General features: G+C 72.4%; 208 protein-coding genes, 5 tRNA genes and 4 pseudogenes (1 of these 217 running past the window's edge). 105 read left to right on the top strand and 112 right to left on the bottom strand.

Translation table 11 applies throughout. The features are described from left to right. Positions 1–64 precede the first annotated feature (64 nt). The 11 genes from AC24FB_RS06325 to AC24FB_RS06375 all read left to right on the top strand — a co-directional run bounded on the left by AC24FB_RS06325 (position 65) and on the right by AC24FB_RS06375 (position 5,933). Entirely contained in the window at positions 65–187 is a 123-nt protein-coding gene (locus AC24FB_RS06325) for a hypothetical protein (protein WP_487561239.1), read from the top strand. Next, a complete protein-coding gene (locus tag AC24FB_RS06330) occupies positions 171–512 on the top strand; it encodes a hypothetical protein (protein WP_425714352.1) in 342 nt (113 codons plus the stop codon). The genes AC24FB_RS06325 and AC24FB_RS06330 overlap by 17 nt, the downstream gene beginning before the upstream one ends. Further along, complete coding sequence (locus AC24FB_RS06335; RefSeq protein ID WP_425714351.1) at positions 509–769, top strand: hypothetical protein; 261 nt, start codon at positions 509–511, stop codon at positions 767–769. Before AC24FB_RS06330 ends, AC24FB_RS06335 begins: the two co-directional genes overlap by 4 nt. Then, positions 766–2,181, top strand: coding sequence for a DUF3631 domain-containing protein (locus tag AC24FB_RS06340; protein ID WP_425714350.1), 1,416 nt, complete (start codon positions 766–768; stop codon positions 2,179–2,181). Before AC24FB_RS06335 ends, AC24FB_RS06340 begins: the two co-directional genes overlap by 4 nt. Before the next feature lie 199 nt (positions 2,182–2,380). Continuing rightward, positions 2,381–3,313, top strand: coding sequence for a hypothetical protein (locus AC24FB_RS06345; RefSeq protein ID WP_425714349.1), 933 nt, complete (start codon positions 2,381–2,383; stop codon positions 3,311–3,313). Positions 3,314–3,325: 12 nt separating this feature from the next. Next, positions 3,326–3,544 (top strand): hypothetical protein, encoded by a 219-nt coding sequence (locus AC24FB_RS06350; protein WP_425714348.1) that lies wholly within the window; start codon positions 3,326–3,328, stop codon positions 3,542–3,544. Positions 3,545–3,809: 265 nt separating this feature from the next. Next, complete coding sequence (locus tag AC24FB_RS06355; RefSeq protein ID WP_425714347.1) at positions 3,810–4,094, top strand: HNH endonuclease; 285 nt, start codon at positions 3,810–3,812, stop codon at positions 4,092–4,094. 219 nt (positions 4,095–4,313) lie between these two features. Further along, positions 4,314–4,664 carry a terminase gene (locus AC24FB_RS06360; RefSeq protein WP_425714346.1) on the top strand — a complete coding sequence of 117 codons (351 nt, stop codon included), beginning with the start codon at positions 4,314–4,316 and terminating at the stop codon, positions 4,662–4,664. Further along, positions 4,661–4,882 (top strand): hypothetical protein, encoded by a 222-nt coding sequence (locus tag AC24FB_RS06365; RefSeq protein WP_425714345.1) that lies wholly within the window; start codon positions 4,661–4,663, stop codon positions 4,880–4,882. Before AC24FB_RS06360 ends, AC24FB_RS06365 begins: the two co-directional genes overlap by 4 nt. A gap of 1 nt (position 4,883) precedes the next feature. After that, the gene (locus tag AC24FB_RS06370; protein ID WP_425714344.1) at positions 4,884–5,141 is read left to right on the top strand and encodes a hypothetical protein; all 258 of its coding nucleotides are present in this window, start codon (positions 4,884–4,886) and stop codon (positions 5,139–5,141) included. Positions 5,142–5,690: 549 nt separating this feature from the next. Continuing rightward, complete coding sequence (locus AC24FB_RS06375; protein WP_425714343.1) at positions 5,691–5,933, top strand: hypothetical protein; 243 nt, start codon at positions 5,691–5,693, stop codon at positions 5,931–5,933. A 392-nt stretch (positions 5,934–6,325) separates the two neighbouring features. Here AC24FB_RS06375 and AC24FB_RS06380 read toward each other — a convergent pair whose 3' ends face one another. The 3 genes from AC24FB_RS06380 to AC24FB_RS06390 form a co-directional block, all read right to left on the bottom strand. Beyond that, positions 6,326–6,631: a hypothetical protein gene (locus AC24FB_RS06380; protein ID WP_425714342.1), complete on the bottom strand. Its 306-nt coding sequence runs from the start codon at positions 6,629–6,631 to the stop codon at positions 6,326–6,328. Further along, positions 6,628–6,969 (bottom strand): DUF6907 domain-containing protein, encoded by a 342-nt coding sequence (locus AC24FB_RS06385; RefSeq protein ID WP_425714341.1) that lies wholly within the window; start codon positions 6,967–6,969, stop codon positions 6,628–6,630. Before AC24FB_RS06385 ends, AC24FB_RS06380 begins: the two co-directional genes overlap by 4 nt. A gap of 211 nt (positions 6,970–7,180) precedes the next feature. Next, entirely contained in the window at positions 7,181–7,381 is a 201-nt protein-coding gene (locus AC24FB_RS06390; protein WP_425714340.1) for a hypothetical protein, read from the bottom strand. 183 nt (positions 7,382–7,564) lie between these two features. On the opposite strand from AC24FB_RS06390, the gene moaA reads away from it, so the two are divergent. From moaA to moaC, 6 genes are read left to right on the top strand one after another with little or no spacing between them, the layout of a single operon-like run. Beyond that, a complete protein-coding gene (gene moaA / locus AC24FB_RS06395; protein WP_487561421.1) occupies positions 7,565–8,653 on the top strand; it encodes a GTP 3',8-cyclase MoaA in 1,089 nt (362 codons plus the stop codon). Between the two features lies 1 nt (position 8,654). Continuing rightward, the gene (locus tag AC24FB_RS06400; RefSeq protein ID WP_425714338.1) at positions 8,655–8,939 is read left to right on the top strand and encodes a MoaD/ThiS family protein; all 285 of its coding nucleotides are present in this window, start codon (positions 8,655–8,657) and stop codon (positions 8,937–8,939) included. Between the two features lie 2 nt (positions 8,940–8,941). Continuing rightward, positions 8,942–9,364: a molybdenum cofactor biosynthesis protein MoaE gene (locus AC24FB_RS06405; protein ID WP_425714337.1), complete on the top strand. Its 423-nt coding sequence runs from the start codon at positions 8,942–8,944 to the stop codon at positions 9,362–9,364. Then, positions 9,361–10,167, top strand: a complete 807-nt coding sequence (locus AC24FB_RS06410; RefSeq protein WP_425714336.1) for a HesA/MoeB/ThiF family protein — start codon at positions 9,361–9,363, stop codon at positions 10,165–10,167. Before AC24FB_RS06405 ends, AC24FB_RS06410 begins: the two co-directional genes overlap by 4 nt. Next, complete coding sequence (locus AC24FB_RS06415) at positions 10,164–11,438, top strand: molybdopterin molybdotransferase MoeA (protein WP_425714335.1); 1,275 nt, start codon at positions 10,164–10,166, stop codon at positions 11,436–11,438. Before AC24FB_RS06410 ends, AC24FB_RS06415 begins: the two co-directional genes overlap by 4 nt. After that, positions 11,435–11,911: a cyclic pyranopterin monophosphate synthase MoaC gene (gene moaC, locus AC24FB_RS06420; RefSeq protein WP_425714334.1), complete on the top strand. Its 477-nt coding sequence runs from the start codon at positions 11,435–11,437 to the stop codon at positions 11,909–11,911. The genes AC24FB_RS06415 and moaC overlap by 4 nt, the downstream gene beginning before the upstream one ends. A 108-nt stretch (positions 11,912–12,019) precedes the next feature. Here the strand turns inward: moaC and AC24FB_RS06425 are convergent, their stop codons facing one another. The 12 genes from AC24FB_RS06425 to AC24FB_RS06480 form a co-directional block, all read right to left on the bottom strand. Further along, positions 12,020–13,147, bottom strand: coding sequence for an XdhC family protein (locus AC24FB_RS06425; RefSeq protein WP_425714333.1), 1,128 nt, complete (start codon positions 13,145–13,147; stop codon positions 12,020–12,022). Positions 13,148–13,250: 103 nt separating this feature from the next. After that, positions 13,251–14,177, bottom strand: coding sequence for a LysR family transcriptional regulator (locus AC24FB_RS06430; protein WP_425714332.1), 927 nt, complete (start codon positions 14,175–14,177; stop codon positions 13,251–13,253). Between the two features lie 30 nt (positions 14,178–14,207). After that, positions 14,208–15,683: a sodium:solute symporter family protein gene (locus AC24FB_RS06435; protein WP_425714331.1), complete on the bottom strand. Its 1,476-nt coding sequence runs from the start codon at positions 15,681–15,683 to the stop codon at positions 14,208–14,210. 262 nt (positions 15,684–15,945) lie between these two features. After that, complete coding sequence (locus tag AC24FB_RS06440; RefSeq protein ID WP_425714330.1) at positions 15,946–17,316, bottom strand: aldehyde dehydrogenase family protein; 1,371 nt, start codon at positions 17,314–17,316, stop codon at positions 15,946–15,948. Next, positions 17,313–18,086, bottom strand: a complete 774-nt coding sequence (locus AC24FB_RS06445; protein ID WP_425714329.1) for an SDR family NAD(P)-dependent oxidoreductase — start codon at positions 18,084–18,086, stop codon at positions 17,313–17,315. The genes AC24FB_RS06440 and AC24FB_RS06445 overlap by 4 nt, the downstream gene beginning before the upstream one ends. Before the next feature lie 30 nt (positions 18,087–18,116). Further along, the gene (locus tag AC24FB_RS06450; RefSeq protein ID WP_425714328.1) at positions 18,117–19,454 is read right to left on the bottom strand and encodes an MFS transporter; all 1,338 of its coding nucleotides are present in this window, start codon (positions 19,452–19,454) and stop codon (positions 18,117–18,119) included. A gap of 75 nt (positions 19,455–19,529) precedes the next feature. Next, positions 19,530–20,813 carry a benzoate/H(+) symporter BenE family transporter gene (locus AC24FB_RS06455; RefSeq protein ID WP_425714327.1) on the bottom strand — a complete coding sequence of 428 codons (1,284 nt, stop codon included), beginning with the start codon at positions 20,811–20,813 and terminating at the stop codon, positions 19,530–19,532. After that, positions 20,810–22,378, bottom strand: coding sequence for a class I adenylate-forming enzyme family protein (locus AC24FB_RS06460; RefSeq protein ID WP_425714326.1), 1,569 nt, complete (start codon positions 22,376–22,378; stop codon positions 20,810–20,812). The genes AC24FB_RS06455 and AC24FB_RS06460 overlap by 4 nt, the downstream gene beginning before the upstream one ends. A 3-nt stretch (positions 22,379–22,381) precedes the next feature. Further along, positions 22,382–23,641 (bottom strand): 2Fe-2S iron-sulfur cluster-binding protein, encoded by a 1,260-nt coding sequence (locus AC24FB_RS06465; protein WP_425714325.1) that lies wholly within the window; start codon positions 23,639–23,641, stop codon positions 22,382–22,384. Beyond that, on the bottom strand, positions 23,638–24,540 hold the full coding sequence (locus tag AC24FB_RS06470) for an FAD binding domain-containing protein (RefSeq protein ID WP_425714324.1): 903 nt from the start codon (positions 24,538–24,540) through the stop codon (positions 23,638–23,640). The genes AC24FB_RS06465 and AC24FB_RS06470 overlap by 4 nt, the downstream gene beginning before the upstream one ends. Before the next feature lies 1 nt (position 24,541). Further along, the gene (locus AC24FB_RS06475; RefSeq protein ID WP_425714323.1) at positions 24,542–25,321 is read right to left on the bottom strand and encodes an enoyl-CoA hydratase/isomerase family protein; all 780 of its coding nucleotides are present in this window, start codon (positions 25,319–25,321) and stop codon (positions 24,542–24,544) included. A 22-nt stretch (positions 25,322–25,343) separates the two neighbouring features. Beyond that, positions 25,344–27,773 carry a xanthine dehydrogenase family protein molybdopterin-binding subunit gene (locus AC24FB_RS06480; RefSeq protein ID WP_425714322.1) on the bottom strand — a complete coding sequence of 810 codons (2,430 nt, stop codon included), beginning with the start codon at positions 27,771–27,773 and terminating at the stop codon, positions 25,344–25,346. A 90-nt stretch (positions 27,774–27,863) separates the two neighbouring features. Between AC24FB_RS06480 and AC24FB_RS06485 the strand changes: the two genes are divergently transcribed. Together AC24FB_RS06485 and AC24FB_RS06490 are read left to right on the top strand one after the other, a co-directional pair. Continuing rightward, complete coding sequence (locus AC24FB_RS06485; protein WP_425714321.1) at positions 27,864–28,424, top strand: PadR family transcriptional regulator; 561 nt, start codon at positions 27,864–27,866, stop codon at positions 28,422–28,424. An 89-nt stretch (positions 28,425–28,513) separates the two neighbouring features. Beyond that, the gene (locus AC24FB_RS06490) at positions 28,514–29,236 is read left to right on the top strand and encodes an alpha/beta fold hydrolase (protein WP_487561260.1); all 723 of its coding nucleotides are present in this window, start codon (positions 28,514–28,516) and stop codon (positions 29,234–29,236) included. On the opposite strand, the gene AC24FB_RS06495 is transcribed toward AC24FB_RS06490, so the two are convergent. From AC24FB_RS06495 to AC24FB_RS06510, 4 genes are all read right to left on the bottom strand, one after another. Beyond that, on the bottom strand, positions 29,191–29,742 hold the full coding sequence (locus AC24FB_RS06495) for a gamma carbonic anhydrase family protein (RefSeq protein WP_425714319.1): 552 nt from the start codon (positions 29,740–29,742) through the stop codon (positions 29,191–29,193). The two genes, AC24FB_RS06490 and AC24FB_RS06495, sit on opposite strands and share 46 nt — an antisense overlap. Positions 29,743–29,813: 71 nt before the next feature. Then, the gene (locus tag AC24FB_RS06500; protein WP_425714318.1) at positions 29,814–30,425 is read right to left on the bottom strand and encodes a UbiX family flavin prenyltransferase; all 612 of its coding nucleotides are present in this window, start codon (positions 30,423–30,425) and stop codon (positions 29,814–29,816) included. A 9-nt stretch (positions 30,426–30,434) separates the two neighbouring features. After that, positions 30,435–31,844 (bottom strand): UbiD family decarboxylase, encoded by a 1,410-nt coding sequence (locus AC24FB_RS06505; protein ID WP_425714317.1) that lies wholly within the window; start codon positions 31,842–31,844, stop codon positions 30,435–30,437. A 231-nt stretch (positions 31,845–32,075) separates the two neighbouring features. After that, the gene (locus AC24FB_RS06510) at positions 32,076–32,624 is read right to left on the bottom strand and encodes a nucleotidyltransferase family protein (protein WP_425714316.1); all 549 of its coding nucleotides are present in this window, start codon (positions 32,622–32,624) and stop codon (positions 32,076–32,078) included. Positions 32,625–32,866: 242 nt separating this feature from the next. On the opposite strand from AC24FB_RS06510, the gene AC24FB_RS06515 reads away from it, so the two are divergent. Beyond that, on the top strand, positions 32,867–33,100 hold the full coding sequence (locus tag AC24FB_RS06515; RefSeq protein WP_425714315.1) for a hypothetical protein: 234 nt from the start codon (positions 32,867–32,869) through the stop codon (positions 33,098–33,100). A gap of 68 nt (positions 33,101–33,168) precedes the next feature. Here AC24FB_RS06515 and modB read toward each other — a convergent pair whose 3' ends face one another. Both modB and modA read right to left on the bottom strand, forming a co-directional pair. Continuing rightward, positions 33,169–35,343: a molybdate ABC transporter permease subunit gene (gene modB, locus AC24FB_RS06520; protein WP_425714314.1), complete on the bottom strand. Its 2,175-nt coding sequence runs from the start codon at positions 35,341–35,343 to the stop codon at positions 33,169–33,171. Then, positions 35,340–36,113, bottom strand: coding sequence for a molybdate ABC transporter substrate-binding protein (modA, locus tag AC24FB_RS06525; RefSeq protein WP_425714313.1), 774 nt, complete (start codon positions 36,111–36,113; stop codon positions 35,340–35,342). The genes modB and modA overlap by 4 nt, the downstream gene beginning before the upstream one ends. Before the next feature lie 175 nt (positions 36,114–36,288). Between modA and AC24FB_RS06530 the strand changes: the two genes are divergently transcribed. The 3 genes and pseudogenes from AC24FB_RS06530 to AC24FB_RS06540 all read left to right on the top strand — a co-directional run bounded on the left by AC24FB_RS06530 (position 36,289) and on the right by AC24FB_RS06540 (position 38,170). Beyond that, positions 36,289–36,789: a MogA/MoaB family molybdenum cofactor biosynthesis protein gene (locus tag AC24FB_RS06530; RefSeq protein WP_425714312.1), complete on the top strand. Its 501-nt coding sequence runs from the start codon at positions 36,289–36,291 to the stop codon at positions 36,787–36,789. 216 nt (positions 36,790–37,005) lie between these two features. After that, positions 37,006–37,299, top strand: a pseudogene (locus tag AC24FB_RS06535) (type II toxin-antitoxin system VapB family antitoxin); the annotation flags it as partial. A gap of 241 nt (positions 37,300–37,540) precedes the next feature. Continuing rightward, the gene (locus AC24FB_RS06540) at positions 37,541–38,170 is read left to right on the top strand and encodes a LytR C-terminal domain-containing protein (RefSeq protein ID WP_425714311.1); all 630 of its coding nucleotides are present in this window, start codon (positions 37,541–37,543) and stop codon (positions 38,168–38,170) included. 84 nt (positions 38,171–38,254) lie between these two features. On the opposite strand, the gene AC24FB_RS06545 is transcribed toward AC24FB_RS06540, so the two are convergent. Beyond that, complete coding sequence (locus AC24FB_RS06545) at positions 38,255–39,628, bottom strand: uracil-xanthine permease family protein (protein WP_425714310.1); 1,374 nt, start codon at positions 39,626–39,628, stop codon at positions 38,255–38,257. A 202-nt stretch (positions 39,629–39,830) separates the two neighbouring features. Here AC24FB_RS06545 and AC24FB_RS06550 point away from each other — a divergent pair, with 202 nt between their 5' ends. Beyond that, a complete protein-coding gene (locus AC24FB_RS06550; protein WP_425714309.1) occupies positions 39,831–40,352 on the top strand; it encodes a DUF4190 domain-containing protein in 522 nt (173 codons plus the stop codon). Between the two features lie 42 nt (positions 40,353–40,394). Then, positions 40,395–41,129: a glutamine amidotransferase gene (locus tag AC24FB_RS06555; RefSeq protein ID WP_425714308.1), complete on the top strand. Its 735-nt coding sequence runs from the start codon at positions 40,395–40,397 to the stop codon at positions 41,127–41,129. A 99-nt stretch (positions 41,130–41,228) separates the two neighbouring features. On the opposite strand, the gene AC24FB_RS06560 is transcribed toward AC24FB_RS06555, so the two are convergent. Continuing rightward, positions 41,229–43,709, bottom strand: a complete 2,481-nt coding sequence (locus AC24FB_RS06560) for a choice-of-anchor I family protein (RefSeq protein WP_425714307.1) — start codon at positions 43,707–43,709, stop codon at positions 41,229–41,231. Between the two features lie 263 nt (positions 43,710–43,972). Here AC24FB_RS06560 and AC24FB_RS06565 point away from each other — a divergent pair, with 263 nt between their 5' ends. The 5 genes from AC24FB_RS06565 (at position 43,973) to AC24FB_RS06585 (ending at position 50,525) form a co-directional block, all read left to right on the top strand. Further along, a complete protein-coding gene (locus tag AC24FB_RS06565; RefSeq protein ID WP_425714306.1) occupies positions 43,973–44,164 on the top strand; it encodes a CsbD family protein in 192 nt (63 codons plus the stop codon). Between the two features lie 357 nt (positions 44,165–44,521). Next, a complete protein-coding gene (locus tag AC24FB_RS06570) occupies positions 44,522–44,947 on the top strand; it encodes a YciI family protein (protein WP_425714305.1) in 426 nt (141 codons plus the stop codon). Between the two features lie 158 nt (positions 44,948–45,105). Beyond that, positions 45,106–46,302, top strand: a complete 1,197-nt coding sequence (locus AC24FB_RS06575; protein WP_425714304.1) for an RNA polymerase sigma factor — start codon at positions 45,106–45,108, stop codon at positions 46,300–46,302. 109 nt (positions 46,303–46,411) lie between these two features. Further along, a complete protein-coding gene (locus tag AC24FB_RS06580; RefSeq protein ID WP_425714303.1) occupies positions 46,412–48,406 on the top strand; it encodes a thioredoxin domain-containing protein in 1,995 nt (664 codons plus the stop codon). Between the two features lie 118 nt (positions 48,407–48,524). Further along, a complete protein-coding gene (locus tag AC24FB_RS06585; protein WP_425714302.1) occupies positions 48,525–50,525 on the top strand; it encodes a hypothetical protein in 2,001 nt (666 codons plus the stop codon). A 72-nt stretch (positions 50,526–50,597) separates the two neighbouring features. Here AC24FB_RS06585 and AC24FB_RS06590 read toward each other — a convergent pair. Further along, positions 50,598–50,686 (bottom strand) — tRNA-Ser (locus AC24FB_RS06590). A 360-nt stretch (positions 50,687–51,046) separates the two neighbouring features. On the opposite strand from AC24FB_RS06590, the gene AC24FB_RS06595 reads away from it, so the two are divergent. Then, a complete protein-coding gene (locus AC24FB_RS06595; RefSeq protein ID WP_487561423.1) occupies positions 51,047–51,925 on the top strand; it encodes a Sir2 family NAD-dependent protein deacetylase in 879 nt (292 codons plus the stop codon). 66 nt (positions 51,926–51,991) lie between these two features. On the opposite strand, the gene AC24FB_RS06600 is transcribed toward AC24FB_RS06595, so the two are convergent. Next, complete coding sequence (locus AC24FB_RS06600) at positions 51,992–52,663, bottom strand: hypothetical protein (RefSeq protein WP_425714300.1); 672 nt, start codon at positions 52,661–52,663, stop codon at positions 51,992–51,994. 54 nt (positions 52,664–52,717) lie between these two features. On the opposite strand from AC24FB_RS06600, the gene AC24FB_RS06605 reads away from it, so the two are divergent. After that, entirely contained in the window at positions 52,718–53,188 is a 471-nt protein-coding gene (locus AC24FB_RS06605; protein ID WP_425714299.1) for a MarR family winged helix-turn-helix transcriptional regulator, read from the top strand. Positions 53,189–53,312: 124 nt separating this feature from the next. On the opposite strand, the gene tadA is transcribed toward AC24FB_RS06605, so the two are convergent. After that, the gene (tadA, locus tag AC24FB_RS06610; protein WP_463652548.1) at positions 53,313–53,801 is read right to left on the bottom strand and encodes a tRNA adenosine(34) deaminase TadA; all 489 of its coding nucleotides are present in this window, start codon (positions 53,799–53,801) and stop codon (positions 53,313–53,315) included. 83 nt (positions 53,802–53,884) lie between these two features. On the opposite strand from tadA, the gene upp reads away from it, so the two are divergent. Next, positions 53,885–54,523 (top strand): uracil phosphoribosyltransferase, encoded by a 639-nt coding sequence (gene upp, locus AC24FB_RS06615; protein ID WP_425714298.1) that lies wholly within the window; start codon positions 53,885–53,887, stop codon positions 54,521–54,523. A 7-nt stretch (positions 54,524–54,530) separates the two neighbouring features. Continuing rightward, positions 54,531–55,559: an alpha/beta hydrolase gene (locus AC24FB_RS06620; protein ID WP_425714297.1), complete on the top strand. Its 1,029-nt coding sequence runs from the start codon at positions 54,531–54,533 to the stop codon at positions 55,557–55,559. On the opposite strand, the gene AC24FB_RS06625 is transcribed toward AC24FB_RS06620, so the two are convergent. The 7 genes from AC24FB_RS06625 to AC24FB_RS06655 all read right to left on the bottom strand — a co-directional run bounded on the left by AC24FB_RS06625 (position 55,522) and on the right by AC24FB_RS06655 (position 63,878). Beyond that, positions 55,522–57,363: an MFS transporter gene (locus tag AC24FB_RS06625; protein WP_425714296.1), complete on the bottom strand. Its 1,842-nt coding sequence runs from the start codon at positions 57,361–57,363 to the stop codon at positions 55,522–55,524. The two genes, AC24FB_RS06620 and AC24FB_RS06625, sit on opposite strands and share 38 nt — an antisense overlap. Beyond that, positions 57,360–57,980 (bottom strand): MarR family winged helix-turn-helix transcriptional regulator, encoded by a 621-nt coding sequence (locus AC24FB_RS06630; protein WP_425714295.1) that lies wholly within the window; start codon positions 57,978–57,980, stop codon positions 57,360–57,362. Before AC24FB_RS06630 ends, AC24FB_RS06625 begins: the two co-directional genes overlap by 4 nt. Before the next feature lie 207 nt (positions 57,981–58,187). Further along, positions 58,188–58,260 (bottom strand) — tRNA-Arg (locus tag AC24FB_RS06635). A gap of 169 nt (positions 58,261–58,429) precedes the next feature. Beyond that, a complete protein-coding gene (locus AC24FB_RS06640; RefSeq protein ID WP_425714294.1) occupies positions 58,430–59,983 on the bottom strand; it encodes an SLC13 family permease in 1,554 nt (517 codons plus the stop codon). A 230-nt stretch (positions 59,984–60,213) separates the two neighbouring features. Next, complete coding sequence (locus tag AC24FB_RS06645; protein WP_425714293.1) at positions 60,214–61,302, bottom strand: hypothetical protein; 1,089 nt, start codon at positions 61,300–61,302, stop codon at positions 60,214–60,216. A 352-nt stretch (positions 61,303–61,654) separates the two neighbouring features. Beyond that, a complete protein-coding gene (locus AC24FB_RS06650; RefSeq protein WP_425714292.1) occupies positions 61,655–62,743 on the bottom strand; it encodes a hypothetical protein in 1,089 nt (362 codons plus the stop codon). A 229-nt stretch (positions 62,744–62,972) separates the two neighbouring features. After that, the gene (locus AC24FB_RS06655; RefSeq protein ID WP_425714291.1) at positions 62,973–63,878 is read right to left on the bottom strand and encodes a sulfurtransferase; all 906 of its coding nucleotides are present in this window, start codon (positions 63,876–63,878) and stop codon (positions 62,973–62,975) included. A gap of 381 nt (positions 63,879–64,259) precedes the next feature. Here AC24FB_RS06655 and AC24FB_RS06660 point away from each other — a divergent pair, with 381 nt between their 5' ends. Continuing rightward, positions 64,260–66,395, top strand: a complete 2,136-nt coding sequence (locus tag AC24FB_RS06660) for a DUF4352 domain-containing protein (RefSeq protein ID WP_425714290.1) — start codon at positions 64,260–64,262, stop codon at positions 66,393–66,395. Between the two features lie 10 nt (positions 66,396–66,405). On the opposite strand, the gene AC24FB_RS06665 is transcribed toward AC24FB_RS06660, so the two are convergent. Beyond that, positions 66,406–67,122: a hypothetical protein gene (locus AC24FB_RS06665; protein ID WP_425714289.1), complete on the bottom strand. Its 717-nt coding sequence runs from the start codon at positions 67,120–67,122 to the stop codon at positions 66,406–66,408. 197 nt (positions 67,123–67,319) lie between these two features. On the opposite strand from AC24FB_RS06665, the gene AC24FB_RS06670 reads away from it, so the two are divergent. Further along, positions 67,320–68,015 (top strand): hypothetical protein, encoded by a 696-nt coding sequence (locus tag AC24FB_RS06670; RefSeq protein ID WP_425714288.1) that lies wholly within the window; start codon positions 67,320–67,322, stop codon positions 68,013–68,015. Between the two features lie 70 nt (positions 68,016–68,085). Here AC24FB_RS06670 and AC24FB_RS06675 read toward each other — a convergent pair. Then, positions 68,086–68,174: transfer RNA gene (locus tag AC24FB_RS06675), tRNA-Ser, on the bottom strand. 135 nt (positions 68,175–68,309) lie between these two features. Next, a tRNA-Ser gene (locus AC24FB_RS06680) sits at positions 68,310–68,392 on the bottom strand. Positions 68,393–68,615: 223 nt separating this feature from the next. Between AC24FB_RS06680 and AC24FB_RS06685 the strand changes: the two genes are divergently transcribed. Then, entirely contained in the window at positions 68,616–69,584 is a 969-nt protein-coding gene (locus AC24FB_RS06685) for an NAD(P)H-quinone oxidoreductase (protein ID WP_425714287.1), read from the top strand. 72 nt (positions 69,585–69,656) lie between these two features. Here AC24FB_RS06685 and AC24FB_RS06690 read toward each other — a convergent pair whose 3' ends face one another. The 6 genes from AC24FB_RS06690 to serS all read right to left on the bottom strand — a co-directional run bounded on the left by AC24FB_RS06690 (position 69,657) and on the right by serS (position 77,787). Then, positions 69,657–71,138 carry an ABC transporter substrate-binding protein gene (locus tag AC24FB_RS06690; protein ID WP_425714286.1) on the bottom strand — a complete coding sequence of 494 codons (1,482 nt, stop codon included), beginning with the start codon at positions 71,136–71,138 and terminating at the stop codon, positions 69,657–69,659. A gap of 78 nt (positions 71,139–71,216) precedes the next feature. Further along, positions 71,217–72,191, bottom strand: coding sequence for a carbohydrate ABC transporter permease (locus AC24FB_RS06695; RefSeq protein ID WP_425714285.1), 975 nt, complete (start codon positions 72,189–72,191; stop codon positions 71,217–71,219). Then, positions 72,188–73,549 (bottom strand): ABC transporter permease subunit, encoded by a 1,362-nt coding sequence (locus tag AC24FB_RS06700; RefSeq protein ID WP_425714284.1) that lies wholly within the window; start codon positions 73,547–73,549, stop codon positions 72,188–72,190. The genes AC24FB_RS06695 and AC24FB_RS06700 overlap by 4 nt, the downstream gene beginning before the upstream one ends. 4 nt (positions 73,550–73,553) lie before the next feature. Beyond that, a complete protein-coding gene (locus AC24FB_RS06705) occupies positions 73,554–74,966 on the bottom strand; it encodes an ABC transporter substrate-binding protein (RefSeq protein WP_425714283.1) in 1,413 nt (470 codons plus the stop codon). A 215-nt stretch (positions 74,967–75,181) separates the two neighbouring features. Then, positions 75,182–76,516: an HAD family hydrolase gene (locus AC24FB_RS06710; protein ID WP_425714282.1), complete on the bottom strand. Its 1,335-nt coding sequence runs from the start codon at positions 76,514–76,516 to the stop codon at positions 75,182–75,184. Continuing rightward, positions 76,513–77,787, bottom strand: coding sequence for a serine--tRNA ligase (serS, locus tag AC24FB_RS06715; protein ID WP_425714281.1), 1,275 nt, complete (start codon positions 77,785–77,787; stop codon positions 76,513–76,515). Before serS ends, AC24FB_RS06710 begins: the two co-directional genes overlap by 4 nt. Positions 77,788–77,924: 137 nt before the next feature. Here serS and AC24FB_RS06720 point away from each other — a divergent pair, with 137 nt between their 5' ends. Both AC24FB_RS06720 and AC24FB_RS06725 read left to right on the top strand, forming a co-directional pair. Then, the gene (locus AC24FB_RS06720) at positions 77,925–78,239 is read left to right on the top strand and encodes a YbjQ family protein (RefSeq protein ID WP_425714280.1); all 315 of its coding nucleotides are present in this window, start codon (positions 77,925–77,927) and stop codon (positions 78,237–78,239) included. Positions 78,240–78,329: 90 nt separating this feature from the next. After that, complete coding sequence (locus AC24FB_RS06725) at positions 78,330–79,604, top strand: diacylglycerol/lipid kinase family protein (RefSeq protein WP_425714279.1); 1,275 nt, start codon at positions 78,330–78,332, stop codon at positions 79,602–79,604. Positions 79,605–79,663: 59 nt separating this feature from the next. Here the strand turns inward: AC24FB_RS06725 and AC24FB_RS06730 are convergent, their stop codons facing one another. Beyond that, the gene (locus tag AC24FB_RS06730; protein WP_425714278.1) at positions 79,664–80,071 is read right to left on the bottom strand and encodes a TOBE domain-containing protein; all 408 of its coding nucleotides are present in this window, start codon (positions 80,069–80,071) and stop codon (positions 79,664–79,666) included. A gap of 148 nt (positions 80,072–80,219) precedes the next feature. Between AC24FB_RS06730 and AC24FB_RS06735 the strand changes: the two genes are divergently transcribed. Beyond that, positions 80,220–81,065, top strand: coding sequence for a ParA family protein (locus AC24FB_RS06735; protein WP_425714277.1), 846 nt, complete (start codon positions 80,220–80,222; stop codon positions 81,063–81,065). A gap of 120 nt (positions 81,066–81,185) precedes the next feature. Here AC24FB_RS06735 and pheA read toward each other — a convergent pair whose 3' ends face one another. After that, a complete protein-coding gene (pheA, locus tag AC24FB_RS06740; protein WP_425714276.1) occupies positions 81,186–82,118 on the bottom strand; it encodes a prephenate dehydratase in 933 nt (310 codons plus the stop codon). 125 nt (positions 82,119–82,243) lie between these two features. Between pheA and AC24FB_RS06745 the strand changes: the two genes are divergently transcribed. Then, positions 82,244–84,649: a hypothetical protein gene (locus AC24FB_RS06745; RefSeq protein ID WP_425714275.1), complete on the top strand. Its 2,406-nt coding sequence runs from the start codon at positions 82,244–82,246 to the stop codon at positions 84,647–84,649. A 20-nt stretch (positions 84,650–84,669) separates the two neighbouring features. Here AC24FB_RS06745 and AC24FB_RS06750 read toward each other — a convergent pair whose 3' ends face one another. The 7 genes from AC24FB_RS06750 to AC24FB_RS06780 all read right to left on the bottom strand — a co-directional run bounded on the left by AC24FB_RS06750 (position 84,670) and on the right by AC24FB_RS06780 (position 90,613). Then, positions 84,670–85,557, bottom strand: a complete 888-nt coding sequence (locus tag AC24FB_RS06750) for a sulfite exporter TauE/SafE family protein (protein ID WP_425714274.1) — start codon at positions 85,555–85,557, stop codon at positions 84,670–84,672. An 83-nt stretch (positions 85,558–85,640) separates the two neighbouring features. Next, positions 85,641–86,579: a glycosyltransferase gene (locus AC24FB_RS06755; protein WP_425714273.1), complete on the bottom strand. Its 939-nt coding sequence runs from the start codon at positions 86,577–86,579 to the stop codon at positions 85,641–85,643. A 134-nt stretch (positions 86,580–86,713) separates the two neighbouring features. Beyond that, on the bottom strand, positions 86,714–87,589 hold the full coding sequence (locus AC24FB_RS06760; protein ID WP_425714272.1) for a DUF5926 family protein: 876 nt from the start codon (positions 87,587–87,589) through the stop codon (positions 86,714–86,716). 65 nt (positions 87,590–87,654) lie between these two features. Further along, complete coding sequence (locus tag AC24FB_RS06765; RefSeq protein WP_425714271.1) at positions 87,655–88,002, bottom strand: rhodanese-like domain-containing protein; 348 nt, start codon at positions 88,000–88,002, stop codon at positions 87,655–87,657. 86 nt (positions 88,003–88,088) lie between these two features. After that, on the bottom strand, positions 88,089–88,892 hold the full coding sequence (locus AC24FB_RS06770) for a hypothetical protein (protein ID WP_425714270.1): 804 nt from the start codon (positions 88,890–88,892) through the stop codon (positions 88,089–88,091). Between the two features lie 168 nt (positions 88,893–89,060). After that, complete coding sequence (locus tag AC24FB_RS06775; RefSeq protein ID WP_425714269.1) at positions 89,061–89,870, bottom strand: hypothetical protein; 810 nt, start codon at positions 89,868–89,870, stop codon at positions 89,061–89,063. A 98-nt stretch (positions 89,871–89,968) separates the two neighbouring features. Further along, entirely contained in the window at positions 89,969–90,613 is a 645-nt protein-coding gene (locus tag AC24FB_RS06780) for a hypothetical protein (protein WP_425714268.1), read from the bottom strand. 309 nt (positions 90,614–90,922) lie between these two features. On the opposite strand from AC24FB_RS06780, the gene pgm reads away from it, so the two are divergent. Then, complete coding sequence (gene pgm, locus AC24FB_RS06785; protein ID WP_425714267.1) at positions 90,923–92,605, top strand: phosphoglucomutase (alpha-D-glucose-1,6-bisphosphate-dependent); 1,683 nt, start codon at positions 90,923–90,925, stop codon at positions 92,603–92,605. Between the two features lie 118 nt (positions 92,606–92,723). Here the strand turns inward: pgm and AC24FB_RS06790 are convergent, their stop codons facing one another. Beyond that, positions 92,724–93,470: an SAM-dependent methyltransferase gene (locus tag AC24FB_RS06790; RefSeq protein ID WP_425714266.1), complete on the bottom strand. Its 747-nt coding sequence runs from the start codon at positions 93,468–93,470 to the stop codon at positions 92,724–92,726. A gap of 174 nt (positions 93,471–93,644) precedes the next feature. Between AC24FB_RS06790 and AC24FB_RS06795 the strand changes: the two genes are divergently transcribed. From AC24FB_RS06795 to AC24FB_RS06825, 7 genes are all read left to right on the top strand, one after another. Then, positions 93,645–93,887, top strand: coding sequence for a DUF6458 family protein (locus AC24FB_RS06795; RefSeq protein WP_425714265.1), 243 nt, complete (start codon positions 93,645–93,647; stop codon positions 93,885–93,887). Between the two features lie 98 nt (positions 93,888–93,985). After that, entirely contained in the window at positions 93,986–94,198 is a 213-nt protein-coding gene (locus tag AC24FB_RS06800; RefSeq protein WP_425714264.1) for a TOBE domain-containing protein, read from the top strand. A 41-nt stretch (positions 94,199–94,239) separates the two neighbouring features. Beyond that, positions 94,240–95,415 carry an App1 family protein phosphatidate phosphatase gene (locus AC24FB_RS06805; protein ID WP_425714263.1) on the top strand — a complete coding sequence of 392 codons (1,176 nt, stop codon included), beginning with the start codon at positions 94,240–94,242 and terminating at the stop codon, positions 95,413–95,415. Continuing rightward, entirely contained in the window at positions 95,412–95,897 is a 486-nt protein-coding gene (locus AC24FB_RS06810) for a DUF1801 domain-containing protein (RefSeq protein ID WP_425714262.1), read from the top strand. Before AC24FB_RS06805 ends, AC24FB_RS06810 begins: the two co-directional genes overlap by 4 nt. Before the next feature lie 5 nt (positions 95,898–95,902). Continuing rightward, complete coding sequence (gene lhgO, locus AC24FB_RS06815; protein ID WP_425714261.1) at positions 95,903–97,114, top strand: L-2-hydroxyglutarate oxidase; 1,212 nt, start codon at positions 95,903–95,905, stop codon at positions 97,112–97,114. Between the two features lie 83 nt (positions 97,115–97,197). After that, positions 97,198–97,515: a type II toxin-antitoxin system RelE/ParE family toxin gene (locus tag AC24FB_RS06820; RefSeq protein ID WP_425714260.1), complete on the top strand. Its 318-nt coding sequence runs from the start codon at positions 97,198–97,200 to the stop codon at positions 97,513–97,515. Next, positions 97,505–97,801: an addiction module antidote protein gene (locus tag AC24FB_RS06825; protein ID WP_425714259.1), complete on the top strand. Its 297-nt coding sequence runs from the start codon at positions 97,505–97,507 to the stop codon at positions 97,799–97,801. The genes AC24FB_RS06820 and AC24FB_RS06825 overlap by 11 nt, the downstream gene beginning before the upstream one ends. Before the next feature lie 16 nt (positions 97,802–97,817). On the opposite strand, the gene AC24FB_RS06830 is transcribed toward AC24FB_RS06825, so the two are convergent. Next, positions 97,818–98,447: a hypothetical protein gene (locus tag AC24FB_RS06830; protein ID WP_425714258.1), complete on the bottom strand. Its 630-nt coding sequence runs from the start codon at positions 98,445–98,447 to the stop codon at positions 97,818–97,820. Positions 98,448–98,584: 137 nt separating this feature from the next. Between AC24FB_RS06830 and AC24FB_RS06835 the strand changes: the two genes are divergently transcribed. From AC24FB_RS06835 to AC24FB_RS06860, 6 genes are all read left to right on the top strand, one after another. After that, a complete protein-coding gene (locus tag AC24FB_RS06835; RefSeq protein WP_425714257.1) occupies positions 98,585–99,706 on the top strand; it encodes an S-(hydroxymethyl)mycothiol dehydrogenase in 1,122 nt (373 codons plus the stop codon). Beyond that, the gene (locus AC24FB_RS06840) at positions 99,703–100,335 is read left to right on the top strand and encodes an MBL fold metallo-hydrolase (protein ID WP_425714256.1); all 633 of its coding nucleotides are present in this window, start codon (positions 99,703–99,705) and stop codon (positions 100,333–100,335) included. Before AC24FB_RS06835 ends, AC24FB_RS06840 begins: the two co-directional genes overlap by 4 nt. Before the next feature lie 71 nt (positions 100,336–100,406). Then, positions 100,407–100,835, top strand: coding sequence for a methyltransferase domain-containing protein (locus AC24FB_RS06845; RefSeq protein WP_425714255.1), 429 nt, complete (start codon positions 100,407–100,409; stop codon positions 100,833–100,835). A gap of 88 nt (positions 100,836–100,923) precedes the next feature. Next, on the top strand, positions 100,924–101,757 hold the full coding sequence (locus AC24FB_RS06850) for an NAD(P)H-binding protein (RefSeq protein ID WP_425714254.1): 834 nt from the start codon (positions 100,924–100,926) through the stop codon (positions 101,755–101,757). Positions 101,758–102,101: 344 nt separating this feature from the next. Then, entirely contained in the window at positions 102,102–103,907 is a 1,806-nt protein-coding gene (locus tag AC24FB_RS06855; RefSeq protein WP_425714253.1) for a glycerophosphodiester phosphodiesterase family protein, read from the top strand. A 50-nt stretch (positions 103,908–103,957) separates the two neighbouring features. Beyond that, a complete protein-coding gene (locus AC24FB_RS06860; RefSeq protein WP_425714252.1) occupies positions 103,958–104,635 on the top strand; it encodes an SIMPL domain-containing protein in 678 nt (225 codons plus the stop codon). Positions 104,636–104,648: 13 nt separating this feature from the next. On the opposite strand, the gene AC24FB_RS06865 is transcribed toward AC24FB_RS06860, so the two are convergent. Genes AC24FB_RS06865 through AC24FB_RS06875 form a run of 3 tightly spaced genes read right to left on the bottom strand, consistent with a single transcriptional unit; the run spans position 104,649 to position 107,922 of the window. Continuing rightward, positions 104,649–105,272, bottom strand: coding sequence for a response regulator (locus tag AC24FB_RS06865; protein ID WP_425714251.1), 624 nt, complete (start codon positions 105,270–105,272; stop codon positions 104,649–104,651). Then, on the bottom strand, positions 105,269–106,624 hold the full coding sequence (locus AC24FB_RS06870) for a sensor histidine kinase (RefSeq protein WP_425714250.1): 1,356 nt from the start codon (positions 106,622–106,624) through the stop codon (positions 105,269–105,271). The genes AC24FB_RS06865 and AC24FB_RS06870 overlap by 4 nt, the downstream gene beginning before the upstream one ends. A 5-nt stretch (positions 106,625–106,629) precedes the next feature. Next, positions 106,630–107,922, bottom strand: a complete 1,293-nt coding sequence (locus AC24FB_RS06875; RefSeq protein WP_425714249.1) for a DUF418 domain-containing protein — start codon at positions 107,920–107,922, stop codon at positions 106,630–106,632. Positions 107,923–108,093: 171 nt separating this feature from the next. Between AC24FB_RS06875 and AC24FB_RS06880 the strand changes: the two genes are divergently transcribed. Further along, a complete protein-coding gene (locus AC24FB_RS06880) occupies positions 108,094–108,561 on the top strand; it encodes a hypothetical protein (RefSeq protein WP_425714248.1) in 468 nt (155 codons plus the stop codon). 110 nt (positions 108,562–108,671) lie between these two features. Here AC24FB_RS06880 and AC24FB_RS06885 read toward each other — a convergent pair whose 3' ends face one another. The 4 genes from AC24FB_RS06885 to AC24FB_RS06900 are packed head-to-tail and all read right to left on the bottom strand — an operon-like array spanning position 108,672 to position 112,389. Then, on the bottom strand, positions 108,672–109,067 hold the full coding sequence (locus AC24FB_RS06885) for a universal stress protein (protein WP_425714247.1): 396 nt from the start codon (positions 109,065–109,067) through the stop codon (positions 108,672–108,674). Continuing rightward, complete coding sequence (locus AC24FB_RS06890; protein ID WP_425714246.1) at positions 109,064–110,725, bottom strand: tripartite tricarboxylate transporter permease; 1,662 nt, start codon at positions 110,723–110,725, stop codon at positions 109,064–109,066. Before AC24FB_RS06890 ends, AC24FB_RS06885 begins: the two co-directional genes overlap by 4 nt. Further along, positions 110,718–111,338, bottom strand: coding sequence for a tripartite tricarboxylate transporter TctB family protein (locus AC24FB_RS06895; RefSeq protein ID WP_425714245.1), 621 nt, complete (start codon positions 111,336–111,338; stop codon positions 110,718–110,720). Before AC24FB_RS06895 ends, AC24FB_RS06890 begins: the two co-directional genes overlap by 8 nt. 1 nt (position 111,339) lies before the next feature. After that, positions 111,340–112,389 (bottom strand): Bug family tripartite tricarboxylate transporter substrate binding protein, encoded by a 1,050-nt coding sequence (locus tag AC24FB_RS06900; protein WP_425714244.1) that lies wholly within the window; start codon positions 112,387–112,389, stop codon positions 111,340–111,342. Between the two features lie 164 nt (positions 112,390–112,553). Here AC24FB_RS06900 and AC24FB_RS06905 point away from each other — a divergent pair, with 164 nt between their 5' ends. From AC24FB_RS06905 to AC24FB_RS06915, 3 genes and pseudogenes are all read left to right on the top strand, one after another. Next, on the top strand, positions 112,554–114,164 hold the full coding sequence (locus tag AC24FB_RS06905) for an ATP-binding protein (protein ID WP_425714243.1): 1,611 nt from the start codon (positions 112,554–112,556) through the stop codon (positions 114,162–114,164). Positions 114,165–114,193: 29 nt separating this feature from the next. Beyond that, positions 114,194–114,904, top strand: coding sequence for a response regulator (locus AC24FB_RS06910; RefSeq protein WP_425714242.1), 711 nt, complete (start codon positions 114,194–114,196; stop codon positions 114,902–114,904). A gap of 138 nt (positions 114,905–115,042) precedes the next feature. After that, positions 115,043–118,024 (top strand): annotated as a pseudogene (locus AC24FB_RS06915) (DEAD/DEAH box helicase); the annotation flags it as partial. Between the two features lie 6 nt (positions 118,025–118,030). On the opposite strand, the gene AC24FB_RS06920 reads toward AC24FB_RS06915, so the two are convergent. Both AC24FB_RS06920 and AC24FB_RS06925 read right to left on the bottom strand, forming a co-directional pair. Continuing rightward, positions 118,031–119,338 carry an ISL3 family transposase gene (locus AC24FB_RS06920; RefSeq protein ID WP_425713489.1) on the bottom strand — a complete coding sequence of 436 codons (1,308 nt, stop codon included), beginning with the start codon at positions 119,336–119,338 and terminating at the stop codon, positions 118,031–118,033. A 292-nt stretch (positions 119,339–119,630) separates the two neighbouring features. Beyond that, positions 119,631–120,431, bottom strand: a complete 801-nt coding sequence (locus AC24FB_RS06925) for a DeoR/GlpR family DNA-binding transcription regulator (RefSeq protein ID WP_425715916.1) — start codon at positions 120,429–120,431, stop codon at positions 119,631–119,633. A gap of 164 nt (positions 120,432–120,595) precedes the next feature. Between AC24FB_RS06925 and AC24FB_RS06930 the strand changes: the two genes are divergently transcribed. The 4 genes from AC24FB_RS06930 to AC24FB_RS06945 are packed head-to-tail and all read left to right on the top strand — an operon-like array spanning position 120,596 to position 125,820. Further along, the gene (locus tag AC24FB_RS06930; protein WP_487561426.1) at positions 120,596–122,014 is read left to right on the top strand and encodes an FGGY family carbohydrate kinase; all 1,419 of its coding nucleotides are present in this window, start codon (positions 120,596–120,598) and stop codon (positions 122,012–122,014) included. A gap of 2 nt (positions 122,015–122,016) precedes the next feature. Further along, a complete protein-coding gene (locus tag AC24FB_RS06935; protein WP_425715914.1) occupies positions 122,017–123,174 on the top strand; it encodes an ethanolamine utilization protein EutH in 1,158 nt (385 codons plus the stop codon). Continuing rightward, entirely contained in the window at positions 123,171–124,586 is a 1,416-nt protein-coding gene (locus tag AC24FB_RS06940; RefSeq protein WP_425715913.1) for an NAD(P)/FAD-dependent oxidoreductase, read from the top strand. Before AC24FB_RS06935 ends, AC24FB_RS06940 begins: the two co-directional genes overlap by 4 nt. Beyond that, on the top strand, positions 124,579–125,820 hold the full coding sequence (locus AC24FB_RS06945) for an NAD(P)/FAD-dependent oxidoreductase (protein ID WP_425715912.1): 1,242 nt from the start codon (positions 124,579–124,581) through the stop codon (positions 125,818–125,820). The genes AC24FB_RS06940 and AC24FB_RS06945 overlap by 8 nt, the downstream gene beginning before the upstream one ends. A gap of 81 nt (positions 125,821–125,901) precedes the next feature. On the opposite strand, the gene AC24FB_RS06950 is transcribed toward AC24FB_RS06945, so the two are convergent. After that, the gene (locus AC24FB_RS06950; protein ID WP_425715911.1) at positions 125,902–126,279 is read right to left on the bottom strand and encodes a PH domain-containing protein; all 378 of its coding nucleotides are present in this window, start codon (positions 126,277–126,279) and stop codon (positions 125,902–125,904) included. 102 nt (positions 126,280–126,381) lie between these two features. Further along, a complete protein-coding gene (locus AC24FB_RS06955; protein ID WP_425715910.1) occupies positions 126,382–128,073 on the bottom strand; it encodes a nuclease-related domain-containing DEAD/DEAH box helicase in 1,692 nt (563 codons plus the stop codon). Positions 128,074–128,182: 109 nt separating this feature from the next. Between AC24FB_RS06955 and AC24FB_RS06960 the strand changes: the two genes are divergently transcribed. The 3 genes from AC24FB_RS06960 to AC24FB_RS06970 all read left to right on the top strand — a co-directional run bounded on the left by AC24FB_RS06960 (position 128,183) and on the right by AC24FB_RS06970 (position 129,233). Continuing rightward, positions 128,183–128,476 carry a ribbon-helix-helix domain-containing protein gene (locus tag AC24FB_RS06960; protein WP_425715909.1) on the top strand — a complete coding sequence of 98 codons (294 nt, stop codon included), beginning with the start codon at positions 128,183–128,185 and terminating at the stop codon, positions 128,474–128,476. Continuing rightward, the gene (locus AC24FB_RS06965) at positions 128,463–128,813 is read left to right on the top strand and encodes a type II toxin-antitoxin system PemK/MazF family toxin (protein WP_425715908.1); all 351 of its coding nucleotides are present in this window, start codon (positions 128,463–128,465) and stop codon (positions 128,811–128,813) included. The genes AC24FB_RS06960 and AC24FB_RS06965 overlap by 14 nt, the downstream gene beginning before the upstream one ends. A gap of 84 nt (positions 128,814–128,897) precedes the next feature. Beyond that, complete coding sequence (locus AC24FB_RS06970) at positions 128,898–129,233, top strand: hypothetical protein (RefSeq protein WP_425715907.1); 336 nt, start codon at positions 128,898–128,900, stop codon at positions 129,231–129,233. Positions 129,234–129,403: 170 nt separating this feature from the next. On the opposite strand, the gene AC24FB_RS06975 is transcribed toward AC24FB_RS06970, so the two are convergent. Beyond that, on the bottom strand, positions 129,404–130,540 hold the full coding sequence (locus tag AC24FB_RS06975) for a glycerate kinase family protein (protein ID WP_425715906.1): 1,137 nt from the start codon (positions 130,538–130,540) through the stop codon (positions 129,404–129,406). Between the two features lie 42 nt (positions 130,541–130,582). After that, entirely contained in the window at positions 130,583–131,692 is a 1,110-nt protein-coding gene (locus tag AC24FB_RS06980) for a VIT1/CCC1 transporter family protein (protein ID WP_487561428.1), read from the bottom strand. Between the two features lie 75 nt (positions 131,693–131,767). On the opposite strand from AC24FB_RS06980, the gene AC24FB_RS06985 reads away from it, so the two are divergent. The 4 genes from AC24FB_RS06985 (at position 131,768) to AC24FB_RS07000 (ending at position 134,909) form a co-directional block, all read left to right on the top strand. Continuing rightward, positions 131,768–132,202, top strand: a complete 435-nt coding sequence (locus AC24FB_RS06985) for an Ohr family peroxiredoxin (RefSeq protein WP_425715904.1) — start codon at positions 131,768–131,770, stop codon at positions 132,200–132,202. 28 nt (positions 132,203–132,230) lie between these two features. Next, entirely contained in the window at positions 132,231–132,848 is a 618-nt protein-coding gene (locus tag AC24FB_RS06990; RefSeq protein ID WP_425715903.1) for an MBL fold metallo-hydrolase, read from the top strand. A gap of 93 nt (positions 132,849–132,941) precedes the next feature. Next, on the top strand, positions 132,942–134,066 hold the full coding sequence (locus AC24FB_RS06995; protein ID WP_425713196.1) for an IS30 family transposase: 1,125 nt from the start codon (positions 132,942–132,944) through the stop codon (positions 134,064–134,066). Positions 134,067–134,336: 270 nt separating this feature from the next. Then, positions 134,337–134,909: a DUF4287 domain-containing protein gene (locus tag AC24FB_RS07000; protein WP_425715716.1), complete on the top strand. Its 573-nt coding sequence runs from the start codon at positions 134,337–134,339 to the stop codon at positions 134,907–134,909. Positions 134,910–134,923: 14 nt separating this feature from the next. Here AC24FB_RS07000 and AC24FB_RS07005 read toward each other — a convergent pair whose 3' ends face one another. The 3 genes from AC24FB_RS07005 to AC24FB_RS07015 form a co-directional block, all read right to left on the bottom strand. Beyond that, positions 134,924–136,150: a GNAT family N-acetyltransferase gene (locus tag AC24FB_RS07005; RefSeq protein ID WP_425715715.1), complete on the bottom strand. Its 1,227-nt coding sequence runs from the start codon at positions 136,148–136,150 to the stop codon at positions 134,924–134,926. A gap of 173 nt (positions 136,151–136,323) precedes the next feature. Further along, on the bottom strand, positions 136,324–137,355 hold the full coding sequence (locus AC24FB_RS07010) for an endonuclease/exonuclease/phosphatase family protein (RefSeq protein WP_425715714.1): 1,032 nt from the start codon (positions 137,353–137,355) through the stop codon (positions 136,324–136,326). A gap of 244 nt (positions 137,356–137,599) precedes the next feature. Further along, positions 137,600–138,748 (bottom strand): endonuclease/exonuclease/phosphatase family protein, encoded by a 1,149-nt coding sequence (locus AC24FB_RS07015; RefSeq protein ID WP_425715713.1) that lies wholly within the window; start codon positions 138,746–138,748, stop codon positions 137,600–137,602. A 609-nt stretch (positions 138,749–139,357) separates the two neighbouring features. Between AC24FB_RS07015 and AC24FB_RS07020 the strand changes: the two genes are divergently transcribed. From AC24FB_RS07020 to AC24FB_RS07035, 4 genes are all read left to right on the top strand, one after another. Next, the gene (locus AC24FB_RS07020; RefSeq protein ID WP_487561431.1) at positions 139,358–143,854 is read left to right on the top strand and encodes a DUF3418 domain-containing protein; all 4,497 of its coding nucleotides are present in this window, start codon (positions 139,358–139,360) and stop codon (positions 143,852–143,854) included. Positions 143,855–144,004: 150 nt separating this feature from the next. Continuing rightward, on the top strand, positions 144,005–145,051 hold the full coding sequence (locus tag AC24FB_RS07025) for a hypothetical protein (protein ID WP_425715711.1): 1,047 nt from the start codon (positions 144,005–144,007) through the stop codon (positions 145,049–145,051). Between the two features lie 319 nt (positions 145,052–145,370). Continuing rightward, entirely contained in the window at positions 145,371–146,162 is a 792-nt protein-coding gene (locus AC24FB_RS07030) for a hypothetical protein (protein ID WP_425715710.1), read from the top strand. A 149-nt stretch (positions 146,163–146,311) separates the two neighbouring features. After that, on the top strand, positions 146,312–146,590 hold the full coding sequence (locus tag AC24FB_RS07035; protein WP_425715709.1) for a GNAT family N-acetyltransferase: 279 nt from the start codon (positions 146,312–146,314) through the stop codon (positions 146,588–146,590). 97 nt (positions 146,591–146,687) lie between these two features. On the opposite strand, the gene AC24FB_RS07040 is transcribed toward AC24FB_RS07035, so the two are convergent. Continuing rightward, positions 146,688–148,181, bottom strand: coding sequence for an NAD(P)-binding domain-containing protein (locus AC24FB_RS07040; RefSeq protein ID WP_425715708.1), 1,494 nt, complete (start codon positions 148,179–148,181; stop codon positions 146,688–146,690). Between the two features lie 183 nt (positions 148,182–148,364). Between AC24FB_RS07040 and AC24FB_RS07045 the strand changes: the two genes are divergently transcribed. The 5 genes from AC24FB_RS07045 (at position 148,365) to AC24FB_RS07065 (ending at position 152,706) form a co-directional block, all read left to right on the top strand. After that, a complete protein-coding gene (locus AC24FB_RS07045) occupies positions 148,365–148,781 on the top strand; it encodes a hypothetical protein (protein ID WP_425715707.1) in 417 nt (138 codons plus the stop codon). Between the two features lie 4 nt (positions 148,782–148,785). Next, complete coding sequence (locus AC24FB_RS07050; RefSeq protein WP_425715706.1) at positions 148,786–149,241, top strand: SprT-like domain-containing protein; 456 nt, start codon at positions 148,786–148,788, stop codon at positions 149,239–149,241. A 176-nt stretch (positions 149,242–149,417) separates the two neighbouring features. Beyond that, a complete protein-coding gene (locus tag AC24FB_RS07055) occupies positions 149,418–150,239 on the top strand; it encodes a carbohydrate ABC transporter permease (protein ID WP_463653979.1) in 822 nt (273 codons plus the stop codon). After that, complete coding sequence (locus AC24FB_RS07060; RefSeq protein WP_425715704.1) at positions 150,236–151,168, top strand: carbohydrate ABC transporter permease; 933 nt, start codon at positions 150,236–150,238, stop codon at positions 151,166–151,168. The genes AC24FB_RS07055 and AC24FB_RS07060 overlap by 4 nt, the downstream gene beginning before the upstream one ends. Positions 151,169–151,359: 191 nt before the next feature. Continuing rightward, on the top strand, positions 151,360–152,706 hold the full coding sequence (locus AC24FB_RS07065) for an ABC transporter substrate-binding protein (RefSeq protein ID WP_425715703.1): 1,347 nt from the start codon (positions 151,360–151,362) through the stop codon (positions 152,704–152,706). A gap of 172 nt (positions 152,707–152,878) precedes the next feature. Here the strand turns inward: AC24FB_RS07065 and AC24FB_RS07070 are convergent, their stop codons facing one another. Beyond that, the gene (locus AC24FB_RS07070) at positions 152,879–153,415 is read right to left on the bottom strand and encodes a low molecular weight protein-tyrosine-phosphatase (protein ID WP_425715702.1); all 537 of its coding nucleotides are present in this window, start codon (positions 153,413–153,415) and stop codon (positions 152,879–152,881) included. A gap of 185 nt (positions 153,416–153,600) precedes the next feature. Between AC24FB_RS07070 and AC24FB_RS07075 the strand changes: the two genes are divergently transcribed. The 6 genes from AC24FB_RS07075 (at position 153,601) to erm (ending at position 159,323) form a co-directional block, all read left to right on the top strand. After that, positions 153,601–154,515, top strand: a complete 915-nt coding sequence (locus AC24FB_RS07075; protein ID WP_425715701.1) for a hypothetical protein — start codon at positions 153,601–153,603, stop codon at positions 154,513–154,515. 391 nt (positions 154,516–154,906) lie between these two features. Further along, the gene (locus AC24FB_RS07080) at positions 154,907–155,839 is read left to right on the top strand and encodes a transporter substrate-binding domain-containing protein (RefSeq protein WP_425715700.1); all 933 of its coding nucleotides are present in this window, start codon (positions 154,907–154,909) and stop codon (positions 155,837–155,839) included. A 4-nt stretch (positions 155,840–155,843) separates the two neighbouring features. Further along, complete coding sequence (locus tag AC24FB_RS07085; protein ID WP_425715699.1) at positions 155,844–156,569, top strand: amino acid ABC transporter permease; 726 nt, start codon at positions 155,844–155,846, stop codon at positions 156,567–156,569. A 53-nt stretch (positions 156,570–156,622) separates the two neighbouring features. Further along, complete coding sequence (gene ehuD, locus AC24FB_RS07090) at positions 156,623–157,219, top strand: ectoine/hydroxyectoine ABC transporter permease subunit EhuD (protein ID WP_463653978.1); 597 nt, start codon at positions 156,623–156,625, stop codon at positions 157,217–157,219. 22 nt (positions 157,220–157,241) lie between these two features. Further along, positions 157,242–158,027 carry an ectoine/hydroxyectoine ABC transporter ATP-binding protein EhuA gene (ehuA, locus tag AC24FB_RS07095; RefSeq protein WP_425715718.1) on the top strand — a complete coding sequence of 262 codons (786 nt, stop codon included), beginning with the start codon at positions 157,242–157,244 and terminating at the stop codon, positions 158,025–158,027. 438 nt (positions 158,028–158,465) lie between these two features. Beyond that, positions 158,466–159,323 (top strand): 23S ribosomal RNA methyltransferase Erm, encoded by an 858-nt coding sequence (gene erm, locus AC24FB_RS07100; protein WP_425715697.1) that lies wholly within the window; start codon positions 158,466–158,468, stop codon positions 159,321–159,323. A gap of 158 nt (positions 159,324–159,481) precedes the next feature. On the opposite strand, the gene AC24FB_RS07105 is transcribed toward erm, so the two are convergent. Genes AC24FB_RS07105 through AC24FB_RS07120 form a run of 4 tightly spaced genes read right to left on the bottom strand, consistent with a single transcriptional unit; the run spans position 159,482 to position 162,604 of the window. Next, positions 159,482–160,726 (bottom strand): acyltransferase family protein, encoded by a 1,245-nt coding sequence (locus tag AC24FB_RS07105; protein WP_425715696.1) that lies wholly within the window; start codon positions 160,724–160,726, stop codon positions 159,482–159,484. After that, positions 160,726–161,091, bottom strand: coding sequence for a GntR family transcriptional regulator (locus AC24FB_RS07110; protein ID WP_425715695.1), 366 nt, complete (start codon positions 161,089–161,091; stop codon positions 160,726–160,728). Before AC24FB_RS07110 ends, AC24FB_RS07105 begins: the two co-directional genes overlap by 1 nt. A 14-nt stretch (positions 161,092–161,105) precedes the next feature. Beyond that, the gene (locus AC24FB_RS07115; RefSeq protein ID WP_425715694.1) at positions 161,106–161,759 is read right to left on the bottom strand and encodes an ABC-2 transporter permease; all 654 of its coding nucleotides are present in this window, start codon (positions 161,757–161,759) and stop codon (positions 161,106–161,108) included. Continuing rightward, positions 161,756–162,604, bottom strand: coding sequence for an ABC transporter ATP-binding protein (locus AC24FB_RS07120; protein WP_425715693.1), 849 nt, complete (start codon positions 162,602–162,604; stop codon positions 161,756–161,758). The genes AC24FB_RS07115 and AC24FB_RS07120 overlap by 4 nt, the downstream gene beginning before the upstream one ends. A 173-nt stretch (positions 162,605–162,777) precedes the next feature. Here AC24FB_RS07120 and AC24FB_RS07125 point away from each other — a divergent pair, with 173 nt between their 5' ends. The 3 genes from AC24FB_RS07125 to AC24FB_RS07135 all read left to right on the top strand — a co-directional run bounded on the left by AC24FB_RS07125 (position 162,778) and on the right by AC24FB_RS07135 (position 165,063). Further along, positions 162,778–164,103: an NYN domain-containing protein gene (locus tag AC24FB_RS07125; protein ID WP_425715692.1), complete on the top strand. Its 1,326-nt coding sequence runs from the start codon at positions 162,778–162,780 to the stop codon at positions 164,101–164,103. Between the two features lie 97 nt (positions 164,104–164,200). Beyond that, the gene (locus AC24FB_RS07130; RefSeq protein ID WP_425715691.1) at positions 164,201–164,458 is read left to right on the top strand and encodes a helix-turn-helix transcriptional regulator; all 258 of its coding nucleotides are present in this window, start codon (positions 164,201–164,203) and stop codon (positions 164,456–164,458) included. Next, positions 164,455–165,063: a hypothetical protein gene (locus AC24FB_RS07135; RefSeq protein ID WP_425715690.1), complete on the top strand. Its 609-nt coding sequence runs from the start codon at positions 164,455–164,457 to the stop codon at positions 165,061–165,063. Before AC24FB_RS07130 ends, AC24FB_RS07135 begins: the two co-directional genes overlap by 4 nt. A gap of 3 nt (positions 165,064–165,066) precedes the next feature. Here AC24FB_RS07135 and AC24FB_RS07140 read toward each other — a convergent pair whose 3' ends face one another. Both AC24FB_RS07140 and nrdF read right to left on the bottom strand, forming a co-directional pair. Next, entirely contained in the window at positions 165,067–165,972 is a 906-nt protein-coding gene (locus tag AC24FB_RS07140; protein ID WP_425715689.1) for a macrolide 2'-phosphotransferase, read from the bottom strand. Positions 165,973–166,090: 118 nt separating this feature from the next. Then, positions 166,091–167,065, bottom strand: coding sequence for a class 1b ribonucleoside-diphosphate reductase subunit beta (gene nrdF / locus AC24FB_RS07145; protein ID WP_425715688.1), 975 nt, complete (start codon positions 167,063–167,065; stop codon positions 166,091–166,093). Positions 167,066–167,306: 241 nt separating this feature from the next. On the opposite strand from nrdF, the gene AC24FB_RS07150 reads away from it, so the two are divergent. The 5 genes from AC24FB_RS07150 to AC24FB_RS07170 all read left to right on the top strand — a co-directional run bounded on the left by AC24FB_RS07150 (position 167,307) and on the right by AC24FB_RS07170 (position 171,694). Then, entirely contained in the window at positions 167,307–168,248 is a 942-nt protein-coding gene (locus AC24FB_RS07150; protein WP_425715687.1) for a hypothetical protein, read from the top strand. Positions 168,249–168,409: 161 nt separating this feature from the next. Beyond that, the gene (locus tag AC24FB_RS07155; protein WP_425715686.1) at positions 168,410–169,126 is read left to right on the top strand and encodes a hypothetical protein; all 717 of its coding nucleotides are present in this window, start codon (positions 168,410–168,412) and stop codon (positions 169,124–169,126) included. Then, positions 169,126–170,016, top strand: a complete 891-nt coding sequence (locus AC24FB_RS07160; protein ID WP_425715685.1) for a hypothetical protein — start codon at positions 169,126–169,128, stop codon at positions 170,014–170,016. Before AC24FB_RS07155 ends, AC24FB_RS07160 begins: the two co-directional genes overlap by 1 nt. Then, entirely contained in the window at positions 170,013–170,783 is a 771-nt protein-coding gene (locus tag AC24FB_RS07165; RefSeq protein ID WP_425715683.1) for a hypothetical protein, read from the top strand. Before AC24FB_RS07160 ends, AC24FB_RS07165 begins: the two co-directional genes overlap by 4 nt. 74 nt (positions 170,784–170,857) lie before the next feature. After that, positions 170,858–171,694: a hypothetical protein gene (locus AC24FB_RS07170; RefSeq protein WP_425715682.1), complete on the top strand. Its 837-nt coding sequence runs from the start codon at positions 170,858–170,860 to the stop codon at positions 171,692–171,694. Positions 171,695–171,728: 34 nt separating this feature from the next. Here AC24FB_RS07170 and AC24FB_RS07175 read toward each other — a convergent pair whose 3' ends face one another. From AC24FB_RS07175 to AC24FB_RS07215, 9 genes are all read right to left on the bottom strand, one after another. Further along, positions 171,729–172,736, bottom strand: coding sequence for a glycine betaine ABC transporter substrate-binding protein (locus AC24FB_RS07175; protein WP_425715681.1), 1,008 nt, complete (start codon positions 172,734–172,736; stop codon positions 171,729–171,731). Positions 172,737–173,005: 269 nt separating this feature from the next. Beyond that, entirely contained in the window at positions 173,006–174,016 is a 1,011-nt protein-coding gene (locus tag AC24FB_RS07180) for a glycine betaine ABC transporter substrate-binding protein (protein ID WP_425715680.1), read from the bottom strand. 58 nt (positions 174,017–174,074) lie between these two features. Then, positions 174,075–174,944, bottom strand: coding sequence for an ABC transporter permease (locus tag AC24FB_RS07185; RefSeq protein ID WP_425715679.1), 870 nt, complete (start codon positions 174,942–174,944; stop codon positions 174,075–174,077). Further along, on the bottom strand, positions 174,941–176,278 hold the full coding sequence (locus tag AC24FB_RS07190) for a quaternary amine ABC transporter ATP-binding protein (protein WP_425715678.1): 1,338 nt from the start codon (positions 176,276–176,278) through the stop codon (positions 174,941–174,943). Before AC24FB_RS07190 ends, AC24FB_RS07185 begins: the two co-directional genes overlap by 4 nt. Before the next feature lie 357 nt (positions 176,279–176,635). Continuing rightward, complete coding sequence (locus AC24FB_RS07195; RefSeq protein WP_425715677.1) at positions 176,636–177,952, bottom strand: hypothetical protein; 1,317 nt, start codon at positions 177,950–177,952, stop codon at positions 176,636–176,638. A gap of 20 nt (positions 177,953–177,972) precedes the next feature. Then, positions 177,973–178,989: an ABC transporter permease gene (locus AC24FB_RS07200; RefSeq protein WP_425715676.1), complete on the bottom strand. Its 1,017-nt coding sequence runs from the start codon at positions 178,987–178,989 to the stop codon at positions 177,973–177,975. Then, positions 178,986–179,720 (bottom strand): ABC transporter ATP-binding protein, encoded by a 735-nt coding sequence (locus AC24FB_RS07205; protein ID WP_463653977.1) that lies wholly within the window; start codon positions 179,718–179,720, stop codon positions 178,986–178,988. The genes AC24FB_RS07200 and AC24FB_RS07205 overlap by 4 nt, the downstream gene beginning before the upstream one ends. A 569-nt stretch (positions 179,721–180,289) precedes the next feature. Further along, on the bottom strand, positions 180,290–181,099 hold the full coding sequence (locus AC24FB_RS07210) for a hypothetical protein (RefSeq protein ID WP_487561317.1): 810 nt from the start codon (positions 181,097–181,099) through the stop codon (positions 180,290–180,292). Positions 181,100–181,225: 126 nt separating this feature from the next. Next, positions 181,226–182,092: an ABC transporter ATP-binding protein gene (locus AC24FB_RS07215; protein WP_425715673.1), complete on the bottom strand. Its 867-nt coding sequence runs from the start codon at positions 182,090–182,092 to the stop codon at positions 181,226–181,228. Positions 182,093–182,232: 140 nt separating this feature from the next. Between AC24FB_RS07215 and AC24FB_RS07220 the strand changes: the two genes are divergently transcribed. Then, positions 182,233–183,675 (top strand): sensor histidine kinase, encoded by a 1,443-nt coding sequence (locus tag AC24FB_RS07220; protein WP_425715672.1) that lies wholly within the window; start codon positions 182,233–182,235, stop codon positions 183,673–183,675. Continuing rightward, positions 183,672–184,325: a response regulator gene (locus tag AC24FB_RS07225; RefSeq protein ID WP_425715671.1), complete on the top strand. Its 654-nt coding sequence runs from the start codon at positions 183,672–183,674 to the stop codon at positions 184,323–184,325. The genes AC24FB_RS07220 and AC24FB_RS07225 overlap by 4 nt, the downstream gene beginning before the upstream one ends. Before the next feature lie 36 nt (positions 184,326–184,361). On the opposite strand, the gene AC24FB_RS07230 is transcribed toward AC24FB_RS07225, so the two are convergent. From AC24FB_RS07230 to AC24FB_RS07265, 8 genes are all read right to left on the bottom strand, one after another. Then, the gene (locus tag AC24FB_RS07230) at positions 184,362–185,351 is read right to left on the bottom strand and encodes an asparaginase (protein ID WP_425715670.1); all 990 of its coding nucleotides are present in this window, start codon (positions 185,349–185,351) and stop codon (positions 184,362–184,364) included. Between the two features lie 57 nt (positions 185,352–185,408). Then, positions 185,409–186,533: an IS30 family transposase gene (locus tag AC24FB_RS07235; RefSeq protein WP_425713196.1), complete on the bottom strand. Its 1,125-nt coding sequence runs from the start codon at positions 186,531–186,533 to the stop codon at positions 185,409–185,411. A gap of 93 nt (positions 186,534–186,626) precedes the next feature. Continuing rightward, positions 186,627–187,844 carry an aggregation-promoting factor C-terminal-like domain-containing protein gene (locus AC24FB_RS07240; protein WP_425715900.1) on the bottom strand — a complete coding sequence of 406 codons (1,218 nt, stop codon included), beginning with the start codon at positions 187,842–187,844 and terminating at the stop codon, positions 186,627–186,629. A 373-nt stretch (positions 187,845–188,217) separates the two neighbouring features. Beyond that, entirely contained in the window at positions 188,218–190,299 is a 2,082-nt protein-coding gene (gene nrdE / locus AC24FB_RS07245; protein ID WP_487561435.1) for a class 1b ribonucleoside-diphosphate reductase subunit alpha, read from the bottom strand. Positions 190,300–190,358: 59 nt separating this feature from the next. Next, positions 190,359–190,760 (bottom strand): class Ib ribonucleoside-diphosphate reductase assembly flavoprotein NrdI, encoded by a 402-nt coding sequence (gene nrdI, locus AC24FB_RS07250; RefSeq protein ID WP_425715898.1) that lies wholly within the window; start codon positions 190,758–190,760, stop codon positions 190,359–190,361. A gap of 21 nt (positions 190,761–190,781) precedes the next feature. Continuing rightward, positions 190,782–191,027, bottom strand: a complete 246-nt coding sequence (nrdH, locus tag AC24FB_RS07255) for a glutaredoxin-like protein NrdH (RefSeq protein WP_425715897.1) — start codon at positions 191,025–191,027, stop codon at positions 190,782–190,784. 653 nt (positions 191,028–191,680) lie between these two features. Then, positions 191,681–192,376 (bottom strand): response regulator, encoded by a 696-nt coding sequence (locus AC24FB_RS07260; RefSeq protein ID WP_425715896.1) that lies wholly within the window; start codon positions 192,374–192,376, stop codon positions 191,681–191,683. A 4-nt stretch (positions 192,377–192,380) separates the two neighbouring features. Further along, positions 192,381–193,928, bottom strand: coding sequence for a sensor histidine kinase (locus AC24FB_RS07265; protein ID WP_425715895.1), 1,548 nt, complete (start codon positions 193,926–193,928; stop codon positions 192,381–192,383). Between the two features lie 206 nt (positions 193,929–194,134). On the opposite strand from AC24FB_RS07265, the pseudogene AC24FB_RS07270 reads away from it, so the two are divergent. From AC24FB_RS07270 to AC24FB_RS07290, 5 genes and pseudogenes are all read left to right on the top strand, one after another. Then, positions 194,135–194,791, top strand: a pseudogene (locus AC24FB_RS07270) (ATP-binding cassette domain-containing protein); the annotation flags it as partial. Positions 194,792–194,850: 59 nt separating this feature from the next. Continuing rightward, a complete protein-coding gene (locus AC24FB_RS07275) occupies positions 194,851–195,672 on the top strand; it encodes an ABC transporter permease (RefSeq protein ID WP_425715893.1) in 822 nt (273 codons plus the stop codon). Positions 195,673–196,168: 496 nt separating this feature from the next. Next, positions 196,169–196,618 (top strand): annotated as a pseudogene (locus AC24FB_RS07280) (S-ribosylhomocysteine lyase); the annotation flags it as partial. A 62-nt stretch (positions 196,619–196,680) separates the two neighbouring features. Beyond that, on the top strand, positions 196,681–197,445 hold the full coding sequence (mtnN, locus tag AC24FB_RS07285; protein WP_425715901.1) for a 5'-methylthioadenosine/S-adenosylhomocysteine nucleosidase: 765 nt from the start codon (positions 196,681–196,683) through the stop codon (positions 197,443–197,445). Positions 197,446–197,514: 69 nt separating this feature from the next. Next, positions 197,515–197,703 (top strand): hypothetical protein, encoded by a 189-nt coding sequence (locus tag AC24FB_RS07290; RefSeq protein WP_425715891.1) that lies wholly within the window; start codon positions 197,515–197,517, stop codon positions 197,701–197,703. A gap of 39 nt (positions 197,704–197,742) precedes the next feature. Here the strand turns inward: AC24FB_RS07290 and AC24FB_RS07295 are convergent, their stop codons facing one another. The 7 genes from AC24FB_RS07295 to AC24FB_RS07325 all read right to left on the bottom strand — a co-directional run bounded on the left by AC24FB_RS07295 (position 197,743) and on the right by AC24FB_RS07325 (position 211,477). Continuing rightward, positions 197,743–198,780, bottom strand: coding sequence for a YihY/virulence factor BrkB family protein (locus AC24FB_RS07295; RefSeq protein ID WP_425715890.1), 1,038 nt, complete (start codon positions 198,778–198,780; stop codon positions 197,743–197,745). A gap of 61 nt (positions 198,781–198,841) precedes the next feature. Further along, positions 198,842–201,025 carry a S9 family peptidase gene (locus tag AC24FB_RS07300; RefSeq protein WP_425715889.1) on the bottom strand — a complete coding sequence of 728 codons (2,184 nt, stop codon included), beginning with the start codon at positions 201,023–201,025 and terminating at the stop codon, positions 198,842–198,844. A gap of 73 nt (positions 201,026–201,098) precedes the next feature. Next, positions 201,099–201,527, bottom strand: coding sequence for a zinc-ribbon domain-containing protein (locus AC24FB_RS07305; protein ID WP_425715888.1), 429 nt, complete (start codon positions 201,525–201,527; stop codon positions 201,099–201,101). A 175-nt stretch (positions 201,528–201,702) separates the two neighbouring features. Continuing rightward, positions 201,703–201,912 carry a hypothetical protein gene (locus tag AC24FB_RS07310; RefSeq protein ID WP_425715887.1) on the bottom strand — a complete coding sequence of 70 codons (210 nt, stop codon included), beginning with the start codon at positions 201,910–201,912 and terminating at the stop codon, positions 201,703–201,705. Between the two features lie 56 nt (positions 201,913–201,968). Then, positions 201,969–202,289 (bottom strand): putative quinol monooxygenase, encoded by a 321-nt coding sequence (locus AC24FB_RS07315; RefSeq protein ID WP_425715886.1) that lies wholly within the window; start codon positions 202,287–202,289, stop codon positions 201,969–201,971. Positions 202,290–202,522: 233 nt separating this feature from the next. Next, positions 202,523–206,830, bottom strand: coding sequence for a phosphodiester glycosidase family protein (locus AC24FB_RS07320; RefSeq protein ID WP_487561328.1), 4,308 nt, complete (start codon positions 206,828–206,830; stop codon positions 202,523–202,525). A gap of 342 nt (positions 206,831–207,172) precedes the next feature. After that, positions 207,173–211,477, bottom strand: a complete 4,305-nt coding sequence (locus tag AC24FB_RS07325) for a phosphodiester glycosidase family protein (RefSeq protein WP_487561329.1) — start codon at positions 211,475–211,477, stop codon at positions 207,173–207,175. Positions 211,478–211,920: 443 nt separating this feature from the next. On the opposite strand from AC24FB_RS07325, the gene AC24FB_RS07330 reads away from it, so the two are divergent. After that, positions 211,921–212,688, top strand: coding sequence for an electron transfer flavoprotein subunit beta/FixA family protein (locus tag AC24FB_RS07330; protein WP_425715866.1), 768 nt, complete (start codon positions 211,921–211,923; stop codon positions 212,686–212,688). Next, positions 212,685–213,650: an electron transfer flavoprotein subunit alpha/FixB family protein gene (locus AC24FB_RS07335; RefSeq protein WP_425715865.1), complete on the top strand. Its 966-nt coding sequence runs from the start codon at positions 212,685–212,687 to the stop codon at positions 213,648–213,650. The genes AC24FB_RS07330 and AC24FB_RS07335 overlap by 4 nt, the downstream gene beginning before the upstream one ends. A gap of 75 nt (positions 213,651–213,725) precedes the next feature. Here the strand turns inward: AC24FB_RS07335 and AC24FB_RS07340 are convergent, their stop codons facing one another. The 7 genes from AC24FB_RS07340 to solA form a co-directional block, all read right to left on the bottom strand. Further along, positions 213,726–214,064 (bottom strand): ATP-binding cassette domain-containing protein, encoded by a 339-nt coding sequence (locus tag AC24FB_RS07340; protein ID WP_425715864.1) that lies wholly within the window; start codon positions 214,062–214,064, stop codon positions 213,726–213,728. Beyond that, a complete protein-coding gene (gene ald / locus AC24FB_RS07345; protein ID WP_425715863.1) occupies positions 213,982–215,079 on the bottom strand; it encodes an alanine dehydrogenase in 1,098 nt (365 codons plus the stop codon). Before ald ends, AC24FB_RS07340 begins: the two co-directional genes overlap by 83 nt. Before the next feature lie 131 nt (positions 215,080–215,210). Continuing rightward, entirely contained in the window at positions 215,211–215,750 is a 540-nt protein-coding gene (locus AC24FB_RS07350; protein ID WP_425715862.1) for a DUF4442 domain-containing protein, read from the bottom strand. 47 nt (positions 215,751–215,797) lie between these two features. Beyond that, positions 215,798–217,822, bottom strand: a complete 2,025-nt coding sequence (locus AC24FB_RS07355) for an ABC1 kinase family protein (protein WP_425715861.1) — start codon at positions 217,820–217,822, stop codon at positions 215,798–215,800. A gap of 79 nt (positions 217,823–217,901) precedes the next feature. Beyond that, on the bottom strand, positions 217,902–219,122 hold the full coding sequence (locus AC24FB_RS07360; RefSeq protein WP_425715860.1) for an MFS transporter: 1,221 nt from the start codon (positions 219,120–219,122) through the stop codon (positions 217,902–217,904). 38 nt (positions 219,123–219,160) lie between these two features. After that, positions 219,161–219,526 carry an ArsR/SmtB family transcription factor gene (locus AC24FB_RS07365; RefSeq protein WP_425715859.1) on the bottom strand — a complete coding sequence of 122 codons (366 nt, stop codon included), beginning with the start codon at positions 219,524–219,526 and terminating at the stop codon, positions 219,161–219,163. A 57-nt stretch (positions 219,527–219,583) separates the two neighbouring features. Further along, positions 219,584–220,810, bottom strand: a complete 1,227-nt coding sequence (gene solA / locus AC24FB_RS07370; protein WP_425715858.1) for an N-methyl-L-tryptophan oxidase — start codon at positions 220,808–220,810, stop codon at positions 219,584–219,586. A gap of 172 nt (positions 220,811–220,982) precedes the next feature. Between solA and AC24FB_RS07375 the strand changes: the two genes are divergently transcribed. Continuing rightward, entirely contained in the window at positions 220,983–221,993 is a 1,011-nt protein-coding gene (locus AC24FB_RS07375; RefSeq protein ID WP_425715857.1) for a tetratricopeptide repeat protein, read from the top strand. Positions 221,994–222,062: 69 nt separating this feature from the next. On the opposite strand, the gene AC24FB_RS07380 is transcribed toward AC24FB_RS07375, so the two are convergent. The 4 genes from AC24FB_RS07380 to AC24FB_RS07395 form a co-directional block, all read right to left on the bottom strand. Continuing rightward, the gene (locus AC24FB_RS07380; RefSeq protein WP_425715856.1) at positions 222,063–222,662 is read right to left on the bottom strand and encodes a hypothetical protein; all 600 of its coding nucleotides are present in this window, start codon (positions 222,660–222,662) and stop codon (positions 222,063–222,065) included. Between the two features lie 55 nt (positions 222,663–222,717). Continuing rightward, complete coding sequence (locus AC24FB_RS07385) at positions 222,718–223,107, bottom strand: ankyrin repeat domain-containing protein (RefSeq protein ID WP_425715855.1); 390 nt, start codon at positions 223,105–223,107, stop codon at positions 222,718–222,720. Positions 223,108–223,216: 109 nt separating this feature from the next. Then, positions 223,217–223,300, bottom strand: a tRNA-Leu gene (locus tag AC24FB_RS07390). Positions 223,301–223,590: 290 nt separating this feature from the next. Further along, complete coding sequence (locus AC24FB_RS07395; protein ID WP_425715854.1) at positions 223,591–226,059, bottom strand: phosphoketolase family protein; 2,469 nt, start codon at positions 226,057–226,059, stop codon at positions 223,591–223,593. 250 nt (positions 226,060–226,309) lie between these two features. Between AC24FB_RS07395 and AC24FB_RS07400 the strand changes: the two genes are divergently transcribed. Both AC24FB_RS07400 and AC24FB_RS07405 read left to right on the top strand, forming a co-directional pair. Beyond that, positions 226,310–227,008, top strand: a complete 699-nt coding sequence (locus AC24FB_RS07400) for an FHA domain-containing protein (RefSeq protein WP_425715853.1) — start codon at positions 226,310–226,312, stop codon at positions 227,006–227,008. A gap of 4 nt (positions 227,009–227,012) precedes the next feature. Continuing rightward, a protein-coding gene (locus tag AC24FB_RS07405) for an FHA domain-containing protein FhaB/FipA (protein WP_425715852.1) crosses the window boundary here: on the top strand, positions 227,013–227,276 show its 5' portion. The gene runs 219 nt beyond the window's last position; only the first 264 of its 483 coding nucleotides appear in the window; it begins with the start codon at positions 227,013–227,015; its stop codon lies beyond the right edge, outside the window.

Genomic DNA, 227,276 nt, shown 5'->3' on the forward strand with positions numbered 1-227,276 from the left:
CGAGCTCCTGACGATCCCGAGGTCCGCCGAGATTCTCGGCACCTCGAGAGACACCGTCCGCCGGATGATCTCTCGCGGCGAGCTCAAGGCCGTGAGATTCGGCCGGAACATCCGCATCCGCCCTCACGACCTCGAGAAGGCGCTCAAGCCGGTCACCACGTACCGCGGCGGTGATCGCGTTGCTTGAGCCCAGACATGCCGCCGCCCCCGGCCGCACAACCGGGGGCGAGCGAGAGAACTGCGAAGCAGACCAACCGATCCCAAGCCTAGTCGACGCGGCTGACGTCAGCCCGGCCGCCACGCCCCTGCCGACGATCTCCGAGCACGACGTCGTCGAGCACGTCAGCGACGCGCTCGTCCTCGTCCTCTACTCGCCGAAGAACAACAGGTTCCGCCGGCGCGTGCTGTTCAATCTGCCGGCCGCGCAGGCCGCGGTGCGCAGGGCGGACGAGCGCGGCGACGCGGCGTGGATCGTCCTGTCTCGGATCGTGCCCGAGGCGGTGGTTCGGTGATCTCGCCAGACCTGTGGGCGATGGCCCCGCGCGCGCAGACCATCGCGCTCGAGTGGTTCGAAGCCGGCTACGTGGCCGGGGTCGAGGTCGGTCGTCGTCTCGAGGAGGCCGAGCTCGCAGCGATCCAGCGGGTCGCGGTCGCGTCAGCTCGAGGTGCTGCCGACCGGGGCCCGTTCGCGCTCGCCGCCGAGCGTCGTGGTGAGCACGAACGTGCGGCTCGTCAGCGGGCGTTGCTCGCGGATCGGGGGATCTCGTGAGCGAGCAGAAGAGCATCTACGAGCTGTTCGACAAGCCGGCAGCGGAGGACGTCCCCGGCGGTGAAGACCCGTTCGAGGTCGCGTCGACGTCCGCCGCTTCCGCACGTTCCGCCGCTCCCTCCGGTTCATATGAGGGGGTGGGGGGTGAAGCGGCGGAGACCGGCGGAGCCCTGCTCGACGAGGTGCGGGCGTGGCTCGCCCGGCACATCGTCGTGATGCAGCCCGGAGACCTTGACGTGCTGACCCTGTGGGCCGCACACACTCACGTCGCCCCGAGGCTCTACACGACTCCGCGACTCCAGATCGACTCTCCGGTGCCCGAGTCCGGGAAGACGACCGTCCTGGAGCACCTCGAGCGGCTCACGTACCGGCCCATCCAGGCGTCGTCGCTCTCGTCGCCGGCGCTGCTCGCCAGGGTGGTCGGGGAGGACCCGCGCACGGTCCTGCTCGACGAGGTCGACCGGACGCTCGACCCGAAGAGGGACGGCGTCGGGGAGATCGTCGCGATCCTCAACTCGGGATACAAGGTCGGCGGCACCCGGCCGACGCTCGTCCCGGTCAAGGGCGGCAGCTGGGAGGCCAAGGAGTTCTCGACGTTCGCCCCCGTCGCGATGGCCGGCAACCAGCCCCAGCTGCCCGACGACACCCGGACCCGGATCGTGCGCGTGCTGCTCCTGCCGGACTGGCGCGGACAGGCCGAGGAATCGGACTGGGAGCTCAAGGACGACGAGGCTCGTGACCTCGGCGACCGCCTGTTCCGGTGGGGCGTGACGGCCAACGTCACCGAGCGCCCCGAGCTCCCGCCCGGCGTCGTGGGCCGGTTCCGAGAGAAGTGGCTCCCGCTCGCCCGGGTCGCCAACGCCGCCGGCGGCCGGTGGCTCGAGACCGTGCGCGAGCTCGCCGCCGAGGACGTCGAACAGGTCCGCCGAGATCGAGAGGAAGGACTCGCCGTGGAGAAGCCCGCTGTCCTGCTGCTGCGTCACATCGTCCAGGGCTGGCCCGAGGGGGAGAAGTTCTGGCGCACGACCGAGCTCGTCGACTCCCTGGTCGCCTGGCACCCCGACATGTGGGGCGACAGCTCGAGCTACGGCAAGGCCCTGACCGCTCAGCGACTCGGACGCATGCTCAGCAGTGGCTACGGCATCCGCAGCACGCGCGAGGACATCGCAGTGAAGGACAGCCCACGCGGGTACCGACGCGACCAGTTCGGGGCCGCTGCCGAGGCTCTGACGTCACGTTCCGCCGGTCCGCCGGTCTCCGCCACTACCCCTCCCATCAAACCGGAGGCACCGGCGGAAGCGTCGGAACCGGCGGCACCCGGTTCGACCACCTGCTCGGTCTGCGGGACCGCCCTCGCGTTCGACGACGGCACCGGCACACACCCGTCCTGCGACACCGGGAGGGCGGCATGAGCGCGACGCGCCCCGAGGTCGCCCACGACGGCGTCCAGCACCGGCACGGGTGCCCGCTACCCGGCTGGCACGTCACGCACTCCCGTGCGCTGCCCGGCCTGTCCGTCGCCCGCTGCGCCGGATGCGACGCCGTCCGCCTGATCCCCGCACCACAGACCTCCGTCGCCGACCGGCGTCGGACCAACCGGAAGGAAATCCCATGACTGACCACGCCATCGCCCGCGGCGACCTCGCCGTCGTCCGCGCCGCCATCCAGGGCACGCAGCGGCTCGCCAAGGAAACCGGCACCACCGTGCCCAAGGCCATCACCACCGGCCTGGCCGACCTCGCCGCGCACATGGACGACGCCACCAAGAGCGCCACCCCCGGGCCCGACGACCTCGGCAGAGCCATCAGGGCCGCCGTCGCCGGGGGTCGGAGCCTGACCGAGGACCCTGAGGTGCTCCGGCTCAGCGCGCTGACCCAGCTCCGCAAGCAGGTCGACATGGACGGCCTCATGAAGCAGATCCGCCTCGAGCGGGAGGCCGCGCTCCTCAAGCAGCACACCCCGGAGCTCGTCAAGATGTGGCGGGGGATCGTCGCCGGGATCTCCGAGGACCTGACCAAGGCGATCGCCGAGATCGACGAGCGCGTGAGCTTCACCGACATCCAGTCTGCGTCCGCGCTCAACCCGGACCGGATGGCGCTGTGGGCCAAGGCCCGGGCTGCCCTCAACATCGCGAGCCGGCTCACCGACACCTGGAAGCTCCTCGCCCGGTCCACCGGCAACGCCCAGGTGGTCGCCAGTGACGAGCCGCTGATCCTCGCCGACCTCACCCTCGCCGACCTCGACGCCCTCGGGAACCGGCCGACCCCGGACGTCCTGATCCGCGCCGGCCACGCGCTCGAGCTCGCCACCCCGGCAGAGTTCACCGAGCGTCGCGCACGGGTCGCCGCCGAGCGACGCGAGGACCTCCACGACCGCGAGAGGGCCACTCAGCAGGCGATCGCCGAGGGCCGGCACCCCCGCCGCTCCAACCGGCTCGACCCCAACGCTCCCAGCATCGAGGACCCCGACGCGCTCGGCCGCGCCCTCGCCGGCCGCGTCGGTCACAACCGGATCCGCCCGCTGGTCCTCGACAACTGGAAGTAGGGAGCGCCAACCATGACCACCGTCAACGCGGAGAGCAACGATCGGGCCCTCGCGCTCATCGCCACACTCAGCGACCAGATCGGCGACGAGGAAGCCATCTTCGCCACCGTCGCCAAAGCGATGGACGCCGGCCCGAACGGGCCCGCCGAAGTCGCGTGGGCCCTGGTGAGCGTCTTCGCCAGGTACGTCCGACACGACCCCGACCCCGACCCCGAGGACGACTACAGCTAGACCCCCGCGCGCACCCCCGCTGGTCGAGAGACGCACCGGCCGCGCGCGAGGCCCACCCCCGACCCTCAGGAGGCCCCCGGGCCACCAGCCACCCCCGACGACACCGCCGGCCCCGCCAGCCACCCCGGGCCACCAGCAGGCCCCGGCCCCGCCAGCATCCCCGGCGCCCACCACGACAGCGCAGGTCGCAGCAGTTCGCTCGAGTTCGCAGCGGTCACAGCGTTCAGCGTCAACGACACTGCTCACCAACCAAGGAGAAGTGCTCATGGTTCGCCGTAACACCACAGTCAGAGACAGAGCACGCGCGATCCTGCGCCGCGCCGGCGGACCCTGCCACATCTGCGGCGGCGAGATCGACTACTCCCTGCCGACCTACGACCCCGGCAGCTTCGTCGTCGACCACGTGATCCCGCTCGCCCGCGGCGGCAGCGACGCCCTGAGCAACAAGAAGCCCAGCCATCGTGCTTGTAACCGCGCCAAGGGCGCTAAGCCGCACGCGGACATCATCAAGCGCTCAGGTTCGCTCAGCAGGCCAGGGACGACGCCGTGATCGGCACGGCCGGCAGTGAGTCGACGCGGACCTCGACGTGGTCGCGGCCGCGGACCTCAAGCACCTCGACGACCGAGACCGCCGGAGGGCGACGACCTCAGAGGGCCCTGGGGAAGGGACCCGCTCCCAGACCCTTTCGCTTCTCCGAGGCATAGGACACATACCTGCCCACGACCTGAGTGATTCGACCTATATCCGACCCTGACGAGAGGAAATGACATGGAACACCGCACACCTGCCGGCCTCAAGGCCCCCGGCCGCAAGCTCTGGAAGTCCGTCGCCGAGGAGTTCGAGCTCGGTGAGCACGAGCTGAGCGTGCTGCTCGAGGCGGCCCGCACGGTCGACGCCCTGGCCGAGCTCGAGCGCATCGTGCGCGAGGACGGCGTCACCAACGTGTCACCACAGGGCCTGCGCGCGCACCCGGCTCTCGTCGAGGCCCGTCAGCAGCGCGTCACCCTGGCGAAGCTGATCGCGTCGCTGCGCATCCCGCTGGACGACGACCAGAGCGTGGGCCGGCTCCCGCAGCAGCGCTCCGGGGTCCGTCCGGCCTCGATGAGCGTGGGACGGTGAGGCGCCGCACCAGGGCCGAGCGCGGCCTCGTCCCGGTCGCGCCGGCGCACCTGGTCGAGTTCCGAGACGAGGACTGGACGGCCGCGACCCCGTACCGCCGGTTCGCTCAGTGGCTCGACGCTCGGGCGGCGTGGCAGGACGAGGTCGGCGAGGAGGCCGCCGAGGGTCTGACGATCGACCAGATCCCCGACGGCCCGTTCGACCCGAGGGAGATCTGACGTGCGACGCAAGCGACGTGACATCGGCGGGGTCCCTGCCCGGTTGCTCGTCTTCGACCCCGCGGACTGGGCGGGCCGCTCGTGGCGGGACCGGTTCGATGCCTGGCGCTCCTCCCTCGAGGAGTTCGACGCTGAGCACGGATGGCCCGCCGGCCGGCTGGACATGTTCTACCGGACCGTGATGACCCGACAGCTGCACGAGAGGCGCGCCCTGCACCGCGGCGTCACCGAACACTTCGGCCTGCCTCCCGAGCGGTGACCGCTACGGCCGCGGATCGGTCATCATCCCAGCGTTGGAGCGGCACGCCCTGTTCGTGCACTTCCGCTTGGGCAGCCAGTGACCGCCGGCGTCGGCCAAGCTCGACACGTCGTTCCATCCCACGACCACGACTCGGGAACCGCACACCGCGCAGGGCTCGGGCCTGTAGTTCTTTTTCTCGGCAGTAGTCATCGAGTCGGCCATGCTCGGGACCGTACCGCCCTCCACCGGCTCCCGCGCGATGTCCACCGCGCTCGTGCTGAGCGACGCGGGGCGTCGGGAGAGCGGGCGCTGGAAGCGCGGCAGTGTCGCTATTACCGAATCCGGTAATAGCGGGAGCACGTGGCGCAACGCGATCAACCTGGCGGGCACCGTCCTTGACCACGCTTCCGACTCTATCCGTCACGGCGTGTTCCCTTGTGACGGATGCAGGGCCGTGGCACTATCTGTCACATGCCAGTGACGTGTGACGTTTGTGGGGATGAGTTCGATCCTGTTCGGGCCGATGCGCGGTACTGCTCGGGCCGCTGTCGCACGCAGGCGTACCGGGTGCGCCTCGAGGGAGAGAAGCCCAAGCGTCGGCGCAGGCCGCTGCCGGATGCGTTCCACGATGCGAGCTACGACCTCCGCCGGGTCGTCGAGCGGCTCGAGCGGCTCGCGGGCGACGAGCGCTTGCCGCGCAACCGGGCGGCGCTGTCCGAGCGGGAGTACCACGACCTGGCCCGCAGCCGTGAGGCGATCGACCGCGTCCTCGACATCCTCGGAGAGCCGTCACCGACGACCTGGCCGTGACGGGTTCGGGATCGCTATTAACGGATCCGTGAATAACGCGAGGCTCGGAGGCCGGCGGCACCACAGAGTCGGTCACCGAACGGCGCGGAGCCCTGCGGGCACTCTTCGCCCTGAGCATCCCCCGACCCTTCGGGTCACCCCCGAACTTGCCCACGGACCAGCACCCCTACCGCGTCGGGCCACGACGAGCGGCCCGCCCCCGAATCGGGAGCGAGCTTCGCCGTGACACCCGCTCGGGCCCTGAGCAGGTGAGGCCGCACGCCGTTCGTGCAGCTGATTGACCGGACCCTCCTGAGTTCGCGCGGGGAGGGCAGGAACGCGCCGAGAGACTCGCTGTGAGCCGCTCAGGGAGGCCCAGGGATGTCGGCAGTCCCGACGCCCCTGGGCGACCCTCAGCGGCCCGCTGCGACGGCGTCCTCGGCCCGCTGGGCGAGCGCGAGCAGGGCGATCCCGATCTCGCGCGCCTGCGCGGCCGTGATGACGTCCTGTGCGCCGCCCTCGAGCCACACGCCGACCGGCTCGTCGGGCTCGTGACCGTCGTGGTTCTCGACGTCGGAGACGTACCCCTCGAGGGACCCTCCGCGGTAGGAGAGCCTGACGGGCGTGGACCGGTGGATCGTCCACACCCCGTCGTCGGTCGTGCACGCCTCGGAGTCGCACCAGGGTCGGTGCGTCGGGATCGACGTCGTGACGCTCATCGGTCCCTCCCCTCGAGAGCGTCCGCGCGCTCCCGCAGCGCCGTCGCAATCGTCCGAGCCTCGGAGGCCGTGAGGTGCCACTCGAAGTCGCCACAGGTGCTGTAGAGCACGACTGCCGGGTGCACGCGCGGCCCGGAGATCGCGAAGACCTCGAGCTCGGTGTCGTACCAGGTGCCGCCGGCATCCCATCGCGGCGTGAGACTGCTGACGACGTTCGTCGACTCCGTCTGACACCGCTGATCGTCGATGCCGCTCTCGTCGCCGTGCCCGTCGCCGTCGCGACACCAGGGCTGGCAGACGATCGGCGGGACTTTCGGGCGGGTCGTGGTGGTCGGCATGGTCTTGGTCCCCTCCGAGAGGTTCGGGACCGGAGTAGGACAGCACTTCACGAACCTGCGTTGTCGCAGGTCACGAATGGTTGGCCGGAGAATCCCCCATCCTCCGCCGACGGACCTGAGCCGCCCCGCCGATCACGATCGGCGGGGCGGCTCAACTCGTTTCTGGGCGGCTCCGCCCAGCTTCACCCGATCCCGCCGCCGACCTGTCCAGCTACCTCCGCGCCCGCGCCCGCCGATCGAGCAGCGCCATCACGAGGACGTAGACGACCCCGGCGATCAGCGAGAATCCGACGATCACCCACGGGTTCGTCGCCCCCGTCCAGCGGTCGGGGAAGAGCCACGCACCCAGCAGCTGGCAGGCGATCATCAGCGCAGTGAACACCGCGAACCGGGTGACGTTGGTCCTGGTCATGCGGCCCACCGTTGCCCGAGCCTGGACCTGTCGTCGACCCGCGTCCACGACCCGGTCACTGTGCGGCACCCCACTGTTCGCGCTGGTCGCAGTTGATAGATTGGCCGTTGCTCCACACGCTGGAAGTCCGTCGTCGTCGAGGGAGGCGAAATGACCGCCCAGTCCTCGCAGGCGCCCGTCCTCCTGCCGGTCCCGACGGTGCCGTCGGCCGCAGACCGTGGCACCACGCCCGGCACGCCGCTGCCGGCCGGCGCCCGCGGCCTGCCCGACCGGTTCGGCCGCCGCGCGACCGACCTGCGGGTCTCACTGACGGACCGCTGCAACCTGCGCTGCACGTACTGCATGCCGGCCGAGGGCCTCGACTGGCTCCCCACGCCGGACGTGCTGACGGACGAGGAGGTGGTCCGCCTCGTCACCATCGCCGTGCGCGACCTGGGGGTGCGCACGGTCCGTTTCACCGGCGGTGAGCCGCTGCTGCGGCGGGGCCTCGAGCACATCATCGCGGGCACCGCGGCGCTGCGGGACCACGACGGGAACAAGCCGGACATCGCGCTGACGACCAACGCCCTCGGCCTGGACAAGCGCATCGACTCGCTCGTCGACGCCGGCCTCGACCGCGTCAACATCTCGATCGACTCCCTCGACCGCGAGAGGTACGCCGCGGCCGCCCGCCGCGACCGGCTGCACGACGCCCTGAGGTCGCTCGACGCCGTCGACCGCGTGGGGATCCGACCGGTGAAGATCAACGCCGTCCCCCAGGCCGGCTCCTACCGCGAGGACGCGCCCGAGCTCCTGCGCTTCTGCCTCGAACGCGGCTATCAGCTGCGATTCATCGAGTACATGCCGATCGGCCCGCGGGAGTCGTGGAAGCGCGGAGAGGTCGTCACCGCCCAGGACCTGCGCGACGCCCTGACGGACGCCGGGTTCACCCTCACCCAGCGGCCCGGCCCCCGTGGTTCCGCCCCCGCCGAGGTCGAGGACGTCACGGCGCCGGGCCTGCCGGACGGGACGGTCGGCCTCGTCGCATCGGTGAGCGAGCCGTTCTGCGCGGCCTGCACCCGCACCCGCATCACCGCCGACGGCCAGGTCCGCTCCTGCCTGTTCGCCACGGAGGAGACCGACCTGCGCGGCCTCCTGCGCGACGGTTCCGACGACGCCGCCGTCTCGCGCCGCTGGCAGGAGGCCATGTGGGGCAAGCCGCGCGCCCACGGCTTCGGCACCGACGACTCCTTCGCCGCCCCGTCCCGCACGATGTCCGCCATTGGAGGCTGACGTGACCACAGAGGCCACGCCCACGACGACGACAACCCTCACGACCACCGTCCGGTTCTTCGCCGGCGCCGCGGAGGCGGCCGGCACGGGCACCACCACGGTCGAGGTCCCCGCCGGCGCGACCGTCGACACGGTCGTCGCCGCGCTGCGCGAGACCGCCGACGAGCGCCTGACCAAGGTCCTCGACGTCGCGACCTGGCTCTTGGACGGCCGCCGCACCGAGGGCTCCGCCGAGGTGCCCGCGGGCGCGACGGTCGACTGCCTCCCCCCGTTCGCGGGCGGCTGAGCGTGGCGAGACGCGTCGCCGCCGACGTCCTCGACACCCCGCTCGACCCGACGGCCCTGACCGAGGCGTGCGCGGACGACCGCTGCGGCGCCGTCGCGTCGTTCTCCGGCGTGGTCCGCGACCACGACGGCGGCCGCGGCGTCACCGGCATCGCCTACAGTTCCCACCCCGACGCGGCACGGTTCCTCGCGGAGGTCGTCGACGAGTTCCTCGACCGGCCCGGCATCCACGCCGTCGGCGCGCAGCACCGGGTGGGCGACCTCGCGATCGGGGACCACGCGCTGATCGCCGCCGTCGCGGGTGAGCACCGCGCCGAGACGTTCGCCGCCCTGGCCGAGCTGATCGAGCAGATCAAGTCCCGCGTGCCGATCTGGAAGCACCAGGCCTTCACCGACGGATCCACCGAATGGAGCGCCCTCCCGTGAGCCCCGCCCCCGCCCCGCTGCCGTCGCTCGAGATCCCGCTCGGCCGACCGCTTCAGCCCCTGCCGGCCGGCGCGTACGACCGGCACCGGCGCTCGCTGCTCGTCGAGGGCTACGGCGAGCGCGGGCAGCAGCGGCTCGCGGCGGCGCGGGTCCTCGTCGTCGGGACCGGCGGTCTGGGGTCGCCCGTCCTGTTCTACCTGGCGGCGATGGGCGTGGGCACGATCTACGTCTCCGACGCCGACGAGGTCGAGCTCAACAACCTCCAGCGGCAGTTCATCCACACCGAGGCCACCGTCGGCACCCTCAAGGCCGACTCGGCCGCCGCGGCGCTGCGGGCACTCAACTCCGAGATCGAGATCGTGCCGATGGGGCCGGCGACACCCGAGTCCCTCGACGCGCTGCGCGACGACATCGACCTCGTCATGGAGTGCTCCGACGTCTTCGCCACGAAGTACCTGGTCGGCGACTGGTGCGCCGCGAACGGGAAGCCGCTCGTGTGGGCGAGCGTGATGGCGATGATCTGGCAGGCGTCGGTGTTCTGGACGGCGCCGCCCGCCCCGTGGCGGCCGCTCGGCCTGCGCGACCTGCACGCCGAGGCGCCGGCGGCCGGCACCGTGCAGACCTCCCACGAGATCGGCGTGCTCGGCCCCGTCGTCGGGCAGGTCGCCTCCACCCAAGCCGTCGAGGCCGTCAAGCTCATCGTCGGGACCGGGTCGCCGCTCTTCGGACGGGTGCTCGTCGGGGACGCGCGCACGCAGCAGATCGACCAGCTCGAGTACGCGGTCCCTCGGGAGGACGCATGAGCCCGCTCGTCGACGTCGAGACCCACCTCGGCCGCATCCTCGACACGGCGCGCGGGGTCGTCGCCGCCCAGCCGGAGCGCACCCTCGAACGGGTGCCGCTCGGCGAGGCGCGCGGCCGCGTGCTGGCCGCCGACGTCGAGGCGCTCGCTCCGGTCCCCCCGTTCACCAACTCCTCGATGGACGGGTTCGCCGTGCGCGCGGCGGACCTCGCGGACCTGCCCGACGACGATCTCTCGCTCCCCGTCGACGGCGACGTCGCGGCCGGCGCGGTCGGCGCCCCGCTCGCACCCGGGACGGCGCAGCGCATCATGACCGGCGCGCCGATCCCCGAGGGGGCCGACGCCGTGGTCCCCGTGGAGGCCACCGACCACTCCCCCGGGCCCGGGCCCGCCCCCGCGCGCGTCCGCCTGTACGAGCGGCCGGTCGCCGGCGTGTACCTCCGCCACCGCGGGGAGGACGTGGCCGTGGGCGACCAGGTCCTCACCGCCGGCACCCTGCTCGGCCCGGCCCAGGTCGCCGCCGCGGCATCGGTGGGGCACAGCAGCCTGACCGTGGCGCGCCGGCCGCGGGTCCTTGTGGTCACGACCGGGGACGAGCTCGTCGCCCCGGGCGAGATCCCCGGCGAGGGCCACATCCCCGACTCGAACTCGCTCCTCCTCGCGGGGCTCGTCGCCGAGGCGGGCGGGACGACCGTGCACGGGCGCAGCCGGGACGACGTCGACGCCTTCCTCGCCACCCTCGATGCATCGCTGCCCGAGGTCGACCTCGTCGTCACCGCCGGGGGCGTCTCGGCCGGCGCCCACGAGGTGGTGCGGCAGAGCCTCGAGACTCGCGGCATCGACTTCCTCGGGGTCGCGATGCAGCCCGGCAAGCCGCAGGGCTTCGGGACGGTGGCCGACTCCACCGGACGGCGCGTCCCGGTGGTCGCGCTGCCCGGCAACCCCGTCAGCGTGTTCGTCACCTTCCACGTGCTCGTCCGCCCGCTCCTCGCGGTGCTCACCGGCGCGGACCCGGACCGGCGGACGTTCGAGGTCGTGGCCGGCCGCGACTGGCCGACGCCCCCGGGCCGGCGCCAGTACGCCCCGGTGGTCCTCTCCCGCGGGGAGGACGGGGAGATCCTCGCCGAGCCGCCGCACCCGCAGGGCGCCAAGTCGCACTTCGCCGCCACCCTCGCCCTGGCCGACGCGCTCGCGATCGTGCCCGCCGAGGTGGACGGCGTGCGGACGGGTGACCGCCTCGAGGCGTTCGGTGTCCGAGGATGGGGCGCATGAGCGAGCTGACCCACCTGCGCGCGGACGGCACGGCCTACATGGTCGACGTCACCGCCAAGACCCCGACCGTGCGCGAGGCGACCGCCGACGCCTCGGTGACCTGCGCCCCGGAGACGATGGCCGCGCTTCGCGCCGGTGGCGTCCCCAAGGGCGACGTGCTGGCCGTCGCGCGCATCGCCGGCATCCAGGGGGCCAAGAAGACCCCCGAGCTGCTGCCCCTCGCGCACGTCATCGGCGTGCACGGCGCGAGCGTCGAGCTCTCCCTCGAGGAGGACCGGGTGGCGATCCGCGCGACCGTCCGGACGGCCGACCGAACCGGCGTCGAGATGGAGGCGCTCACCGCCGCGACCGTCGCCGCACTCACCGTGGTCGACATGCTCAAGGGAATCGACCGCACGGTGGCCATCCGGGACGCGATGATCGTGGCCAAGTCCGGCGGGCGGTCCGGGGACTGGGTGCGGCCCGAGGGCTGATCCGCGCCCGAGGCCGGGCCACGCCGGCGGGGCTCAGGCCCCGCGCGCGGCGGGCGAACGACGCGGAGGCTGAGGCCCGCGCGAGGCCGTGTGCTCGGGCGACTCCCGTCAGGACGCTGCAGCCCGCACCCGGCTTCGCACCGGGACTTCGGCCGGACCGTGGATCGGCGTGCTCAGCTCGCCCAGCGGCAGGCCGCTGCCGCCCCACCGTGCGGCGACGATCTCCGCGCCGATCGAGACCGCGGTCTCCTCGGGCGTGCGCGCGCCGAGGTCGAGCCCGATCGGCGACCGCAGCCTGGCGAGCTGGCCCTCGGTCACGCCGTGCTCGCGCAACCGGGCGTTGCGGTCCTCGTGGGTACGCCGGCTTCCCATCACCCCGATGTAGGCGGCGTCGGTCCCGAGCGCCTCGAGGAGGACGGGGACGTCGAACTTCGGGTCGTGCGTGAGGACGCAGAGCACCGTGCGCTCGTCGAGGCCGGTGGCCGAGGCCAGGTAGTCGTGCGGCCAGGCGCACACGACCTCGTCGGCGTCGGGGAAGCGTGCGCGGGTGGCGAACACCGGCCGGGCGTCGCAGACGGTCACGCGGTAGCCGAGGAAGGTGCCGAGCCGGGCAAGCGCGCCGGCGAAGTCGATCGCGCCGAAGACGATCATCCGGGGCGGTGGTGCGTAGGACTCGACGAACACCGTGACGTCCCCTTTGCGCCCCTCGCCGTCCCGTCCCAGGTGGATCGTGCGGGTGGCACCGTTCTGCAGGAGGCCGAGCGCGTCGCTGACGATCGCCCTGTCGAGGAAGTAGTTCCCCGTCGATCCGTGCCGCTCACCGTCGACCATGAGCATCGTGGTCCCCGGCCGCTGGCCGTCGACCACGGTGGCGACGACGGCGGGTGTCCGCGCATCGACCGCCTCGGCAAGACGGGCAACGACATCGTCGGACGGGTCCACCCGGCGCACGAGGACCTCGAGCTCGCCCCCGCACGTGAGCCCGACGGCGAACGCCTCGTCGTCGCTCACCCCGTACCGGACCACCTCGGCGACCCCGGTCTCGAGCGCCTCCTGGCAACGCAGGTAGAGGTCGCCCTCGACGCAGCCCCCGGACACGCTGCCGACGACACGACCGTCCGCGTGCACCGCCATCGACGCACCGGCAGGCCGCGGCGACGACCGCCACGTGTCGATGACGGTGGCGATCGCGTACGGCTCGTCCCAGCCGCGCACGGCGTCGAGGATGTCCTTCATCGCGCTCTCCTTCTGTCGGCCACGACAGGTAGCCCTGGGCAACACATCCTACCTAACAGACCATCCGAACCGGATGGTTGCAGGAAGTGAAACCGCCGTCGAGTCAGTCCGATGACGTGTGGGCCTCACCGGTGGCGTCGCTCTCGCTGCCGCCCAGGCGGCGCAAGCTCGTGGCCAGCAGATCGACGAACTCGTTCTCGGCGTCGGTGGGCGGCCGCGCCGGGTCACGGACCCCGACGATTCGCCGCATGATGGGCGGTGTCAGGCGATAGCGGCGCACTCCACTGTCCGCGTTGATCCGGCTCAACGGCAGAATCCCGCACAACGGGAGCTTTTCGATCAGATCGAGTATGAGCCCGAGGTCATCGATCTCGATGAGCGGTCGAAGCGCGAGGCCCCGTGGTCCGAGCACACTGTCGACGATCCGACGCAGCCCATGCCTGCCCGATGGGACAACAAGAGGTGCGCTCGCGAGCCACGGGAGCGGGATGGGATCGGCTACCGGGGGCGGCGCTCCCTCACCGGCCACGAGGCACAGTTCCTCATCGACGAGTTCGCGGCCGACGAGCCCGTCGTACCGGAACGACTCGTTGATGATCACTGTGTCGAACTCGCCCGCCCGGAGCCGCGTAACGAGATCGGCGCTGAAGCCCGGAACGATCTGGAGGAGAACATGCGGGTGGTCGGGGACGAATGCCTCGACGGCACCGAGCAGAGCCCGGTCCGTTGCACCTGAGATCACACCGATGCGCAGAACCTCTGTCTCGGCACTCACCGGCGTCGACACAAGTTCGCGCGCCGCATCGAACTGGTCGAGCAGCGGAGCGAACGTGTTGTACGCCCGGCGCCCCTCGAGGGTGGGGACCATCCCTCGAGGGGTACGCTCGAACAGGTCGTGACCCAGTTCGTGCTCGAGCTTCGCGATCTGCGCCGACAGCGCGGGCTGAACGATGCCCAGGCGTTGGGCCGCACGGGTCACGGTTCCCTCGCGCACCAGGCACGTGAAGTACTTCAGCTGTCGCAGCTCCACAACGTTGTCGGCCCCCTTTCCGGGCGGTACCTATGAGGTAGCGCGAGGCGCGGAGGACTCTCGCTCAGCTTCGACCGAACCGCCACCACCCCCGAAGCTCGCCTCGCTGCGCGGGCCGTCGGCGACCGAGTCACCGCCTCGCCGCATGCGGGAGCCGATCTCCGCCACAGTCATGACGACAAGAGGGACAGCGATGGCGACATAGGCGTTGTCGACACCGAAAGGGTTGCCCGCCAGGAACCAGCCCACCGTCGCGATCAGCGCGCCCACGATGCTGACGAGCGCACCGTTTCGGCTCCCGAAGCGGGGTGCGTAGAACATGAGCAGGACGAGAACGGCGAGGGCCGAGCGAAGCGCCTTCCCCAGGAACGTGACCGCGAGGACATCGCTGGCGTAGAGCGCAAGGATCATGGGCACGATGCCCACGACGACAGTGGCGACGCGGATGAAGACCACGTCCTTGCGCGGGTCCTCGTCCCGGTTGAGGAACGGTCGGTAGAAGTCCTTCAGCAGGAGGGTCGAGATCGCGAGTGTGATCGCGCTGATGGTGCCGAGCAGCGCGGCAACCAGTCCCGAGATGACGATCCCTGCCGTCAGCGCGTGCATGTTGACGACGAGTTCCGGCAGCGCCTGCAACGAGTCGATCTCCGGGAAGAGGACGCGCGCGCACATGCCGGCGATGGCCGCGCAGATGCCGTAGGGAATGAGCATGAGGGACGAGTAGACGCTCGACCACTTCGCCTTCTTCTCGTCCCCCACCGAGGCGATCGCCTGAATGATGTACTGCGTGGCGAAGGTTGCCCCGGCACCGGCGATCATCCAGGCGACGATCTGCCCCAGGCCCACCCCGGTGACGTCGAAGAACTGGTCAGGCAGCTGCGCTCGAAGCTCTGCGAGGCCCCCCACGCGCCGCAACGGAAGGACCGCCGCCAGCACGATGCCCGTCAGCATGACGAGCGCGTGCACGACGTTCGTGTAGACGACCGACCGCATACCTCCCACCGCCACGTACAGGACGGCAAGACCTGCGGTCACAACCGTGGCAGTCGTGCGGTCGACATCGAGCAGGCTCGTGAAGACCGCACTACCACCGGCGAACACGGCAACGGCCACGGTGCCAAGGGCCACGATCATGATGATCGACGTGGCCAACCGAACGCGCTCTCCGTACCCGTGCTTGAGCACGCCCGAGATGGTGTTCTGCCCCAGCGACTTGTACTTGTGCGCGAGGAAGAACGAGAACAGGACGAACCCGATACCCAGCGCTACAAGGTTCCAGGCAGCCGAGATCCCGTACTCGTAGGCCCCCTGGGCGGTCCCCATGCTGGCGCTCGTACCAATGAACTCCGAGGCCATGAGAAGACCGATCAGAATGGCCGGAAACGTCTTTCCGCCCGTAGTGAATCCCTCTGCATCCTTCGATGACCGACGCACCGCAAAACTGATCACCACGGTGACCGCCAGATAAATTCCGGTGACGCCAAGAACAGCAGTTTGAAAACTCATCCGAACATCCCGTCGTTAGACTCGCGGGACCCACGCTGGCCCCGTCGTCCATGCATTTCAGGTGATGAGGACGTTACGGGCACCGGTTCCGGTAATCCAATACCCATTGGCGATCCAGATCATCACGATCCGTGATACCTTTCCGCACGCAATTGCCGGAATCGCGATCGCCCACATTCTGGTGAATTCTCGGTGGACTGATCATCCGTGTGAGAACGAGTTCCAGGTGCCCGGTCGGAAAGACCGGGCACCTGGACACGGACTACAGGGATATGTGGACGTGCTTGACCTCCGTGAACTGCTCGATGCCCTCGACGCCACGGGTGCGGCCGAGGCCGGACATCCCGTACCCGCCGGACGGTGTCTCCGCGTAGGAACGGTTGTACCCGTTGATCCACACGGTGCCTGCCTTGACGCCACGCGCAACGGCGAGCGCGTGTCCGGCGTCGCGGCTCCACACCGAGGCGGCGAGCCCGAACGGTGTGGCGTTGACCAATTCCAGCGCACTCGCCTCGTCGCGGTACGACTCGAGCAGGAGGACCGGGCCGAAGATGTCGTCTTGGACGAGCACGGAAGCCGGATCGACATCGGTGACGAGTGACGGGGAGAGGAAGTACCCGGCAGCACCGTCGGGGTGGACCTGCTCCCCGCCGACGACGACGGTCGCGTCACGCCGAGCTATGTCGACGTACGACTCGACTTTCTCGAACGCGGCCTGCGAGATGAGCGGGCCGAGGTCCGCGGACGGGTCCCGGGGGTCGCCGACCGTCAGACCGCTCACAAGCTCGGTGAGCCGCTGAGACACCTCACCGATCTGGTCCTCGTGGACGAGCACACGGGTACATGCCATGCACATCTGTCCCGCAGTCGTCACCGAGTTGCGTGCCGCCAACGCCAGCGCCTGGTCCAGGTCCCCGTCCGGGAGTACGAGCATCGCGGCCTTGCCTCCGAGCTCGAGCAGTGGCCGGGTCATCGTCTCGGCGGCATCGCGAAGGACCGCCTGACCGGCACCGGTCGAACCGGTGATGGCTACGGCAGCGGTGCCGGGGTGGCGGACGAGCGCCGATCCGACCTCGGCACCGCCCGGGAGGCACTGGAGGACGTCCCGATCGATACCGGACTCGTGACCGAGCCGGACGATCCGCTCGGTGACGTGAAAGGTCTGCGGGCTGGGCTTGACGAGAGCGGTGACCCCTGCGGCGAACGCTGGTGCGATGTCCCGGAGCAGGAGCAGGACGGGCCAGTTCCACGGCGTGATGAAGACCGTTGGCCCGACGGGCTCGCGCACGAGGTGGGACTCGCTACCGTCCCACAGCGATCCCGCACGCCCCAGCGGCAGACGGCACAGTCCCGCGTTGAACCGCAGCGAATCGATGCTGCCGGCCACCTCGGCACCGGCCTCGGCGGCGATCTTCCCGGTCTCCCGGATCAGCTGGTCGACCAGGTCGTCCCGCTCCGCCTCGATCCGGTCCGCCCACGCGTGCATCGCGGCCGCACGCGCCTTGTGGTCCCGTGCCCATGCGCCTCGGCCGGCGGCGACGGAGGCGGCGACGGCCTCGTCGATCTCGGCCGGCGTCGCGTCTCCGGGAATCTCCACCTCGGTCTGCTCGACCGGCAGGAGGACCGAGGTCATGCGAACACCCCACCGCCGTCGACGATGACCGTCTGGCCGGAGACGAATCCCGAGTCCGGGCCGGCGAGCCACATGACGGCACTCACGAGGTCATCGGGCAGCATTGCCCGCTGGATCGAGCGGGTCGATGCCACGCGCTGCATGTACTCGTCCGTGTTGACCGCACGCGACCCCGTGTCGTCGACCAGACCCGGCGAGACGGCGTTGACCGTGGTACCCGCAGCGCCCAGTTCCCGCGCCGCAGCACGGGTCAGACCCTCGACGGCTGCCTTGGAGGCCACGTAGTGGGCGAATCCGGCAGCACCGTTGCGGGTGACGACAGAGGCGACGTTGACGATCCGGCCTCCTCCCCCGTCCGCAAGAGCCGGGGCTGCGGACCGGATGGCCTGCCACGTGCCGACCACGTTGACTCGGAGCACAAGCTCCCAATCCTTGTCGGTGAGCTCCACGAGCGGCCGCTTCGGGCCGAGCCCGTGGTAGATCGCAGCATTGTTGATCAGTGAGTCGAGCCGGCCAAACTGCTCCGTCGCCGTTCGGACCGCCGCGTCCATGTCCGCCGCAACGGTGATGTCGGCGGGCACGAACACCGCCTGTCCCGCGCCGAGGCCGTTGGCCTCGGCGACGGCCGCCTCGGCAGTGTCAGCCGTGCTCTTCAGGTCGGTGGCCACAACGTTGGCGCCCGCGCGGACGAGCTCGGTCAGATAGGTCCGTCCAATGTCGCCGGCGACTCCGGTGAGCAGGACCGATCGGCCCTCGTAGCTGTCTCCCATGATGTACTCCTTGCTTCTCGAGGATGTCGGTCAGTCGCTGGTCTCGATGGCTCCGCGAGTCTCCGGGCTGCGCACGACCGCGATGATGAAGACGAGCACGGAGGCGGCAACGAAGATCATGAGTCGGGACGGGATGTCGCTCGTCTCAGGACTCAGGAGCGTGACGAAGGTGGGCAGCAGGCCGCCGAGCATGAATCCGGTGTTCCACGACACCGCAGTGCCGCGGGAACGGATCTCGGTCGGGTAGCGCTCGTTGAGGAAGATCATCACCGGTGCATATGCGGCGTTCGCGATGGCCGCGAGGAGGCAGCACCACAGGAGGATCGCCACGGTTGAGCTCGGGTCCGTCTCGGAGATAATCCAGAGGATGAGCGGCAGGGCGACGAGGTTGATGGCGCCGATGACGATCATGGTGCGGCGCCGGCCGAAGTTCTCGCTCAGGTGGCCCGCCCCGGTGGCAGCGACAACCACGATGAGGCTGGCGGCGAGGAGCACCCATCCACGCGTGTCGGCCTCCACCGGCGTGACGACGTCGAGGTAGGTGGGCAGGAAGCCAGAGGTGAGGTAGTACTGGGCGCCCGCACCGGCAGCGACGGCAATGTTGAGCAGGGTGATCTTGCCGTACCTCCCGGTTACGAGATCCTTGAAGCTGAGCGGCTTCGTCGCGACCTTGCCCGAGGCCTTCGCCTCCTTGGCAGCCAGCCAAATCGGTGACTCCTCGACCTTGCGGAGCACGAAGAGGCTGAGGATCGCCCCGAGAAGACCAGTGAAGAACATGTAGCGCCAGCCGGTCTCAATGAACTCGTCACCCGGAAAGATGGCACTGATGACGATGAAGGCCACGCTCGCCATAGCTGCGCCGAGACCGGCGCCACCGCCGCCGATGAGCCCGGACATCATGCCGCGGTACTTCGGCGGGACGCTCTCGGTGCCGAGGGTGTGCGTCACGGCGGTCACACCGCCGACAAAGATGCCCTGGATGACGCGCAGGACGAGGAAGATGATCGGTGCGACGAGGCCGATGGTGGCGTAGGACGGGATGAGTCCCATCGCCGCGGTCGAGAGGCCCACGCCGGCCAGGACGAGGACCATGATCCGCTTGCGGCCGACCTTGTCCGCCCAGCCGCCGAACACGGCTGCGCCACCTGGGCGCATGACGATACTGACGGCGAAGGACACGAAGACGAGGGCGAGACTGAGCGTCTCGCTCTCGACCGGGAAGATCTGCGCGCCGACCGGTCCGGCGACGTAGAGCAGGATGAAGAGGTCGAAGAGGTCGAACGCCCACCCCATGACCGAGGCAAAGGCTGCGGCGAGCGGGCTGCGCCCGGTACCGGCCTGTGCCGACGAGTGTGTCGTGCTGTTCATCGAGACCACCTTTGGTGCCAATAGATGCAGTTGACGTGCGTGGTGTAGGAGGGGGCGTCGTGACTCGCCCGGCTGTCAGGAGTCGTCGCGGCGCACGAAGTCCTTCGGCTCGAGGACGAGCGAGGTGACGACTCCGATGACGAGCGACCAGAAGGGCGCCGAGATGTGGAACAGGGTCAGTCCGCTCATGGCGACGACGAGTGCGACGAGCGCTCCGATCTGGAAGCGCTTGTCCCGGAAGCTCGACTGGAACGCCTGGAGCAGCACGCCGATCATGGCCAGTCCGGCGAGCGCCGCGGTGAGCTCGGGCGGCAACGTGCTGACTGCCCCGACCGCCACGCTGGCAAGCACACCGAACAGGACGAAGAGGATGCCGTTGACGACGGCGGCGGCGTAGCGACCGTCCTTGTCCTCCCCCGCCTGCTCCGAGGAGCAGATCGCGGTCATGGGCCCCGCGATGTTCGCGTTGTGGCCGCCGAAGAGCGGCGCGAGGATGCCGCCCACTCCACTGATGATCGTCATCGAGTTGAACGGCGGCCGGTACCGCTCGACCATGAGGACACCCATCGCCTGCGCGTTCTCTGCGCCGATGACGAGCAGGGCGAGCGGGACGCCGACGGCGAGGATCGCGCCGAGGCTGAAGGACGGCATGACGAGCTCGGGAGCGGTGAGCACGAGCCCGCCCGGCAGCGGCGTGAACGATCCGGTGATCGCCGCGGCGACCGCGCCGAAGACGAGCGCACCGACGACGCCCGGGACCTTCTTGATGAACCGCGAGAGCAGCAGGTACCCGACGATGGCCGAACCGACGACAACCGGGAGCGCCTGGGCGGCGTCGACCACCCCGGTGCCGAACCTGATGAGCGCCCCGGCGATCATCGCCATGACGATCGGGAACGGGAGCCAGGTGGCGACCTTCCGCACGAGGCCCGTCAGTCCGATGACGAGGACGATGACGCCGGCCGCGATGAACGCTCCGACCATCTCCCCGAACGTGTAGTCGGCCAGCGCTGCGACGACGAGGACAGCTCCCGGGATGCTGTACGCCCCAACGATCGGCAGCTTGTAGTACAGCGCCATGACGAACGAGATGAGTCCGCCGAAGACGTAGATGCCGAAGATCCACGACGAGATCTGGACATCCGTCAGGCCGTTCGCCTGGCCACCGTTGATGACGATGAGCGCGGGACCGGTGCAGCCGAAGATGGCAGCGACGAACGCGGCGCCGATGGTCGAGATGTTGAGGTGCTTGGGCAGGTCGCGCAGACCGGACGCGAAGCCGGGCCCACCTTCGACGAGAGTTCGCTCGACGACGGTGGGTGTGGGTTCCTGATCGCGCTCCTGCTCGTGGATCGTCATGATGCGCTGGACTCCTTCGTCTCGACACGCAGCTGGTAATCGCCGGCCAGGAGCTTGCGGCGCAGGATCTTCCCGACAGGGCTCTTGGGGATGGCGGAGATGACGAGGACCTTCTTGGGCCTCTTGTACTGCGAGAGGGGAGCCTCGTTCCGGCTCCACTCCTGGAGCTCGGCCGCGAAGGCGGTCGGGTCGACCGCCTCGTCGCTCGGCACGACGAACGCGGTGACGGCCTGGCCCCACTTCTCGTCCTTGAGACCGACGACGGCGACCTCGGACACGCCGGGGTGGCGTGAGAGGACGTCCTCGACCTCGATGGGGTGGACGTTCTCCCCGCCCGTGATGATCATGTCGTCGACCCGCCCGTCGACCCAGAGGTCGCCGTCGGCGTCGATGTGCCCGAGGTCGCCGGTGTGGTACCACCGCCCACGGATCGACTTCGCGTCCGCGTCGGGTCGCTTCCAGTAGCCCTGGAACGCCTCGTCGGAGTCGAGTGAGGCGACGATCTCTCCGACGACGTCGACGGGCAGCTGCTCGTGGACGTCCGTCGAGCCGGGATCGACCACGCGGAGGCGGGAGTAGAGCCCGGGACGGCCGGCGCTGCCCGGCTTGCGGGCGGCCTTCTCCTCGATGGCGAAGGTGTAGACCTCGCTGGAGCCGTAGTGGTTGACGAACACCTCGGGCTCGATGGCCTTCTCGAGCTGCTCGCAGAGGGTCGACGTCATCGCCGCACCTGCGAAGGCCAGCTTCCGCACGGATCGCCCGACCCGGTCGAGCTGCCCGGTCTGCGCGAGGGCCCAGAAGGCGGTCGGCACGAGGTAGAGGGCCGAGATCTCCTCGGCCTCGATGAGCTCGACAGCCTTCGGGGCGTTGTAGACAGGCATCTCGACGAACGTGCCGCCGAGGATGAGCATCGACTGCAGCGAGCGCAGGCCCATCGTGTGGTACATCGGCATGGCGCCGAGCATGGACTCGCCGTACTGGTAGCTGCACTGCATGACGTGCGCGGCAGAGGCGGCGAACTCATTGCGCTGGGTGCGCGGCACACCCTTGGGCTTCGCCGTGGTCCCGGACGTGTAGAGCATGACGGCCGGGTCGTCCTCGGTGACGACGATGTCCGGGGCCTCGCTACCCGCGGCGGCGACCACGGTCTCGAAGTCCTCGGAGCCGGCCAGCACCTCGGAACCGGCGTGCAGGAGGATCGGGGCGACGGTCGCCATCCCGAGGGCCTCCTCGGCGACGGCCCGGGCAAGGTCGTCGACGACGACCACCTTGGGCTCGGCGTCATCGAGGCAGTAGGCGAGCTCAGGCCCGGAGAGCCGGATGTTGAACGGGGTCGAGAGCACCCCGAGCTTCTGCAGGGCGAGGTGCGTCGACGCCATCACCTCCGAGTTCGACAGGAACATCGCCACCCGGTCGCCCGGCTGCACGCCGAGCGCCAGCACGGCGTTGGCGATCTGATTCGTGCGCTCGTCCCACTCGCGATACGTCATGCGCCTCGACCCCGCGAAGCCGAGCCGGTCGGGGAACCGCTCCGCGGTCCAGGCGAGCGTGCGTCCGATCTCCATCGATCAGTTCCTCCTCGTGATGCGGTTGACGACGCCGCGCAGGCGCGCGGCGGTGAGCTGCGTGACCATGGCGATCGCGCTCGGTGGTGCGGTGGTGACGGGCTCCTCGCCGCGCGCCGTGGCGTCCAGCGCGCGTGTGAACTGCCCGAACATCTCTCGACTCACGTCCCCCGCGAGGGACCGCCCGAACTGGGCGATCCGTCCTGTCATGTGAAGGTCGGCCTCGGCATGGACGGCGCTGCCCTCACCGTCCGGCGAGACGGAGAGGAGGACCTCGGCCTGCACGTTCCCGCCGCCCGCGTCCTCGGCCTGGGCGAGCGCGACGATCCGTCGGTCGGTCTCGTCCCGCTCGGCCACGTGGATGTCCCCGACGAAGGCGAGCTTGACCGGGCCGAGCGCCACACGGATGCGGCCCTTGTAGCGGTCGTCCCCGAGGTCGGCGACGAGCTCGGCGCCCGGCAGGCAGCGGGCGAGCCGATCGGTGTCCGCCATGACGGCCCAGAGCTCGTCCGGGGTGGCCCGGACCTGCTCGTCGACCTCGATCGCCACGGTCGGCTCGGTCTGCGGCATACGGATCTCGACGGGACCGGTGTCCTCGTCCTCCGCGTGCTCCGCGGCGGCGGACGCACGCCCGCCCCCGTTGTCGCGTGGGAGGAGCGCGGCTGAGGCGCAGTTGCGGGGCGCCGGGACGCCGTCCGGATGCTCCTCGGCGACCTCGGCGACCGCGTCCATGATGTTGCGATACCCCGTGCAGCGGCACAGGACGCCGGACATCTTCTCCGGCAGCTCCTCGCGGTCGATCCCGGGCTCGTGGTCGAGCAGGTCGTAGGCGCTCATCAGCTGGCCGGGCGTGCAGAACCCGCACTGGAGCGCGTGGTGCTTGCCGAAGGACTCCTGGAGCGGGTGGAGGTCGTCCGGCTTGCCGAGGCCCTCGACCGTCATGATCTCGGCGCCCTCGAGCTGGCAGGCCAGGAGGAGGCAGGCCCGCGCGGCGTCGCCGTCGACCACGACGGTGCACATCCCGCACACCCCGTGCTCGCAGCCGATGTGCGTGCCCGTGAGGCCGAGGTGGTCGCGCAGCGCGTCCGAGAGCGTGACGCGGGGCGCGACGTCGACGGTGGCGGGGCGGCCGTTGACGGTGAAGGAGACCCGTAGGGTCTCCCCCGCCTCGACCCTGAGGGTCTCGGACGCAGCTTCCTCCTGTCGCCCGGAGCGGCCGGTGAGGCGGTCGAGCGTGGCGGACAACGGGCGTGGGGGGTTCATGCGGCGACGCTCCGGAGGGTCGAGGTATATGCGCGGGCCAGCTCGCGGGCGGCGAGCGTGCGGACGAGCCGACGCCGGTAGGCGGGCGACCCGCTCGAGTCGCCCCCGGTCGTCACGACGTCGGCGGCCATGGCGTCGGTCGCCTCGGTCAGCCGGGACGCCAGGTCGGTGGCCGAGCCGTCGGAACGCGTGATGGCCTCGGCCAGCGCGGGGCCGAGGTCCCGGCGCTGCGGGCGATCGGAGACACCGAAGCTCGTGACGTGGGCGTCGCGGATCTCGCCGTCGCGGATCCGCACCCGGACACCGACGCCCGCGAGGGCGAAGTCGCCGTGCCGGCGAGCGACCTCGGAGAACCCGAACCCTTCGCCCCGCCCCGGCAGGGGCATCCGCACCGAGGTCACGACGTCGGTCGGCCCCAGCGCCGTCGTCATCGCGCCGACGAAGAAGTCGTCTGCCGCGACCTGGCGCCGGCCGTCCGGCCCCGCGACGTCGAGCGTGGCGCCCAAGCACAGCGCGACCGCCGGGAGCTCCGACGAGGGGTCGGCGTGTGCGAGCGAACCGCACACCGTGCCCCGGCTGCGGATCTCCCGGTGGCCGATCCACGGGAGTGCCTGGCTGAGCAACGGGACGGTGCCTCGGTACTCACGCTCGATGCGCCGCTGCCGGACGGCCGCCCCGATCCGCAGGACGCCGTCGGACACACCGACCTGACCGAGCTCGGGGACCTGGGTGATGTCGACGAGGGTCCCCGGCCGGCCGAGCCGCATCGCAAGGACGGGGACGAGCGACTGTCCACCGGCGATGACCTTGCCGCCGCCCTGCTCGTCCGCTGCGACGAGCTCGGCGACGACGTCCGCCAGCCGGGTCGGACGGACGTAGGCGAAGGGGGCGGCCTTCATGTCAGCGGCCCTCGAAGACCGGCGAGCGCTTCTCGGTGAACGCGGCGACGCCCTCGGCGAAGTCGTGGGTCGCGCGCAGCATCGAGTACGACTTGCGCTCGAGCTCGACACCGGTGGCCAGGGGGCCGTCGATCCCGCGGTCGAGGACCTCCTTGGCGGTGCGCAGGGCGACCGGCGAGTAGCCCAGCAGCGTCGACACGATGCGCTCGACCTCGGCCTCGAGCCCGTCCCGGTCCTCGGACACCGACGCGAGCAGGCCCCAGTCGAGACCCTGCTGCGCCTTGATCCGCTCGGCCGTGAGCACGTGGTACTTGGCCCGCGAGAGCCCGATGAGGCGGGCGAGCCGCTGGGTCCCGCCGCTGCCCGGCATCATCCCGAGCCGCATCTCGGGCAGCGCGAACTCCGAACGCGCGGTCGCGAGGCGGATGTCGGTCGACAGGGCGAGCTCGAAGCCGACGCCGAAGCAGTAGCCGTCCACCGCGGTGATGACGGGCTTGGGCGAGCGCGCCGGCGCGGTGATGTCCTGGCCGAGGTCGGTGAGGTCGAACGGCTCGACCTCCATGAAGCCGGCGATGTCACCGCCCGAGGTGAAGTGCTCGCCCTCGCCCCGGATGACGACGACGCCGATGTTCTTGTCGGCGTCGATCTCGGCGAACCGCTCCGCCATGAGCGCGCGGGTCTCCATCGTCACGATGTTGAAGCGCCCGTGGTCGAGCGTGAGGTTGGCGACGCGGCCGTCGTGGCTGCGCTCGAGTCGGATGTCTCCACCGGTCAGGGGCATGTCGGCTCTCTTCCTTCGTGGGTCAGCGGGAGGTGGTCAGCAGGTCGTGGATGACGTTGCCGTGGAGCGGGAGGCGCGAGATCTCGACGTCGTGCTCGGACAGCGCGTCCTCGACGGCGTTGGCGACCGCGACGGGGAAGCTCATCGAGCTCCCCTCGCCGGAGCCCTTCGCGCCGAGGCGGGTCACCGGGGACGGCGTGACGATCCGGTTCCCCACGAGGGGGAACATCGCCTCGGCCGACGTCGGCACGAGGTAGTCCATGAACGTCGAGGTCGGCTGGCCGGACTCGGTGTAGGCCATCTCCTCGTAGAGCGCGCCACCGAGCCCGTGGACGATCGCGCCGTGCACCTGGCCCTCGATGAGGAGGGGGTTGAGCACGGTCCCCGCGTCGTGCACGCCGGTCACCTTCTCGATGGAGATCTCGTAGGTCTCCGGGTCGATCCGGACCTGGACGAGCTCGGCCACGAATCCGTAGCACAGCGAGGAGTTGACCTGGTCCGTGCGCGAGGGGGCCTTCGCCTCGGGCGGGGTGAAGGCCGCCTCGGCGTAGAGGGACGCGTCCACGCCGTCCGGCAGCGAGCCCGGGTCCCAGTGCACGACCCCCGCCGCGTGGCGGAACTTCACCGACCGGTCGGGCTCGGCAGCCACGCGGACGAGGCCGTCGGCGAGCTCGAGCTCGTGCGGCTCGGCCTGGAGGAGGACGCTCGCGGCCACCTTGATCGAGGCCGAGATCCGGTCGGTCGCCTCGACGATCGCGGAGGTCAGCAGCGGCGAGAACCGCGAGGAGTAGCTGCCCGAGGTCACTGTCCACGGGGTGCTGTCGGTGTCCATGTCGACCTTGGGGACCACCTGCTCGAGCGGCAGGCCGAGCTGGTCGGCGACGACCTGACGGGCGACGGTCGCGTGCCCCTGACCCTGCGGGACGGTGCCGAGGAGGACCGAGACCACCCCGAACGGGTCGACCGTGACGCGGACGTGCTCGGTCGACCCGGACTTGTCCCGCCCCGGCGGGCGGTCCTCCGCCGGCGTCGCGAGGCCGACGTAGCCGATGTTGGTGGCCGAGGGCTCGACGACGAGAGCGACCCCGCTGCCGACGAGCTCGCCCCGGGCCCGGGCCTCGGCCTGCTCGGCGCGCAGCTGCGCGTAGCCCGTCGACTCGAGCAGCATCTCGACGGCTCTCTCGTAGTCCCCGGAGTCGTAGATGCCGCCCGTCGGCGTGGCGTACGGGAACGAGCCGGTGCGCACGAGGTTGCGGCGCCGCAGCTCGACCGGGTCGGTACCGGTCGTGCGGGCGATCTTGTCCATCACGCGCTCGAGCCCGAAGTAGAGCTGCTGGCCGCCGAAGCCCCGGTTGAGCCCGGTGGGCGTCTTGTTCGTGACGACGGCGCGGGACCGCAGCCGGACGGCGTCGATCCGGTAGGCCCCGGTGATGTTGCCGAAGCAGCGGTAGAGGGTCGCGGGTTCCGGGGGTCGGAGGTAGGCGCCGACGTTCTCGGTGAAGTCGACGTCGAGCGCCTGGACCATCCCGTCGGCGTCGATGGCGGCGGAGAAGCGCATGAGCCGGTCCGAGCCGGCCGAGCTCGCGAGCAGGTGCTCGTTGCGGTCCTCGGTCCAGCGGACGGGCCGCCCCGCGTGCCGGCTCGCGAGGGCCATGAGCGCGATGTACGGGTAGATGCCGGCCTTGATGCCGAAGCTCCCCCCGTTGTCCTCGGGCACGATCAGCCGGAGCTGGGCTGGCCCGATCCCCAGCGCACCGGACAGCACCGGCACCATCGAGAACGGGCCGTGGAAGTTGGAGTAGGCGGTGACGCGCGGCCCGTCGGCCTCGTCCCGCCACTCGGCGATCACCGAGTAGCACTCCATCGGGGTCGACGAGTACCGCGGAAAGCTGTACTCGCCGGTCACCACGCGCGCGGCGGCGGCGAACGCGTCGTCGACCTCGCCGAACGTGAAGGTGCGATCGCTGGCCACGTTGCTCTCCGCCGTGTCGTGCAGCAGCGGCGCACCCGGCTCGAGCGCCTTCGCGGTGTCGACCACGGCGGGCAGGAGCTCGTAGTCGACCCGGACGAGCTCGGCGGCGTCCTCCGCGGTGTACCGGTCGGTCGCGACGACGACCGCGACCGGCTCACCGACGAACCGCACCTTGTCGGTGCCCGTCGGGTAGTAGGGCATCGGGGCGCGGAGCGAGAGCGGGAACGGCTTGAGCGCCTCGAGCACCTCGTCGGGGCCGATGACGGCAGCGACGCCGGGGTACGCGCGCGCCCGCTCGAGGTCGACCGACCGGATGTACGCGTGCGGATGCGGACTGCGCACGACCGCGGCGACGAGCGTGCCGGGCAGCGGGTCGAGGTCGTCGAGGAATCGCCCGCGGCCCGTGAGCAGCGCGGGGTCCTCGAGGCGCGCGAGGCCCTGCCCCACGAACTTCTCCCGTCCCGGCTCGTCCCCGGTCATCGCATCCTCCGTCCACGGGGCAACGTCGCCCTCTACGCTCCGTTTCGTACGGTCCGTCTCGGAGGATGAACCTAGAGTACGGTCGACGGCATGTCAAAGGTGCGCCTCTCGACGACGTCCTACGTCGTCCTCGGACTGATCGGGCTGCGCGGCCCGTCCACCTCGTACGACCTCAAGCGGGCCGTCGGGCGCTCGGTCGGCTACTTCTGGCCCTTCCCGCACGCCCAGCTCTACTCGGAGCCCCGCCGGCTCGCCGAGGCGGGACTGCTCGAGGTCGAGGCCGAGTCCGACGGTCGGCGCCGCCAGACCTTCTCCCTCACCACCGCCGGACGCGTTGAGCTCACCCGGTGGCTCGCCGAGCCGGTGACGGACCCGATGCAGATCCGCGACGTCGCCGAGCTCAAGCTGTTCCTCGGCGAGCTGGCCACCGACGAGGACCTCCTGAGCCTCGCCGAGGAGCAGGTCCGGCAGCACACCGAACGTCTCGGCGTGTACGACGACATGGCGGCGCGATACGAGGGAGATCCGCGGCTCGAACCACGGCTGCGCTCGCTCCGGCTCGGGCAGCGGATCGAGCACGCGGCGCTGGAGTTCTGGACGGATCTCGCCGACGAGGTCAGCGCGCAGGTCGAGCGGCGGCAGGGGGCATGAGAGGCGGGGTCCACGCGCCGGAGACGGGGAGCGGCCCGCGTGCGGTTCTCCTGCACTGCGACGCCGCCACGGGTGCGTCGGGGTGGCGCATGCAGCGGGGGCTTGCGAAGCGGTGGACGCTCGTGACGCCGGACCGGCCCGGCTACGGTTGCAGCCCGCGGGTGCGGGTCGACTTCGAGACGGAGGCGCCCGGGCACGCCCGGCTCCTCGGGGACGGTGCCCACCTCGTTGGCCACTCCAACGGGGGCGTCTCGGCCATGTACGTCGCCGCCCTGGCGCCGCACGCAGTCCGGTCGCTCACGCTGGTCGAGCCGCCCGCGTTCGGCGTCTCCGATGCCCCGACGGTGGTGGAGACCCGCGAGCGCCTCATGGCGCTGTGGGCGGAACAGGTCGAGGACCCCTTCGAGTTCTGGGACCGCTTCTCCCGCACGATCGGCGAGCGCCCGTGGCCACGGCCACCGCTTCCCGCCGCGCTCGCGGACGGCGTCCGCGCCGTCATGGGCTCCCGCGGCCCCTGGGAGGCCCGCCCCGATCTTGCCGCGCTCCGCGCCGCCCCGTTCCCTGTGCTCGTGGTCTCCGGCGGGCACCATGCCGGGTTCGAGGCGGTGGCCGACACGCTCGCTGCGGGCACGGGGGCCGAACGTGCGGTGCTGCCCGGGCGGAACCACATGGTGCCGCTGGTCGGCGAGCCGTTCAGCGCTCTCGTCGAGGACTTCTGGCTGCGGGCCGACGCCGCGGCCCGGCGGGCGGCGGGCGACGCGGACGCTCAGGCCCCGCGCGCGGCCGCGTGGGTCTCCGACAGCTCGAGATAGGTCTCGGCGTTTCGACGGATCGCCTCGACCTCGTCGTCGGTGGTCTGTCGGCGCACCTTGCCCGGGACCCCCGCGACGAGCGAGCGTGGCGGGATCTCCGTGCCCTCGAGGACGACTGTCCCCGCGGCGATGAGGCTGCCGGCGCCGATCCGGGCGCCCGTGAGCACGACCGCGCCCATGCCGATGAGGACGTCGTCCTCGATCTCGGCCGCGTGGACCACGGCGTTGTGCCCGACGGACACGCCCTCGCCGATGCGGGTGGAGTGCCCGACCTCGACGTGGACGCTCACGTTGTCCTGGATGTTGCTCCGCGCGCCGAGCACGATCTCCTGGCCGTTGAGGTCCGCCCGCAGCACGGCGCCGTACCAGACGCTAGAGCGCTCGCCGGCGCGAACACGGCCGACCAGGGTCGAGCCGGGGGCGACGAACGCATCGGGCGCGACCTCGGGCGTCGCGCCTTCCGGCAGCGACAGGACCTGCGCGGAGCGGGCGGTGTTCTCAGGCATCGGGTTCTCCTCGACGTCGACGGTCGTGCCATCCAATCATCGGGCCGCCGCCGGCGATCGACGCACCCGGCTCAGCGAGCGTCGTCGGGCGTCCTCGCGTTCGTCGACACTCCCGCCCATCGGGACACGAGACCGACCTCGATGTCGAAGAGGTCGAGCACACGCCCGACCGAGTGGTCGACGACCTCCTCGACGGACGTCGGACGGGTGTAGAAGGCCGGCACCGGCGGCGCGATGACGGCGCCCAGCTCACTCAGCTCGGCCATGCTGCGCAGGTGGTTCCGGTGCAGGGGCGTCTCCCGCACCATGAGGACGAGGCGCCGCCGCTCCTTGAGCTGAACGTCCGCGGCGCGTGCGATGAGCGACGAGGTGACACCCGAGGCGATCTCGGACATGGACTTGACCGAGCACGGGGCCACCACCATCCCCATGGTCCGGAACGAGCCGCTCGAGATCGTCGCTCCGATGTCGTGGTTGGGGTGCACGACGTCGGCGAGGTCGTCGAGGTCTGACATCCGCATGCCCGTCTCCTGGGCGAGCGTCAGGCGGCCGGCCTTGCTGACGACGAGGTGGGTCTCGACCGGCGTGTCCCGGAGCACCTCGAGCATCCGTACGCCGTAGGCCGCGCCGGACGCACCGGTGATGCCGACGATGAGGCGCGGGGTCATGTCACTGAGGTCCATCGTCACTCCCTACCGCGTCGCCACGGAGTTGCGCCAGTCCCCGGTCGATCGATCCACGACCGCGTCGAGGTCGACCTCCGCCTCGCCGGGGACGCGGATCCGGAGGAACTTCATGTCGGGCGACCCCACGGGAACGGTCGCGTCGAACCCGAGCTTGGCGCCCACCCCCGCCTGCGTGGAGGGATCCAGCTTCGACCCCTGGGATCCCTCGACGACGACGAGGTCGCTGTCCGCCTGGAACCGGGTCGCGACCGCCCACTCGACCTCCCGCGGGTCGTGGAGGTCGACATCCGTGTCGACCACCGTGACGTGCTTGATGTCGTAGTGGGTGGCGAGCGCCCCGAGGATGACGTTCTTCGCCTCGCCCGGCTGCGGCGAGTCGACCTGCACGTACAGGTGGTAGCGCGACACGCCTCCGAGGGAGAGGTGGACGTCCCGCACACAGGGGAAGCTCCTGCGCAGGTGCGACAGGAACGAGGCCTCGCGCGGGATGCCACCGAGCAGGAGGTGCTCGAGCCCGCCTCCGACGATGGTGTGGAAGACCGGGTCACGGCGGTGCGTGACACGGTCGACCTCGATGACGTGCCGCTCGGCGCGCTCGCCGTAGTACTGCGGGAACTCCCCGAACGGCCCCTCGGGCTCGCGCCGGTTCGCCACCAGGCGCCCCTCGATGACGATCTCCGCGTCGGCCGGGACGCGGACGTCGTTCGTCAGGCACCGCGTCACGCGCAGCGGTGCGCCGCGCAGCGCGCCCGAGATCTCCAGCTCGTCCTGCCCGAGCGGGACGATCGCCTGCGAGGACATGAGGGTGAGCGGGTCGACGCCCACGACGACGGCGATGTCGAGGTCCTCGTCGTCGTTCTCCCGCTCCTCGAAGAACCGCAGGGTGTGGCGGGGCAGGAGCAGGGCGCCGAGCCGGTCGGGCCCGCTGACCTGCAGGCGATGGATCGATACGTTCTGGGCACCGGTGGATCGCTGACGCGAGATGAGCAGACCGGCCGTGATGTAGCTGCCGCTGTCGTGCTCGTTGTGCGTGGGGATCGGGAGGATCTGCTCGAGGTCGACGTCGTCGTGCACGACCTCCTGGACCGGGGCGTCAGCGACCTCGGCCCACGGGACCGGCGACAGGCACGCCTCCTCGAAGGTGCGGACGAGGGATCCCTCGTCCACCCCGAGGGCCTCCGCCATCCAGGACCTCTGAGAGAGGAGTCCCGAGACGACGGAGCCCGGGTGCCCGTCGGGGTGCGGGAACAGGGAGGCCGACGTCCCGTCCAGACGGTTGGCGACCGCGGCGACCTCGTGCCGGAGACCGAGCCCCGTCCGTGTGACGGAGAGCCGGTCGGTTCCGGCGAGGTGGTCCAGCCAGCCCCGCAGGTCGGCCCCGGGGGGTACTCCCTCGCCCTGCACGTGGTCCGTCATCGTGTCGTCCTCCAGGTCGCCGGATCGGTGCGCCCTGCGCCTCTGGGCCGGCTCGACCGACCCGGGTGTCCACGCAGCGGTGCCGACGGACCGGCGGGCGGCTCGGCACGATCCGGTCGCCTCGTCGCGTAGTCCGTCTCGGACCATCCTGGCCGGACTATCGGACGGGCGTCAAGGTCGACCGCCACGGTCGGCGCGGCGTCATTCGTCCGCACGCCCTCGGGAGGCCCGTCACCGCGGGGTGTCGACGTCCTCACCCCCGGCCAGGTCGCCGCACTCGACCAGCCGGACCTCCTGGGTGCGCAGGTAGGGGGCTGCGCCGTCGTCGTCGGTCAGTTCCGCCAGCAGGGGGCCAAGGTGCGCGGCCGGGACCACGACCGGGTGCCGGGCCCGCCCGGCGAACGAGGCCCGGACGAGGTCGTCGTCGGCGGCGGCGAGGACCCGCGCCACGACGTCGGGCCCGATGTCCGGGTAGTCGACGAGGTGGATCGCCATGCGCCGGGTCCCCGCCGGCACCGCGTCGAGACCGGCGCGCAGCGAGGCGCCGATCCCCCGCTCCCACCCGGGGCAGTGCACCTTGGCCGCGCCGTCCGGCAGCTCGGGCCTGGCCGCACCGGTGACGACGAGGACCTCGTCGCACCCGCCGACGCGGAGCGCGTCGACGCCGTGCGCGAGCCAGCCCGGCACGAGGATCTTCGGCATGCCGTAGCGCCGCCCCGCACCGGCGGCGAGCAGCATGCCGACCGTCGGACCCGGGTCGTGCGCCCTGCTCGTCACCATGCGGTCAGCCTCCCCCGGTCGCAGCCCCGCGCCAAGTCCGCACCACCCGTCGCGACTCGCACCACCGACCGCCGCTCGCGACACACGCACGTGGGTCCACAGGCGCGCCGCTCGGGCCACCCGGAGAGAACTGTCCACGTGTCGTCCCCCGTCATCGCGCGTCCTCGTGATGGACTACGGTCACGCATCTACCAGGGACGGTAGGTCCTGGGTACTTCGACGAAACTGGAGGGAGACCCGCGATGGTCAGCAACGACGCGACCACCAGCCCCACGAGGCCGCAAGCGACCGTGACCGGGGACGACCTCCGGGGCGCCCCCTCGGCCCTCTCGCCCGACGCGGCCTGGATGCTTCCGTCCACCGAGCTGGTCGACGACGTCGAGTCGTCGTTCCGCCCCGCCGCGACCGTGACCCCTCCGCGGTACGGCGGGCTGCGGTACACGGCCGACTGGTGGGAGTCCCGCGCCACCCACTGACGACGCCGGCACCGCGCGTCTCCGGCGCGGCGCATCGCAGGCACCACCCGCTTTCTGCGTCCCGGCCGTCAGCGGTCCGCCCAGACAGTTCCGTCGTCGTCGCTCGTGACGAACCGTTCGACGCTGACCTGGACGACGTCCGAGTCGAGCCCCGGCCAGCCGGGCGGGACGTCGACGTCGAGCGTCTGACCGTCGTCGAGCTCGACCTCGAGGCGGATCGCGCCGATCGAGGCCGTCACCGCGACCGGGCGGGCTCTCAGCACGCCGGGGCCGTCGTCCAGGCTCGCCCGGGCGTCCGCGGCTCGCACGTGCACGAGGCATCGACCCCCGGCGGGCGCGTCGCCGTCCGACCCGGAGCGCGCAGCCGTACCTCCGCCCGCCCCGTCGGAGGCCGTCCCGACGCCGATGAGCTCGACCCCGGCGACCGCAACCCCACCGCCGGCCGTCCGCTCGCCGACGAGCGAGGTCACCCCGGTGAGGCGGCGCCCGAAGCCCGAGCGCGGCGCCGCGAGGAACTCCGCCACGGGCGCGGACTCGGCGACGCGGCCGTCGGTGAGCACGACGACATGGTCCGCGAGCGTGGCCACGTCGAGCAGGTTGTGGGTGACGAGGATGCCGGTGCGACCGCGCATGACGTCACGGACCACCGCCCGGACCTCGGCGGCCGCCCCCACGTCGAGGGCAGCGAACGGCTCGTCGAGCAGGAGCACGTCGGGATCGACCGACAGCGCCCGCGCGAGCGCCACCCGGGCGCGCTGCCCACCGCTCAGCGTGCCGACGCGGCGGTCCGCCAGGTGCGCGGCACCGACACGGCGCAGCGCCGCCCGCGCCTGCTCCCGGGCGGGCTGGGTGCGCGCGCCGCGGATGCGCGGCCCGAGCGCGACGGCGTCGACCGCCCTCTGACTGACCAGGAGCCCGGGGTTCTGGCTGAGCAGGGCCGTCCTCGGCGCGATCGCACCGGCGGGGCCGTTCGTGGCGGGTGTGCCGTCAGCCTCGTCGGTGCCGTACGCGGGATTCGAGCCGACGCCGGCGCGCACGTCGGTCTCGGCGTCGGGCAGCAGTCCGGCGAGGGCGGACACGAAGGTCGATTTCCCCGCGCCGTTGGGCCCGACCACCGCGACGACGGAGCCGGCCGGGACGGTCACCTCGACGTCGACGTCCCGGACGGGGTGGGCGACGCGGACGTCGAGCCCGACCGGTCCCGGATCGGTCCCTGCACCGGCGCCCTTAGCCGCACTCTCGGCAGAAGAAGGCTCGGCACGCGAGCTCCCACCCGCACTCTCGGCAGAAGGAGAGTCGACGCGCGGGCTTCCCACCGCGTCGTCGGCGTCGGAGGGACGGGCGGTCGGCAGCGGCACCCGATCGTCGTCGTCGGGCTCGGGATCGTCCTCGACGCCCCGACGCGAACCGCCGGCGGCGAGCCGGCCCGCGAGCCACATGCCGGAGCCGATGAGCACGATCGCTGTGAGGATGAGGACGAGCGCCAAGGCATACGCGCCCTCGGGGTCGGAGACGCGGGAGAGGTAGATCGCCGTCGGCATCGTCTGCGTCTCGCCGGGCAGGGAGCCGGCGAACGTGAGGGTCGCGCCGAACTCTCCGAGGGCCCGGGCGGCGGCGAGCGCCGCGCCGGTGACGATTGCGGGTGCGACCGCGGGAAGGATGATCCGCACCAGCACCGTCCAGCGCCCCGCACCGAGGGCGCGCGCGGCGTCGGCCGGCGCCGGGTCGAGCACGCGGAGGGCCGACTCGACCGTCACCACCACGTAGGGCAGCGCGACGAAGACCTGCGCGAGGACGACGGCGGTGGTCGTGAAGCCGATGTCGAGGCCGATCGCGCCGAGCACCGCGCCCACCGGCGAGTTGCGCCCGATGGTCGCCACGAGGGCGAGGCCGGCCACCACGGGCGGCAGCGTGAGCGGCAGGAGGACGAGGAGCCGCGCCACCGGGGCGAGTCGCGCCTGCCCGGACAGCCACAGCGCGAGCGGCACGCCGAGGAGCATCGTCACCACGGCCGCCGTGGCCGAGGTGCGCAGCGAGAGCCACAGGGCCTCGAGCAGGTCGGGACGCCGGAGGGTCTCCGGCAGGCCGGCCCAGTCCACCCGGGAGACGAGCCCCAGCAGGGGGACGACCAGGCAGGCGAGACCGAGGAGCCCGACGGCGACGACCGCCGGGTGCCGGCCCGCCCCACCGACCGCGGCGGACGGTGGGGCCGCGGCCGGGCGGGGGGAGCTGGTGCGGGTCACGGGCGGCCGAAACCCTCCTCGTCGAGGCTCGAGCGCACGTCCTCGGACAGGAAGTGGTCGAGCAGGCTCTGCGCGTCCTCGCCCGCGTCCGCGGTGAGCGCGACCTGCGAGACGTTGACGACCTCGTCGGCCTGGTCGAGCTCGACGAACTCGAGGTCGCCGACGTCGGTCTGGTAGACGATGCCGACGTCGGCCTCGCCCGTCTCGACCTTGCCGACCGTGTCGGTGACGTTGGGCTCGAGGGAGACCGGGTCGTACTCCGCGCCGCTGAGCTCGGCGAGCGACTCGGTCGCGGTCCCGCAGGGCACCTCGGGGGCGCACACCACGAGCCGGTCGGAGCCCCACGCGTCGTCGCTCGTCTCGATACCGCCGGGGTTGTCCGGGGCGAGCGCCGCGACGAGCGTGTTCGAGGCGAGGTCGGTCGGGTCCTCGGCCGCACCCTCCTCGACCGCCCGCTCCATCGTGGGCGTGTTCGCGGTGACGAGCAGGTCACCGGGCGCGCCCTCGACGAGCTGGTCGACGAGGTCGTTCGAGCCGCCGCCGACGACGGAGACCTCGACACCCGACGTCTCCGTCCACTCGTCGGCCGCGGCCGTGAGGACGTCGACCATGGAGGCGGCGACGTAGATCGTCAGCCCGCCGCCGTCGCCACCGCCGGCGCCGTCCGAGCCGGACTCGCCCTCGTCGTCGCCCGACCCGCAGGCGGTGAGCGTGAGGGCGACCGAGAGCGCGCCGGCGGCGTACGCCACCCGTCCGATGCTGCGTCGCACGACAACCATCCGTTCCGATCCGGGGAGACGCCGAGGAATCGGCGCGGCGGTCAGATTAGCACCGCACATGCGGGGTACGTCCGGGGCGTTTGTCGCACATGCGGAATCCCCAACGACGACGAACCCCCGGCGGTGAACCGTGCGGCATCCGCCCCGGCCCTCCTACGGTGGGGGCATGCCGAGCTCACCGGACGTGCCCGCCGCCGTCATCACCGTCTCCGACCGCTGCCACGCCGGGACCCAGGAGGACCGCTCGGGCCCGCTGGCCCGGGACCTGCTCGCGTCCGAGGGGCTCGTGGCGGGGGACGTCGTCGTCGTGCCCGACGAGGTCGACGCGATCCAGGGCGCGCTGCGCTCGGCGCTCGAGGCCGGCGCCCGGTTCGTGCTCACGACCGGCGGCACGGGGGTCGGTCCGCGGGACGTCACCCCGGAGGCGGTGGCGCCCCTGCTCGCGCTCGACCTGCCGGGCGTCGCCGAGCAGGTCCGCGCGCACGGCCTCGCGGCCACGCCGCACGCCGTCATCTCCCGGGGCGTGGTGGGCCTGACCGACCGGGGCGAGCGGGCCGCGCTGGTCGCCACCGCGCCCGGATCGACCGGCGGCGTGCGGGACACGGTCGCCGTCGTCGCCCCCCTCGTCCGGCACGTCCTCGGGCAGGCGGCCGGCGCCGCGCACTGAGCCCCCGGGCCGGCCACCGAGCTCCCGAACCGGATCCCGGCCACCGAGCCCCTGCACGGTCGCGTGCCTCCGTGACGCAACGGCAACCAGACGCCGGGGCACGGATCGAGCGGGCGGACGGCCCCCCGCCTACGATCGAAGGCGCACCACCCTGCCGTCGGCGGCCACGAGGCCCGGCGCAGGCCCCCGGCACGAGCAAGGAGCAACGAGCACGCGATGATCTTCAAGGCTGTCGGCGAGGGGCGCCCGTACCCCGACCACGGCCTGGTCACGCCCAAGGAGTGGGCGGTCGTCGCGCCCCGCCAGGTCCGGCTCGACCAGCTGGTGACCACGCGCGCAGAGCTCGACCTGCACTCCCTGCTCTCGTCGGACTCGACGTTCTTCGGCGACCTCTTCGCGCACGTCGTGCGCTGGCAGGGCACGCACTACCTCGAGGACGGGCTGCACCGCGCGCTGCGGGCCGCGCTCCAGCAGCGCACCGTCATCCACGCCAGGGTGCTCGACCTCGACGACCCGACGAACCCCACCGGCACCCACACGGCGATCGAGGCGCCCATCCGCCGGTCGAGCCGGTCCCGCGGCGCACGCCCGGACCTCGGGTCGGCCCCGCCCCCGCCGCCGCGCTCCTCCCTCGGGCCCCCGCCTCCCCCGCCGCCGACCGCGGCGCAGGAGAGCCGGGTGCGCCGCCAGCCTCTCGCCCACCGGCGACCGCCTACCGATCGCACGTGACCGAGTCGATTACGGTGGCCCGGTGAACCCGGCCCGCAACAAGCTGACGCCGCACGAGCGCAGGCAACGCGCCATCCGTCAGCGGCAGACGACCGTCATCGGTGGCCTCGTGGCCGTGCTGCTGCTCATCGCGCTCGTCGCCGCAGCGATCTGGGCGCAGATCCTGCCCAGCCCGTTCGACCGCGAGTTCAGCGCGGACCCCGAGTCCGGGTCCGACGGGACCGGGACGTCCGAGTCAGCCCAGGTGTGCCCGCCGCCCGGCTCGACCCCGCGCCCGCTCGACGAGATCACCGCGAACGTCTTCAACGCGACCGACCGCGGCGGGCTCGCCGGCACCACGGCGCAGCAGCTCACGGCGACGGGGATCGTCGTCAACCAGCAGGGCAACTGGGCGGGCAGCCCGCTGACCGGCGCGGTCCGCATCATCGCGGGCGCGCCGGGCGTGGTTCCTGCCTACTCGGTCGCACGTCTCTTCCCCAGCGCCGAGGTGACGATGGACGACCGGACGGACGAGTCCATCGACATCGTCCTCGGCGAGGCCTACGACGCGATGCTCCCGCCCGAGGAGGTCTCGGCCCTCGACCAGTCGCAGCCGCTCGCCGCCCCGGAGGACTGCCAGCCGATCGAGGAGGCCCCCACCGCCGAGGGGTGACCTGCGGCGCGGCCCCGCGGGAGCACCCCGGGGACGGCACACGTGCACAGACGCGGGCGCCCGTCCCGGCCCGGGACGAACGCCTCAGCCCTCGGCGCCCCCGCGCCCGCGGACCTCGTCCCCGCCAGGCACCGACGCCGGCGAGGCCGACTCCTGGCCCGTCCCGCGCAGCCACGCGATGAGCCGCATGCCGTGGTAGACGACGAGCGTGGCGAACGAGCCGAGCGCGATGCCCTCGAACGTCATCTCCCCGATCACCAGCGTGAAGTTCGCGATGCCGATGACGAGCGCGACGGCCGCGGTGTTGAGGTTGACGGGGTCGGAGAAGTCCACGCGGTGCTGCACCCAGATGCGGGCGCCGAGCATGCCGATCATCCCGTAGAGCACGGTGGCCGCGCCGCCGAGGACGCCGGCGGGGATCGTCGCGATGAGCTCGCCGAACTTCGGCGACATCGACAGCACAAGGCCGAACAGCCCGGCCACGAGGTAGGCCGCCGTCGAGTACACGCGGGTCGCGGCCATGACGCCGATGTTCTCCGCGTACGTGGTGGTGCCGGACCCGCCGCCGGAGCCGGCGAGGACGGTGGCCAGGCCGTCGGCCATGAGCGCACGGCCCGTGACCGGGTCGAGGTCGCGCCCGGTCATCGAGGCCACCGACTTCACGTGGCCGACGTTCTCGGCGACCAGGACGAGGACGACGGGCACGAACAGGCCGAGGACGTTGACGTCGAAGCTGGGGGTGGAGAGGTCGGGGAGCCCGATCCACGCCGCGTCGCGCACCGCGTCGAGCTCGACCTCGCCGCGCACGAGCGCCGTGGCGTAGCCGACGAGCACGCCCACGAGGATCGACAGCCTCCCGAGCAGCCCCTTGAACAGGACCGTGACGAGCAGGATCGACACGATGGTGACGACGGCGGTGACGGGCGCCAGCTGGACGTTGTTCCACGCCGCCGGGGCCAGGTTGAAGCCGATGAGCGCGACGATCGTGCCGGTGACGACCGGCGGCATGACGAGGTCGATCCACCGCGAGCCGGCCACGTGGACGAGCAGGCCGACCAGCGCGAGCACCGCGCCGGTGACGAGCACGCCGCCGAGCCCGAGCGCCATCTCCTCCGGCGTCGGGTCCCCGTGGACGGTCTGGACCGCGGTGATCGGGGCGATGAAGGCGAAGCTCGAGCCCAGGTAGCTCGGCAGGCGCCCGCCGGTGACGACGAGGAACAACAGGGTCCCGACGGCGGAGAAGAACAACGTCGTCGCGGGCGGGAACCCCGTGAGCAGCGGGACGAGGAAGGTGGCGCCGAACATGGCCACCACGTGCTGGGCGCCGATGCCGATCGTCGCCGGCCACGAGAGCCGCTCGTCAGGGGCGACGACGTCACCCGCGCCCACGACCCGGCCGTCCCCGTGGACGGTCCAAAGACCCTTGCGACTGCTGCGTTCCGTGCGACCCGACGCCATCCGTGCTCCTTCGACCAGCGGCCCCGGGCGGGACCCGCGCCATGCTACTGGCGCGCCGACGCGCTCCCGTCCGGCGGCGCGGCGCCGCCGGTTACACGACCGGGGTGATGTGGGATGCTGCCCACGGCCCGGCGCGTCGCCCGGCACCCCGCGCGCCCGGCGGCCGCGGGCTCGAGCACGAACCGCGAGGGACGGAGGAGCGATGAGCGACCAGGGCTGGCAGCTCCCCTCCGGCACCGTCGGTCGCTTCGGCGGGACCGGGACCGTCCCCACCGGTCCGGACGCCGGGCAGACCGCTACCTCCTACGGCGCCGCCCCCGCGCCGGGCGGCCCGGCGACCGCGCCCTACGGCGTCGCCGAGCTGCCCTGGGCCTGGTCGGGTGCCCCCGCCCCCAGCGCCCCGGCCGCGGCCGGGCCCGAACCGTTCCCGGGCACCGAGTTCGTCGACCTCGAAGCCACGCTCGGCGGGCCCGGGTACTCGGGCCGGCCGCCCCGCACGGACGGGCTCGCGATCCTCACTCTCATCGTCGGCCTCCTCGGGATCATCCCGTGGGTCGGGCTCGCTGCGATCGCCCTCGGTCACGTCACGCTCTACCGGCTCTCCCGCCAGCCGTACACCGGCGGCCGCGGGGTCGCTCTGACGGGCACCGTGCTCGGCTACCTCACCGTCGGCGTCCACGTGCTCATCCAGCTCTTCGTCGAGACGTTGCGCTCATTCTTCTGAGCCCGCGCGCCGCCGCCGGGGCGCCGACCTAGCATCGCGCCCATGAAGCCGTTCCTCCTCCTGGCGACGCGCCCGGAGACAGCCGTCGCCGACGCGGAGTACGAGCAGCTGCTGCGCTACACAGGTCTGGTCGCCGACGAGCTCGTCCGCGTCCGGCTCGAGCAGGGGCCGTTGCCGGACATCGACCTCGGGGACCTGTCGGGCATCGTCGTCGGGGGAAGCCCGTTCACCGGGTCGGTCCCGCAGGAGACGAAGTCGGACACGCAGCTGCGGGTCGAGGCGGAGCTCGCCGAGCTGCTCGACGTGGTGGTCGCCGAGGACTTCCCGTTCCTCGGCGCGTGCTACGGCGTCGGCACGCTCGCGCGGCACCGGGGCGCCGTGGTCGACGGGACGTACGCCGAGCCGATCTCGGCGCCGACGGTCGAGCTGACCGACGCGGGTCTCGACCACGAGCTGTGCGCCGGGATGCCGCGGCGGTTCCAGGCGTTCGTCGGCCACAAGGAGGCCGTCCGCGAGCTGCCCGAGGGGGCCGAGCTGCTCGCGACCTCCGAGCGCTGCCCGGTGCAGATGTTCCGGGTGCGGGACAACCTGTTCGCCACCCAGTTCCACCCCGAGCTCGACGTGCCCGGCATCCTCCAGCGCATCGAGGCCTACCGGATGGCCGGCTACTTCGACCCCACCGACCAGGCCCTGGTCGAGCGTGCGGTGCAGGACGTCGACGTCTCGGCGGCCCACAAGGTGCTGGAGAACTTCACCCGCATCTACGCCCGCCACTGACGCGCGCGAGGGGCGGACGACCCACAGGTCGCCCGCCCCTCGTTCGTGCCGAGCTGTCCGCTCACTCGTCAGCCTTGCTGACTCGCGAGCCGGGGATCGTCAGCGGCGGACGCCCAGGGTGTCCGTGCCGTCGCCGTCCCAGTCGCCGACGAAGACCTCGTCGCCGGAGCGGCCGTAGTTCTGCTCGATGTCCGCCCAGCCCGACTCCAGGCTGTTGGAGACCAGGAACAGGTTGTCGCGACGCGACGCGAAGGTGTCCACGCCGTCCCCGTCCCAGTCACCGACGAAGACCTCGTCGTGGTCGCGCCCGTACTCGAGCTCGGCGTCCGCCCAGCCCGACTCCAGCGAGTTCGACACGAAGTACCCGTTCCCGCGGCGCACCGCGAAGGTGTCGGTGCCGTCCGCGTCGTAGTCACCCACGAGCACCTCGTCCGCCGCACGGCCGTAGTCCAGCTCGGTCCCCGCCCAGCCAGACTCGTGGCTGTTCGAGAGGAAGTACGCGTTGCCGCGGCGCACGGCGAAGGTGTCCACGCCGTCGCCGTCCCAGTCACCCACGAGCACCGTGTCGCCGGCGCGGCCATAGGTCAGCTCGATCTCGGCGTCGCCACCGAACAGCGAGTTGGTGAGGAAGTAGGCGTTCCCGCGACGCACGGCCAGGGTGTCCTGCCCGTCACCGTCCCAGTCACCCACGAGGACGTCGTCACCGCGACGACCGAAGGAGAACTCGTGCTCGGCCTGGCCGTCCCACCCGTTGTTGAGGTAGAACCCACGACCCGGCGTCGGGGGCGTCGGCTCACCCGGCTCCTCGGGCTCCTCCGGGTCCTCGAGCAGGTCGGTGACCTGGAAGAACGTGGTGGTGCCGGAGACCTCGCTGCCGACGATGAGCAGCGGCGCCGCGGTGGGCGACTCCTCGGCGGTGACGAACGCGAGCCCCTCGGGGCCGAGGTCGCCGGCCTGCGGGAGCGCGGCCTCCGGGTTCTCCTCGTCCTCCATGGAGATCGAGAAGTCCCGGTTGTTGACGTAGGTGACGAACTCCGACGCCGCGGGGTCGGTGATGTCGTAGACGGCGATGCCGCCCACGCGCTCGAACCCGATGAAGGCGTAGGTGCGGTCGCCGACCTCGCCGAGCACGAGGCCCTCGGGCTCGGGGCCCTTGTCCTCGGAGCGGCCCTCGAGGTTGGACTCGGAGTGGTTGGAGTTGAAGAACTCGGGCGCGGCCGCGTGCGTGATGCGCTCGAAGTCTTCGCCGGAGTCGAAGACGAGCTCGCCGTCGGCGGAGAAGATCGAGAACGAGCGGGAGCCGTACGCGTAGAGCTCCTCGTACTGCCCGGTCTCCTCGTTGAAGCCCTCCTCGAGGGAGACGTTGAGGCGGCCGAGCTGGTCGTCGCCGAGCAGGCCCGGGAAGGCGTCCTCGGAGACGGGGCCGAGGCCGTCGTCCTCGAGGTCCTTCACGCGCACGGACTCCACGTAGTCGCCCCACTCGCGGGCGTCACCCTCGTTCGCGGTGACGATGTAGTCCTGGTCGCCCACCGTGTAGGCGCCGACGGTGTCCGGCATGGGGATGCCGAACAGGTTGTCGAACGTGCGGATGTTGAACGTCGGCGCGTCCTCGGGGTCGCGGTCCGAGGGGTCGATGCCGTGGCCCTCGACCGAGTGGTCGACGAAGCCGAGCGGGAGCAGTGCGGTCAGGGTCGCGGTCGGGATGTCGACGACGGCGATCGCGTTGGCTTCCTGGACGGAGACGTAGGCGGTGGTCCCGGCGGTCGTGACGAACTCGGGCTCGAGGTTCTGCGAGATGCGCCGCTCGGGCTGGTCGTTCGTGTTCGGCACCTGGGGGCCGAAGACGCGCACGCCCTCGGGGAGGGTGTCGGGCGCATCGTCGTACTGGTGGAACGCGACGGTCTCGACGTCGTCGGCCGTGGCGGCCGCGACCTCGGCGGGGAGCGCGACGACGGAGATCGAGCCCTCGGGGTCGACCGAGAAGTCGTCCGCGGGCTCGCCCTCGTTGGCGACGACCGCGTGGCCCCCGTCCTCGGTCAGGGCCACGGAGTCGGGCAGCGGACCGACCTCGACGGCGCCGAGCGCGGTGGGCTCGCCGCTGACGTCGACGAACATCAGCCAGCCGTTGTCGGTCTTGGTCGGGTTCTCCACGGCGACGACGGCGAGGCCGTCCGCGCGCACGTCGATCGAGTTGGCGATCGCGCCCTCGGGGATCGTGCCCCCGCCGTCGACCGCGACGCCGGCGGCGGCGATCTGGTCCGCCTCGACGGGGTTCGCCGGGTCGGCGCTGTCGATGACCTGGACGACGCCGGCGAGGGCGTTGACGACGAACGTGCGCTGCGTGGCCGGGTGGAACGCGACGATCTCGGAGGCGGCCTCGTCGAACGCGCCGGACTCGAACGTGCCGAGCGGGTCGAGGGAGACCGACGGGTCGTCGGCGGAGTGGACGATCGGCTCGGGGACGATCGCGGTGCGGCCCGGGACGGAGCCGGGGCCCGCGACGGCGGGTGCCGCGATCGGGAGGACGAGGGCGGAGCCGAGGATCGCGGCTCCGCACACGCGGAAGCGCCTGAGGGTCATGTGGGGGTCACCTTCGTCGGTGGGGCGGGAGAATGCTCAACGTACGAGCGGGCGGTGGCCAGGCCGTGTCCTCCGGGTGAACATCTCGAGCGGCGGGACGGCGTGGGACCGGAGGCCGCCAGTCGGCCGTGCCCCCGATCTCGCGTGCGGCGAACGCGCGCCCGTCGGCACACCCGTCCGGTTGCGGCGCGGCGCCGGGCGCGGAACAGTGGAATGCACGCCCGGCGATCGCCGGGAGGTCGACGACATCAGGAGGTGGCCCGATGGGCCTCGGTGACAAGTTCGACGAGATCAAGGGCGCGGCCAAGGAGAAGCTCGGCGACGCCACGGACGACCGCCGCACGCAGGCGGAGGGCAACATCGAGAAGAACACCGCCAAGGCGAAGCAGGGCGCCGAGAACTTCAAGGAGGGCGTCCAGGACCGCATCGACGGCGACGACGCCCCGCGCGCCTGACACCCACCCGCCGACGCCGGCACCGCCGGCGAACGCACCGCGAGCCCTCGACCCCCACGGGTCGGGGGCTCGTTCGCGCCTCGGAGGGAACGTCCGCGTCCGACGACGACGCGAACCGCACGGTGGGCACCGGCGCGGCGCGCGGTGGGCCGCGCGGGGTGGGCCGCGCGGGGTGGGCCGCGCGGGGTGGGCCGCGCGGTGGGCGCCGAATCCTCTCGACCCACCCGCCACCGCCTGGAAGGCTGTCGCCCGTCCCGCCGCTCGAGATTCCGTCACGGCCGATGTCGATCCGGGCGCGCTCCGTTCGACGGGAGGGTAGGAGGCGCACCGGCGCCTCCACGACGAAGGGGCACCACCATGAAGTACATGCTGATCATGCGCAGCACCGACGCCGCCCTCGAGGCCTCCAAGGAGATCGACTTCGAGGAGATCTTCAACGCCATGGGCCGCTACAACGAGTCGATGATGGAGGCCGGCGTGATGGTCGCCGGCGAGGGCCTGGCGGGCCCGGAGGAGGGGTTCGTCGTCGACTTCGACGGCGAGACGCCGATCGTCACCGACGGCCCCTACGGCGAGACCCACGAGCTGTTCAACGGCTACTGGGTGATCGAGGTGGCCACCAAGGAGGAGGCCGCACAGTGGGCGAGCCGCTGCCCGCTCGGCCCCGGCAGCAAGCTGGAGGTCCGCCGCGTGCACGAGGAGTCCGACTTCGCCGACCTCGAGGGCAACGAGTTCCTCGAGAAGGAGCGCGGCTGGCGCAAGGAGCAGGGGGCCCGGGGCTGAGCGCCTCCGGGCCCCGCGGGGACCGGCCCGACGACGGGGCACGGGCCGGTCCCGCCCCTGCGAGCGCGCCCGACAGGGCCGGCACGACCACCACCCGGCCCGACGACGACGCGGCACGCGAGGCGGCCGACGCGGAAGCGCGCCGCACGGTCGAGGCGGTGTGGCGCATCGAGGGCGCTCGCGTGGTCGCCACGCTCGCGCGGGTGACGGGCGACGTCGGGCTGGCGGAGGACCTTGCCCAGGACGCCGTCGCGGACGCGCTGGTCCGGTGGCCCGAGTCGGGCGTCCCGCGCAACGCGGGCGCCTGGCTCACGGCCGTCGCCAAGCGGAGGGCCATCGACGCGTGGCGTCGTCGGGAGCGGCTCGACGTCCGCTACCGGGAGATCGCCCGCGATCTCTCGGAGACCGAGGAGATCGAGTGGGAGCCGATCCCCGACGACGTCCTGCGGCTCGTGTTCACCGCGTGCCACCCCGTGCTCTCGCGGGAGGCGAGGGTCGCGCTCACGCTCCGGGTGGTCGCGGGCCTGACGACGGAGGAGATCGCGCGGCTGCTGCTCGTCCCCGTACCCACGGTCCAGCAGCGCATCGTGCGGGCGAAGCGGACGCTGACCGCGGCAAAGGTCCCCTTCGAGACCCCCGAGCCGGACGAGTGGCGCGACCGGCTCGGCCCCGTCCTCGGGGTGGTCTACCTGCTCTTCACCGAGGGGTACTCGGCCACCGCCGGCGAGCGGTGGGTCCGGGCTGACCTCGCCCAGGAGGCGGTGCGGCTCGGCCGGGTCCTCGCCGCTCTGCTGCCACGGGAGGCCGAGGTGCACGGGCTGCTCGCGCTGATGGAGCTCCAGTCCTCACGGTTCGCCGCGCGAACGGGGCCGGACGGGAGCCCGGTGCTGCTCGCGGACCAGGACCGCAGCCGATGGGACCACGGGCGGATCCGGCGCGGCCGGGAGTCGCTGGCGCGCTGCGACGCCGTCGGACGTGGCAGAGGGGCCTACGCGCTGCAGGCCGCGATCGCCGAGTGCCACGCGGTGGCGCGCCGCTTCGAGGACACCGACTGGGAGCGGATCGTCGTGCTCTACGAGGCGCTCGGCCGGCTCGCGCCGAGTCCGGTCGTCGCGCTCAACCACGCGGTCGCCGTCGCCGAGGCCCGAGGTCCCGCGCCGGCGCTCGCCCTCGTCGACCGGCTGGCCGGCTCGGCGGGGCTGCGCGGGTCCCACCTGCTGCCGAGCGTGCGGGGCGAGCTCCTTGCCCGGCTGGGCCGCATAGAGGAGGCACGGTCCGAGCTCGTCACCGCGGCGGGGCTCGCGAGGAACGAGCGGCAGGCGGAGGTGCTGCGGGCCAAGGCGGCCGCGCTCTGACGTCCGGGCCTCCGGGCGCCGAGGGCAGGGGTGCCCGTGCCCGCCCGAACCGTCTCCCCGGCGTCGACTGTGCGCAAGCATGGTGATCCCCGACCCGAGGAGGCCTCCCGTGCGACGCGTCACCGCCGCCCTGACCGCCGCCGTCCTCGCCTGCCTCGGCCTGGCCGCGTGCGGCGAGGACGACGACCGCCCGTCCGCCGAGGGCGGGACCGGCGCAACCTGGCAGGACCCGGTCCCCGCCGGCGAACCGGTCGAGATCGCAGGCGCTTCGGTGACCGTCGAGGAGACGGAGATCGAGCTCGGCGAGGAGGATGCCGGGGAAGGGGAGCACGACGAGCCTGGTGAGGGGCGCGCACACGTGACGGCCCGCGTCTCGGTCGACCTGACCGACGCCGGTGGTGCCGTCGAGCTGCACGACACCCTCGTCCTCGACGTTCTCGGTGCGGACGGGCACGCGCCGTTCGGGCAGGGGTACTGCTCGGCCGACGACTCCCTGAGCCAGGCCGCGTCGGACGCCGACGACGCCGGCGACGACGCGTTCGAGGGATCGATCTGCGTCGACGTGCCCGCCGACCTGGTGGCGGGCGACGGTGCCCAGTGGCTCCTGCGCACGGGCCGCACCCCGGACGAGCCCGAGGCCCGGTTCGCGTCCTTCGACGACCGCCTCCCCGCCGTCGCCGAGCCGGCGCAGCCCGACCTGGTCGACCCGGGGACGACGTCGGCCGTCGCACCCGTGCCCGTCGGCCGTGCCACGGAGGTCGACGGGCTGGCCTTCGCCGTCTCCGAGTCGACGGTCGCTCCGCCTGCCGTCGCCGGTTCTGGTGCCGGGACCGCCGAGGTCTCGACCCGGCTCACGCTGACGAACACGGGAGACACCACCGTCGACATCGGCGAGGTCCAGGTCCCGTGGGTGGAGACGCTCGCGGGCAGGATGGCGTTGGAACCCTGTGCCCGGTCCCAGAACGGGCACCTGCGACGGGCCGATCTCTCCGGCCACCTCGTTCCTGGCGGATCGATCTCGACCGACCTGTGCGTCCTGGTGCCCGAGGCATGGGTCCCCGTCGCGGCCTGGGGTGTCGGGGACGCCGGCTGGTCGGAGCCTCCCGGCAGCGAGGGTGTCCGCCAGCTCGAGCTCGACGCCCCGGACGCACCCGCCGCGGATCCGGCCGACACCGTCGGACACCTGCCGGCCGCACCCGCCGCGACCGGACAGTCGGTCCGGCTCTCGGACCAGGGCACCGTCTCGGCGGCGCCCTCGACGGTCGAACCCGGGCCCGGACCGGACCCCCGGCTCGCCGCGCACCATGCGAGCTCGTCGCTCGAGTCCGTCTCGACCGTCCTCACCGTGACGAACACGGGCCCGACCGCCCGCACCGTCGACGACCTCGTGGGATACACGGCCTTCGTCATGCCCGACGGCGCCACTCGTCGGAGCGTCGTCTCAGCCGTCGGGGACGACGCAGGGGCCGACCCGCGGGTCGAGGTCGGGGAGTCGGTCGACGTCCGACTTGCCACCCTTCTCCCCGAGGGGCCGACCGACGGCGTCTGGCTGGTCGGTCCTGGATCTACGGCCGACGGCCAGATCTATGGGGTCCGCTACCTCGCCCAGGACGAGACTGGCGCAGGTGTCGATCTCGCCGACACCGAGCCGGCAGAGTCGTCGCAGCTCGGCGACGCCCTGGACGTCCCGGCGTCGGCAGGCGCCCTCGTCGAGCTGGCGCCGTGGCAGCTGGAGATGGGGCCCGCAGAGCTGCTGGGTCGGGATGAGGCGGCGGCGTCCGGCGTGCACATCGAGGACGACGTCCCCTCCGATGCCGTCCTGGTCGTCGCACCGGTGACGACCGCCTACCTACCGGGGGACGATGCCTACGTGGCCGACATCGGTGCGCTCATCCCGGTGCCCGAGCTGGTCGGACCGAACGGCGAGGTGATCGGCGTAGGGTCCGGCTGCCGGCCGGCCGAGTCCTGGTGGTGGGTCTCCGGCGTGCTCGCGGGCGGTCGCGCCTCGTTCGACGTGTGCGCCGCCGTGGCCCCCGAGGACGTCGAGGGAGCGGTCTGGCGCGTCGACATCGCCCTGGGCACGCGGTACGTGGCGCTCGACTGACACCGTCGGACGCCCGGTCCCGCCGGTTCGGGGGCAGGGGTGCCCGTCCCCTCCCGAACCGCCTCCCCGGCGTCGACTGTGCGCAAGCATGGTGATCCCCGACCCGAGGAGGCCTCCCGTGCGACGCGTCACCGCCGCCCTGACCGCCGCCGTCCTCGCCTGCCTCGGCCTGGCCGCGTGCGGCGAGGACGACGACCGTCCCTCCGCCGAGGGCGGGACCGGCGAGACGTGGCAGGACCCGGTTCCCGCCGGGGAGTCCGTCGAGATCGAGGGCTGGCAGATCACCGTCGAGGAGACGGAGATCGATCACGGCGAGGAGGGTGATGGCGAAGGCACCACCGAGGAGCCCGGCGAGGGGTACGCGCATGTCCGGGCGCGGGTGACGGCCGACCCGACCGACGGCGCATCGAGTACCTACCCGACCAGCGACGTCGAGTTCCACGTGCTCGGCGCCGACGGTTTCGCCTCGCAGACAGAGGCCGCGTGCACCGTCGACGACTCGCTGCGCGACGCGGCCTTCGAGGCCGAGGCCGACTCCGACCACGAGGGTCCGCTCGAGGGCTGGATCTGCCGGGACGTCCCCGCCGAGCTCGCCGAGGGTGGGCAGTGGCTCGTCAGCACGGCGCCCGACCCGGACGCGGACGACGACGAGGAGGCCGACCCCCCGCAGTACCGGTTCGCCTCGTTCGACGACCGGCTTCCGACCACCGAAGAGCTGCCCGAACCGGACGCCGTCACCGACGCCGACGGTTCTGTCCTCGACCCGGTGCCGGTGGGCGAGCCGATCGAGCTCAACGGCGTGACGTACTCGGTCGCGGAGTCGAGCACTCGCCCCGCCCTCGACGCCGTCGACGTCGAGGCCTCGACCACGTTCACCGTGACGAACACGGGCGAGGAGATCGTCGACCTGGACGCCCTGCCCCACATCCGTTTGGCCGAGCCGTCGGGCCGGCCCGTGACGGACAGGTGCGAGGGGCTCGGCGACGACGCCTATGCCGCGTTCGGGAACCCCACCGGCGTCCTCATGCCCGGGTCGTCCGCACCGGTCGAGATCTGCAACGAGATCCCGGCCGACCTGGCGCCGGCCGCGAGCTGGCGCGTCGACAACCGGACGACGGACGCGCTGCCGACGGAGGTCCGCCACCTCGAGCTCGTCGACCCCGACGCCCCGCCGGCCGAGCCCGCCCTCACCGACGGCCACCTCGTCGCGACCCCCGCCGCCGCCGGCGACGAGGTCCACCTCTCGCCGGACGCGACCGTCTCGTTGTCGGCCACCACCGTCGGCGACCCGGACCCCGCCGCAGCGGGCGACGGACCGTCCTTCGTCGACGTCGGGACCGTCCTCACCGTGACGAACACGACCGACTCCTCACGCAGCCTCATCGAGCTCCTGGACGGCGTGGAGTTCGTCGGGTCGGACGGCGCCGTCCGCTGGGCCGAGCGCACCGAAGTCGACGACGACTCGGGCGAGCGGATCGACCCCGGGCAGAACCTCCCTCCGGGCGGTGACCTCGACGTTCGGGTGACCGCGAGCGTTCCGGCGGGGGCAACGGACGGACTGTGGCAGGTCCAGCCCGGGCGAGACGCGGACACCCCGTCCTACGACCCCAGGTACGTGTCCGTCGACGAGGCCGGGACCGGCCTCGACCTGGCCGAGCCGCCCGCCGGAGATGCGGACCTCGGCCTCACCGCCGACGACCCCGCACCGGTCGACGCCCGCCTCGAGGCGGAGCCGTGGGCGGTGAGCCTGGGCGCGACCGACACGGACGCGCGCGCACTCGTCGAGGCCGAGGGCGCGCTCGACGACGTCCCGGCGGACGCCGCCGTTGTCGTCGTCCCCGTGACGAGTGGCCACCGGCCGCCGAGCCCCGACGCAGATCCGTGGACGTACAGCCACCTCCCGGAGGTCGCGCTGATCGACGGGAACGGCGAGTCGCACGCCGCCTACGACACCTGCCGGCTGGAGGACCGGCTGTGGGAGGTCCTCCCCGGCGGGGAGACCACGTACCGGGTCTGCGTGACCCTTCCCCCGGAGGACCTGGAGGGCGCCGTCTGGGAGATCACGGTCGGGAGCGTCGACGGCGGCGAGGACGAGATCCGCTACGTCGAGGTCGGCTGAGCCGGAGACCCGCGCAGCAACGACGAAGGCCCCGAAACTGTTGGAATCCCAACGGTCTCGGGGCCTTGCGCGTGGCGGTAGCGGTGGGATTTGAACCCACGGTGGCTGTTAACCACACAGCATTTCGAGTGCTGCACCTTCGGCCGCTCGGACACGCTACCTCGGCGCACCACTGTACCCGCGGCCCACCGGCGCTCCGCACCGATCCGGCGCGAGACGCGTCACGCTCACGCGTCGCACACGCCTCCGTCACCTCTCCCCCATACCCTGACCTGGTGACTCAGCCGCCGTCGTCGACCGGGAGCGGCCACACCCTCGAGGACTACTTCCCGGGTGTGGGCGCCGGGGAGACGCGCGGCCACGACGCCGGACGGGACCTCGCGCCGGGCGCCGCCACGACGCCGGGCTCCGGCACGCAGCCGGGCACGTCCGCGCCGGCCGTCACCCCCGGGCGCACGAGCACGACGACGACGCCGCGGCTCCGCCTCATCCCGCCGCCCCCTCCCCCGCCCGCGGGCTCGCTGCCGCCGGAGCCGACCGACATCGACGCCGCCGTCCAGCCGCTCGCCGACGCGCTCGACGGCCGCAGGTTCCTCGCCATCACCGGCGCGGGCATCTCCACCGACTCGGGCATCCCGGACTACCGCTCCCCCGGCTCCCCGGTGCGCCGGCCGATCACGTACCAGCAGTTCCTCACCTCGCCCGCCCACCGCGCGCACTACTGGGCGCGCAACCACCTGGGCTGGCGCTACATGGCCGACCGGCGCGCGAACCTCGGCCACCGGGCCCTCGCGCAGCTCGAGCGGGAGCGGTTCGCCACCGGCGTGGTCACGCAGAACATCGACCTCCTCCACGCGCGCGCCGGCCAGCCCACCGTCGTCCACCTGCACGGCCGCTACGACCGGGTGCGCTGCCTGAGCTGCGGCCGCACGATCCCGCGCGCCGAGCAGGACGACCGCCTCGTCGCCGCCAACCCCGGCTGGCGCGAGCGGCTGCTGCGGCTGCGGGACGTCGAGGTCGCCCCGGACGCCGACGCGGTCCTCGAGGACACCACCGACTTCCACGTCGTCGACTGCGAGGTGTGCGGCGGCGTCCTCGTGCCCGACGTCGTGTTCTTCGGCGGCACCGCCGACCCCTCCCGCACGCGCCGCGCCGCCGAGCTCGCCGAGGCCTCGACCGCCCTGCTCGTGGCCGGCTCGACCCTGTCCGTGTTCGGCGTGCGCCGCATCGTCAACCGGATGGTCAAGGCCGGGTTCCCGCTCGTCGTCATCAACCGGGGACCGACCCGCGCCGACGATTCGGCCACCGCCACGCTCTCCGCCTCCACCACCCGGGCGCTCCCCGCGCTCGACCGGGCCCTGCGCGAGCGCCGCGCGGCACGCCCCGCCTGGCAGCGCTGACGACGACCGGCCACCCGCGTGGCGACGGGTGACCGGTAGGGGTTCGTCGTCGTCGGGGACGTGGCCCTACCGCGCGGCGCGGCGCCGGACGAGGACCACGACGCACGCGACGACCCCGATCGTCGCCGCGAGCATCCCGGCGCCCATCGTGGCGAACTTCGCCACCGCGAACGAGGAGTGCAGCAGCGCGAGCACGCCCGGGAAGCCGGCGGGGTCCGCGATCATGCCGAACGAGACGAGGTTCTCCAGGGCGTCGAAGGCCGCGCCGAGGACGAGCCCGCCGGCGGTGACCCGGCCCAGCAGCCGCCACCGACCGGGGAGCAGGCGGACGAGGAGCGCCCCGAGGACCAGGCCGGACAGCCCGTACGCGACGAGGAAGCCGAAGTCGGTCAGCTGGGTGCGGGTGAAGTCGTCGAGCGTGCCGAGCGACTCGAGCACCCCGAGGTGCTCACGGACGGTCGCGGCCGAGAATGTCGTCTGCCCCTCGGCGAAGGTGACGGGGTAGCCGGTCGCGTCGTACATGCGCTGGAGCACGGTGTTGACCACGCCGACGACGACGAGCGTCGCGATCGTGGCGCCGACGTGCGCGGCGAGGGAGAGGCGGGCCGGCGCGTCCCACCACGAGCTCGTGCGGCGCAGCGTGCGGGCGGGGCCTGCGCCTGCCGTTGGTGCATCGCCGTCGCCGGGCCTCGCGATCGCGCCGGCCCCGTGCGTCTCGTCCGTCGTCGTGCTGGTCATGGTGCTTCCCTCCGAGTCGATGTATTCCACGGAATGGATGTTACGGTCCGTGGAATGAATCCACAAGAGGCAGATCGACCGGGGACGACGGGGCGGCTCGTCGGCGACCTCGGCATGCTCGCGCAGGTGTTCCAGTCGCGGTCGCGCGAGATCCTCGCGCCGCTGGGCACGTCGCTCACCCACATGACGCTGCTGACGCACCTCGAGCGGCACCCGGACGGGCAGGGCGTGGCGGCCATCGCGGCGGCGATCGACATCCAGCAGCCGGGAGTGTCGAAGGCGGTGGCGCGGCTCGCCGAGCTCGGCAGCGTCGTGGTCGAGACGGATCCGGCCGACCGCCGCGCGCGCCGGGTCAGGCTGAGCGAGCGAGGGGCCACCGAGCTCGCCGGGATGCGCGCGCGGCTGGCCGGCGAGGTCGAGGCCTGGTTCGAGGACTGGGACGACGCGCGGCTCGCACAGCTCGGTGAGGACGTCCGCCGGCTCGCCGGCCGGATCGACGCCCGCCGGGACGACCGCCGGGGCTGACGGGTCGGGGCGCGCGGGTCCCGACCGCGCTCTCGATGCCGCTACGCCGCACTCTCGACCAGTAGCGCGGCTCCCAACCGCAATCTCGACGACGACGAACCGCAATCTCGACGAAGGCGGTGGGTCAGCGGCGGGAGCGGAAGAAGGTCTCGAGCACGGCGGCGCACTCGGCCTCGCGCACGCCGGAGACGACCTCGACCCGGTGGTTGAGGCGGGCGTCGCGCACGACGTCGCGCACCGAGCCCGTCGCGCCGGCCTTCGGGTCCCACGCCCCGATCACCACCCGCGCGACGCGGGCGAGCACGAGCGCCCCGGCGCACATCGTGCAGGGCTCGAGCGTGACGACCAGGGTGCAGCCGTCGAGCCGCCACTCACCCCGGGCCGCGGCGGCCGCCCGCAGGGCGAGGACCTCGGCGTGCGCGGTGGGGTCGGCGTCGGCCTCCCGGCGGTTCGCGCCCTCGCCGAGGACGGAGCCGTCCGGCCCCAGCACCACGGCGCCCACGGGAACGTCGCCGGCCGCCCCCGCCGCCCGCGCGAGCTCGAGCGCCCGCGCCATCGGCGGGTCCCACCCGGGTCCCGGCGCCGGGGTCCCTCCGGTCGCGGCGCTCGTCATGACGCCATCGTGCCAGCGCGCGGCGCACCCGCCGCGCTCCCCCGTTCGCCACCGGCCCGCCCCCGCGACGGTAGGTTCGTCACATGCGCGTCCACCACGTCGAGCACCCGCTCGTCGCCCACAAGCTCACCACCCTGCGCGACGAGCGCACCGAGTCGCCGACCTTCCGGCTCCTGGTCGAGGAGCTCGTCATGCTCCTCGCCTACGAGGCCACGCGGGACGTCCAAACGGAGCCGCGCGAGATCACCACGCCGGTGACGACGACGACGGGCGTACGCATCGCCCGCCCCCGGCCGCTCGTCGTCCCGATCCTGCGCGCCGGCCTCGGCATGCTCGAGGGCATGAGCCGCCTCGTCCCCACGGCCGAGATCGGGTTCCTCGGCATGAAGCGTGACGAGGAGACGCTCGAGGCGATCACCTACGCCAACCGCCTCCCGGACGACCTCTCGGGCCGCCAGTGCTTCGTCCTGGACCCGATGCTCGCCACCGGCCACACCCTCGTGGCGGCGATCGACTACCTGCTCGACCTCGGCGCGCGCGACGTCACCTGCATCACGCTGCTCGCGGCGCCCGAGGGCCTGCGCCACCTCGAGGAGTCCATCGGGGCACGCGGCGACGTCACGGTCGTCACGGCCGCGATCGACGAGGGCCTCAACGACAAGGCCTACATCGTGCCCGGGCTCGGCGACGCCGGGGACCGGCTCTACGGCATCGTCGACTGAGCGCGTCGTGGCACCGTCGTCCCCCCGCCGTGCCTCGACGACACCCCCGGTCACGACGAGCGCGGACTTCTCCGCACCCGTCTCGGACGTCCTCGGCACCCCGTACGTCACGCGGACCGTCCCGCTCAGCCTCACCGACGGCGGCCACTCGCGCCGCGTCCGCGACGTCGCCACGGTGGTCCATCGTTCCGGCGTGGGCCGGCACGGCCGGGCCGTCGTCTACCTCCACGGCTTCATCGACACGTTCTTCCACGCCGAGCACGAGGCCGCGTGGCACGACGCCGGCTGGGACCTCTACGCCCTCGAGATGCGCCGGTCCGGCCGTTCGCTGCGTCCGGGGCAGGTGCGCGACGACATCCGCATGATGCACGTGCGCCACGAGGAGGTGGGGCTCGCGGTGGACCTCGCCCGCAGCGAGGGCGCCGAGGAGGTCGTCCTGCTCGGCCACTCGACCGGGGGCCTGCAGGCGGTCCTGTTCGCGCACGACCACCCGGGCGCCGTCGACGCCGTCCTGCTCAACTCGCCCTGGCTCGACCTCGGGCGCGGCTGGCCCACGGACGTCGTGGCGACCGCGCTCGTCGACCGCCTCGCCCCGCTTGCGCCCCGCCTGCCGATCTCCTCACTGACGGGGACGTACGGCGACTGGCTGACCAGCCCCGACGGCGGCGGCTGGGACGTCCCACCCTCGCTCAAGCCGACGACGTCCATGCCCGTCCACGCCGGCTTCTTCCGCGCGGTGCGTCGCGCGCAGCGCGCGGTCCAGCGGGGCCGGGCCGACGTGGCCGAGCCGGTCCTGCTGGCGATGTCGCGGCGCTCGGGCGCCCGCGTGGACCCGGGGCCCGCGGACCTGTCGAGCTCGGACGTGGTCCTCGACGTGCGCACGATGCGGCGCAGCGCCTCCCTGCTCGGGGAACGGGTCGACGTGCTCGAGGTGCCGGGCGGGATCCACGACCTCGCGCTGTCGCCGGAGCCCGCCCGGTCCTTCTACGCCTCCGAGGTCATCGCCTGGGCGTGCGCGCGCCCCTGGGACCGCTGACGCCGGCGGGCTCCCTGCCCCCGGGGTCCTTGCGGACGACGACCGGCGCGTCGTCGCCGGCCTCGGCGCCCGCACCCGGCGACCGCCGCTGGTCCGGGTCCTCGAACCCGCGCCCCGCCGGGGCGGCACTCCCCTCGAGCGTCGCGGCGTCGTCGTCGGGCGCGGTCGTCCCGCGGGGGGCGACGATCCCGGACGAGGAGGCGGCCGGGTCGGGGGCGACGATCTTCTCGACGTCGACCGTCTCGCGCAGCGACGTGCCGCGCATGAACAGCGCGGCGACGAACCCGATGCCGGCCATCAGGGCGCACACCAGGAACACCGGGCCGATGCCCTCCGCGTAGCCGGTGCGGAACGCGGCCTCGACCGGCGCGGGGAACGCGTCGAGGTCGAGCGAGCCCTGCGCACCGGAGCCCTCCGGAAGCGAGAGACCGGCGGAGCGCATGTGGCTCGCCACCTGGTTCGCGTAGAGGATGCCGAGCACCTGGATCGCGAGGGCGCCGCCGAGGTTGCGGAAGAAGGTCACCGAGCTGGTGGCCGCCCCCATGTGCTCGAGGCCCACCGTGTTCTGCACCGCGAGCACGATGTTCTGCAGGCACATGCCCATGCCCCAGCCGGCGACGAACAGCAGCGTGGAGGTGATCCACAGCGACGTGTCCTGGTGGACGATCAGGCCGAAGGCGAGCGTCCCGAGGGTCATCAGCCCCATGCCGGAGGCGACCGCCCACTTCCAGCTGCCGCGGGCGGTGACCATCCGGCCCGACCAGGTCGAGGCGATGAGCAGCCCGAACATCAGCGGCAGCCCGAGGAAGCCCGCGATCGTCGGCGAGAAGTCACGCCCGTACTGGAAGTACTGGCCGAGGAAGACGTTCGAGCCGAACATCATCGAGCCCACGCCGATCGAGGCGACGATCGCGAGCACGGTGGTCCGCGAGCCGAGGATGTGCAGCGGGATGAGCGGGTCGGGGACCCGCGTCTCGACGACGACGAACAGCGCCGCCGCCGCGAGCGCCCCGCCCACCATGAGGTACGACTGCCACGACGACCAGGGGAACGAGGTGCCCCCGATCGAGATCCAGATGAGCAGCGCGGACGCCGAGACGGCGATGAGGAGCGCCCCGAGGTAGTCGATGTGGACCCGGCCGCTCCGCCTGACGGCGGGCAGCTTGAGGCGCGAGCTGACGACCCAGGCGGCGAACGCCATGAACGGGATCATGACGAAGAAGCACCAGCGCCAGCCGAGCCACGGGGTGTCGACGATGACGCCGCCGACGAACGGGCCGGAGACCGTGGCGACGGCCATGACCGCGCCCTGGTAGCCGTTGTACCGGCCGCGCTGCCGCGGCGGGATGATCGTGGCCATGATGACGATCGACATCATCACCTGACCGCCCATCCCGATCCCCTGCAGGGTGCGCACGGCGATGAGCATCTCGGCGTTGACGGCGAGGCCCGAGAGCAGCGAGCCCAGCATGAAGATGCCGATGAAGATGATGAGCAGCCGGCGCTTGTCGAACAGGTCGCCGAGCTTGCCGGCGATCGGCGTGAGGACCGTGTTGGCGAGGATCGCCGCGGTGATGATCCAGACGTACTGGCTCGGGGCGGCGCCGACCTCGGCGGCGATGACGGGCATCGCGTTGCCGACGATCGTGTTGGCCATCATCCCGAAGAACTGGGTGAGCAGGAGGCCGGTGAGGACGGCCATGATCCGCCTGTGCTCGGCCTCGGCGGCCTCGGCCTGCTCGAGGGTCATGCCGGCATAGATGCGCTTGCTCGTGAGGTCCTTCGTGCGGCGTGCCGCGGTCATTCGGTGCTCCTGCTCGTGCTGGTGGTGGTGTCGGTGGTGCCCGGCTCGGCGGCGTCGGCCGCGGCCACGGCGGACTCGGGCTGGTGGGTGCCCAGGCGGTGCAGGCCCGCGGCGAGCGTCTCGAGCTCGGCGGTGTCCCACTGCGCGGTCATGCGGGCGATGGCCTCGGTGTAGAGGCGCCGGTTGTGCCCGATCGTCTCGCGGCCCAGGTCGGTGACGGAGACGACCTGCGCGCGGCCGTCGTCGGGGTGCGGGCTGCGGGAGACGAGGCCGAGCTCGTCGAGGGACGCGATCTTCCGGGAGATGACGGAGACGTCGAGCTCGAGGCCCGCGGCGATGTCCGAGATGCGGCAGGCGTCGGACTCCTGGATCCGCAGCAGCGTGAGGTAGTCGGCGCGGCGGATGCCCGTCAGCTTGTTGACGGCCTCCCCCAGGCCTCGAGTGACGCGGCCGGCCTCGAGCACCGCGAGGACGAGGTCGGCGACGACGGCGAGGCGGTCGTCGGACGTGGCGTCAGGCGTGGCGCCGGCGACGACGTGGTGCGCAGCGGCGTCCGTCGGGGACGCGCCGCTCGCCGGGTCGGGCGAGGGGGACGAAAGGGATGAAGCATCAGGCACTGGTCCGACGATACTCCGTTGCTTGCAGCATGCAACTAGTCGTGAGCGGGGGCACAGCGTCGTCGTCGCGGGGCACGGCGTCGTCGTCGCGGGTGTGGGGCCCGAGACCGGAGGGGTCGAGGTCGAGCGGGGCCGTACAGGGGTGCGGCCCGGCAAGGGGCCCAGGAATGGCGAATGCCCCGGTCGCATACGCGACCGGGGCATCTGCGCGCCCGAAGGGACTCGAACCCCCAACCTTCTGATCCGTAGTCAGATGCTCTATCCATTGAGCTACGGGCGCACGCCTCAAGGGCAGGGACCAGGTTACAACGGCCCCGACCCCCTGGCCTCCCCCACCTGCGTGAGTGTGCTCACGGGCGGACGACGCCGGCCGAGCCCCGCGCGGTGCACTCCGCGCAGGACCCGGCCGGTCGCGGTCTCCCGACCCGGGTCGGGTCGGGTGGTTCGACCTACATCGCGATTCCGAGTACCCACTGCCCCAGCGTCATCACCGTGAGGGTGATGAGGACGATGCCGATGATGTTGAGCCAGACTCCCGCCTTCACCATCTGTGAGATCTGGAGGTACCCCGATCCGTACGCGATGGCGTTCGGCGGGGTGGCGACCGGCAGCATGAACGCGCAGGTGGCGGCGAGCGCCACCGGGACCATGAGCAGCATGACGTCGACGTCCATACCGGTGGCGACGCCTCCCATGATCGGCAGGAACGCGGCGGCGGTGGCGGTGTTCGAGGTCATCTCGGTGAGGAAGATGACCAGGGCCGTCACGGCGGCGATGATGAGGATCACCGGGGCACCCGCCAGCCCGCCGGCGGCCTCGCCGATCCAGTCCGACAGGCCGGTGGCGGTGAACATCGCGGACAGGGACAGCCCGCCGCCGAACAGGAGCAGGACGTCCCACGGGACCTCCTTGGCGGTGTCCCAGTCGAGCAGCTGGACGCCCTTGTTGACGTCGGCCGGGACGATGAACAGCACGAGCGCGAGGATCATGGCGATGACCTCGTCGGAGAAGTTCGACTCCTCCCAGATGAGCGGGACCGTGACCCAGGCCAGGGCGACACCGACGAAGATGATGAGTGTGAGGATCTCCTGCCGGGACATCGGGCCGAGCTTGCGGTACTCCTCCTGGATGACCCCACGCCCGCCGGGGATCTCCTTCATCTCCGGCTTGTAGAAGACGTTGACGAGCAGCCACCAGCAGATGAGCGTGAAGACGATCGCGAGCGGGGTGGCGAACAGCATCCACGTGCCGAAGTTGAGGTTGATGTCGTAGTTGTCGGCGAGGTTGGCGCGCAGCAGGGCGTTGGGCGGCGTGCCGATGAGCGTGGACAGGCTCATGATCGACGACGAGTAGGCGATGCCGAGCATGAGCGCGGTGCCGAAGTTCGACCGCTTGGTGTCGTCGCCGCGCAGGGTCCCGACGAGCGCGAGGACGGACAGGCCGATCGGCAGCATCATCACGGCGGTGGCGGTGTTCGACACCCACATCGTGAGGAACCCGGTGGCGACCATGAAGCCGAGCACCAGTTGCTTCGGCTTGGTGCCGACGGCGAGGACGACCGCGAGCGCGATGCGGCGGTGGAGGTTCCAGCGCTGCATGGTCAGGGCGAGGAAGAAGCCGCCGAGGAAGAGAAAGATCGTGCCCGAGGCGTACGGCGAGGCGGCGTCGGAGACTCCGACCACGCCGAGGCCGGGGAACGCCACGAGCGGCACGAGCGCCGTGGCCGCGAGCGGGATGGCCTCCGTCATCCACCACACGCCCATGAGCACGGCGATCGCCGCGGTCAGAGCGATGTGGTGGCCGGACGCCTCGATCTCCTTGCCGGCCAGGCTCTCGACGAGCTCCGGCGACAGGTCCTTGGGGAAGATGAAGTAGATGATGACGGCGAGGACCACGCCGAGCGAGAGCCCGATCCAGCGCCGGTTGCGGGTCCTCGGGTCGGCGGGGAGGGCGTCGAGACCTGCCGCGCGCGACGTGCTCTCCTTGATCTCAGGGGTCGACATCGACTGCTCCTTGCGTCGTCGCAGGCGGCAGTCGGTGGGAACCGTCCCCCACCACGCACCGCTGCGTGGTTCCGGTTACGGCGCAACGTATCAGCGGTCACATCCGATGTCGCGCACATGAGCACGTCGGGACAGCGGTGCGCCGCGGGACCGGGAATCGTCCGGTCCCGCGGCGCACCGGCGGGGTCGTCACCGCCCGTGGCATCACCCGGGCAGGTCCATCCCGCTCCTTACTGCGGAGTGCCCTCCCAGTCGGCGAAGATCTCGTAACCGATGATCTCGAACTCGTTGGCCCCCAGCGGGGCGACCTCGGCGCGACCGACGGGCCTCTCGTGGCCGTCCGCGTAGACGTCGCAGTAGATGACGCCCGTGTTGAAGTCCTGGCCGCAGCCCTGGATGCTCGACGGCGTCATGGGCGGGTCGTAGAAGCCCTGGAACGCGTACCAGAGCTCGTCGTATCCGTCGACGTTCGTCACCGCGTCGAGGTCCGCGGAACGGCCCTCGGCCGCGGCGGTCGCCGCCGCGAGGACGGCATCCTCGACGGCGTCGGCGCGGCGTACCATCGGCGTGTCGACGCCGTCGCCGTCCCAGTCGCCGACGATCAGGCCGTCGTCGGAGCGCCCGTAGTCGAGGACGGTCTCAGCGGCACCGGTCGTGATCGAGTTGTGCAGGTAGACGGTGATGCCGCGGCGCACGCCGAGCGAGTCCGCACCGTCGCCGTCCCAGTCGCCCACCAGCACCGTGTCGTCCGCGCGGCCGTAGACCGCGTGCTCGTCCGCCGGGCCGGACTCGAGGGAGTTGTGCAGGAAGTACTCGGCGCCGCGGCGCACGGCGAGCGAGTCCGCGCCGTCGCCGTCCCAGTCACCGACCAGCACGGTGTCGTCCGCGCGGCCGTAGTTGACGATCGTGTCCGCCGGCCCGCCGGACATCTCGTCGCGTAGGTGGTACGCGTTCCCGCGCCGCACGCCGAACGAGTCGGCGCCGTCGCCGTCCCAGTCGCCGACCACGAGCTGGTCGCCCTCCCGGCCGTACTCGAACACGGCCTCGAAGTGGTCGACATGGCCGAACGTGTTGGTGTAGCTGATGACGTTGCCCTCCCGCACGGCGAAGGTGTCGACGCCGTCGCCGTCCCAGTCACCGACGAAGACCGAGGAGAGGGTGTCGCCGAAGGAGAAGTGCGTCCCGGTCGTCGAGTCCCAGGAGTTGCTCGCGTAGTAGCCCTCGCCGATGTCGTTGTTCGGGCTGCCGGTGGCGCTCGCGGCGGTGGCGCCGGCGGCGACGAGTCCGGTCGTCGCGAGCCCGGCGCCGAGGATGCTCATGCGACGGGTGAGCGATGGTCGGGCGTTGGCTGGTGCGCGGTAGGTGCTCATGGTGGATGTCCCCCTGGTATCGGTTCCCCGAGCACCGACCGGCCCCCGGGTCGTGTGTCACGACCGGCGTCCGCCGGTCGCACGGCACGACCGTCCCGAACTCGCCGAGGCGTGGGCAACACCGCACGGAGGGGACATCAGACCTGGCCACAGGGGTGGGGTGCGTCGGTCCCACGGAAGGAGTACACTGCTTTGATTGGTCCGTGACCCATTCGTGACCTGGCCACAGGGGCGTCACCGCCACCTGCCGAAGCCCGGCAGGAGGTCACTCCCCGGGCACCAGCCACCCGGCACCCGGGACTCACCAGTCGGCGACGATCTCGTAGTCGACGACCTGCCAGGTGGTGACGCCGTCCGGAGCCGCGTAGGCGTAGCCGATCGCCACGGGATAGTCGTCGGACCGGACGTGGCACATGACGATCCCGCCCGGCACGGGCCCGCAGCCCGTCACGCGCGTCGGCCACTGGGGCGGGTCGTAGAAGCTCTGGAACGCGTACCAGAGCTGCTGCTCCGCGTGGTTGCTGCTCAGGTGGTCGAGCAGGGGACGGTCGCCGTCGGACGCGGCGCGGACCGCCCGGAGCACAACGTCCTCGACCGGTGACGGACGGCGTACCCCGAGGGTGTCGTCGCCGTCGCCGTCCCAGTCGCCCACGAGCACGCTGTCGGTCGGCCGCCCGTAGTCGAGGACGATCTCCGCGGGGCCGTCCGCGATCGCGTCGCTGAGGTAGTAGGTGTTGCCGCGGCGCACGCCGAGCGAGTCACGGCCGTCCCCGTCCCAGTCCCCCACGACCACCTGGTCGGCCGCGCGCCCGTAGTCCACGACCAGGTCGGCCGGACCCGAGGTCTGCGAGTTCCGCAGGAAGTACGTGTTGCCCCGGCGCACGGCGAACGTGTCCACGCCGTCCCCGTCCCAGTCCCCCACGAGCACGGTGTCACCCGCCCGCCCGAAGTGGACCACGCGGTCCGCCGGTCCGTCGGTCAGGGTGTTGCGCATGAGGTACTGGTTGCCCCGGCGCACGGCGAACGTCTCGGTCCCGTTGCCGTCCCAGTCACCCGTGTAGAGGGTGTCGAACATCCGGCCGAACCGGAACGCGAGGTCGAACTCGGTGGGCCCGAGCAGGTTGACGACGTCGATGACGTTGCCGCGCTGCCGGGCGAAGGTGTCTGTCCCGTTGCCGTCCCAGTCCCCCATGAACACCATCTCGACCGGGAGGCTGAACACCACCTCGTGGTTGGCCCGGCCGGTCCACTCGTCGTTGAGGAAATAGACCTCCCCGAAGTCGTCGTTGCCCTCGCCCGCCGCGAGGGCCGGGGGCGACGCGCCGGCCAGCAGGCCGAGGGCGAGCGTCGAGGCTGCGACGGGGCGGGCGGTCGTGCGGTTCGTCCCCATGGCTCACTCCTGCGTGATCCGCGGGGCACGTCACCGGACCCCGGTGGGCGGTCGGGCCGGCTCGTGCCGGTCCGATGAGAGGACGCTACTCCCGCAGGATCGTGCGGTACATGGCCCGGCGGTCACGGTTGGGCGGCATCGCGCGACACGATGCACGGTCGCGCGACGACGCCCGGCCCAAGGACAAGGGGCCGGGCGCCGTCGTTCGTCGTGACGGGCGGCGCGCCGGTCAGGCGACGGGCTCACCCGTCTCGAGCGGGAGCGCCGGGTTGTTCGCCCACTCGGTCATCGACCCGTCGTAGACGGCGACGTCCCCGCGCCCCGCACGCGCGAGCTGGAAGGCGACGTAGGTGGCCGCGATCCCGCCCCCGCAGTACGTGATGACCGACGGCTCGCCGTCGATGACCTCCGCCGCGTCACCGGTCTCACGCACCTGGTCCACCTCGGCGGCCAGCCCGTCGGCGTCGAGGAGGTCCCCGAAGAAGATGTGCTTCGAACCCGGGATGCGCCCGGCCCGGGCGTAGGTCACGCGCTCGCCGGTGAAGGTGGCGCGGTCGAGGCTGTTGACGAGGACGGTGCGCGGGTCGTCGATCGCGGCGGCGACCGAGTCGACGTCGGCGTAGAGCTCCGGGCGCGGGTGCGCGACGAAGGTCCGCGGCTCGGGTGCCGGCGAGGCGCCGGCGGCGACCTCGAGGCCCGCGGCCCGCCAGGCCGGCAGACCGCCGTCGAGGACGAGGACGTCGTCGTGCCCCACGTAGCGCAGGTTCCACCACAGGCGCGTGGCCCACATGGTCTGGCCCTGGTCGTAGACGACCACGGTGGTGTCGTTGCCGACCCCCAGGGCGCCGATCTTCTCGGCGAAATCCTCGGGCGGCAGCGCGGTCCAGAAGTCGGGGTTCGAACGGTCGGCGAGGTCCTCGAGCAGGTCGGCGAACACCGCACCGGGGACGTGGCCCTCCTCGTGGACGTCACGGCCGGTGGCGGCGTCGTAGAAGCCGTCGCCGTCGGGCTGCCGGATGATCGAGGTGGCGTCGAGGACGACGACCCCGGGGCGGTCCTTGAGCTCCGCGAGCTCGGTGGCGGTGACGAGGCGGGCGACGTCCTGGGTCGCGGTGGTCTGGTCGGCAGTGGTCATGGGGACTCCTGTGGTCGTGAGAACGGGTGGTGGCCGGTCCGGGCCGGGTCGCGTGCGCGGGCAGGTCCGCGTCAGCGACATCGGGTCGAGCGCGCCCGGCCCTGGTCGAGCCAGAGCCGGCGCACGAGCAGCAGGTCCATGCCCACGACGCTAGGCGCGCGCCGCGGCGCGGTGGGGTCGCCCCCGGCCGGGTCCCGCCATCCGGACCGGCCACCCGGCGGGGGTCTCGTCGTCGGACACCCGCTCCCCCGGGCACGTGCCCCGGGACCTCCCCCGACGACGAACGGCGGCCGCCGGGTCCCCCTCCCCGTCGGGAACGGCCCGAGGCGCCCCGGGCCCCGCCACAATGGCGATATCCGACCTCGAAGAGCAGTGGAGATCATGCCCAGGACGCGCCCCGCCCTCGTCGCCCTCGTGCTGACCGGCGCCGCGACCCTGACCGCGTGCTCGGGATCGGGACCCGGGCTCTCCGTGCAGCCGATCCCGTCGGAGGCGGGACCGTCCTGGCAGGCCGCCGCCCCGCAGGGGTCGACCGTCACGACCGGCGCGTGGACCGTCACGCTCGGCGACACGGAGCAGGACGCGACCGCGCGGCCCGTGGCGGGGGTCGACCTCCTCGCGGCCCCGGCGGACGACCAGCGGATCGTGTCGGTCCTCGTCGACGCGACCAACGACTCCACCGCCCCGCTCACGCCCGCCGACCACCTCGGGCTCGAGCTCGTCACCACCTCCGGCGCCTCCTACCCGGGCAACGCGTGCGAGGGCGAGGCCACCGTCGCCGACGCACCGGAGGTCGCGCCCGGCGAGAGCCTGAGCGCCCGCTGGTGCACCGTCATCCCCGCCGACGCGCTCGAGGGCGCCGTCTGGGCCGTGGTCGACGGCTCGGAGGGTGCCGGGCCGTCGGTCGGCTCCGGGGTCTCGGGCGGGACGGGCGACGACGGGACGGGCGACGCGGACGACGGCGGCGGCACCGTGGGCTCCGGCTCGGGCAAGGAGGCCGCCGAGCGGCGCTACGTGCTCGTCGGCGACGAGGCGCCCGCCCAGCTCCCGCCCCTCCCGGTGACGGACACCGCCGCGGGTCGGCACATCGAGCTCCCGGCGGCGTCGGGCACCCCGATCCGCGTCGGCGACCTCGCGGTCGCGATCGGCCCGAGCGACCTCGACCCCGAGCTGCTGCCGGACGAGGACGGGGAGGAGCCGGAGCCATACCCCGACGAGATGTTCGTGGGCTCCACCGTGGCGGTGACGAACCTCGGCACCGAGCCGGTCCAGCCGGCGCTCGGCGGGCTCGAGCTCGTCGACTGGGCAGGCGGGTCCCTCTTCGCGATCGGCGAGTGCGACCCGGCGAGCCGGCCGACGGACCCCCTCGGACCGATCCAGCCCGGCGGGACCGCCGAGATCTCGCTGTGCCAGGCGGCGCCGATCGAGGCCGTGGCCGGCGCCCGATGGCAGCTGACCGAGGGCGCGGTGGGCTGGGGCGCCTCCTACCGGTACGTCGAGCTCGGCGTGGACCCGACCCCCGAGCTCCTCGCGGCGTCGACCGCCCCCGAGCCCGGGAACCTCGAGGGAATCGACTCCCGCGAGCCCCTGCCCGCGGGTGAGTCCCACGAGGTCGGGTACACGAGCGTGACGATCGACGAGGCCCGCACCGAGGACGAGCTCGAGGTCGACGGCTACTCCTTCACCGACGAGCCCGAGGACGGGAACGCGTTCGTCCTCGCCGACATCGCCGTGACCGAGGACGGCTCGGCCGGGACGGACTCCTCGCGCCGGTACGAGTTCGACGTCGAGTTCGTCGACGCCGCGGGCCAGCTCCACGACACCCGGTACTCGTGCTCGGGCGGCGAGGGCTTCGAGATCGACGACCTCGACCGCGCGGGCGCCACCCCCCGCGGTGAGGCCGAGGGCGAGCTGTGCGCCGAGGTCGACGAGGACCTGGTCGAGGGCGGGGCCTGGCGCGTGACGAGCTACGGCCCCGAGCGCTCCGTCCCGGTCCGGCACGTCGCGACGGCCACGGCCGCGACCTCGCTCGAGCCGTTCGAGGTCCCGGTGGTCGAGGCGGGCGCGGGGACCGACCCCGCCGCCCCCGCACCGGCCGGCACCCCCGTGCGCGCGGGCCTGTGGGTCGTCAGCATCGACCCGGTCACCGTCCGGGACCGCGCGGAGGACGACGAGGACCCGCTCTCGAGCAGCGCGCGCCGGATCGACACGAACGTCACCGTGACGAACACGGCCTCCGTGCCCGCCTCACCGTTCGACGACGTGTCGCTCGTGTGGATCGCCGAGGACGGCACCGAACGGTCCTACGGCGACGAGTCCGCGCAGTGCAGCTGGGAGTACATCGACCGGGTCGACTCCGTCCCCGGCGGCACGATCACCCACGACGTGTGCATGGAGATGACCCGGGGCGATGCCGAGTCCGGGCACTGGGAGGTCCGCACCACCGGGTGGTCGCAGGACCCGGACACCGAGGAGCTGGTCGAGGAGGAGATCGTCCGGTACGTCGCGGCCGGGTGAGGACGCGCCGTCAGTTGCGGCGGGCGATCCACCAGATCACGCCGATGATCAGCATGATGACGCCGAGGATCCCCCCGAGGATCCCGCCGATGATGCCGACGATCGGTGCGGCGATCTCCCCGCCGCTGACGTTGTGGCCGACGAACGCGCTCTCGTTGCAGGTGACCGTGTAGGTACCGGCCTGGTCGGTCGTGAACCGGTGACCGAGGGAGTAGTCGTTGACCGTGATGTCGGTGCTCGGGTCGTCGAGCGAGACCTGCGCGCCGTCCGGTCCGGAGACCTGGCACGTCTGCGTCTGCGCCTCGGGGTTCTCGCTGTTCGTGGCGTAGAGGGCCCACTCCTCGCCGGCCTCGGCCTCGATCTGCGCGCCGCCGGGACCGACGGTGGTGAAGTCGGCGTCGGAGACGAGGCCGCCGATGCGGCCGACGGCGAAGATGATCGCGGCGATCGCCAGCACGATGAGACCGAGCCCGATGAAGGTGACGATCTTCGGGCCCGTGGTGCTCCTCTGCGTCCTGCCCGGCATCACCCCGTCGCCCGCGCCGTACGGGTTCGCCGCCGCGCCGTACCCGCCGGGGTTGCCGTAGCCGCCCTGGGGCTGGTTGCCGTAGGCCTGGTTGCCGTAGCCGCCCTGACCCTGGTTGCCGTAGGCCTGGTTGAACTGGTCCTCGTACCCACCGGGCCGGCCGCCCTGACCCGGGTTGCTCCCGCCGCCGTAGCTGCTCATCGTCGTGTCCGTCCTGGTCCTGGGGGCGTCGTCGGCCGGTCTCGGGTGGCGCACCCGGCATCGGCTGCGACGCTAGCACCAGGGAGCGCACCCGGCCGTGACACAAACGTGTCGCAGGAGTCGGCCGGAGCGGGCATGACGGCGTGACAACGGTGCGATCATGTGCGCAGATCCGGATCCCCCACCAAGGAGCCCCCGTGCGCCGTCGACTCGCCGCCCTCGCCCTTCCCGTCCTCGCCGCGGCGAGCCTCGCCGCATGCGGCGGTCCGGACGTCCCGACCGCGCTCGCGCCGCAGGCACCCCAGACTCCCCAGGCACCGACCGCGCCGTCGACCGAGCCGGCACCGACCCCCGCGCCCACCACGGAGCCGGCCCCGACCACCGAGCCCGCGCCGACCACCGAGCCGGCTCCCACGACCGAGCCGGCGCCGTCGACCGAGCCCGCACCGGACGGCGACCTCGGCACCTCCCGCGACAACCCCGCCCCGATCGACACGGTGGTGCGCGTCGGCGACTGGGAGGTCCAGTTCGGCTCGACCGTCCAGGACGCGAACCAGACCATCGCCAACGAGAACATGTTCAACGAGCCGCCGGACGACGGCCACAACTACGTGGTGGTGCCGGTGACGGCGACCTATCTCGGCAACGAGAACGGCACCGCGTGGCTCGACCTCAACATCGAGTTCGTCGGGACCGACGCCGTGACCTACAGCGGGTACTGCGGCGTGGTCCCCGACTCGCTCATGGACTCCGGCGAGCTCTACGAGGGCGGGACGGCGACGGGCAACGAGTGCGCCATGGTCCGTGTCGACGCCATCGAGGGTGGCGTGTGGCGGGTCGCGGACACCTACGACTTCGAGGGGAACTCGGAGCGCTTCATCGCCGCCTCCTGAGCGCAGCCACGACGGCCGAAGGGCCCGGGAACCGCACGATCGCGCGGTTCCCGGGCCCTTCGGCACGCGGCGGAGACGGTGGGATTTGAACCCACGAACGGGTTACCCCGTTACATCCTTAGCAGGGATGCGCACTAGGCCTGACTATGCGACGTCTCCAGATGCAGCGTCCACCGTACCCGGACGGCGACCGGCGTTCCAACGCGGGAGCGTGAGGCGCGGGCAACACTCGTCACGAACTCGCACGACGACGCCCCACGTCGAGCCGCCGACCGCCGCTCGCGGCCGAACCGGCGGAGGGTAAGGGATTCGAACCCTTGGTGGTTTCCCACAACGGTTTTCAAGACCGTCACATTCGGCCGCTCTGTCAACCCTCCTCGCCCGGCCGGGCCGGGCGCCGGCCCGCGCACCGGCAGGAGTACCGGGACGGACCGGCGACCATCCTACGATCCGGCACGATCCCGCCCGACAGGCTCGGGTCCGCCCCGAGGTGCACGGTCCGGCCGCAGCACTTCGCCAGCACCTCGCCCGGACCTCGTCCTGACCTGGTCCTGTTCTCACCTCCGCTCCCCGCGCTCCCTCCTGGGGCACGATGAGCGGATGGACGCGATCTCGATCTCCGACGGCGGCCGCCTCGAGCTGGCCACCGCCCCCGACCCCGTCCCCGGCATGGGCGAGGTCCTCGTCGACGTCGTCGCCGCCGGCGTCAACCGGGCCGACCTCCTCCAGGTCACCGGAGGCCACCTGCCGCCGGAGGGCGAGTCGGAGGTGCTCGGCCTCGAGCTGTCCGGCACGATCTCCGCGCTCGGCGACCACGTCGAGGGCTGGGCGGTCGGCGATCGGGTGTGCGCGCTCGTCGCCGGCGGCGGCTACGGCACGCGCGCGGTCGTCCCGGTGGGCCAGCTCCTGCGGGTCCCCGACTCCCTCGACCTCGTCGACGCCGCCTCCCTGCCCGAGTCGATCTGCACCGCGTGGGCCAACATGGTCGAGCTCGGCCACCTCGCCCCGTCCCAGACCGTGCTCGTGCACGGCGGGTCCGGCGGCATCGGGACGATCGCGATCCAGCTCGCGCACGCCTACGGCTCGCGCGTGATCACCACGGCGGGCGGTGCGGAGCGCACGGCCCGGTGCCTCGAGCTCGGCGCCGACGTGGCGATCGACCACACGTCCGACGACGTCGCCGACCAGGTCCTCGCCGCGACCGACGGCCGGGGTGTCGACGTCGTCCTCGACATCCTGGGGGCCGGCGGGCTCGCCCTCAACGTCTCGGTGCTCGCCGAGCGCGGCCGGATCATGGTCATCGGCCTCCTCGACGGCGCGAAGGGCACGCTCGACCTGGGCGCCCTCCTCGCCCGCTCGGGCACGATCACCGCGGCCAAGCTGCGGACCCGCTCCCGGGCGTCGAAGGCCGCGCTCATCGACGACATCCGCGAGCGCGTGTGGCCGTGGGTCGAGGACGGCACGGTGGTCCCGGTCGTCGCCGAGCGGATCCCGCTCGCCGAGGCCGCCCGCGCCCACGAGACGATGGCCGCCGGCGGGTCGTTCGGGAAGATCCTGCTCACCGTCTGACGACGCCGCGCCCCGGGCGCTCCGATCCGGGTCCGCACCGGGCCCGGCGGTTCGTCGTCGTGCGGGGTGTGCTCAGTCGCCGTAGACGTCGGCGGCCGCGTCCTCCAGCGCCTGGGCGGTGGCAGCCGGGTCGGAGGGGTCCTCGTAGAAGTCGATGAGGACGGGCCACAGGCCCTCCAGCTGGCTCGCGCCGAAGTCCGGCGGGACGAGGTCGGACAGGTCGAGGCGGAAGACCTCGGCGCCGACGATCTGCTGCGCGATCTCGCGCGAGAGGTCGTCCTCGTAGAGGTCGAGGTCCGCCCGCTGGTTCGGCGACGTCGTGCCGCCCAGGGCGATCCAGATGTTCGCCGCCTCGGGCGAGGCGAGGTACCGCATGAGCTCGGCCGTGCCGGGCTCCGAGTCGAACGCGACGGCCCCGCCGGCCTCCCCCACCACGGTCGGCGCCGAGCCGTCCATCTCGGGCCACGGGAAGAACATCGCGTCCTCGCCGACCACCGCGTCGGTCTGTCCCTCGATCGAGCCGGCCACGTACTCGCCGCCCACGAGGGTGGCGGCGCTCGGGTCGTCGCTGAAGACGTTCTCGACCGTGTCCGGGTAGGAGCGGTCGAGGCCGCCGGACAGCACGAGCTCGGGGTCGCCCCACACCTCGGCGAGGACCTCGAGGGTCTCGACCACGCTCGGGTCCGTCCAGGGGATCTCCCGGTCGACGAGCTGGTCGTAGGCCTCGGGCCCGGCGAGGCGCAGGTAGGCGTTCTCGAACCAGTCCGTCAGCGGCCAGCCGTAGTCGACGCCCACGGTCACGGGCGCCACATCGGTGCCGGAGAGCTCACGCAGCCCGGCGAGGAGGTCGTCCCACGTGGCGGGCTCCTCGACGCCGGCGTCCGCGTACGCCGCAGCGTCGTACCAGAGGAGCGACTTCGAGGTCGCCTCCATCCAGACGGCGTAGACGTCGCCGTCCACCGAGCCGAGGTCGGTCCAGGTCGGCGCGTAGCTGTCCTCGATGGTCGCCCGCACCTCCTCGGCCAGCGGGACGATGGCGCCGTCCTCCGCGAGCGAGCGGACCAGCGTGGGGCTCCCGACGACGGCGACGTTCGGGGGCCGGCCGTTGTCCAGGCTCTCGGTGATGGCGAGGACGGGGTTGCCGCCGAGGCCCAGCTGGTCGACGCGGGCACCGGTGGCCTGCTCGAACGCGTCGAGCACCTGGTCGAACCGGTCGCGCTCGCTCCCGGTCCAGCGGGTGGCGATCTCGATGGTCTGCCCGGACAGGTCGGCGTAGCCCTCGAGCTCGGGGGCGAGGACCTCCTCGGGCACCGCCCCCCCGTCGGTGGGGGTCTCGGGCGACCCTGCGGTGCCCTCCGAGGAGGACTCGGGCGGTGCCGTCGGGTCCTCGGCGCCGTCGGGGGCCGTGCCGTCCGGTGCGGAGCCGGGGTCGGCGGAGCTGTCGGCGTCGTCGTTCTCGTCCTCGGCCCCGCCGCCGCAGGCCGCGAGCAGCGCCACCGTGACCAGTGCCGCGCCGAGGGCCGCGCCCCGACCTCGCCTCGTGCTCCGTGCCATCGTCCGCCCTTCCTCGACCCACCGCGACGGGTGAACCCCGCCATCGTAGGTCGTGGGCGGACGGGCGCGGTCCCCCACCTACTTCTGCGAGCCCGCCATCAGCGCGCTGACGAAGTACCGCTGGAACGCGAAGAACACGATGAGCGGGACGATCATCGAGAGGAACGCGCCCGCGGAGAGCACGTCCATGTTCGACGAGAACTGCCGCAGCTGGGACTGCAGCGCCACCGTGATCGGCTGGCTCTCCGGGGAGGAGAACAGCAGGGCGACGAGCATGTCGTTCCACGACCACAGGAACTGGAAGATCGCGAGCGAGGCGATCGAGGGCATCGCCAGCGGGAGGGCGATGCGGACGAAGATCCGCAGCTCGCTCGCGCCGTCGATGCGCGCGGCCTCGAGCATCTCCGCGGGGATCTGCATGAAGAAGTTCCGCAGCAGGAACACGGCGAACGGCAGGCCGAACGCGGTGTGGAACAGGACGACGGCCGTGATCGAGCCGAAGATCCCGATGTCCCCGAACAGGCGCGCGAGCGGGATGAACGCCACCTGGAGCGGCACCGCCATGAACGCGATGATGACGATGAGCAGCCAGTCGCGCCCCGGGAACCGCACCCAGGCGAGCGCGTAGCCGGCCATCGCCCCGAGGCCCACGACGAGCAGCGTGGACGGGACCACGATGAGCACCGTGTTCCACAGGGAGGACATGATCCAGTCCGCCTCGAGCAGGTTCCGGTAGTTGTCCACCGAGAACTGCGAGAGGTCGAGGAACCCCGTCCACCAGCCCGACTGGGCGTTGGCCTGCGAGCTGCGCAGCGAGGAGAAGAACAGTCCGACCGTCGGGACGAGCCACACGAGCGCGACGACGACGAGCACGACGTTGACGACGCCGCGGCCGAGGAACCGCGCGACCCTCGAGCCGCCGCCGGGGCGGGAGCCGGGTGGGGTGGCGGGGGGCGTGGCGCCCGGGCCGGAGCCTCCGGGTCCCCCCGTCCCTCCGGGACCGCCGGCCTCGGGGTCGTCCACGGGCGGCGTGGTGCCGACGACGGCGGTCATGCCTGACCTCCTCGTCGGAAGTTGCGGATGTTGAGCAGGATCGCCGGCAGCACGAGCAGCAGGAGGAAGATCGCGAGCGCCGAGCCGAGGCCCTGGTCGTTGCCCCCGCCGAACGACACGGTCCACATGCGGGTGGCGATGACGTCGGCGGCCGGTTTCGACACCCCGGGCGGGATGACGTAGACGAGGTCGAAGATCTTCAGCACGTTGATGACGAGCGTGACCATGACGACCATGAGCACGGGCGCGAGCTGGGGCACCGTGATCCGCCGGAAGACCTGCCACTCGTTGGCGCCGTCGGTCCGGGCGGCCTCGAGCAGGGAGCGGTCGACGGAGGACAGGCCGGACGCGATCATCACCATGGCGAAACCGGCCCAGATCCACACGTAGGCGAGGATCGTCACCGGCGTGATGAGTCCCGGGCCGAGCCAGTCGATGCCAGAGGCGCCGGGGGCGAAGCTGCTCGCCGGGAGCGTGAGCGTGTACTCGCCTCCCGGGTCGAGCCCCTCGACGACGAAGGTCCCGTCGTCCTGCGTCACCGCGGTGGCGACCTCGGCCCCGGAGGCGTCGGTGAGCACCACGTCGATCCCGCCGAGGCCGGGCTTGCCGTCCCCGACCTCACCGTTCGTGCCGCCGCCGCCCACGATGAAGTCGAACCACACGGCGCCGGTCACCTGGTCGTCGCCGGCCGCGGGCGGTTCCACGGCGTCGACGGCGTCGGCGGGCCGGCTCTCCTCGGCGATGCCGACGAGCGGGATCTCGACGACGGAGCCGGCCGCGACCTCCTCGGTCGACGTCATCTCGCCGGTCTCCTGGAGCTCGACGGCACCCTCGGGCCGCGGCCGCGCGTCGGGGTAGCTCGTGGACTCGGCGCCGACCATCTCCTGCACGGAGACGATGACCGCGTTGGCGAGGCCGATGTCCGGGTTCTGCTGGAAGACGGACCGGAAGATGACGCCGGCGGCGAGCATCGAGATCGCCATCGGCATGAAGATGATGAGCTTGAAGGCCGTCTGCCAGCGGATCCGCTCCATGAGCACGGCGAAGATCAGCCCGAGCACCGTGCACACCGCGGGCGCGACGAGCACCCAGATCGCGTTGTTGCGCAGGGCCCGGAACGTCTGGGCGTCCGTGAACATGTCGACGTAGTTCCCGAGGCCGACGAAGGTCTCGCCGGACTGGTCGAACAGGCCGCGGACGAGCGAGAAGACGATCGGGTAGGCGACGAGCGCCCCGAGGATCAGGACCGCGGGACCGAGCAGGATGACGAGGACCACCCACGTGCTGGTCCCCGAGCGGGGGGCGCGACGTGCGCGCCCCCCGCCCGGTGCGGCCGTGGTGGTCTCGGCCGTGGTCACGTCGTCAGTCGCCGTACGCGGCGGCCGCAGCGTCCTCGAGAGCCTGGGCCGTGGCCTCCGGGTCGGAGGGGTCCTCGTAGAACTCGATGAGGATCTGCCACATGCCCTCGCCCTCGGTGCCGCCGAAGGCCGACGGCGCGAGGTCGGACAGGTCGAACCGGAAGACCTCGGCGTCGACGAGCTGCTGGGCGATCTCGAGCGAGATCTCGTCCGGGTACAGGTCGAGGTCCGCGTTCTGGTTCGGCGAGGTGAAGCCGCCCAGCTCGATCCAGATGTTCGCCGCCTCGGGCGAGGCGAGGTAGCGCATGAGCTCGGCGGTGGCCTCGTTGTCGTCGAACGCGACCGCGACGTTGCCGGCGCCCATGACGGACGGGGCGGAGTCGTTCATCGTGGGCCAGGGGTAGAACAGGGCGTCCTCACCGACGACGGCCTCGGTCTGGTCGGCGATGTTGCCGGCCACGAAGTCGCCCTCGAACACGGTGCCGGCCTCGGGCGGGTCGGAGAACACCGACGTCACCGAGTCCGGGAACGAGCGCTGCCCACCGCCCTCGAGCAGGAGCGCGTCGTTGCTCCACACCTCGGCGAGCGCCTCGAGCGCCTCGATGACGCTGGGGTCGGTCCACGGGATCTCGTGGTCGGCGAGCTGGTCGTACATGTCCGGCCCCGCCGTGCGGAGGTAGACGTTCTCGAACCAGTCGGTCAGCGGCCAGCCGACGTCGGCACCGACCGAGAGCCCCGGAACTCCGGAGTCGGAGACGAGCTGGAGGGTGGACACGAAGTCCTCCCAGGTCTCGGGCACCTCGGCGCCCGCGTCCTCGTAGACCTGCGTGTTGTACCAGATGGTCGACTTGTTGGCGGCCTTGAACCACACGCCGTAGACCTCGCCCTCGACCGAGCCGAGGTCGATCCACGTCTCCGCGTAGTTCTCCTCGACCGCCGCGAGGGTGTCCTCGGACAGGGGCACGATGCTGCCGTCGGCCGCGAGCTGGTCCATGAGGCCGGGCTGCGGGATGAGCGCGATGCTCGGGGGGTTGCCGCCCTCGACCCGCGTGCCGATCGTCGTGGCCACGTTGTTCCCGTAGGACTCGTAGGTGACCTCGGCGCCGGTGGCCTCCTCGAAGGCGTCCATGACGATCTCGAAGTTCTCCTGCTCGGCGCCGGACCAGTCCGAGGCCACGACGATCGACTCGCCGTCGAGCTCCGCGTAGCCCTCGAGCTCGGGCAGCTCGACCTCGCCACCGCCGTCGCCGCCGTCCTCGCCGCCGCCCGCGGCGCCGTCGGAGCCGCCCTCCTCGGAGGTGTCGCCGCCGTCGTCGGACTCGTCGTCACCACCGCCGCCGCAGGCGGCGAGCATCGCTGCCACCGTGAGTCCCGCAACCACCGTCATGCTGCGTCGTCGCGTCATGAGTCGTGCCATCGTTCGCCCTCCTCGGCCAACCGTTCTCCACATCGTGAACGAGGTCAGCGTAGGCCGGGCGACCCGCCACAGCGCCACGATCGAGGTCTCGAACGGGTCACGCCGATGCGGGGACGGGCGGCGTCGTCGTCGGGGTCGGTCGGGCCACCGTCGGGACCGGCCGGGGGCGTCGTCGGAGGAGCGCCCAGGGCGTCGTCGGAGGTGCGCCCAGGGCGTCAGCGGGGCGCGGCGAGCAGGTCGAGGAGGTCGGCCAGGCCGTCCGCCTCGACGGGCGCGACCTCGGTGCGGGCGTAGGACTTGACCTCCGGCCGCGCGCCGCCCATCGCCACGCCGAGCCCGGCCCAGGACAGCATCTCGACATCGTTCGAGCCGTCGCCGGCGCCGACCGTCGCCGCCCGGTCCACGCCGAGCAGGTCCCGCACACGCTCGAGCGCGGTCGCCTTGGAGATCCCCTCGGGCGCGACGTCGACCCAGGACGACCACCCGATCGCGTAGGTCACCGACTGCATGCCGGCCGAGTGGACCGCCTCCTGGAAGGTGTGCGCGTCCAGGTGCGCCGCCCGCACGGTGAGCCGGGTGACCTCCCGCGAGCACAGGTCCTCGAGGTCGACGAGCTCCCACTCGCCGCCGAGCTCGCCGGGCGGGAACGGCGAGGACAACCGGAACCCGGTGCCCACGTCCTCGACGGCGAACACCCCGTCCGGGATCGCCTGGTGCAGCGCGCGCAGCGCCGGCTCGGGGTCGAACGTGACGACGTGGTCGAGCTCGAACCCGCCCTCGGCCTCCTCGTCCAGTCGCACGGTGACGGCTCCGTTGGAGGAGATCGCGTACCGGCTGGTCAGGCCGAGCCGGCGGGCCACGGGCACGGTGGCGAACACCGAGCGGCCGGTCGCGAGCATGACGTGGGCACCCGTGTCGCGCAGCGCGGCGACGGACTCGGCCACCCGCGGCGACAGCGTCGTGTCGTGGTGGAGGATCGTCCCGTCGATGTCGAGCGCCACGAGCAGGTCCGGCCCCGCCTCCGGCAGCGCGGCGACGGCCTCGACGAGCGGGTGGGTCCGCGGGCGACGCCGCACGACGTTCCGCGCCCACGAGGCGGCCCGGGTGAGCGCGAGCCCGACGGCGGGGGCCGTGCGCCGCACGTTCCGCCGACCATCCGTCTCGTCGTCGGGCTCCCCGTCGTCCCAGAGCTCGACGTCCGCCTCGGCCTCGACCTCCGCCCCGTCGACCTCGGCCTCGGCCTCGTCACCCTCGACGACGGCGGCGTCCGCCTCGTCGTCGACGACGTGGGCCCCGGCGGGCCCGAGGTCCGGGTCGGCGTCGGCGTCGGCGTCGGCGTCGGCGTCGGCGTCGGCGTCGGCAACGGTCGCCCGCCCCTCGGCAGACGGGTCGGCCGACGGCGCGGCCCCGTCGTCGTCGGGCAGGTTCTCGCCGTGGTCCCGCGCGTGGACCGGCTGGTCGGCCTCGGGGGGCAGGTCCGTCTGGGCGTCGAGGATCGCCTGGTCCCCGGCGGGGGTGGCGACGAGGGCCTCGTCCTCGTGCCGCGTCACGCGGCCACCGGGGCGAGGACCTCGCGGCCGCCGAGGTAGGGCCGCAGCGCCTCGGGCACGTGGACCGAGCCGTCGGCCTGCTGGTGGTTCTCGAGGAGCGCGACGATCCACCGCGTGGTGGCGAGCGTCCCGTTGAGGGTCGCGACCGGGGTCGTGCCCTTCTCGGTGCGCTCGCGCGTGCCGAGGCGGCGGGCCTGGAAGGTCGTGCAGTTCGAGGTGGACGTGACCTCCATCCAGCGCTCCTGGCTGGGCAGCCACGCCTCGCAGTCGAACTTGCGTGCGGCCGAGGACCCGAGGTCGCCGGCGGCGGTGTCGATGATCCGGTAGGGCAGCTCGACGGCGTCGAGCATCTCCCGCTCGAGCTCGAGCAGGCCGGCGTGCTCGTCGGCCGCGTCCTCGGCGTGGACGTAGGAGAACATCTCGAGCTTGTTGAACTGGTGGACCCGGATGATGCCGCGGGTGTCCTTGCCGTACGAGCCGGCCTCGCGGCGGTAGCAGGTGGACCAGCCGGCGTAGCGCAGCGGGCCGCCGCTGACGTCGATGATCTCGTCGGCGTGGTAGCCGGCGAGCGCCACCTCGGACGTGCCGGTGAGGTACAGGTCGTCCGCCGGGAGGTGGTAGATCTCGTCCGCGTGCGCACCGAGGAAGCCGGTGCCGGCCATGATCTGGGGGCCCACGAGGGTCGGCGTCGTCATGAGCGTGAAGCCGGCGGCCTCCGCCCGGTCCGCCGCGCGCATGAGAAGGGCGAGCTCGAGGCGGGCGCCGATGCCGGTGAGGTAGTAGAACCGCGCGCCGGAGACCTTGGTGCCGCGCTTCATGTCGATCGCGCGCAGCGACTCCGCGATGTCGAGGTGGTCGCGCACGGTCACGCCCTCGGCGGCAAGGTCGCGGGGCGTGCCCACGTGCTCGAGCACCTCGTAGTCGTCCTCGCCGCCCGCGGGGATGCCCGGGGCGATGATGTTGGGCATCTGCCACAGGAGCTCGTCGGCCTCGGCCCCGGCGGCGTCGGCCCGCTCCTGCGCCGCGCTCACCTCGCCGGCCATCTCCTTGGCGCGCGCGAGGATCGCGGGCCGCTCCTCGGGCGAGGCCTTGCCGACGCTCCGGGAGAACTCCTTGTGCTCGGCCCGCAGCGACTCGAACTCGCCGAGGGCGGTGCGGCGCCGCGCGTCCGCCTCGAGGATCCGGTCGACGAGGGCGGGGTCGGCACCCCGGGCCACCTGGCTGTCGCGCGCGGGCTGGGGGTCCTCGCGCAGGGCACGCACATCGATCATGACCTGAGCCTATGCCGCCGGGGGAACCGGTCCCCGTCCGTGCTCGCCCCCGCGTGCCCCCGGTGGTGCCAGGATGTGCGCCGGACCGCGTGCGGCCCACCTGTCAACCGCCCGACCCAGACCCGAGGGGTGCCCCCATGATCGTCACCACCACGTCCACCATCCAGAACGCGAACATCGCCGAGTACCTCCGCGTCGTCGCCGGCGAGACGGTCGTCGGCATCAACATGTTCAAGGACATCGGTGCGGGCTTCCGCAACCTCGTGGGCGGTCGCTCCGAGGGCTACGAGCGCGAGATCGGCGGCGCCCGTGAGTCCGCGCTCGGCGAGATGGTGCAGCGGGCGATCGAGCTCGGTGCCAACGGGGTCGTCGGCGTCGACATCGACTACGAGTCGGTCGGCCAGGGAATGATGATGGTGACCGCCTCGGGCACCGCCGTCCGCATCGCCTGACGCCCACCCCTCCTTCCCGCCGCGGTCCACGACGCCGCGCGTCACCAGCCGTGGCGCGCGACGTCGGCGCGGCCCGGGCTACCGTGAGGCGTGCCCACGGAATGGTTGATCGTCCTCGTCGTCGCGATCGTGATCGCGCTGCCCGTCCTTCTCGTCACGATCTCCGTCGCCCGCAGGCGGGGCCAGCTCGAGCGCGAGTCGGCCGCCGCGAACGCCGAGGCGGCACGCGTGCTCGAGGAGGAGCGCGCGGCCCGGAAGGAGGCCGCCGCGAGGGCCGCCGAGGAGGCGGCCCGGCCCGCTCCCCCGCCGGTCGCCGTGGTCGTCAACCCGTCGAAGAACGTCGACGTCGACGAGCTGCGCACCCTCTTCCGGGCCGCCGCCGTCCGCGAGGGCCGCCAGGAGCCGCTGTGGTTCGAGACGACCGCCGACGACCCGGGCCGCGGCCAGGCCGAAGAGGCTCTGCGCGCCGGGGCCAGCACGGTGGTCGCCGCGGGTGGCGACGGGACGGTGCGCGCCGTGGCGGAGGTCCTCGCCGGGACCGGCACCCCGATGGGCGTCATCCCGCTGGGCACCGGCAACCTGCTCGCCCGCAACCTCGGCCTCCCGCTCGAGCGCACCGACGAGCTCGTCCGGATCGCGACCACCGAGCCGACGGGTCCGGTCGACGTCGGATGGCTCCGTGTCCGTGACCAGGGTGAGGTGCCGCAGGACGAGGACGGGATCCTCGTCGAGGAGTCCGGCGCGGGCCGCGACGGGTGGCACGCATTCACCGTCATCGCCGGGCTCGGCTTCGACGCCGACATGGTCCATGGGACCGACGACGACCTGAAGTCGCGGATCGGCTGGGTCGCCTACTTCGTGGGCGGCGTGAAGAACATGGTCAAGTCGCGCCTCAAGGTCTCGGTGGCGGTCGACGACGCCGAGCCCGAGCACCTCAAGATCCGCACCGTCATGCTCGCCAACTGCGGCCTGCTGCCCGGCAACCTCGTCCTGTCCCCCGACTCACGGTTCGACGACGGCGTGCTCGAGGTCGTCACCGTCGACACGCGCTTCGGGATCGTGGGCTGGGCCAACCTCGGGATCTCCGTTCTCGCCCAGCGCGCCGGCCGGCGCCGCACCGGCGAGCTCCCGGGCAGCGAGCTGCTGTTCAAGCCGGCGCGTCGCGTGCGCGTCGTGGCCGAGGACGCGGCCCACGTCCAGCTCGACGGCGACCTGCTGAGCACGTCCGGCGCCGTCGAGGTCCGGGTCGAGAAGGGGGCGCTGCAGATGCGCTACCCCGTGCCTCCCGACCGGCTCCAGGCCCGCACCGGCGAGCACGTGCCCGGCGAGCCGGCGGAGCGCCACCCGGAGAAGCTCCAGGACTGATCCCCGGGGCCGCCCGCCCACGCCGAGGTCGCTCACCGACCGCCCGACGACGGGCTCGGTCAGGTCCCGGTGCCCTCGATCGAGACGTTGGTCGCCTTGATGACGGCGGTCGCCGGCGAGCCCACCTCGAGGCCGAGCTGCTCGACGGCCTCGGTCGAGATGAGCGAGACCACGCGGTAGGCGCCGCACTGCAGCTCGACCTGGCTCATCACGGTGTCGGAGACGATGCGCGTGACGATGCCCGTGAGGTGGTTGCGCGACGAGCGACGCTCGATGCCGTCGTCGAGGGAGTCGACGTGCTTCTCGCTCGCGAGCTCCTGGGCGAGCGCGGCGACGAAGGCGCCGTCGACGGAGAGCCGGCCGCCGTCGCCACCCGCCTCGAGCCGCCCCTGGTCGACCCAGCGGCGGACGGTGTCGTCGGAGACTCCGAGCAGGTCGGCAACGGTGCGGATCCGAATGTGCGGCATTCCTGGAGGCTAGCACCCGCACCTGCGCCTCCTGGCCGGCAAGTGAGCGGACGTCCTCCCGGCGAGTGAGCGGACGTCCGACTCGCGACCGAGCAGGTGTGCCCCGAGGGCTGACGCGCCCCGGACGCCCGGTCGATAGCGTGCAGTCATGACCTCGACCTCCGGCTCCGACCGCCAGGTGCTCGCGCTGTCGCACGCGGGCACGACCGCTTTCGGCACGACGACGGCAGTGGCGCTCGCGCTCGAGGCCGCGCGCGCCGGCGAGGAGGTCCTGCTCATCGACCTCTCCCCCGACGGCGAGGCCACCCGGTGGCTGCAGGCCGAGCCGTGGGAGGAGGGCCAGGACGTGGGCGCGATCCTCGACGACGACTACCCCCTCGGATGGGCCCGGTCCCTCGCCGTCCCCACCACGGACCACGAGCGGCTCCGGCTCGTCCCGGCGTCGTCCGGCCCGGCCCGTGAGCCGCGCGCCGGCGCGGGTCCGCAGCTCCACCACGCGCTGACCACCGCCGACGACTACGTCCTCGTCGTCATCGACTGCGGTCGGATCCGCTCGGGCGCCCGCCTGGTGACGGCCCTCAACGCCGCGTCCGACGTCGTCGTCACCACCACCCGATCGCCGAAGGACCTCGCCGAGGTGTCGAACATCGTGGCGAGCGTCGAGGCCTACCGCCGGCTCATCCACGACGAGGGCGGCAACCGGTCCGATCTCGTCCGACTCCGCGGCGTGGTGGTCGGCGCCCCGGCGGGCGGGCCGGCTGAGAATGCGTCGTCGACCGAGGAGCCCGAGCTCGCGGAGGTTCCGACGGACAAGGCGTGGTCGCCCCTCGTGCTCAGCCCGCATGTCCCGGTGGTCCCGGCCGAGCACGGTGAGCCCGCCACCCGGAAGCGCCCCTTCGAGATCTGGACGCCCGGCAGCACCTTGTCGCAGCACTACGGGCAGCTGGCGGCCCAGCTCGTCGACGCCATGTCGGACGCATCCACCGACGACTGAGGACCTGCTCGTCGAGATTGCGGTTGGTAGCCGTCGAGATTGCGGTTGGTCGGACCGGGCAGAAGCCCGCTCACTCGTCAGGAGGAAAGCCGCTCACTCGCCAGGAAGGGGGCGACGAGGTCAGTAGGCGCTTCCGTCGGCGAGCGCCGTCACCCAGGCGCGGGCCTCGTGGAACTCCTGGTCGGACGTGCCGCGGGCGAGCACCGGCCTGCGCTGGTCGGCGCGCGGGTAGGAGCCGAGGAACCGGACGAACGGGCACACCCGCCTGAGCCCGAGCAGGGCGGCCTTGACGCGCTCGTCCGCCACGTGCCCCTCGGCGTCGATCGAGAAGGCGTACCGGCCGATGGCGTCCCGGATCGGCCGCGACTCGATGCGGGAGAGGTTGACCCCGCGGGCCGCGAACTGCTCGAGCATCGTCAGCAGGGCGCCGGCCTCGTCGTCGGGCAGGTGGACGAGCAGCGTCGTCTTGTCGGCGCCGGTCGGCGGGGGCGGCGGCACGAGCCGGGAGACCGCGATGAAGCGGGTGACGGCGCGGCGGTTGTCGCCGACGTCGTGGGCGAGTACCGGGAGCTCGTACCGGGCGCCGGCCAGCGGGGAGACGATCCCGGCGTCGAACCCGGGATCACCCTCCCCGGCGAGGATGTCCGCGGCCGCGGCGGTCGAGGTCGCGGGGACGTGGACCGCGCCCGGCAGGTGCTCGGCGACCCAGCCGCGGCACTGCGCCCACGCGTGCGGATGGGTGGCGATGCGGCGGACGTCGGCCAGCTCGGTGCCGGGCCGCGCGACGAGCTCGAACTCGATGGGCACGAGCATCTCGGCGACCACCACGAGGGGCTCGTCGCCGGCCACGAGCGAGTCGATCGTGGCGTTGACCCCACCCTCGACCGAGTTCTCGATCGGGACGACGGCCCGGTCGAACCGCCCCTCGCGCACGCCGGCGAGCGCCCCGGGGACGTCGGTGCTCGGCTCGGCCACGTCGGCGTCGTCGTCGAGGATCTGCCGCAGCGCGGCATCGGTGAACGTGCCCGCGGGGCCCAGGTAGGTGTAGCGCACCGGCCGAGCCTAACCACGCGGGGCCGTGACCGGTCCCGCACCGACCCGCCCCCGGCCCGCCACCGCCCGCGACGTACCCTCGGACGCATGAATCTCGGCCCGCACCGCCCGATCCGGGTCCTCGCGTGAGGCGCGACGACCGCCGGCGCAGGGTCGTGCTGGTCCTCGGCGTGCTCGTGCTCATCGCGATGATCAGCCCGTTCATCCTCCCGCTCCTCGCGAACGGGGCCACCCCTGCAGACACGTCCGACGACGACACCCCCGTCGTCGTCCTCGGCACCGGCGGTCTGACCTGGGAGGACATCGACGACGGAGAGACGCCCCGGATCGCGGAGCTGGCAGCCGAGGGGTACTCCGCCAACCTCGTCGTCCGCTCGGTCGGCTCGACCACGTGCCGCACCGACGGCTGGCTCGCCCTCTCGGCGGGTCAGCGGGCGGCCGGCGAGCGCGACGGCGGCGACTGCCTCCCACCCGCGCCCGTCGGCACCGAGACCGGCACCGAGACCGGCGGCGAGTGGCAGGTCCCCGGCTGGTCGGAGTACGTCGAGGGCGCCCGTACCGACCGGTTCGACGCCGTGCCCGGCACCCTCGGCGGGTCGCTCGCCGAGGCGGGTCGCAGCGCGGTGGCGATCGGCGGCGGCGCGGCGGTCGCGCTCGCCGAGCCGGACGGGACCGTCGCCGACGCACGCCCCACCACGGACGACGACGCCGAGCTCGGGGCGCTGACCGCCTCCGCGATCGAGGACGGAGCGGACCTTGTCGTCGTCGACCTCGACCCCGCGGACGCCACCGGACGCGCCCCGGACGGCGAGGCAGCACCGGGCGAGGCCGCACCGGGCGAGGAATCCCCGGGCGAGCAGCCCCCCGGCGCCCGCACGCCCGCCGAGCTCGACGCCCGGGTGGGCGCCGTCGTCGACGCCCTGGCCGAGACCGGCAGCGAGCCGACGATCCTGCTCGCCTCCCTCTACGACGGCACCCGCACCTCGACCCTCCAGGCGCTCGCGCTCACCGGCGCGGGCGAGGGCTCCGGGCTCGCCACCTCCCCGGCCACCCGCACGGACGGCATGGTCCAGGCGCCCGACCTCCTGCCCACCGTGCTCTCCCTGCTCGACGTCGACCAGCCGACCGGGCTCGTGGGCTCCGCGCTCGTCACCCGGCCCGGCGACGACGACCCGGCGGACCGCGCGGCGGGCCTGCGCGACGTCGGCGTGCGGGCGCTCGCCGTGGCCCCGCTCGTCTCGCCGGCCGTCCTGTGGCTGGTCGGGCTCAACATCGGGCTCGGCGCGGCGGCGCTCGTGGGCCTCAACCGGCGCGTCCTCGCCGCGCTCGGCGGCACCGAGCGGGCGCGCCACCGGGTCCTGCGGGTCCTGCGCGCGGCGGCCCTCGTCGTCGCCTCCCTGCCGGTGGCGCTCATCGCGTCCTCGCTGCTGCCGTGGTGGCGGTTCGAGCCGGCCGGCCTCGCGCTCGCCGGCGTCACCGTCGCCGGGGCGCTGTTGCTGGCCCTCGTCGCCGTCGGCGGGCCGTGGCGGCACTCGCTGGTCGGCCCCACCGCGGTGGTCTCCGGCGTGACGGCGGTCGTCATCGCCGCCGACGTCATGCTCGGCTCCCACCTCTTCCTCGGGTCCGTGCTCGGCACGCAGCCCCAGATCGGCGCCCGGTACTTCGGGATGTCGAACCACTACTTCGCGCTGTTCGCCACGGCGTCCCTGCTGCTCGCGGCGACCGCGGCGCAGGCCCTCGTCGCCCGCGGGCGGGGGCGTGCGGCCGCCGCGGCAGCGCTCGCCATCGGCGCGGTGGCCACGGCCATCGACGGCTGGCCCGCATTCGGCGCCGACTTCGGCGGGCCCCCGGCGATGATCCCCGCGTTCGTCGTGCTCGCGCTCCTCGTGGCGGGGGTCCGCGTGACGTGGCCGCGCGTGCTGCTCATCGGGGCCGTCACGGTGGCCGTGGTCGCGACCGTCTCGCTGCTCGACTGGCTCCGCCCACCCGACGAGCGCACGCACCTGGGCCGGTTCGTCGGCACGCTCCTCGACGGTGGCGCGTTCGACGTCATCTGGCGCAAGCTCGGCCGCAACCTCGAGATCCTCGTGTCCTCCCCGCTCACGGTGCTCGCGGCGGTCGGAGCGATCGTCGTGGTGGTCCTCGTGGCCCGGCCGCTGCGCCGGCCGGACACGGCCGCTACCTCGGACTACGGCTGGCTCGTCCGCCGCCCGGAGACGGGCACGACGACGAACGGCACGACGGCGAACGACGCGGCGGCCACCTCCTCACCGGGCACGACGGCGACGCTCGCCCTCCCCGAGGCCGCCCAGGTCCTGAAGCCCGCGGCGGTCGCCCTGCTGATCCTGTGGATCATCGGGTTCGCCGTCAACGACTCGGGGATCGTCATCCCGGCCCTCGGCGTGGCGCTCGCCGTTCCGCTCACCCTCGCGCTGCTCGCGTCGTGGCTGCTCGAGCGCCCCCGCCACGGGCCCCTGCACGAGGCGGACGACCGGGGCGACGAGGGCGCGCGCACCGCCGTCGACGCCTGACCCGCGCGGACCGGCGAGGGTCAGCCGGCGAACAGGTCCGGCAGCGCCTGCGACGCCGTGAGCACCGAGACCACCACGAGGAGCACGGCGAAGACGGTCGTCAGCGTGGCCGGCGGCGTGCGGGTCGAGAGTCGGGCACCGAGCTGGCCGGCGAGCGTCGAGGCCAGCGCGAAGGCGAGGACGACAGGCACGTCGAGGTCGATGCCCTGCGGCACGCGGGCGAGCAGCCCCGCCGCGGAGTTGATCGTGATGACGAGCAGCGAGGTGCCCACGGCCGCGCGCATCGGGTAGCCGAGCGCGAGCACGAGCGCGGGGACCGCCGCAAAACCTCCCCCGACGCCGAACAACCCCGTGAGCAGCCCGACCACCGCCGCGAGCCCGATCAGACGGAGGGCACCGCGCCACCGCCGTCCCGCGGGAGCCCGGTCCGCCTGCGGGAGATCCTGCGGCGCACCGGTGGTGGCGTCGTCGTCGGGCATCTCGCTCTCGTTATCGCCGGCGTCCGCGAGTGCCCTCAGCTCCGCCTCGCGGGCGTCGCGACGGTCCGCGGACGCGCGCCTGGCCATGAGCACGGCGACGCCGAGGAGGAGCACGGAGAACGCGGCCATGAGGGCGGGGCCGTCGACCAGGTGGGCGAGCCACGCCCCGCCGGCCGACGCCACCGCGCCCACCGCGCCGAAGACGAGGCCGCCGCGCAGCCGGACGTTGCCGCGCCGGGCGTGGGGAACGAGCGTGACGAGCGAGGTGACGCCGACGATGACGAGCGACGCCGTCGCCGCCGCGTGGGGGCCCATGCCGAGCAGGTAGACGAGCGCGGGGACGGTCAGCACCCCGCCCCCGGCACCGAGCGTGCCGACGACGACGCCGACGACCGCGCCGATCGCGGTCGCGAGGGCGATGGCCTCCATGCGCGTCCCCTACTCGGAGGTGGGGCGCGGGCGGGGTGCGCCGTCGGGACGGACCCGATGCACGACGTCGGGCCGGGGCCGCGTCACGCCGGCGAGTCCGCCGAGCGCGGGGGGTCCGGGGTCGCGGGGGTCTCCGCCGTCGGCTGGCCCTGCGGTTCGACCTGGGCGGCCCCGTCGGCGGTGGGGTCCCCGGCGGGGGTCTCGTCGTCGGGCGGGGTGTCGCCGTCCTCCGGCCTGCGCGGGGCCCAGGCGCGGTAGGGCTCGCCGGGCTGCTGGTCGTCGGCCTCGGGGCCGCGGCGGCTCATCGGCACGTTGTGGCGTCGGGAGGCGCGTCCGGCGACCGCCATGGCCACGTCGCGGTACTGGCGCGCGCGGTGCATCCGGCCGGCCATGTCGCGGCCCGTGGCGCGGTGGCTGACGTCGCAGGGGATCTCCTGGACGGTGAGGCCGGCGACGAGGAGGTCGATCGTCATGCCGACCTCGACGCCCCAGCCGCGCGCGAGCGGCAGCACGGACTCGTAGGCGCGCCGCGTGAGGCAGCGCTGGCCGGACAGGGGCTGCGCGCTGACGAACCCGGTGGCGGACTCGATCGCGGCGCGGGCCATGCGCACCACGCGGCCGCGGCCGCCCGAGCCCTTCTGCGGCGGGAGGACGGCGATCGCGAGGTCCGTGTCCCCGGCGAGCACGGCCTCGACGAGCGGGGCGAGCCCGACGGCGGAGTCCTGGAGATCCGCGTCGACGAACAGGAGCGCGCGCGGCGGGGCGTCGGGCAGGTCGCGCATCGAGACGACGGACGCGCCGGTCTCCATCGCGGACGCCTTGCCCCGGTTGACCGAGTGGCGGACCACGACGGCGCCGGCCGCGCGGGCCACGTGCTGGGTGTCGTCGGTCGAGCCGTCGTCCACGACAAGGACGAGGTCGACGTGCGGGATCGCCCGGCAGGCCCGGATGGTCGCAGCGATGTGCGTGCCCTCGTCCTTGGCCGGGACGACCACCGCCACCCGCCTGGAGTCCTGCGCCACAGTCCCACCCTAACCAGGTTGGCGCGGGGCGACCCACCTGTCCGCGTTCGTGGGACCCGGCGTGGCGCGCGGTGCCGGCGTCGCGAGACCTGCCGGAGCGAGGCCCGGCAGAGCGGGAACGACCGGTGCGAGACCTATCGGAGGGAGACCTGGCGGCTGACGAGTCCGGCGCGGGCGCGGCGCTCGTCGGCGGTCAGCGGCTCGGTGACGGCGAGGGCGGCGTCGAGCCGCGTGCCGAGCTCACCGAGCGGGCCCTCGACGTCGTCGGCCTCGGTGCCCGGGGCGAGCTCCCAGACCGGGACGAGGAGACCGCACGTGCGGAAGGCGCCGACGAACCGGGTGCCCTCCTCGATGGCGGACTCGCGCGCGGCGTGCAGGCGGGCGAGGGCGTCGAACACGGTCTCGGGGTCCTCGGGGCGGACCCAGCGGACGAACTCGCGGCCCATCCGGCACCAGTAGGCGGAGCCGGCGGAGTCGATCCGCACAGTGGGGACGATCTGGTCGGCGCTGTCCTTGACGGCCTGGGCCACCTCGGCCTCGTCCTGCTGGTCGGCGGAGACCCAGTAGCCGAAGTCGGCGTGGACGTCGATGGTCGGCTCGACCGCGGGGTCGAGGATGTCCTGCAGGCGCGGGCCGGGCTCGGGCAGCGCGCCGACGGGCAGCGGCTGGCCGGGCTCGAGCTCGAGGGCGCGCAGGAGCGCGTGGGCGACGTCGCGGGACGCGTCGCCGGAGCTGCTCGCCGTCTGCATGCCGACGAGGATCGTGCCGTCCTCGCGGCGCAGCGCCGGGGCGAGGTCCGGCAGCAGGCTGGCGATGAGGACGTCCGCGCCGCCGTGCTCGGCCGTGGTGCGGACGGGGATCGTCGCCGCCGGGACGATCTCGCGCATGGCCACGAGGTCGGTCTCCGCCGCCAGCCCCTCGAAGGGACGCTCGACGTACTCCACCTTCGGCGGGCGCACCCGCGTCGGACGCTCCTGCTGGCGCGCACGGCGCCTCGATGCCTTACCCATGACGCGCAAGCCTAGTTGCGCCGCGGCCCTGGGGGCGCCGGGAGCGCCCGGGCCGCGGCGGTCGGTCACATGATCTCGGGCACGGATCCGTCGGAGGAGACGATCTCGCGGCCGGCGGCGGCCCAGCCGGCCATCCCGCCGTCGACGTTCCAGGCGTCGTACCCGGACTGGTTGAGCCACTGCGCGGCGCGGGCCGAGCGGCCGCCGGTGCGGCAGATGACGAGCAGGTCGGCGTCGCCGAGCTCGTCGGCGCGCTCGGTCAGCTCGCCGAGGGGGATGTGGACGGCGCCGGGGGCGTGGCCGGCCTCCCACTCGTCGTCCTCACGGACGTCGAGGAGCGTGTAGCCCTCGGGGATGGTCTCGCCGGGGAGGTCGGCGATGGTCACGTCGGCAGGTGCGTCGGGGATGGGCATGGGTCCAGCCTCCCTGGCGGCGGGCCGTCCGTCCAGTGGGGTGGGGTGGCGCCGGGGCTCGTGCAGGGGCCCGACGACGACAGACCTCAGACCTTGGTGCTCTTGCGGTAGGCGATGTACTCGCTGCTGGTCTTCTGCCACAGGAAGACGAGGACGAGGACGACGAGGAGGAGCGTCACGACCCCGGCCGCCGCGCCGCTGGCGATGTTCGCGAGTGCCCCCAGGACCGACAGGACGAGCAGCACGGTGAGGATGATCCGCCCGACGTTGCTCCCGCGCCACACGAGCACCGTGAGGAAGGCGTAGAGCACCGCCCCGATCAGGACCCCGACGCCGATGGCCCGCAGGTCGTCCTCCCGGATGTAGGTACCCGCGGGAGCAACGTCGGACGGGTCCAGCGCGAGGTAGGCGAACCCGCCCAGGAGAGCCAGGCCCGAGATGACCCACAGGATGATGCAGGCGGCCTTGAGCATGCCGGGCCGCTCGACGGGCCTGCCGTGGCCGCCCATGCCGTAGGCCGGCGGCGCGGCGAAGGGGTTGTCGTCCTGGTTGGGGTAGGTCGGGAGACCGGCCTGCTGGCCGTACTGAGCGCCACCCTGCTGGCCGTACTGCGGCTGGCCGAACTGGGCGTTCTGGCCCTGCGGGGCGTAGGCGCCGTACGGCGGCCGGCCCTGCTGCCCCGGGTCGGCGTACGCGCCGTACTGCGGCTGGCCCTGCTGCCCCGGGTCGGCGTACGCGCCGTACTGCGGGGCCGCGGGCACGCCCGGGTCCGCCGGGCTCTGCCCGTACGGGGTCTGCGCGCCGTACTCGCCCTGCTGGCTCTGGCCCCAGGAGGGGTCGCCCTGCTGCGGGGTCTGGCCCCACCCGTCCTGCCCGTAGCTGTTCGACATGCCTTGATTGTTGCAGTCTCAGCGGTGCGAGAACCCAAGTGTGACGAGCGCCCGTCGGGCACATTTCCCCGGTCGCGCACGTGTGCGGGGGTGGATCGTCCGGTGTTCTCCCCGACGGACGTGAGGAGTGGGCGGAGACGCTTCAGCGCCGCCGTCCCCCGTCGCCCGTCAGAGCACCTGCCGCCCCGAGTCCTTGAGGCGCTTGCGATAGGCCATGTACTCGGTGCTCGACCTCTGCCACAGGAAGACGAGAACGAGGACGGAAACGGCGATTCCCCCGATTCCGGAGCCGGCGTCCGCGCCGTTGGCGAAGCTGCCGAGGCTCACCAGGGTCGACAGGCCGATGAAGATCGTCACCGCGATACGGGCAGCGTTCGATCCCTTCCAGACGAAGACCGGCAGCACGATGTCGAGGGCGCTCGCCATCAGCACGCCGAACCAGATGAGCTTCCAGGTGGAGTTCTCGATCCCGTAGATGCCGGCCTCCGCGGGGTCGGTCGCGAAGAACACCAGGCTGACGAGAACCGCGAGGGCGCCTCCGACCCACAGGATGATGCAGGCGGCCTTGAGCATGCCGGGGCGCTCGACGTGGCCACCGGGACCGCCCATGCCGTAGCTCGGCGGGGCGGCGAAGGGGTTGCCGTCCTGGTTCGGGTACGGAGGGAATCCACCGGGCTGGCCGTACTGGGGCTGGCCGAGCTGCGGCTGCCCGTACTGGGGCTGGCCGAACTGGGCGTTCTGCCCCTGCGGGGCGTAGCCGCCGAACGGCTGCTGCCCGTACTGCGGCTGGCCGAACTGGGCGTTCTGTCCCTGCGGGGCGTAGCCGCCGTACTGCGGAGCGACGGGGACGCCCGGGTCCGCGGGGCTCTGCCCGTACGCGGTCTGCGCACCGTACCCGCGCCCGTCGCTCTGCCCCCAGGAGGGGTAACCGATCTGGGGGGACTGGCCCCATCCGTCCTGCCCGTAGCTGTTCGACACCGCTCGAGTGTCGCAGTCCAGGCGACGCGACGACCGAGATGTGACGAGCGCCCACCGGGTAGTCCTCCCCCCGTGCGCGGCGGTCGAGCTCGATCGGATCAGCGGCGTCGGGCCGCGCGCTCGCGGACGTATCGGGTGCTGGCGGGCAACCACATCGCGACGACGACGAACACCCCCAGCACCACGCCCAGCCACGGGCTGCCCTCGCCACCCCACGTGTGCACGACGAGCCAGACCAACGCACCCGCCATGATCACGGTGAGCCCGATCCGACCGACCTGCTTGCCCTGCCACAGCTGCACCCCGAGCACGATCGCGAGGACCGACACGACGACGATCCCGAGCCCGATCAGTGTCAGCGCGGCCCCCGGCTGCAGATCACCGAAGACCGTGCTGTCGGACTCGCCCCACATCTGGCTGATCCCCCCGATGAACATGGCGAAGAGTCCGGCGAGCAGCGCCCACGGGGCGAAGAACCACACGATGATCGCGGCGGCGGTGATCCAGCCGGGGCGGCGCACGCGGTCGGGCAGCCCGGGCGGCGGCACGGCGTACGGGTTGCCGTGGTCGGGGCGGCCGTAGGCGTTGCTGTCAGGGCCGGCCAGGTAGGCGTTGCCGCTCGCACCTGCGGCGTAGCCGTTCGGCCCGTGGACCTGGCTGCCCGGCCCCGGCACAGCACCGCCGGGCACCGGGGAGTAGCCGTTCGGCCCTGCGCTGGGGCCGTGCGCATAGGGGTCGGTCACCGACAGATAGTGACAGGCGTAGGACCGGCTGCCCATCGGCACCGCTCCCCCACGCCGAGCCCGACAGTTCCCGCCGACCCATGTAGTCGTGCGCCGAGCCATATAGTCGTGCGCCGACCCAAGCAACTACCTGCCGACCCCACCGACGCCGTCACCTGGGTCGGCACACAACGACTGGGGTCGGCGATAAGTACCTGGGTCGGCACACAACGACTGGGGTCGGCGATGAGAACGGCGGCGCCACCGGAAGTTCGTCGTCGGGTGCGTTCCCCCCTCGAACATCGGCGCGGCTGCTGGCAGGATCACCTCATGGACCCGCGCGCCGGCACAGCTGCTCAGCCCTCCGACCTCATCGACGTCGACGCGGTCCGCGGCGCCTACTACGACCGCACCCCGAATCCCGAGGATCCCGCCCAGCGCGTGGTGTTCGGGACGTCGGGCCACCGCGGCTCGAGCCTCGACACGGCGTTCAACGAGGCGCACATCGTCGCGATCACGCAGGCGATCGTCGAGCACCGCCGCGGAGCCGGCGTCGACGGGCCGCTCTACCTGGCCAAGGACACGCACGCGCTGTCGGACCCGGCGTGGACCACGGCGGTCGAGGTGCTCGGCGCGGCCGGAGTCGAGCTGCGGGTGGACGCCCGCGACGGCTACACCCCGACCCCGGCCCTCTCGCACGCGATCCTGAGGGCGAACGGCGCCGGCACCACGGGCGGCCTCCGCCTCGACGGCCCCGGGCTCGCGGACGGCATCGTCATCACGCCGAGCCACAACCCGCCCCGCGACGGCGGCTTCAAGTACAACCCGCCCCACGGCGGGCCGGCCGACTCGGCGGCCACCTCCGCCATCGCGGCCCGCGCGAACGAGCTGCTGGCGTCCGGCGTCGGGCAGGTGGAGCGGATGCCGGTGGACAAGGCGCTCGCGCTCGAGTCGACCCGCACGCACGACTTCATGTCCGCCTACGTCGACGACCTGTCCAACGTCCTCGACCTCGACGCGATCCGCTCCGCCGGCGTGCGGATCGGCGCGGACCCGCTCGGCGGCGCCGCGGTGGCCTACTGGGGCGAGATCGGCGAGCGGTACGGCCTCGACCTCACGGTGGTCAACCCAGAGGTCGACCCGACCTGGCGGTTCATGACGCTCGACTGGGACGGCAAGATCCGGATGGACTGCTCGTCGCCGTCGGCGATGGCCTCCCTGCGCGAGATCATGGCGGCCACGGACGGCCAGGCGGCCCCCTACGACATCGCCACGGGCAACGACGCCGACGCCGACCGGCACGGCATCGTCACCCCCGACGGCGGGCTGATGAACCCCAACCACTTCCTCGCCGTGGCGATCGACTACCTGTTCGCGCACCGCCCGGACTGGCGCCCCGAGGCCGCCATCGGCAAGACCCTCGTGTCCTCGTCGCTCATCGACCGCGTGGCCGACTCGCTCGGCCGCCGGCTCATCGAGGTGCCGGTCGGGTTCAAGCACTTCGTGCCGGGCCTGCTCGACGGCACGGTCGGGTTCGGCGGTGAGGAGTCCGCGGGCGCCTCGTTCCTGCGCACCGACGGGACTGTGTGGACCACGGACAAGGACGGCATCCTCCTCGCCCTGCTCGCCTCGGAGATCACGGCCGTCACCGGGACCTCGCCGAGCGCGCGGCACGCCGGTCTCGTCGAGCGGTTCGGCGCGAGCGCCTACGCCCGCATCGACGCGCCCGCGACCCCGGACCAGAAGGACCGCCTGAAGAAGCTCTCCCCCGACGACGTCGCCGCCACGTCGCTCGCGGGCGAGCCGATCACGGCCCGACTCGTCGATGCCCCCGGCAACGGCGAGGCGATCGGCGGCCTCAAGGTGACCACCGAGAACGCCTGGTTCGCGGCCCGCCCGTCCGGCACCGAGGACGTCTACAAGATCTACGCCGAGTCGTTCAAGGGCGAGGACCACCTGGCGCAGGTCCAGGAGGAGGCGCGCGCCGTCGTCGGGAACGCCCTCGGCGCGTAGCCGCTCTCGGGACGTAGCGGCACCCGGGACGTAGCGGCGCCCGGCACGCGGCGACTCGGCGAGCGCGGCGCCGTCGAGGCCTGACGTCGCCCCGGCCGCTCGGCCGACCGCGGCGCCGTCAGCCGAGCAGGAGCGTGACGAAGCCGAGCGGCCGCCGGTGCCCGCGCAGCCAGTCGGTCACCTCGCGGGCGATCTCGTCGGCGTCGGCGTGGTCCGGGTGGCGTGCGAGCCACTCCTGGCGCTCGCGCAGGTGCCCGAGGTCGAAGTCGTCGAACTCCTGGCGGGTCGTCTCGTGCATGCCGAGCAGCACCCAGCCCGCGGCGTACGCGTCCTCGACGACCTCCACCAGCGTGCGGCAGTCGTCGGTGGAGGCGCCGTCCCACATGTGGGCGAGCTCGTCCGCGGTCGGCGTCCCGGCCCAGGTCTCGCAGCCGAACAGCAGCCGTCCGCCCCCGGCGCGCCGCTCGCGCAGGGCCACGAGCGCCTCGGGGACGCTGCCGAACGCCTGGTAGGCACCGAGGCTGATGAGCAGGTCGGCGCGGTCGGTGCACCCGGTGGCGTCCGCCTCGCGCAACTCGACCCGGTCGGCCAGGCCCCGGCGCTCGGCGTCGGAGCCGGCCCGGACGATGTCGGGGCCGTGGACGTCGAGCCCGAGCCCCCGGGCCCGCGGCGCCTCCTCGAGGCAGGCGAGCAGCATGGCTCCCCACCCGCAGCCGTGGTCGACGATCGTGGTGGGGTCGTGCGCGGTGGCCGCGCGGGCGAGCCTGCGCACCGTGTCCGAGGACAGCGGCGAGTTGATCTCGAGCCGCGCCCCGGTCCCGCTCGGCGGCAGCGGGTCGGTCTCGTCGGTGGTCGGGCCGCTCATGTCTCCCCCTCGGTGGACGTCTCGGTCCCGGAGGGTGCCACCCGCCGGATCGCGGCAGCCACGTGTTTTCCGGGGGCCGCGTCGACCTCTCGGCGCGCACGCGCACGGCCCACCTGCCATCCTGGGGCTCCGAGGACCCGGCCCACGGGTCCCGAACCGAACGAGGAGGCGAGCATGGCTGCCCTCGGCATCATCCTCATCGCGGCGGGAGCGATCCTGTCGTTCGCGGTCCAGGACTCGATCGCGGAGGTCGACCTCACGATGGTCGGCTACATCCTCATGGGGGTCGGCGTCGTCGCCGTCATCATCGGGATCATCCAGATCGTGTCCCGACGGCGCACGAAGCACGTGACCCGGGTCGAGCGCACGGGGCCCCCGGACGTCGAGGTGCACGACCCCCGGGACCCGCGCGTCTGACCACCCCGGCGTCACCTCGCGCGTCCGGGCCCGAGGGCCGGAGCCCGACGTCGGACCCCGAACCCCCAGCACCATTCCCGACAGGCACGGAGCAGGCCATGAAGCTGTCCGCACGCAACCAGTTCCCCGGCACCGTCGTCGCGGTCGAGCGCGGCGCCGTCAACGGCATCGTCCAGATCGAGATCGCGCCGGGCATCGTCATCACGTCCGACATCACGAACGGCTCGATCGACGAGCTCGGCCTCACCGAGGGCTCGCCGGCCGTGGCGGTGATCAAGGCGTCGAGCGTCATGGTCGGCGTCGAGGAGTAACCACTGCGTGCCGCCCCGCCGGCAGCACCTAGGCTGGCCCCATGTCCCTCGCGAACCTCGGCATGGCGTTCGAGGACGGCATCAACAAGCGTTCGGTCGACATGCTCAAGCGGCGGGGCTGGCGGCCCCGGATCATCGGTCTCACCGGCTACGGGTCGGTGCAGTCGCTGCACGTCATGGGCCGCGTCATCATGGGCGACCCGGACGCGACCCCCGAGTCCGACCCCTGGGTCGACGTGCACGGCGACGGCGAGGCCACCCGCCCCGCGCGCTACCCCGCGCTGAGCGACAACGCTGGCGAGTTCCTGGCGAAGACCGCGCAGGAGGCCCGGCGCGGCTGGCGGCAGTTCTTCACGGCGCAGGTGGGCCACCTGCCCGTGACGGTCCGCGTCAACGGCCGCGAGGTCGCCACCACCACCGACCGCTCCGGCTACATCGACGTCATGGTCTCCAACCACGGTCTGGAGCCCGGGTGGCACCCGGTCACGCTGGAGGCCAAGGCCGCGGAACCCACGGTCACGGACGCCCTGGTGGTGGCGCCGACGACCCGGGTGGGGATCATCTCCGACATCGACGACACGGTGATGGTGACGATGCTGCCGCGCGCGGCGCTGGCCGCGTGGAACTCGTTCGTCCGGCACACGAACACCCGCAAGGCCGTGCCCGGGATGGCCGAGCTGTACGCCAAGGTGCTCGACATCCACCCGGACGCGCCGATCTTCTACCTGTCCACGGGCGCATGGAACGTGGTGCCCACGCTCAAGCGCTTCATGCTCCGGCACGGCCTGCCGGTGGGACCGATGCTCATGACGGACTGGGGGCCGACGACGACCGGCCTGTTCCGTTCCGGCAAGGAGCACAAGCGGGTCCAGCTGCGGAACCTCATGATCACGTTCCCGCACATCTCCTGGCTGCTCGTCGGCGACGACGGCCAGCACGACCCGATGATCTACGACGACGTGGCCCGCGAGCACCCCCGCAACGTGTGGGCGATCGGGATCCGCCAGCTCTCCCCCGCCGAGCAGGTGCTCGCGCACGGCACGCTCGAGTCCGCCGAGATGCCGATCCGCGGCCGCTCGGCCGCCACCGAGCACGGCGTGCCCACCGTGCACGGCAAGGACGGCTACGCGCTGGCGGACGAGCTCCCCGCCGTCCTGGCCGCCCAGCGGCAGCGACGCGAGCAGCGCGAGCGCGGCGAGGAGGTGCCCGCGTCATGACCGGCACGAACGGCCCCGACGTCGAGGTCGGCCCCGCCGTCGACGGGGCCCTGCCCCCGGACGTGGCGGACGCGATCGACGCCGCCCCCGAGCGCTTCCGGGCGCTCGCCGAGCGGCTCTACCGGATCGTCGACGGCGCGATGCCGGCCGGGTACGAGCGCAGCGTCGACCGCGGGTTCGTCACCTGGGCGATCCCGCTGGCCGACTACCCGGACACCTACAACGGGCAGCCGCTCCAGTACGTCGCGCTCAAGGGGCAGAAGGGCTACGTGTCCGTCTACCTCATGGGCGTGTACTCCCAGGCCGAGGAGGCGGAGGCGTTCCGGCAGGCGTGGGCCGCCTCGACCGGGCACCTGGACATGGGCAAGTCGTGCCTGCGTCTGAAGAAGGACGAGCAGGTGGACGCCGAGCTGCTCGCCACCACCGTCGCGGCGACCCCGCCGCGGACGTTCATCGAGACGTACGAACGGATCAAGGGGTAAGAACAATGCCCGACGCCACAGGTCAGGTCACGTACGACGTCGTCGTCGTGGGAGGTGGGATCGTCGGGCTCGCGACCGCGCGGGCGCTGCTGCGTGCCCGGCCCGACTCCCGCGTGCTCGTGCTCGAGAAGGCCGAGGAGGTCGGGACCGGGCAGACCGGGAACAACTCCGGGGTGATCCACGCGGGGATCTACTACGCGCCCGGCTCGCTCAAGGCACGGCTGTGCAAGGCCGGCGAGCGGGCGACGAAGGAGTTCTGCGCCGAGCACGGCATCGAGGTGCGCGAGATCGGCAAGCTGGTCGTGGCCACCGATCACGAGGAGAAGGCGCGGCTCGCGACCCTCGCGGCCAACGCCCGGGAGAACGGCATCGAGGTCCGCGAGGTCGACGCCACCGAGCTGCGCGAGATGGAGCCGAACGTGACCGGGCTGGCGGCGCTGCACTCGCCGCGGTCCGCCGTCGTCGACTTCGGTGAGGTCGCCCGCGCGCTGGCGGACGAGGTCACCGACCTCGGAGGGGAGGTGCGGGTGCGCTCGGAGGTCGCGTGGATCTCCGAGTCCGAGACCGGGGTGGACGTCTCGCTCGAGCACGGGGAGGCCGTGCGGGCGCGCCGGCTCGTCGCGTGCGCCGGGCTGCAGGCCGACCGCGTGGCGTCGAAGGCTCACGTCCCCACGGAGATCAAGATCGTGCCGTTCAAGGGCGAGTACTACACGCTGCCCGGCCACCGGTCCGGGCTCGTCGAGCGGCTCATCTACCCCGTGCCCGGCGAGGGACTGCCGTTCCTCGGCGTCCACATCACCCCGACCGTGGACGGGAAGATCCTCCTCGGCCCCAACGCGGTGCTCGCGCTGTCGCGGGAGAAGACCGGACGGTTCGGGTTCGATGCTGACGACGCCCGCGACGCCGTCAGCTTCGGCGGCCTGTGGAAGATGGGGCAGAAGCACTGGCGCACCGGCGTCAAGGAGCTGTGGAACTCGTTCGTGCCGGACGGCTACCTGTCCGAGGTGGCGAAGTACTGCCCGTCGCTCAACTCCACCGACCTCGTCGGCTACCGCGCGGGCGTGCGCGCGCAGGCGGTGCGGCCGGACGGGTCGCTGGTCGAGGACTTCGAGATCGCCTCGACGCCGCGCCAGGTGCACCTGCTCAACGCCCCCTCGCCGGCCGCGACGTCGGCGATCCCGATCGGCGAGGAGCTCGTCTCCCGCGTGTGGGGGTAGGCGGGAGCGGAGCCCGCGTGCGCCAAGGCTGATCGATCAGCAAGGTCTTGAAGCCGGAACGATCTGTCGACTATACTCGACATATGATCGAGGTCCTCAGCACCCCAGACTTCGATCGTTGGCTTCGGAAACTGAAGGACCGGCAGGGACGGCTACGGATCCTCTCGAGGATCGACCGACTCGCCCACGGCAATCCTGGTGATGCCAAGGCAGTCGGCGGGGGTGTCCTGGAACTCCGGCTGACCTACGGGCCGGGCTATCGGGTCTATTACGCACAACGCGGCACCCGTGTGGTGCTCCTGCTCTGCGGTGGCGACAAGTCGACACAACAGAGCGACATCGCAAAGGCGCACCAGCTCGCCTCGGAGTGGCATTCGACGGAGGACGATCATGAGCACTGAGAAGTACACGCGTTTCGACCCGGCCGACTACCTCGACGACATCCACGACGTCGCCTCCTACCTGCAGATCGCTCTGGAGGAGTCTGCCGAGGATCCCACCGCCGTACCCCGCGCCCTGGGAGTCATCGCTCGTTCCGGCAACATGAGCGAGCTTGCTCGCCGTGTCGGGATGAGCCGTGACGGCCTCTACAAGGCGCTGTCCGACCAGGGCAATCCGACCTGGTCGACCGTTCTCAAGGTCTCCGACGCCCTCGGCCTCAAGCTCACCTTCCACGCGGTCGCATAGTCGCTCCCCCGCTCGGTCACCGCGGGCCAGGTATCCCCGCCCGCTCGCACAGCCGCGTGTACGCCCGCGCCATGTAGGCCGCGTAGGCGCCGGTGGAGAGCGCACCACCCACACCGGCGACGGCGAAGACCTCGAGCCAGCCGTACGAGTCGTCGAGCCCGAGGACCACGGCGACCGCACCGAACGCGATGGCGATCGGCCCGAGCAGGTAGTCGATCCGGCGCCCGAGGATGCGGGCCATCGGCAGGAAGTGCGCGCCGATGACGATGACCATGAGCGGCAGCACGAACCGGGCCTGGCCGACGAGGACGAGCACGACGCCGCCGAGCATCCAGATCGGGTGCGTGACGGAGTTGAGCAGACCCATCGCACGACCGATGCGCCGGTCCTCGGCGGTCGGTTCCGCGGGGAAGCGCGCGGCGTGCCGGATCTGGCGGATGCCGCGCGCGACGAACCAGCCGGCGTAGGCCGCCGCCAGGGCGAAGGCCACGATGCCGACCCATCCCCAGGCGAGGGCCCACCACACCGAGTAGACGATGACGTAGACGCCCATGAGGAGCGGGAAGGACGCGTTGCCCCGGGCGGCGGAGCCGAACCATTCGGGGGCGTCGGACGTGACGGCTGGCTGGACGCCGGTCGTGGGCACAGGACCACCTCAGGCTCGGGGGCTCCAGTCTACGGAGGTCCGGGCGCGTCGTTCGTCGTCGTGGGCACGCGTTGCCGCCGCGACGACGGTGGGCCAGGCTGGACGGGTTCCCGCCAGCGCTGCCGAAGGGTGCCCCCATGCCGCACAAGGTCCAGGCCGTCGTCTCCCGCGCGAAGGACGCGCCCGTCGAGGTGGTGACGATCGTCGTGCCGGACCCGGGTCCGGGCGAGGTGGTCGTCGACGTCGCGGCGTGCGGCGTGTGCCAGACCGACCACCACTACGTGGCCGGCGGCGTCTCCGACGACTTCCCGTTCCTGCTCGGCCACGAGGCCGCGGGCACGGTGAGCCAGGTCGGCGAGGGCGTCACGCACGTCGAGGTCGGGGACTACGTGGTCCTCAACTGGCGGGCCGTGTGCGGGGAGTGCCGGGCCTGCTACCGGGGCGAGCCGCACTACTGCTTCGCCACCCACAACGCCACCACGCGGATGACCCTCGAGGACGGCACGGAGCTGACCCCCTCGCTCGGCATCGGGGCGTTCGCCGAGAAGACCCTGGTGGCCCAGGGCCAGTGCACGAAGGTCGACCCGGCCGCCCGGCCCGAGGCCGCCGGCCTCGTCGGCTGCGGCGTCATGGCCGGGGCGGGCGCCGTGCTCAACACGGGCGAGCTGCGCCGGGGCGAGTCGGTCGCCGTCATCGGGTGCGGCGGGGTCGGAGCCGCGTCCGTGGCCGCCGCACGCCTCGCGGGGGCCACGACGATCATCGCCGTCGACCTGCAGGAGCGGAAGCTCGCCTGGGCGCGGGACCTCGGCGCCACGCACACGATCGACGCCGGCAGCGAGGACGTCGTCGCCCGGATCCGCGAGCTCACCGGCGGGTTCGGCGCGGACCTCGTCGTCGACGCCGCGGGGGTGGCTGCCACGTACCGGCAGGCGTTCGAGGCCCGGGACCTCGCGGGCCGCGTGGTGCTCGTCGGCGTCCCGTCGCCGGGCACCGAGATCACCCTGCCGCTGGACGAGGTCTTCGGCCGCGGCGGGTCGCTGAAGTCCGCCTGGTACGGCGACTGCCTGCCGGAGCGGGACTTCCCGATGCTCATCGACCTCTACCTGCAGGGCAGGTTCGACCTCGACGCGTTCGTCACGGAGACGATCGGGATCGTGGACGTCGAGGCGGCGTTCGGGAAGATGGTGGACGGGTCGGTGCTGCGCTCGGTGGTCGTCCTGCCGGGCACGGGTCGCGAGAACGAGGAGGTGCCGGCATGAGCGCGCTGCAGGTCGAGACGGTGGTGACGTCGGGGACGTTCACCCTCGACGGCGAGACGTTCGACGTCGACAACAACGTGTACGTGATCGGCGACGCGGACGAGTGCGTGATCGTCGACGCCGCCCACGACGCCGCCCCCGTGATCGCGGCGGTCGCGGGACGGAAGGTGACGGCGATCGTGCTCACCCACGGGCACGACGACCACCTGCACGCGGTCGCGGCCCTGCGCGAGGCGACGGCGGCGCCCACCTACCTGCACCCGGACGACCGGATGCTGTGGGACGTGACGAACCCGGAGCTCGCCCCGGACCAGGAGCTGGCGGACGGGCTCGAGCTGGCGGTCGGGGGCTCCGTGCTCCGGGTGCTCCACACGCCCGGCCACTCCCCCGGCTCGTGCTGCGTGCACGTGCCCGACCTCGGCGTGGTCCTCACCGGGGACACCCTCTTCCAGGGCGGCCCGGGTGCGACGGGTCGCAGCTTCTCGGACTTCCCGACGATCATCGGGTCGATCCGGGACCGCCTCCTCACGCTCCCGGGCGAGACCCGGGTGCTCACCGGGCACGGGGGCACGACGACGATCGACGCCGAGGCCCCGCACCTGGACGAGTGGATCGCGCGCGGGCACTGAGGGTGTGGTCGTCGTCGGCGTGACGCCGGGGCGGGCTGCGCAGGACCATCGACCGTGGGACGCTTCCGGTCATGGTCGACGGACTGTCGCCTCGGCTCCTGCGCGTGGTGGACGCGCTCCCGCTGCGGCCGGGGCTCCGGGTCCTCGAGATCGGCGGGGCGCCGGGAGCCGCGGCGCGGGAGGTCGCCGCGCGCGTCGGGCCGGACGGGCACGTGCTCGTCGTCGACCGGTCGGCGACCGGCGTCCGCAGGACCGAGGAGGCGTGCGCCGAGCTCGTGGCGTCGGGCGCGCTCTCCACGCTGTGCGCGCCGGTCGAGAACGTCGCACTTCCCGACGGCGTCGCGCCGTTCGACCTCGCGTTCGCCTGCCGGGTCGGCGCGCTCGACGGGCGGCACCCGCATCTCTACGAGGCGGCAATCCGGTGTCTGCGCGAGGCGGTGGTGCCGGGCGGCTCCCTGTACGTCGATACCGGCTCGCCGCTGACCGAGGTCCGACTCTGAGGCACGGCCGGGCGGCGTGGCTCCCGCCCGGCGACGGGCATCGGCGGTCGCGGTCGTCCCGTGTCGGTGGTGCGCGGGAGCATGCGGCATGGCTTCGACCAACGACCACCCGATCCTCGTCCTCGGCGGCACCGGCACGGTCGGTTCACGCGTCGTCCAGCAGCTGCGTGCGGCGGGCGTGGCGTCGCGCCCGGCCGCGCGCGGGACCGAGCCGCCGTTCGACTGGGGGGAGCCGGGGACGTGGGACGCGGCCCTGGACGGTGTGCACCGGCTCTACCTCCTCCTGCCCGACGACGGCGAGCTCCCCGACGCCTTCCTCGAGCAGGCGGCGAGCGCCGGCGTGCGGCGGGTGGTCCTGCACTCCGACCGCGGCATCGACGTCATGTCGGTCGAGCGGCTGCAGCGCGCGGAGGCCGCGGTGCGGGGCTCGGGCCTCGAGTGGGCGATCCTGCGGCCGGACTGGTTCGACCAGAACTTCGAGACGTTCCTCCGGGACGACGTGCGCGCGGGCCGCGTGGCGCTCCCGGTCGGTGACGGTCGGCAGGGGTTCGTCGACGCCGAGGACATCGCGGCGGTCGCGGTCCGCGCGCTGACCACCGACGACCATATCGGCGAGGTGCTCGAGCTGACCGGGCCGGAGGCGATCTCGTTCGGCGAGGCCGCGGCGGCGATCGGGCGGGCCACCGGTCGGACCGTGACGTACGTCGGGGAGCCGGGCGCGTACCGGGAGGCGATGGCGGGGGCCGGCCTGCCGGAGCCGGTGGTCGACGGCATCGTCGCGCAGTTCGCGCCCCTGCGGGCCGCGGGAGACACGACGCCGACAGGCACGGTCGAGCGTGTGCTCGGGAGGCCGGCACGACCGTTCGAGGTATACGCCGAGGAGGCCGCGCGGCGCGGGGTCTGGTCGGAGCCGGCTCGATAGCGCGGGCGCTGGGGCGGCTCGGTGAGGTCGGTCCGGTGACGTCGGTCCGGTGAGGTCGGCTCGGTGGCCCCGCCCGAGCGGGGGTCGGCGTGCGAGCTCACCGACCGCGTGGGCTCGAGGCCTGTCCGTTCATCTCCGTGGACCCGGTCCGCGACGAGGAGTACGGTCGGCCGCCCGGCATCAGCTGGCGCGTCGGCGTACGCGTCCCACCTGCCCCCGGAGGGAGGGCGACCGCCGGATGGCACGCGACTCTCGATCTCCCCGCACGAGAGCGGGCACCCCCACTGCGCAGGCTGCCCGGATCGCGCCGGCTGCCCGCCCGCGCCTACCCCTCCATGGCACCGATGGCACCTGAGACCGCGACGCTCACGACCCGCGCGACGATCGCGGGCGCGCTGCGCACCACCGCCCGGCTGATCCGCGCCCGATGGGCAGCGGTGCTCGTGGCGATGCTGTGCGTGCAGGGCGCCCTGCTGTGGACGATGCCGCTGCTCGTCTCGCTCATGCGATGGACGTTGCGGCAGCTCGGGATCGACGGCGCCAACCTCTACACGCTGGACACGTTGCTCACCTCGCCGCTCGCCCTGCTCGTGCTCGTGGGGATCGCGGTGGTGGCGACTCTCTTCGTCCTCGCCGAGATCACGCTGTTCGCGGTGATCGCCCACCTGGCGCTCGCGGGCGAACCGGTGACCTTCGGCAACGTGCTGCGCCGTGCGCGGTCGATCGCGAGCAGGGCCATCGGCTGGCAGGGGCTCCTGCTCGTCCCGTACCTGACGGTGCTGCTGCCGATCTCGCAGGTGGGGTTCTCCTCGGTCCTCACCGAGCACGTCGCACTCCCGCGGTTCATCAGCGGTGAGCTGCTGAAGACCACGTCCGGCACCGTCCTCTACACGGTGGTGATGGGCGCGATCGTCTACGGGGTGCTGCGGCTGCTGCTGTTCCCCGCCCTCCTCGCCGGCGGCGACGTCTCGATCCTGGGTGCCATGCGTCGCAGCGTGCGCATGACGACCTGGCGCCCGCTGCTCGGCTTCGGGGCGATCCTGCTGGCGACACTCCTGGCCGCCTCGTTGGTCATGGTGGTGCTCGGCGCGATCGGGCTCGTGCCGGTCGCGGCGGGTCGGACCGCCACCGTGAGTGGCGTCGTCGTCGGGCTGCTGGACCTGGCGCGGTTCGTCGTCGCGGGCGCTTCGTCCGCCGTCGTCGCCTTCTTCCTCGTCTGCTACCTCCGTCTGGCGGGCGGGCAGCCCGTCGAGGTCACCGCTCCTGCTCCGGCCGGTCGTCGCACCCGCGCGGCATCGGCCGTGCTCGTCGTCGCCGCGCTGCTGATCGCGACGCCTCGCGTGGTCGCGTCCGCGGAGGCGGCGAACGTCGCCGCGGAGGCCTCGCCGGAGATCATCGGGCACCGCGGGTACCCCGACCGGGAGGTCGAGAACAGCATCGAGGGTCTCCACGCCGCCGCCGACGCCGGGGCCGACGTGGTCGAGACGGACATCCAGGAGACCCGCGACGGCGGGCTCGTCGTCATGCACGACGTCGGCCTGGAGCGCATGACGGGGGACGATCGCGACGTCTACGAGCTCACCGAGGAGGAGGTCACCGGCCTCACGCTCAGCCAGGGCGGTCGCACCGCGCAGGTCCCGACCCTGGCCGAGTACGTCCGCGCGGCGGATGCCCGAGGGGTCCGGCTGCTCGTGGAGGTCAAGCCCCACGGACAGGAGCGCGAGGGCCACGCACGCCGGCTGGCCGAGGAGATGGACCGGCTCGACCCCGACCACACGCACATGATCCAGTCCCTCGACCGCGAGCTCATCGAGGAGATCACGCGGATCGACCCGGACCGACGGACGGCCTACGTGGTCGGCTTCCAGGTCGGCGAGCTGCCCGCCACCATTACCGACGCGGTCGTCATCGAGAACTGGTCGCTCGACGACCGGATGCTCGAGCAGGCGCGGGCACAGGGGCGCGAGCTCTACGTGTGGACCGTCAACGACCTCGGTCCGCTCCGCGAGCGCCTCGCCGGCGGGGCGGATGCCGTCATCACGGACGACGTGGGCCTGGCTGCCGAGACCCGTGAACGCCTGGCCGGGGGGCCGGTCGCGCTGTATCTCGAGCTGGCGAGCGGTCTCGTCGCCGTCGACCGGGCGACGTGACCGGCCCCGGCGGACCGGGGCGGGAGAAACGGCCCGCTAGCGTGGGCGCGGTGAGCGACGTCGAGATCACCGTCCGCGGGTCCCACCGCCGGTTCCACCCGGCCGAGCGGGGCACGGTCCACGCGCGGATCGCGCTCGAGGGGGCCGATCCGAAGGCGGTGTACGACGCCGTGGTCCGCTCCGCCGGCCGCGCGCACGCGAGCATCACCGATCTGCACGACCCGTCCCGCGGCCCGGTGACGTGGTGGTCGGCGCAGGACGTGCGGACGTGGACCACGCGCCCGTGGAACAAGGACGGCAAGCAGCTGCCGCAGGTCCACCACGCGCGGACGGACCTCGAGGTGAAGTTCAGCGACTTCGCCCGGCTGAGCACGTGGCTGCGGGAGATGTCGTCGGTGCTGGGGTTCGCCGTCGACAAGGTGGCGTGGTCGCTGACCGAGGTACGCAAGGCGGAGCTCGTGCGCGAGGCGCGGACGGGCGCCGTGGTCAACGCACGCGACAAGGCGGTCGCCTACGCGGCGGCGCTGGGGCTCGGGGACGTGCGGCCGCTCGAGGTGGCGGACTCCGGGATGCTGGGCCACGACCGCCGCGCGGAGAAGCCCGCCGCCGCCCCGTACGCCCGCGGGGCCGCGCTCGCCGGCTCGGGCGAGCAGGACCTCACGCTGCTTCCGGAGGACATCGAGATCACGGCCAGCGTCGACGCGCGGTTCGTGGCTTCCGGCGCCTGACGACGAGCCGCCGTCACAGCAGCCCGCGCCGGTAGCCCGCGGCGACGGCGGCCGCCCGGTCGCGCACCTCGAGCTTGGCGAGGATGTGCTGGACGTGGGTCTTCGCGGTCGACTCGCCGATGAACAGCGCCCGCCCGATGTCCCGGTTCGTCCGGCCGGCGGCGACGAGCGCCAGCACCTCGATCTCACGGTCGCTGAGGACAGGCTCCGGCGCCTCCGTCCCACGCGCGGCGCGGCCGGCCACGGACGGGGCGAGCACGGTCCGGCCCCGGGCGACGTCGTGGACCGCGCCGACGACGGTGGCCCGCGGGGCGTCCTTGAGCAGGTAGCCCGTCGCGCCGGCGGCGAGCGCCGAGGCGACGTCGTCGTCGGTGTCGTAGGTGGTGAGGACGAGGATCTCGACCGACGGGTGGTGGGCGCGGACCTCGCGCACGAGCTCGACGCCGCCACGTCCGGGCATGCGCAGGTCGGTGACGACGACGTCGACCGCCTCGCACCCCAGCACCGCGAGCGCCTCCTCCGCGCTCGCGGCGACCGCGACCACGGCGAGGTCCGTCTCGGCGTCGAGCTGCGCGCGGAGGCCGTCGCGGACGACGGGGTGGTCGTCGACGAGGAGGAGCCGGATCGCTGCGGTCATGTCACGGTGCCCGTCGGCTCGGTGGCAGGTAGCTCGGTCGGTGCTGGCTCGATGCGAGACGCCGCGGCTCGGGTCGGCACGGTCACCGTGACGACGGCCCCCTCCCCCGGCGTCGAGTCGACGACGACGAACCCTCCGACCTCGCTCGCCCGCTCCCGCATGATGGCGAGCCCGTGGCCGGTCCGCGTATGCCGGTCGTCGTCACCCCAGGCATTCGAGCTGCCGGACGCACCACCATCTCCAGGTCCGGCGGATGCATCGGGAGCACCGTCGGCGCCGGCAGCGAACCCGTCCCCGTCGTCGGCGACGTCGAGGGCGACCGAGTCGTCGAGATAGGACAGCGTGACGCGTGCACGGCCGGCGCTGGCGTGCCGCACCACGTTGGTCAGCGCCTCCCGGGCCGCGCGCACGAGGACGTCCTCGGCGGCGGCGTCGACCTCGCGCTCCTCGCCGGTGACGGTGACGTCGACCGGCAACCCGTGGGTCTCCCGCACGCGCGCCGCGGTCTCGCCGAGCGCGGCAGGCAGCGAGTGCTCGGCCAGCGGCGCGGGGCGCATGGCGTGCACGGACCGCCGCGCCTCGGCGAGGCCGTCGCGCGCGAGGGAGACGCTCGTGCGCACGCGGTCGCGGGCGGGGTGGTCGGGGGCCAGCTCAGCGTCGAGGGCCTCGAGCTGGGCGACGACGCCGGCGAGGTCGGCCGCGAGGGTGTCGTGGATCTCGCCGGCCAGGCGGGCCCGCTCGGCGGAGACGCCCGAGGTGCGTGCCTCCGAGACGAGCCGGTCCTGGAGCACCCGGTTCGCCTCGGCGGCGCGGGCGAGGTCGGCGTTCGCGGCGGCGAGCGCCTCGACGGCGGCGCGGCGCCGGGCGGACTCCTCCTCGAGGCGGCGGATCGACCAGCCGGCGGTCGCGGCCACGGCCCCCGCGGAGAGCGTGACGACCACGTTCTCCACGGACCACGTGACCCATCCCGGGCCGGCGATGATGACGCCCGCCACGAGGGCGACGCCGGCGTACGCCCACCGGCCCGGGAGCACCTCGAACGCGAGCGGGAAGCAGACGACGTAGAGCGGGAGGAAGTTGAACGAGACGGTCAGCAGCAGCGCGCACACAGCCACGAGGCCGACGAAGTAGACGACCGCCGCGACGACGCGGGTCTCGAGCCACGACCGGTGGCGCAGCGCCCACCACGAGTGCCAGGCGACGACGACGAGGCTCCCGCCGAGCAGGACCGGGAGCTCGTCCCGGTCGACCCCGCCGAGCAGGACGGTGAGCAGCGCGGAGACGAGCAGGAGGGCATATGGCAGCAGCAGCCAGACCCGCTCGGTCCGGCTCACCGATGGGCCGCCCGCCATGCGTCTCACCGTAGAGGGCGGTCGCCGCGACGGGCCCGGCCATATGTGAGGCGGCGCAGGAGCGTCTCGGCGGGTCCGCGTCGGCCACGGCGGGCGAGCGCGTCGGCACCGATGACGGTGAGCAGCCACGTGAGCAGGGCGAGGGCGGTGGCCTCCGCCGTGCCGAGCGTCCCGCCGAGCCCGAGGGTCCAGGCCGGCAGCAGGGCGACGAACACGACCGACTGGGCGAGGTAGCAGCTGAGCGACCGCTCCCCCGTGGCGCGCAGGGCCTCGACGATGCGAGCCACGGGCGCGGACAGGGGGTTCGCCGTCGTGCGGGGTGCTGTGAGGCGGGCGGCGACGAGCGCGATGGCCGCGGCGTACCCGAGGCCGATGAGGACGCCCGTGAGGATGTGCAGCCAGGACAGCAGGGCGACGACGACGCCCGACGGCTCCCACACGTGAGCCGTGGCGAGCGCGGTGCCGACGCCGCCGATCAGCCCGACGGGGATCCCGATCGCGGCGGTGCGGCGCAGGAGGGTCGCGTGCTCGGTCGGGCTCTCGAGGATCCGGCGCCGGGCGGCCCACATCCCCACGAGTACCGGGGCGACGACGGCGAGCAGACCCACCGGGCCCGCCGCCCACTCGAGCGGCCGCCAGGCGAGGGCCTCGAGCGGGTCGGAGATGGCGAAGGACCACAGGTGGCCGCGCTGGTTCGTGATCGTGGGGTCGGCGTACGTCAGCCCCTGGACGGCGGACGCGACGGCGAGCCATGCGCCGGCGGCCCACAGGAGGGTGCGGTCGCGGGCGCCGAGGGCGGAGGCGAGGACGAGGCCGATGAGGCCGTACCAGCCGAGGATGTCGCCGGAGAAGCCGAGCAGGGCGTGCGCGCCGCCGAGGGCGACGAGCCAGACGGAGCGTCGGCGGATGATGCGGCGGGCCTCGAGCGGGGAGGCGCCGCGACGGCGTTGCCCGTCGGCGATGCGGACGAGGCCGTAGCCGAACAGGGCGGCGAAGAGCGGGTAGGCGCGGGCGTCGACGGTGAGGGTGACGAGGAAGGTGACGGCGCGGTCGATCGCCCCGTCCTCGACGATGTGCTGGCGCAGCCCGTAGGGGCGGTCGTGGAGGTAGATCGCCACGTTCGCAACCGCGATGAGCGCGAGCATGAGCCCGCGGGCGAGGTCGGGGGCCAGCGCGCGGGGGCGTGGCGGCGGGTTCGAGGAGGAAGGACCGGAGGAGGGCGCTCCGGATGCGGGCGGCCGATCGGGGGCCGGCGGGTCCGTGGACGGGGTCTCGGTGGTGGCGGGTCGGGAGGTCATGCCGACGACGCTAGAAACGCACGAGGACGTGCGAATCAGCCGATCGGCGGATCGGTGCGCCGACGGAGCGACGGACCCCCGGGCCGGCGGGCCGGCGGCCCGGTGGACCGGTGGGCACATGGACCCGCGACCCGGCGGATCGGCCTCCTGGAACGCCGTTACGCTCGCGCTGTGACGCCACCTGATGCGCCGCGGTCCCGCTGGACCACCGTGCCGTACACGATCGGCATCGTCGTGCTCGGGTGCGCGCTCGTCCTGTGGCCGGTCGTCGTCCAGGGGCTGTCCGCCGCGTCGATCTACCAGGACCCACCTCGCGGCTCCCAGATCGTCAGCTGGGCCGCGCTGCGCTTCTCCGCGCTCGCCGCCGTCCTCGCCCTCGTCCTCCTCGGGCTCACGCTCGGCTCACGCTGGGGTCTGCTCCTGCTCGCTCTCCCCGCGCTCTACACCGCGAGGAGGGGGGCCGATCTCGTCCAGGACGCGCCCCGGACGATTCGTGAACCGGAGACGTTCGCCTTCATGGACCTCTTCACGCCGTACACCACGTACAACTGGACCGTGGTGGCACTGTCCGTGCTCGGCGCCTCGGTGCTCCTGGCGCACCGGGCCAGGCGGGCGCGACGCGGCGGGCTCGCTCCGTAGGTGCTGCGGGGCGAGGCGGCGGTCGAATCAGCCGATCGGCGGATCGGTCGGTCGGCGGATCGGTCGGTCGGCGGGCCGAGTGACCCGCCGACCGACGCACCGAGGAGGGCTCAGCCCGCCGCCTTCACCGCCAGCACCGGGCACGGGGCGTCGTGGAGGATCGCGTGCGCCGCGGAGCCGAGCACGAGCTTGCCGACCGGCGAGCGCGGGCGCAGGCCGATGACGATCATCGTCGCGTCCAGCTCCGTGGCCAGGGCGACGAGGTCGTCGCCGGCCAGCCCGTCGGACTCGCCGTGCCGCACCTCGTGCTCCACGCCCGAGGCCGCGAGCGCCGCGTCGAGCTCCGCCATCTCCCCCGCCTGGGCGTACCGCGGGTCGACGAGCCGGTCGGCCCTCGTGGTGTTGAGGACGACGAGCCGCTCGCCCCGCAGCCGCGCCTCCTCGAGGGCCGCCTCGAGCGCGGCGGTGCCCGCCGGCGTCGGGATGTAGCCGAGCACGATCGTCATGACGTCTCCCTGTCGGTGCGGTCCGGTCCCGCGCTGGCGGCCGGCGCGGAGTCGACGACGGGGGTGTCGTCGTCGGGCCGTTCGCCGTCGGGCTCCGTCGTGTCGTCTCCCCCGCCGACCTCCCCGTCCCCCTCGCCGGACTCGGCGAGCACGTCGGCGTCGAGGCGCCGCTGGCGCCGCTTGAGCCAGAACGACAGGGCGAAGATGACGATCAGGGCGATGTACACGAACAGGGCGAACGGCGACTGCACGAGCGCCACCGGGTCCCCCTGGGAGATCGACAGCGCCCGGCGCAGGTGCGCCTCGAACATCGGCCCGAGGATGAGGCCGACGACCATCGGCGCCACCGGGTAGCCGTACCGGCGCATGAAGAAGCCGAGCAGGCCGATGACGAGGAGCATGACGACGTCGGCGGTCGTGAAGTTGACCGCGAACGCGCCGAGCCCGGCGAACGTGAGGATGCCCGCGTACAGGTAGGGCCGCGGGATCTGCAGGATCTTCACCCACATGCCCACGAGCGGCAGGTTGAGCACGAGCAGCATGACGTTGCCGATGTACAGCGCCGCGATGAGCGTCCACACGAGCGCCGACTGGTTCTCGAACAGCAGCGGGCCCGGCTGGATCTGGTAGCGCTGGAAGGCGGCGAGGATGATCGCGGCGGTCGCCGTCGTCGGGAGCCCGAGGGTGAGCAGCGGGACGAGGACGCCCGCCGCGGCCGCGTTGTTGGCCGCCTCCGGTCCGGCGACACCCTCGATGGCGCCCTTGCCGAAGCTCCTCTTCCGCTCGCCCTTGGCCAGGCGCCGCTCGGTGGCGTAGGAGAGGAAGGTCGCGACGTCGGCGCCGCCGGCGGGGATCGTCCCGATGGGGAAGCCGACGGCGGTGCCGCGCAGCCACGGCTTCCAGGACCTGCGCCAGTCGTCCTTCGTCATCCAGCTGCGCCACCCGCCGGTCACGGGGATGACCTCGACGGGTCCCTTCCGCAGTCGGGACGCCACGTGGAAGGCCTCGCCGACGGCGAAGAGCCCGACGGCGACGAGCACGACGTCGATGCCGTCCGTGAGCTCGGGGATGCCGAGCGTGAAGCGCTGCTGGGCGGAGATCGCGTCGACGCCGACCAGCCCGATGAACAGGCCGAGCCCGAGGGCGACCATGCCGCGCGTGACCGAGGAGCCGAGCAGGGCGCCGACGGTGAGGAACGCGAGGACCATGAGCGCCACGTAGTCCGCCGAGGAGAGCTTGACGGCGAACCGCGCAGCGATCGGGGCGACGAACGTGAGGCCGACGGTGGCGAGCGTGCCGGCGACGAACGAGCCGATCGCGGCGGTCGCGAGCGCCGCGGCGCCGCGGCCCGCGCGGGCCATCTTGTGCCCCTCGAGCGCAGTGACGATCGACGCCGACTCCCCCGGTGTGTTGAGGAGGATCGACGTGGTCGAGCCGCCGTACATGCCGCCGTAGTAGATGCCGGCGAACATGATGAACGCGGCGGTGGGCTCGAGCGTGTAGGTGAGCGGGAGCAGCAGGGCCACCGTCATGGCGGGGCCGATGCCGGGCAGGACGCCGACGGCGGTGCCGATGAACACGCCGAGCAGGGCGTACAGGAGGAACATCGGCTGCAGCGCGGCGCCGAAGCCCTCGATGAGCAGCGAGAGGTTATCCACGGAAGATCTCCACCCCCTCCAGGAGCGGGCCGGCGGGCAGGGAGATGCCCAGGCCGCCGGCCATGGCGACCTGGATGACGAGGGCCATGACGAGGCCGACGAGCACGGTGCGCCAGATCGGCCGGGCGCCGAGCGTGACGGCGGTGCCGGCGAAGAGCACGGTGGCCGCGAAGGGCCAGCCGATCGGCTCGATGAGCAGGATGTGGGCGACGACGACCGCGACGAGGATGCCGACCGTCAGCCAGTCGGTGCCCGCGGTCGAGTCGGTGTCCTCGCTCTCCTCGGCCTCGCCGCGGCCGCCGCGCGCGATCGTGGCGAGGACGCCGAGCCCGCTGAGGACGAGGAGCCCGCCGACGAGGTAGGGCATCGTCCGCGGGCCCATCGCGCCGGCGGTGAGGGGGACGTTGATGTTCCCCGCGTCGAGCAGGACGTAGGCGCCGAGGGCCACGACGGCGACGGCGAAGACGATCTCGCCGACGGGCCTCGGCCGCCGGGCCGCCGCCGGCGTGGTGCCGGCGGCGGTCGCGGTGGTGGCGGGGTCGGTGGTGGGGTTGGTGGGGTTGGTGGTGGCGGTCGGCGGGCTCGCGCCGGCGCCGGAGCTGGGGGCCGGCACGTCAGACCAGCCCGATGTCCGTCAGCGTCTGGCGGACCGACTCGATGTCCTCCTCGAGGAAGGTGGCGAACTCGTCGCCGGCCAGGAAGGCGTCGTCCCAGTTGTTGGCCTCGAGCGCATCCGCCCACGAGTCGGCGTCGTGCATCTCGGTGACGAGCTGGGTGAGGGCCTCGGCCTGGGCGTCGTCGATGTTGCCGGGGGCCACCACGCCGCGCCAGTTGGTGAGCACGAGGTCGACGTCCTGGTCGATGAGCGTGGGCGTGTCCGGCAGCGCGGGCGAGGGCTCCTCGCTCGAGACGGCGAGCGCCCGCAGCGTGCCGGCGTTGACCTGCTCGGCGTACTCGGCCACGCCGGAGATGCCGGCGTCGACGTTGTTGCCGAGCAGCGCCGCGAGGGACTCGCCGCCGCCGGAGTAGGGGATGTAGTTGAGGGCGCCCGCCACGTCGGCGGGGTCCATCCCGGCCTCGGTGAGCAGCTGGGCGGCGAGGATGTGGTCGACGCCGCCGGCCGAGCCGCCGGTGACGGAGACGTCCTGGCCGTTGGCGATGATGTCGTCGGTGAGGTCCTGGATGGTCTCGTACTCGGACTCCGCGGGGACCACGACGACGAGGGGCTCCTCGGTGAGCCGGGCGATCGGGGTGACGTCCTCGAGGGTGGTCTCGGACTGGTTCGTCTCGATCGCGCCGACCATGACGTAGCCCATGACCATGAGCGTGTTCTCGTTCGTGGCGGTGGCGAGCTGGGCGAGGCCCACGGTGCCGCCCGCGCCGCCGACGTTGACCACCTGGGCGTCGCCCACGATGTCGTTGTCCTGCATCTCAGACTGCATGGTGCGGCCGGTCTGGTCCCAGCCGCCGCCGGGGTCGGCGGGGACGATGATCTCGACGCTGTCGATCTCGACCTCGCCGTCGCCCGAGTCCTCCCCCTCGGCGTCGGAGCAGGCGGCGAGCGCGAGTGCGGCGGCCGCCCCGACGGCGAGGGCGGTGGTGGTCCGGCGGGTGGTGCTGCGGGTGTTGCGGCGCTGGGCTGCGGCGGTGCGGCGCAGGGACATGAGCTCCTCCTTGAGCGATGCGGGTGCGGCGAAGTTAGGACGAAGGTCCCTGGCCGGAGAAGGCTGCGGCCGTAGTGGTCGTAAGGGCCGTTCCGGTCGTTTCGGTCGTTCTGGTCGCGGGCGTTCTCGGGGGCGGGCCGCCGGCGGCGTGGCAGGCTGAGACCATGCGCCGGCCGATGTCGCTGCGGCGACAGCTCCTCCTGCTCCAGGCGGCGATCGTGGTGCTCACGATCGGCACCGTGGGGCTCGTCGCGCTGCGCATGCAGGAGGCCCAGATCCGCGACTCGCACGAGGACCGGATGGTCGGCGTCGCCCAGTCGGTGGCCACGCTGCCGTCCGTCATCGACGCCTACGACACCCCGGACCCGTCCGCGATCATCCAGCCGATCGCCGAGCTCATCCGGGAGGCCTCGGACGTCACCTACGTGGTCGTCACCGACGACCAGGGCATCCGGTACTCCCACCCCAACGAGGAGAACATCGGGCAGATGGTCTCCACGGACCCGAGCGAGCCGCTGTCCGGCCGGGTATACGTAGGCACCCAGACTGGCACGATGGGCGAGTCCTGGCGGGTCAAGGTCCCGATCTTCGACGACGGCGTCATCATCGGCTCGGTCTCCGTGGGCACGCTCGAGGCCACGCTGCGCGCCGAGCTGATGGACGACCTGCCGCAGCTGTTCGTCTGGCTCCTCGGAGCGGGGCTCGTCGGCACCCTCGGGGCGGTCTACATCTCCCGGCTCGTGTGGCGGCGGATCTACCGGATGGAGCCCGAGGAGATCGCCTCCCTGCGCGAGGTGCGGGACGCGATGCTGCACGGGCTCGGCGAGGGGATGGTCGCCGTCGACGAGCACAACCGCATCGCGCTGGCCAACGACCAGGCCCGGAAGATGCTCGACCTGCCGGAGGACTGCATCGGATCCGAGGCCGCCGCCGTCCTCGACCCGGCGATCACCGACATCCTCGCGGGGCCCGACGTGGAGCGGGAGACCCTCGTGCTCGTCGGCGAGCAGATCCTGTTCGTCCGCGTCGACCGCGCGGAGGTCGGTGACCGCGAGGTGGGCTCGGTGCTGCTGCTGCGGGACCGGACCGAGATCTACGCGCTCGTGCGGGACCTCGACGGCGCACGGGACCTCACGCAGGCGCTGCGCGCGCAGGCCCACGAGTTCGCCAACCACATGCACGTGGTCTCCGGGCTCATCGAGCTCGGCCGCACCGAGGAGGCGATGGAGTTCATCTCCCGGACGGGCCGGTCCGGCGCCGTGGGGATGTACAGCGCGCTCCCGGGTGTCACCGACCCGGCCGTGGGGGCGCTGCTGCTGGCCAAGACCGCGATCGCGCACGAGCGCGGCGTCCGCGTGCAGATCGACGACGGGGTCCGGGTGGAGCCGGACGGCACCACCGACGTGGTGACGATCCTCGGCAACCTCATCGACAACGCCGTGCACGCCGCCGGGAGCGGGGGGCTCGTCATGGTCGGTGCGCGGAGGGAGGACGGGGTGGCCGTCCTGACCGTGGAGGACGACGGGCCCGGTATCGACGAGGGCGAGCGCGAGCGGGTCTTCGAGCCCGGGGTGACGACGAAGGACGAGGCGAGCTCGCGCGGCATCGGGCTCGCACTCGTGCGGCAGGTGGTCGACCGGCGCGGCGGCGGCATCGAGGTGGGCGACTCGGCGCACGGCGGGGCGCGGATCGTCGTCACGCTTCCGGCGCCGAGGTTCGCCGCGGCGGTCGGTGGCTCGGAGTCGGCCGGCATACCGGTGGAGGTGGTGCGGTGATGGGCGCGGCGATGGTGCGAGGACCGCAGGTGGGTACTGCGGAGACCGGCACTCCGCTGCGGGTGCTCGTGGTCGACGACGACTTCAACGTCGCCTCTCTTCATCGCAGCTTCGTGGAGTCGACGGAGCACTTCACGGTGGTCGACGTGGTCCATACGGGCGCCGATGCGGTGGCGCGGGCGCGCGAGCTGGCGCCGGACCTCGTGCTGCTCGACATCTACCTGCCGGACATCTCGGGGCTCGAGGTGCTTCGGCAGCTGCGGCAGGACGGGGAGGTCGACGTCGTCGTCATCTCTGCCGCCCGCGAGGTCGAGACGGTGCGCACGGCGATGGCCGGCGGGGTACTGCACTATCTGGTCAAGCCATTCACGCGGGCGGACCTCCAGGCGCGGCTCGAGGACTACCTCCGGCACCGCCGACTCGTGCAGGACGCGGCCACCGAGCCGATGAGCCAGGAGCAGGTGGACAGGCTCCTCGGCGGAGGACGAGCAACACCCCGCACAACGACGAACACCCACCTCCCCAAGGGCCTTGCGCAGCGGACCATGGAGATGGTGACCGAGGCTCTGCGCGAGGTGGGCGGGCCGGTCTCCGCGGACGACGTGGCGGAGCGGGTCGGCATGTCCCGCGTGGCGGCGCGGAGGTACCTCGAACACCTGGCGGCGACGGGGCTGGCGGAGGTCCGGCCCAGGTTCGGGCGGTCGGGGCGGCCGCAGCACCTCTACGAGGCGACTGGGTGACGCGTAATAAACCAACCTCTGCGGCGATCTTGAGTACCCCACCACAAACTGCACTGCATGCACCGTCGCAACTCCGTTTCACGCACCAGATTCACGCAAACCGGGTATCAATGCACCACACAGTGAAAGACTCGTGGCATGGAGGACGGACTCTACAAATCCCTCGGCACGCGGCGACTTCTCAACGAGATCGCGAGCCTCGGCGCACCGCAAGCTGCGTGGGAGGACGTCGAGGATGCCGAACAACCGCACGTCCTTGCCCGACACGTGGGGCAGCTAGTCGAGCACGCCCTTCGCTCGAGACACGGCGCCGAACGCAACCACCTAGCCAATCGACTCATCGAAGCGATCGACGCTCAGGAGATCATCGACGATCCTCCCCGCCAGTTGCGCTACTTCCGGCGCCTCGCGAATCACACAAGCCCTGACGCACCTGCGCGCCCCGCCACACCACTCAGCGACGCGGCGCTCCTGACAAATGTGCGAGGTGAGCCAAGTCTCGGAGCCGAGCTACGCGCGGAACTGGCCTCGGCCGATCAGGTCGATCTGCTCTGTGCATTTGTTAAGTGGCACGGTCTGCGCGTGATCGAAGATAACCTTCGAGAGCTGAGAGACAGAGGGGTTCCGTTTCGGGTCATCACAACGACCTACATGGGCGCCACTGAACGGCGCGCGATCGACCGTCTCGTGGAGGAGTTTGGCGCCGAGGTCCGAATCCACTACGACGAGGCAAAGACTCGACTTCACGCTAAAGCATGGTTGTTTCATCGCAAATCCGAATTCGACACCGCGTACGTTGGCTCGTCCAACCTTTCCCGCAGCGCACTACTTGACGGGCTCGAGTGGAACGTCCGCCTCTCGAATGTCGCCACACCCCATCTGATTCAGAAGTTCAATGGGACATTCGATACCTACTGGAACGACCCAACGTTCAGGCCGTACGATCCCACCGACCTATCACAGCGCAACCAACTCGATCACGCACTCGCCGTGGCCGGCGGAAAAAAGACCGCTGGGGTCCAGAGCCTCAACCTTTCCGGACTCGACGTAAGGCCTTACGCCTTTCAGCAACATATTCTTGATGCCATCGAAGCCGAACGTGAGCTTCACGGCCGGCATCGCAATCTCGTCGTCGCGGCGACAGGAACTGGGAAAACTGTCGTCGCCGCCCTCGACTACAGGCGCCTCTCAAACGCATCGACAAAAACCTATCCGAGTCTCCTATTCGTCGCCCATCGAGCGGAAATACTGGAGCAATCCCGGCGCACCTACCAGGAAGTGCTCTCCGACCCAAATTTTGGAGAGCTATACGTCGCCGGCAACCGGCCCGAGCGCTGGAAACATGTCTTCGCCAGCGTTCAGTCGCTCCGATCCACCGACGTTCGCACGGTCCCACCTAACGCGTTCGACATCGTCGTCATCGATGAGTTCCACCACGCCGCAGCCGCGAGCTACACAGCGCTGCTCGAACACCTGACGCCACGCGAGCTCCTCGGTCTGACTGCCACGCCCGAACGAGCGGACGGTTTCGACGTGCGTGGATTCTTTGGCGGGCGGACCGCAGCTGAATTGAGGCTGTGGGAAGCACTGGATGCTGGGATTCTGTCGCCCTTCCACTATTTCATGTGCTCCGACGGTACCGACCTGCGCGACGTTCCTTGGGTGCGCGGTCGCTACGAACCGGCACAACTCGAGAACCTGTATACCGGAAACGATGCGCGAAGCCGCGTGATACTTCGGGAGGTTCACGACAAGGTACTTGACGTCCACTCAATGCGCGCCCTCGGCTTCTGCGTAGGCGTCGAGCACGCCAAGTACATGGCTCGAGTGTTCTCGGAACGAGGCATCAACGCCATTGCCCTCGACGGAAGCAGTACCGTTGAACATCGACGAGCATCACTTGAACGCCTCAGTAAGGGCGACGTTAACATCATCTTCTCAGCCGACCTCTTCAATGAAGGGATCGACATACCTGACGTCGACACCATCCTCTTCCTGCGGCCGACTAGCAGTGCCACGATTTTCCTCCAGCAGCTCGGCAGAGGGCTCCGACAGCGCCCAGACAAACCAGTTCTTACGGTCCTCGACTTCGTTGGCAACCAGCGAGAGGAGTTCAGGTTTGATCTGAAACTCCAGGCACTGACAGGGCGTCCACCGCGGCGCCTCGAAAAAGATCTCAAGGACGGCTTTCCATTCCTTCCCGCAGGTAGTCAAGTGGTCCTCGATCGGCGCGCACAGGAGGTGGTGCTTCGAAGCCTCAAGGCACAAATCAATGCACGATGGCCACATCTCGTTGCTCAACTCCGTGCACTCGATCCAGATATTGATCTTCCCAACTTCATCGATCGCACCGGATACACGCTTGCGACAATTCTACGCAAAGGCAATCGCTCCTGGACTGAGCTGCGCCGCGAGGCTGGGCATCTCGAATCGCAAGGGTCGAACCTCGAGGCAGTACTCGCTAAGCGCCTACGCGCATTCACGCACGTCGATGATCCCATTCGGCATGAGGGCTACCAGCGGACACTTCAGGAAATCACAGAGGGCGGAGACCTATCTCTGGACGACAAACTGGCAGAGATGCTCTTCTTCTCACTCTGGCCGGGCGGTGGTGGCCACGCGAGCGCGACAGAAGGGCTGCGGACCCTCACAAAGGAGCCTGAATTCGTCGACGAACTCAGGACCGTCATTGATCTCGCTTACGAGTCCGCGCGCCGTCCGGTTGCGCCGACGCCCGGTCGACTCGCGACACTCCCCCTTCGCATCCATGCTCGATACCAGCGTGAAGAAGTTCTCGTGGCGCTCGGCTACTCGTCACTCACCCGCAAGCCGAACTCGTTCCGCGAGGGCGTACTCTACGAACCGAATCTCAACGTGGATGCATTCTTCGTCACACTCAACAAGACCGAGGAACGGTACTCACCAACAACCATGTACCGAGACTTCCCGATCAGTCGCGAGCTGTTTCACTGGGAAAGTCAGTCGACGACAAGCATCAATTCCAGCACCGGCAGGAGATACATTTCCGGTTCGAGCACTGTACTTCTGTTCGTTCGCCAAGAGGGCCAGGACGAATTCGGTACAAGTCCATATCTATACCTCGGACCCGCAACCTATGTCGGCTCTTCACATTCGAGGGTGTAGTTGGGGTCGGAATCCGCCCGTCTCGAGTAGTGATCGGGCGATGTAATTGGTCAGGTTGCGGAAGCCGAGGGCCGAGCCGCGCAGGTGCTCGAGCCTGCCGTTCATGGCCTCGGTGGGGCCGTTGGACGTGCCGGGCCGGTCGAAGTAGGCGAGCACGTCGGCGGCGCGGCGCTTCAGGGTCCTGCCCAGCTTGCGCAGCTCGGTCAGGGCGGCTGGCACGGTGGAGCTGACGGAGGCGATGAGCTGGGCCATGAGCTGGCGACCATGTGCGCGGTCGGGGACGCGGTAGGCGGCGATCATGCGCTGGTAGACGGCCCAGGCGGCCTCGACCGCTACGTGGGTGTCGCCGTCGAACAGGCCCTCCAGGCGCTGGGACTGCTTCTCGGTGAGCAGGTCGGCGCCGGTGTGCAGGGTCCGGCGGGCGGCGTAGAGCGGATCGCCCTTGCGGCCCCGGTGCCCGCAGGTGTCCTGCTGGACACGGCGCCGGCAGTCATCGAGCGCGTCGCCAGCGAGGCGGACCACGTGAAAAGGATCCATGATGGCGACCGCGTCGGGCAGCTCTTCGGCGGCGGCGGTCTTGAACCCGGTGAAGCCGTCCATCGCGACGATCTCGACCCCGTCGCGCCAGTCCTGCGGCCGGCCCGCGAGCCACTGCTTGAAGGCGTGTTTCGAGCGGCCCTCGACCATGTCCAGCAGCCGGGACGGGCCGGTCCCCTCGCGAACAGCGGTGAGGTCGATGATCACGGTCACGAACCTGTCGCCGCGGCGGGTGTGGCGCCAGACATGCTCGTCGACACCGATGGCGCTGACGCCGTCGAACCGGGTCGGATCATCGATGAGGACGCGGCGTCCTTCGGTCAGGACCGCGGCGTTGGCGGTGTTCCACGAGACCCCCAGCCCCTCGGCGACACGAGCGACACTCAAGTGCTGGCACACGATCCCTTCCAGCGCCCACCGCAACCCGCGGCGGGAGAGCCGAGCGCGCGGCTCGGCCGCGGCGGTCGTGTCCTGACGCCACACGTGCCCGCAGCCCGTGCACCGGTACCGACGCACCCTCACCTCCAGCGTCGTGGGACGCCACCCCAAAGGCTCGTGAGCGAGCTCGCGCGTGACGGTGTCCCGCGCGACGCCCTCGCACCCGCACCGCCGGCACCAGCTGTCCGGTTCGACGACCCTGCAGGCCAGGACCGCCCGACCAGGCTCGATGCGCTGGCCGACGACCTCCAAGCCGAGCTCGTCCAGACGAGCGAACGTGGTCAGATCAGGGCGGGCGAAGGTAGCGTCAGGCACGTCGAGGTCTTCCCGGTGGGTGGCGTGAGAACCCCCATCATCGGAAGACCTCGACCCCTATCTGGACGCTGACACGCCGGCACCTCGCTCACCACCGCGCCAGGCCGTCTACACCCTCAATCCGGAAGAGCCCCTATGTCTCCCATTCCGGTGAGCGTCCGATCGCATTCACCTGGCAACTCGAGACCCCGATGCCAGCCGACATGTTCTCCTCGACCACTGTCGCGGCGAGCTAACTCGTCACCTCCACGCTGACCAGTTGCTCCTCATATACAGCGCTCTCCATTGGCACTCATGTCGGCCGAGCCTGCTCCGGCGCTCCCGCCGCACCCGGCCGGATCACCTCACCGCCACCCGCACGCACCGCCACCGCCAGTCCCTCGGGCGGCGCCGCATCGGTCACCAGTCCGTTGACGTCGAACCACTCGCCGATGACGTACCGCCCCACCACGCCGTGCTTCGAGGAGTCCGCGAGTATGTAGGACCGCTCACTGTGGCGCGCCACCGTGCGCTTGACTTCCACGTCGTCGAAGTCGAAGTCCGTGGGGCCGGCCGCCGCGTCCACGCCCCCGCAGCTGAGGAGCGCGACGTCGAAGTGCATCTGCCGGATGAACGAGTGCGTCGCCGTCCCGGACACCGACCACTCCCCCCGCCTCAATCGGCCCGGGGCGAGCACGAGCTCGGCGCCGGCACCGCGTCCAATCTCGTTCGCAACGAGCAGCGAGTGGGTGACAATCGTGCCCTCGAACGACGGTGCCAGGGCAGCGGCGGCCGCCTGACCGGTGGTTCCGACGTCGAGGAAGATTGACTGCCCCGGCCGCACGAGCGACCGCACCAGCTCACCCACGACGCGCTTCTCCTTCTCCCGGATCCCGCTGCGCCGGTCGAACGACGGCTCGCTGCTGCGCTGCCGTGTCACCGAGACGGCGCCGCCGTAGACGCGCCTGAGCAACCCCTCACGCTCGAGATGGACGAGGTCCCTCCGAACCGTTTCCACCGACACCCGCAGGGCCCGCGAGAGGTCAATCGTCGAGACGGACGCTTGCGACTGCAGTGCCCGCACGATGTGGCGGTACCTCTGCTGGACGAGCACGCCCACCTCCTCGGCTCAGGACCGGGCCACGCCCGACACTCCACAACATTCCACACAGGTTGCCCGCAAGTCCACACCGGCCCAGGCTCTCCGCAGTGCCCGATCTCGGGCGCACGGGACGAACCGGACACCATCGTCCGGACCGCAACGACACGAAGGGTTGCATTGTGGCAATTCTCGCTCTGGACCAGGGCACCTCAGGATCGAAGGCGATCGTCGTCGACGCCGACGGCATCCACGCCGTCGTCGAGATCCCGATCCATCCGCAGTACCTCCCCGGTGGCGCCGTCGAGCAGGACCCGGAGGAGCTCTACGCCTCCGTCGTCGACGCCGGGAAGCAGGCCGTCGAGGAGGCGGGCCGCCCGATCGACGGCGTCTCGCTGGCCAACCAGGGCGAGACCGTCCTCGCCTGGGACCCCGAGACCGGTGACCCGCTCACCACCTGCATCGTCTGGCAGGACCGCCGCGCCGAGTCCGTCGTCGAGCGCCTGCGCGAGCACTCCGAGGACGTCCACCGACGCACCGGGCTCGTCCTCGACTGCTACTTCACCGCCCCCAAGCTCACGTGGCTGCGCGAGAACCTCACCCGCGAGGGCGTCGTCACCACGACCGACACGTGGATGCTCCATCGCCTCACCGGCGAGTTCGTCACCGACGTCTCCACCGCGTCGCGCTCCCTGCTCGTCGACGTCGACTCCGGCGAGTGGGACCCCCACCTCGTCGACCTCTTCGACCTGTCCGACGAGAAGCTCCCCCGGATCGTCGCCTGCGACGAGATCGTCGGCACCACCTCCGTCTTCGGCGCCGAGGTGCCCGTCGGCGGTCTCATCGTCGACCAGCAGGCCGCGCTGTTCGCCGAGGGCTGCCTCGAGCGCGGGCAGGCCAAGTGCACGTACGGCACCGGCGCGTTCATCCTCGTCAACATGGGTGAGACCGCCCCACGATTCGACAACGGCCTCACCACCTCCGTCGCGTGGCGCCTCCGCGGCCGCACCTCCTACTGCTCGGACGGCCAGGTCTACACGGCCGCCTCCGCCGTGCGTTGGATGCAGGAGCTCGGCATCATCACCGGCCCCGCCGAGATGGACGAGATCGCCGCCGACGACACCGGCGGCGTCCTCTGCGCGCCCAGCTTCGCCGGCCTCGCTGCACCGTGGTGGAAGCCGGAGGCGGGGGCGTTCGTCGTCGGTATGACGCTCTCCACCGGGAAGCCCCAGATCGTCCGCGCCGTCCTCGACGGCATCGCCGCGCAGATCGCCGAGCTCGCCGACCTCACGCTCCCCGAGCTCGGTCAGCCGCTCACCCGGCTCCGCGTCGACGGCGGACTGACGAAGTCCGTGCGCCTCATGCAGTCGCAGGCCGACATGCTCCAGGCGCCCGTCGACACCTACCCCTCCGCGCATGCCACCGCCCTCGGTACGGCCGCCTGCATGCGGCTCGCACTGCACCCCGACATGGCGGTCGAGGACGCGCCCTTCTCCTGGGAGCCCGAGGCCACCTACACCCCGGAGCGCACCCTCGAGGACGTCACCGAGTTCCGCACCTCGTGGCGGAACGCGGTCGAGACCACGATGGGACTCTGACCATGGGCATCAACGAGATCATCGTCGTCATCATGGCCGTCTTCCTCGTCATCGGCGGCCTCGACAGGGCGATCGGGAACCGCTTCGGCCTCGGCGAGCAGTTCGAGGAGGGCATCAACACGTTCGGGCCCCTGGCCCTGTCGATGGTCGGGATGATCTCCCTGGCCCCGATCCTGTCCAAGGTCCTCAACCCCGTCGTCGTGCCGATCTACGAGCTCCTCGGCGCCGACCCCGCGATGTTCGCCGGCTCCCTGCTCGCCAACGACATGGGCGGCTACCACCTCTCGATGGAGATGGCCCAGACAGAGGAGGCGGGCCTGCTCGCCGGCGCGATCCTCGCCGCCATGCTCGGCTGCACGGTCGTCTTCACCATCCCCGTCGGCCTCGGCATCGTCTCCGAGGAGAACCGCCCCTACTTCGCGTCCGGCGTGCTCGTCGGCGTCATCACGATCCCCGTCGGCGTGCTCGTCGGCGGACTGGTCGCCGGCTTCGACCTCATGCTCATCCTCAGCAACCTCGTGCCCATCGTCATCGCGGCGCTGCTCATTGCGTTCGGCCTGTGGAAGTTCCCCGGCGCCATGACGCGCGGCTTCCTCCTGTTCGGCAAGTTCCTCGTCGCCATCATCTCGGTCGCCCTCGCGATCGGCTCCTTCGAGTTCCTCACCGGCTGGCAGATCATGCCGAGCGGGTGGGAGCTCGCCCCGGTGATGGACGGCCTCACCGTGGTGGCCCAGATCTGCCTGTTCCTCATGGGCGCCTTCCCGCTGATGTACCTCGTCACCAAGGTCGCGGCCAAGCCCCTGTCGAGCATGGGGCGCCTCCTCGGCGTCAACGACGTGGCCTCCGGCGGCCTCGTGATGTCGCTGGCCAACGCCATCCCCACCTTCAAGCTCATGGGCCAGATGGACCGGCGCGGCATCTTCATCAACACGGCGTGGTCGATCTCGGCGATGGCGCTCCTCGGTGACCACCTCGGCTTCACGGCCGGCGTCGCACCCGACATGATCACTCCCATGATCGTCGGCAAGATCGCCGCCGCGGTGTCCGCCACCGCGCTCGCCTACGCCATCTCGCTCAAGCGCTACCCGGCCTACGACGCGAGCACCGACTCCCTCGCCCCCGCCCAGGACCCGGCCACCGCTCGACAGGATGAGACATGACCGAGACCACCTACGACGTCGCGGTGATCGGCGCCGGCGTCGTCGGCGCCGCCATCGCCCGCCGTCTGTCCGGCACCACGGGCTCGGTCGTCATGATCGACGCCCGGGACGACGTCGGCGAGGGCACGACCAAGGCCAACACCGCCCTCCTGCACACGGGCTTCGACGCGAAGCCAGGCACGCTCGAGGCCCGGCTCGTCGCCCGCGGCTACGAGCTGCTCACGGAGTACTGCGCGGCGGCGAACATCGGGCTCCGGAAGACCGGGGCGATCCTCGTGGCGTGGGACGAGGAGCAGGCCGAGTCGCTGCCCGGACTGCAGGCCAAGGCGGTGGACAACGGCTACCTCGCCTCGGAGATCATCGGTCCCGACGAGGTGTACGCCCGCCTCCCGAACCTCGGCCCGGGCGTCACCGGCGGGCTCACCGTCCCCGACGAGGCCGTCATCGACGCCTGGTCGGTTCCCCTCGCGTTCGCCACCGAGGCGGTCACGCGCGGCGCGACCTTCCTGCGCGAGCATCGCGTCGAGTCGGTCGAGGTCGGCCCCTCCACGACGACGCTCCGCACCGACCGAGGCGACGTCACCGCCCGGTGGGTCGTCAACGCCGCCGGGCTCGGGGCGGACGCCGTCGACGAGATGCTCGGCTACTCCCGGCTCGAGGTGCACCCGCGCAAGGGCGAGCTGCTCGTCTACGACAAGCTCGCCGCACCGCTGGTCGACACGATCGTGCTCGCGGCCCCGTCGAAGGTCGGCAAGGGCGTGCTCATCAGTCCCACGATCTTCGGCAACATCATGCTCGGCCCCACCGCCGAGGACATGGAGGACAAGGCCGACACCTCGACCAGCGAGGACGGGTTCGAGTTCCTCCTGGAGAAGGGCCGCCGGATCATGCCCACGCTCCTGGACGAGGAGGTCACCGCCTCGTACGCGGGACTGCGCGCGGCGAACAACCAGTCCGACTACCTCATCGAGGTCGACGCCGAGCAGCGGTACGTCGTCGCGGCGGCCATCCGGTCGACCGGGCTCACCTCCGCGCCGGCGGTCGCCGAGCACGTGGTGGAGCTCCTCGAGGCCGCGGGGGCCGACCTCGAACTCGACGAGCGCAGCGGCCTGCCCGCCCCTCCGGTCATGCCGCCGCTCGGGGAGCACCAGGTGCGACCCTTCGCCGACGACGACCTCATCCAGCAGGACCCCGAGTACGGCACGGTCGTCTGCTTCTGCGAGCGCGTGACACGCGGAGAGGTCCGCGACGCCATGACCTCGACCGTCCCGCCGTGCAGTCTCCAGGGGCTGCGGCGCCGCACGCGGGCGATGAACGGGCGCTGCCAGGGCTTCTACTGCGGCGCCGAGGTCCAGCGACTCTTCGTCGAGCACCACGCGTGCGGGATCACGACGGAGGCCGACGATGCCTGAGCTCCTCACCCCTACCGTGGCAGTGATCGGCGGCGGACCCGGCGGCCTCAGCGCCGCGGCCGGGCTCGCTCCCCACCTCGACCAGGTCGTGGTCCTCGACCGCGAGCAGCAGGCCGGCGGCATCCCCCGGCACTCCGACCACCCGGGCTACGGGATCCGGGACCGGAAGCGCTTCATGTCCGGCCCCTCCTACGCGACGACGCTCGTCGAGGACGCCCGCGCGGCGGGCGCCCAGATCCTCACCGGGTGGACCGTCACCGGATGGGCCGACGACGACACCCTCGAGGTCACCACGCCCCTCGGGCGCGTTCTCGTGCGGCCGGACGTGTTCTGCTTCGCCACCGGCGCCCGCGAGCGCCCCCGCACCGCGCGGCTCGTCCCCGGCACCCGGCCGGCCGGCGTGCTCACCACGGGGCAGCTGCAGAACCTCGTCCACGTCCAGCACCAGAAGGTCGGCACGCGGGCGGTCGTCGTCGGCGCCGAGCTCGTCAGCTGGTCGGCGGTCATGACCCTCGCGGAGTCGGGGTGCCGCACGGAGGCACTCGTCTCCGAGCACCCGGTCGGCGAGTCGTACTCGCTCTTCCGAATCCCCGGCCGGGTCGCGTTCCGCACCCGGGTCGAGACGACGTCGAGGGTGGCGTCGATCCAGGGTCGCCGCCGCGTGACCGGGGTCGAGATCGAGGACACCCGCACCGGTGACCGGAAGGTCCTCGAGTGCGACACCGTGGTGTTCACGGGCGACTGGATCCCGGACCACGAACTCCTGCGCTCGGCGGGCGTCGAGCTCGACCCCGCGAGCGGGTCCCCCGTCGTCGACGCCGCCATGCGGACCTCGAAGGCGAACGTGTTCGCCGTCGGGAACGTCAACCACCCCGTGGAGACCGCCGACGTCGTCGCGATCGAGGGCGCGGTCGCCGCTGAGCGGATCCTCGAGCACTTCGGCGGCCGACCGGCGCCCGAGGCGAGCGTCCGCCTCGTGGCGGACGACCCCATCAGGTGGGTGTCGCCGTCGCGGTTGGCCCCTGGCGGGCCGGCCCCGGCCCGGGACCGGCTCGTGTGCTGGGTGGACCGGCTCGTGCCGCGGCCGGTGGTCACGGTGTCCCAGGGTGGGCACCGGTTGGCTCGCAAGCGGCTCGCGTGGCCCGCGGCGCCCGGGCGGGCGTTCCGCATCCCGTCGTCGATGCTCGACGGCGTCGATGCCGCGGGCGGCGACGTGCGGATCGCGATCGACTGAGCCTGGTGGCCCGAGTGGTCCCGGCGGCAACGGTCGCCGGGACCGCCGGGTCACCGGGCCGTCAAGGCCCGCACCACCCCGTCACACGTGCGCGATGTACCCCGCGAGCAGCGCCTGGATGACGAACAGGTCCACGCCACGGCCGAGCTTGCGCACGTACGGGTCGGCCTGGCTGCTCACCCAGAACTTCAGCTCGCCGTCGAGGTCCGCGGTGCCGGCGGTCTCAAGCGAGAACTGGGTGATCGCCCGGTAGGGCACCGAGTGGTAGTCGACCTTCGACCCGGTCACGCCCTGCACGTCGATGAGGATCACGCGGTAGTTCGTGAACATGAACCGGTCGCGGATGGTCTTGTAGCCGAGCTCGAACTTCTCGCCGTGCGCGAGGATCCGGCCCCACTTCTCGTCCATCTCGGCCATGTCCATGACCGACGCGTTGTCGATGATCCGTCCGACAGCCACAAGCCGCTCCTTCGTCGTCGGGCTCCCTCTCGTCGCCCGCTGGCCACGATCCTTCCGTGCCGGCCCGGTTCCCGGTAGTCGGCCGGTCCTCGGATCCGCCGGCTAAGCGTCGCCCGGCACCGTCCACGGCCGCACGTCCTTGAGCCGGCGTCGCGCCGCCTCGCCGCCGGTCTCCTCGAGAAGAGCACGGGGCCCGACGACGACGAGCAGCGTCGTCGCCCGCGAGATGCCCGTGTAGATGCGGTCCCGCGCCGGTGCGGCCTCGTGGACGCCGTTGAGGCACAGGACGATCGCCGGACGCTCGAGCCCCTTGAAGCCCTGGACGGTCCCGTAGAAGACCTCCTGGCCGTCGAAGAACTCCTCCCAGTACGCCTCGCGCGCCTCCTCCTCGTAGATGCTCGGCTGCATCGGGTGGCGCGACCCGGTGGTCAGGAGCGCGATCTGGCCGGCGGTGAAGCCGTCCGCGCCGTCGTCGGCGATGAGGGCGTCGACCACGTCGTCCGCCGCGTCCACGGCAGCCTCGGCGGGGACGTCCAGGTGGAGCACCGGCCGGCGGGCGCGGGCCTTCGGGCTGGTCGGCGTGGTGGCGAACGCGCCGGCGAGCTGGGCGATCTGCTTCGAGCTGCGCAGGTTGCGCACGAGCGAGACCGGGGGGAGGTCGATGGGGTCGCGGCCGTGGCGGGTGAACAGCTTCTGGCCGTCGTCGAGGAAGACGAACAGGCCGCCCTCGTCGCCGTCGCGCAGGCAGGCCGTGACGGCGTCCCACCACGAGTCGCCGAAGTCCTGCGCCTCGTCGATGACGGCCACGTCGAAGCGCTCCTCGCGCGGCAGGGTCGCGGCGTTGGCGCGCAGGCTTTCCGGGAGCGCCTCCTCCCAGTACGACTGGTCCTTGCTGTCGCCCTCGGCGCCGCCCCAGCGGTGGGCGAGGTCGTGGAAGGTGCCGACGTAGGCCGGCCGGTCCTTCCGCGGCCACGTGGCGACCTCGCGCTCGAACGACTTCGCGAGCCCCACGGTGTAGCACATGAGCGCGACCCGCTCGCCGTCGTGCGCGAGCTGGCGGGCCTTGCGCAGCGCGAGCACGGTCTTGCCGGTGCCCGCCCCGCCGATCACGCGGGCGCGCGGGAACTCCCGGATCGCGTCGAGCACGTCCTCCTGCTCGGCGGTGAGCCGTCGGACCTCCTCGGCCTGGTCGGCGACCTGGAACTGCACCTCGTCCGGGACGAGCTCGGGGACGATCGCGCCGACGAGGGCGTGGGTGTCGTCGTCGTCCAGGGGGCGCACGCCCTGACCGTGCAGGTTCGCCGCGACCGCGAGGCGCTCCGCGAGCCGGTCAAGGTCCTGGCGGCCCACGAGGCACTCCCGCGGCAGGCCGGGTCGGTGCCAGTCCGCGGGCACGTCCACCGCCGGGAGCACGACGACGCTGACCCAGCGCGCCTGCGTCGCCCGCCTCGCCGCGGTCCCCCGGTCGCGCAGCCACTCGACGAGCCGGTGCCGGGCGTCGTTGACCTGGTCGGCCGGGTCCTCGATCGGCTGCGCCTCGCTGCGCCCGCGGCCGTTGCGCCACACGCCGGCGCGGTACTCGACCCACCCGCCCTTGACCTCGACCACGATGACGCCGACCCCCGGCCACAGCACGAGCAGGTCGACCTCGCGCTCGGTGCCCTGCTGCCGCACGGCCGTCGAGTGGAGGACCACGGCGTTCTCCGGGAGCTGCTCGCGGAGGGCGGACCAGACCGTCGCCTCCCCGTGGAGACCGGCCGTGAAACGCACGTCGTCGGGAATCATCGTGGCCATGTCGTCACGTTATCGGCGGGGTGCGACGTGCGCGGTCAGCCGGTGGCTCGGCCGGTGGTGGGTCGAGTGTCCCGTCGACGCGGGGTGCTACCGGAGTAGCATCGCGGGTATGAAGGTCAGTGTGAGCATCCCCGACGACGACGTGCGCTTCCTCGACGAGTACGCCGCCCGCGCCGGGCTGTCGTCCCGCTCCGCCGCACTGCAGCGCGCGGTGCGATCGCTGCGCGCGCAGGAGCTCAGGCCCGAGTACGCGGCCGCTTTCGACCAGTGGGACGCGTCCGACGAGTCCGAGGCGTGGGACCGGGCGACCACGGACGGGCTGGGTGGGAACGGGCTCGGCGGGAATGGGCTGAGCGGAGACGGGCTGAGCGATGAGGGTCTGAGCGGCGATGCGGCGCGGTGAGATCTGGCTGGCGGACCTCGAGCCCGTGCGGGGCGCGGAGGCGAACAAGGTCCGGCCGGTCGTCGTCGTCGGGAATGACGGCGCGACGTCGGCCGCGGTCGAGCGGAGGCACGGCGTCGTCACCGTGGTCCCGCTGACGACCAACGTGGCCGCCGTCTACTCGTTCCAGGTCCTCGTCCCCGCCGGGAGCTCGGGACTCCGCCAGGACTCGAAGGCGCAGGCCGAGCAGGTGCGGTCGATCGACGTGCGCCGGCTCCGGGAGGCCGTGGGCAGGCTGCCGGCCGACCTGGAGAACAGGCTCGACGACGCCCTGCGAGTGCACCTCGACCTGTGGTGACCGTGGTGGCCCGCTCGCACCGGTGAGCGGCGACACGGCGGAACGACGTCGCCGGTTGTCGGAGATCGTGCGCATGATGGACCCGTGCACGACTCCGGATCCACCCCCATGCCGTCCGACCCGACACCCTCCCCCGCCGTCAACGCCTGGACGATCGACACCGACGCACTCTCCTACTACGTGGCCGCCTCCGCCGCCCGGACGATGGTCTCGCCCGGCCGCACCGACGGGTACGGCATCGCCATCGCCACCTCCTTCATGACCCCGCCGCTCGTGGTCCTCGTGGACGACCCCGTCACGCAGGCCGCCGAGGCCGTCACCCGCGCGAACTGGGACACCGACGAGGACGACGAGGAGTGGGAGGTCGTCGTCATCGAGGAGTGGGACTGGGACGACGATGAGGACGACCTCGACGAGTAGGCCGACCCTGTCCGGGCGGCCCTGAACCGCACTCTCGACACGAGACTCGCCCCTGAGCCGCAGTCGCCCCTTTCATCGAGATTGCGGTTGGGGCCCCAACCGCAATCTCGGCGACGACGAACCGCAATCTCGACGTGCACCAACCGCAATCTCGACGAAGAGTTGGTCGGTCAGGTCGTTGAGCGACCCGCCGCGAAGATGCGGGTGACCGTCGCCGACGCACGGCGGATGTTCGCCCCGCCCTCGGCGAGCGCCGTCGGCAGGTCGGTCACGCCCGGCACGATCGGCACGAGCGCGGTGACCCCGTGCTCGAGCAGGACGCTCGCGTCGTCGGCGACCCGACCGGCGAGCACCACGCACGGCACCCCGGCGCGGGCGGCCACGGCGGCCACCCCGGCGGGCGTCTTGCCGGACAGCGTCTGCGCGTCGACCGACCCCTCGCCGGTGAGCACGAGGTCCGCCCCGGCCACGGCGGCCTCGAGCCCGACGGTGTCGACGACGAGCTCGACGCCCGGCCGCATCGTCGCCCCGAGGAACCCGATGAGGGCGTAGCCCAGCCCTCCGGCGGCACCGGCGCCGGGCACGCCCGCAGCCCCGCCCTCGCCCTCGTGCCCCGCGACCCGCGCCACCCGGGCGAGGATCTCGTCGAGCTCGGCAACCAGCTCCGGCGTCGCGCCCTTCTGCGGGCCGAACACGGCGCTCGCGCCGGCCTCACCCAGCAGCGGGTTGCTCACGTCGCACGCGGCCTGCACCTGGACGTCTGCCAGGCGCGGGTCGAGCCCGGACAGGTCGATCTCGGCCAGCCGCGCCAGCTCGCGCGGGGTGGTGCCGATCTCGGCCCCGGCCTCGTCGAGGAACCGCGCCCCGAGGACGCGGAGCATGCCGGCGCCGGCGTCGTTGGTCGCGGAGCCGCCGAGGCCCACGACGATCTCGCCCGCCCCCTCGTCCAGCGCCGCCCGGACGAGCTCGCCGACCCCCGTGGAGTCGGCGCCCATGATGTCCCGCTCGCCGGGGTCGATCATCCCGAGCCCGACGGCGGTCGCCACCTCGAGCACGGCCCGCCGCCCGGCGATCGCGACCTGCCCGGTGGCCTCGCGTCCGAGCGCGTCGCGCACGGGGACGTCGATCGTGCGGGCCCCGAGCGCGGCGGCGACGGACTCGGTGAAGCCCTCCCCGCCGTCGGACATCGGCAGCTCGCGCACCTCGGCGTCCGGCACGGCGTCGCGGATCCCGGCGGCCATGGCGGCGGCCGCGTCGGCGGCGTCGATCGACTCCTTGAACGAGTCGGGGGCGACGATCACGAGCATGCGGGAACTCCTTCGTCCGGGCAGGGGCGCCTCATGGCCCGCTCAGCCTACGGCGCCGCCGAAGAGCAGGCCGAGGATGTACGTCACCGCGGCCGCCCCGTACCCGATCGCGAGCTGGCGCAGCGCGCGCGGCAGCGGCGCGGAGCCGGAGAGGATGCCGACCACGGCGCCGGTCATCAGCAGCGCGACGCCGACGAGCGCGCTCGCCACCGCGACGGCCGCGAGGCCGGTCATGCCGAACAGGTAGGGCAGCACGGGGATGATCGCGCCGGAGGCGAAGAACAGGAAGCTCGACGACGCCGCCTGCCAGGCGGTCCCGACCTCCTCGTAGGCGGCCTCGGCCGGCCGGGGCTCGTCCTCCGCCGCGCCGGCGGCCGGCTGGTGCGCGTGGGCGGCGATGACGGCGCGGGCGTGCGCGTCGGCCTCCTCGGCGGACATGCCGCGGGCGCGGTAGAGCAGGGAGAGCTCGTTGGCGTCGACGTCGAGCGCCGGGACCACGTGGGCGCTGCGGGTGCTCGGCGTGGAGGACTCGAGGAGCTCGCGCTGGCTGCGCACCGAGACGTACTCGCCGGCGCCCATCGACAGCGCCCCCGCGAGCAGGCCGGAGATCCCGGTCGCGAGCACCACGGAGGTACTCACGCCGGTGGCGCCGATCCCGAGGACGAGCGCGAGGTTGGAGACCAGGCCATCGTTGGCGCCGAACACCGCGGCCCGGAACGTGCCGGACATCCGGGCCCGGCCGCGGGCGGCGAGCGCCCGGACCACCTCGCCGTGGACGCGCTCGTCGGCGGCCATCCGCTCGGTCGCGTCGGCGTCGTCGTCGTAGTTCGCCCTCAGCTCAGCGCGCTGGGCGAGGGCGAGGACGAACACCGACCCGAAGCTGCGCGCGAGCCACGCGAGCAGGCGGCTGCGCATCGAGGCGCGGCCGGGCCGCTCGGCATGGGGCCCGAGCAGGTCGAGCCAGTGCTGCTCGTGGCGCTTCTCGGCCTCGGCGAGCCCGAGGAGGATCTCGCGCTCCTCGCCGGTCTTCCGTTCGGCCAGGTTCCGGTAGGTCGCGCCCTCGGCACGCTCCTCGGCGAGGTTGTTTCGCCAACGGCGGATCCGGGCCGGGTCCGGCGCCTGGGCGGGCACGTCGGGACGGGACATGGTCATCACGATCACCCATTGTGCTCCCGACGCGCCGGACACCTGTTGCGGGTCCGCACGAAGGGTGATGGGCTGGCTCACATGGCCAACACACCTGACAAGATCGTGTACACCGCCACCGCCACCAGCACCGGTGGCCGCACGGGGACCGGCGTCTCCGAGGACCCCCATCTCGAGCTCACCTTCACCTCGCCCAAGGACATGGGCGGCTCCGGCGAGGGGACCAACCCCGAGCAGCTCTTCGCCCTCGGCTACGGCGCCTGCTTCACCGGCGCGCTGGGCCTGGCCGGCAAGGAGAAGAACGTCGACGTCTCCGAGGCCACCGTCCGCACCAAGGTCGGCTTCGGCCCCGAGGGCGAGTCGTTCGCCCTCACCGTCGACCACGAGGTGCACATCCCCGGCCTCGGCATCGACGAGGCGCAGACCATCGTCGACCGCACCCACGAGCTGTGCCCCTACTCCAAGGCCACCCGGGGCAACGTCCCCGTGACGGTCACCGCCGTCGACTCGCTCTGACGCACCACCGTTGAAGGAAGGCCCCGCCATGTCCGTCCAGGTCGAACGGCACGAGATCGTCGGCACCGGACCGGACGGCGGGGCCTTCCCCAACAACACCTACCTGGTCGGTGACGAGCGCGAGGTCCTCGTCGTCGACCCCGCCCACGACGCCGACGCCGTGCGCGCCTGCGTCGGCGACCGGCGCGTGGTGGGCCTCGTCCTCACGCACGGCCACTGGGACCACGTCGGTCCCGCCCCCGAGCTCGCCCGCGAGTGGGGTGTCGAGCCGCTGCTCCACCTCGCCGACCGGTTCCTCTGGGAGGGCTCGCACCCCGACGTGGCCACAGGCGACCTCGCCGACCACCTGGTCCTCGACGTCGCGGGCTCGCAGGTCACCGTGGCGCACACGCCCGGCCACACGCCCGGCGCCTGCTCGTTCCTCGTGCCCGACGCCGCCACCGTGCTCACCGGCGACACGCTCTTCCCCGGCGGCCCGGGCGCCACCCGCTGGGACTACAGCGACTTCGACCAGATCATCACCTCGATCCGCAAGCGACTCCTCACCCTCGACCTGGCGTGGACGGTCGCGCCCGGGCACGGCGAGCCGACCACGGTGGGCGCCGAGGCCCCCGCGCTCGACTCATGGGAGGCGCGCGGCTGGTAGCCGTGCCTTTTTCATCGAAACTGCGGTTGGTGCACGCCGAGACTGGGCGGTTTCAATCGGTTGTTGCAACGTGCGCCTTGGGAGGGTGTACGGATGGCTGGGAAGAGATTGACACTTGAGGAGCGGGCGAAGATCGAGGCGCTGTTCGGTCAGCGATTGACGTTCCCGCAGATCGCTGAGCGGATCGGTCGTCACCGGACCACGGTGTGGCGCGAGGTCACTCGCAATAACTCCTACCGGGGCGCTCACCTGGACACACCCGGGACGCGTTCCCCGGCGGGACGCCGGCAGGCCAATCCCGCCGGTCGTGGTGGCGCCTACCGGTGGGCGTACTCGTGCCGGAACGCGCAGCGCAGGGCCGACAAGCGGGCCCGCAGGCCCAGGCCCGGCAAGTTGACCGGCGATCGCCGCCGCGGGGTGACCTCGGGTCGCGGCCGGCTATGGCCCCTGGTGCGGGACAAGCTCGAACAGCGGTGGTCTCCGCAGCAGATCGCACACTGGCTTCGTCAGGAGTATCCCGACCGGCCGGAGCGATGGGTGTCCCACGAGACGATCTACCAAGCGATCTACTACCAAGCTCGTGGCGGGCTGCGCAGCGAGATCGCACGCCAGGTCGCACTCCGTACCGGGCGGACCAGGCGGCGCCCCCAGTCCCGCCTCGCGCGGGCGGCACACTCGGGCAAGGCCTGGACCCATGGCCTGAACATCAGCACCCGGCCGGCCGAGGTCGAAGACCGGGCCGTGCCCGGGCACTGGGAAGGTGACCTGATCATCGGTGCGCGTAGCGCGTCGGCGATCATCACCCTGGTCGAGCGTTCCACGCGGTACGTCATGCTCGGCGCTCTACCGGAGAGCAGGGTCTCCGAGCAGGTGATCGACGTGCTGATCGAGACGATGGGCCGCCTGCCGGCCGAGCTGGCCGCGACTCTGACCTGGGATCAGGGCGCTGAGATGGCCAAGCACGCCCACTTCACGCTGGCGACAGACTGCCGGGTCTTCTTCTGCGACCCGCACTCGCCCTGGCAGCGAGGCTCGAACGAGAACACCAACGGCCTGCTGCGGCAGTACTTTCCCCGCTCGAGTACCGACTTCCGCACCTACGCCCAGCGCGACCTCGACGCCGTCGCCCGCGAACTCAACACACGACCACGCATGACACTGGGCTGGCAGACTCCAGCGAAACGACTCAACGACCTACTCGTTGCAACAACCACTTGAAACCGCCCTGCGGTGGGGAGCCGCACAACCCGTCGAGATTGCGGTTCGTCGTCGCCGAGATTGCGGTTGGGGCCCCAACCGCAATCTCGATGAGCGGGCGCGGCGCCACCCCGGCTGGTCGAGCGGGGGTTCGTGCACCAACCGCAGTTTCGATGAATGCGCTCGAGAGTGCGGATCAGAGGTCGGACCTGTCACCGGGTCGGCTCACAGCCACGGTCCGACGACGAACGGCGCTGTTCGTCGTCGTGCCCCGGTTGTAGGTTGGATCACATGTCCTCGGGAGCGCGGTCCATCGACAACACGGTGAGCGACGAGAAGGTGCGCGAGGCGACGGGCCGCCCGCGCGAGGAGTGGTTCGCGCTCCTCGACGCCGAGGACGCCGCCACCTGGGACCACACCCGCATCGCGACGTGGCTGCGCGAGGAGCACGACGTCGACGGGTGGTGGGCGCAGGGCGTGACCGTCGCGTACGAGCAGGCGCGCGGCCTGCGCGAACCCGGGCAGCGGCGCGACGGGGGCTGGGAGGCGTCGGCGTCGAAGACGCTGTACGTCACGGCCGATGACCTGTGGCCCTACCTCGCCGAGAAGTCGCTGCGGAACGACTGGATGGAGAAGCACCTCGAGGTCACGGGGCAGACCGAGCCGACGTCGGTGCGCTTCGCCGACGGCGACGAGCGGGTCACCCTGCGCATCGACCGGCTCGAGCCGAGCGCCGACGGCCGGCACCGGGTGCGCTTGTCCGTCCAGCACACGGGGCTCGCGTCGGGCGACGCGATCCCCGAGCTCAAGTCGACCTGGAAGACGGCGTTCGCCCGTCTCGCGGACCTGCTCTCGGCCGCCTGAGGGGCGCCTGATCGTCAGCCGAGCCGCCCCTGCCAGGCGCCGGCGAGCGACGCGAGCTCGAACCCGACGGCGTGGTTGACGTCGAGCATGTGCCGGTTCTCGAACGCGTTCCACGTGTGGATCCGCTCGACCGCGGGGAACTGCTCGAGCAGGGCGAGCTGGTTGGCGAGCTTGACCACGGTCCCGAGGCGGCGGCCGCGGTGCTCCTTCATCACGAGCGTCTCGTCCTGCCACGCGGCGGGCCGGCCGATCGGGATCGACAGCTTGGTAAAGGCGACGAGCACGCCGGTGGTCGTGTCGCGCACCGCGGAGTGCAGGAAGGTGCGCCCGCCGGACACCAGCCGCGCGGCCTCGGTGGTCCGCACGCGGTCCGCGTCCCAGGCCTCCTCCTCCCACTCGAGCCCGCCGAGCGGCACGTCGGTGCTCATCCGGCGCATGAGCTCGGCGACGTGGGCGAGCTCGGCCTCCGGGGTCGCGCCCGCCCAGGTGACGATCTCGTCCGTGGGCGCCATCCGGGCGCGCGCGGCCTCCAGCAGGTCGCGCCAGTTGTCGGCCCGACCCGCCAGGTGGACGACCGAGTGGCGCTCGATCTGCTCGAGAACGAGCCCGCGGTCGATCGCGAAGCGGGCCGGCAGGTCGCGGGCGATCGCCCCCTCGCTCTTCGTCGGGCGCAGGGGTTCCTCGCCGTCGACCGGCGCCTCGTGGTCCACCCACGCCTGGGCGGTGGTGCGGCCGTCCGCCCGGGCGATCGTCGTCCCCGCCCGCCACAGCGCGTCCCCGATCCCGCGGCGCCGGTGCGGGGCGCGGACGTAGACCTCCACGCCGCACGAGGTGGTGTTGTCGAGCAGGTCGAGGTCGAGGGCGAGGTACCCGACGACGTCGTCCGTCCCCGGCCCGGGGTCCTCGGCGCCGGCGGCCACCGCAGCGGGTGTCGCGGTCGCGCCGTCCGCGGCCAGCCGGTCGGCGGCCGGCCCCGTGGCGGCGACGATCCCCACCCGGAGGACCGAGGTCTGGTCGGCGTACGTCCGCAGGCGGGTACCGGGGTCGCCGAGCAGGTCCGTGTCGCCGAGCCGCTCGAGGAGGTACTCGCCGTCGATCTCGGTCAGGGCGCGGAAGGCGGCCGACGGCGCGGCGCCGGCGTCGAGCTCCTCGGCCGCGGGCGCCGCGAGGTGGAACAGGTGGACGTCCGCGGGCAGCCCCGCCGGCCGCTCGACCGTCACACGTGCGTCGGTGGAAGTCATGCGGGAAGGATGGCGCCGGCGGGCGCGCGCCCGCACGCGATTTTTCCCCCGACGACGCCGCCACCGCGTTCGCACCCACCGCCTCGGCGGCCCGACCCCGTCTCGTCGTCGAGAGTGCGGCTCAGTGCCGCGCAAAGGTCATCCGCTCACTCGCCAGATCTGCGGCCGGACGCTCAGCCGACCGGCTCGACCCGCACGACAAGTGCGCGGTGCGTGGCCCGTCCGACGTCGAAGACCGCGCCCTCGGCGACCCGGTAGCTGGCCTCGTCGACGAGGATGCGGTCGATCGGCGAGCCGAAGAACCACGGGATGTTCGCGGGCCACGTGGCCACGCCGCCGAGGCCGGCCTCCTGGGCGCCGTCGACGCAGCGGCCGAGGTCCCGGGCGGGCGCGTGGTCGACGGTCGCGTTGAGCCCGCCGGCCACGACGACCGGGCCGGAGCCGGTGCGGCACCAGGTCAGCGCCTGCTCGACCTCCTGGCGCCACACGTCCATCTCGTCCGGCCGGGGCGCGGTCGGGTGGACGGCGACGATCGTCGGCCCGACCCCGGAGACGGGGCGCAGGGCGAATGCCTCGGCGGTCGGCTCGGCGTCGACAGGGACGTAGCCGCCGAGGGAGTCGGCGAGCAGGACGGCCGTGGCGCCCCGGTCCTCGGTGGCGGACCCCGCCCCGTAGGCGGTGAACGGGTGCCCGGACTCGGTGAGCTCGGCGGCGAGCGCCGTCGCGTTCTCCTCGAGCATCTCGGGCAGGACGACGACATCGACGCCCTGGTCGACGATCGGTGCGGAGAGGTCGGACGGCTCGACGTCGCCCTCCTCCATGTTGACCGTGAGGATCGTCAGGGCGGCGTCGGGCGCGGCGGCCGTGTCGTCGGTGCGGCTGATCTCCGTGGCCGCCGACGTGCCACGGTCGAACATGATCGCGAGGTGGCCGATCGCGACGACCACGAGGATGCCGCCGAGCACCATGATCGCCGTGCCCGCCTGGATGAGCTGGCGCCGCACGAGTCCGATGCCGACGAACAGGACCCCGATCACCGCGAGGGTGAGGACGAGCCAGCCCTTGAGCGCGACCACCTGGGCGATCGGTGCGATCCCGGAGAGCCCCTCAAGGGGAGGGACGATCCGCCCGGGCAGCTCGGGATCAAGCGTGAGGGCGGCGAGGAGCCCGATCACCGCGACGACGATCCAGATGACGATGCGCACGGGGTCAGTGTCCCGTACCCGCGCGCGGGGGTCCGCAGGAACGGGGTCTCGAACCGGTCACGCGCCCCTCCCCCGTCGTCGAGATTGCGGTTCGTCGTCGTCGAGATTGCGGTTGGGAGTCGCCACAGTTGTCGAGATTGCGGTTCGTCGTCGTCGAGATTGCGGTTGGGAGCCGCCACGGTGGTCGAACGCGCGGTTCGTCGTCGTCGGGGGTGGTGGTCGTTGTCGTACCCGGATATCGGGTTCAGCGCGACCGGGCGTCCGAACCTTCGCCGCCCGGCACGCGCGGCACGCTGGTCTCCGCGGCGGTGACGAGCCGCACCTCGACCACCACGGCCCGGTGGTCCGACCCGCCGACCTCGTCCACCGTGCCGGAGACCCCGCGCAGCCCTCCCGCCACGAGGACGTGGTCGATCGCGGCGCCGGCCCAGGTCGGCCAGGAGGTCGGCCACGTGGCGATCCCCCCGATCCCGGCGTCGACGCCCGCGGCGTGGCAGCGGCCGCCCGGGTCGTCGATGCCGACCAGCGTGCCGTGGTCGAGCGTCATGTTGAGGTCGCCGGCGATGACGGTGGGCCGCGCTGCCCGCTGGCAGGTACCGAGGATCGCGAGGTTCTCCTGGCGCCAGGCCGCCATGTTGCCGCTCACGGGCGGGATCGGGTGGGCGGCGACGAGGGCGGGCTGGTCGGGGTCGTCGCTGACCGGGTCGAGGTGGACGCGCCCGAACCCGCCGGTGGTCGCGCCGGTCAGCTGCTCGTACGGCCCGAGCGCGTCCGCCACCACCAGGGAGGTCGACCCGATGGGGCCGGACCCGTCGGTGTAGGACGTGAAGCCCTCACCGAGGCGCTGCTCGAGTCCGTCGCTGATCCGCACGGCCAGCTCGGCGGGCGTCTCGGGCAGGGCGAGGACGTCGGCGCCGGTGGCCACAGCGTGCGCGACGACGTCGGACGGCGAGCTCGCCCCGCCGAGCGTGTTGAGCGTGAGGACGGTGAAGGAGTCCGCGGTCGGCGGGTCGTCCGAGACCGGTCCGAGCCCGCCGGACGTGCCCCGATCGGCGAGCGCCAGCCCGTGCGCGACGCCGGAGAGCGCCGTGACGACGCCGCCCACCAGCACCACGGTCACCGCGGTGGTCATGCGCGCGGTCCGGCGCCGGGCCCCGGGTTCGTCCGCCGAGTTCACCCGCAGCCGACGACTTCTGGCGTGGACGACGAGCCCCGCCGCGAGCGCGATCGCCAGACCGAGCCCCACGAGGACGGCGGCGAGGACGCCCTTGAGCGCGACCACCTGCGCCACCGGGATCCGCTCGCTCAGCCACAGGGGGCGCAGCGAGTACAGGCTCGCGAGCGCGACGAGCACCGCCGCGACCACGGCAATCACCCTCGCCCCCCTGCGCATACCTTCCATCGTCGGTCACGGCACCGTGGTCGAGCCACCCCCGGGCGGGGAGTCCGACCCGGGGTAGCGGTCCCCGTTCCCGGGGTTGGCGTCGAGAGTGCGGCTGAGCGGCGGGGGGTTCGTCGTCGAAGAGTCGGTTTCCCGCCGAGAGTGCGGCTCAGCCTGCGTGCGGCTCAGCGCCGAGGAGTCGGTCAACGCACCGGGGAGTCGGTTCCCCGCCGAGGAGTCGGTCAACGCACCGAGACGTCGGGCGGCGGGGGTCCTCTCGACACACAAACCGACTGTTCGACACACCAACCCTCTGTTCGGCACACAGACAGACTGTTCGACACGGATCCCGCTCACTCGGCGCACACAGCTTGCCCCCGACGAGCCCCGTGCGCCCCTCGTCACCCGATTCCCGGTGCATCCTGGTGGCCCGATGCCGAAGAATGGACGCCCGTGACCTCCGCCGACCCCGATCCGCGCACCCCCGACCAGGGGGAGCAGCAGCGGCGCGGCAACGACGGCCCCACCCGGAACGGAGCCGGCACCACGCGCTCAAGCCGCAGCCGAAACGGCGGCAGCAACGGCAACGGGGGCACCGACACGAGCTCCGGCAGCGACACCATGGCCTCCCGCTCCACCGGCAACCGAGGCCGGACCCGCAACCGCGGCAACCGCCGCAACCGAGGAGCCGCCCGCGGCGCCGACCGGGTCGCCCGCGGCCCCCGCCCCCTCACGCCGGAGCAGATCGAGGCCAGGCGCGCAGCCGTCCCCGTGATCAGCTATCCCGAGGAGCTCCCGGTCGCGGAGCGCCGCTTCGAGATCGCGGCGGCGATCGCGAGCCACCAGGTCGTCGTGGTCGCGGGCGAGACCGGATCCGGCAAGACCACCCAGCTGCCGAAGATCTGCCTCGACCTCGGCCGCGGCGTCGAGGGCATGATCGGCCACACCCAGCCCCGCCGGCTCGCCGCGCGGTCCGTCGCGGAGCGGATCGCGTCCGAGCTCGACGTCGAGATGGGCAAGCAGGTCGGCTACCAGGTCCGGTTCACCGACGAGGTCTCGGCGACGACCCTGGTCAAGTTGATGACCGACGGCATCCTGCTCGCCGAGATCCAGCGCGACCCGCTCCTGCGCCGCTACGACACGATCATCGTCGACGAGGCCCACGAGCGGTCCCTCAACATCGACTTCCTCCTCGGCTACCTCGCCCAGCTCCTCCCCCGCCGCCCCGACCTCAAGCTCGTCATCACCTCCGCCACGATCGACTCCGAGCGGTTCGCCGAGCACTTCGGCAAGGCTGCGGGCATGGCCGGCCCGGCGCCGGTCGTCGAGGTCACGGGCCGCACCTACCCGGTCGATGTCCGCTACCGCCCGCTCGTCGCGGACACGGAGGACGAGACCGACAACGCCCACGACGACGAACGGCCCGACGACGAACCCCCCGCCCGGCGCCCCGACTCCTCGGCGGCCGGCCGCAACGCGCCCGCAACCCGCACCACCCCCACGAACCGGAACGCCTCCACCGGCCACGACGAGCCGATCGACCAGGTCACCGGCATCCTCGAGGCCTACGACGAGCTCGAGGCCGAGGGACCGGGCGACATCCTCGTCTTCCTCTCCGGCGAGCGCGAGATCCGGGACACCCACGTGGCGTTCGCCGAGCACCTGGGCGAGCGCTACCTCGCACCGGGCGGCCGCTCGACGGTGCCGGGCGCCGTCGAGATCCTCCCGCTCTACGCGCGCCTGACCGCCGCCGAGCAGCACCGCGTGTTCGCCCCGCACCAGACCCGGCGCGTCGTGCTCGCCACCAACGTCGCCGAGACGTCGCTGACCGTGCCGGGGATCCATTACGTCATCGACCCGGGCACCGCGCGCATCTCCCGGTACTCCACGCGCACCAAGGTCCAGCGACTGCCGATCGAGCCGATCTCGCGGGCGAGCGCCGCCCAGCGCTCGGGGCGCTCGGGCCGCGTGGCGGACGGCGTCGCGATCCGCCTGTACTCGCGCCGCGACTTCGAGAACCGACCCGAGTTCACCGAGCCGGAGATCCTCCGCACCTCGCTGGCCTCGGTCATCCTCCAGATGGCGGCGCTCGGGCTCGGCGACGTCGCGCAGTTCCCGTTCGTCGACCCGCCGGACACGAAGGCGGTGCGCGACGGCGTCCAGCAGCTCGAGGAGATCGGCGCCCTCGAGCCCGGCTCGACCGAGCTCACCCGCGTCGGCCGGGACCTCGCACGCCTGCCGGTCGACCCCCGGCTCGGCCGCATGCTGCTCGAGGCCGAACGGCTCGGCTGCGCGGCGGAGGTGATGATCGTCGTCGCGGCCCTGTCCGTCCAGGACGTGCGCGAGCGGCCGGTCGAGAAGCAGACCCAGGCGGACGCCAAGCACCGCCGGTTCGCCGACGACACCTCGGACTTCCTCGCCTACCTCAACCTGTGGCGCTACCTGCGCACCCTCCAGCGCGACCTGTCCGGCTCGGCCTTCCGACGCACCGTCAAGGGCGAGTACCTCAACTACCTGCGCATCCGCGAGTGGCAGGACGTGGTCACCCAGCTCCGCCAGCTGGCCAAGCCCCTCGGCCTGCACCTCAAGCCGCTCGCGCTCCCGCCGGCCGCCGACGTCGACACCCCGGACACCGACCTCGTCGCCTCCACCGTCGCCGCGCTCGGCCGCAGCTCGGACGCCGCAAGCGCCGACTCCGTCCACCAGGCCCTGCTCACCGGCCTGCTGTCCAACCTCGGGTCCTACGACGAGCGCAAGCGCGACTACGCCGGCGCCCGCGGCACCCGGTTCGTCGTGTGGCCGGGATCGGGGCTGTCGAAGAAGACCTACGCGTGGGTGATGGCCGCCGAGCTCGTCGAGACGTCGCGCCTGTTCGCGCGCACGGTCGCGCGGATCAACCCCGACTGGGTCGAGCGTGCGGCGGAGCACCTCCTGCGCCGCACGTACTCCGAGCCCTACTGGTCCACGCGCAACGGGGCCGCGATGGTCAAGGAGCGCGTCCTGCTCTACGGCATGACGCTGGCCGCCGACCGCCCCGCCCTGCTCGGGAAGCTGGGCGACCAGCAGATCGGCGACACCACCGCCGCCGAGCTGGCCCGCGAGATGTTCATCCGCCACGCCCTGGTCGAGGGGCAGTGGCGCACGCACCACCGGTTCGTCGCGGACAACGCCGCGGTCGTCGAGGAGGCCAAGGAGGTCGAGGCCCGCCTGCGCACGCGCGGCGTGGTCGGCGACGAGGACACCCTGTTCGCCTTCTACGACGAGCGGGTCGGCGCCGAGGCCGTCTCCGCCCGCCACTTCGACACGTGGTGGAAGCGCACCAAGCGCGAGCAGCCGGACCTGCTCACGCTCACCCTCGCCGACCTCGTCCCGGAGAACCCGGTGACCGAGGCCGACCAGCCCTCGACCTGGCGGCAGGGCGACCTCACCCTCCCCCTCTCCTACGACTTCACGCCCGGTGCCTGGGCCGACGGCATCACCGCCACGGTCCCGGTCGAGGTGCTCGGCCGCCTGCGCCCCGAGGGATTCGACTGGCTCGTGCCCAGCTACCTGGACGAGCTCGCCGTCGCGACGATCCGGGCCCTGCCCAAGCGGGTGCGGCGCGAGCTCGTGCCGGCGCCCGACGTCGCCCGCGCCGTCCTCGCCGCGATGCCCGGCTGGCACGAGGCCGTCGCCGCCGCGCCCGGGGACGCCGAGGCCAGGGGCGGCTGGGTCGACCCGACCACCGTGCCGGCCTGGCAGGACGCATTCGCGAGCGCCGTGCGCGAGGTCCGCGGGGTCGAGATCGACGAGGCCGCCTGGCGCGAGTCCGCCGAGCTGCCCGGTCACCTGCGGATGAAGTTCCGCGTCGTCTCCGCCAAGGGGGCCGTGCTCGGCGAGGGCGACTCGCTGCTCTCCCTCCAGCGGGAGCTCGCCCCCGCCGTCGAGTCCGCGGTCGCCTCCGCGGTCCGCGGCGCCGTCGCGGTGGCCATGGCCGAGGCCGGCCACCCGGGCGCGGACGGACCTCGCGGCTCGCGTCGCGGCCGGAAGGGCCGAGGAACGGGGCCCGACGCCGGAGGCTCGCCCGGGCGGTCCGGCGGCGGCCCGGGGACGAACGACCGGGGCGACGACGCCGGCTCCGCCGGCGGCGGTGCCGGCTCGCGCGGAGCAGGTGCCGGGCGAGGTGACGCCGGCCGAGGCGGACCCGGTGCACCCGGGGCGAGCTCCGGCGTCGAGCAGGAGAAGCTGACCGGCTGGCCCGAGGTGAGCGGCGGGACGATCCCGGCGAGCGTCGAGACGCTCGGCCCGGCCGGACTCGTGGTCCGCGGCTACCCGGCGCTGGTCGAGGAGCGGACCGACGTGGCGCTGCGGGTGCTGCCCGACGCCGCCGCCCAGGTCCGCGCCCACCGCCGCGGCGTGCGCCGGCTCGCCCTCGCGGCGACCGCACTGGCCGAGCAGCGCGTCTCCACCCGGTGGACCGGCGCCGACGCGCTCGCCCTCGCCACCTCCCCCTACCCGAGCACCGGCGCGCTCGTGGCGGACCTCCAGCTCGCCGCCGCCACGGAGATCGTCGACGACTGGTGCGCCGAGCACGTGACCGGCGGCGCCGGGATGCTGCGGGAGAAGTCCCAGTTCGACGCCCTGGTCGCGCACGTGCGCACCCGGCTCGAGGACCGGGTGGCCGAGCTGGCGGGGATCGTCGTGCGGATCATGAACGCCTGGCGCGAGCTGCAGGCCACGATCAAGGACTCGAACAGCATCCACCTGCTCGGGGCGGTGACGGACGTGCGCGCGGCGGTCGGGGAGCTCGTGTTCGACGGCTTCGTCTCGGCCACCGGGCCCGCCCACCTCGTGCACGTGGCGCGGTACCTCACGGCCGCGCAGCGCCGGCTCGAGCGGGCGGCGCAGAACGTCCATGCCGACGACGCGGCCGCCTGGCAGGTCCAGGAGATGGTCGACGAGCTCGCGACCGCGCGGCAGCGGGCCGGCGACGACATCGGGGCGCTCACCAGGCTCGACGAGGTCCGGTGGCTGATCGAGGAGCTGCGGGTCTCCCTGTTCGCGCAGCAGCTCGGCACGCCGGTCAAGGTCTCGACGACCCGGGTGCGCAAGGCGATCGCGGCGGCCCTCGCGGGCTAGCCCGTCCTCTGGTCGAGAGTGCGGCGTAGCGGACGCGGCGTGGTTCGTCGTCGTGCAGGGTCTTGCGGCCGGGGGGGCGGACTGACAAGGATCTGAGCAGGCGCACCCCCGAGCGCCGACGCAGGGGGATCGACGAGGAAGGCCCCACCCATGTCCTCCCCGCTCCGACGCACCGTGCCTCTCGTCGCGCTCGCCCTCGCCCTGGCCGGGTGCGGCGGATCGACCGAGGACGACGGATCCGCGAGTCCGCCCGCCGAGGCGCCGCCCGACGACGCCGACCCCGCCGGGGACGACACGGGGAACGGAGCCGACGCCGGCTCGCCGGACGCCGTGGAGTCCGCCTCCGGCGAGGCGGCGAGCGACGGTGCGGCCACGGGCGAGGCCCTCCCCGCCGACGGATCGGGCGCCGACGAGCCGACCGACGCGCCCGCCACGGAGGAGCCCGGGGCTTCGATCCGCGACGTCGACCTCGCCGCGCAGTCGTGGCGGCAGGCACTGACCGGGGAGTCCGTGGTGCCCGCCGAGGGCGACGGGCTGCGCCAGTTCACCGTGTCGGACGCGGTCGCCTACGCCGACGTCGACGGGGACGGGCACGAGGACGCCGCCGCGTCGCTGCAGGTCCTCGACGGCAACGCGTACGAGGAGACCTGGTACGTCTGGCGCTGGGACCCCGAGTCGCAGGCGGCGGTGCAGGTGGAGAGCCCGATCGCCCGGCAGTCGGGCTGCGGCGACGACGTCCTCTCGGTCACCGGCGAGGGGGAGGTGTTCGTCGTCGTCGAGGAGCTTCGACCGGCAGGCAGCGCTGCACCCTGTGTCGATGGCGGGACCATCCCGGTGACCCGGCAGGTGACGCTCGAGGACGGCTGGCCGGTGCTCGCCGGCGGCATGTCCGGGGAGGGCGGGATCTGCCCGCAGGTCGAGTACGCGGGCGACGAGATGTGGCCCGCGGGCGACGTCGAGATCCACGCCGCGCCGACCGACGGCTCCGCGCCGATCGGGGAGCCCGCCCCCGACTGGTGGATGGAGGTCGACGTGTCCGGCCACCACTTCCTGTGGCGCCCGAACTGGATGCTCGTCCACCTGATGTACGACGAGCAGCCCGCGGCGCTCGCCGGCATGCCGGGGTACTTCCCGTGCGCCTGGGCGTACATCGAGGACGACCAGCGGCCCGTGCCGCACGCCCCGTACGTGCCGTAGTCACGGGCGGCCGTGGCCGCGGTGATCGGTGCGGACGCGCAGGCGCCGGCAGCACCGCGCGGCGGGGCACGAGGGGTTCGTCGTCGTGCAAGGTTGTGCGTCCTCGCCCCGGACCTGCGGCGACGTCCCACGCCGGGGACAGAGGTCCCCGGTATCAAGTACCCGCCGACCGGCCGTGCGGCGGCACCGGGCGGCTCATAGCGTCGTTGGCACGCAAGTCGGTGGCAGGTCATCGCCTCCATGACCGAGGGGGAATCCCCGACGACGCGACGGACCCGACCGGGTCCACAGGGACCACCGGTCCCGAGAGGAGGACACCATGTCCACCATCCGCCGATACGCCGCAGCCACCACGACCGCACTCCTGCTCGCCGGCTCGATCGCCGCGTGCAGCACCGGGGACGACACCGTCGACCCGGACGGCTCCACCCCGCCCGACTCGAACGTCGCGCCTCCGGAGCAGAACGAGCCCGACGCGCCCGAGGGCGAGGCGCCGGAGGAGGAGGCACCCGAGGACGAGGCGCCCGCCGAGACCGACCCGGGCGAGGCCCAGCCGCCTGCGGAGGGCGAGGAGCCGCCCGTCGCGGAGGAGCCCCCGGCCGAGGGCGAGGAGCCGCCCGCCGAGGGCGAGGAGCCGCCCGCCGAGGGTGAGGAGCCGCCGGCGGAGTCCGGCGCCGGGCTGGCCGAGGCCGGCTGGGTGGCCTTCGAGCTCCCCGCCGACGCGCAGGCCGACCGTGACGACGAGGGCTACTGGACCTGGGCGATGCCGGCGACCGAGGCCACCGACCCGCACGCGTCCGAGCAGCTCGTCGTGCAGGGCCCGCAGAACCACGCGATGGACGACTCCTTCGAGGAGGAGATCGCCGACTTCGAGGCGACGATGTCGGAGGACCTCCCGCCGCGCATCTCCTGGGACGACGCCGAGGTGGCCGCCCCCGAGGGCATGCGGATCTACCGGTTCGAGACGATCGGGCTGGAGCCGGGCGAGGTCCACTGGATCGTGGAGAACTCCGCGACGGGCGAGCTCATGCAGCTGACCGTCACGGTCAACGGCGACTCGACCGAGATGGTCGACGCCATCGACTCAAGCCTGCAGCTGGCCGCCGGCTGACGCAGCCGTGTCGGGCATGGCGCCGGGGTGACCTGCCGTTCCGGAGATCCGGCGGCTGCCGCGGCCATCACAACCACCATTGCCCGACGACGAACGACACCAGTTACGGCCCCCGAGCGCTGAGGCGCCGGGGGCCGTAGCGTCGCCGTATGAGCACCGAGATCTCCCACGAGCCCGCGAAGAGCCGATACGTCATCACGGTCGACGGCGAGGAGGCCGGCGAGGCCACCTATGTCCTCGAGGGCGGCATGCACGTCTTCGACCACACCTTCACCGACCCGAAGCAGCGGGGCCAGGGGCTTGCCGGCCGGCTGGTCGAGTTCGCGCTGACGGACGTGCGCGAGCGTGGCGGGACGGCGCGGCCGGTGTGCCCGTTCGTCGTCGACTACATGGACAGCCACCCGGAGTTCGCCGACATCCGGGCGTAGTCAGGCCGCTGTCCGCGGGCGTGGGGGCCGCTTCCGGGACCGTCAAAGCCCACCATTGGGGGCGAAAGTCCCTCACTGGTGGGAAGGGCCGCTCCCGTCACCCGTCGAGCAGCTCCACGATCGCCGCGACCGCGCGGCGCCCGGCCCGCGTCGCCCCGATCGTCGACGCCGCCGGCCCGTACCCCACGAGGTGCAGCCGCGGCTCGTCGACCACCGCGGTCCCGCGCACGAGCACCCCGCCGTCGCGCGTTCGGATCCGCAGCGGCCGCAGGTGGCGCAGCTCGTGGCGAAAGCCGGTGGCCCACACGATCGTGTCGACGGGCGTCACGGTCCCGTCGGCCTCGACCACGCCCCTCGTCGTCATCGAGCCGAACATCGGCCGCCGCTCCAGGATCCCGGCGTCGATCGCGCGTTGCGTGGCCGGCCCGAGGAACAGCCCCGTCTCGGCGACCACCGGCAGCGGCCTGAGTCCCTGCTCCACCCGTGCGGCCACCCGCTCCTCGACCCCGCGCCCGGCGTCCTGGTCGAACATGTCGGTCTTCCACCGCGGCGGCGTGCGGGTGTACCAGAACGTCTCCGCCACGCGCGCGATCTCGAGGACGTGCCCCACTCCGGAGATGCCGCCCCCGACGATCGCCACCCGCTCGCCCTCGAGATCCTCGGGGCCCTCGTAGTCGTGCGTGTGGAGCTGCCGACCGCGGAACGTCTCCGACCCGGGGATGCTCGGCCAGAACGGTCGCGACCACGTGCCGGTCGCCGAGATGACCGCCCGCGCAGCCCAGCTCCCGTGGTCGGTGCGGACGAGGAGGCGGCCGCGCGGGTCGTCGTCGACGCGCTCGACGCTCGTGACGACCACGGGCCGCAGGACCGGCAGGTCGAACATGTCCTCGTACGTGGCGAAGTACCGCGGGAGGGCGGTGGCCGCGGGCTCGCGCGGGTCCGGCTGCGGGAAACCCGCGCCCGGCAGGTCGTGGATCCCGTTGACGGTCGCCATCGTCAGCGTGGGCCAGCGGTGCCGCCACGCCCCGCCGGGCCCGTCCTCGGCGTCGAGCACGACGAAGTCCCGCACGTCCCCCCGGTGCCGCGGCGCGCCGACCTGCTCGGCCGGGTCGCCCGAGTACCCGACGAACCCGCGCCGCAGCAGCCGGTTCGCAGTGGACAGGCCGGCCTGGCCGGCACCGATCACGACGACGTCGACCTCCCGCGCATCCTCCCGCCCGCGATCCATCGGGTGGCCGTTCTCGTCGGTCGCCCCGTCGACGCCCAGGTCTCCGGGGAGGCGGCGCGGCCGGACGGTGAGCCGTTCGCCGTCGGGGTCGCCGGTCGGTGAGAGGACCGGGACCCAGCCGGTCGGACCCGGCCGCGGCTCCCGCGACCCGACGTACTCGCCCCACCGCTCGCCGCCTCCGTCGCGGAGGGGTTCGTCGTCGCGGTCCTGGCGCAGGACACCGTCGTCGCGCAGAGCACCGGCGCCGTCGTCGACGTCGACGTCCTCTCCGCTCGCGACGGCGGTCGCGCCGAGCTCGTCGGGGTCGGACGGCCGGACCGCCTCGGGCGCACCGCGGTCGGGATGCGTCGCCGGGCCGTCCATGATCGCGACGGTACCCGGCGGGTCCACCCTCCACCGGTCTACGAAGGCCTCGCGCCTCGCCACCGGCCTCACCCCGGCTGCACCGCCGGCACGCCGTCACCACAGGGCGCTTCCCGCGTGGGGATCCACACGTCGTCGGCCGGGCGCGGGACCACCGGCGGCGGGGGAACGTACCGTGGCCCGGTGACCATGGACGACTCGCCGGAGCGCGACGACGCGCACCGGGACGGCCGACGCCGCAACGACGCCTCGCGCCCCTACGAGCCCGTCCGCTTCGGCCGCTCGCCGCTCCACCGCATGCCGACGGTCTCGGTCATCGCGTTCGCGGTCATCGTCGTCATCGTCGCGAGCGCCACGCGCGGCCCCGTCCGCTGGTTCATGCTCGCCGTCATCCTCGTGGCCTCCCTCAGCGCGTGGCGCGCGGCCCGGGCTCGCCGGGCATCCTCCGACGACGACGAGCCCCCCGCCGGCACGACCCCGCCCGGCGACGACCACCGCTCCGCCGGCCCGGCGGACGACCCCGGCCCGGCCACCGGCCACGCCCCGGACACCAACCCGGCCGGCGACGCCGACGCGGACCCGGACACCGGCCGGGCGTAGGGCGATGGACGCACCGGGCGCGCTGCGCCTCGCACGTTCCCTCGTGGCCGAGCACGGCCTGCGGGGGTGGTCCGTCGGGCTCGACCGCGCCGTCCGACGCGCCGGCGCCACCCACTACCGCGACCAGCGGATCACCCTGTCCCGCCACCTCGTCGGCCTCTACACCGAGGACGAGGTGCGCGAGGTGATCCTCCACGAGATCGGGCACGCCCTCGCGGGAGCCCAGGCAGGCCACGGCCCCCGGTGGCGCGCGGCCGTCGTCCGCATCGGCGGCACCCCGCGCCGCACCACCCGGCCCGACAGCCCCACCGTCCCCGCCCCCTGGGTCGGCCGCTGCCCCGCCGGGCACGAGCACCAGCGCTTCCAGCGCCCGCGCGCGACCTACCTGTGCCGCCGCTGCCCCCGCACCCGCACGAGCGCCGCGGTCATCGAGTGGACCTACGTCCGGGGGGCGGCGTGACCCCGACCGCCCGGTCCGCCCCGGTACCGGCCTCCGCACCTCCGGCCGCCACGCCGCCCCCCTCCGGCCCCCCGCCGTCGACGGGCGGGACGAGCCACGCAGCCCTCCCGCCGTCGGCCCGCGCACGGCGCCGCCGGGAGACCGCCGCCGCCTACGCCCTCCTCGCGCCGTCGCTCATCGGGCTGATCGCGTTCCTGGCGGTTCCGGTCCTGCTCGTGCTCGCCATGAGCCTCACCGACTACGACCTGCTCTCCCCGCCCACCTGGGCCGGGGTGGACAACTACGTCGATCTGGCGAGCTCCTCCCAGTTCCGCAACTCCCTGCTCGTCACGGCCCTGTACGTGCTCATCGCGATCCCGCTGACCGTCGGCGCCGGCCTCGGGCTCGCCGTACTGCTCAACCGCCACCTGCCGGGCTCGGGCATGCTACGCGTGATCTACGTGCTCCCGTGGGTGTGCTCCCCGCTCGCCCTGGGCGTGGTGTGGCAGTGGATGCTCGCGCCCAGCAACGGCGCGGTCAACGCGGTCCTCGGCCAGCGCGTCGAGTGGATGAGCGACCCCGCCCTCGCGCTGCCGGCGGTCGCCGTCGTCTCCGCCTGGTCCTCGATCGGCTACGTCTCGCTGTTCTTCCTCGCCGGTCTCCAGCAGATCCCGCCGAGCATCTACGAGGCCGCCCGGCTCGACGGCGCCGGACCGTTCCGGCTGCTCACGTCGATGACGATCCCGCTGCTGCGGCCCACGATGTTCTTCGTCCTCGTCACCACGATCATCTCGAGCTTCCAGGTCTACGACCTCGTGTACGGCCTCACGGGCGGCAGCCCCGGGTACCCCTCCGGCAGCACCGACGTCATCGCCGCCCGGATCTACCACGAGGCGTTCGTCGCCCTCGACCTCGGCAGCGCGTCGGCGATGGCTGTCGTCCTGTTCGCCCTCCTCGTGGTCGTCACCCTCGTCCAGCAACGGTGGTTCGCGTCGCGCACCACCTACGACATGTCATGAGCACCAACCAGCCGGACACCCAGCTCTCTGCGGCCGGTCCTCCACCAGAGACCTCCCCCGACGACGACGCCCCCCGCCCCGCGCGCCGCCGTCGCCCGTTCTCGCTCGGGCGCGGCGCCGCGCACGCACTGACCTACCTGCTCCTGCTCGCCGGGGCGGTCGTCACGCTCGCCCCGCTGCTGCTCCCGCTCATGACGGCGCTGAAGACGAACCGGCAGTACGTGGCCGACGGACCGCTCGCCCTGCCCGACCCGCTCACGCTGGAGAACTTCCGCGCCCTGTTCGGTGAGGAGGGCGACTTCATCGTCCCGCTCGCGGTGACGCTGCAGATGGTGGTCGTGCTCGTGGTGGGTCAGCTCGTCAGCTCGATCCTCGCCGCCTACGCGTTCGCCACGCTCGAGTTCCGGGGGCGCGAGCTGCTGTTCTGGTGCTACCTCGCCACGCTCATGGTCCCGGCGGTCGTCACGATCATCCCGCTGTACACGATGATGACGCTCGCCGACCTGAAGAACACGTTCGCCGGTCTCGTGGTCCCGTTCGTCCTCGGCTCCCCCTACGCCGTGTTCCTGCTGCGCCAGAACTTCCGGTCGATGCCGCGCGAGCTCCTCGACGCCGCCACCCTCGACGGCGCGGGCGTCCTGCGCCGGCTGTGGTCGGTCGTGCTGCCGATGAACCGGCCGATCGTCGTCACGCTGCTGCTCATCACCGTGGTCACGCAGTGGAACAGCTTCCTGTGGCCGTCGATCATCGCGCCGCGGCCGGAGTGGCACGTGCTCACCACGGCGACGTCGGCGATGCAGACCCAGTACGACGACCGGATCGTCCTCGTCATGGCCGCCGCCGTCGTGGCGATGACGCCGCTCATCGTGCTGTTCCTCATCTTCCAGCGGCACATCACGCGGGCGATCGGCGTGGGCGCGGTGCGCTGACGGCCCACCCGATCGTCGTCGTCGACCATCAGTGGTGGCCGACCCCGATCGTCGCCGGTCCCGCGTGGTGACCGCAGACCCGGCCGACGTCACCCTCGTCCCACGTCCCGACCCGCGAACATCCGCGGGATGTGACGGTCAACTCATGTAATATTCAACTTCCCGTGACCGGAGGCTCCCTGGAGGACCCCATGCGCCGTGCCCGTCGACCGCTGACCACCACCGCCCTGCTGGCGGCGACGGCCCTGACCCTGGCCGCGTGCTCGCCGGGGTCCGACGACTCCTCCGGCGAGTCCGGGAGCGGCGAGGGCGGCACCACCGTCACCGTCCGGCTCTGGGACGAGGTGGCGGCCGAGGCGTACGAGACCTCCTTCGACGCGTTCACGGAGCAGAACCCCGACATCACCGTCGAGGTCGAGGTCATCCCCTGGGCCGACTACTGGACCCAGCTCCCCCTCGACGTCCAGTCCGGGGACATGGCGGACATCTTCTGGACGAACACCTCGAACTTCGGCACGTACGCGGACAACGGCACGCTGATCGACATCGACGAGGCCCTCGGCGAGGACCACGACGAGTGGGAGCAGTCCGTGGTCGACCTCTACACGCGAGACGGCGTCAACTACGGCGTGCCCCAGCTGTGGGACTCGATCGCCCTGTTCTACAACGCGGAGCTGGTCGAGGAGGCGGGGATCGACGTCGAGGACCTCCAGTGGCGACCCGGCGCCGGCGAGGGCGACACGCTCCTCGAGGCCGCGACCGCCCTGACCACCGACTCCGAGGGCCGCCACCCCGGCGAGGACGGCTTCGACGGCGGGGCGCGGGAGACCTACGGCTTCAACAGCCAGGCCGACCTCCAGGCGATCTACGTCGACTTCCTCGCCCAGAACGGCGCGCTGTTCCAGGACCCGGAGACCGACGGCTTCGCGTTCGACTCCCCCGAGGGCATCGAGGCGTTCCAGTACCTCGTCGACCTCGTCAACACGCACGAGGTGGCGCCGTCGGCCGCTGACACCAACGTCAACGGCGACTTCTCGCGCGACCTGTTCGTCCAGGGCGACCTCGGCCTGTTCCAGTCCGGCCCGTACTCCCTGCCCCACATCGCCGAGAACGCCGACTTCGAGTGGGGCATCGCGCCGATGGTCGGCGGGCCGGAGGGGCGCATCGGTGTGGTGCACGGCGTCGCGGCCGTCGGCAACGCGGAGTCCGAGCACCTCGACGCGACGACCGAGGTCCTGCGCTGGCTCGGGTCCGCCGAGGGGCAGGCCCCGCTCGGCGAGACCGGTGCCGCGTTCCCCGGAGCCGTGGACGCCCAGCAGGGATACATCGACTACTGGGCCGAGCAGGGCGTGGACGTGTCCGTCTTCGTCGACGCCGCCCAGGAGCCGACCGCACCCTCGCCGATCGGCGCCGAGATCAACGCCGGCTCCAACGTCATCACCCCGATCTTCCAGGACATGTTCCTCGGCGCGATCCCGGTCGAGGAGGCGCTCGCCCAGGCGCAGGAGGAGGGCAACGCGGAGATGGGCATCGAGTAGCCCCGCCCGCTCTCACTTTCGCCGAGATTGCGGTTGGTGCTCGTCGAGATTGCGGTTCGTCGCCATCGAGATTGCGGTTGGTGCTCGTCGAGATTGCGGTTGGGAGCACCCCGACCTGTCGAGAGTGCGGTTGGTGCCCCAACCGCAGTCTCGACGAACGGGCCGCGCAGTGTCAGGGGTGCAGCTCGGTCCGCCCGGCGGCGAGCGCTGCCGCGAGCATGCGCGCACCGGGCGCGAGCAGCTCGTAGGTCGACTCGAAGTCGGAGTCGTCGCCCCACCACGGGTCCGGGACGTCGAGCGACCCGACGTCGCGCGCACTCCCCGCACCGGGGGCGTCCGGTCCCTCCGCCGCGCGCCACAGCATGATGACGCCGGGGTCCACGCCCGACCGCTCCGCCAGCCGACGCAGCCACACGGCGTGCTCCTCGGTCATCGCCAGCACCAGGTCGACCGCGCCCAGATCCTCGGCCGTGACCTGCCGCGCCGTGTGTGCCTCGACCGGGACGCCGCGTCGGTGCAGCGTGCTCGCCGCACGGGGGTCGATCGGGTTACCGACCTCGTAGTCGGACGTCCCGCCCGACGTCACGTCGGCATCGACGCCCGCGCGCTCGAGCTCGTCCGCCAGCATCCGCTCACCCATCGGGGATCGGCAGATGTTGCCGGTGCACACGACAAGGACCCTGACCGGTCGCGAGACGGGGAGTCGCATGCCTCCAGTGTGGCAGGCGGCCGACCACCCGGGGAGGCCTGAGGACCCATGTGCGGCCGTCCCGAGACCGACAGGGCGCGGGTACCAGGTCGGTGCGGGACGGAGCCCCGGCGGTGGCCGGGTCGGCGCGGGACGGGCCCTGCACGCGGCACCACCGCGGCGGCCCGGCGTGCCACCCTGTCGACGTGCGCCAGCCGAACCGATCCGTCCGCCGCCCCGTCGCCACCGGGGCCGGCACTCAGCCGCGGCCGGCCGCGCGTCGCCACGCACCGGGACGCGCACGTCGCACGCTCGCGGCGACCGTGCTCGCGCTCGCGGCCACCCTGGCGGCATGCGGCTCGGGCGACGACTCCGACGGCTCCGACGGCTCCAGCGACTCCGGCAACGGATCGGGCGGAAGCGGCGACACCTCCGAGGCAACCCCGGTCGACGAGCTCGCGCCCGTCGCCGACCAGGTCGATGAGCACCCGGCCTGGCTGTCGGAGGAGACCTCCGAGCCCCGGGACTCGGCGTCGGGCCTGTGCACCGACCCGTTCGCCGAGGGGCGCACGGAGCTGACGACCACCGAGCTCGCCGCCTGCCAGGTCGAGTCCCTCGCGGAGACGGCCGGCTACGTCCAGACCACCGACGCCGGAGCCGACGCCCGCACCGAGCTGCGCGTCTCCACCGGCGAGCAGCTCGCGGTCGAGGCGGACCTCGGGGTCGCCCACGTCCTCGTCGTCGGGGACGACTGGTGGGCCGCGACGGACGAGGGCGACTGGCTCGAGCCGGCAGAGGCAGCCGAGATCCCCCGGCTGAGCAGCGCCGAGGGTGCGGCCCGGTCGCTCCAGCAGTTGCACGACCCCTCGGTCGCGGCCGGGGGCACCCAACCCATCGACGTGGCGGTGACGGGCTCGGCCACGATCGACGGCACCGAGGTCGCCGTCGTCACGGGCACGGGCGAGGGCGCGAACGGCGAGGAGATCGCCGTGGAGTACTTCCTCACCCAGGACTACGTCGCACTCCGGTCCGTCAACAACGTGACGACCTCGGCGGGCACAGCGACGACCACGTCCGTCATCAGCGAGCTGGACGAGCCCCAGGACGTCACCGCCCCCTGACGGGTGGTCGTCCTCCGCGCGCGGGCAGCAGCGTCCCGACCTCCTCGACGAGCACGACGACGCACCCCCTCTGCCCGAACCGTCACAGTTCTCGGTCACGATCGCGTCGAACAATCACAAGCGGGTAACAATGCCCGACCTCAAAAGCGGCCTCCCCGTCGTGGCCCACGCCACTCGCCGACCCCGCGCGATCCGCACCAGCATGGGAAAAGGTCCCGATCCGCGACCACCCCAAAACGACCCCTGGACGCCCGAATCCGGCCGGTTGATGACCGGGACGACCCCCCATACGGTGGGGCCACTCAAGGGCCCGTACGCACGTTCGGGCGCTGTCACGCAACGTTCGCGCGTCTGTCCACCATGGCGCCGGGCGCCCACCGGAAGGAACCCCTTGACCACCAACGCACAGCGTCGCGCCCGCACCATCGTCCCCACCGCGACCCTCGCCGCCCTCGCGCTGACCCTTGCCGCCTGCGCCAGCGAGGAGGAGTCGGCCGACCGCGGCGGCGGTGGCGGAGACAGCGGCGGCGGCAGCGGCGAGGCCCTCACGCTCGAGGACCTCCAGGAGGCCGGCAGCGTCACCGTCGGTTTCGCCGGCGAGGCCCCGTACAGCTTCGAGGACGGCGGAGAGCTCACGGGCGCCACCGTCGCCCTGCACGAGGCGATCTGGGCGGAGCTCGGTGTCGACGAGGTCGAGGGCGTCCAGGCCGAGTTCGGCCAGCTCATCCAGGCGCTCGACGCGGAGCGTTTCGACGTCGTCGCCGCCGGTATGTCGATCCTCCCGGAGCGCTGCGAGCAGGCGATCTTCTCCGAGCCGGAGTTCATGTACACGACCGCGCTCATGGTTCCCGAGGGCAACCCGGACGGGCTCGAGCCGAGCATGCAGTCCGTCCAGGAGTCCGACGTGCAGATGGCGTCGATGACCGGCGCCATCGAGTCCACCTACGCCGCCGACCTCGGCATCGACTCGATGGAGGTCGGCACGCCGCAGGACGGCATGGACGCCGTCGTCAACGGCCGCGCCGACGTCTTCGCCCTCACGGGCATCTCGCTCAACTGGATGGCGGACAACAACCCGGACGCCGGCATCGAGGTCACCGAGTCGTTCGTGGCCGAGATCGACGGCGTCGAGCAGGTCGGGGCCGGCGGCACCGTGTTCCGCAACGCCGACACCGAGCTGCGCGACGCCTACAACGAGGTGCTCGCGGAGATCGTCGAGGACGAGGAGCGCTACCTCGAGATCGTCGGCGAGTTCGGCTTCACGGCCGAGGAGCGCCCCACCGGCGAGCTGTCGACCGAGCAGCTCTGCGCCGGCGACATCTGATCGCGTGAGCGACAACCTCGACACGCTCGTCGAGGCGCTCCCCCGGCTGTGGGAGGGCGTCCTCGTCACCCTCCAGCTCACCGCCGGCGGGATCATCGGCGCCTTCGTCATCGCGATCGTGCTCGGCCTGGTGGTCCGTAGCGAGCACTGGTACCTGCGGATCCCGGCGCGCCTGCTCATCGAGTTCTTCCGCGGGACGTCGTTGCTCGTGCAGCTCTACGTGCTCTTCTACGTGCTGCCGCAGGTGGGGATCACGCTGACGGGGCTCTTCTGCGGGATCTTCGCCCTGTCGTTCAACTACGGCGCGTACGGGGCGGAGGTCGTCCGCGGGTCGATCAACAACGTGCCCAAGGGCCAGTGGGAGGTCGGCACGGCGCTGAGCATCAGCCCGCTGCACCACATGCGGCGCGTGATCTGGCCGCAGGCGTGGGCGATCATGCTGCCGTCGCTGAGCAATCTGGCTGTCATGCTGCTCAAGGGCACGGCCGTCGCCTACATCATCCTCATGCACGACCTCACGTGGGAGACGGACATCCTGCGCCAGCAGACGGGGAGCACCTTCTTCTCGTACGGCGTCGGCATGGTCATCTACTTCCTCATCTCGCTGGTCATCGTGCTGCTCGCGGCCCTCCTCGAGCGGCACGCGAAGCACAAGCTCGGCCAGGCCGCACCGCTCAACCAGATGTTCAAGGTGACCGCGGGCAAGCCGAGCGAGGTGACCCCACTGTGAACGACGACATCTGGAGCTGGGACCGCGCGGCGGAGGTCTTCCCCGACCTCCTCATGACCTTCCTGCAGGTCACGCTCGTCGCGACCGTCCTGGGGTCGGCGATCGCGGCGGTGCTCGGCCTGATCGTGGCCATCACCCGCCGGGTGATGCCGAAGTGGCTCTGGATGCCGGTGCACGCGGTCATGGAGTTCATCCGCATGACCCCGGTCGTCATCCAGCTGCTGTTCGCCTACTACACGTTCAACAGCATCGACGGCCTGACGATCGGCATCGTCGTCCTCGGGATCCACTACGCCACCTACATGGCGGAGGTCTACCGGTCCGGGATCGACGCGATCCCCAAGGGACAGTGGGAGGCCGCGACCGCCCTGTCGATGTCCCGCACCCGCACCTGGGTCAAGGTCATCATCCCGCAGGCGATCCGTACGACCCTGCCCGCCCTGGGCACCTGGGTGATCTCGATGTTCAAGGACACCCCGTTCCTCACCGTCATCTTCGTCACCGAGATGGTGCGCGAGGCGGAGCGGTACGGCTCGAGGACGTTCACCTACACCGAGGCGCTCGTGCTCGCCGGGTTCATCTTCCTGGTCGCGAGCTACGGCACCTCGGTCCTGCTACGCAAGATGGAGAATCGCCTTGCCACCTACTGACCACTCCGCGCCCGGTGCCGGCATCACGCCGAGCCCCGCCACGGGCGAGCCGAAGCTGCGGTTCGAGAACGTCGTCAAGAAGTTCGGCGACAACACCGTCCTCGAGAACCTCAACTTCAGCGTCGACCGCGGCGAGCGGGTCACGCTCATCGGCCCCTCGGGCTCCGGCAAGACGACCATCCTGCGGCTCGTGATGACGCTCGAGCACCTCACCGGCGGCTACATCTACGTCGACGGCCAGCCGCTCACCCACGAGCTGCGCGGCGGCCGACGGGTCGAGCGCAGGGCGAAGGACGTCGCGAGGATGACCACCCGGATCGGGATGGTCTTCCAGCACTTCCACCTCTTCCCCAACATGTCGGTGCTGGAGAACATCACCGAGGCGCCGATCCACGTGCTCGGCCGCTCGAAGGAGGAGGCGCGCAGCCGCGGTCTCGAGCTGCTCGAGCAGGTCGGCCTCTCGGACAAGGCGGACGAGCACCCCACGCGGCTCTCGGGCGGTCAGCAGCAGCGCGTCGCCATCGCCCGCGCCCTCGCGATGGACCCCGAGATCCTGCTCCTCGACGAGGTGACCTCCGCCCTCGACCCCGAGATCGTCAAGGACGTCCTGTGGGTCCTGCGCGAGGTCGCGAACAACACGGACATCACGATGCTCATCGTCACGCACGAGATGCAGTTCGCCCAGGACGTCTCCCACCGCGTGATGATGTTCGACGGCGGCCAGATCGTCGAGGACGGGCCGCCCGACGTCATCTTCACCAACCCGAGCCACGAGCGGACCCGGTCGTTCCTCGAGGCGATCCTCTGACCAGGGCCCGTCCCGCATAGCCCCGCGCACCCGATCTGCGGACCACAGGGCCGACGACGACGAACCCCCCGTCGTCGTCGGCCCTCCCGTCTGCCGTGCCGGCCGTCGTGCCTGGCGTGCCGGCCGTCGGCCGTGCCGTCCCCACCTGCCCGTCGCCCCGAGAATTCCCTGGACGCCGCCGACCCGCGGCTGTCTAGCATCGCGGTATGGCAGGCATCTTGTGCAGCGGGCCCGCGACGACGGCCGCCCGCGACTACCGCGACCGCCGCGCCTGACGGCGCGTCCGGTCCCACCCGCAGGTCCGTCCGCCCCGCGCCACCGGCGCCGGGCGTCGACGCGTCGTCGCTCCGAGAGCCCTTCGCACCTCGGACGCGCAGCGCCCACGCACACCGCCACCCTGCCCCGGGGTGCTCCACCTCCTTCTCGTGGAGCCCACCCATGCCTCGACGCACGACCCCGCACACCGCCCCTCGCTCGGCCGCCGGAGGACGGCACGAGCTCGGCCAGAACTTCCTCCACCACCCGCCCACCGTGCGGCGGTTCGCCGACCTCGTGCGCGAGACGGACGGCGCGATCCTCGAGCTCGGCGCCGGCGACGGTGCGCTCACCCGCGAGCTCGCCCGCCTGGGCCGTCCGCTGACCGCCGTCGAGATCGACGAGCACCGGGTCGAGCGCCTGCGCCGGATGCTCCGTCGCAGCGGTACCGCGACGACAGCCGACCCCCGAACCACCACCGGCACCGGCACCGGCACCGGCACGGCCACCGTGCGCATCGAGCACGACGACGCGATGCGTGTCCCGCTCGACGCCCCCGTCGTCGCCGGCAACATCCCCTTCCACCTCACGAGCCCGCTGCTGCGTCGGCTGCTCACCGCCGGCCGGTGGCAGCACGCCGTCCTGCTCACCCAGTGGGAGGTGGCGCGGAAGCGGGCCGGCGTCGGAGGCGGCACCATGATGACCGCCCAGGGCGCGCCGTGGTTCGAGGTCCGGATCGAGTTCCGGGTGCCGGCCCGGCACTTCCGGCCCGTGCCCGGCGTCGACGGCGGTGTGCTGAGCATCGTGCGCCGACCGCGCCCACTCGTTCCGGTCTCCCAGCGGCGCGGCTACGAGGCGTTCGTCCGCGCGGTGTTCACCGGCCGCGGCGGGCGGATCGCCCGAGTGGTCGAGCGCGCGGCCCGCGTCGACCGCCGGGCGGCGGAGCGGGCGCTCGCCCGGGCCGGCGTCGACGGGCGGGCGCTGCCCCGCGACGTCGGGCCCGAGCAGTGGGCCTCACTCTGGCACGACCTGCGCGGGTGAGGTCCGGCGCTCCTCGCGCCGGGCGTCCGGGCACCCGCGCGCCCACCGGTGCTCGCACGTGCGACCCGCCGGGGATGCGCCGACCAGGAACGACGGCGGGGGCCGGACGAGCATAGACTCGTCCGGCCCCCGCCGTCGGTCACGCTTCCCGGTCCGGGTCAGATGACCTCCCGCACCAGCCGGCTGCGCCGCAGGAGCGCGACGACCGCCCAGCTGACGCTCGCGGAGATCACCAGCGCGAGGGCGAACGCGACCACCGGCGTGAGGCCGAGCGGGCCGAGCAGCGCGACGACGCCGACGATGACGGGCGCGTGGACCACGTACACGCCGAAGGCGTTCCGGGTGAGGAACCGGCCCGCCGGCGTCGACCGGGACGCGTACCGCTCGAACACGCGCAGCAGGACGAGGATGACCCCGACCGCGAACAGCGCGTCGAACAGGGCGAACCCGAGGTGCGCCGGGTCTGGGCCCGCCGGCACCGGGTCGGCCGTGTCGAGCGTCCGGTAACCGCCGAGGACCATCGGCACGAACGACGCGACGACGAGGCCCGCACCGAGCAGGCCCGCGCGGCGCGGCAGCCCGCTGAACCAGCCCCGGCGGAAGGCGAGGATCCCGACGACGAACAGCGCCACGTACTGCAGCACGTACCCGGGGCTCGGGATCCCGATGACCGGGATGAACGAGCCGGTCGGGAACCAGATCCGCCACACGTAGGAGACGACGCCGAGCCCGATCGCGAACGCGACGACGTGCCGTGCGCGCAGGGAGACGGCGGTCCCCCGCGTGGTGAGCCCCGCCGTCGACGTGCGGTCAGGCACCGGGGCGCGGCGGGCCGCCGAGGCGCCGGCCGATCGCACCGTGCGCGGCGTCGTCGGGAGAGGATTCGTCCGCGGCCGACGCTCCCGGACCAGCGCGTAGCCGAGCGAGAGGACGAGCAGCGCGAGGACGAACCACATCGGCCCCACCTCCCAGTCGGTGAGGTAGAAGAGCCAGTAGGGCTCGCGCTCACCCGGAGGCTGGTCGAGGTAGGTCGGCAGCGAGTACAGCGGGCGCAGCAGCACCATGAACGCCACGAACGGCAGGCCGAGGCGCTTGACGCGGTCGAGCGCCCAGCGCCCGGGCCCCTTGCGGTCGACCGATCCCGGCGCGAAGAAGCCGGACAGCATGAAGAACAGGCCCATGAAGAACGTCTGGTTGACGAGCACGAGCAGGTCGAGCGGGAGCGCCGCGAGCTCGGAGTCCGGCTCCTGCCAGTTCGGCCAGATCCCGAGGTTGCCGTAGGCGAGCGCCACGTGGTGGGCGACCACGAGCAGGGTGCCGAACACGCGGAGGTGGTCGATGTGGACGAGCCGCCTCGTCGCGGGGGCGGCGCGGGTGGTCGGTGGGTTCTTCGTCGTGGACATCAGTACTCCTCCTCCACGATGCGGATCAGCTCCTCGCGCGTGAGCCCGAGCGAGCGGTAGTAGTCGACGTTGGTGCGGAACCGCTCGACGGCGAACGCGTGACGCTTGGCGCTCAGTCCGTCGGCGGCGTGCTCGGAGACGTAGGCCCCCTTGCCCTGGCGGGTGTAGATGAGGTCGTCGGCCTCGAGGAGCTCCCAGGCCTTCTTGATGGTGATGACGCTGATCCCGAGCTCCTTGGCGACCGACCGGATCGACGGCAGCATCTCGCCGGCGGCGAGCGACCCGTCGAGGATCTGGGCGGCGATCTGCGACCGGATCTGCTCGTAGATCGGGTCGCTGCCGCGCGGTGAGAGGACGAGGTCCATCCCACCCGCCGCGCTCACAGGTTGACGCGCTCGAAGGCGCGCACCGAGAGGCGGTGGGAGGCGGCGGTGAGGCCGATGAACGCGAGCGCCCCGAGGACGAGCACGAGCAGCTGCGGTACGGCGTCGGCGGGGTCGAGCGTGTCGAGGACCCCGCTCGCGCCGGGCACGAGGGCGACGGACAGCTCGGCGGCGACGTAGACCACCGCGAAGGCGATCCCCGCGAGCACGCCGTGGCGGCCGATGCGGTGCCCGGTGGTGAAGTACCCGGGCAGGAACACGATGTTGAAGACGCCGTAGGCCAGCAGGACGAAGCCGAAGAAGGCGGGGTTGCCGTCGAGACCGACGGCGTTGCCTCCCGGCTGCATCTGCGCGACGACGACGGCGACCACCGCCAGGGCGGCGAGCTGGACGAGCTCGACCGCGCCGACGATGAGGTGCTTGCCGGTCACGAGCCGGGCGCGCGCGATCGGCAGCGAGATGCTGAAGACATGGTCCCTGTTGGCGTTCGCCTCCGACAGCGCGATGAACAGGGCGAGCATGAAGTAGCTGACGCCGATGATCATCGGGTAGTGCGGGATGAGGTTGAACAGCGTGAGGGCGGCGAACCCCAGGTAGGCGGGCGGCACGACGAGGCGCGCCTCCTTGTGCACGAGCGTGGCGATGCTCATCGTGCTCCCTCCAGGTCGTAGAAGACCATGAGGTCCTCCAGGTTCGGTCGTTCGGCCTGCACGTGCGGCGAGACCTCGGCCAGGTCGGCGGTGCGGACGAGGCCGGAGAATCCGAACGCGTGGTCGCGGTGGCCGATGAGCCGGCCGCGCAGGTCGTCGGTCAGCTCCTCGCGGGAGCCGCCGACGAGCCGGTGGCCGTCGATGGGGTCGTCCTTGGTGTCGTCCGCGATGACGTGCCCGTCGCGGATGAAGACGATGAGGTCGGCGATCTTGTCCAGGTCGCTCGTGATGTGCGTGGAGAACAGGACGGCGCGGTCGCCGTCCTCGACGACCTCCTGGAGCACCCCGAGCAGCTGGTCGCGCGCCACGGGGTCGAGCCCGCTCGTCGGCTCGTCGAGCAGGATGAGCCGGGCGCCGTGCGAGAGCGCCATGGCCACGCCGAGCTTGACGCGCATGCCGGTCGACAGCTCGCTGATCTTCTTGGCGTCGCCGATGCCGAACCGCTCGAGGTAGTGCGCGAAGAGCCGGCCGTCCCAGTGGTCGTAGAACCGCCGGTAGACGTCGACGACGGTGCGCACCCGGTGCTTCGGGTAGACGTCGAGCGGACCGAGGGCGGCCCCGATGAGCTGCTTGGCCCCGGCCTCGTCGGCGTAGATGTCCCGGCCCTCGAAGGTCACGGTGCCGGCGTCGGGACGCACGATGTTGAGGATCGACTTGAGCGTCGTGGTCTTGCCGGCCCCGTTCACGCCGATGAAGCCGGTGATGTAGCCGGGCTCGATCTCGAAGGACACGTCCTCCAGCCGGAATCCCGGGTAGCGCTTCGTCAGTCCGTCGACGACGAGCATGGTCCACCTCCTGTGTTGCTACTGTGCATAGACAGTAGACACAGTGAGCGGGGCGGGGTCAATGCCTTTCGGCGGGTGCGGGAGTGTCGCAGGTCTCGTCAGCGGCCGTGGCGCCATGGGCGCCCGCGTCGTCGGCGGAGTTTCCCGCCCGAGCGGCGCCATAGGCTGGCCACATGGACGACGACGCACGGATGGCCGTGTTCCTCGACTACGAGAACCTCGCGCTCGGCGCGCGCGACCACCTGGGCGGGATGACGTTCGACTTCGGGCCGATCGCCGATGCGCTCGCCGTCCGCGGCCGCAGCCTCACCCGCCGCGCGTACGCCGACTGGTCGTACTTCGACGAGGACCGTCGGATGCTCACGCGCCACCAGTTCGAGCTCATCGAGATCCCGCAGCGCATGGGCGCCTCGCGGAAGAACGCGGCCGACATCAAGATGGTCGTCGACGCGATCGAGATGGCCTTCGAGCGCGACTACGTCTCGACCTTCGTCCTGTGCACGGGGGACAGCGACTTCTCCCCGCTCGTCCACAAGCTGCGCGAGCTCGACAAGCGCGTGATCGGCGTCGGGGTCGAGCTCTCGACCTCCCGGCTCCTGCCGCCGGCCTGCGACGAGTTCCTCTTCTACGACCGCCTCGAGGGCGTGGAGCCCGGGGACGAGGCCCCCCGACGACGAGGCGCGCACGCCCGGGGTCCCGCCGCCCAGGCGCGGCACGGCGCGCAGGTGGTGCTGCCGTCGGGCAGCGGGACCGGCGCGGGGTCGTCGGTTGCCGGCGGGTCCGGCTCGACCGCGAAGAGCGCGGGTGGCGCCGGCGCGGGGAGCGCGGGCGGCGCCGGCGGGACCAGCTCGACGTCCGGCGGCGGTGCCGGAACCGGCCAGGGCGGCACGGGACAGGCCGACTCCTCCGGCTCGGCACGGGTCGGCACGCCCGACGACGACACCCCCGCCTCCCCCTCCGCCGTCGTCCCGGCCGAGGACGCGGACGGCTCCCCCGACGAGGCTGCGGAGTCCGAGCCGATCGAGGTCCGCGTGGCGCAGACGCTCGCCGGTCTGGCCTCGACGGCGGACTCCGTCACCGCGTCGGTGCTCAAGCGCGCGCTGCTGCGGAAGGACCCGACGTTCAGCGAGTCGGACCTCGGGTTCCGCTCGTTCGGCGAGGTGCTGCGGCACCTGGCCGGCCGGGGCGTCGTCGACCTCTCCCCCGGCCCCGCCACGGGCGACCCCGAGGTCTCGCTGCCCGACCGCGGGAGCGACCTCGAGGACACGTTCGACGTGCTCGTCGAGATCGTCGCCAAGGGGGACGGCAACGACGACGGCGCGTTCGCCCTGTCCGGCCTGAAGAACCGGCTGCGCAAGGAGCGACCGGAGTTCAGCGAGAAGGCGCTCGGCTACCGCAGCTTTCTCCAGTTCGTGCGGGGCGCCGAGGCGGGCGGGCACGTCGAGCTCGAGTGGGACGACGAGGCCGGCGACTACCTCGTCACCGTCCCCGAGGGCTGACCTCCTCGCCTGTCACCCGACCAGGATGTCGAACATCCTCGACACAGAATGTAGAGAATCCTTGACATTGAATGTCGAGGATCCTTAACATCGACGCATGACGCCACCGACGCGCACCGACGCGGGCACCGAGAGCCCCGTCCGCGAGCGCCGCAAGCAGCACCGCCTCACGCAGGCGGAGCTCGGCGCGCTGGTCGACGTCAGCCGCCACACCGTCATCGCGATCGAGCAGGGCGACTACGCCCCCTCGGTCTTCCTCGCCCTCCGCCTCGCGCGCGTCCTCGACGCCACGGTCGAGGACCTGTTCGGCGCGCACCCCGACGCCACCCCGAGCCACACAGGAGACCCCTCATGAGCACCGACGACCGCACCGCCGGCCCCGAGTCCTCCTTCGCCACCACCGACGACGCGTCGCCCCGCACCGATCACCCCGAGCCCACCACGCCTGCGGCCCACCCGCGCCGATCCGTCTCCGCACCGTCCGTCATCGGCGACGAGCGCGAGCACGCGGTGGCCAACGAGGCCGCCGCCGTCGGCATGTCGGCGGGGATCTACGCGGGCCTGGGCATCGCGCTCGTCGCGGCGGTCCTCGGCTCGCTCGTCGTGCCGGTGGTCGCCGTCGCACTCACGGCCATCCCCTCGTGGACGATGATGCTGTGGGCGCGGCGCCGCGGGGTCGACCTGGCGGAGCTCGCCGGCCGACTCCCGGCCCGGCAGAAGACCCGCGTCTGGGCGGTCGCCGGCGTCGGGCTCCTGCTCGTGCTCGCCGCGCTCGCCTGGACGCTGTTCACCGGCGACGCCCTCGTCGCACTGCCGTCGGTCGAGGTCGCCGGCCCGGACGCGACCGGTATCGCCCCGAGCGTCGCGCGCGGCGCCGTGATCGGGGGGTTCGCAGGACTGCTCGTCGCCGTCGTGACGTCCTATCTTCCCGGCCGCCGCCGGAACCGCGACGACGCGTAGCCGTCAGGCCGGGTCGAGCAGCTCCTGGGCCGCGGCCCGGTGCGTCGGGTCACCCGTCTCGAGCGCGTAGATCCCGTACCCCACGAGGTTCGCCGCCACGATCTCGGCGCAGTGGTCGGCCAGGCGCGGCCACGTCCGGCCGCCGCTCGCCTCGTAGGCCTCGAGCGTCACCGCGAAGGCCGCCGTGCCGGCCGTCATGTGGTGCAGGGCGAGGTCCGCGCCGGGGTCGCCGACCTTCGCCGTCGTCCAGTCGAGCACGGCCGTCGGCCGCTCGTCGGCGTCGACGAGGACGTGAGCGGGATAGAGCTCGCCGTGCGTGAGCACCGACCAGGTCGGCCAGAAGGAGTCGTCCGCGAGCCAGGAGCGCCACCGCTCGAGCAGCTCGGGCGCCACCGTGAACCCCTCGGCGACCCGGTCCACCTGGCCGGACCACCGGCGTCGGACCTGCTCGGGCGACTCGACCGGCATCCTGGCGGCCCGCGCCACCTCCACGTCGATGCCGTGCAGCTCCGCGACGAGCGCGCCGAAGGCTCGCGCGTACGCCGTCGAGGTCGGGTCGACCCGCCACACCGGCTCGCCCGCGGCGTCGATCGTCAGACCCGGCTCACCGGGCAGCTGCGGGTAGGCGACGAGCTCGGCCGACCGGACCCGCCAGTCGGGGACGGCCACGGTGAGGCGAGGACCGACGGCGTCGAGGACGGCGGCCTCGTCGGCGATCCGCTCCGCCACGTCGGGCCGCCGCGGGACCCGAAGGACCCACCGCTCGCCGTCGTTCGCGGTCGCGAAGGCCACCCGGTAGTCGAGCCCGATCTCCTCGAGCCGCAGCGAGTCCGCATCGATGTCGAGCCCGTGCCGCCGGGCCAGCTCGACGAGCCCGGCCACGGTGTCCGCGGGTGGCGTCCCGGTCATCGGTCCCCCTCGCTCATCGGTCCTCCTCGGTCGTGGACGCCGAAGGCGCCGCCCCTGCGCGAGATGCGGCGCCGTCGTCGTCGGGTGGTGACCGCCGGTCAGCCGGCGGCCGGTGACGTCAGAAGTCCCAGTCCTCGTCCTCGGTGTTCTCCGCCTTGCCCATGACGTAGGACGAGCCGGAGCCGGAGAAGAAGTCATGGTTCTCGTCCGCGTTGGGGCTGAGCGAGGACAGGATCGCCGGGTTGACGGCGGTCTGGTCGGACGTGAACAGGCCCTCGTAGCCGAGGTTGTTGAGCGCCTTGTTGGCGTTGTACTTGAGGAACGCCTTGACGTCCTCGGTCAGGCCGAGCGGGTCGTAGAGGTCCGCCGTGTACTGCTCCTCGTTCTCGTACAGCTCGAAGAGCAGCTCGAAGGTGTAGTCCTTGAGCTCCTGGCGACGCTCCGGCGAGGCCTTCTCGAGGGCCTTCTGGTACTTGTAGCCGATGTAGTACCCGTGGACGGCCTCGTCGCGGATGATGAGGCGGATGAGGTCCGCGGTGTTCGTCAGCTTTGCGCGGCTCGACCAGTACATCGGCGCGTAGAAGCCGGAGTAGAAGAGGAACGACTCGAGCATCGTCGAGGCGACCTTGCGCTTCTCCGGGTCGTCGCCGCGGTAGTACTCCATGACGATGGCGGCCTTGCGCTGGAGGTTCTCGTTCTCCTCCGACCAGCGGAACGCCTCGTCGATCTCGGCGGTGGAGATGAGGGTGGAGAAGATCGAGGAGTACGACTTCGCGTGCACCGACTCCATGAACGCGATGTTCGTGTAGACGGCCTCCTCGTGCGGGGTGACGGCGTCCGGGATGAGGCTGACGGCGCCGACGGTGCCCTGGACCGTGTCGAGCAGCGTGAGGCCCGTGAAGACGCGGGTCGTCATCAGCTTCTCGTCGTCGGTCAGGGTCGCCCACGACTGGATGTCGTTGGACAGCGGCACCTTCTCCGGCAGCCAGAAGTTCGAGGTCAGGCGGTCCCAGACCTCCTGGTCCTTGTCGTCGATGATGCGGTTCCAGTTGATCGCCTGGACCGACGAGACGAGCTTGAGCTTCTCGGACACGGTGCTCCTTGTCGTGCAGCCGCGCGGGCCGTGCGCGCGGTCGGGTGACTCCGCGCGGGGCGCGGGGACGGTGCGCCCATCGTCCCACGAAGCACCGACGGCGTCGCCGACCGACAAGGTGAGGTACGACGTCGACGCGCCGGTCACCACGCCCCGCCCTGACCGGCGGTCGGACGGTCGTGGGGAGGACGGACCACGTGAGGACCGTGACGACCAGGAGCTCGCCGGTGAGAATGCCGGGGTGACCAACTCGCACGGCCCGCATCCGGGACCTCACCGCGGCCCGCACCCCGGGCAGCATCCTGGCCGACTCGTCGGGCCTCACCCCGGTCCGCAGCATCCTGACCGGCACATCGGGCCCCACTGCGGCCAGGCCCCCGGCCTGCTCTCGGGTACGCCCGACGGGGCGAACGCCCACCCGTTTCCCGGTTCGCCACCTGTCCGGGGCCCGTGGGACGACCGGCATGCGGGACGACGCCCGTGGCTCTCCGCGGCGGCCGACGTCGCGGCCGTCACCGCCACCTCGCTGATCGCCACCCTCCTCGCTGCCACGCTCGCCTCGCTCCTGATCGACGAACAGGGCGACTTCCGCCTCGAGGGCGGGCGCCGCATGCCCGAGGGAGATTCGGGCGCCGCACTCACCGCGACCACGATCGCCCTGGTCCTCTCGCTCGTGGTCCTGCGGCTCCACGGCCGTTGGCGCGACCGCCGAGACTGGTACGAGGGCCGCGGCGATGCCCGCTCGATGAGTCCGGGGGCGTGCCTCGGCGTCGACCTCGTCGAGTCGGTGCTCCTCGTTCTTCCGCCGGCGCTGATCCTGCTGACGACCGATGTGCGGGCGGACCGGGAGGTCGGCCTCGCGATGGTGAGCACCGCCGCCTTCCTGCACATCTCCCGTGCCCTCGGCTCGCTCGGTTGGGCGGCAGAACCGTCTCCACGTACCGGCGACAGCCGTCCGCTCGTGGGACGCGGTCGGGGCGCGACGTTCCTCCGGGTCGCACTGGCCGTGGTTGCTGCGGCGGGTGCCCCGCTCGTCGGGCTGCTCGCGTTCGATGACACCGACTTCATCCACGCCGGCGCCACAGTCACTGCCGTCATGCTCCCGATCATCACGTTCGTGGTCTGGCTCCGGTCCCGGACCCGGCGCCCACACGGAACCGCAGACCCGACAATGGGCGCATGACCCTGCACGGCGATCACCCCGTCCCGGCGCCCGGCACGCGCGCCCCCGACGGGAGCGTGTGGAACGGCCGCTTCTGGGAGCTCCCGCCCGGCGGGCCGGGCGGCCCCTCGGCGGGCCCACCACCCGGTAGCTCGCCTCACGGGGCGCACGACCGTCCGGGCATGCACGACCCCTACGGGGCGCACCCGTCGCCCGGCGCCCACACCGTCCAGGGCCGGCATGCCGCCCAGGCACCGCCCCTCGCCCGGACGACGGTCCGCCGGCTCGCCCGCCGCCGCACCATCGCCATCGGGACGGGCGCGCTGCTCGCGACCGCCGCCGCGGCCGTCGCCCTCCCGATCCTCGGCGAGATCCCCGACTTCCGCGGAACCACGTTCGACGAGGTGATCACGGTCGCCGGCGTCCTCGTCGTCGCGCTGCTCGGCTACGGGATCTTGCTCGCCGCCCTGCCCTACCGACGCTGGTCGGGCGGCGCACGGAACGTGACCGAGCCGAAGAACCCGTGGCTCGACCTCCTGCGCGGCCTCCTCGCGATCGTCCCCGCGGCGGTCGTCGCCGGCGCCGGCAACGGCCTCGACGACGCACCTCTCGCACTCGCGGGTGCGCTGGCGTCGGCCACCTTCGGCTACGTCGCCGCGTTGCGCATCCCCTGGCGCCTGCTCGACCACGGCCCCGACGACCGTCGGGCGACCCGCCGGACGCGCGTCTCCCGCGCGCTGGTCGCGCTCCTGCTGGGGCTGCTCAGCCTGGCGCCGATCCTCCTCGTGCCGGGGTACGGCGGCGAGCAGGTCGTCCTCGGCCTCATCCTGCTGGTCGGCGCCCTCGTGGTCTCGTGGGTGGGCTACCTCCTCGGGCACATCCTCCCGGGCGGCCTCTGATGGCGCAGCAGCACGCCGCGCCGCCACCTGGCGCACGCCGTGCTGACGGCGGCGTGTGGAACGGCCGGTTCTGGGAGCTCCCGCCCGGGGGACCGGGCGGCCTGTCGGTCGATCAGCTCCGCGACGACGCACGCGCACGCTCCGGACGTCCGATCGACCCGGGCAGGTCCACACGCTCCGACCTCACGACGACGACGATCGCCTCGATCGTCCTCACCGCGGTCGCCGCGCCGGCGGCCGTCCTCATCGACGCCGACGGGCCTGACGACATGGCCCCCGGGCTGATCGCGACGCTGGCGGCAGGCGCGGGTGTCGTCGTCGGGGGCGTGGTGCTCCTCCTCCAGCGCTTCCGGGTGCACGAGCGTGCCTGGTACGTCGCGCGCAGCGACGCCCGCTCGATGGGCCCGCTCACCGCGCTCGGCCTCGACCTCGCGCAGGCCCTGCTCGGCTACGCGGCACCCGTGGGCCTCGCGATCGGCGCAGCGGCGGCCGGCGAGCGCCTGCTCTCGCTCGCCGGTTTCGCCTCGACCATGTTCGTCGGCCTCACGCTGGCGGTGTGGGGCTCCCGCGACCCGCTGCGCGGCGACGGGTTCCGGCGCAACCTCCGCCACGAGTGGATCCACGAGGTCGTCGACGGCTTCGCCCGGCGCGGCCGGGCCACGCGCTGGACACGGTTCCTGCTCGGGGTGGTGCTCGGCTCGGCGGCGGGCGCGGTGGCCGTCGTCGTCCCCGAGCCCACGCCCGAGGCCGGGATGATGGTCGGGATCCTCGTGGTCATGGCGATCGCGGGCTGGATCTTCTTCGGCATCCACGCCTGGTGGGACAAGGTCGAGCGCAAGGCCTTCTCGACGGCCCCCGGCGGCACCCGACCGGAGGAGCGGGCGCGATGACCTGGGAGCAGCCGCCGCTCGACGGCGGCAGGTCGAGCATCTCGGACATCGCGGCGACAACGCTCGGCGCGCTCCTCATGACGGCCGCCGCCGTCGGCGTCCTCCACCTCATGGCCACGTACGCCGATCCGGACGCACCCGGCGCGAACGCCACGATCGCCGCCTGCACCGGCGCCGTCGCCTACGCGGTGGTCCGCATCGTCCAGCGGTTCCGCATGGACGCCCGGTCCTGGTACACGCCGCGCAGCGACCGCCGGTCGATGAGCCTGCCCACCGCGCTGGTCCTCGACCAGGTCCAGGGAGTCCTGCTCTACGCGCCGCCCGTGGTGCTCACCGTGCTCGCCGCAGAGCGGGGCGACCGGCACCTCGCCCTGACCGGGGCGACGTGCGCGGTCGTGCTCGGCGTCCTCACCGCGATGTGGGCCGTGCGCTGGCCGCTCCTCCACACCGGCCTACGTCAGGTACCGAACCAGTCCGCGCGCTACGAGCCGGTGGTCGGGTTCGTCCGGCGCGCCGTCCCGTCCCGGCTCCTGCGCATGCTGCTCGGCCTCGTGCTCGCGGCCGCCGGGGCGGCTGCGGGTGCGCTCGTGCCCGAGCCTCGCCCCGTGCTCGGCATGATGCTCGCGATCATCCTCGTGCTCGGGTCGGCCGCCGGCGTGTTCCTCCGGCTCAACGACCGCTGGGACAGGCAAGAGGGCCGACGACGCGAGCGGATCATCGCCGAGCGCCAGGAACGAGCGCGCCGCAAGCAGCAGGTGCGCGGGTGAGGGACGCGCCGAGGGGGCGCGGATGAGCTGCGCGCCACGGGGGTGCCGATGAGCAGGGCGCCGAGGGAGGACCGATGAGCCGGCCGCCGGACGGACGGCCCTGGCCGGCCCCCGACCGCGGGCCGGCCGACGAGCTGTGGCCGGGACGCCGATCGTGGCCGTCGGCGGGCTGGGACCTCGTAGCGACCACCACGATGGCGGTCGTCGCCGTCGTCGTCGCCGCCACCCTCGCCCCCGCGCTGCTCGACGACACCGGCCGTCTGCGTGTCGACCTCTTCGACGGGACCGACGGCGCGCCGGCCGCGGCGATTGCGGCCGCGGCCGTCGGACTCGTCGTCGCTCTCGTCGTCCTGCCGGTCTACCGGCGGTGGCGCAACGGCCGACCCTGGTACGAGGGACGCGGCGACACGCGATCGATGGGCACCGGCGCCGTGCTGCTCGTCGACCTCGTCCAGGCCGCTCTGCTCACGATCCCGCCGCTGGTGGTCCTGCCGGCTATCGACCTCTCCCGGCACCCGGAGAGCGGGCTCGCAGCGGTTGCCGCAGCTACGGCTCTGCTCGCCCTGCGCGGGGCGACCGCGCAGGTCTGGGCCGGCGAGGCACAGCCACGGAAGGGGGACCCGCGGCTACTGGCGCCCCGCTCACGGGTCGCGAAGGTGTCCCGGATCGGGGCCGCCTGGCTGATGGCCCCGGCCGGGCCGCTCGTCGGGCTCGTCGCGTTCGAGGACGGCGAGGCGTTCGTCCTGGTGGCGGTCCTCGTCGCGGTCCTCGTGCCGCTCGTGAGCGTGGTGTCGTGGTTGAGGTTCCGGACGCCGCGGCCACCCGGGTACGCGGAGCCGACGGTGCCGCGACCGGGGGCTCGCGCCCCGGACGGCCTGGGGCCGGGGGCCGGTCCGCACGCCACGCGCTGAGCGCACCGACGCCGACCGTCCCCCGCCCCGGGCGTCAGCTCTCGGTCTCGGAGCTCTCGTCGTCGTCGGATGATTCCGTCCCGGACCCGGACCCGGACCCGGATCCGGAACCGGACTCCGAACTCGACTCTGCGCCGGGCCCTCCCGCGTACTCCCCCGCGAGCATCGCGTCGACGTAGTCGGGGTTCTCCTCGAGCCACTGGTCCACGGCCTCGTCGTTCGACTCGCCGCCCAGCTCGTTGAACATGATGTTCTCGAGGGAGTGCAGCTGGTCGCTGGTCATGTAGAAGCCGCTGAGCCACTCGGCGATCTCGGGGTGGTCCTCCGAGAAGCCCGCGGTGCCGTACACGTAGATGTCGTCCGGGGTGCCGAGCGCTCCCTGCGGATCCTCGAGGTCCCGGATGGGGAAGGCGTCGTACGCCCAGTGCGGGCGCCACAATGTCACGACGATGTTCTCACCGGACGACACGGCGGCGTCGAGCTCGGAGAGCATCGCGGTGGTCGACGAGGTCACGAGCTCCATGTCCTCCAGCCCGTAGGTGGGGATCACCTCGTCCTCCGTGAGCCCGGTGAGCACGGCCCCCTCCTCGATGCCGACGATCCGGTTGCCGAACTCGTCGGCGTGGTCAGCGAGCTCGTCGAGGGACGTGATGGGGGCGTCCTCGTTGACCGCGATGGTCATCGGCGCCTCCTCGTACCACATGCCGATCTCCTCGACCCGGTCGCCGTACTCCTCGATGTGCGGCGCGTTGGCGTCGGGGAGCCATACGTCGTAGTTGAGGTCGTACTCGCCCTCGGCCAGACCCGTCCACAGCACCGCCATGTCGACGGTCTCGAGCTCGACCTCGTACCCCCGGTCCTCGAGGATCCGCTGCCACAGGTGACCCGTCGCGAGCGCCTCCTCCCAGCCGGCCGGGATGCCGATGACGACGGGCTCGTCGCTGCTGCCCGCGTCGTCGTCGGAGCCGCCGCAGGCGGCCAGGGTGAGGGCGATTGCCACGGCCACCGAGACGGACGCGGTGCGATGGGTGATGGTGCGCATATGGTTCCTTCCACTGCTCATCTGCCAGGAGCGGCCCAGCTGCGCGCTCCGTCGGTGGGGATCGATCCTCGGCGACCTCGGGTCCGGCGCCCCGTGCCGCCGCCGTCCACCGGATCCTCGTCGTTCCCGGTCGACTCCCCGTCCGGCTACCCGCGTCGCCGCGCCCCCGGACGGCCGCGCGGCCCGCCCCGGAGGCCGGGGCGGGCCGCGCGTCGTGCTCGTTCGTGCCGGGCCGCGCCCGGCGTCGCCGCTCGATCAGCGGCGCGGGATCAGCTCTCGGTCTCGGCGCCGTCCTCCGAGGAGGACTCGGAGCCGGACTCGGAGCCCGAGCCGCCGCCGACCACGGAGTCGATGAAGTCGGGGTTGTCCTCGAGCCACTGGTCGACGGCCTCGTCGTTCGAGTTGCCGCCCATCTCGTTGAACATGATGTTCTCGAGCTCGGCGAGCTGCGCGTCCTCGAACGTGAAGCCCGAGATCCACTCGGCGACCTCGGGGAACTCCGAGGAGAACTCCGCGTTGCCGTACGTGTAGATGTTGTCCGGCTCGCCGAAGGCGCCCTCGGGGTCCTCGAGGTCGCGGATCGGGAAGGCGTCGTAGGCCCAGTGCGGGCGCCACAGCGTGACGACCACGTTGTCACCGGCGTCGATCGCGGCGCTGAGCTCGGAGAGCATCGCCGTGGTCGAGGAGATGACGTACTCCATGTCCTCCAGGCCGTAGGTCGGGATGACCTCGTCCGTGGTGATGCGGGTGAGGCCGGCGCCCGGCTCGATGCCGACGATGCGGTTGCCGAACTCGTCCGCGTTGTCCGCGAGCTCGTCCAGGGACTGGATCGGCGCATCCTCGTTCACGGCCATGGTGAGCGGGGCGTTCTCGTACCACATGCCCAGCTCCTCGAGGTCATCGCCGTACTGCTCGATGTAGTCGGAGTGGGTGTTCGGCAGCCAGGTGTCGAAGTTGAGGTCGAAGTCGCCCTCGGCGAGACCCGTGAAGACCACGCCGGCCTCCGCGGTCTCGAGCGTGACGTCGTAGCCCTGCTCCTCGAGGATGGCCTGCCACAGGTGGGAGACGGCGATGCCCTCCTCCCAGCCGGAGTGGACGCCGATGGTGATCTCGCCACCCTCGCCGCCGCCCTCGCCCGAGTCGCCGCCGCCCTCGCCCGAGTCGCCGCTGGTGTCGCCGCCCGTGTCCTCGGACTCGTCCTCTCCTCCGCCGCACGCGGCGAGGGTGAGGGCGAGGGCCGAGACGGTGGCCGCTGTGGTGATGAGTCGCTTGGTTCGCATGTCTCTCCTTGGGTTCCTCAGGGGTGTCGTTCTGCGCGGGGGCGCGGGATCGTCCGGGTCAGCCCTTCGCCATGCGGTTGGCGCGGTTGACCGCGCCGTGCTGGGCGAGGGAGGCGGTGAGCCGGTCGAGGTACATGGCCAGGATGACCACGCCGAGGCCGGCCTCGAAGCCGAGCCCGATGTTGATGCGCGTGAGTGCCGAGTAGACCTCCGCACCGAGGCCGGGGGCGCCGACCATGCCGGAGATGACCACCATCGACAGCGCGAGCATGATGACCTGGTTGACGCCGGCCATGATGGTCGGCTGGGCGAGCGGCAGCTGGATCTGCCGCAGGATGCGACCCGGGGTGGAGCCGAAGGCCTGACCGGCCTCGACCACCTCGGGGTCCACCTGCCGGATGCCGAGCTCGGTCATGCGCACGGCGGGCGGCAGGGAGAAGATGATCGTGGCGACGATGCCCGGGACCTCGCCGACGCGGAAGAGCACGACGGCGGGGATGAGGTAGACGAACGCGGGCAGCGTCTGCATGAGATCGAGGAAGGGGCGCACGATCGCCGACGCGCGCGAGCTGAGCCCCGCCCAGATCCCGAGCGGGATGCCGATCATGACCGCGATGATGCTGGCCACGAGGACCAGGGCGAGCGACATCATCGCGTTCGTCCACTGGTCCATGCCGTAGATGAGCAGCAGGCCGAGGAGTGATCCGAGCGCCAGCTGCCATCCCTTGGCGAGGAAGGCCGCGGCGACGAGGATCGCCATGATCACCCAGAACGGGGGCTCGCTCAGGGCGACGACGAGGCCGTCGTAGGCGCCACTGAAGATGACGCCGATGAGGTCGAAGAACGCGTCCAGCGTGCTGGTGAGCCAGTCGACCGCCGCGTCGGCCCACTCGCCGACCGGGACGCGGAAGAGCAGGTCGTCGTTCATCGCGTCTCCGTCTCGGTCGTCGTGCTGTCGGTGGTCGTGCCGTCGGTCGCCGCGGCGAGGTGGGCGCCGGAGGCGGCGCCGGTCGTCGAACCGGCGTCACCCCCCGTGCCCGCCGCGTCCGGTGGCGGGAGCTCCTCGACCGGTGTCCCCGTGTCCTCGAGCTCGTTGGGAACCATCGCCTCGAGCAGCGACACGCGAGGGACGACGCCGAGCAGCCGGTCGTCGTCGTCGGTCACCGCGACCGCGAGGCGGGCCTCGGCGGCCGGGGCGAACACCTCCGAGATGGGGGTGTCGACGTTGACGGCGCTGTCGTCCGGGTGGATGTACGGCGCGATGGTCGACTCCTTGCGACGCTGGGCGTCGAGCAGCTCGTCGTCGTAGACCGAGCCGACGAGCTTCTGCCGCCGGTCGATGACGTACGCGGCGGAGACCTGGCCGTCGCGCAGGGTGCGCAGCGCCTCGCCCGGGCCGTAGTTCTCCCACACGGTGGTCGCCGGACGGGTCATGACCGAACCGGCCGTGATGACGCGCGACCGGTCGACGTCCGCGATGAAGCGGGCCACGTACTCGTCGGCCGGGTCGGAGAGGATCTTCTCGCCGGAGTCGATCTGCACGATCCGGCCGTCCCGCATGACCGCGATGCGGTCGCCGAGACGGACGGCCTCGTTGAGGTCGTGCGTGATGAAGACGATGGTCTTGCCGAGGCTGGTCTGCAGCTCGACGAGCTGGTCCTGCATCTCGCGGCGGATGAGGGGGTCGAGCGCGGAGAACGCCTCGTCCATGAGGAGGATCTCGGTGTCCGACGCGAGCGCACGGGCGAGTCCGACGCGCTGCTGCATGCCGCCGGAGAGCTGGGCCGGGACGGCGTCCTGCCAGCCGCCCAGGCCGGTGATCTCGACGACCTCGCGGGCACGCTCGAGGCGCTCGGACCGCCCGACACCCTGGATCTCGAGCCCGTAGGCCGCGTTGTCGAGGACGGTGCGGTGCGGGAGGAGCGCGAAGTGCTGGAACACCATCGAGACCTTCGTGCGGCGGATCGACCGCAGCTCGGCCCCCGAGGCCTTGGCGATGTCGGTCCCGCCGATCTCGATGCTCCCCGAGGTCGCGGGGTGGAGCCCGTTGAGGGTGCGGATCAGGGTCGACTTGCCGGAGCCGGACAGTCCCATGACGACGAAGATCTCGCCGGGCTCGACGTCGAAGCTCGCGTCGATGACGGCCGCGGTGCCGAGGTGCTTGATCTCGTCGCGGCTCGCGCCCTTCTCGAGGCGATCGACCGCTCGACGGCCCTGGCGGCCGAAGACCTTGTAGACGTTCCGTGCACTGAGTGCGACCATCTGTCCTCCGTGATCCGAGCCTGTCCGCGTCCCGTCCTCGGACGGCACACGGTGGTCCGCTCGGCGCGCACCAGGCTTCTCGTCGTCACGAGCACGCGCCTGGCCGGCATCGTCCCCGGGATGCGAGGGCGGCACCTGGCCCGGCCGGATCCGTTTCCGGGCGCGGCCGAGCAGCGCTGTGACCGTTCAAGGGTGGGGGTCAGGTGGAGGGATGGCAAACATGACGATGACCGTATTCCCTGCGTCCCACGGCCCGAATCCGGTGGAACCCCAACGAATATCAACGATCTGGCACGGATGGGTGATCGTTAACCCTTTGTGACCGGATCATGCGCTTTCGTGGCCCGGCTCACCGCGTCAGGACTGATCTGCCATGGAGATCGAGTCGTCGAGGTACTCGTTCGTGTACAGCTGCGCCGGGTCGAGGGTGTCGAAGGACACCGCGCCCTGGTCGACGAGCACCGGCAGGTAGGTGTCGACGATCTCCTGCATCCGCTCCGGGTCGAACGCCCCGAACGTCCCCGACGCCGGATCGTCGTGCACGAGGTCCTCGGCCAGCTGGGTCTCGACCGAGTACTGCGCCACGCCCTCGGAGTAGGTCCAGGAGAGCTGGTAGCTCTCGACGAGGTCGAGGATGAGGTCCGTGGCCGGGCCCGGGTCGGCGAGGAAGTCGATCTGCGACTGCTGGAGGACGGGGACGAGCCGCTCGAGGCAGGGCGCGAGCTCCTCGACCCGGTCCGCCCGCACGGCGACCGGCCCGGGGTAGGTCGAGTGCCCCACCTCGGCGAGCAGCCCGCTCGCCACGGGGCGGCCCCACGGCTCGACCTCGTTCTCGTACACGTACGGCTCGTTGGTCAGCAGGCCCTGCTGGACGATGCTCGGGTCGGAGACGAACCGGGCCGGCGTCCCCTCGTAGCTCGTGTCCGACCGGGAGAGGTCGAACTCGGTGGTCGACGCGACGAGCGCGGGCAGCACCGGCCCGCTCGTCACCACCGTGGCGTCGGTCGCGACGATGTCCTCGACCGTCTCGGCCTCCGGGTACGTCTCCGGGTCCCACATGAGGATCTGGGGAGACACCGTGAGCTGGGAGACGACCGCGACCGTCGGCTGCGCCTCGTGGTTGACGATCGCCGAGTCCGTGTTGACGGCCCCGACGGTGATGTCGTCGTCGAGGTACATGAGAGCGGCGACGGACTGGAAGCCGACGTTCGGCCCGCCCGGGCGCACCTCGATCTGCACGCCGGTGTCGACGTCGCCCGCCACGAGGGAGCCCGTCACGGACTTGGCCTCGGTGTCGATCTCGTGGTCCTCGCCGACGAGCTCGTACATCGCGCCGTGCTCGGCCTGTGGCTGCCAGTCCTGCTGCATGACGACGGTGGCCGGGCAGACTTCGGCCAGGTCGAGCGCACTGCCCGCCTCGGCCGCGGTCGTCCCGGGCGCGGGGCCGTCGCCCGCCCCGTCGTCGTCGGACCCTCCGCCGCAGGCCGCGAGCACCATCGCCAGCCCGACGAGCGCCACCCCGCCCCGCCCCTTCCGTCGAGACTGCGGTTCGTACCCGTCGAGATTGCGGTTCGTCGTCGAGATTGCGGTTCGTCGTCGTCGAGATTGCGGTTCGTGCACGCCCGGGGCGGGGTTCGTCGTCGTCGGGGGCGTCGTTCGTCGTCGGGGAGTCATGGGGTCTCCGGTTCTGCGGCTCACGCGCGCGGTCCGTACCAGCGGCTGATGACGAGGGAGTCGAGGATCGCGAACACCGCGAACACGACGACGCCGAACAGCGCGGTCAGCGTGATCGCCGTGAACAGCGCGTCCATCTGCAGGCGCAGCGTGTACGTGCGCAGGAGCCCGCCGATGCCGGCCGGACCCTGCTGGAAGAAGTAGTCGCCGACCAGCGCGCCGATGACCGAGAGCCCCGCCGCGGTGCGCAGGCCCGTGAACATCGACGGCACGGCGGCGGGGAGGGTGAGGTGGCGCAGGCGCTGCCAGCGGCTCGCGCGGTGGAGGGTGAACAGGTCGTGCGCCGGGCTGCCGGCGGAGCGCAGCCCGAACAGGGTCGTCGAGATCATCGGGAACAGCGCGATGATGACGCAGACGATGACCCGCGCCGGGAACCCGTAGCCGAACCAGATGCCGATGAGCGGCACGAGGGCGAGGATCGGGATCGTCTGGAGGATGACGGCGTAGGGGTAGAGGACCTTCTCCACCCACCCGGCGAGCGACATGAGCACGGCCCAGGCCACACCCAGCACGACGGCGAACCCCAGGCCCGCCATGGCCACCACCACGGTGTTCCCCAGGGCGTCGAGCATCGGGCCCATCACGCGGTCGTCGGCGAGCGCGCCGGCGTAGACCTCGTGCGGCGGCGGGAGCAGGAACCGCTGGTCCTCGGGCAGGACGAGGTAGGAGACGGCGTACCAGATCGCCACGATGCCCGCAATCGCCACGGCGACCGGCCAGGCCGCGCCGAGCCACGCGCGGGGGCCGCTCCCCCGGGTGCGCCGCGGAAGTGCCGGAGCGTCCCCGACGCCGGAGCCCGGGTCCGGGCGGGCATCGGCACCCTGGAGGGTGGGCTCGGCAGGGAACGACGGGGCGTCGGCGGGGAGGGCGGGGTCGTTCGTCGTCGGGCGGGGTGAGGACCGGGGGTCCTCCGACGGCCGGCCGGTGACCGCGGGGGCGATGTCGTTGGGAGCGGTGTCCGTGTCTCGGGCGCTCATGCGTGGGCCCCCAGCGCGGCCGAGATCTCGCCGGTGAGGGCGGCGAACTCGGGCTCGTAGCGGAGCTCGGGCGGGCGATGGCGGCCCCACGGGACCGGGACGTCGGCGACGATCCGGCCGGGCCTGCCGCTCATGACGAGCACCCGGGTGGAGAGGTAGGCGGCCTCGGACACCGAGTGCGTGATGAACACGGCGGCGAAGGAGGCGGTGGTGAACAGGCGCAGGAGCTCGGTCTGCATCGTCAGGCGAGTGATCTCGTCGAGGGCGCCGAAGGGCTCGTCGAACAGCGCGAGCTCGGGCTCCCGGACGAGCGCGCGGGCGAGCGAGACGCGCATCCGCATGCCGCCGGAGAGCTCTCGCGGGTAGCGGTCCTCGGAGCCCGCGAGTCCGACGAGCTCGAGGGCGGCGAGCGCCTCGCGGCGGCGCTGCGCCCGCGGCACCCCGGTGAGGTGGCCCGCGAGCTCGACGTTGCCGAGCGCCGTGCGCCACTCGAGGAGGGTGGGGTCCTGGAAGACGTAGCTGATCGCGTCCGTCCGGGTCGTCAGGGTGCCGGCGGTGGGCCGGTCGAGGCCGGCCGCGAGGCGCAGGAGCGTGGACTTCCCGCAGCCCGACGGGCCGACCACCGTGACGAGCTCGCCCGGGGAGACGGTGAGGTCGACGTCCGTGAGCGCCACGGTGCCGGTGCCGTTCCCGGCGCCGAAGGTCTTGCCCACGCCGTCGAGAGTGAGCATCGGCGAGCCGGCCCGGGCGTCGGGGGGTGCGTCGGCCGGTGCGTCGGCGTGCGGGGTCGAGAATCGTGCGGCCTGTGCCGTCATCGGGGGGCGCTCTCGGTCGGGGTCACGGTGGTAGGCGCCGCCGGTCGGCCCTGGCCGTCCGACCCGGTTCCGCGTCACCCGTGCCCACCTCGACCGGGTGCCGCCCTGGGGCCGGCTCGGGATGACGCGGGTCCCTGTCTGCCCGGGTCGAGGTTGCGGTCAGCATAGTCCCGGTGTCGAGAGTGCGGCTGAGGAGCCGCGATGTGCCAGGAGTGCGGCTCAGCCCGGTCACCGAGATTGCGGTTCGTCGTCGTCGAGATTGCGGTTCGTCGCCGGGGCGGTCGTGGATCGCAGCGGTCGAGAGTACGTTTCGTCGTCGCTGAGACGGTCGTGGATCGCAGCGGTCGAGAGTGCGGGTGGGGCTCCCCCCACCCGCACTCTCGACACCTGTCCGCACCGCTCCCGGCGGTCCTGACCCGCATGCTCGACGTGCACCAACCGCAATCTCGGCGCGCACCAACCGCAATCTCGACGAAGAAGCCGGGTCAGGAGACGTCGGCCCGGCGGACCCGCCATACGCCCACGGCCATCGGCGCCACGATCCACAGCCCGACGGCGGTCAGCAGGTGCGGCCAGCTGGCCACCGTGCCCTGCGTGAGGTCGCCGACGGCCTGGCTGAACGCGAGCCACGGGGCGATCTCGGCGAAGCGGTCCCCGAGCATGAGCTCGAGCGAGTTGACGACCTGCGGCCCGGCCAGGCCGATGACGATCGCGAGCGGGGTGCTGAGCGTCGCGGCGCCCCAGGCGGACCCGAGCGCGGCGTACAGCAGGAGCGCCGCGGTCACGCCGGCGCACACGCACACGAGCTCGCCGGCGGAGCCCAGGTCCACGCCCGCCACGGCGGAGACCGCGATCGCCACCACGAGGCAGGACAGAGCCACGACCAGCCCGACGACGAGGCCCGCCGCGATCTTCGCCGCCATCACGCGCCCTCGACGGTGATCCATCGCGAACGTCGAGACGATCGATCCCTGCCCCCACTCCGAGGTGATGAGCAGGCTCGTGAGCACGGGCAGGAGCAGCGCCGCGGCGATCGAGCCGGCGCCGAGGACGAAGCTGACCGTCGTCCCGGCCGCGCCCTCGGCCACGATCGCGGCGACGACGAGGAGCGGCGCAGCCCCGAGCGTCACGGCGGTGAGCACGGCGCCGGAGACGGTGTCGACCGACTTGCGCAGCTCGATCCGCAGCCGGCGCCACGTGGTGAGGCCACGGACGGGGGTCGCCTCGTCGTCGGGCGTGGTGGTGACGGTGCCGCCCATGGCGGCGGGTCCTGCGTCCAGCTCGGTGGTGGTCATCTCGGGTCCTTCCGGTGCGTGCGGGGAACGGGGGGCGGTGCGGGAGCCGGTGGTGGTGCGGGTACCGGCGTCGGCGCCGGGTCGGGTACCGGCGGCGCTGGTCGGGGCGGTCATCGCGATCACTTCTCAGGCGGCCGTGAGGGAGAGGAAGGCGTCCTCGAGCGCGGAGCTCGCGGGGGCGAGGAGCGTGAGCGGCACGCCGGCGGCCTGGGCGGCGCGGCCCACCTCGTCGGCGCTCGCCCGGACGTCGACGCCGTCGGTCCCGGTCACGGGGTCGAGTCCCGCCGCGGTGAGGGCGGCGAGGAGCGCGGACCGGTCGGTCGCGTCGACCCGCACGGACCCCGCGCCGACGACCTCGGCCGCCGTCCCCTGCGCGAGCAGGCGCCCCGCCCCGATGACGACGTACCGGTCCGCCACGGTCTGCACCTCGGCGAGAAGGTGGGAGGACAGGAGAACGGTTCCGCCGTCGTCGGCGAAGTCGCGCAGCACGCCACGGAACCAGCGGATGCCCTCGGGGTCCAGGCCGTTGAAAGGCTCGTCGAGGATGAGGGCGCGCGGGTCGCCGGCGAGGGCGACGGCCAGGCCGAGGCGCTGGCGCATGCCGAGTGAGTAGGCGCGCACGCGGCGGTCGGCGGCGTCGGTGAGGCCGACCCGTTCGAGCAGCTCGACCGCATGACGGGCCGGCCGGTCGACGGTGAGCAGGGCGAGCTCGAGGATCTCGGCCCCGGTGCGGCCGCGGTGGAGGGCGGCGGCGTCGAGGAGCTGGCCGACCACGCGGCCCGGGTTGACGAGCTCCGTGTAGGGGCGGCCGTCGACGAGCGCCGTGCCGGACGTCGGCCGGCTGAGCGCGCAGACCATCCGCATCGTGGTGGACTTGCCGGCCCCGTTGGGGCCGAGGAACGCGGTCACGGCACCGGCGGGCGCCGTGAGCGTCAGGTCGTCGACGACGGTGCGCCGGCCGTAGGTCTTGGTGAGGAGCTCGGTGGTGATCATGGCTCCAGCCTCGTGATCCAGCGGGATGCGATCCTCGGCCGTGCGGTCAGACCTGCCCCCGACGAAAGTCGGAGGAGCGGCGGCCGGAACGCGCCCGAACGTCGGGGTCGCCCGGCGCTTCCGCTCTCTACGCTGTCGGGGTGACCGAGGTCGGAGGGACGACGGGCGAGCGACGGGGTGCGCTGGGCAGCACCGGCCTCCCCGGCACCGCCCGCCCCGGCACCGCCCGCCCGGGCGGCGCCCATCCAGGCGCCGCCCGCCGTCGCCCCGGGCTGTGGCGCTCGGCCGTCTATCTCGTCCTCGTCGTCGGCGACTACGTCTCCAACCTGCTCCAGCCGGAGCACGCGCCGTGGCAGGACGTCGTCGCCCTCGTCCTCCTGCCGGCCGTGGTCGTGGGCGTGCTGCACCGGGTGCGCGCGCCCCTCGTGCTCCCGGCCGCGACGCTCCTGCTCGGCGCGCTGACCGGGTCCTCGCTCGTCACGCTCGGGGTGTTCGCCCTCGTCCTGCGCCGCCGCGACCTGGTGGCGGGCGGCTTTCTCCTCCTCGCCGCCCTCACCCAGCTCTCCCCGTGGGGCGAGCGGGTCGCCGACGTCTGGGTCACGGGGGACGGTGGTGGTGGGGCTGGTGGCGGGGTCGATGGTCCGGGTGGTTGGGCCACGGCCCTCGAGGTGGCCCTCAGCGTCGCGGCCGCCGTGGTCGTGCCCGCCCTGCTCGCCGCCTACCTGGCCGCGCGGCGCCGCCTCGCCGCCGAGGAGGCCGAGCGGGCCCGGCTGGCCGAGGACGCCCGGGTCGCCCGGGAGCGGGAGGCCGTCCTCGCCGAGCGGCGCCGGATCGCGGCCGAGATGCACGACGCCGTCGGCCACCAGCTCGCCCTCATCAACCTCCAGGCCGGCGCGCTCGAGGTCAACCCGGGGGCCGGGCCGGAGGTCGTCGAGCGGCACGCGGCCGCCGTCCGCGCCGCCGCCACGGCCGCCACCCGCGACCTGCGCGCCGTCCTCGACGTCCTCGGCACCGACGACGCCCCCGCCGCCCTCGGCCCGCAGCCCGGCCTCGCGGACGTCGACACCCTGCTCGACGACGCCGAACGCGCCGGCGCCACCGTGCGCCGCGACGTGGCGGTCGAACCCGGCGCCGAGGTCCCGGACGCCACCGGCCGCGCGGCGTACCGGATCGTCCAGGAGTCGCTGACGAACGCGCTGCGCCATGCGCCGGGAGCCGTCGTCGAGGTGACGGTGGCCGCCGACCGCGCCGACGGCGTGCGGGTGAGGGTGCGCAACGCGATGCCCCGCCGCTCGGCCGGCTCGGCGACGGCAGGGTCGACGGAGGACGCCCGGCGCACCGGCCTCGGGCTGCGCGGGCTCACCGAGCGCGCCCGCAGCGTCGGCGGCACGCTGAGCGCCGGGCAGGAGCCGGGGGACGGAACCGGACCCGTTCCTGGAACGGGGCACGACGACGCCGGGTACTGGATCGTGCGGGCCCACCTCCCCGCGGAACCGTCGGCAGCTGCGCCGGGCACCACCCCTGACACGTCGCCTGCGCCCGCCGCACCCACCCCGACCGGTCCGACCAGGGAGACGCCATGATCCGGGTCCTCGTCGTCGACGACGACGCGCTCGTCCGCTCGGGCCTGTCGATGATCCTCGCCTCGGTCGACGACCTCGAGGTGGTGGCCGAGGCCGCCGACGGGCGCGCCGGGGTCGAGGCGGCGATCGCCCACCGCCCCGACGTCGTGCTCATGGACGTGCGGATGCCGGTCCTCGACGGCATCACCGCGACCGCCGAGATCACGCGGGCCGTCCCGACCGCCCGGGTCTGCGTGCTGACGACGTTCCAGCTCGACGAGTACGTGTTCGGCGCGCTGCGCTCGGGCGCCGCCGGCTTCCTGCTCAAGGACGCGGGGCCGCGTCAGATCGTCGACGCCGTGCGATCGGTGGCGGCGGGCGAGGCGATCCTCTCCCCCGCCGCGACCCGGACGCTCATCGACGCCTACGCCCCGATGGACGACACCGCGGAGGTCGCGGCCGCCCGGCGGCTCCTCGACGAGCTCACCCCGCGCGAGCGGGAGGTCGCCGACGCCGTGGCCCGCGGCGAGTCGAACGCCGAGATCGCTGCGGCGCTGCACATGTCCGAGACGACCGTGAAGTCCCACGTCACGCGGATCTTCGGCAAGCTCGGGGTCGACAACCGGGTGAAGGTCGCGATCCACGTGCGCGTGGCGGGTGGCCGCAGCTGACGAACATGTCGAGAGTGCGGGTCAGCGGCCTCGGACTCAGCGGCCTCGGGCCGCGATCTCGTCGGCGATCGTCGCGGGATCGGCCCCGCCCGCGAGCAGCAGGTGCAGCAGCAGCCGGGCCTTGCGCGCGGAGAGCCGACCGGCCATGAGGGCACCCCGCGCGATGAGGTCCTGCTCGGAACCGGGGAACCCGTAGAGCCGCGTGGTCGTGCCGCCGCGCAGGGTGCGCGACGCGACGACCACCGTCACGCCGTCGTCGATCGCCGCAGACACGAGCTCGGCGGCCTCTCCCGACACGTGCCCGACGCCCGTCCCGGCGAGCACCACACCCCGCACGCCGGTGGCGAGGACGGCTCGCAGGACCGATCCGTCGTCGTCGAAGGGGGACTCGAGGAGCGGGACGGCCACGCGACCGTCGGGCGGGGCGACGAGTGCCGGAAGGCGGTCGACCGGCGTCCAGCTCGGCCAGTACCGATCCTCGACGACGACGCCGACCGGCCCCGTCCCGGGCGACTCGAACGTCTCGAGCGCGGTCGACGACACCTTCGTCACGCGGGCGGCGAGGTGGACGGTGTCGTTGAGGCAGGCCAGCACGCCGAGACCACGGGCGTCGGCGGAGGCGGCGGTGACGGCGGCGGCCAGCAGGTTCGCGGGCCCCTCGGCGCCGGCCATCGCGGCGGACCGCATGGCGCCCGTGACGACGATCGGGACGTCGTGGCCCCACAGCAGGTCGAGCAGGTAGGCGGTCTCCTCGAGGGTGTCCGTCCCGTGTGTGACGACGATGCCGTCGACGCCGGCGCGCACCCTCGCGTCCGCCCATGCGTGGACGCGGAGCACGTCGTCGAGGGTGAGCGACGCCGAGGGGACGTTCGTCAGCTGCTCGGCCGAGATCTCGGCGACGTCGGCGAGGCCTGGCGTGAGCTCGAGCAGGTCGCTCGCCGACAGCGCGGGGACCGCACCCTCGCCGGGCGTGGACGTGGACATCGCGATGGTGCCGCCCATCGCCCCGAGCGCCAGGTGCGTCATCCCCTCACCCTGCCACGACTAGTGAGGGAAGCTCCGGCCCTGAGCCGCACGGCGGTTTCAAGTGGTTGTTGCAACGAGTAGGTCGTTGAGTCGTTTCGCTGGAGTCTGCCAGCCCAGTGTCATGCGTGGTCGTGTGTTGAGCTCGCGGGCGACGGCGTCGAGGTCGCGCTGGGCGTAGGTGCGGAAGTCGGTACTCGAGCGGGGAAAGTACTGCCGCAGCAGGCCGTTGGTGTTCTCGTTCGAGCCTCGCTGCCAGGGCGAGTGCGGGTCGCAGAAGAAGACCCGGCAGTCTGTCGCCAGCGTGAAGTGGGCGTGCTTGGCCATCTCAGCGCCCTGATCCCAGGTCAGAGTCGCGGCCAGCTCGGCCGGCAGGCGGCCCATCGTCTCGATCAGCACGTCGATCACCTGCTCGGAGACCCTGCTCTCCGGTAGAGCGCCGAGCATGACGTACCGCGTGGAACGCTCGACCAGGGTGATGATCGCCGACGCGCTACGCGCACCGATGATCAGGTCACCTTCCCAGTGCCCGGGCACGGCCCGGTCTTCGACCTCGGCCGGCCGGGTGCTGATGTTCAGGCCATGGGTCCAGGCCTTGCCCGAGTGTGCCGCCCGCGCGAGGCGGGACTGGGGGCGCCGCCTGGTCCGCCCGGTACGGAGTGCGACCTGGCGTGCGATCTCGCTGCGCAGCCCGCCACGAGCTTGGTAGTAGATCGCTTGGTAGATCGTCTCGTGGGACACCCATCGCTCCGGCCGGTCGGGATACTCCTGACGAAGCCAGTGTGCGATCTGCTGCGGAGACCACCGCTGTTCGAGCTTGTCCCGCACCAGGGGCCATAGCCGGCCGCGACCCGAGGTCACCCCGCGGCGGCGATCGCCGGTCAACTTGCCGGGCCTGGGCCTGCGGGCCCGCTTGTCGGCCCTGCGCTGCGCGTTCCGGCACGAGTACGCCCACCGGTAGGCGCCACCACGACCGGCGGGATTGGCCTGCCGGCGTCCCGCCGGGGAACGCGTCCCGGGTGTGTCCAGGTGAGCGCCCCGGTAGGAGTTATTGCGAGTGACCTCGCGCCACACCGTGGTCCGGTGACGACCGATCCGCTCAGCGATCTGCGGGAACGTCAATCGCTGACCGAACAGCGCCTCGATCTTCGCCCGCTCCTCAAGTGTCAATCTCTTCCCAGCCATCCGTACACCCTCCCAAGGCGCACGTTGCAACAACCGATTGAAACCGCCCACTCTCGACGGTTCCCAACCGCAGTCTCGACGAGTGAGCGGAGCTCAGTACCAGCCGCGCGACTGGATGTGCGACCACGCGCCGCACGGGGTGCCGTACCGGCCGGCGATGTAGTCGTTGCCCCAGGCGATCTGCGTAGCCGGGTTGGTCCGCCAGTCCGCGCCGTGCGAGGCCATCTTCGAGCCCGGCAGCGCCTGCGGGATGCCGTACGCGCCGCTGTAGCTGTTGGACGCCCGCGGGTCCCACCGGGACTCGTACGTGTAGACCTGGTCGAGGCACGTCCACTGCGAACCGGTCCAGCCGCGCTCGGCGGCCATCGTGCGGCCGATCTCGCGGGGCGTGCTGGGCGCGGGCGAGGGGGCCGGCCTCGAGGCGGCCGCCGCGCGGGGCGCGGGGCGCTGAAGACCGACCGAGTCCGCCGCTCCCGCGGTCCACCGGCCCGCGAAGGCCTGGTCGGTCGAGCGGCCCCACCGGATCACCTGGTCCGCCGGGCCGGAGCTGACGGCGTTGCGCAGGTAGAAGGCCGCGCGCGACGGGCGGTGCACGCCGATCGAGTCGACGCCGTTGCCGTCCCAGTCGCCGGAGATCGCCGTGTCGCCCCTGCTGCCGAAGTGGACGACCTGGTCGGCCCAGCCGGACGTGTTGCTGTTGCGGAGGTGGAACTCGGTGCCCCGGTGGATCGCGAGGGTGTCGACGCCGTCGCCGTCCCAGTCGCCCACGAGGTAGTCGTCGCTCGCCCGCCCGTAGGACAGGGCGACGTCGGCGTGGTTCGGGCGCACGTCGTTGGACATGAGCACCTGCGAGCCGCGATGCACGGCGAGCGTGTCGATCCCGTCGCCGTCCCAGTCGCCGACGAGGTAGTCGTCGCCGGCCCGGCCGTAGCTGACGGTGTACTCGGCGACCCCCGACGTCGTCGAGTTCGTGACGTGGAAGGTGGTCCCGCGACGGATGGCGAGGGTGTCGACGCCGTCGCCGTTCCAGTCGCCCACATAGGCGACGTCGCCGACCGACCCGTACCGCACGGACCGGTCCCCGGCCGAGGTGCGGAAGTAGAACTGCGCGCCGTCGTCGCCGATCGGACCGCCGTGCATGGGGAGCGCGGTTGCGGCCCCGACGACGGGGGCGACCGCGCTGTCGGCGGCGGCGTCGATCACGGCCGCGGATGCAGCGGGGGACGCGCCTGCGGCGGGGGCTGCGAACGCCGGTGCGGCGACCGTGGCGGCCGCGGCGAGCGCGAGGACCTGGACGGGACGGGGGCTCATGATGACCTCGGTGGCTGGGGGACAGGGCCGCCCGTCCGGCGCGACGGCGCCGTCGACGTCGCGTGCCTGGGTCCGGGGGGAACCACGCGTTCGAGGTCGGGTTCGCGGGCCCGCACACCGTAATGGCCGACTTGTTACCCGGTCGATACCTCTGCGTGATCTGTGAGGAAACTCCCTCGCGGTGTTATCGACGTCGTGCACGGCCCGTCGGCCGTGGTTCCGCGCGGCTCCGCGCGCGGAACCACGCTCCCCTCCCGCGCCGACCCGCACCACCGAGCACGTGAAACGGCCCCGGTCCGCGCCTCAGGGGCGTGCGGACCGGGGCCGTGCTCGGGTGACGTGACCGCTCAGGTGAGCGGCGTCGTCGGACGGGTCAGAGCATGCAGGAGACGCAGCCCTCGACCTCGGTGCCCTCGAGGGCGAGCTGACGCAGGCGGATGTAGTAGAGCGTCTTGATGCCCTTGCGCCAGGCGTAGATCTGCGCCCGGTTGAGGTCGCGCGTGGTGACCGTGTCCTTGAAGAAGAGCGTGAGCGACAGGCCCTGGTCGACGTGCTGCGTCGCCTCGGCGTAGGTGTCGATGATCTTCTCGGGGCCGATCTCGTACGCGTCCTCGTAGAACTCGAGGTTGTCGTTCGTCATGTAGGGCGCCGGGTAGTACACGCGCCCGATCTTGCCCTCCTTGCGGATCTCGATCTTGGAGACGATCGGGTGGATCGACGACGTCGAGTTGTTGATGTAGGAGATCGACCCGGTCGGCGGCACGGCCTGGAGGTTCTGGTTGTACATGCCGTGCTCCTGGACGGAGGCCTTGAGCGCTCGCCAGTCGTCCTGGGTGGGCAGGGCGACGCCGGCGTCCGCGAACAGCTCCCGGACCCGCTGCGTGCGCGGCTCCCAGAGCTGGTCGGTGTACTTGTCGAAGTACTCCCCGCTCGCGTAGGCCGAACGCTCGAAGCCGGCGAACGTCTCGCGGCGCTCGGTGGCGATCTTGTTGGACTCCGACACGGCGTGGAACGCCACCGCGTAGAAGTACATGTTCGTGAAGTCGAGGCCCTCCTCGGACCCGTAGTGGATCCGCTCGCGCGCGAGGTAGCCGTGGAGGTTCATCTGCCCGAGGCCGATCGCGTGCGACATGTCGTTGCCACGCTCGATCGACGGCACCGAGGAGATGTTCGACTGGTCGGAGACGGCGGTGAGCGCACGGATCGCCGTGCCCACCGTCTTGCCCAGGTCCGGCGAGTCCATCGTCTTGGCGATGTTGAGCGAACCGAGGTTGCAGGAGATGTCCTTGCCGACCTCGGCGTAGGACAGGTCCTCGTTGAAGGTCGACGGGGTCGAGACCTGGAGGATCTCCGAGCACAGGTTGGACATGCTGATCCGGCCGTCGATCGGGTTGGCCCGGTTCACGGTGTCCTCGAACACGATGTACGGGTAGCCCGACTCGAACTGGATCTCCGCGAGCGTCGTGAAGAACTGGCGCGCGTTGATCTTCGTCTTGCGGATCCGGCCGTCCTCGACCATCTCGCGGTACTTCTCGCTCACCGAGATCTCGGAGAACGGCACCCCGTACACCCGCTCGACGTCGTACGGCGAGAAGAGGTACATGTCCTCGTTCGTCTTGGCCAGCTCGAACGTGATGTCGGGGATGACGACGCCGAGGGAGAGGGTCTTGATGCGGATCTTCTCGTCCGCGTTCTCCCGCTTGGTGTCGAGGAACTTGTAGATGTCCGGGTGGTGGGCGTTGAGGTAGACCGCACCTGCACCCTGGCGCGCGCCGAGCTGGTTCGCGTAGGAGAAGGAGTCCTCGAGCAGCTTCATCACGGGGATGACGCCGGAGGACTGGTTCTGGATCTTCTTGATCGGCGCGCCCGACTCACGGATGTTCGTCAGCGACAGGGCCACGCCGCCGCCGCGCTTGGACAGCTGCAGGGAGGAGTTGATGCCGCGGGCGATCGACTCCATGTTGTCCTCCACGCGCAGGAGGAAGCAGGAGACGAGCTCGCCGCGCTGGGCCTTGCCGGCGTTGAGGAAGGTCGGCGTGGCCGGCTGGAACCGGCCGGCCAGCATCTCGTCGACCATGTCCCGCGCGGCCTGCTCCTTGCCGTCGGCCAGCGTGAGCGCGACCATGACGACCCGGTCCTCGAAGCGCTCGAGGTAGCGGCTGCCGTCGAAGGTCTTGAGCGTGTACGACGTGTAGTACTTGAACGCGCCGAGGAACGTCTCGAAGCGGAACTTCTTCGCCCACGCCTGGTCCCAGAGGCTCTCGAGGAACTCGTGGCTGTACTTCGCGAGCACCTCGCCCTCGTAGTAGCCCTCGGTCACGAGGTGGTCGAGCTTCTCGCGCAGGTTGTGGAAGAAGACCGTGTTCTTGTTGACGTGCTGGAGGAAGTACTGGCGCGCCGCCTGGCGGTCGGCGTCGAACTGGATGTTGCCGTCGGCGTCGTACAGGTTGAGCATCGCGTTGAGCGCGTGGTAGTCCAGCTCCGGCGACGACAGAGCCTCCAACCCGGTGTCGGTCAGCGTGGTGGCCACAGGGCGTTCAGTCCTTCCTTGACCCGGGTCACGTCGTGCGGCGTGCCCAGGAGCTCGAATCGGTACATGTGCGGGACGCGACACTTGGCGGAGACGATCTCCCCCGCCAGTCCGTACGCCGACCCGAAGTTGAGGTTGCCCGCGGAGACGACCCCGCGGATGAGCGAGCGGTTGTGCTCGTCGTTGAGGAAGTGGATGACCTGCTTGGGCACCGCACCCTTCCCGTTGCCCCCGCCGTACGTGGGGACGACCAGGACGTACTCGTCATCGACCCGCAGGTGCGGCTCGGTGCGACGGAGCGGGATGCGGTGCGCCGGCAGGTCCAGCTTGTCGACGAACCGGTGGGTGTTGTTCGTGGCGGACGAGAAGTAGACGACGTGCGCCACGCCGACCCCCTCCCGGTCCGGTCAGGCCACCGCCGCGGCGCGCGCGGCGGCGACGGCCTTGATGCGGTCGGGGCGGAACCCCGACCAGTGGTCCCCGTCGGCCATGACCACGGGCGCCTGCTGGTAGCCGAGCGCCTGGACGGAGGCGAGCGCCTCCGCGTCCTCGGTGACGTCGACGACGTCGAACTCCAGGCCCTGCTTCGTGAGCGCGCGGTAGGTGGCATCGCACTGCACGCACGACGGCTTCGAGTAGACGGTGATGCTCATGGCGAGCCGGTCTCCTTCCGTGGGGCCTGTCCGGGACGGCGCGGACTTCCGCGCGTGAAACTACAAGCGTGTGGTTTGGACGAGGCGATCAATGACCTCGGACCATCGACACTACACCTGGGGGTCGGCCGCTGCGACGACCACTAGGTCTTGTGGTGTCGTGTCGTCCACAACTCGCTCTGTCCACAGCCCATCGTCCCCTCCTGTGCGCGTCCGACGGGTTCCTGTGGAGCGGCGGTGGACGGTCGGTACCCGCCCTCCTGCCACCTCGAGAGAGACCCGCGCCGCATGTTCCTGCGGTCTCCTCAGCCTGCCGGAGGCCACCGACATCGAGAGCCGGACCCGTGGACGAGCGGCGGACCGCCCTCCACACACCTGGGGACGACGACGAGCCACCCGCCCCTGTCCACCGCTCGGCACGTCGAAGGTGTCGGCGTGTCGGGGCTTCCTCGGCGTGTCGTCCACAGGGTGGCGATCACGCCGGCGCGTGGATCCCGGGCGTGTCGCCGGGGTCGTCGTCGCGGGGGCGCGGCGCGCGCCTCACCCGCACTCTCGACAGTCCTCAACCGCACACTCGACCACGACGACGAACCGCAATCTCGACGTGCACCAACCGCAATCTCGACGAACGCCGGTAACCAGGGGCGAGCGGCTCAGTGGGCCTCGCCGGCGTCCTGGACCATGCGGGCGACGTGGACCCGGTTGGCCACCCCGAGCTTGTTGAAGACGCGACCCACGTGGGTCTTGACCGTCGCCACCCCGAGGTAGAGCTCGGCGGCGATCTCGGCGTTGGACAGTCCGCGGGCGACGGCGCGGGCCACGTCCTGCTCGCGCTCAGTCAGCTCGGCGAACGCGGCGCGGGCCTCCTCGGCCGCGGCCTGCTCGTCGTCGACCTCCTCGGGCGCGGCCACGCGCGCCATGAGCTGCGCCGCCACGGACGGCGAGAGCGCGGGCTCCCCGCGCGCGGCGCGCCGCACGGCCGCCACGAGGTCGCCCGGCGGCGTGTCCTTGAGCAGGAAGCCCTGGGCACCGGCGCGCAGGGCGCTCACCACCATGTCGTCGGAGTCGAACGTGGTCAGCACGATCACCCGGGTCGCGGTGCCGGAGTCGGTGAGCCGCTGGGTGGCGGTCACGCCGTCCATCACGGGCATCCGCACGTCCATCAGCACGACGTCGGGGCGGTGCTCCTCGACCAGCCGCTGCGCGACGCGCCCGTCGTCGCCCTCGGCGACGATCTCGATGTCCCCGCCGTGGAGCAGCATGCGCAGGCCCGCGCGCACGAGCGGGTCGTCGTCGACGAGGACCACGCGCACCGGCGCACCGGCGGTGGGCGTTGATGGCTCGCTCATGCCCCTATCCTCCCCCGCGGCCGCGCCAGCCGCCGACGCTCTCGTCCCAGGGCAGCCACGCGCGCACGGCGAAGACCGTGCGCCCCGTACCGTCCGGCTCGACCCCGTGGTCGAGGGTGCCGCCCGCGAGGTCGGTGCGCTCGGCGAGCCCGGTCAGGCCGCTCCCCGATCCCACGATCCCCCCGAGCGACACCCCGTCGCCGCCCTCGCCCGTCGGGCGCGGGAACGGCATGGGGTTGGTGACCGACAGGGTGAGCACCTTGCCGAGGCGACCCGAGAGCTCGACGTCGACGACGGCGTCGGGGGCGTGCTTGCGGGCGTTCGTCAGCGCCTCCTGCAGGACCCGGTAGGCCGTCCGGGACACGGTCGGCGAGAGAGTGGCGAGGACGTCGTCCACGCCGGTGCCCGCCGTCAGCGCCTGGGCCGCCGGCATCCGCAGGGAGCCGATGCCGATGACGGACAGCCGCACCCGGGACCCGACCGTGCGGGCGTCGGTGATCAGACCGTCGATCGCCGCCATGGTCGGCTGCGGCGGTTCCCGGTGCCCCTTGCCGCCGTCGCCGCCGTTGTCGGCCCGCAGCACGCCGAGGACCTGGCGCAACTCGGTGAGGGCGAGCTGGGCGTTCGAGCTGATGACGCCGGCGGCCTCGCGGACCGCGTCCGGGGGCAGGTCGTCGCGGTGGCTCAGCGCCCCCGAGTGGAGGGCGACGAGCGAGATCCGGTGGGCGAGCACGTCATGCATCTCGCGCGCGATGCGGTTGCGCTCGGCCGTCCGCGCCCGCTCGGTCGACGCCTCGACCACGGCCTCAGCGCGCCGGGCCCGTTGCTGGAGCTCGGCCAGCAGCGCCCGGCGGGCGCCCACGTAGGAGCCGACCGCGAAGCAGAGGCCCACGAGCAGGAACGAGACGACGACGGAGGTGACGATGCCGGTGGTCGACGCGAGCAGCGGCGCGTCCGCCTGGTTGCCGGACACCATGACGTCGGCCTCGGGCGGCATGGCCACGAACCTGCGGGTCACCCAGTCGTAGACCATCCCGCCGACGATGACGACGAGGGTCACGACGCCGAAGAACGCGTATCGCTGCAGCCGCCTCCCGTCGCGGACCGGACGCGCCGCGTAGCTGCTGAGCGCGACGATGAGCGCCCCCACGCCGATGAAGGACAGCGTCGACGCGACGATCGTGATCGTCATGGTGACCGTGCGCGGCCAGCGCTTGCGCACGAAGAGCAGGCCGAAGCACACGATGCCCAGGACGGCGTCGAGGGCCAGCGTCACGATCGCGACGTCGTTGCCCGCCGGCAGGATGATGCCGATGAGCAGGAGCATGGCGATCCCGACCAGGACCCAGCCGCCGGCGAACACGTAGGGCAGGGCGCGCCGCCACCACCGTGCGCGGACGGTGAGGTCCTCGGTCGCCTCGTCCGCGGGGACGTCCATGGGCGCGTCGGCGGCACGCACGTCGGCCGCCGGCACGTCGGCGTCGGCAGGCGCGTCGACGTCCACGGGCGTGCCCGCGCCCACGCCGTCGCGCTCGGGCCGGGACGCAGTCATGCCGCCACAGTAGGTTCCGCGGCCGCGCGAGACGTCCGGCACGCGGATCGACCCCCTCCGCCCTCGGGCGAGCGCGGTCCACCCAGCGGTGGACCCCCTCCCTCCTCCGTCGTACGCCCTCCGGCCCACGGGACCAGCCTCGAGGCTCCGGGAAGCGACCCGTTCGGTCGATCCGCACACCCCTCCCGCCCGGCCATCCTGGATCCATGATCACCACCGAGGCACTGACCAAGCGATACGGCCCCGCCACCGCCGTCGACAACCTGTCCTTCATCGCGCGCCCCGGGCGCGTCACCGGCTTCCTCGGTCCCAACGGGTCGGGCAAGTCCACCACCATGCGGATGATCGTCGGGCTCGCGACGCCCACCAGCGGCACCGCCACCGTCCTCGGGCGTCGCTACACCGACCTGACGAACCCCGGCCGGCACGTCGGCGTCCTCCTCGACGCCTCCGCCCAGCACAACGGGCGCACCGGCCGTGAGGTGCTCACCCTCGGCGCCCTGACGATGGGCCTGCCGACCTCGCGCGTCGAGGAGGTGCTGGACACCGTCGGCCTCACGGCCAAGGAGGCGAAGCGCCGCGTCAAGGGCTACTCGCTCGGGATGCGTCAGCGGCTCGGCATCGGGTTCGCCCTCCTCGGCGACCCGGAGGTCCTCATCCTCGACGAGCCCGTCAACGGCCTCGACCCGCAGGGCATCCGCTGGATGCGCCAGCTCCTGCGCGGCCACGCCGAGCGCGGCGGCACCGTCCTGCTGTCCTCGCACCTGCTCAGCGAGGTGGCCCAGGCCGCCGACGACCTCCTCGTCATCGGCAACGGCCGCCTCCTCGCCGCCGGCGCCAAGGACGAGCTGCTCGCCACCACCGACATCGAAGAGCTCTTCTTCACCACCACCGCCCACGACGACCGTTCGGAGCGTGCCGCATGACCACCAACGTCCAGACTGCGTCCGCCGCACCTGCCGCGGCCCCCACCACCGCGACCACCGCCGTCCCCGACGCCCCCGGCATCTCGCTCGGCCGGCTCGTCCAGGTCGAGCTGCGCAAGATGGTCGACACCCGCTCCGGGTTCGGCCTGCTCGCCGCGATCCTCGTCATCGACCTCGCCGCGATGCTCATCGTCGCGCTGGCCGGCGCCACCGACGGCCTCCCGTTCGAGGGCTACCTCTCGATCCTGCTCCAGGTCCAGCTCGTGCTGCTCCCGATCGTCGGCGTGCTCGCCGCCAGTCAGGAGTGGTCGCAGCGCACGACCCTGCAGACCTTCGCCCTCGAGCCGCGGCGTTCCCGGGTGATCGTCGCCAAGATCGCGGCCGCCCTCGTGCTCGCGCTCGTCATCACCGTCATCTCGGTCGCGTTCGCCGCCGGCGGTCACGCCCTCTCGGCCGCGACCGACTCCGCCGTGACGGCCGACTGGGCCCTCGACTCGGAGATCATCGGCGGCCTCCTGCTCAACGTCGTCCTCTACACGCTCATGGGTGTGGCGTTCGGACTGCTCCTGCACGCACCGGCGATCGCGATCGTCCTGTTCTTCCTCCTGCCGATGGTGCTCAGCGCCGTCTCGGGGCTCTTCCCCGACCTGCAGGACGTGCTCCAGTGGGTCGACCCGAGCCTCGCCTGGACCCAGATGTTCATGGACGACGGGATGGACGCGACCGGATGGGCGCAGATCGCCACGTCGGCCGCCATCTGGGTAGTCGCCCCCATGGTCGGCGGCTGGTACCGCACGGTCCGCCGCGAGGCGGCCTGATCCAGGCGGTGCGTCGCCGGGGGGTTGCGCACCGCCACCCGGGCGCCTGACCGGGACGAACCGTCGGCGCCCCGCCCGGGGCCCGACCCGCGGAACGCACCCCGCGGGTCGGGCCCCGGCGCACCCGTCCATCCGGCCCGGTATCGCGGGCCGGGTGCGACGCACCCGCCGCCGGCTCTCCGCCGGCGGCACCGGTCACGCGCGGCGCGGAGTCCTGGGGGACGGCACGCCGCGCGGGTCGTCCTCGACGACCACGAGGCTCCCGCGCCGGGACGGCTACCCGGAGCGGGGGCCTCGACCCGCTCTCCCCGCACGACGCCCCACCCCGCGCACGACGGCCGCCCCGCGCGGTTTCACCGTCCCGTGCGAGATCTCCGCCCCATGCCCGACGCCGTCCCGTGTGGGATGCCCGACGCCGGGAGGCCGGTCCTCACGGGCACGGGCCTGGGATGATGACCGTGTCCCCCCTGGACGAGAGGAACGCGCAGTGCCACAGATGAACGTCGAGAGCTTCAACCTCGACCACCGCGCCGTGTCAGCGCCGTACGTCCGTGTCGCCGACGTCAAGGAGCTGCCCGGCGGCGCCGTCCTGACGAAGTACGACATCCGGTTCACCCAGCCGAACGTCGCCCACCTGGAGATGCCGGTCGTGCACTCCCTCGAGCACTCCGTGGCCGAGGCGGTCCGCGACCACGCCGACGACGTCGTCGACTTCTCCCCGATGGGCTGCCAGACCGGCTTCTACCTCCTGCGCGCCGCCGCCCCGGACCTGCCCGGCACGATGGCCGTGCTCGCCGACACCCTGCGCGCCGTCACCGAGCAGACCGAGGTCCCCGCGGCGAACGAGGTGCAGTGCGGCTGGGGCGCGAGCCACAGCCTCGAGGGCGCCCGCGAGGCCGCCGCCGCGATGCTCGCCGCGCGCGAGCAGTGGGGCCAGGTCATGGCGGAGCCCGGGACGGACGACCCCACCACGCACGCCACCACGCACGACGACGAGGGGCGCCCGTGATGTCACCCATCGACCGCCTCCTCGAGAGCCGCGCCGCCGCCCGCGAGGCCCGCGCCGCCAAGAACTCCCTCGAGACCGTCGACGCCGTCGTGCTCTGCGCGATGGGCGAGGAGCTCTCCCCGTTCCTCGAGGACGCCACCGACCCCGTCGAGCTCGACGCACCCGGTGACGCCCGCGCCCTGCGCGCGACCGTCCGCGGCCTCGACCTCGTGCTCGTGCGCACGCGGGTCGGCCTCGTCAACGCCGCCGCCGCCGCCACCTGGGCACTGCTCTCCTACGCGCCGCGCGTCGTCGTGTCCGCCGGCTCGGCCGGCGGGCTGCACACGGACGTCGAGGTCGGGGACGTCGTCGTGGCCACCGGGCTGGTCTACGGCCAGGCCGACGCCACCGCGTTCGGCTACGCGCGCGGGCAGGTCCCGGGCCAGCCGCCGGTCTTCCCCGTGGTCCCCGAGCTCGTCGAAGCGGGTGTCGCCGCCGGTCAGGACGTCGGCGTGCCCGTCCGGCCGGGACTCGTGCTCAGCGGGGACGCGTTCGTCACCGCCGTCAACGTGGACGCCTACCGGGCCGCGTTCCCGGACGCCCTGAGCACCGACATGGAGTCGACGGCGATCGCCCAGGTCGCCACCGACTCCGACGTCCCCGTCATCTCGGTCCGCGGCATCTCCGACCTGTGCGGCCCGTCGGCGGACCAGGACTTCCACCTCGAGGTCGACCACGTGGCCGGGCTCAGCGCCCGGGTCGTGCTGGGGATGCTCGCGGCCTGACGCCCTCGGGCACACCGCGCGCCCCGGGCGGTCGGCCGTACGATGAGGGCGCCGCGAACAAGGAGAGACATGCCGGACTGGACCTGGATCCTCGTCGTCGTGGGCGTCCTCGCGCTCGCGGTCGTCGTCGCACGCACCGTCCTCGCGCTCAGCCCGCGCAACGAGGCCGCCATGGCCGCCACCGCGGTGCACCAGGGCAGCTCCTCCACGTCGGACGGCGAGACCTCCGACGACGAGCCGGACGCCCAGGACTCCTGAACCCGGCGCGCGGGACCGCACGTCGGGTCGGCCGCACCGCTACCGTTCGCCCTCCGGCTCCGTCCGCGCGGCGTGCGCGACCCGGATCGCCCGCGCCTCGTCCACCTGACGCGCCTGCCGCGCCCGCACCTTCCGCGTCCTCGTCTCCTCCCGCACGGGGAGCTGGAGGTCGACCTCTGCGCTCACCCCGGCGCGCAGCTGCCGCATCCGGGCGAGCTCGGAGTCGAGCTCGGCGCCGAGCAGGAGCACGAGGTTCATCACCCACAGCCACAGAAGGAATACGACGGCGCCGGCCAGCGCCCCGTACGTGGCGTTGAACCGACCGAAGCTCGAGACGTAGACCGCGAACCCGAACGTGGCCAGCGCGGCGACGAGGATCGCGAGAGCGGCGCCCGGGCTGATCCACCGCATCCGGGTGAGGCGGGCGTTGGGCGTGGCGTAGTACAGCAGCGCGATGACGACGATCACCACGAGAACGAGGACCGGCCAGCGCACGATGCTCCACACGAGGACGGACGTGTCGCCGAGGCCCACGAGGTCACCCAGCCACTGCGCGACCGGCCGGGTGACGACGAGCAGCACGGCCGCGACGCCGACGAGCAGGATGAGCACCACCGTCAGCAGGTACATCGCGGGACGGTGCTTCCACAGCGGCCGCCCCTCCTCCGTGTCGTAGACGATGTTCATCGCCCGGCTGAAGGCGTACACGTAGTTCGACGCCGTCCACATCGAGACGAGGAGCCCGAGCACGAGTCCGAGTCCGGCTCCCCGGTTCTCGGTGACGGAGGCGACCGGCTCGCGCAGCTGGGCGACGAGGTCCGACGGGAGCGGTCCCTCGAGCATGGTGAGGATCGCGTTCGTCGTCGTCGCCCCCTGCCCGAAGAGGCCGAGGACGGACACGAGCGCGACGAGCGCCGGGAACACCGAGAGCACGGCGAAGAACGTGAGGGCCGCCGCGCGGTCGATCAGCTGGTCGTCGACGAACTCGGTGATCGTCCGACGCAGGACGTACCACCAGGCCGACGGCGTCCCGCGGGCAGGCTCCGGCACCCGGTGCGCGCCCGATCCCGTCCTCATGCGCCCAGGGTGGCCGACGATCGCCCCACCGGGCGGGATGTCGCGCCGTCGCCGCGGGTGATCAGGGACGATCGGCGACGCCCAGCTGGTCGAGGACGAAGGCCCACTCGGCCGCACGCTCGGACCAGCGGTCGTAGCGGCCGGAGCGCCCGCCGTGCCCGGCGACCATCTCGCAGCGCAGGAGCACGGGTCGGTCGGCGGGGTCGGAGGTCGTCACCTCGCGCAGCCGGGCCACCCACTTGGCGGGCTCGACGTACATCACCCGGATGTCGTTGAGCGAGGTGGTGGCGAGGATCGCGGGGTAGGGCGCCTCGCGCAGGTTGTCGTAGGGGGCGTAGGTCGCCATGTAGTCGTAGAACGCCGGGTCGTGCAGCGGGTCGCCCCACTCCTCCCACTCCCCCGTGGTCAGCGGCAGCGACGGGTCGAGGATCGTCGTCAGCGCGTCGACGAAGGGCACCCCGGCGTGGATGACGCGGAACGTCTCCGGGGCGAGGTTGGCCACGGCGCCCATGAGCAGGCCGCCGGCCGAGCGGCCCTGGGCGGCGAGCCGTCCGCGCGCGACGAGCCCGGTGTCGAGGACGTGGTGGGCGGCGTCGACGAAGTCGGTGAAGGTGTTGCGCTTGCGGTCGAGCTTGCCGTCCTCGTACCAGGAGCGGCCGAGCTCGCCGCCGCCCCGCACGTGCGCGACGGCGAACACCACGCCCCGGTCGAGCAGCGGCAGCCGCTCGGCGCTGAAGGCCGGGTCCACCGAGACCTCGTAGGAGCCGTACCCGTAGAGCAGGCCGGGGGCGGTGCCGTCGGCCGTCACGTCGGCCCGGTGGACGATCGAGAGCGGGATGCGGGTGCCGTCGCCGGCCGTGGCCCACTCGCGCCGCTCGACATACCGCTCCGGCTCGTAGCCCGGCACGACCTTCTGCTTGACGACCACGGCCGACCCGTCGGCGAGGGAGTGCGCGGAGACCGTGGGCGGCGTGAGGAACGACTGCGTCTCGACGAGGATCTCGTCGCTCTCCCACTCGCGCACCTCGCCCAGCGCGACGGCGGTGAGCTCCCCGTCCACGACGACGTCGCGCGCCGGCCCGTAGGCCGGTCCCGCGCCGCCGGCGGGTCCGCCACCGGTGGGTGCGGCGTCGTCGTCGGGCGGGGTGTCGTTCCCGGCGGAGCCGGTGCGGGGGAGGACGCGAAGGGCGGGCAGGCCACCGGCGCGCAGCTCGACGACGGCGTGCCCGGCGAACGCGTGGGCGGCGAGGATCCGCTCCCCGTCCGCGGACCGCAGGAGGTCGCTCCAGTCCTCGGGTGCGGAGGGGCCGAGCGGCGCGGCCGAGAGCGTGAAGTCCTTCTGCGTGAGGTTGTGGACGACGAGGAGGTGGTCGCCGGCGACCTCGACCGTGTACTCGAGGCCCGGACGCCGGGGCGAGACGACCTGCGGGACGAGCGCGTCGGCGTCGAGGGGGACGAGCAGGGCCTCCCCGGACGTAGTGGCGGCGTGGTGGACCACGAGCCAGCGGCCGTCGCGGGAGGTCTCGATCCACGTCCAGTAGGTCTCGTCGTCCTCGCGCACGAGTCGCTCGTCGGTGGTCGGGTCCGAGCCGACCGCGTGGCTCCACACCTCGTGGGGGCGCCAGGCGTCGTCGGTGCGGACGTAGATCAGGCGCGTCGAGTCGGTGGTCCAGGCCAGGCCGTAGCCGACGCCGCGGACGGAGTCGTCGACGGTCTCGCCGGTGGTGAGGTCGACGACCCGGACGTCGAAGAGCTCGCCGCCGTCGAGGTCGATGCCGATCGCGGCGTGCCGGGCGTCGGGGGCCACGACGATCTCGGAGACCTTGAAGAAGGCCTGCCCCTCGGCCTCGGCGTTGCCGTCGAGGACGAGCTGCTCGCCGGCCATGGTGCCGGACGGGTCGGGCCGGCCGGACCGGGTGTCGGCGACCCGGTGCCACGTGGGGTACTGCCTCCCGGCGTGGGTGCGGGTGTAGTACCACCAGCCGCGCTCGAGGACGGGGACGTCGGTGTCCGTCTCCTGGGTGCGGTCCTTGATCTCGGAGACGATGCGGGCCTCGAGGTCCGCGAGGTGGCCGGTGCGGGCGTCCGCGTAGGCGTTCTCGGCCTCGAGGTGGGCGAGCAGCTCCGGGGACTCCTTGTCCCGCATCCAGTCGAACGGGTCGACGACGTCGTGCCCGTGATGGACGCGGTGGTGCTCGACGTGGCGAGGGGCGGGCGGCTGCGGGATGTCGGCGGCGGTGCTCACCGCCCGAGGCTACCGACCTGGGCCGCGCCGGGTGAGGGCCGACCGGCCGGGCCGGTGACCTCGGGCGGGAGGCTCAGCCCTGGGGGTGGTAGTTCGCGCCGGGGTACTGCTGCTGGGGCTGCTGACCCTGCTGGCCGTAGTTCGCGCCCGGGTACTGCTGCTGGGGCTGCTGCGGCTGCTGGTTCTGCTGCTGGTAGCCCTGCTGGCCGTACCCCTGGGGAGCGGTCGGCGCCGCGCCCTGGTAGCCGGGCATCGAACCGCCGCCCTGCTCGGCCGCCTGCTCGATCTGCTCGAACTGCTCCTTGCTCAGCTGGGTCTGGGAGCCGCAGAACGTGCACTCCATGAACCGCTTCTTCGAGTACGGGAAGAGTGGGATGAAGAACAGCGTGAACTTCGCGATGAGCATGAAGAGGTGGGTGGCCGCCGGGTTGTGGCAGCGGCTGCACACGAGGTTGGTCGTCAGGACGTGCTTGCGCTTGGTGCGCGATCCCCAGATGATCATGCGAGAAGAGTAGAGCGGGCCCGCACCTGCTTCGGGCCGTGCCCAGGGGAGAGGTTCCCGGTCTCCGCGCGGGCGTGAGGTTCGACGACGGGGCCGGTCGTGCTAGCCGGTCGGGTCGCGATGCTCCCGGTCGGGGCCCCCGGCTCCTGGTCGCGGATCGCGCCCGTCGCGTCGGCTACTTCTCGCGGTCCCGCTTCTCCCGCGCGAGGCGCAGCTCGGACCACAGACCGCTGACGGCACCGACGATCGCGCCGAGCAGCAGCCACCGTGTGAGGTCACCCCGCCACAGCCCCCACAGCAGGCCGAGCAGCGCGCCGACCGCGATCGAGATGACGAGCTGGGACCACTTGGGCGGGAGCGGGCGGCGGGCGGGGGCGTCGGGCATGACCGAGACGCTACCGGCCCACGCACCCCGACCCGTGCCGCCCGCCGCAGCGTCGGTCAGGGGATCTGGAGCTCGCCCATCTCGTCCCAGCCCTCGCCGTCGACCTGGCGCGAGATGATCCGCGGCGTGCTCACGAGGTGCGGGCGCATGGTCTCGAGCCCGGCGGCGAAGTGGTCGCTGCTCACGTGCGGCGCGGCGCCGTCGTCGGTGAAGCCCTCGACGAGCACGTACTCGCTGGGCCGCTCGAGGCTGCGGGACCACTCGAAGAAGAGGTTGCCCGGCTCCTGCCGCGTCCGCTCGGTGAACTCGCGGACGATCTCCGGCCAGGCGTCGACGCTCTCCGGCTTGACCTCGTACCGGACGACGATGAAGTACATCCCTGCTCCTTGATCTGCTCGGCAGCGGCCGGTTCCGGCCCGAGGACGAGCCTGGCACGATCCGCCGACGTGAGGTTGCGCGTCCACGCCCGTCGTCGAGATTGCGGTTCGTCGTCGTCGAGATTGTGGTTGGGGCCGCAACCGCAATCTCGGCGACAGGACCCCGGACGCACGACGGCGGGGCTCACCCTCTCGGGTGAGCCCCGCCGCCACAGGGGTGCGTCAGCTACCGGTCAGCGGTGCAGGCCCGGGGAATCGACCCCGTCCCCGTCCCAGTCACCGATCAGCACCACATCATCGGCCTCGCCGTAGACGTGCTCGACCTCCGCGAACCCGTCCACCAGGTCGTTACGCAGCAGGAACTCGTTCCCACGACGCACCGCGAACGTGTCCAGCCCGTCCCCGTCCCAGTCACCGACCACGACCGTGTCATCGGTTCGGCCGTAGTTGAACACCGTGTCCGCATCACCATCGGTCATCGTGTTCCGCACGAAGTACGTCTTCCCACGACGCACCGCGAGCGTGTCGGTGCCGTTGCCGTCCCAGTCACCGACCAGCACCACGTCGCCCTCACGCCCGTAGGTCACGATCTCGTGCGCCGGCCCGGACGTCATGTCGTTACGCAGGTGGTACGCCGCGCCGCGACGCACCGCGAACGTGTCCGCACCGTCACCGTCCCAGTCACCAACCAGGATCGTGTCACCCGACCGGCCGTAGACCACGACCTCGTCCGCCACACCCGAACCCAACGTGTTGGACACGTAGAACACGTTCCCCCGACGCAACGCGAGCGTGTCGGCCCCGTCGGCGTCCCAGTCACCCACGAACACCTCATCACCCGACCGGCCGAACCGGAACACATGCTCATGCAGACCCGCCCAGTCATCATCCAGGAAGAACCCGTTCTCCAGAGCGGGGGTGCTCGAGTACACGGGCAGGTGGACGTCCACCTCGTGCTCGGCGACCGAGTCGTTGACCTCGAGCGTGACGGTCACCGGGACCGCGGCGGACCCGTCGTCATAGCCGGGCGTCTCACCCTCGGTGAGGACGACGAGCTCGCCGTCCACCAGGGCGCGACCAGGTGCCGCGGCGACGATGCCCGTGGCGGGCTCGATCGTCGCGACGGCCGTGGCCGGCAGCTCGGTCGTCCCCGCGGGGACCACCGTCTCGCCGTCGCCCGACCACAGGGCCGAGACCGGCCAGTCGGTCGGGACCCGACGCTCGTCCTGGACCACGGTGCCCTCGAGGTCGAGCGAACCGCCGAGCTCGACGACGTCGCCGCCCCCGATCTCCAGGCTGTCCACGAGGGGACGGATCTCGATCTGGGACCACTCGCCCTCGGTGTCGTGCATGCCGCTGGCGGGGTCGATACCGATCATCGACCAGCCCGAGAACCCGCCCCGGTCCGGGGTGGAGTTCGGGGACTTACCCACGTTGCCGTTGGTCAGGTACTCGACACCGTCGCGGGTCGACACGTCGAACGCACCGACACCGGCGCCGACGAACATCACCGAACGGCCCGAGTCCTCGACCTCGCCCAGCCACTGCTCGAGCGTGGCCGCCTCGAGGCGGTCGGCCATCGCGGAGGGCGCGCCGGGGAGGAAGTCGCGCGGCGGGTAGTGCGAGAACACCATGACGCCCGTGATCTCCGGGTCGAGCTGGGCCAGCAGCAGCTGCTGACGCAGCATGACCATCTGCCCGAAGTCGTCACCCAGACGACCGGTGGCGGAGTTGAGGGTGATGATGCGGGTGCCGGCGACGTCGCGGACCGTGTGGGTCTCGCCGAACTCGTCCTCGAAGTTGCTGATCGGACCACCCATGATCTCGTGGTTGCCCGGGACGTAGACCCACGGCAGGTCGGTCTCGGCGAGCTCCTCGTCGAGGATGCGCCGCGCGAGGTCGAAGTCCTCCGGCGCCGCCTCGTCGGTGAAGTCACCGTTGATGACCAGCAGGTCCGGGTCCTCCGCCACGATCTCCTGCAGACCACGGCGAGCGTTGGCCACCTGCGGCGACTCCGGCGCACGCGCCACGAACTGCGCGTCCGACATCACGGCCACCCGCAGCCCGGCGTCGTCGGCCGCGTTGGCCGTCGACAGGGACGGGTCCTCCCACACGGGCACCTCGGGTGCCTCGGCGATCGGCGCCATCGTCGCGGTGACGTCGTCGATGAGGACGGTCGTCTCGTACTGCTCGCTCGCCGACGACTCGTAGAGCGCGACACGGCCGAACTGGATGGGGTGCGGCCAGTCCTGCGGGACCTGGACCGTCAGCTGCTGCCACTCCGTGCCGGTCACGGTGCCGCCGTAGATGAAGCGGAAGGTTCCCTCGGCGTCGAACACCGAGAAGTAGATCTCGGGGGTACCCCGGCCGTCGCCACGGAACCAGGCCGACAGCGTCTGCAGCTGCCCCTCGGGAGCCGGGAACGCGTTGATCTCGGACCGGAAGTTCATCGTGCGGGTCGCGGTGGACTCGTTGAACACCGCGGTGGCCTCGATGGCCGAGGTGTCGCCCTCGGTCCGGCCCTCCTCGACCATGCGCGACGACGAGTTCGGGTTGCGCGAACCGTAGTGCCACCAGCCGCCCTCCTCGTCGAAGCTGGTGATCTCGAGCTCCTCCAGCCCGACCATCACCGACAGGTCGGCCTCGACGTCGCCGACGCTGAGCGTGAGGGTCGCGGACCCGGAGTCGACGAGCGCGCTGATGTCGAACGTGCTGGCCGTGGCGGGGGTGAGCTCGACGACGCCGTCGGCGCCCTCGATCGTCACGTCCGCGGCGTCGATCGGCGCGATGAAGCCCTCGGCGTCGTAGCCGTAGAGCGTGAACGGCGTGCTCGCGCCGGGGTCCGGCAGGGAGAGCACGTTCGGGGAGGCCTCGAGCCGGACGAGCTCGCCCAGGACCTCGACGTCGGCCTCACCGGTGGCGGTGCCGACCTCGTTCTCCGTCGACGCCGAGACCGTCGTGGTGCCCGTGGCACCCGCGGTGAGCAGGCCGTCGGTGTCGACCGTGGCGACCACCTCGTCCGAGGAGACCCACGACTCGGCGGGGGTGCCGACCGCGCGCATGACCTCGTCGTAGCCGAGCGCCACCATCTGGCGGTGCAGGCCGGGGAAGACCCGGTGCGCATTGGCGATCCGCACCTCGGGGCGCACGGAGTAGTTGTGGACGATGCCGGAGCTGGGGCCCACGATGACGCCGATGCCGTTGGCGTCCTCGCGCTCCTCGCCGTCGGAGGGGCTGTTGACGATCTCGTCGTCCGTCTCCCCCGGGTCGGTGGCATTCATCTGGGTCGAGCCGCCGCCGTCGAGGTTGAGGGCGTTGTAGGAGCCGATCTGCTGCATGAACTCACCGGTCTCGTCGAGGCTCATGCCGCGGGAGATGTCCTGCCGGCCGTCGATGACGACCATGTAGAGGTGCTCGCCGGCCTCGTCAAGGCCGACCGCGGTGCGGGGTGCGAGGCTCTCGTCGGACGCGTCGTGGAGGACGCCGCCCTGGAGGAGGATGGCGTTGCGACCACCGTGGCCGCCGAGCGCGAGGACGACCTCGTCGGCGTCGGACCGCACGGAGTAGGTCGTCTGGAGGCGGTCGCCGACAGCCAGCGTGCTCAGCTGGTCGGCGAGCTCACCGGCGGGCGCGACGACGATGCGGGCGTCGGCGGGGATCTCGCCCTCGCCGACCGGCCCCGCGACCTGCGTGACCCGCGAGTCTCGGCCGATCCACACCTCGACGGCGTTCGCGCGGTCCGGAAGGGAGTTCGCCCGGGCATACGTGCCCCAGCGGTCGGTGAACACGCCCACGCCGGAGGTGTCCCACTCCGAGGCGTTGACGCCGGTGAGCGGGAGCTCCCACCCGGCGTCGGGCGCCGCAGCGACGCCCTCCATGAAGACCTCGGTGATGAGGCCCAGGCCCTGCGAGTCGATGACGAGGGCCGCGTTGTCGCCAGGGTTCGGCGAGGTGACGATGCCCGACTCGGGGTCGACGCCGATGCCGTTGGACGAGCCCGAGTTGCCGATGTCGAAGCCCGAACCGTTGATGCCCGCGACGGCGTCGGCCTCGTCGATCATGTCCGAGATGGTCGAGGTGCCGGCGACCTCACCGGAGTCCATGTAGTCCAGCGAGATCGCCGGGTTGGTCAGATCGATGTCGAGGACGGCACCCTGCAGCCAGCCTGCCGACTCCATCCGCGTGAACTCGGTGAGGACCGCACCCGGCGCGATCTGCGTGGCGGTCTGCTCGCTGACGATCGCCGTGCCGTCGTTGGACACGTCGAGGTAGTCGTCGGCGATCTCGGCAGCGTCGGGCTCGGCGCCGTCGGTCGGGCTCTCTCCCGGGCCGGCGGAGGGAGACTCGGCGGTGGGCGCCGAGGACTCGCTCTCGGCACCGGAGTCGAGCTCCGCGGTGTCGTCGAGGGTGGGCCGGTCGGGGTCGGCGACCGGCGTCGCTCCCGCGGGAGCGACGAGGGTCGCGGTCACGCTCGCCGAGGCGAGCAGACCGATGAGGGTGGCGGCGACGCGTGGGCGCCGCCGTGCGGGCACAGCTGACATGGCAGTCCTTTGGCAGAACATCGAACGGGGGTGCACCTATTGGACGCCGGGTCGATGGCGACCACCTGTCGCAGGGGTGGATCGAAGGTGTCGTCGAGACGTCCGTTCAGGGCTGCCGCCACCGGTATCGATGCAGGTCGGAGCGCCGAACGACTCCTACCGGGAGGACGTCCACCCACACGTCGAGAGTGCAGTTCGTCGTCGTCGAGATTGCGGTTCGTCGTCGTCGAGATTGTGGTTGGGGCCCCAACCGCAATCTCGGCGACAGGACCCCGGACGCACGACGGCGGGGCTCACCCTCTCGGGTGAGCCCCGCCGCCACAGGGGTGCGTCAGCTACCGGTCAGCGGTGCAGGCCCGGGGAATCGACCCCGTCCCCGTCCCAGTCACCGATCAGCACCACATCATCGGCCTCGCCGTAGACGTGCTCGACCTCCGCGAACCCGTCCACCAGGTCGTTACGCAGCAGGAACTCGTTCCCACGACGCACCGCGAACGTGTCCAGCCCGTCCCCGTCCCAGTCACCGACCACGACCGTGTCATCGGTTCGGCCGTAGTTGAACACCGTGTCCGCATCACCATCGGTCATCGTGTTCCGCACGAAGTACGTCTTCCCACGACGCACCGCGAGCGTGTCGGTGCCGTTGCCGTCCCAGTCACCGACCAGCACCACGTCGCCCTCACGCCCGTAGGTCACGATCTCGTGCGCCGGCCCGGACGTCATGTCGTTACGCAGGTGGTACGCCGCGCCGCGACGCACCGCGAACGTGTCCGCACCGTCACCGTCCCAGTCACCAACCAGGATCGTGTCACCCGACCGGCCGTAGACCACGACCTCGTCCGCCACACCCGAACCCAACGTGTTGGACACGTAGAACACGTTCCCCCGACGCAACGCGAGCGTGTCGGCCCCGTCGGCGTCCCAGTCACCCACGAACACCTCATCACCCGACCGGCCGAACCGGAACACATGCTCATGCAGACCCGCCCAGTCATCATCCAGGAAGAACCCGTTCTCCAGAGCGGGCTCCGCGGAGAAGGACGGGACCTCGACCTCGACGGCGTGCTCCGTCGTCGCGTCGTTGACGGTGAGGGACACCGTCGCGGTCACGGCCTCGTGGCCGGATGCGTAGCCCGGGGTCTCGCCGTCGGCGAGCGTGACGAGCTCGCCGTCGACGAAGGCGCGGCCGGGGACGGCCGTGACGACACCGGTCGCCGGCTCCACGGTGGCCACCGCGGTCTCGGGGACCTCGGCGCCGGCCGGGACGACGTTCTCGCCGTCGCCGGCCCAGAGGACGGAGACGGGCCAGCTCGCCGGCACGCGGCGCTCGTCCTGGACGATCGTGCCGTCCAGGTCGAGGTCGGCCCCGCTCTCGACGACGTCCCCACCGGAGACCTCGAGGGTGTCGACCAGCGGGCGGATCTCGATCTCGGACCACTCGCCGTCGGACTCGTTCCACATGCCGTGCTCCGGCTGCAGTCCGATCATCGACCAGCCCGAGAAGCCGCCGCGGTCCGGGGTCGAGTTCGGAGACTTGCCCACGTTGCCGTTCGTCAGGTACTCGACACCGTCACGGGTCGACACGTCGAACGCCCCCACGCCCGCGCCGACGAACATCACCGAACGGCCCGAGTCCTCGACCTCGCCCAACCAGGACTCGAGCGTCGCGGCCTCGAGGCGGTCCGCCATGTCCGACGGGGATCCCGGCAGGAAGTCGCGCGGGGGGTAGTGCGAGAACACCATGACGCCCGTGATCTCCGGGTCGAGCTGGGCCAGCAGCAGCTGCTGACGCAGCATGACCATCTGCCCGAAGTCGTCCCCGAGGCGACCGGTGGAGGAGTTGAGGGTGATGATGCGCGTGCCGGCCACGTCGCGGACCGTCGACGTCTCGCCGAACTCGTCGACGAAGTTGCTGATCGGGCCACCCATGATCTCGTGGTTGCCCGGGACGTAGACCCACGGCAGGTCGGTCTCGGCGAGCTCCTCGTCGAGGATCCGGCGCGCGAGGTCGAAGTCCTCCGGCGCCGCCTCGTCGGTGAAGTCACCGTTGATGACCAGCAGGTCCGGGTCCTCGGCCACGATCTCCTGCAGACCACGGCGAGCGTTCTCGACCTGCGGCGACTCCGGCGCACGCGCCACGAACTGCGCGTCCGACATCACCGCCACCCGCAGCCCCGCGTCGTCGGCCGCGTTCGCGAGCGAGAGCGAGTGGTCCTCCCACACGGGGGTGCTGATCTGCTCGGCGTCCGGCGGGACGATGACCTCGATGTCCGTGAAGGCGACCGATCCCGTGTACTGGTCGGCCGCGCTCTGCTCCATGAAGCGCACGCGCTCGAGCGAGATCGGGTACGGCACGCCCTCGGGCACGCCGAACTGGACCTCACGCCACTCGTCCGTCCAGTCGATGTACTCCGCGCCGATGTTGATCGGGTCGAGCTGACGGACCACGCCGTCGCCGTCGCGGACCTGGAGGCGGGGCCAGATGCCGGTCCCGTCACCACGGATGGTGAGGGAGACCGCGGTCGGCTGACCCGGCATCTCGATCGCGGCCGGGGCGATCGCGTAGGCGCCGCGCGTACCGGTCGACTGGGTGAAGTCGTAGCCGACCTCGATCGCCGGCTGTCCCTCGGGGCCCTCGGTCACGCCGATGGTGCCGGAGGCGCGCGCCTGGCCGAACGTCCAGCCGGCGGCGTCGGAGAGGTCGGTGACCTCGAGACGCTCGGTGCCGACGGTGACCGGGATGCGGATGGTGTGCTCGCCGACGACGAGCTCGACGACGGAGGCGCCGGACTCGACGGTCGCGTCGACCACGAACGCCGTCGACCCCGCGGGCGTGACGGTGAACCCCTCGCCCACGGACGCCTGGATGTCGGCGGTGTCGACCGGCGCCTCGTAGCCCTGCTGGTCGTAGCCGGTGAGCGAGACGGTGACCGGCTCGCCGGGGGCGCCGAGCTGCATGACGCTCCGGTCGGCGGTCACGCGGACGAGCTCACCGAGGACCTCGAGGTCGAGCTCGCCGTCGGCGGCGCCGGCCTCTGTCTGGGTGGTGGCGGTGACCGTGGTGGCACCGGACGCCCCCGCGGCGACGAGGCCGTCGGCGTCGACCGTCGCGACCGACTCGTCGGAGGAGGCCCACGTCTCGGCGGGGGTGTCGACCGCGCGCATCGCCTCGTCGTAGCCGAGGGCGACGAGCTGGCGGTGCATGCCAGGAAAGACCCGGTTCGTGTTGGCCACGCGGTCCGCGCCGCGGACGGTGTAGTCCTGCACGACGCCGGAGCTCGGGCCGACGATGAGGCCGAGCCCGTTGCTGTCGCTGCGCTCGGTGCCGTCGGAGGGGCTGTTGACGATGTCGTCGTCGGCCTCGCCCGGCTGGGTGGCGTTCATCTGGGTCGAGCCGCCGCCGTCGAGGTTGAGGGCGTTGTGCGAGCCGATCTGCTGCATGAACTCGCCGGTCTCGTCGAGGCTCATGCCGCGCGAGTTGGCCTGCCGCCCGTCGATGACGACGAGGTAGAGGTGCTCGCCGGCCTCGTCGAGGCCGACGGCAGTGCGGGGCGCGAGGCTGTTGTCGGACGCGTCGTGCAGGACGCCGTCGCGGAGCAGGATCGCGTTGCCGCCGCCGTGCCCGCCGATGGCGAGGACGACCTCGTCGGCGTCGGAGCGCACGGAGTAGCTGGTCTGGAGGCGGTCGCCGACGGCCAGCGAGCTCAGCTGGTCGGCGAGCTCACCGGCGGGCGCGACGACGATGCGGGTCCCCGCGGGGATCTCGCCCTCGCCGACGGGCGCCGCCGCCTGGGTGACCACCGAGTTGCGGTCGACCCAGACCTCGACGGCGTTCGCGCGGTCGTCGAGGTTGTTCGCGCGGGCGTAGGTGCCCCAGCGGTCGTTGAAGACGCCGACGCCGGAGGTGTCCCACTCCGAGGCGTTGACGCCGGTGAGCGGGAGCTCCCACCCGGCGTCGGGCGCGACGGCGACGCCCTCCATGAAGACCTCGGTGATGAGGCCGAGACCCTGGGAGTCGATGACGAGCGCGGAGGAGTCGCTCGGGTTCGGGGAGGTGATGATCCCGGTCTCGGGGTCGACGCCGACGCCGTTGGACGAGCCGGAGTTGCCGATGTCGAAGCCGGATCCGTTGATGCCGGCCACGGCGTCGGCCTCGTCGATCATCTCGGAGATGGTCGAGGTGCCGGCGACCTCACCGGAGTCCATGTAGTCCAGCGAGATCGCGGGGCTCGTGAGGTCGATGTCGAGGATCGCGCCCTGCAGCCACCCGGCCGACTCGAGGCGGGTGAACTCGGTGAGGACCGCGCCCGGCGCGATCTGCGTGGCGGTCTGCTCGCTGACGATCGCGGTGCCCTCGTTGGACACGTCGAGGTAGTCGTCCGCGACCGCGGTCTCCTCGGGGGCCGGCCCCTCGGAGGGAGCCTCGCCGCCCTCGGTGGGCGTCTCGGCCGGCGTCTCGGCCGGCGCCGCGTCGGCGGGGGCCGCGGAGTCCGTCTCCGCGGTGTCCTCGGCGGTGGGCGCGTCGGGCTCGGGGAGCGGGGTGGCGGCGGCGGGTGCGACGAGCGCGGCCGTGAAGCTCGAGGTGACGAGCAGACCGAGCGCGGTGGTGACGCCGCGTGGTCGCCGTCGTGCGGGCACAACTGACATGGGTGTCCTCCGAGGAGCGGGGGGAAGTGGCGGAGACATCCCACCCCGGGGCGGTGTCGCCAACCTGTCGGTCCGGTGGACCGAAGGTGTCCGGGCGACGTCGCGTCGGGGAACCTGTGCACATCATGTGCACGCAGGTGAGAGTGGGTGTGGTCCAGGCCACCGGGCGGTCGAACCTGGGCCTCGGGGCGCGCCCGTCGGCCGGGCGGCCCCGTCGTCGGGCCCCGCCGGGTCCTCCAGGCGGCGCACGGGGACGTAGGTCCCGTTCGTCGCCGATCCGCGCCTGCTGGGCGTCGGCCCAAGCGGCACGAACCGGCCGCCACGGCGGGTCCGCGCCGTCGCGCCCCCGAGCGGGTGAGGGAGGATGTCCGGGATGCACCGGGACGCGCGCGCACGCCCGTCGGACGACGACGCCGGTCCCACCCGATCGTGAGGAGCCAGCAGTGAAGATCGTCGTGCTCGTCAAGCACGTCCCGGATCCCGAGGAGCCGGTGGTGTTCGCCGGGAGGTACTGGCAGATCGTGCGCGAGCCGGGCGTGCTATCGGAGACCGACTCGCGGGCGATCGCGGTCGCCGAGGACCTGCGGGTCGACGGCGACACGGTCACGGCCCTGACGATGGGGCCCGCTCTGGCGGAGCCCTCCCTGCGCAAGGCGCTGGCCGCCGGCGCGGACGACGCCGTGCACGTGGTCGACGACCGGCTCTCCGGGTCCGACTCCCTGACGACCGCGCGCGTCCTCGCCGCCGCCCTCGCCCGCCTCGAGCCGGACCTCGTGCTGGCCGGCAACCTCGCCACCGACGGCATGGGCGGCGTGATCCCGGCGATGATCGCCGAGCTGCTCGGGCTCCCGCACGTCACGCACATCGAGGACGTCGCCCTGACGGACGGCGTCCTCACCGGCCGGCGCGTGACCGGCCCTGTCTCCCGGACGGTCAGCGCCCCGCTGCCGCTGGTCGCCTCGGTGGTGGAGCAGGCCGCCGAGCCGCGGATCCCCAACTTCATGGGCCTGCGCTCCGCCCGCACGAAGCCGGTCGAGGTCCTCGGCCTCGACGACCTCGAGGTCGAGCGTCCGCAGCGGGCATGGGGGGTCACCGACGCCGAGCAGGTGGCGGCAGGCACCCGCGCCGAGCTCGTCACCGACACCGACGAGGCGGTCGTCCGGATCATCGATCTCCTCACCTCCACCGGAACGATCGGAGCCGCGAAGTGACCGCCCTCGTCCTGCTCGAGACCGCCGCCGCCGCGCCCACGCCGGACTCCCTCGCGCTCCTCGCGCTCGCCCGGACGCTCGACGCCGGGGACGTGGCCGCCGTGGCCTCGGCGCCCGCCGCCGAGCACGACGCGCTCGCCGCGGCCGCGGCCGCCGCGGGTGCCGACGTCGTCGCCCTGGCTCCCTCCCCCGACGCCGACGTCCTCGTCTCTCCGCTCGTCGACGCCCTCGCCGGTGCGGTCGAGCTGCTCGACGACGTGACGGTGGTCCTCGCCCCCGCCACGCCGGACGCCCGCGAGGCGGCGGGTCGGCTCGCCGTCCGCCTCGGGGTCGCCCCGCTGTGGGGCGCCGACACCGTGACCCGCCAGGACGACGGCTCCCTCAGCACGAAGAAGTCGGTGGCGTGGAACCAGTGGGTCGTCAGCTGCGTCCAGACGGGCGGTACGGCGGTCGTCGTCGTCGACCCCTCGCTCGTCGCCCCCGCATCCGGACCGGGTGCCGGCCGCCGGGTCGAGCTGCCCGCGCCGACCTCCCTGGGGGCGGCGGTGATCGGCCGCGAGGTGGCCGTCACGGACGGCGGAAGACCTGCGATCACCGAGGCCGACGTGGTCGTGGCCGGTGGACTCGGGGTCGGCTCCGGCGAGCAGTGGCCGATCGTCGAGGAGCTCGCGGACGCGCTCGGCGCCGCCGTCGGCGCCACCCGCTCCGCGGTCGACGAGGGCTGGGTGCCGTTCGCCGCGCAGATCGGGCAGACCGGCGAGGTCGTCGCGCCGCGGTTCTACATCGGGCTCGGCATCTCGGGCGCCGTCCAGCACACGTCCGGGATGCAGCGCTCCGGCACGATCGTCGTGGTCAACGACGACGAGGACTCCCCGATGTTCGAGCTCGCCGACCTCGGGGTCCTCGGCGACCTCCACGAGGTAGTCCCGGCGCTGCTCGAGGCGCTCCGCGCGCGCGGCTGAGCCCGCAGCGCCGCGAACGGCGCCGCTCCCCGCGAGGGGGCGGCGCCGTTCGTCGTCGTGCGTGGTGGTGCGAGGTCAGCCGAAGCGGCCGGTGACGTAGTCCACGGTCTGCTGGTTGGCCGGGTTCTGGAAGATCGTCTCCGTGGTGTCGTACTCGACGAGCCGGCCGGGCCGGTCGCGCCCGTCCTCGACCTCGTTCCACAGGTTGGCCCGGCGCAGCGAGGACTCGACGAGGTCGGCGGCGTCGACCCGGGCGCCCGGGGGCGGCTTCCCGGAGCGGTGGCCGGGAACGGTGGCCCGGATCGGTGGCCGCCGCCCGGCCGCCGCCGCGTCAGCCGGCGAGCTCGAGGCCGTGCGCCTCCGCCACCCCCGCGTGACGCACGCCGCCCGCGTCGACGTTGAGCCCCTTGGCAAGGTGCGGGTCAGCGTCGAGCGCCGCACGCCACCCGTCCTCCCCCGCGAGCGCCCGGACATGCGGCAGCGTGAGCGAGGTGAGCGCGAAGGTCGAGGTCCGTGGGAAGGCGGCCGGCATGTTCGCGACGGCGTACACGGTCTGCTCGCCGACCCGGAACGTGGGCGCGGAGTGGGTGGTCGGGCGCGAGACCTCGAAGCAGCCGCCCTGGTCGATCGAGATGTCGACGAGCGCGGCACCGGGCCGCATCTCCCCCACGAGGTCCCGGCCGACGAGCTGGGCCGCATGGGCGCCCGGGACGAGCACGGTCCCGACGACGAGGTCCGCGCGCAGAACGGCCTCCTCGATCGCCTGGCCGGTCGCCGCGAGCGTACGCACGGCGGGACCGAACGAGTCGTCGAGGCGGCGCAGCGCCGGGATGCGGTTGTCGAAGACCGTGACGGAGGCGTGCATCCCAAGTGCGAACGTCGCCGCACCGGCGCCGGCGACCCCCGCCCCCAGCACGACCACCTCGGCCGGGGCCACACCGGCGATGCCGCCCATGAGCACGCCGGTCCCGCCGCGGGTCGCGTCGAGGAGGTTCGCCCCGACCATGCCCGCCATCCGGCCCGCGATCTGCGACATCGGCGCGAGCAGAGGCAGGCGGCCCGAGTCGTCCTGGACGGTCTCGTAGGCGATGGCCGTGGTCCCCGCCTCGAGGAGCCGCTCCGTCAGCGGCCGGTCGGCCGCGAGGTGGAGGTAGGTGAACAGCACCTGGCCGTCGCGGAGGAAGGGGAACTCGGCCTCGACCGGCTCCTTGACCTTGACGACGAGGTCCGCGGCCCACGCCTCGGCCGGGTCGTCGGTGAGCGTGGCACCCGCGGCCGCGTAGTCGTCGTCGGTCAGACCCGAGTGGACGCCGGCCCCGGACTGGACGACCACACCGTGCCCGTCGCCGACGAGCTCCTGGACGCCGGCCGGCGTCAGGCCGACCCGCCCCTCGTGGTCGAGGACCTCGGTGGGGACACCGATCCGCATGCTCTCCTCCGTCTCACGCCGCAGCTCGACGTGCGCGGGGCGCGCCGTCCGCACGGGTGGCGACCAGGGTAGTGCGGGGCCGCCGGCTCAGGCGTCGCGGACCGCCGGCTCAAGCGTCGCCGACCGCGGGCTCAGACGTCGCGGGCCACCGCCTCCTCCGGCTCACGGAGCGTCGATGTGGGGTTGAGCCGGACGTGCAGCTGCTTGCGGACGCGGGCGACCACGGTGCCGTCGGTGGCCACGACGTCGGTGCTCAGCCAGTGCAGGTGCGCAGCGCCGTCGGCGGCACCCGACCGGATCTGCTCGAGGAGCTCGTCGGTCACGCGGAACTCGGCCTCGACCGCGGTCCGCCCGGGCCGGAGGTAGTCGATCTCGCCGCGCTTGTCCCACACCGTGTAGCCGGGACCGAGCGCACGGCCCACGAGCAGCATCCAGAACGGGTCGGTCATCGCGTACAGCGAGCCGCCGAACTGGGTGCCGACGTAGTTCGAGGTCAGCGGGTTCTTCGCCAGGCGCACGCGCACATCGCGCGCGTCCGGGGAGATGTGCGTGATGCGGATGCCCGAGAACAGCATGGGCGGCCAGACGTTCATCACCCACTTGAGCGCGAACGTCGAGCCCAGCGCCCGGTCGAGGTCGGCGTACGTGGGCAGCTTCGGCAACGACGGCATGCGTCATCCTCCCGCAGGAGGCGCGCCCGGCGCAGGTCGGTGGGGCGCTAGCGGCGTTCGCTCCGACGTCGGGCCTGGTCCTGGTCCCCGAGGAAGACCTGGACGAGGACGCGGGCACCGAGGGTGAACGCGAAGAGGAGGAGCGCAGCTCCGACGACCGGCAGGATGCGGATGCCCTCGGCCAGGTCGGGGCCGCCCGGGGTGCTGATGAGCAGGGCGCCGGCGAGCCCGAGCGCGGCGGCGAGGACCGCGACGATGAGCTGCTGGAGGATGCCGGTGACGAAGGCGCGGTCGTCCTCGTGGCCGAGCACGCGGGTGTTCATCGTGAAGCGGCCGGCCTCGAGGTCCTCCGTCAGCCGGTTGAGGCGGCGCGGCAGGCGTTGGAGCATCGGGAGGACGGACGCGACCTGCCCGAGCAGGGCGTCCTTGACGGCGTTCGGCCCCAGCTTCTCGCGGGAGAGCGTGCGGCCCTCGGCGCGGGCGGCGGAGACGAGGTCGACCTCGCTGTGCAGGAGCGCGATCGTGCCCTCGAGCGAGCCGAGCGCCCGGAACGCCCCGGCCAGCTGCGGCGGGACGGTGAACCGGTGGCGCAGCACGATGCTCAGCAGGTCGGCGAACACGGCCGACGAGCCGGCGGGGTCCAGCACGGCGAGGCGGGTGAGGAGCTGCCCGACCTCCCGCTCGAGCGCCCGGTCGTCCAGCCCCGGCGGGCGGTCGAGGAGGTCGACGAGCGCGTCGGTCGTGGCGATCGCGTCCCCGCGCTCGACGGCGGCGAGGACGAGACCGAGAGAGCCGCGCGAGCCGGAGTCGAGGCGCCCCACGGATCCGAGGTCGAGGAGGCCGAGGGTGCCGTCGGGGCGCAGCATGACGTTGCCCGGATGGAGGTCGGCGTGGAAGACGCCCGTGACGAGGACCTGGCGCAGGATCGTGCCGACGAGTGCCTGGCTCAGGGCGTCCCGCTCGTCGAGGCGGAGCCGGTCGACGTCGGCGCGCGGCGAGGACAACGGCGCCCCCTCGATGCGCTCCATGACGAGCAGGGTGCGCGAGCTGATCTCCGGGTGGGCGCGCGGGACGTGGACGAGGTCCGTGGTGGTCGACGCCGCCATCGCCTGCATGTTGGCGAGCTCGACCCGGTAGTCGAGCTCCTCGTCGAGGGAGTCGGCGAACCCGCGGGCGAGCGTGCGCAGGCCGAGGCTGCGGCCCCATGAGGTGGTGCGGTCGAGCCGGTCCGCGAGCCGCAGGACGATGTCCATGTCGCCGGTGACCTGCTGGCGCGCACCCGGGCGCTGGATCTTGAGGACCACGTCGGATCCGTCGTGGAGGCGGGCGGTGTGCACCTGGGCGACCGAGGCGGCGGCGAGCGGGGTCGTGTCGACGTGGGCGAAGACCTCCTCCAGGGGGCGCCCGAGGGAGGCGTCGACCACCGGGCGGACCTCCTCCCACGAGAGCGCAGGCACGTCGGAGTGCAGGCGGGAGAGCTCGGCGACGACGGGGGCGGGCACGAGGTCCGGCCGCGTGGACAGCATCTGGCCGAGCTTGACGAACGTGACGCCGGCGTCCTCGAGCGCCCGCCGCAGGGCCCGGGCGGTGGTGTGCGGGGCGGCGGCGTCGTCGCTCCGTCTGGGCATGCGGGGGCGCAACCATGCGACGAGCCCGTGGCGGGCCGCGATCTGGACGACCTCGGCGTAGCGGCGCGCGCGGCGGAACCGGGCGGGCGTCCCCCGGACGAACGCGATCGGGGACGGGAGCGCGCCGGTCGGGACGACGGCCTCGAGCACGGCGAGGACCATGATCTCCAGGACGAGGACCCAGGCGGCGCCGAGCACGACGATGACCGTCAGCGGCAGCGGGTCCGCCGCGCCGGCGAGGGGCTGGTCCGTGCCGATGTGCAGTCCCTCGAGCACGCGGTTGAGGAGCGCCGCGGCGGCGGTGTTGCCGATGAGCGCGACGATGATCGTGCGCGGCCAGCCCACCGGTGCGCCGAGCAGCCGGCGCGCGACGACGGCGACGATCAGGGCGTTGACCACCGCCGTGGCGACGACGAGGACGAACCCGAGCGCGGACTGCACCATGACCGACAGTGTGGCGGACGGTGGGGCGGCGGGGATCAACCGGTCGGGGGAGTCCGCTCCCCCGTGCGGGGGTGAGCGTTCAGCGGCCGACGGCGACCGGGACGTCGGACCGCCAGGTGACCAGCGCCAGGACGGCGCCGACGACGCCGACGGCCACGAGGACGAGCGCGACCGCAGGCAGGCCGATGGCGGCGCCCAGGGTGCCGGCGAGCGGGTAGGTGACCAGGAAGCAGGCGTGCGAGAGGGAGAACTGCGCCGCGAACACGGCGGGCCGGTTGCCCTCGTGACTGTTGCGGCGCAGCAGCCGGGCCGAGGGGGTGAGGATCGTCGAGGTCGCCGCGCCGAGCAGGAACCACAGGACGAGCAGCGCGACCCACTGAGTGGCCACCGCCTCCGCGCCGATCACGCCGGCCGAGGCGGCCAGCAGGATGGGCAGGGCGATGCCGCCGGTGAGCATCACCCGGCGGTCGGGCAGGGTGTCGAGGAGCCTGGGCATCCACAGGGCCACGACCATCGACCCGCCCCCGTAGGCGGCGAGCAGCAGGGCGACGTCGGACCGCGTGCGGCCCAGGTCGCCCTGGACGAGCACGACGGTGTTGACGATGACCATCGCCGTGGTCGTCGCGACGACGAGGTTGAGTCCCATGAGGCCGCGCAGCTCCGGTCTCGCCCAGAACGACCGCACCCCGCGGGTGAGGCGGTCGAAGAACCGCGCGGGCTCGGGGGGCTCGATGTGCGGGAACCGCGAGGCGACGACGAGGACGGCGGAGGCGAGGAACCCGATCACGGTGCCGACGAACAGGTTGTTGTACGTGATGACCGTCAGCAGCGCGGCGGCCAGCATCGGGCTGATCAGCGACTCCAGGTCGTAGGCCAGGCGCGAGAGCGAGAGGGCGCGGGTGTAGTCACGCTCGTCCGGCAGCACCGAGGGGATGACGGCCTGGAAGGTCGGGGTGAAGGTCGCCGAGGCGGACTGGAGGAGGAAGATGAGGACGTAGATCTGCCACGCCTCGGTGACGAACGGCAGGGACATCGCGACACCGGCGCGGACGAGGTCGGCGCCCACGAGCACCGGCTTGCGGGGCAGGCGTGCCGCGAGCGCCGTGGTGACGGGAGAGACGGCGACGTAGGCGATCATCTTGATCGTCATTGCCACACCCATGACGACCCCGGCGTCGCCGCCCACGATGTCGAAGGCGAGCAGGCCCAGGGCGACGGTGAGCAGGCCCGTGCCGAGCAGCGCGACGACCTGCGCGACGAACAGCTTGGCGTAGGTGGGGTTCCTCAGAACGGTGAGCATGGGACCTCGTGATCCGCGAGCGGTGGACGGCGCCGGGGTTACGGCGTCGGCGTGTGGTGGTGGGGCGGGTTCTGCCCGTTGGCCACCGCGTGCTCCGCCTGCCGCACCGCCTCGACCACGAGGGCCACCGCGTGCTCGTCCGCGAGCCGGTAGAGCACGCTCGTCCCCTCGGGCCGGGTGGTGACCATCCGTGCCATCCGCAGCCTCGCGAGGTGCTGCGAGACCGCGGACGGCTTCTTGCCCACGATCTCCGCCAGCGCGCCCACCGCCAGCTCCTCGGACCGGCGCAGGGCGAGCACGATGCGGACCCGGGTCGGGTCCGAGAGCAGGCCCATCACCTCGGCCGCGAGCTCGACGAACTCCGAGGACGGGTCGAGCCCACATGCTTTGTTGTCCGCATTCATACGCGGACATTAACATTTTGGGTGGGGTGCCGGTGGGTGGCCGCGCCTCGTCGTGGACTACCGACGGACGCGCATGAACCCGACGTCGGCGAACGGGCCCTCCCCCACGGCCTCCTGGGCGAGGAGCTCCCCCACCCCCGGAGCGTGCTTGTGCCCGTGCCCGGAGTCGCCGGCCGCGACGAGCACCCGGTCGCGGCCGGGCACGCGGCCGACGTGGAAGTTGCCGTCGGCCGAGCGCGTGTACATGCAGGCGACACCGGACAGCGGCGTCGGGTCCACGTCCGGGTAGGCGGTCGCGACCGCGTCGGCGAGCGCCGCGGCATCCCGGCGCAGGTCGATCGAACGGTCGAGGTGGTCCGGGTCGGCGTCCGAGAAGCCGAGGCCGTCGGTCCCGTCGTCGTCGAGGCCGAGCTTGACGGAGAACCCGCCCCGCTCCCCCGGCCGTGAGGCGCCATGACCCCAGATGCACCGCCCGTCGTCGAGCTCGCGGATGATGACCGGGAACCGGTCGAGGTCGAGGATCCCGCCCGGCACGAGGTCCTCGGAGTCGCGGCCGTCGAACCAGAACATGGGGACGCGGCGGGGGCGCAGATCGAGGTCCACCAGCCGCGACGTCCAGGCGCCGGCGGCGACGACCACCTGGCTCGCCTCGATCCGTCCCCCGCCTGCCAGGCGGACGACGACGCCGGACCCTGACTCGTCGATCCCGTCGACACGGGCGCGCGCCACTCGTGCGCCGGCGGCCGTGGCGGCGGCGACCGCGGCCCGCACCCCGTCCTCCGGGCGCGCGAGGCCGGCGGCCGGGTCGAGGAGCGCGACGTGGTGGTCGGGCAGCTGGCGCAGGACGCGGAACCGGTCCCTGGCCTCGACGGCACCGAGTTGCTCGACACGGTGGCCGGCGGCGTCGGCGGCGGACGCGACGCCGGTGACGACGCGACCGTCCGGCGGTCCCGCCATGACGCCTCCCGTGAGCCGCAGGAGCTCGGTCCCGGTCACGTTCTCGAGCTCGCGCCACAGCTCGCGGGCGCGGCCGGCCACCGGAGTGAGGCAGGGGTGCTCCAGGCACAGCTCGCGGAACAGGCGGGTGGTGCCGTGGGTCGAGCCGAGGGCGTGCCCGACGTCGAACTGCTCGACCCCGACGACGTCGACACCCCGCTCCGCGAGCCGCCACAGCGCCTGCGAGCCCCAGGCTCCGAGGCCGACGACGGCGACGTCGGTGCGCGTGACGGCTGCGTCCGGCTCGGCCGCGCGGGCGGAGTCCGGGTGCTCGGGGGGTGTGGACACGGGCCGAGTGTTCCACCCTGGGGATCCGCGTTGTCCGCCGGCCGCCCGGGGACCACGATGGGAGACGGGCGGGGCAGCGGGCCCGCCGGCGGGCTGCGCTCACACGCGTGGGTGACCCGCCTGACCTGACCGCTCGACCGACGAGACCGCTCGACCGACAGCCGGAGGCGACGTGCACGAGGATCCATCGACCACCGACGACGATCACGCACGCGCCGCGATCGCCGCGGAGGATGACTCAGACGCGCTGCGGCGCAAGAGCGAGGTGCTCCGGAAGGAGAACGAGGAGCTCCAAGAGCTCCTCCGCCTGATGGCACTCCCCCGGGACGTCCAGCTCGCCGAGCACGAGGCCAACCTCGCGGCCGCACGGGCGGACACGGAGGACGCGGGCGCCGCGGAAGGCACGGCGTGGCTGGCGCTCGCCCGGTTCCACCACAGGGACGGCGACCTCGACGAGGCGCGCGGGTCGGTCGCCCGCGCCATCGCGGCGTTCAAGGCGGCGGGCGGCCCGGCCAAGGAGCTGGGCCGGGCCTGGCGCCTGCTCGGGGACCTCCACCGCGCCACCGATTCTCCCCGCGCCGCGCTGCCCGCCTACCGGCGCGCGCTCGCCGCCTGGGACGACGGCCCGACGACGATCAACGAACGCGCCCACGTCATCCAGCAGATCGGCCGGACGCTCGCCGGGCTCGACGACCCCGAGGCCGCGCTGCCCCGGCTCGAGGAGGCCCGGGATCTGTTGAGCGGCGACCCGGAGCTGCTGTGGGAGGAGTTCATGGTGGTCGACGACATCGGGGAGCTCCACGAGAGCACGGGGCGCCCTGTCGAGGCCGAACGCATCTACCGGTCCGTGCTCGAGCGGCTCCGCGCCGACGAGGAGGCCACCGACCTCCTCGCCCGGGCGCTCGACGGACTGGCCTCGGCGCTGGACACCCAGGGGCGCCACGAGGAGGCCGTCGACACCTACGTGGAGGGGCTCGACCTCGTCGGGGAGGGCGATGAGGACTACGCCGACGTCGAGCAGAGCCTCGCCATCGGGCTCGCCGACGCCCTGCGTGCCCTCGGACGGGACGACGAGGCCGAGATCGCGGACGCCCGGGCCGCGGGTGCGGCCGAGATCGTCGAGGAGAACGCGGCGCTCGAGGCGATGCAGGTCATGGCGGAGGAGGAGGACGGCTACCGGTAGCCACCGAAGCAGCGGCGTCGGGGCGGTCCTCAGCCGACGTCGGGCGGCTGTTCGTCGGACGGGATGACGTCAGCCGCGGCCAAGGATCCGGTCGAGGAGGCTGCGGCGGCGGGGCGCGGACGCGGTCAGGCCCGGCGCCGCGGACGGGCCCGACGGTGCGGTGTCCGGTCCGAAGCGGACGTACGGCGTCGTCGGAGTCTCGAGGAGGGCGTCGTCGAAGGTGACGCCCGTCGTCCGTTCGAGGAGCGCGATGAGGGTGTCCTCGGAGAGCACCCCGAGACCGGAGGCTGCCTCCGCGGGGTCGGGCTGGCCGTCGTCGGCGTCGGTCTCCCCCGACTGCGAGCGCAGCTCGCGGACCGGCCCCTCCGGCGTGATCACCTGCCACAGGTAACTGTCCGAGGTCCCGCCGAACACCGCGAGCCGGACAGTGCGGCCGAGTGCCGGCGCGAGGGTGGGAGCCAGCTCGAGCACGTCCATCAGGTCGCCGAGCACCACCGTTCCGCCGGGCACGGAACCGGCGAACACGGCGCCCGGGTGGCCGACGTCGTCCGGGCGGCCGCCGAGGGCGAAGTCGGCGAGGACGCTGCCCTCCCGGGGCTGAAGGCCGGCCCGTTCGAGCTCGGCCGGCTGAGCACCCTCGACGACGGCGATCGTGGTGTTCCAGGACATGGCGCCACGGTACGGGCGCGCGTCGGCGTCGGCAGTCCACTCCGAGCAGTGGGCGTCAGACGGGCGGAAGGAGGTCCGTGCGGCCGAAGTACTCGGCGGTGCCCCGCGCCGAGGGCTGCCCGGCGTCGGGATCGGCCCCTGCCTCGAGCAGGGTGGTGACGACGTCGGCCTCCCCCTTGAAGATCGCGCCGGCGAGCGGGGACTGGAAGCGGGAGTTGAGCCGGTCGACGTCGGCGCCGCGCTCGGCGAGCGCCCCGACGAGGTCCGCGTGCCCGTGGTAGGCCGCGAGCATGAGGAGCGTGTTGCCGTCCGCCCCTGCGAGGTCGACCGGGGCGCCGGCGTCGACGTAGGCGGTGAGGCGCTCGGTCTCGCCCCGACGCGCGAGGTCGAGGAGCTGGTGGGCGAGCTCGACGGCGTCGTCGGGGGCGTCGTGGCTGTCCGTCATGTGGTGAGCGTAGAGGCGGCGGCCCCCGGGGCCGTCGGCAGGACGGAAAACGGCTGAACCCCCGTTACCGGGGGTTCAGCCGCTCACGATGTCCTGGGACATCACACTGTGCGCGAAGGGGGACTTGAACCCCCACGCCCTTTCGGGCACACGGACCTGAACCGTGCGCGTCTGCCAATTCCGCCACTCGCGCGAGCCGCTCGACTGCGGCAAACAGCGTAGAGGAGACTATCACCCCGGTTCCCGTGGACGCCCGGGCATCCGGGCGTCCACGGGCGTGATCCCGCACACCGGTTGCGCAGGTCCGCGCCGGTTCAGCCCCGTGCGCGGGGCGTCAGCCGCACTCTCGACCGTGGACCGCGACCTCCCGACGACGAACCTCAATCTCGATGAGCTCGACCTGAGCCGCACTCTCGACACGGAGGCGGGCTCCCAACCGCAATCTCGACGGGCACCAACCGCAGTCTCGACGAGAGCGGGAGGTCAAGCGTTGTCGCCGCCCGTGTCGTCGGTCGAGCCGAGCCGCACGTCCTCGCCGCGGCTGTTCGTGAACCTCCACTCCGCGACCTCCGGGAGGTCCTCGCCGTGGGTCCGCGCGTAGTTGCGCGCGCGGACCCGGGTGTCGAGCAGCTCCTGGCGCAGGACCGCCGCGCGCTCGGCCAGACCGGGCACGCGGTCGATGACGTCGACGGCGAGCCGATACCGGTCGAGGTCGTTGACCATCAGCATGTTGAAGGGGGTCGTCGTGCTGCCCTCCTCCTTGAACCCACGGACGTGGATGTTGCCGTGGTTCGTCCGCCGGTAGGTGAGGCGGTGGACGAGCGCCGGGTAGCCGTGGAACGCGAAGATCACCGGGCGGTCGGTGGTGAACAGGGCGTCGAAGTCCCGGTGGCTCATCCCGTGCGGGTGCTCCCGCTCGTCCTGCAGCCGCATGAGGTCGACCACGTTGACCACGCGGATCCGCAGGTCGGGCAGATGCTCCGCGAGCACCCCGGCGGCCGCGATGGCCTCCATCGTGGGGATGTCGCCGGCGCAGCCGATGACGACGTCCGGCTTCTCGCCCCGCACCTCGGTCCCGGCCCAGTCCCAGATGCCGATGCCGCGCGCGCAGTGCAGCACGGCCTCGTCCATCGTCAGCCACTGGGGGTTGGGCTGCTTCCCGGCCACGACGACGTTGACGTACCCCTTGCTGCGCAGCACGTGGTCGAACGTCGACAGCAGGGTGTTGGCGTCCGGCGGCAGGTAGATGCGGGTGACGTCGGCGGTCTTGTTCATCACGACGTCGAGGAACCCGGGGTCCTGGTGGGAGAACCCATTGTGGTCCTGGCGCCACACGTGCGAGGACAGCAGGTAGTTGAGCGACGGGATCGGCACGCGCCACGGGATGTCGTTGCTCGCGTCCAGCCACTTGGCGTGCTGGTTGAACATCGAGTCGACGATGTGGACGAACGCCTCGTAGCTGTTGAGCACGCCGTGGCGGCCGGTGAGCAGGTAGCCCTCGAGCCAGCCCTGCACCTGGTGCTCCGAGAGCACCTCCATCACGCGTCCGGAGCGGGACAGGTCGACGTCGGTCCCGACGATCTCGCCCTGCCATGCCTTGCCGGCCACGTCGACGGTGGCGTTCAGGCGGTTCGACGCCGTCTCGTCCGGGCCGAAGACGCGGAAGTTCGTGCGGTTGCGGTCGACCACGCCGGCGAGCCAGCTCCCGAGCGTGCGGGTCGCCTCGCCCATCGTCCCGCCGGGCGCGGGCACGTCGACGGCGTGGTCCCGGAAGTCGGGCAGGTCGAGGTCCCGCGTGAGGGTCCCGCCGTTGGCGTGGGGGTTCGCGCTCATCCGGCGCTCTCCGGAGGGGTTGTTGCGCGCGACGACGTCGACGATGCGACCCTCGTCGTCGAACAGCTCCTCGGGCCGGTAGCTGCGCATCCACTCCTCGAGCATCCGCGTGTACTCGGCGTTGCCGCGCACGTGGTTCATCGGCACCTGGTGGCTGCGCCACGTGCCCTCGACGGGCTGCCCGTCGATCTCCTTCGGGCCCGTCCATCCCTTCGGGGTGCGGAAGACGATCATCGGCCACCGCGGCCGGTCCTCGAGGGTGCCGTCGGCGGCGCGGGCCCGGATGTCCGCGATCTCGTCGAGCACCTCGGCGAGCAGGGCGGCGAAGCGACGGTGCGTCTGCGCGACGTCCTCGTCGTCGAACCCGCCCTCGAAGAAGTACGGCTTGTGTCCGTACCCGACCATCAGGGACTCGAGCTCACCCTCGGGCATGCGGTCGAAGATCGTGGGGTTGGCGATCTTGTACCCGTTGAGGTGGAGGATCGGGAGCACGGTGCCGTCGACCGTGGGGTCGAGGAACTTGTTGCCGTGCCAGCCGGTGGCCAGGGGCCCGGTCTCGGCCTCGCCGTCGCCGATGACCGCGACGGCGATGGTGCCCGGGTTGTCGAAGGCCGCGCCGTAGGCGTGGGAGAGGACGTAGCCGAGCTCGCCGCCCTCGTGGATCGACCCGGGCGTCTCGGGCGCTACGTGGCTGGGGACGCCGCCGGGGAACGAGAACTGGCGGAAGAGCTCGTCGACGCCGCGCTCGTCCGGCCCCACGTGCGAGTAGACCTCGGAGTACGTGCCCTCGAGCCAGGCGGCCGCCACGAGCGAGGGGCCGCCGTGCCCGGGGCCGCTGAGATAGATCGCGTCGAGGTCCCGCTCGATGATCTGGTGGTTGAGGTGCGCGTAGAGGAAGTTCTGGCCCGGCGAGGTGCCCCAGTGGCCGAGCAGGCGGGGTTTGATGTCCCCCTCCTCGAGCGGCCGCCGCAGCAACGCGTTGCGCATGAGGTAGATCTGGCCGACGGCCAGGTAGTTCGACGCCCGCCACCAGGCGTCGACAGCCTCGACGGTCGCGTCGTCCAGTCGGTAGCTCTCGGTCTCTCGTGCTTCGGTCCCGGTTCCGGCGTGGAGATCCATGCCTCAAGCGTGGTCCCTCCGCCCGGTCCCCGCCACCCCCACGCCCGCTATGTCCGACATCGGTCCTGGCCACGGGGGCACCCGCGTCGGCGCCCGCGCGTCACCTGTCCGGTCCGGATCGCGGCGGGCCTGTCCGGGGCGCCGTCCCGTTCCGCGGCCGCGGGTCGTTACCATCTCCTGAGGCAACGTGCCCGTACACCGCCCGGCCCTCCCGGCGCGGCCCGGACCACCAGCAAGGAGCACCGCACCGATGGGCATCCTCGACCGCTTCGAGAAGGGCGTGGAGAACGTGGTGTCCACGGCGTTCTCCAAGGCCTTCCGCTCGGAGGTCAAGCCCGTCGAGATCGCCTCGGCGGTGCGGCGGGAGATGGACGAGCGGGCAGCCACGCTGACCCGCGACCGCACGGTCGCCCCGAACGAGTTCCACGTCGAGCTCGCCCCGAACGACCTGGCGCGCGTCCAGGAGTGGGGGCACGACGCGCTGGCCGGAGAGATGACGGCGGCCGCGACCGAGCACGCCACCTCGCAGTCCTACAGCTTCGTCGGCCCGGTGGACATCGACTTCGTCGTCAACGACTCGCTGAGCACCGGGCGCATCCAGGTCCGCTCCGCCACGCGGCGCGGCGCGGTGGCGCCCGCGGCCGCCGCGACGGCCACCGCGGCGCACCCGATCCTCGACATCGACGGACGCCGCTATCTCCTCACCGGTCCGGTCACGGTCCTCGGCCGCGGCTCGGAGTCCGACATCGTGCTCGACGACTCCGGGGTCTCCCGCAAGCACCTCGAGATCTCCGTGACGCCGCAGGCCGTCATCGCCACCGACCTCGGGTCGACCAACGGCACGTTCGTCGAGGGGCACCGCATCACCGCCGCCACGCTGGTCGACGGCAACACGATCACGCTCGGTCGTTCGCGGATCATGTTCTGGACCGGCGAGGACGAGGTCTGAGCGCGTGAACGAGCTCGTCGTCACGCTCCTGCGCGTGGGCTACCTGGCCGGACTCTGGTTGTTCGTGCTGCTCGCCGTGCTCGTGCTGCGCAACGACATCTTCGGGACCCGCGTCTCGCCCCGCCCCGTGCGCGGCCGGCCCTCCCGCACCGGTCGGTCCGCCGGTGGCCCCGGCCGGCCGTCGGCCGGCCGGGACGTCCCGACCCGGCTCATCGTCACCGAGGGGCCGCTCACCGGCACGTCGGTCCCCCTGTCCCGCTCCGCGATC

The sequence above is a fragment of the Georgenia sp. Z1344 genome, assembly GCF_057652375.1.

Excerpts from the sequence above, each read along its gene's own strand:
- AC24FB_RS06325 (WP_487561239.1), top strand. The coding sequence starts at position 65 with ATGATCTCTCGCGGCGAGCTCAAGGCCGTGAGATTCGGCCGGAACATC.
- AC24FB_RS06345 (WP_425714349.1), top strand. The coding sequence starts at position 2,381 with ATGACTGACCACGCCATCGCCCGCGGCGACCTCGCCGTCGTCCGCGCC.
- AC24FB_RS06350 (WP_425714348.1), top strand. The coding sequence starts at position 3,326 with ATGACCACCGTCAACGCGGAGAGCAACGATCGGGCCCTCGCGCTCATC.
- AC24FB_RS06355 (WP_425714347.1), top strand. The coding sequence starts at position 3,810 with ATGGTTCGCCGTAACACCACAGTCAGAGACAGAGCACGCGCGATCCTG.
- AC24FB_RS06360 (WP_425714346.1), top strand. The coding sequence starts at position 4,314 with ATGGAACACCGCACACCTGCCGGCCTCAAGGCCCCCGGCCGCAAGCTC.
- AC24FB_RS06380 (WP_425714342.1), bottom strand. The coding sequence starts at position 6,631 with ATGAGCGTCACGACGTCGATCCCGACGCACCGACCCTGGTGCGACTCC.
- AC24FB_RS06385 (WP_425714341.1), bottom strand. The coding sequence starts at position 6,969 with ATGCCGACCACCACGACCCGCCCGAAAGTCCCGCCGATCGTCTGCCAG.
- AC24FB_RS06390 (WP_425714340.1), bottom strand. The coding sequence starts at position 7,381 with ATGACCAGGACCAACGTCACCCGGTTCGCGGTGTTCACTGCGCTGATG.
- AC24FB_RS06415 (WP_425714335.1), top strand. The coding sequence starts at position 10,164 with ATGAGCCCGCTCGTCGACGTCGAGACCCACCTCGGCCGCATCCTCGAC.
- moaC (WP_425714334.1), top strand. The coding sequence starts at position 11,435 with ATGAGCGAGCTGACCCACCTGCGCGCGGACGGCACGGCCTACATGGTC.
- AC24FB_RS06425 (WP_425714333.1), bottom strand. The coding sequence starts at position 13,147 with ATGAAGGACATCCTCGACGCCGTGCGCGGCTGGGACGAGCCGTACGCG.
- AC24FB_RS06435 (WP_425714331.1), bottom strand. The coding sequence starts at position 15,683 with ATGAGTTTTCAAACTGCTGTTCTTGGCGTCACCGGAATTTATCTGGCG.
- AC24FB_RS06440 (WP_425714330.1), bottom strand. The coding sequence starts at position 17,316 with ATGACCTCGGTCCTCCTGCCGGTCGAGCAGACCGAGGTGGAGATTCCC.
- AC24FB_RS06445 (WP_425714329.1), bottom strand. The coding sequence starts at position 18,086 with ATGGGAGACAGCTACGAGGGCCGATCGGTCCTGCTCACCGGAGTCGCC.
- AC24FB_RS06450 (WP_425714328.1), bottom strand. The coding sequence starts at position 19,454 with ATGAACAGCACGACACACTCGTCGGCACAGGCCGGTACCGGGCGCAGC.
- AC24FB_RS06455 (WP_425714327.1), bottom strand. The coding sequence starts at position 20,813 with ATGACGATCCACGAGCAGGAGCGCGATCAGGAACCCACACCCACCGTC.
- AC24FB_RS06460 (WP_425714326.1), bottom strand. The coding sequence starts at position 22,378 with ATGGAGATCGGACGCACGCTCGCCTGGACCGCGGAGCGGTTCCCCGAC.
- AC24FB_RS06465 (WP_425714325.1), bottom strand. The coding sequence starts at position 23,641 with ATGAACCCCCCACGCCCGTTGTCCGCCACGCTCGACCGCCTCACCGGC.
- AC24FB_RS06470 (WP_425714324.1), bottom strand. The coding sequence starts at position 24,540 with ATGAAGGCCGCCCCCTTCGCCTACGTCCGTCCGACCCGGCTGGCGGAC.
- AC24FB_RS06475 (WP_425714323.1), bottom strand. The coding sequence starts at position 25,321 with ATGCCCCTGACCGGTGGAGACATCCGACTCGAGCGCAGCCACGACGGC.
- AC24FB_RS06480 (WP_425714322.1), bottom strand. The coding sequence starts at position 27,773 with ATGACCGGGGACGAGCCGGGACGGGAGAAGTTCGTGGGGCAGGGCCTC.
- AC24FB_RS06485 (WP_425714321.1), top strand. The coding sequence starts at position 27,864 with ATGTCAAAGGTGCGCCTCTCGACGACGTCCTACGTCGTCCTCGGACTG.
- AC24FB_RS06490 (WP_487561260.1), top strand. The coding sequence starts at position 28,514 with ATGCAGCGGGGGCTTGCGAAGCGGTGGACGCTCGTGACGCCGGACCGG.
- AC24FB_RS06495 (WP_425714319.1), bottom strand. The coding sequence starts at position 29,742 with ATGCCTGAGAACACCGCCCGCTCCGCGCAGGTCCTGTCGCTGCCGGAA.
- AC24FB_RS06500 (WP_425714318.1), bottom strand. The coding sequence starts at position 30,425 with ATGGACCTCAGTGACATGACCCCGCGCCTCATCGTCGGCATCACCGGT.
- AC24FB_RS06505 (WP_425714317.1), bottom strand. The coding sequence starts at position 31,844 with ATGACGGACCACGTGCAGGGCGAGGGAGTACCCCCCGGGGCCGACCTG.
- AC24FB_RS06510 (WP_425714316.1), bottom strand. The coding sequence starts at position 32,624 with ATGGTGACGAGCAGGGCGCACGACCCGGGTCCGACGGTCGGCATGCTG.
- AC24FB_RS06515 (WP_425714315.1), top strand. The coding sequence starts at position 32,867 with ATGGTCAGCAACGACGCGACCACCAGCCCCACGAGGCCGCAAGCGACC.
- AC24FB_RS06530 (WP_425714312.1), top strand. The coding sequence starts at position 36,289 with ATGCCGAGCTCACCGGACGTGCCCGCCGCCGTCATCACCGTCTCCGAC.
- AC24FB_RS06545 (WP_425714310.1), bottom strand. The coding sequence starts at position 39,628 with ATGGCGTCGGGTCGCACGGAACGCAGCAGTCGCAAGGGTCTTTGGACC.
- AC24FB_RS06550 (WP_425714309.1), top strand. The coding sequence starts at position 39,831 with ATGAGCGACCAGGGCTGGCAGCTCCCCTCCGGCACCGTCGGTCGCTTC.
- AC24FB_RS06555 (WP_425714308.1), top strand. The coding sequence starts at position 40,395 with ATGAAGCCGTTCCTCCTCCTGGCGACGCGCCCGGAGACAGCCGTCGCC.
- AC24FB_RS06560 (WP_425714307.1), bottom strand. The coding sequence starts at position 43,709 with ATGACCCTCAGGCGCTTCCGCGTGTGCGGAGCCGCGATCCTCGGCTCC.
- AC24FB_RS06565 (WP_425714306.1), top strand. The coding sequence starts at position 43,973 with ATGGGCCTCGGTGACAAGTTCGACGAGATCAAGGGCGCGGCCAAGGAG.
- AC24FB_RS06570 (WP_425714305.1), top strand. The coding sequence starts at position 44,522 with ATGAAGTACATGCTGATCATGCGCAGCACCGACGCCGCCCTCGAGGCC.
- AC24FB_RS06600 (WP_425714300.1), bottom strand. The coding sequence starts at position 52,663 with ATGACCAGCACGACGACGGACGAGACGCACGGGGCCGGCGCGATCGCG.
- AC24FB_RS06605 (WP_425714299.1), top strand. The coding sequence starts at position 52,718 with ATGAATCCACAAGAGGCAGATCGACCGGGGACGACGGGGCGGCTCGTC.
- tadA (WP_463652548.1), bottom strand. The coding sequence starts at position 53,801 with ATGACGAGCGCCGCGACCGGAGGGACCCCGGCGCCGGGACCCGGGTGG.
- upp (WP_425714298.1), top strand. The coding sequence starts at position 53,885 with ATGCGCGTCCACCACGTCGAGCACCCGCTCGTCGCCCACAAGCTCACC.
- AC24FB_RS06625 (WP_425714296.1), bottom strand. The coding sequence starts at position 57,363 with ATGACCGCGGCACGCCGCACGAAGGACCTCACGAGCAAGCGCATCTAT.
- AC24FB_RS06640 (WP_425714294.1), bottom strand. The coding sequence starts at position 59,983 with ATGTCGACCCCTGAGATCAAGGAGAGCACGTCGCGCGCGGCAGGTCTC.
- AC24FB_RS06645 (WP_425714293.1), bottom strand. The coding sequence starts at position 61,302 with ATGAGCATCCTCGGCGCCGGGCTCGCGACGACCGGACTCGTCGCCGCC.
- AC24FB_RS06650 (WP_425714292.1), bottom strand. The coding sequence starts at position 62,743 with ATGGGGACGAACCGCACGACCGCCCGCCCCGTCGCAGCCTCGACGCTC.
- AC24FB_RS06655 (WP_425714291.1), bottom strand. The coding sequence starts at position 63,878 with ATGACCACTGCCGACCAGACCACCGCGACCCAGGACGTCGCCCGCCTC.
- AC24FB_RS06660 (WP_425714290.1), top strand. The coding sequence starts at position 64,260 with ATGCCCAGGACGCGCCCCGCCCTCGTCGCCCTCGTGCTGACCGGCGCC.
- AC24FB_RS06665 (WP_425714289.1), bottom strand. The coding sequence starts at position 67,122 with ATGAGCAGCTACGGCGGCGGGAGCAACCCGGGTCAGGGCGGCCGGCCC.
- AC24FB_RS06685 (WP_425714287.1), top strand. The coding sequence starts at position 68,616 with ATGGACGCGATCTCGATCTCCGACGGCGGCCGCCTCGAGCTGGCCACC.
- AC24FB_RS06690 (WP_425714286.1), bottom strand. The coding sequence starts at position 71,138 with ATGGCACGGAGCACGAGGCGAGGTCGGGGCGCGGCCCTCGGCGCGGCA.
- AC24FB_RS06695 (WP_425714285.1), bottom strand. The coding sequence starts at position 72,191 with ATGACCGCCGTCGTCGGCACCACGCCGCCCGTGGACGACCCCGAGGCC.
- AC24FB_RS06705 (WP_425714283.1), bottom strand. The coding sequence starts at position 74,966 with ATGGCACGACTCATGACGCGACGACGCAGCATGACGGTGGTTGCGGGA.
- serS (WP_425714281.1), bottom strand. The coding sequence starts at position 77,787 with ATGATCGATGTGCGTGCCCTGCGCGAGGACCCCCAGCCCGCGCGCGAC.
- AC24FB_RS06720 (WP_425714280.1), top strand. The coding sequence starts at position 77,925 with ATGATCGTCACCACCACGTCCACCATCCAGAACGCGAACATCGCCGAG.
- AC24FB_RS06730 (WP_425714278.1), bottom strand. The coding sequence starts at position 80,071 with ATGCCGCACATTCGGATCCGCACCGTTGCCGACCTGCTCGGAGTCTCC.
- AC24FB_RS06735 (WP_425714277.1), top strand. The coding sequence starts at position 80,220 with ATGACCTCGACCTCCGGCTCCGACCGCCAGGTGCTCGCGCTGTCGCAC.
- AC24FB_RS06750 (WP_425714274.1), bottom strand. The coding sequence starts at position 85,557 with ATGGAGGCCATCGCCCTCGCGACCGCGATCGGCGCGGTCGTCGGCGTC.
- AC24FB_RS06760 (WP_425714272.1), bottom strand. The coding sequence starts at position 87,589 with ATGGGTAAGGCATCGAGGCGCCGTGCGCGCCAGCAGGAGCGTCCGACG.
- AC24FB_RS06765 (WP_425714271.1), bottom strand. The coding sequence starts at position 88,002 with ATGCCCATCCCCGACGCACCTGCCGACGTGACCATCGCCGACCTCCCC.
- AC24FB_RS06770 (WP_425714270.1), bottom strand. The coding sequence starts at position 88,892 with ATGTCGAACAGCTACGGGCAGGACGGGTGGGGCCAGACCCCGCAGCAG.
- pgm (WP_425714267.1), top strand. The coding sequence starts at position 90,923 with ATGGACCCGCGCGCCGGCACAGCTGCTCAGCCCTCCGACCTCATCGAC.
- AC24FB_RS06790 (WP_425714266.1), bottom strand. The coding sequence starts at position 93,470 with ATGAGCGGCCCGACCACCGACGAGACCGACCCGCTGCCGCCGAGCGGG.
- AC24FB_RS06795 (WP_425714265.1), top strand. The coding sequence starts at position 93,645 with ATGGCTGCCCTCGGCATCATCCTCATCGCGGCGGGAGCGATCCTGTCG.
- AC24FB_RS06800 (WP_425714264.1), top strand. The coding sequence starts at position 93,986 with ATGAAGCTGTCCGCACGCAACCAGTTCCCCGGCACCGTCGTCGCGGTC.
- AC24FB_RS06805 (WP_425714263.1), top strand. The coding sequence starts at position 94,240 with ATGTCCCTCGCGAACCTCGGCATGGCGTTCGAGGACGGCATCAACAAG.
- AC24FB_RS06810 (WP_425714262.1), top strand. The coding sequence starts at position 95,412 with ATGACCGGCACGAACGGCCCCGACGTCGAGGTCGGCCCCGCCGTCGAC.
- lhgO (WP_425714261.1), top strand. The coding sequence starts at position 95,903 with ATGCCCGACGCCACAGGTCAGGTCACGTACGACGTCGTCGTCGTGGGA.
- AC24FB_RS06820 (WP_425714260.1), top strand. The coding sequence starts at position 97,198 with ATGATCGAGGTCCTCAGCACCCCAGACTTCGATCGTTGGCTTCGGAAA.
- AC24FB_RS06825 (WP_425714259.1), top strand. The coding sequence starts at position 97,505 with ATGAGCACTGAGAAGTACACGCGTTTCGACCCGGCCGACTACCTCGAC.
- AC24FB_RS06835 (WP_425714257.1), top strand. The coding sequence starts at position 98,585 with ATGCCGCACAAGGTCCAGGCCGTCGTCTCCCGCGCGAAGGACGCGCCC.
- AC24FB_RS06840 (WP_425714256.1), top strand. The coding sequence starts at position 99,703 with ATGAGCGCGCTGCAGGTCGAGACGGTGGTGACGTCGGGGACGTTCACC.
- AC24FB_RS06845 (WP_425714255.1), top strand. The coding sequence starts at position 100,407 with ATGGTCGACGGACTGTCGCCTCGGCTCCTGCGCGTGGTGGACGCGCTC.
- AC24FB_RS06850 (WP_425714254.1), top strand. The coding sequence starts at position 100,924 with ATGGCTTCGACCAACGACCACCCGATCCTCGTCCTCGGCGGCACCGGC.
- AC24FB_RS06855 (WP_425714253.1), top strand. The coding sequence starts at position 102,102 with ATGGCACCTGAGACCGCGACGCTCACGACCCGCGCGACGATCGCGGGC.
- AC24FB_RS06865 (WP_425714251.1), bottom strand. The coding sequence starts at position 105,272 with ATGACCGCAGCGATCCGGCTCCTCCTCGTCGACGACCACCCCGTCGTC.
- AC24FB_RS06870 (WP_425714250.1), bottom strand. The coding sequence starts at position 106,624 with ATGGCGGGCGGCCCATCGGTGAGCCGGACCGAGCGGGTCTGGCTGCTG.
- AC24FB_RS06875 (WP_425714249.1), bottom strand. The coding sequence starts at position 107,922 with ATGACCTCCCGACCCGCCACCACCGAGACCCCGTCCACGGACCCGCCG.
- AC24FB_RS06885 (WP_425714247.1), bottom strand. The coding sequence starts at position 109,067 with ATGACGATCGTGCTCGGCTACATCCCGACGCCGGCGGGCACCGCCGCG.
- AC24FB_RS06900 (WP_425714244.1), bottom strand. The coding sequence starts at position 112,389 with ATGTCCCTGCGCCGCACCGCCGCAGCCCAGCGCCGCAACACCCGCAGC.
- AC24FB_RS06905 (WP_425714243.1), top strand. The coding sequence starts at position 112,554 with ATGCGCCGGCCGATGTCGCTGCGGCGACAGCTCCTCCTGCTCCAGGCG.
- AC24FB_RS06935 (WP_425715914.1), top strand. The coding sequence starts at position 122,017 with ATGGGCATCAACGAGATCATCGTCGTCATCATGGCCGTCTTCCTCGTC.
- AC24FB_RS06940 (WP_425715913.1), top strand. The coding sequence starts at position 123,171 with ATGACCGAGACCACCTACGACGTCGCGGTGATCGGCGCCGGCGTCGTC.
- AC24FB_RS06945 (WP_425715912.1), top strand. The coding sequence starts at position 124,579 with ATGCCTGAGCTCCTCACCCCTACCGTGGCAGTGATCGGCGGCGGACCC.
- AC24FB_RS06955 (WP_425715910.1), bottom strand. The coding sequence starts at position 128,073 with ATGGCCACGATGATTCCCGACGACGTGCGTTTCACGGCCGGTCTCCAC.
- AC24FB_RS06960 (WP_425715909.1), top strand. The coding sequence starts at position 128,183 with ATGAAGGTCAGTGTGAGCATCCCCGACGACGACGTGCGCTTCCTCGAC.
- AC24FB_RS06965 (WP_425715908.1), top strand. The coding sequence starts at position 128,463 with ATGCGGCGCGGTGAGATCTGGCTGGCGGACCTCGAGCCCGTGCGGGGC.
- AC24FB_RS06975 (WP_425715906.1), bottom strand. The coding sequence starts at position 130,540 with ATGCTCGTGATCGTCGCCCCCGACTCGTTCAAGGAGTCGATCGACGCC.
- AC24FB_RS06980 (WP_487561428.1), bottom strand. The coding sequence starts at position 131,692 with ATGACCATGTCCCGTCCCGACGTGCCCGCCCAGGCGCCGGACCCGGCC.
- AC24FB_RS06985 (WP_425715904.1), top strand. The coding sequence starts at position 131,768 with ATGGCCAACACACCTGACAAGATCGTGTACACCGCCACCGCCACCAGC.
- AC24FB_RS06990 (WP_425715903.1), top strand. The coding sequence starts at position 132,231 with ATGTCCGTCCAGGTCGAACGGCACGAGATCGTCGGCACCGGACCGGAC.
- AC24FB_RS06995 (WP_425713196.1), top strand. The coding sequence starts at position 132,942 with ATGGCTGGGAAGAGATTGACACTTGAGGAGCGGGCGAAGATCGAGGCG.
- AC24FB_RS07000 (WP_425715716.1), top strand. The coding sequence starts at position 134,337 with ATGTCCTCGGGAGCGCGGTCCATCGACAACACGGTGAGCGACGAGAAG.
- AC24FB_RS07005 (WP_425715715.1), bottom strand. The coding sequence starts at position 136,150 with ATGACTTCCACCGACGCACGTGTGACGGTCGAGCGGCCGGCGGGGCTG.
- AC24FB_RS07015 (WP_425715713.1), bottom strand. The coding sequence starts at position 138,748 with ATGCGCAGGGGGGCGAGGGTGATTGCCGTGGTCGCGGCGGTGCTCGTC.
- AC24FB_RS07020 (WP_487561431.1), top strand. The coding sequence starts at position 139,358 with ATGGCCTCCCGCTCCACCGGCAACCGAGGCCGGACCCGCAACCGCGGC.
- AC24FB_RS07025 (WP_425715711.1), top strand. The coding sequence starts at position 144,005 with ATGTCCTCCCCGCTCCGACGCACCGTGCCTCTCGTCGCGCTCGCCCTC.
- AC24FB_RS07030 (WP_425715710.1), top strand. The coding sequence starts at position 145,371 with ATGTCCACCATCCGCCGATACGCCGCAGCCACCACGACCGCACTCCTG.
- AC24FB_RS07035 (WP_425715709.1), top strand. The coding sequence starts at position 146,312 with ATGAGCACCGAGATCTCCCACGAGCCCGCGAAGAGCCGATACGTCATC.
- AC24FB_RS07040 (WP_425715708.1), bottom strand. The coding sequence starts at position 148,181 with ATGGACGGCCCGGCGACGCATCCCGACCGCGGTGCGCCCGAGGCGGTC.
- AC24FB_RS07050 (WP_425715706.1), top strand. The coding sequence starts at position 148,786 with ATGGACGCACCGGGCGCGCTGCGCCTCGCACGTTCCCTCGTGGCCGAG.
- AC24FB_RS07060 (WP_425715704.1), top strand. The coding sequence starts at position 150,236 with ATGAGCACCAACCAGCCGGACACCCAGCTCTCTGCGGCCGGTCCTCCA.
- AC24FB_RS07065 (WP_425715703.1), top strand. The coding sequence starts at position 151,360 with ATGCGCCGTGCCCGTCGACCGCTGACCACCACCGCCCTGCTGGCGGCG.
- AC24FB_RS07070 (WP_425715702.1), bottom strand. The coding sequence starts at position 153,415 with ATGCGACTCCCCGTCTCGCGACCGGTCAGGGTCCTTGTCGTGTGCACC.
- ehuD (WP_463653978.1), top strand. The coding sequence starts at position 156,623 with ATGACCTTCCTGCAGGTCACGCTCGTCGCGACCGTCCTGGGGTCGGCG.
- erm (WP_425715697.1), top strand. The coding sequence starts at position 158,466 with ATGCCTCGACGCACGACCCCGCACACCGCCCCTCGCTCGGCCGCCGGA.
- AC24FB_RS07105 (WP_425715696.1), bottom strand. The coding sequence starts at position 160,726 with ATGTCCACGACGAAGAACCCACCGACCACCCGCGCCGCCCCCGCGACG.
- AC24FB_RS07110 (WP_425715695.1), bottom strand. The coding sequence starts at position 161,091 with ATGGACCTCGTCCTCTCACCGCGCGGCAGCGACCCGATCTACGAGCAG.
- AC24FB_RS07115 (WP_425715694.1), bottom strand. The coding sequence starts at position 161,759 with ATGAGCATCGCCACGCTCGTGCACAAGGAGGCGCGCCTCGTCGTGCCG.
- AC24FB_RS07120 (WP_425715693.1), bottom strand. The coding sequence starts at position 162,604 with ATGCTCGTCGTCGACGGACTGACGAAGCGCTACCCGGGATTCCGGCTG.
- AC24FB_RS07125 (WP_425715692.1), top strand. The coding sequence starts at position 162,778 with ATGGACGACGACGCACGGATGGCCGTGTTCCTCGACTACGAGAACCTC.
- AC24FB_RS07130 (WP_425715691.1), top strand. The coding sequence starts at position 164,201 with ATGACGCCACCGACGCGCACCGACGCGGGCACCGAGAGCCCCGTCCGC.
- AC24FB_RS07135 (WP_425715690.1), top strand. The coding sequence starts at position 164,455 with ATGAGCACCGACGACCGCACCGCCGGCCCCGAGTCCTCCTTCGCCACC.
- AC24FB_RS07140 (WP_425715689.1), bottom strand. The coding sequence starts at position 165,972 with ATGACCGGGACGCCACCCGCGGACACCGTGGCCGGGCTCGTCGAGCTG.
- AC24FB_RS07155 (WP_425715686.1), top strand. The coding sequence starts at position 168,410 with ATGCACGACCCCTACGGGGCGCACCCGTCGCCCGGCGCCCACACCGTC.
- AC24FB_RS07160 (WP_425715685.1), top strand. The coding sequence starts at position 169,126 with ATGGCGCAGCAGCACGCCGCGCCGCCACCTGGCGCACGCCGTGCTGAC.
- AC24FB_RS07165 (WP_425715683.1), top strand. The coding sequence starts at position 170,013 with ATGACCTGGGAGCAGCCGCCGCTCGACGGCGGCAGGTCGAGCATCTCG.
- AC24FB_RS07170 (WP_425715682.1), top strand. The coding sequence starts at position 170,858 with ATGAGCCGGCCGCCGGACGGACGGCCCTGGCCGGCCCCCGACCGCGGG.
- AC24FB_RS07175 (WP_425715681.1), bottom strand. The coding sequence starts at position 172,736 with ATGCGCACCATCACCCATCGCACCGCGTCCGTCTCGGTGGCCGTGGCA.
- AC24FB_RS07180 (WP_425715680.1), bottom strand. The coding sequence starts at position 174,016 with ATGCGAACCAAGCGACTCATCACCACAGCGGCCACCGTCTCGGCCCTC.
- AC24FB_RS07185 (WP_425715679.1), bottom strand. The coding sequence starts at position 174,944 with ATGAACGACGACCTGCTCTTCCGCGTCCCGGTCGGCGAGTGGGCCGAC.
- AC24FB_RS07190 (WP_425715678.1), bottom strand. The coding sequence starts at position 176,278 with ATGGTCGCACTCAGTGCACGGAACGTCTACAAGGTCTTCGGCCGCCAG.
- AC24FB_RS07195 (WP_425715677.1), bottom strand. The coding sequence starts at position 177,952 with ATGACTCCCCGACGACGAACGACGCCCCCGACGACGACGAACCCCGCC.
- AC24FB_RS07200 (WP_425715676.1), bottom strand. The coding sequence starts at position 178,989 with ATGAGCGCCCGAGACACGGACACCGCTCCCAACGACATCGCCCCCGCG.
- AC24FB_RS07205 (WP_463653977.1), bottom strand. The coding sequence starts at position 179,720 with ATGCTCACTCTCGACGGCGTGGGCAAGACCTTCGGCGCCGGGAACGGC.
- AC24FB_RS07210 (WP_487561317.1), bottom strand. The coding sequence starts at position 181,099 with ATGACCACCACCGAGCTGGACGCAGGACCCGCCGCCATGGGCGGCACC.
- AC24FB_RS07215 (WP_425715673.1), bottom strand. The coding sequence starts at position 182,092 with ATGATCACCACCGAGCTCCTCACCAAGACCTACGGCCGGCGCACCGTC.
- AC24FB_RS07225 (WP_425715671.1), top strand. The coding sequence starts at position 183,672 with ATGATCCGGGTCCTCGTCGTCGACGACGACGCGCTCGTCCGCTCGGGC.
- AC24FB_RS07230 (WP_425715670.1), bottom strand. The coding sequence starts at position 185,351 with ATGACGCACCTGGCGCTCGGGGCGATGGGCGGCACCATCGCGATGTCC.
- AC24FB_RS07235 (WP_425713196.1), bottom strand. The coding sequence starts at position 186,533 with ATGGCTGGGAAGAGATTGACACTTGAGGAGCGGGCGAAGATCGAGGCG.
- AC24FB_RS07240 (WP_425715900.1), bottom strand. The coding sequence starts at position 187,844 with ATGAGCCCCCGTCCCGTCCAGGTCCTCGCGCTCGCCGCGGCCGCCACG.
- nrdE (WP_487561435.1), bottom strand. The coding sequence starts at position 190,299 with ATGCTCAACCTGTACGACGCCGACGGCAACATCCAGTTCGACGCCGAC.
- nrdH (WP_425715897.1), bottom strand. The coding sequence starts at position 191,027 with ATGAGCATCACCGTCTACTCGAAGCCGTCGTGCGTGCAGTGCGATGCC.
- AC24FB_RS07260 (WP_425715896.1), bottom strand. The coding sequence starts at position 192,376 with ATGAGCGAGCCATCAACGCCCACCGCCGGTGCGCCGGTGCGCGTGGTC.
- AC24FB_RS07265 (WP_425715895.1), bottom strand. The coding sequence starts at position 193,928 with ATGACTGCGTCCCGGCCCGAGCGCGACGGCGTGGGCGCGGGCACGCCC.
- AC24FB_RS07275 (WP_425715893.1), top strand. The coding sequence starts at position 194,851 with ATGACCACCAACGTCCAGACTGCGTCCGCCGCACCTGCCGCGGCCCCC.
- mtnN (WP_425715901.1), top strand. The coding sequence starts at position 196,681 with ATGTCACCCATCGACCGCCTCCTCGAGAGCCGCGCCGCCGCCCGCGAG.
- AC24FB_RS07290 (WP_425715891.1), top strand. The coding sequence starts at position 197,515 with ATGCCGGACTGGACCTGGATCCTCGTCGTCGTGGGCGTCCTCGCGCTC.
- AC24FB_RS07295 (WP_425715890.1), bottom strand. The coding sequence starts at position 198,780 with ATGAGGACGGGATCGGGCGCGCACCGGGTGCCGGAGCCTGCCCGCGGG.
- AC24FB_RS07305 (WP_425715888.1), bottom strand. The coding sequence starts at position 201,527 with ATGATCATCTGGGGATCGCGCACCAAGCGCAAGCACGTCCTGACGACC.
- AC24FB_RS07310 (WP_425715887.1), bottom strand. The coding sequence starts at position 201,912 with ATGCCCGACGCCCCCGCCCGCCGCCCGCTCCCGCCCAAGTGGTCCCAG.
- AC24FB_RS07315 (WP_425715886.1), bottom strand. The coding sequence starts at position 202,289 with ATGTACTTCATCGTCGTCCGGTACGAGGTCAAGCCGGAGAGCGTCGAC.
- AC24FB_RS07320 (WP_487561328.1), bottom strand. The coding sequence starts at position 206,830 with ATGTCAGCTGTGCCCGCACGGCGGCGCCCACGCGTCGCCGCCACCCTC.
- AC24FB_RS07325 (WP_487561329.1), bottom strand. The coding sequence starts at position 211,477 with ATGTCAGTTGTGCCCGCACGACGGCGACCACGCGGCGTCACCACCGCG.
- ald (WP_425715863.1), bottom strand. The coding sequence starts at position 215,079 with ATGCGGATCGGTGTCCCCACCGAGGTCCTCGACCACGAGGGGCGGGTC.
- AC24FB_RS07350 (WP_425715862.1), bottom strand. The coding sequence starts at position 215,750 with ATGCCGTCGTTGCCGAAGCTGCCCACGTACGCCGACCTCGACCGGGCG.
- AC24FB_RS07355 (WP_425715861.1), bottom strand. The coding sequence starts at position 217,822 with ATGGTGCAGTCCGCGCTCGGGTTCGTCCTCGTCGTCGCCACGGCGGTG.
- AC24FB_RS07360 (WP_425715860.1), bottom strand. The coding sequence starts at position 219,122 with ATGCTCACCGTTCTGAGGAACCCCACCTACGCCAAGCTGTTCGTCGCG.
- AC24FB_RS07365 (WP_425715859.1), bottom strand. The coding sequence starts at position 219,526 with ATGAATGCGGACAACAAAGCATGTGGGCTCGACCCGTCCTCGGAGTTC.
- AC24FB_RS07380 (WP_425715856.1), bottom strand. The coding sequence starts at position 222,662 with ATGTCCTGGAACACCACGATCGCCGTCGTCGAGGGTGCTCAGCCGGCC.
- AC24FB_RS07385 (WP_425715855.1), bottom strand. The coding sequence starts at position 223,107 with ATGACGGACAGCCACGACGCCCCCGACGACGCCGTCGAGCTCGCCCAC.
- AC24FB_RS07395 (WP_425715854.1), bottom strand. The coding sequence starts at position 226,059 with ATGGATCTCCACGCCGGAACCGGGACCGAAGCACGAGAGACCGAGAGC.
- AC24FB_RS07400 (WP_425715853.1), top strand. The coding sequence starts at position 226,310 with ATGGGCATCCTCGACCGCTTCGAGAAGGGCGTGGAGAACGTGGTGTCC.